This is a genomic window from Amycolatopsis saalfeldensis, from assembly GCF_900110575.1.
GTDB classification, from domain to species: domain Bacteria; phylum Actinomycetota; class Actinomycetes; order Mycobacteriales; family Pseudonocardiaceae; genus Amycolatopsis; species Amycolatopsis saalfeldensis.
Genome location: NZ_FOEF01000012.1, coordinates 1 through 230,686 on the forward strand (window position 1 = coordinate 1; position 230,686 = coordinate 230,686).

General features: G+C 69.0%; 209 protein-coding genes and 3 pseudogenes (1 of these 212 cut by a window edge). 79 read left to right on the forward strand and 133 right to left on the reverse strand.

The annotated features are described in order from the left end of the window. From BMY97_RS25195 to BMY97_RS25210, 3 genes are all read right to left on the reverse strand, one after another. Positions 1-267 (reverse strand): transposase (locus tag BMY97_RS25195; protein WP_143086282.1); only part of this gene is annotated, 267 nt, incomplete at its 3' end. A gap of 64 nt (positions 268-331) precedes the next feature. After that, positions 332-736, reverse strand: coding sequence for a tyrosine-type recombinase/integrase (locus BMY97_RS25200; RefSeq protein ID WP_143086283.1), 405 nt, complete (start codon positions 734-736; stop codon positions 332-334). 589 nt (positions 737-1,325) lie between these two features. After that, positions 1,326-2,174 carry a pentapeptide repeat-containing protein gene (locus BMY97_RS25210; RefSeq protein WP_177231536.1) on the reverse strand — a complete coding sequence of 283 codons (849 nt, stop codon included), beginning with the start codon at positions 2,172-2,174 and terminating at the stop codon, positions 1,326-1,328. Positions 2,175-2,385: 211 nt separating this feature from the next. On the opposite strand from BMY97_RS25210, the gene BMY97_RS25215 reads away from it, so the two are divergent. Further along, positions 2,386-2,892 carry an NUDIX hydrolase gene (locus BMY97_RS25215; protein WP_177231558.1) on the forward strand — a complete coding sequence of 169 codons (507 nt, stop codon included), beginning with the start codon at positions 2,386-2,388 and terminating at the stop codon, positions 2,890-2,892. 365 nt (positions 2,893-3,257) lie between these two features. On the opposite strand, the gene BMY97_RS25220 is transcribed toward BMY97_RS25215, so the two are convergent. The 16 genes from BMY97_RS25220 to BMY97_RS46170 form a co-directional block, all read right to left on the reverse strand. Beyond that, entirely contained in the window at positions 3,258-3,452 is a 195-nt protein-coding gene (locus BMY97_RS25220; RefSeq protein WP_245787484.1) for a hypothetical protein, read from the reverse strand. Between the two features lie 103 nt (positions 3,453-3,555). Beyond that, complete coding sequence (locus BMY97_RS25225; protein ID WP_143086303.1) at positions 3,556-4,638, reverse strand: IS110 family RNA-guided transposase; 1,083 nt, start codon at positions 4,636-4,638, stop codon at positions 3,556-3,558. 221 nt (positions 4,639-4,859) lie between these two features. After that, on the reverse strand, positions 4,860-5,705 hold the full coding sequence (locus BMY97_RS25230) for an IS630 family transposase (RefSeq protein ID WP_218156867.1): 846 nt from the start codon (positions 5,703-5,705) through the stop codon (positions 4,860-4,862). 94 nt (positions 5,706-5,799) lie between these two features. Further along, positions 5,800-7,041: an MFS transporter gene (locus BMY97_RS25235; RefSeq protein ID WP_091620646.1), complete on the reverse strand. Its 1,242-nt coding sequence runs from the start codon at positions 7,039-7,041 to the stop codon at positions 5,800-5,802. Next, positions 7,035-7,874, reverse strand: a complete 840-nt coding sequence (locus BMY97_RS46150) for a hypothetical protein (RefSeq protein ID WP_143086284.1) — start codon at positions 7,872-7,874, stop codon at positions 7,035-7,037. The genes BMY97_RS25235 and BMY97_RS46150 overlap by 7 nt, the downstream gene beginning before the upstream one ends. Positions 7,875-8,623: 749 nt before the next feature. Then, positions 8,624-8,884 (reverse strand): PqqD family protein, encoded by a 261-nt coding sequence (locus tag BMY97_RS25240; protein WP_143086285.1) that lies wholly within the window; start codon positions 8,882-8,884, stop codon positions 8,624-8,626. Positions 8,885-9,270: 386 nt separating this feature from the next. After that, positions 9,271-10,224: a DUF2797 domain-containing protein gene (locus BMY97_RS25250; RefSeq protein ID WP_091620654.1), complete on the reverse strand. Its 954-nt coding sequence runs from the start codon at positions 10,222-10,224 to the stop codon at positions 9,271-9,273. Beyond that, a complete protein-coding gene (queD, locus tag BMY97_RS25255; RefSeq protein WP_091620657.1) occupies positions 10,197-10,565 on the reverse strand; it encodes a 6-carboxytetrahydropterin synthase QueD in 369 nt (122 codons plus the stop codon). Before queD ends, BMY97_RS25250 begins: the two co-directional genes overlap by 28 nt. Beyond that, on the reverse strand, positions 10,562-11,212 hold the full coding sequence (queE, locus tag BMY97_RS25260; protein WP_091620660.1) for a 7-carboxy-7-deazaguanine synthase: 651 nt from the start codon (positions 11,210-11,212) through the stop codon (positions 10,562-10,564). Before queE ends, queD begins: the two co-directional genes overlap by 4 nt. Next, positions 11,212-11,898 carry a dTMP kinase gene (locus BMY97_RS25265; RefSeq protein WP_091620664.1) on the reverse strand — a complete coding sequence of 229 codons (687 nt, stop codon included), beginning with the start codon at positions 11,896-11,898 and terminating at the stop codon, positions 11,212-11,214. The genes queE and BMY97_RS25265 overlap by 1 nt, the downstream gene beginning before the upstream one ends. Then, entirely contained in the window at positions 11,895-12,599 is a 705-nt protein-coding gene (locus BMY97_RS46155) for an HIT family protein (RefSeq protein ID WP_143086286.1), read from the reverse strand. Before BMY97_RS46155 ends, BMY97_RS25265 begins: the two co-directional genes overlap by 4 nt. Next, positions 12,586-13,665: a hypothetical protein gene (locus BMY97_RS46160; RefSeq protein WP_143086287.1), complete on the reverse strand. Its 1,080-nt coding sequence runs from the start codon at positions 13,663-13,665 to the stop codon at positions 12,586-12,588. Before BMY97_RS46160 ends, BMY97_RS46155 begins: the two co-directional genes overlap by 14 nt. Before the next feature lie 8 nt (positions 13,666-13,673). Further along, positions 13,674-14,510, reverse strand: a complete 837-nt coding sequence (locus BMY97_RS46165) for a hypothetical protein (protein WP_143086288.1) — start codon at positions 14,508-14,510, stop codon at positions 13,674-13,676. Continuing rightward, complete coding sequence (locus BMY97_RS25275) at positions 14,507-15,055, reverse strand: nucleoside/nucleotide kinase family protein (protein WP_091620669.1); 549 nt, start codon at positions 15,053-15,055, stop codon at positions 14,507-14,509. Before BMY97_RS25275 ends, BMY97_RS46165 begins: the two co-directional genes overlap by 4 nt. Next, complete coding sequence (queC, locus tag BMY97_RS25280; RefSeq protein WP_177231539.1) at positions 15,052-16,458, reverse strand: 7-cyano-7-deazaguanine synthase QueC; 1,407 nt, start codon at positions 16,456-16,458, stop codon at positions 15,052-15,054. The genes BMY97_RS25275 and queC overlap by 4 nt, the downstream gene beginning before the upstream one ends. A 417-nt stretch (positions 16,459-16,875) precedes the next feature. Next, entirely contained in the window at positions 16,876-17,121 is a 246-nt protein-coding gene (locus BMY97_RS46170) for a hypothetical protein (RefSeq protein WP_143086289.1), read from the reverse strand. A gap of 725 nt (positions 17,122-17,846) precedes the next feature. Between BMY97_RS46170 and BMY97_RS25285 the strand changes: the two genes are divergently transcribed. Genes BMY97_RS25285 through BMY97_RS25295 form a run of 3 tightly spaced genes read left to right on the forward strand, consistent with a single transcriptional unit; the run spans position 17,847 to position 22,728 of the window. After that, the gene (locus BMY97_RS25285) at positions 17,847-18,395 is read left to right on the forward strand and encodes a hypothetical protein (protein ID WP_218156868.1); all 549 of its coding nucleotides are present in this window, start codon (positions 17,847-17,849) and stop codon (positions 18,393-18,395) included. Then, entirely contained in the window at positions 18,392-20,572 is a 2,181-nt protein-coding gene (locus BMY97_RS25290; RefSeq protein ID WP_177231540.1) for an ATP-binding protein, read from the forward strand. Before BMY97_RS25285 ends, BMY97_RS25290 begins: the two co-directional genes overlap by 4 nt. A 35-nt stretch (positions 20,573-20,607) precedes the next feature. Then, positions 20,608-22,728, forward strand: coding sequence for a hypothetical protein (locus BMY97_RS25295; RefSeq protein WP_091620675.1), 2,121 nt, complete (start codon positions 20,608-20,610; stop codon positions 22,726-22,728). Between the two features lie 78 nt (positions 22,729-22,806). Here BMY97_RS25295 and BMY97_RS49615 read toward each other — a convergent pair. Then, positions 22,807-23,556, reverse strand: a pseudogene (locus BMY97_RS49615) (hypothetical protein). Next, a complete protein-coding gene (locus BMY97_RS25305; RefSeq protein WP_091620677.1) occupies positions 23,553-26,702 on the reverse strand; it encodes a non-ribosomal peptide synthetase in 3,150 nt (1,049 codons plus the stop codon). The pseudogene BMY97_RS49615 and the gene BMY97_RS25305 overlap by 4 nt, the downstream one beginning before the upstream one ends. A gap of 641 nt (positions 26,703-27,343) precedes the next feature. On the opposite strand from BMY97_RS25305, the gene BMY97_RS25310 reads away from it, so the two are divergent. The 12 genes from BMY97_RS25310 to BMY97_RS47205 all read left to right on the forward strand — a co-directional run bounded on the left by BMY97_RS25310 (position 27,344) and on the right by BMY97_RS47205 (position 44,548). Beyond that, positions 27,344-28,918, forward strand: a complete 1,575-nt coding sequence (locus BMY97_RS25310) for a condensation domain-containing protein (RefSeq protein WP_091620680.1) — start codon at positions 27,344-27,346, stop codon at positions 28,916-28,918. Next, entirely contained in the window at positions 28,915-29,103 is a 189-nt protein-coding gene (locus tag BMY97_RS25315) for an MbtH family protein (RefSeq protein WP_091620683.1), read from the forward strand. The genes BMY97_RS25310 and BMY97_RS25315 overlap by 4 nt, the downstream gene beginning before the upstream one ends. Before the next feature lie 22 nt (positions 29,104-29,125). After that, positions 29,126-30,127 (forward strand): TauD/TfdA family dioxygenase, encoded by a 1,002-nt coding sequence (locus BMY97_RS25320; protein ID WP_091620685.1) that lies wholly within the window; start codon positions 29,126-29,128, stop codon positions 30,125-30,127. Continuing rightward, positions 30,124-31,794, forward strand: a complete 1,671-nt coding sequence (locus tag BMY97_RS25325; RefSeq protein ID WP_091620687.1) for a PhpK family radical SAM P-methyltransferase — start codon at positions 30,124-30,126, stop codon at positions 31,792-31,794. Before BMY97_RS25320 ends, BMY97_RS25325 begins: the two co-directional genes overlap by 4 nt. Next, a complete protein-coding gene (locus BMY97_RS25330; protein ID WP_091620690.1) occupies positions 31,791-34,829 on the forward strand; it encodes a non-ribosomal peptide synthetase in 3,039 nt (1,012 codons plus the stop codon). Before BMY97_RS25325 ends, BMY97_RS25330 begins: the two co-directional genes overlap by 4 nt. Next, positions 34,826-35,593, forward strand: coding sequence for a thioesterase II family protein (locus BMY97_RS25335; protein ID WP_091620693.1), 768 nt, complete (start codon positions 34,826-34,828; stop codon positions 35,591-35,593). The genes BMY97_RS25330 and BMY97_RS25335 overlap by 4 nt, the downstream gene beginning before the upstream one ends. Next, entirely contained in the window at positions 35,583-38,447 is a 2,865-nt protein-coding gene (locus BMY97_RS25340) for an AMP-binding protein (protein WP_091620696.1), read from the forward strand. The genes BMY97_RS25335 and BMY97_RS25340 overlap by 11 nt, the downstream gene beginning before the upstream one ends. Then, positions 38,444-39,226, forward strand: a complete 783-nt coding sequence (locus tag BMY97_RS25345) for an FkbM family methyltransferase (protein WP_091620699.1) — start codon at positions 38,444-38,446, stop codon at positions 39,224-39,226. Before BMY97_RS25340 ends, BMY97_RS25345 begins: the two co-directional genes overlap by 4 nt. Beyond that, positions 39,223-40,446, forward strand: a complete 1,224-nt coding sequence (locus tag BMY97_RS25350) for a cytochrome P450 (RefSeq protein ID WP_091620701.1) — start codon at positions 39,223-39,225, stop codon at positions 40,444-40,446. The genes BMY97_RS25345 and BMY97_RS25350 overlap by 4 nt, the downstream gene beginning before the upstream one ends. Continuing rightward, a complete protein-coding gene (locus BMY97_RS25355) occupies positions 40,443-41,783 on the forward strand; it encodes an amidase (protein WP_091620704.1) in 1,341 nt (446 codons plus the stop codon). Before BMY97_RS25350 ends, BMY97_RS25355 begins: the two co-directional genes overlap by 4 nt. Beyond that, positions 41,783-43,006 (forward strand): MFS transporter, encoded by a 1,224-nt coding sequence (locus tag BMY97_RS25360; RefSeq protein ID WP_091620707.1) that lies wholly within the window; start codon positions 41,783-41,785, stop codon positions 43,004-43,006. Before BMY97_RS25355 ends, BMY97_RS25360 begins: the two co-directional genes overlap by 1 nt. 1,038 nt (positions 43,007-44,044) lie before the next feature. Continuing rightward, complete coding sequence (locus tag BMY97_RS47205) at positions 44,045-44,548, forward strand: hypothetical protein (protein WP_177231541.1); 504 nt, start codon at positions 44,045-44,047, stop codon at positions 44,546-44,548. Positions 44,549-44,988: 440 nt separating this feature from the next. On the opposite strand, the gene BMY97_RS25370 is transcribed toward BMY97_RS47205, so the two are convergent. The 3 genes from BMY97_RS25370 to BMY97_RS25380 form a co-directional block, all read right to left on the reverse strand. Beyond that, positions 44,989-45,300: a hypothetical protein gene (locus BMY97_RS25370; RefSeq protein ID WP_143086291.1), complete on the reverse strand. Its 312-nt coding sequence runs from the start codon at positions 45,298-45,300 to the stop codon at positions 44,989-44,991. Positions 45,301-45,326: 26 nt separating this feature from the next. Further along, positions 45,327-46,139, reverse strand: a complete 813-nt coding sequence (locus BMY97_RS25375; protein WP_091620715.1) for a hypothetical protein — start codon at positions 46,137-46,139, stop codon at positions 45,327-45,329. 664 nt (positions 46,140-46,803) lie between these two features. Then, complete coding sequence (locus tag BMY97_RS25380; protein WP_218156869.1) at positions 46,804-47,031, reverse strand: hypothetical protein; 228 nt, start codon at positions 47,029-47,031, stop codon at positions 46,804-46,806. An 874-nt stretch (positions 47,032-47,905) separates the two neighbouring features. Here BMY97_RS25380 and BMY97_RS25390 point away from each other — a divergent pair. The 3 genes from BMY97_RS25390 (at position 47,906) to BMY97_RS25400 (ending at position 53,916) form a co-directional block, all read left to right on the forward strand. After that, a complete protein-coding gene (locus BMY97_RS25390) occupies positions 47,906-50,074 on the forward strand; it encodes a tetratricopeptide repeat protein (RefSeq protein ID WP_091620721.1) in 2,169 nt (722 codons plus the stop codon). A 63-nt stretch (positions 50,075-50,137) separates the two neighbouring features. Further along, on the forward strand, positions 50,138-50,776 hold the full coding sequence (locus tag BMY97_RS25395; protein ID WP_091620723.1) for a hypothetical protein: 639 nt from the start codon (positions 50,138-50,140) through the stop codon (positions 50,774-50,776). Next, a complete protein-coding gene (locus BMY97_RS25400) occupies positions 50,773-53,916 on the forward strand; it encodes an ATP-binding protein (protein ID WP_091620726.1) in 3,144 nt (1,047 codons plus the stop codon). Before BMY97_RS25395 ends, BMY97_RS25400 begins: the two co-directional genes overlap by 4 nt. A gap of 210 nt (positions 53,917-54,126) precedes the next feature. Here BMY97_RS25400 and BMY97_RS25405 read toward each other — a convergent pair whose 3' ends face one another. From BMY97_RS25405 to BMY97_RS48560, 3 genes are all read right to left on the reverse strand, one after another. Further along, positions 54,127-54,912: a hypothetical protein gene (locus BMY97_RS25405; protein WP_245787485.1), complete on the reverse strand. Its 786-nt coding sequence runs from the start codon at positions 54,910-54,912 to the stop codon at positions 54,127-54,129. 337 nt (positions 54,913-55,249) lie between these two features. Then, a complete protein-coding gene (locus BMY97_RS46180) occupies positions 55,250-55,579 on the reverse strand; it encodes a hypothetical protein (RefSeq protein WP_143086292.1) in 330 nt (109 codons plus the stop codon). Positions 55,580-55,728: 149 nt separating this feature from the next. Further along, complete coding sequence (locus BMY97_RS48560) at positions 55,729-56,292, reverse strand: hypothetical protein (protein WP_245787505.1); 564 nt, start codon at positions 56,290-56,292, stop codon at positions 55,729-55,731. Here BMY97_RS48560 and BMY97_RS48565 point away from each other — a divergent pair. After that, positions 56,282-56,485 carry a hypothetical protein gene (locus BMY97_RS48565; RefSeq protein ID WP_245787506.1) on the forward strand — a complete coding sequence of 68 codons (204 nt, stop codon included), beginning with the start codon at positions 56,282-56,284 and terminating at the stop codon, positions 56,483-56,485. The genes BMY97_RS48560 and BMY97_RS48565 overlap by 11 nt on opposite strands. Positions 56,486-56,836: 351 nt before the next feature. Here the strand turns inward: BMY97_RS48565 and BMY97_RS25420 are convergent, their stop codons facing one another. The 10 genes from BMY97_RS25420 to BMY97_RS25465 all read right to left on the reverse strand — a co-directional run bounded on the left by BMY97_RS25420 (position 56,837) and on the right by BMY97_RS25465 (position 66,525). Further along, positions 56,837-57,253 (reverse strand): NUDIX hydrolase, encoded by a 417-nt coding sequence (locus tag BMY97_RS25420; RefSeq protein ID WP_091620731.1) that lies wholly within the window; start codon positions 57,251-57,253, stop codon positions 56,837-56,839. A 531-nt stretch (positions 57,254-57,784) separates the two neighbouring features. Beyond that, positions 57,785-58,312 carry a hypothetical protein gene (locus BMY97_RS25425; RefSeq protein WP_143086293.1) on the reverse strand — a complete coding sequence of 176 codons (528 nt, stop codon included), beginning with the start codon at positions 58,310-58,312 and terminating at the stop codon, positions 57,785-57,787. A gap of 160 nt (positions 58,313-58,472) precedes the next feature. Beyond that, positions 58,473-60,458, reverse strand: a complete 1,986-nt coding sequence (locus BMY97_RS25430) for a hypothetical protein (protein WP_091620736.1) — start codon at positions 60,456-60,458, stop codon at positions 58,473-58,475. Beyond that, entirely contained in the window at positions 60,455-61,321 is an 867-nt protein-coding gene (locus BMY97_RS25435; protein ID WP_281246923.1) for a 5'-methylthioadenosine/S-adenosylhomocysteine nucleosidase family protein, read from the reverse strand. The genes BMY97_RS25430 and BMY97_RS25435 overlap by 4 nt, the downstream gene beginning before the upstream one ends. Before the next feature lie 199 nt (positions 61,322-61,520). Continuing rightward, complete coding sequence (locus BMY97_RS25440) at positions 61,521-62,219, reverse strand: NUDIX hydrolase (protein WP_091620741.1); 699 nt, start codon at positions 62,217-62,219, stop codon at positions 61,521-61,523. 258 nt (positions 62,220-62,477) lie between these two features. Continuing rightward, on the reverse strand, positions 62,478-63,203 hold the full coding sequence (locus BMY97_RS25445) for a hypothetical protein (RefSeq protein ID WP_091620743.1): 726 nt from the start codon (positions 63,201-63,203) through the stop codon (positions 62,478-62,480). Positions 63,204-63,275: 72 nt separating this feature from the next. Further along, positions 63,276-63,902, reverse strand: a complete 627-nt coding sequence (locus BMY97_RS49620; protein WP_425425327.1) for a tyrosine-type recombinase/integrase — start codon at positions 63,900-63,902, stop codon at positions 63,276-63,278. A gap of 210 nt (positions 63,903-64,112) precedes the next feature. Further along, a complete protein-coding gene (locus BMY97_RS25455) occupies positions 64,113-64,493 on the reverse strand; it encodes a DUF2255 family protein (RefSeq protein ID WP_091620749.1) in 381 nt (126 codons plus the stop codon). An 8-nt stretch (positions 64,494-64,501) separates the two neighbouring features. Next, on the reverse strand, positions 64,502-65,479 hold the full coding sequence (locus BMY97_RS25460) for an aldo/keto reductase (RefSeq protein ID WP_091620751.1): 978 nt from the start codon (positions 65,477-65,479) through the stop codon (positions 64,502-64,504). A gap of 11 nt (positions 65,480-65,490) precedes the next feature. After that, positions 65,491-66,525 (reverse strand): zinc-binding dehydrogenase, encoded by a 1,035-nt coding sequence (locus tag BMY97_RS25465; protein WP_177231542.1) that lies wholly within the window; start codon positions 66,523-66,525, stop codon positions 65,491-65,493. A gap of 156 nt (positions 66,526-66,681) precedes the next feature. On the opposite strand from BMY97_RS25465, the gene BMY97_RS25470 reads away from it, so the two are divergent. Beyond that, positions 66,682-67,518: an oxidoreductase gene (locus BMY97_RS25470; RefSeq protein ID WP_091620756.1), complete on the forward strand. Its 837-nt coding sequence runs from the start codon at positions 66,682-66,684 to the stop codon at positions 67,516-67,518. An 83-nt stretch (positions 67,519-67,601) separates the two neighbouring features. Here BMY97_RS25470 and BMY97_RS25475 read toward each other — a convergent pair whose 3' ends face one another. Both BMY97_RS25475 and BMY97_RS25480 read right to left on the reverse strand, forming a co-directional pair. Continuing rightward, the gene (locus BMY97_RS25475) at positions 67,602-68,483 is read right to left on the reverse strand and encodes an aldo/keto reductase (protein ID WP_091620758.1); all 882 of its coding nucleotides are present in this window, start codon (positions 68,481-68,483) and stop codon (positions 67,602-67,604) included. Between the two features lie 78 nt (positions 68,484-68,561). Further along, positions 68,562-69,446, reverse strand: coding sequence for a helix-turn-helix transcriptional regulator (locus BMY97_RS25480; RefSeq protein WP_091620761.1), 885 nt, complete (start codon positions 69,444-69,446; stop codon positions 68,562-68,564). A gap of 108 nt (positions 69,447-69,554) precedes the next feature. On the opposite strand from BMY97_RS25480, the gene BMY97_RS25485 reads away from it, so the two are divergent. Beyond that, the gene (locus BMY97_RS25485) at positions 69,555-69,959 is read left to right on the forward strand and encodes a (R)-mandelonitrile lyase (protein WP_091620763.1); all 405 of its coding nucleotides are present in this window, start codon (positions 69,555-69,557) and stop codon (positions 69,957-69,959) included. 98 nt (positions 69,960-70,057) lie between these two features. Further along, entirely contained in the window at positions 70,058-70,639 is a 582-nt protein-coding gene (locus BMY97_RS25490; RefSeq protein WP_091620766.1) for a flavodoxin, read from the forward strand. Positions 70,640-70,750: 111 nt separating this feature from the next. Here BMY97_RS25490 and BMY97_RS25495 read toward each other — a convergent pair whose 3' ends face one another. The 10 genes from BMY97_RS25495 to BMY97_RS25540 all read right to left on the reverse strand — a co-directional run bounded on the left by BMY97_RS25495 (position 70,751) and on the right by BMY97_RS25540 (position 82,127). Further along, the gene (locus BMY97_RS25495; RefSeq protein WP_091620770.1) at positions 70,751-71,368 is read right to left on the reverse strand and encodes a hypothetical protein; all 618 of its coding nucleotides are present in this window, start codon (positions 71,366-71,368) and stop codon (positions 70,751-70,753) included. Between the two features lie 49 nt (positions 71,369-71,417). Then, on the reverse strand, positions 71,418-72,773 hold the full coding sequence (locus BMY97_RS25500; protein ID WP_091620773.1) for an MmgE/PrpD family protein: 1,356 nt from the start codon (positions 72,771-72,773) through the stop codon (positions 71,418-71,420). 30 nt (positions 72,774-72,803) lie between these two features. After that, complete coding sequence (locus BMY97_RS25505; protein ID WP_091620776.1) at positions 72,804-74,216, reverse strand: aldehyde dehydrogenase family protein; 1,413 nt, start codon at positions 74,214-74,216, stop codon at positions 72,804-72,806. A 167-nt stretch (positions 74,217-74,383) separates the two neighbouring features. Continuing rightward, positions 74,384-75,145 (reverse strand): IclR family transcriptional regulator, encoded by a 762-nt coding sequence (locus tag BMY97_RS25510; RefSeq protein ID WP_091620779.1) that lies wholly within the window; start codon positions 75,143-75,145, stop codon positions 74,384-74,386. A gap of 38 nt (positions 75,146-75,183) precedes the next feature. Continuing rightward, on the reverse strand, positions 75,184-75,930 hold the full coding sequence (locus tag BMY97_RS25515; protein ID WP_091620782.1) for an enoyl-CoA hydratase/isomerase family protein: 747 nt from the start codon (positions 75,928-75,930) through the stop codon (positions 75,184-75,186). Next, complete coding sequence (locus BMY97_RS25520) at positions 75,927-77,477, reverse strand: class I adenylate-forming enzyme family protein (protein WP_091620784.1); 1,551 nt, start codon at positions 77,475-77,477, stop codon at positions 75,927-75,929. Before BMY97_RS25520 ends, BMY97_RS25515 begins: the two co-directional genes overlap by 4 nt. Beyond that, positions 77,474-78,640, reverse strand: a complete 1,167-nt coding sequence (locus BMY97_RS25525) for an FAS1-like dehydratase domain-containing protein (protein WP_091620787.1) — start codon at positions 78,638-78,640, stop codon at positions 77,474-77,476. The genes BMY97_RS25520 and BMY97_RS25525 overlap by 4 nt, the downstream gene beginning before the upstream one ends. Before the next feature lie 7 nt (positions 78,641-78,647). Beyond that, positions 78,648-79,817, reverse strand: a complete 1,170-nt coding sequence (locus BMY97_RS25530; RefSeq protein ID WP_218156871.1) for an iron-containing alcohol dehydrogenase family protein — start codon at positions 79,815-79,817, stop codon at positions 78,648-78,650. Between the two features lie 23 nt (positions 79,818-79,840). Continuing rightward, a complete protein-coding gene (locus BMY97_RS25535) occupies positions 79,841-80,923 on the reverse strand; it encodes a zinc-binding dehydrogenase (protein ID WP_091620791.1) in 1,083 nt (360 codons plus the stop codon). Between the two features lie 16 nt (positions 80,924-80,939). Continuing rightward, the gene (locus tag BMY97_RS25540) at positions 80,940-82,127 is read right to left on the reverse strand and encodes a CaiB/BaiF CoA transferase family protein (protein WP_091620794.1); all 1,188 of its coding nucleotides are present in this window, start codon (positions 82,125-82,127) and stop codon (positions 80,940-80,942) included. A 192-nt stretch (positions 82,128-82,319) separates the two neighbouring features. Between BMY97_RS25540 and BMY97_RS25545 the strand changes: the two genes are divergently transcribed. The 5 genes from BMY97_RS25545 (at position 82,320) to BMY97_RS25565 (ending at position 86,940) form a co-directional block, all read left to right on the forward strand. Continuing rightward, on the forward strand, positions 82,320-83,273 hold the full coding sequence (locus BMY97_RS25545) for an NAD(P)-dependent oxidoreductase (protein ID WP_281246924.1): 954 nt from the start codon (positions 82,320-82,322) through the stop codon (positions 83,271-83,273). A gap of 24 nt (positions 83,274-83,297) precedes the next feature. Then, a complete protein-coding gene (locus BMY97_RS25550) occupies positions 83,298-83,684 on the forward strand; it encodes a carboxymuconolactone decarboxylase family protein (RefSeq protein WP_245787487.1) in 387 nt (128 codons plus the stop codon). A gap of 89 nt (positions 83,685-83,773) precedes the next feature. Next, a complete protein-coding gene (locus BMY97_RS25555) occupies positions 83,774-85,132 on the forward strand; it encodes an MFS transporter (protein WP_091620799.1) in 1,359 nt (452 codons plus the stop codon). Between the two features lie 72 nt (positions 85,133-85,204). Then, the gene (locus BMY97_RS25560; RefSeq protein ID WP_091620802.1) at positions 85,205-85,864 is read left to right on the forward strand and encodes a 2,3-bisphosphoglycerate-dependent phosphoglycerate mutase; all 660 of its coding nucleotides are present in this window, start codon (positions 85,205-85,207) and stop codon (positions 85,862-85,864) included. A gap of 140 nt (positions 85,865-86,004) precedes the next feature. Continuing rightward, positions 86,005-86,940 carry an NHL repeat-containing protein gene (locus tag BMY97_RS25565; RefSeq protein WP_091620805.1) on the forward strand — a complete coding sequence of 312 codons (936 nt, stop codon included), beginning with the start codon at positions 86,005-86,007 and terminating at the stop codon, positions 86,938-86,940. 50 nt (positions 86,941-86,990) lie between these two features. Here the strand turns inward: BMY97_RS25565 and BMY97_RS25570 are convergent, their stop codons facing one another. Next, positions 86,991-88,475, reverse strand: a complete 1,485-nt coding sequence (locus BMY97_RS25570; RefSeq protein ID WP_091620808.1) for an aldehyde dehydrogenase family protein — start codon at positions 88,473-88,475, stop codon at positions 86,991-86,993. 347 nt (positions 88,476-88,822) lie between these two features. On the opposite strand from BMY97_RS25570, the gene BMY97_RS25575 reads away from it, so the two are divergent. Beyond that, positions 88,823-90,091, forward strand: coding sequence for an MFS transporter (locus BMY97_RS25575; RefSeq protein ID WP_218156872.1), 1,269 nt, complete (start codon positions 88,823-88,825; stop codon positions 90,089-90,091). Then, positions 90,088-90,837, forward strand: a complete 750-nt coding sequence (locus BMY97_RS25580; RefSeq protein WP_091620813.1) for an N-acyl homoserine lactonase family protein — start codon at positions 90,088-90,090, stop codon at positions 90,835-90,837. Before BMY97_RS25575 ends, BMY97_RS25580 begins: the two co-directional genes overlap by 4 nt. 327 nt (positions 90,838-91,164) lie before the next feature. Here BMY97_RS25580 and BMY97_RS25590 read toward each other — a convergent pair whose 3' ends face one another. Then, on the reverse strand, positions 91,165-91,464 hold the full coding sequence (locus BMY97_RS25590) for a ribbon-helix-helix domain-containing protein (protein WP_245787488.1): 300 nt from the start codon (positions 91,462-91,464) through the stop codon (positions 91,165-91,167). A 399-nt stretch (positions 91,465-91,863) separates the two neighbouring features. On the opposite strand from BMY97_RS25590, the gene BMY97_RS25595 reads away from it, so the two are divergent. Beyond that, entirely contained in the window at positions 91,864-92,208 is a 345-nt protein-coding gene (locus BMY97_RS25595) for a hypothetical protein (protein ID WP_143086294.1), read from the forward strand. An 80-nt stretch (positions 92,209-92,288) separates the two neighbouring features. Here the strand turns inward: BMY97_RS25595 and BMY97_RS25600 are convergent, their stop codons facing one another. From BMY97_RS25600 to BMY97_RS25630, 6 genes are all read right to left on the reverse strand, one after another. Continuing rightward, positions 92,289-93,302 (reverse strand): NAD(P)-dependent alcohol dehydrogenase, encoded by a 1,014-nt coding sequence (locus BMY97_RS25600; RefSeq protein ID WP_177231559.1) that lies wholly within the window; start codon positions 93,300-93,302, stop codon positions 92,289-92,291. A gap of 58 nt (positions 93,303-93,360) precedes the next feature. Further along, complete coding sequence (locus BMY97_RS25605) at positions 93,361-94,776, reverse strand: aldehyde dehydrogenase family protein (RefSeq protein WP_091620824.1); 1,416 nt, start codon at positions 94,774-94,776, stop codon at positions 93,361-93,363. A 142-nt stretch (positions 94,777-94,918) separates the two neighbouring features. After that, on the reverse strand, positions 94,919-95,650 hold the full coding sequence (locus tag BMY97_RS25610; RefSeq protein WP_091620827.1) for an alpha/beta fold hydrolase: 732 nt from the start codon (positions 95,648-95,650) through the stop codon (positions 94,919-94,921). Positions 95,651-95,662: 12 nt separating this feature from the next. Beyond that, positions 95,663-96,595, reverse strand: coding sequence for an MBL fold metallo-hydrolase (locus tag BMY97_RS25615; protein WP_091620830.1), 933 nt, complete (start codon positions 96,593-96,595; stop codon positions 95,663-95,665). 29 nt (positions 96,596-96,624) lie between these two features. Beyond that, the gene (locus BMY97_RS25620) at positions 96,625-96,876 is read right to left on the reverse strand and encodes a hypothetical protein (protein WP_091620832.1); all 252 of its coding nucleotides are present in this window, start codon (positions 96,874-96,876) and stop codon (positions 96,625-96,627) included. Positions 96,877-98,033: 1,157 nt separating this feature from the next. Next, positions 98,034-98,588: a hypothetical protein gene (locus BMY97_RS25630; RefSeq protein ID WP_091620835.1), complete on the reverse strand. Its 555-nt coding sequence runs from the start codon at positions 98,586-98,588 to the stop codon at positions 98,034-98,036. A 137-nt stretch (positions 98,589-98,725) separates the two neighbouring features. Here BMY97_RS25630 and BMY97_RS47210 point away from each other — a divergent pair, with 137 nt between their 5' ends. The 5 genes and pseudogenes from BMY97_RS47210 to BMY97_RS25650 all read left to right on the forward strand — a co-directional run bounded on the left by BMY97_RS47210 (position 98,726) and on the right by BMY97_RS25650 (position 103,773). Beyond that, positions 98,726-98,899, forward strand: coding sequence for a hypothetical protein (locus BMY97_RS47210; protein WP_177231543.1), 174 nt, complete (start codon positions 98,726-98,728; stop codon positions 98,897-98,899). Between the two features lie 1,084 nt (positions 98,900-99,983). Then, the gene (locus BMY97_RS25640) at positions 99,984-100,691 is read left to right on the forward strand and encodes a cutinase family protein (protein WP_091620840.1); all 708 of its coding nucleotides are present in this window, start codon (positions 99,984-99,986) and stop codon (positions 100,689-100,691) included. A 127-nt stretch (positions 100,692-100,818) separates the two neighbouring features. Next, positions 100,819-101,115: pseudogene (locus BMY97_RS49625) on the forward strand (AMP-binding protein); the annotation flags it as partial. A gap of 166 nt (positions 101,116-101,281) precedes the next feature. Further along, positions 101,282-102,367, forward strand: a complete 1,086-nt coding sequence (locus tag BMY97_RS49180; protein ID WP_281246926.1) for an AMP-binding protein — start codon at positions 101,282-101,284, stop codon at positions 102,365-102,367. 701 nt (positions 102,368-103,068) lie between these two features. Then, positions 103,069-103,773, forward strand: a complete 705-nt coding sequence (locus tag BMY97_RS25650) for a TetR/AcrR family transcriptional regulator (protein WP_091620842.1) — start codon at positions 103,069-103,071, stop codon at positions 103,771-103,773. A gap of 41 nt (positions 103,774-103,814) precedes the next feature. Here BMY97_RS25650 and BMY97_RS49185 read toward each other — a convergent pair whose 3' ends face one another. Beyond that, positions 103,815-108,476 carry an RHS repeat-associated core domain-containing protein gene (locus BMY97_RS49185; protein ID WP_143086295.1) on the reverse strand — a complete coding sequence of 1,554 codons (4,662 nt, stop codon included), beginning with the start codon at positions 108,474-108,476 and terminating at the stop codon, positions 103,815-103,817. Positions 108,477-108,689: 213 nt separating this feature from the next. Next, positions 108,690-109,325: a dihydrofolate reductase family protein gene (locus tag BMY97_RS25660; RefSeq protein WP_091620848.1), complete on the reverse strand. Its 636-nt coding sequence runs from the start codon at positions 109,323-109,325 to the stop codon at positions 108,690-108,692. Positions 109,326-109,699: 374 nt separating this feature from the next. Here BMY97_RS25660 and BMY97_RS48595 point away from each other — a divergent pair, with 374 nt between their 5' ends. Continuing rightward, a complete protein-coding gene (locus BMY97_RS48595; RefSeq protein WP_245787489.1) occupies positions 109,700-110,020 on the forward strand; it encodes a LysR family transcriptional regulator in 321 nt (106 codons plus the stop codon). 7 nt (positions 110,021-110,027) lie between these two features. Further along, positions 110,028-110,429: a LysR substrate-binding domain-containing protein gene (locus BMY97_RS48600; protein WP_245787490.1), complete on the forward strand. Its 402-nt coding sequence runs from the start codon at positions 110,028-110,030 to the stop codon at positions 110,427-110,429. Between the two features lie 132 nt (positions 110,430-110,561). On the opposite strand, the gene BMY97_RS25670 is transcribed toward BMY97_RS48600, so the two are convergent. Genes BMY97_RS25670 through BMY97_RS25680 form a run of 3 tightly spaced genes read right to left on the reverse strand, consistent with a single transcriptional unit; the run spans position 110,562 to position 113,069 of the window. Continuing rightward, on the reverse strand, positions 110,562-111,434 hold the full coding sequence (locus BMY97_RS25670; RefSeq protein ID WP_091620850.1) for a hypothetical protein: 873 nt from the start codon (positions 111,432-111,434) through the stop codon (positions 110,562-110,564). Continuing rightward, positions 111,431-112,771, reverse strand: a complete 1,341-nt coding sequence (locus BMY97_RS25675; RefSeq protein WP_091620853.1) for a hypothetical protein — start codon at positions 112,769-112,771, stop codon at positions 111,431-111,433. The genes BMY97_RS25670 and BMY97_RS25675 overlap by 4 nt, the downstream gene beginning before the upstream one ends. After that, complete coding sequence (locus BMY97_RS25680) at positions 112,764-113,069, reverse strand: DUF6403 family protein (protein WP_091620856.1); 306 nt, start codon at positions 113,067-113,069, stop codon at positions 112,764-112,766. Before BMY97_RS25680 ends, BMY97_RS25675 begins: the two co-directional genes overlap by 8 nt. Before the next feature lie 667 nt (positions 113,070-113,736). Between BMY97_RS25680 and BMY97_RS25685 the strand changes: the two genes are divergently transcribed. The 5 genes from BMY97_RS25685 (at position 113,737) to BMY97_RS25700 (ending at position 117,162) form a co-directional block, all read left to right on the forward strand. Next, the gene (locus BMY97_RS25685) at positions 113,737-113,931 is read left to right on the forward strand and encodes a ferredoxin (protein ID WP_091620859.1); all 195 of its coding nucleotides are present in this window, start codon (positions 113,737-113,739) and stop codon (positions 113,929-113,931) included. Beyond that, a complete protein-coding gene (locus BMY97_RS25690) occupies positions 113,928-114,800 on the forward strand; it encodes an NAD(P)-dependent oxidoreductase (protein ID WP_218156873.1) in 873 nt (290 codons plus the stop codon). Before BMY97_RS25685 ends, BMY97_RS25690 begins: the two co-directional genes overlap by 4 nt. Next, positions 114,797-115,168 carry a carboxymuconolactone decarboxylase family protein gene (locus BMY97_RS47830; protein ID WP_245787491.1) on the forward strand — a complete coding sequence of 124 codons (372 nt, stop codon included), beginning with the start codon at positions 114,797-114,799 and terminating at the stop codon, positions 115,166-115,168. The genes BMY97_RS25690 and BMY97_RS47830 overlap by 4 nt, the downstream gene beginning before the upstream one ends. Continuing rightward, positions 115,165-116,391: a cytochrome P450 gene (locus BMY97_RS25695; RefSeq protein WP_218156874.1), complete on the forward strand. Its 1,227-nt coding sequence runs from the start codon at positions 115,165-115,167 to the stop codon at positions 116,389-116,391. The genes BMY97_RS47830 and BMY97_RS25695 overlap by 4 nt, the downstream gene beginning before the upstream one ends. Before the next feature lie 72 nt (positions 116,392-116,463). Then, positions 116,464-117,162: a TetR/AcrR family transcriptional regulator gene (locus BMY97_RS25700; RefSeq protein WP_091620862.1), complete on the forward strand. Its 699-nt coding sequence runs from the start codon at positions 116,464-116,466 to the stop codon at positions 117,160-117,162. A 25-nt stretch (positions 117,163-117,187) separates the two neighbouring features. On the opposite strand, the gene BMY97_RS25705 is transcribed toward BMY97_RS25700, so the two are convergent. The 21 genes from BMY97_RS25705 to fdxA all read right to left on the reverse strand — a co-directional run bounded on the left by BMY97_RS25705 (position 117,188) and on the right by fdxA (position 140,262). After that, a complete protein-coding gene (locus BMY97_RS25705; protein WP_177231544.1) occupies positions 117,188-119,449 on the reverse strand; it encodes an ATP-binding protein in 2,262 nt (753 codons plus the stop codon). Between the two features lie 137 nt (positions 119,450-119,586). Next, entirely contained in the window at positions 119,587-120,000 is a 414-nt protein-coding gene (locus tag BMY97_RS25710; RefSeq protein ID WP_143086296.1) for a hypothetical protein, read from the reverse strand. 18 nt (positions 120,001-120,018) lie between these two features. Then, entirely contained in the window at positions 120,019-121,062 is a 1,044-nt protein-coding gene (locus BMY97_RS25715) for a peptidyl-prolyl cis-trans isomerase (RefSeq protein ID WP_091620870.1), read from the reverse strand. A 3-nt stretch (positions 121,063-121,065) separates the two neighbouring features. Further along, positions 121,066-123,306 carry an RND transporter family protein gene (locus tag BMY97_RS25720; protein ID WP_091620873.1) on the reverse strand — a complete coding sequence of 747 codons (2,241 nt, stop codon included), beginning with the start codon at positions 123,304-123,306 and terminating at the stop codon, positions 121,066-121,068. Between the two features lie 96 nt (positions 123,307-123,402). Beyond that, a complete protein-coding gene (locus tag BMY97_RS25725; protein ID WP_091620875.1) occupies positions 123,403-123,939 on the reverse strand; it encodes an RNA polymerase sigma factor in 537 nt (178 codons plus the stop codon). Position 123,940: 1 nt separating this feature from the next. Continuing rightward, the gene (locus tag BMY97_RS25730) at positions 123,941-125,230 is read right to left on the reverse strand and encodes an MlaD family protein (RefSeq protein ID WP_091620878.1); all 1,290 of its coding nucleotides are present in this window, start codon (positions 125,228-125,230) and stop codon (positions 123,941-123,943) included. Continuing rightward, on the reverse strand, positions 125,227-126,486 hold the full coding sequence (locus tag BMY97_RS25735; RefSeq protein WP_245787492.1) for an MlaD family protein: 1,260 nt from the start codon (positions 126,484-126,486) through the stop codon (positions 125,227-125,229). The genes BMY97_RS25730 and BMY97_RS25735 overlap by 4 nt, the downstream gene beginning before the upstream one ends. A 10-nt stretch (positions 126,487-126,496) precedes the next feature. Continuing rightward, positions 126,497-127,909, reverse strand: coding sequence for an MlaD family protein (locus BMY97_RS25740; RefSeq protein ID WP_091620881.1), 1,413 nt, complete (start codon positions 127,907-127,909; stop codon positions 126,497-126,499). Beyond that, positions 127,909-129,186 carry an MlaD family protein gene (locus BMY97_RS49190; RefSeq protein ID WP_091621246.1) on the reverse strand — a complete coding sequence of 426 codons (1,278 nt, stop codon included), beginning with the start codon at positions 129,184-129,186 and terminating at the stop codon, positions 127,909-127,911. The genes BMY97_RS25740 and BMY97_RS49190 overlap by 1 nt, the downstream gene beginning before the upstream one ends. Continuing rightward, positions 129,186-130,538 (reverse strand): MlaD family protein, encoded by a 1,353-nt coding sequence (locus BMY97_RS25750; RefSeq protein ID WP_091620884.1) that lies wholly within the window; start codon positions 130,536-130,538, stop codon positions 129,186-129,188. The genes BMY97_RS49190 and BMY97_RS25750 overlap by 1 nt, the downstream gene beginning before the upstream one ends. Next, positions 130,535-131,773, reverse strand: a complete 1,239-nt coding sequence (locus BMY97_RS25755; protein ID WP_091620887.1) for an MlaD family protein — start codon at positions 131,771-131,773, stop codon at positions 130,535-130,537. Before BMY97_RS25755 ends, BMY97_RS25750 begins: the two co-directional genes overlap by 4 nt. Before the next feature lies 1 nt (position 131,774). Continuing rightward, positions 131,775-132,560, reverse strand: coding sequence for an ABC transporter ATP-binding protein (locus tag BMY97_RS25760; RefSeq protein WP_091620889.1), 786 nt, complete (start codon positions 132,558-132,560; stop codon positions 131,775-131,777). A gap of 29 nt (positions 132,561-132,589) precedes the next feature. Next, on the reverse strand, positions 132,590-133,435 hold the full coding sequence (locus tag BMY97_RS25765) for an ABC transporter permease (protein ID WP_143086297.1): 846 nt from the start codon (positions 133,433-133,435) through the stop codon (positions 132,590-132,592). A gap of 11 nt (positions 133,436-133,446) precedes the next feature. Beyond that, complete coding sequence (locus BMY97_RS25770; protein WP_245787493.1) at positions 133,447-134,313, reverse strand: MlaE family ABC transporter permease; 867 nt, start codon at positions 134,311-134,313, stop codon at positions 133,447-133,449. Position 134,314: 1 nt separating this feature from the next. Then, entirely contained in the window at positions 134,315-134,743 is a 429-nt protein-coding gene (locus tag BMY97_RS25775; RefSeq protein ID WP_091620894.1) for an SCP2 sterol-binding domain-containing protein, read from the reverse strand. A gap of 22 nt (positions 134,744-134,765) precedes the next feature. Next, complete coding sequence (locus tag BMY97_RS25780; RefSeq protein WP_218156875.1) at positions 134,766-134,978, reverse strand: ferredoxin; 213 nt, start codon at positions 134,976-134,978, stop codon at positions 134,766-134,768. Further along, a complete protein-coding gene (locus tag BMY97_RS25785) occupies positions 134,963-136,195 on the reverse strand; it encodes a cytochrome P450 (protein ID WP_091620897.1) in 1,233 nt (410 codons plus the stop codon). The genes BMY97_RS25780 and BMY97_RS25785 overlap by 16 nt, the downstream gene beginning before the upstream one ends. Before the next feature lie 41 nt (positions 136,196-136,236). Further along, positions 136,237-137,334: an NAD(P)-dependent alcohol dehydrogenase gene (locus BMY97_RS25790; RefSeq protein ID WP_091620899.1), complete on the reverse strand. Its 1,098-nt coding sequence runs from the start codon at positions 137,332-137,334 to the stop codon at positions 136,237-136,239. Between the two features lie 12 nt (positions 137,335-137,346). Then, positions 137,347-138,789 carry an aldehyde dehydrogenase gene (locus tag BMY97_RS25795; protein WP_091620902.1) on the reverse strand — a complete coding sequence of 481 codons (1,443 nt, stop codon included), beginning with the start codon at positions 138,787-138,789 and terminating at the stop codon, positions 137,347-137,349. A gap of 166 nt (positions 138,790-138,955) precedes the next feature. Then, complete coding sequence (locus BMY97_RS25800; protein ID WP_091620904.1) at positions 138,956-139,924, reverse strand: NAD(P)/FAD-dependent oxidoreductase; 969 nt, start codon at positions 139,922-139,924, stop codon at positions 138,956-138,958. Further along, complete coding sequence (gene fdxA / locus BMY97_RS25805) at positions 139,921-140,262, reverse strand: ferredoxin (protein ID WP_091620907.1); 342 nt, start codon at positions 140,260-140,262, stop codon at positions 139,921-139,923. The genes BMY97_RS25800 and fdxA overlap by 4 nt, the downstream gene beginning before the upstream one ends. A 186-nt stretch (positions 140,263-140,448) precedes the next feature. On the opposite strand from fdxA, the gene BMY97_RS25810 reads away from it, so the two are divergent. Next, positions 140,449-141,306 carry a PaaX family transcriptional regulator gene (locus tag BMY97_RS25810; RefSeq protein WP_091620909.1) on the forward strand — a complete coding sequence of 286 codons (858 nt, stop codon included), beginning with the start codon at positions 140,449-140,451 and terminating at the stop codon, positions 141,304-141,306. Between the two features lie 42 nt (positions 141,307-141,348). Then, on the forward strand, positions 141,349-142,152 hold the full coding sequence (locus BMY97_RS25815; RefSeq protein WP_091620912.1) for a PaaI family thioesterase: 804 nt from the start codon (positions 141,349-141,351) through the stop codon (positions 142,150-142,152). Positions 142,153-142,160: 8 nt separating this feature from the next. Here the strand turns inward: BMY97_RS25815 and BMY97_RS25820 are convergent, their stop codons facing one another. Beyond that, positions 142,161-142,616, reverse strand: coding sequence for a MaoC family dehydratase (locus BMY97_RS25820; RefSeq protein WP_245787494.1), 456 nt, complete (start codon positions 142,614-142,616; stop codon positions 142,161-142,163). 219 nt (positions 142,617-142,835) lie between these two features. Between BMY97_RS25820 and BMY97_RS25825 the strand changes: the two genes are divergently transcribed. Genes BMY97_RS25825 through BMY97_RS25835 form a run of 3 tightly spaced genes read left to right on the forward strand, consistent with a single transcriptional unit; the run spans position 142,836 to position 145,744 of the window. Then, positions 142,836-143,630, forward strand: a complete 795-nt coding sequence (locus BMY97_RS25825) for an enoyl-CoA hydratase-related protein (RefSeq protein ID WP_091620917.1) — start codon at positions 142,836-142,838, stop codon at positions 143,628-143,630. 13 nt (positions 143,631-143,643) lie between these two features. After that, on the forward strand, positions 143,644-144,780 hold the full coding sequence (locus tag BMY97_RS25830) for an acyl-CoA dehydrogenase family protein (protein ID WP_091620920.1): 1,137 nt from the start codon (positions 143,644-143,646) through the stop codon (positions 144,778-144,780). A gap of 55 nt (positions 144,781-144,835) precedes the next feature. Continuing rightward, on the forward strand, positions 144,836-145,744 hold the full coding sequence (locus tag BMY97_RS25835; protein ID WP_091620922.1) for an SDR family oxidoreductase: 909 nt from the start codon (positions 144,836-144,838) through the stop codon (positions 145,742-145,744). Between the two features lie 12 nt (positions 145,745-145,756). On the opposite strand, the gene BMY97_RS25840 is transcribed toward BMY97_RS25835, so the two are convergent. The 13 genes from BMY97_RS25840 to BMY97_RS25900 form a co-directional block, all read right to left on the reverse strand. After that, on the reverse strand, positions 145,757-146,767 hold the full coding sequence (locus BMY97_RS25840) for an Rv3169 family protein (RefSeq protein ID WP_091620925.1): 1,011 nt from the start codon (positions 146,765-146,767) through the stop codon (positions 145,757-145,759). After that, positions 146,757-147,794, reverse strand: a complete 1,038-nt coding sequence (locus BMY97_RS25845; RefSeq protein WP_091620927.1) for a phosphotransferase family protein — start codon at positions 147,792-147,794, stop codon at positions 146,757-146,759. The genes BMY97_RS25840 and BMY97_RS25845 overlap by 11 nt, the downstream gene beginning before the upstream one ends. 3 nt (positions 147,795-147,797) lie before the next feature. Next, a complete protein-coding gene (locus BMY97_RS25850; RefSeq protein ID WP_091620929.1) occupies positions 147,798-148,604 on the reverse strand; it encodes an enoyl-CoA hydratase/isomerase family protein in 807 nt (268 codons plus the stop codon). Between the two features lie 28 nt (positions 148,605-148,632). After that, positions 148,633-149,445: an enoyl-CoA hydratase/isomerase family protein gene (locus tag BMY97_RS25855; RefSeq protein ID WP_091620931.1), complete on the reverse strand. Its 813-nt coding sequence runs from the start codon at positions 149,443-149,445 to the stop codon at positions 148,633-148,635. A gap of 40 nt (positions 149,446-149,485) precedes the next feature. Beyond that, positions 149,486-150,271 (reverse strand): enoyl-CoA hydratase/isomerase family protein, encoded by a 786-nt coding sequence (locus BMY97_RS25860; RefSeq protein WP_091620934.1) that lies wholly within the window; start codon positions 150,269-150,271, stop codon positions 149,486-149,488. A gap of 36 nt (positions 150,272-150,307) precedes the next feature. After that, positions 150,308-151,141 (reverse strand): 1,4-dihydroxy-2-naphthoyl-CoA synthase, encoded by an 834-nt coding sequence (gene menB / locus BMY97_RS25865; protein WP_091620937.1) that lies wholly within the window; start codon positions 151,139-151,141, stop codon positions 150,308-150,310. Further along, positions 151,141-151,896 (reverse strand): SDR family NAD(P)-dependent oxidoreductase, encoded by a 756-nt coding sequence (locus BMY97_RS25870; RefSeq protein WP_091620940.1) that lies wholly within the window; start codon positions 151,894-151,896, stop codon positions 151,141-151,143. Before BMY97_RS25870 ends, menB begins: the two co-directional genes overlap by 1 nt. 5 nt (positions 151,897-151,901) lie before the next feature. Then, positions 151,902-152,858 carry a hydroxymethylglutaryl-CoA lyase gene (locus BMY97_RS25875; RefSeq protein WP_091620943.1) on the reverse strand — a complete coding sequence of 319 codons (957 nt, stop codon included), beginning with the start codon at positions 152,856-152,858 and terminating at the stop codon, positions 151,902-151,904. Further along, positions 152,855-154,090, reverse strand: a complete 1,236-nt coding sequence (locus BMY97_RS25880) for an acetyl-CoA hydrolase/transferase family protein (protein WP_091620947.1) — start codon at positions 154,088-154,090, stop codon at positions 152,855-152,857. The genes BMY97_RS25875 and BMY97_RS25880 overlap by 4 nt, the downstream gene beginning before the upstream one ends. Next, entirely contained in the window at positions 154,090-155,286 is a 1,197-nt protein-coding gene (locus BMY97_RS25885; RefSeq protein ID WP_091620950.1) for a thiolase family protein, read from the reverse strand. The genes BMY97_RS25880 and BMY97_RS25885 overlap by 1 nt, the downstream gene beginning before the upstream one ends. Continuing rightward, positions 155,286-156,035, reverse strand: coding sequence for an SDR family NAD(P)-dependent oxidoreductase (locus BMY97_RS25890; RefSeq protein WP_091620953.1), 750 nt, complete (start codon positions 156,033-156,035; stop codon positions 155,286-155,288). The genes BMY97_RS25885 and BMY97_RS25890 overlap by 1 nt, the downstream gene beginning before the upstream one ends. Then, positions 156,035-157,201, reverse strand: coding sequence for an acyl-CoA dehydrogenase family protein (locus BMY97_RS25895; protein ID WP_091620956.1), 1,167 nt, complete (start codon positions 157,199-157,201; stop codon positions 156,035-156,037). The genes BMY97_RS25890 and BMY97_RS25895 overlap by 1 nt, the downstream gene beginning before the upstream one ends. Positions 157,202-157,285: 84 nt before the next feature. Further along, positions 157,286-158,347: an acyl-CoA dehydrogenase family protein gene (locus tag BMY97_RS25900; RefSeq protein WP_091620958.1), complete on the reverse strand. Its 1,062-nt coding sequence runs from the start codon at positions 158,345-158,347 to the stop codon at positions 157,286-157,288. Between the two features lie 153 nt (positions 158,348-158,500). On the opposite strand from BMY97_RS25900, the gene BMY97_RS25905 reads away from it, so the two are divergent. Further along, positions 158,501-159,214, forward strand: coding sequence for a FadR/GntR family transcriptional regulator (locus BMY97_RS25905; protein ID WP_091620961.1), 714 nt, complete (start codon positions 158,501-158,503; stop codon positions 159,212-159,214). Between the two features lie 11 nt (positions 159,215-159,225). On the opposite strand, the gene BMY97_RS25910 is transcribed toward BMY97_RS25905, so the two are convergent. Together BMY97_RS25910 and BMY97_RS25915 are read right to left on the reverse strand one after the other, a co-directional pair. Beyond that, entirely contained in the window at positions 159,226-161,169 is a 1,944-nt protein-coding gene (locus BMY97_RS25910) for an AMP-binding protein (RefSeq protein WP_091620964.1), read from the reverse strand. A 4-nt stretch (positions 161,170-161,173) separates the two neighbouring features. Beyond that, positions 161,174-162,394 (reverse strand): acyl-CoA dehydrogenase family protein, encoded by a 1,221-nt coding sequence (locus tag BMY97_RS25915; RefSeq protein ID WP_245787495.1) that lies wholly within the window; start codon positions 162,392-162,394, stop codon positions 161,174-161,176. 119 nt (positions 162,395-162,513) lie between these two features. On the opposite strand from BMY97_RS25915, the gene BMY97_RS25920 reads away from it, so the two are divergent. Continuing rightward, positions 162,514-163,098 carry a TetR/AcrR family transcriptional regulator gene (locus BMY97_RS25920; RefSeq protein ID WP_177231545.1) on the forward strand — a complete coding sequence of 195 codons (585 nt, stop codon included), beginning with the start codon at positions 162,514-162,516 and terminating at the stop codon, positions 163,096-163,098. Positions 163,099-163,130: 32 nt separating this feature from the next. Here BMY97_RS25920 and BMY97_RS25925 read toward each other — a convergent pair whose 3' ends face one another. From BMY97_RS25925 to BMY97_RS25945, 5 genes are all read right to left on the reverse strand, one after another. Beyond that, positions 163,131-164,795, reverse strand: coding sequence for an AMP-binding protein (locus tag BMY97_RS25925; protein WP_091620969.1), 1,665 nt, complete (start codon positions 164,793-164,795; stop codon positions 163,131-163,133). A gap of 85 nt (positions 164,796-164,880) precedes the next feature. Beyond that, the gene (locus tag BMY97_RS25930; RefSeq protein WP_091620972.1) at positions 164,881-165,678 is read right to left on the reverse strand and encodes an enoyl-CoA hydratase/isomerase family protein; all 798 of its coding nucleotides are present in this window, start codon (positions 165,676-165,678) and stop codon (positions 164,881-164,883) included. Next, positions 165,678-166,673 (reverse strand): zinc-binding dehydrogenase, encoded by a 996-nt coding sequence (locus BMY97_RS25935; RefSeq protein ID WP_091620975.1) that lies wholly within the window; start codon positions 166,671-166,673, stop codon positions 165,678-165,680. The genes BMY97_RS25930 and BMY97_RS25935 overlap by 1 nt, the downstream gene beginning before the upstream one ends. A gap of 5 nt (positions 166,674-166,678) precedes the next feature. Further along, positions 166,679-167,629, reverse strand: coding sequence for an LLM class flavin-dependent oxidoreductase (locus tag BMY97_RS25940; RefSeq protein WP_091620978.1), 951 nt, complete (start codon positions 167,627-167,629; stop codon positions 166,679-166,681). A gap of 37 nt (positions 167,630-167,666) precedes the next feature. After that, positions 167,667-168,716, reverse strand: a complete 1,050-nt coding sequence (locus BMY97_RS25945) for an NAD(P)H-dependent flavin oxidoreductase (RefSeq protein ID WP_091620982.1) — start codon at positions 168,714-168,716, stop codon at positions 167,667-167,669. Between the two features lie 100 nt (positions 168,717-168,816). Between BMY97_RS25945 and BMY97_RS25950 the strand changes: the two genes are divergently transcribed. Genes BMY97_RS25950 through BMY97_RS25960 form a run of 3 tightly spaced genes read left to right on the forward strand, consistent with a single transcriptional unit; the run spans position 168,817 to position 172,315 of the window. Further along, on the forward strand, positions 168,817-169,983 hold the full coding sequence (locus tag BMY97_RS25950) for a 2-hydroxyacyl-CoA dehydratase subunit D (RefSeq protein ID WP_091620985.1): 1,167 nt from the start codon (positions 168,817-168,819) through the stop codon (positions 169,981-169,983). Between the two features lie 26 nt (positions 169,984-170,009). Next, positions 170,010-171,380, forward strand: a complete 1,371-nt coding sequence (locus tag BMY97_RS25955) for a 2-hydroxyacyl-CoA dehydratase subunit D (RefSeq protein WP_177231546.1) — start codon at positions 170,010-170,012, stop codon at positions 171,378-171,380. Beyond that, complete coding sequence (locus tag BMY97_RS25960; protein WP_091620988.1) at positions 171,377-172,315, forward strand: acyl-CoA dehydratase activase; 939 nt, start codon at positions 171,377-171,379, stop codon at positions 172,313-172,315. The genes BMY97_RS25955 and BMY97_RS25960 overlap by 4 nt, the downstream gene beginning before the upstream one ends. A gap of 243 nt (positions 172,316-172,558) precedes the next feature. Here the strand turns inward: BMY97_RS25960 and BMY97_RS25965 are convergent, their stop codons facing one another. Beyond that, on the reverse strand, positions 172,559-174,217 hold the full coding sequence (locus tag BMY97_RS25965; RefSeq protein WP_091620990.1) for an AMP-binding protein: 1,659 nt from the start codon (positions 174,215-174,217) through the stop codon (positions 172,559-172,561). A gap of 158 nt (positions 174,218-174,375) precedes the next feature. Between BMY97_RS25965 and BMY97_RS25970 the strand changes: the two genes are divergently transcribed. From BMY97_RS25970 to BMY97_RS25980, 3 genes are all read left to right on the forward strand, one after another. Continuing rightward, positions 174,376-175,170 (forward strand): SDR family NAD(P)-dependent oxidoreductase, encoded by a 795-nt coding sequence (locus tag BMY97_RS25970; RefSeq protein ID WP_091620993.1) that lies wholly within the window; start codon positions 174,376-174,378, stop codon positions 175,168-175,170. 40 nt (positions 175,171-175,210) lie between these two features. After that, on the forward strand, positions 175,211-176,146 hold the full coding sequence (locus BMY97_RS25975) for an alpha/beta fold hydrolase (protein WP_091620996.1): 936 nt from the start codon (positions 175,211-175,213) through the stop codon (positions 176,144-176,146). A gap of 79 nt (positions 176,147-176,225) precedes the next feature. Beyond that, the gene (locus BMY97_RS25980; protein WP_091620998.1) at positions 176,226-176,807 is read left to right on the forward strand and encodes a dihydrofolate reductase family protein; all 582 of its coding nucleotides are present in this window, start codon (positions 176,226-176,228) and stop codon (positions 176,805-176,807) included. On the opposite strand, the gene BMY97_RS25985 is transcribed toward BMY97_RS25980, so the two are convergent. After that, entirely contained in the window at positions 176,808-177,815 is a 1,008-nt protein-coding gene (locus BMY97_RS25985) for an RNA polymerase subunit sigma-70 (protein ID WP_091621001.1), read from the reverse strand. Positions 177,816-178,068: 253 nt separating this feature from the next. Between BMY97_RS25985 and BMY97_RS25990 the strand changes: the two genes are divergently transcribed. Further along, on the forward strand, positions 178,069-179,037 hold the full coding sequence (locus BMY97_RS25990) for an alpha/beta hydrolase fold domain-containing protein (RefSeq protein ID WP_091621003.1): 969 nt from the start codon (positions 178,069-178,071) through the stop codon (positions 179,035-179,037). 389 nt (positions 179,038-179,426) lie between these two features. On the opposite strand, the gene BMY97_RS25995 is transcribed toward BMY97_RS25990, so the two are convergent. Then, positions 179,427-180,449 carry an NADPH:quinone reductase gene (locus tag BMY97_RS25995; RefSeq protein ID WP_091621006.1) on the reverse strand — a complete coding sequence of 341 codons (1,023 nt, stop codon included), beginning with the start codon at positions 180,447-180,449 and terminating at the stop codon, positions 179,427-179,429. A gap of 329 nt (positions 180,450-180,778) precedes the next feature. Between BMY97_RS25995 and BMY97_RS26000 the strand changes: the two genes are divergently transcribed. Continuing rightward, on the forward strand, positions 180,779-182,260 hold the full coding sequence (locus tag BMY97_RS26000) for an LCP family protein (RefSeq protein WP_245787496.1): 1,482 nt from the start codon (positions 180,779-180,781) through the stop codon (positions 182,258-182,260). On the opposite strand, the gene BMY97_RS26005 is transcribed toward BMY97_RS26000, so the two are convergent. Genes BMY97_RS26005 through mdlC form a run of 3 tightly spaced genes read right to left on the reverse strand, consistent with a single transcriptional unit; the run spans position 182,253 to position 186,507 of the window. Then, entirely contained in the window at positions 182,253-183,446 is a 1,194-nt protein-coding gene (locus BMY97_RS26005) for an MFS transporter (protein ID WP_091621012.1), read from the reverse strand. The genes BMY97_RS26000 and BMY97_RS26005 overlap by 8 nt on opposite strands. A 31-nt stretch (positions 183,447-183,477) precedes the next feature. Continuing rightward, complete coding sequence (locus BMY97_RS26010; RefSeq protein ID WP_091621015.1) at positions 183,478-184,932, reverse strand: benzaldehyde dehydrogenase; 1,455 nt, start codon at positions 184,930-184,932, stop codon at positions 183,478-183,480. A 12-nt stretch (positions 184,933-184,944) separates the two neighbouring features. Next, positions 184,945-186,507: a benzoylformate decarboxylase gene (gene mdlC / locus BMY97_RS26015; RefSeq protein WP_218156887.1), complete on the reverse strand. Its 1,563-nt coding sequence runs from the start codon at positions 186,505-186,507 to the stop codon at positions 184,945-184,947. A 113-nt stretch (positions 186,508-186,620) separates the two neighbouring features. Between mdlC and BMY97_RS26020 the strand changes: the two genes are divergently transcribed. Beyond that, positions 186,621-187,544 (forward strand): LysR family transcriptional regulator, encoded by a 924-nt coding sequence (locus BMY97_RS26020; protein ID WP_091621018.1) that lies wholly within the window; start codon positions 186,621-186,623, stop codon positions 187,542-187,544. A gap of 80 nt (positions 187,545-187,624) precedes the next feature. After that, positions 187,625-189,598: a TIM-barrel domain-containing protein gene (locus BMY97_RS26025; RefSeq protein WP_245787498.1), complete on the forward strand. Its 1,974-nt coding sequence runs from the start codon at positions 187,625-187,627 to the stop codon at positions 189,596-189,598. 9 nt (positions 189,599-189,607) lie between these two features. Here BMY97_RS26025 and BMY97_RS26030 read toward each other — a convergent pair whose 3' ends face one another. Next, a complete protein-coding gene (locus BMY97_RS26030) occupies positions 189,608-190,786 on the reverse strand; it encodes a cytochrome P450 (protein WP_177231547.1) in 1,179 nt (392 codons plus the stop codon). A 155-nt stretch (positions 190,787-190,941) separates the two neighbouring features. Further along, the gene (locus tag BMY97_RS26035) at positions 190,942-192,018 is read right to left on the reverse strand and encodes a class I SAM-dependent methyltransferase (RefSeq protein WP_091621023.1); all 1,077 of its coding nucleotides are present in this window, start codon (positions 192,016-192,018) and stop codon (positions 190,942-190,944) included. Between the two features lie 39 nt (positions 192,019-192,057). On the opposite strand from BMY97_RS26035, the gene BMY97_RS26040 reads away from it, so the two are divergent. The 3 genes from BMY97_RS26040 (at position 192,058) to BMY97_RS26050 (ending at position 193,782) form a co-directional block, all read left to right on the forward strand. Further along, positions 192,058-192,873: a class I SAM-dependent methyltransferase gene (locus BMY97_RS26040; protein WP_091621258.1), complete on the forward strand. Its 816-nt coding sequence runs from the start codon at positions 192,058-192,060 to the stop codon at positions 192,871-192,873. 104 nt (positions 192,874-192,977) lie between these two features. Next, the gene (locus tag BMY97_RS26045; RefSeq protein WP_091621026.1) at positions 192,978-193,298 is read left to right on the forward strand and encodes a hypothetical protein; all 321 of its coding nucleotides are present in this window, start codon (positions 192,978-192,980) and stop codon (positions 193,296-193,298) included. Positions 193,299-193,437: 139 nt separating this feature from the next. Then, positions 193,438-193,782: an ArsR/SmtB family transcription factor gene (locus BMY97_RS26050; protein WP_091621028.1), complete on the forward strand. Its 345-nt coding sequence runs from the start codon at positions 193,438-193,440 to the stop codon at positions 193,780-193,782. Here BMY97_RS26050 and BMY97_RS26055 read toward each other — a convergent pair. The 7 genes from BMY97_RS26055 to BMY97_RS26085 all read right to left on the reverse strand — a co-directional run bounded on the left by BMY97_RS26055 (position 193,704) and on the right by BMY97_RS26085 (position 199,734). Beyond that, entirely contained in the window at positions 193,704-194,345 is a 642-nt protein-coding gene (locus BMY97_RS26055) for a response regulator (protein WP_091621031.1), read from the reverse strand. The two genes, BMY97_RS26050 and BMY97_RS26055, sit on opposite strands and share 79 nt — an antisense overlap. Next, entirely contained in the window at positions 194,346-195,545 is a 1,200-nt protein-coding gene (locus BMY97_RS26060; protein WP_091621034.1) for a sensor histidine kinase, read from the reverse strand. Between the two features lie 147 nt (positions 195,546-195,692). Then, positions 195,693-196,616, reverse strand: coding sequence for a quinone oxidoreductase family protein (locus BMY97_RS26065; protein ID WP_091621037.1), 924 nt, complete (start codon positions 196,614-196,616; stop codon positions 195,693-195,695). A 107-nt stretch (positions 196,617-196,723) separates the two neighbouring features. Further along, complete coding sequence (locus BMY97_RS26070; RefSeq protein ID WP_091621039.1) at positions 196,724-197,113, reverse strand: MerR family transcriptional regulator; 390 nt, start codon at positions 197,111-197,113, stop codon at positions 196,724-196,726. Positions 197,114-197,141: 28 nt separating this feature from the next. Then, on the reverse strand, positions 197,142-198,581 hold the full coding sequence (locus tag BMY97_RS26075; protein ID WP_091621042.1) for a dihydrolipoyl dehydrogenase family protein: 1,440 nt from the start codon (positions 198,579-198,581) through the stop codon (positions 197,142-197,144). Between the two features lies 1 nt (position 198,582). Beyond that, positions 198,583-199,143, reverse strand: a complete 561-nt coding sequence (locus tag BMY97_RS26080; protein WP_091621260.1) for a hypothetical protein — start codon at positions 199,141-199,143, stop codon at positions 198,583-198,585. Positions 199,144-199,317: 174 nt separating this feature from the next. Continuing rightward, positions 199,318-199,734, reverse strand: a complete 417-nt coding sequence (locus tag BMY97_RS26085; protein ID WP_091621045.1) for an Lrp/AsnC family transcriptional regulator — start codon at positions 199,732-199,734, stop codon at positions 199,318-199,320. 427 nt (positions 199,735-200,161) lie between these two features. Between BMY97_RS26085 and BMY97_RS47215 the strand changes: the two genes are divergently transcribed. Further along, a complete protein-coding gene (locus BMY97_RS47215; RefSeq protein ID WP_177231549.1) occupies positions 200,162-200,566 on the forward strand; it encodes a pyridoxal-dependent decarboxylase in 405 nt (134 codons plus the stop codon). A gap of 117 nt (positions 200,567-200,683) precedes the next feature. Then, a complete protein-coding gene (locus BMY97_RS26095; RefSeq protein ID WP_143086298.1) occupies positions 200,684-200,914 on the forward strand; it encodes a hypothetical protein in 231 nt (76 codons plus the stop codon). Positions 200,915-200,920: 6 nt separating this feature from the next. On the opposite strand, the gene BMY97_RS26100 is transcribed toward BMY97_RS26095, so the two are convergent. Continuing rightward, complete coding sequence (locus BMY97_RS26100; RefSeq protein WP_091621052.1) at positions 200,921-201,496, reverse strand: TetR/AcrR family transcriptional regulator; 576 nt, start codon at positions 201,494-201,496, stop codon at positions 200,921-200,923. Positions 201,497-201,571: 75 nt separating this feature from the next. Here BMY97_RS26100 and BMY97_RS26105 point away from each other — a divergent pair, with 75 nt between their 5' ends. The 3 genes from BMY97_RS26105 to BMY97_RS26115 are packed head-to-tail and all read left to right on the forward strand — an operon-like array spanning position 201,572 to position 204,051. Then, entirely contained in the window at positions 201,572-202,351 is a 780-nt protein-coding gene (locus BMY97_RS26105) for a GntR family transcriptional regulator (RefSeq protein WP_091621055.1), read from the forward strand. A 54-nt stretch (positions 202,352-202,405) separates the two neighbouring features. After that, complete coding sequence (tmpA, locus tag BMY97_RS26110) at positions 202,406-203,494, forward strand: 2-trimethylaminoethylphosphonate dioxygenase (protein ID WP_177231550.1); 1,089 nt, start codon at positions 202,406-202,408, stop codon at positions 203,492-203,494. Continuing rightward, positions 203,491-204,051: a phosphonate degradation HD-domain oxygenase gene (locus tag BMY97_RS26115; protein ID WP_091621060.1), complete on the forward strand. Its 561-nt coding sequence runs from the start codon at positions 203,491-203,493 to the stop codon at positions 204,049-204,051. The genes tmpA and BMY97_RS26115 overlap by 4 nt, the downstream gene beginning before the upstream one ends. Before the next feature lie 6 nt (positions 204,052-204,057). Here the strand turns inward: BMY97_RS26115 and BMY97_RS26120 are convergent, their stop codons facing one another. Together BMY97_RS26120 and BMY97_RS26125 are read right to left on the reverse strand one after the other, a co-directional pair. Continuing rightward, entirely contained in the window at positions 204,058-204,966 is a 909-nt protein-coding gene (locus tag BMY97_RS26120) for an NmrA family NAD(P)-binding protein (protein ID WP_091621262.1), read from the reverse strand. A gap of 26 nt (positions 204,967-204,992) precedes the next feature. Then, positions 204,993-205,301, reverse strand: coding sequence for a putative quinol monooxygenase (locus BMY97_RS26125; RefSeq protein WP_177231551.1), 309 nt, complete (start codon positions 205,299-205,301; stop codon positions 204,993-204,995). A gap of 103 nt (positions 205,302-205,404) precedes the next feature. Here BMY97_RS26125 and BMY97_RS26130 point away from each other — a divergent pair, with 103 nt between their 5' ends. After that, the gene (locus BMY97_RS26130) at positions 205,405-205,935 is read left to right on the forward strand and encodes a winged helix-turn-helix transcriptional regulator (RefSeq protein ID WP_091621066.1); all 531 of its coding nucleotides are present in this window, start codon (positions 205,405-205,407) and stop codon (positions 205,933-205,935) included. Here the strand turns inward: BMY97_RS26130 and BMY97_RS26135 are convergent, their stop codons facing one another. From BMY97_RS26135 to BMY97_RS26155, 5 genes are all read right to left on the reverse strand, one after another. Then, positions 205,936-206,577, reverse strand: a complete 642-nt coding sequence (locus BMY97_RS26135) for an SDR family NAD(P)-dependent oxidoreductase (RefSeq protein WP_218156877.1) — start codon at positions 206,575-206,577, stop codon at positions 205,936-205,938. A 151-nt stretch (positions 206,578-206,728) separates the two neighbouring features. Beyond that, on the reverse strand, positions 206,729-209,842 hold the full coding sequence (locus BMY97_RS26140) for an NACHT domain-containing protein (protein WP_177231552.1): 3,114 nt from the start codon (positions 209,840-209,842) through the stop codon (positions 206,729-206,731). A 250-nt stretch (positions 209,843-210,092) separates the two neighbouring features. Further along, positions 210,093-211,100 carry an adenosine deaminase gene (locus BMY97_RS26145; protein ID WP_091621072.1) on the reverse strand — a complete coding sequence of 336 codons (1,008 nt, stop codon included), beginning with the start codon at positions 211,098-211,100 and terminating at the stop codon, positions 210,093-210,095. Then, a complete protein-coding gene (locus BMY97_RS26150) occupies positions 211,097-211,537 on the reverse strand; it encodes a TetR/AcrR family transcriptional regulator (protein WP_091621075.1) in 441 nt (146 codons plus the stop codon). The genes BMY97_RS26145 and BMY97_RS26150 overlap by 4 nt, the downstream gene beginning before the upstream one ends. 240 nt (positions 211,538-211,777) lie before the next feature. Further along, positions 211,778-212,143: a DUF5684 domain-containing protein gene (locus BMY97_RS26155; RefSeq protein WP_091621078.1), complete on the reverse strand. Its 366-nt coding sequence runs from the start codon at positions 212,141-212,143 to the stop codon at positions 211,778-211,780. A 147-nt stretch (positions 212,144-212,290) separates the two neighbouring features. Here BMY97_RS26155 and BMY97_RS26160 point away from each other — a divergent pair, with 147 nt between their 5' ends. From BMY97_RS26160 to BMY97_RS26170, 3 genes are read left to right on the forward strand one after another with little or no spacing between them, the layout of a single operon-like run. Next, positions 212,291-214,969 carry an ATP-binding protein gene (locus tag BMY97_RS26160; RefSeq protein WP_091621081.1) on the forward strand — a complete coding sequence of 893 codons (2,679 nt, stop codon included), beginning with the start codon at positions 212,291-212,293 and terminating at the stop codon, positions 214,967-214,969. Next, positions 214,966-215,352, forward strand: coding sequence for a hypothetical protein (locus BMY97_RS26165; protein WP_091621085.1), 387 nt, complete (start codon positions 214,966-214,968; stop codon positions 215,350-215,352). The genes BMY97_RS26160 and BMY97_RS26165 overlap by 4 nt, the downstream gene beginning before the upstream one ends. Beyond that, positions 215,349-217,010 (forward strand): class I adenylate-forming enzyme family protein, encoded by a 1,662-nt coding sequence (locus BMY97_RS26170; protein WP_218156878.1) that lies wholly within the window; start codon positions 215,349-215,351, stop codon positions 217,008-217,010. The genes BMY97_RS26165 and BMY97_RS26170 overlap by 4 nt, the downstream gene beginning before the upstream one ends. A gap of 24 nt (positions 217,011-217,034) precedes the next feature. Here BMY97_RS26170 and BMY97_RS26175 read toward each other — a convergent pair whose 3' ends face one another. Then, positions 217,035-217,760, reverse strand: a complete 726-nt coding sequence (locus BMY97_RS26175) for an SDR family oxidoreductase (RefSeq protein WP_177231553.1) — start codon at positions 217,758-217,760, stop codon at positions 217,035-217,037. Between the two features lie 82 nt (positions 217,761-217,842). Here BMY97_RS26175 and BMY97_RS26180 point away from each other — a divergent pair, with 82 nt between their 5' ends. Further along, positions 217,843-218,742, forward strand: coding sequence for a LysR family transcriptional regulator (locus tag BMY97_RS26180; protein ID WP_091621091.1), 900 nt, complete (start codon positions 217,843-217,845; stop codon positions 218,740-218,742). On the opposite strand, the gene BMY97_RS26185 is transcribed toward BMY97_RS26180, so the two are convergent. From BMY97_RS26185 to BMY97_RS26195, 3 genes are read right to left on the reverse strand one after another with little or no spacing between them, the layout of a single operon-like run. After that, positions 218,723-220,261 (reverse strand): fibronectin type III domain-containing protein, encoded by a 1,539-nt coding sequence (locus tag BMY97_RS26185; protein WP_091621094.1) that lies wholly within the window; start codon positions 220,259-220,261, stop codon positions 218,723-218,725. The genes BMY97_RS26180 and BMY97_RS26185 overlap by 20 nt on opposite strands. A 57-nt stretch (positions 220,262-220,318) precedes the next feature. Continuing rightward, entirely contained in the window at positions 220,319-221,926 is a 1,608-nt protein-coding gene (locus tag BMY97_RS26190) for a purple acid phosphatase family protein (RefSeq protein WP_091621097.1), read from the reverse strand. Positions 221,927-221,982: 56 nt separating this feature from the next. Next, positions 221,983-222,915 (reverse strand): LysR family transcriptional regulator, encoded by a 933-nt coding sequence (locus BMY97_RS26195; RefSeq protein WP_091621100.1) that lies wholly within the window; start codon positions 222,913-222,915, stop codon positions 221,983-221,985. A gap of 166 nt (positions 222,916-223,081) precedes the next feature. On the opposite strand from BMY97_RS26195, the pseudogene BMY97_RS48610 reads away from it, so the two are divergent. After that, a pseudogene (locus tag BMY97_RS48610) lies at positions 223,082-223,681 on the forward strand (MFS transporter); the annotation flags it as partial. A 21-nt stretch (positions 223,682-223,702) separates the two neighbouring features. After that, positions 223,703-224,866 (forward strand): MFS transporter, encoded by a 1,164-nt coding sequence (locus BMY97_RS49630; protein ID WP_425425329.1) that lies wholly within the window; start codon positions 223,703-223,705, stop codon positions 224,864-224,866. Positions 224,867-224,938: 72 nt separating this feature from the next. Here the strand turns inward: BMY97_RS49630 and ligA are convergent, their stop codons facing one another. Continuing rightward, positions 224,939-226,930: an NAD-dependent DNA ligase LigA gene (ligA, locus tag BMY97_RS26205; protein WP_091621103.1), complete on the reverse strand. Its 1,992-nt coding sequence runs from the start codon at positions 226,928-226,930 to the stop codon at positions 224,939-224,941. 162 nt (positions 226,931-227,092) lie between these two features. Between ligA and BMY97_RS26210 the strand changes: the two genes are divergently transcribed. Further along, positions 227,093-227,512 (forward strand): tautomerase family protein, encoded by a 420-nt coding sequence (locus BMY97_RS26210; RefSeq protein ID WP_177231554.1) that lies wholly within the window; start codon positions 227,093-227,095, stop codon positions 227,510-227,512. 6 nt (positions 227,513-227,518) lie between these two features. Here the strand turns inward: BMY97_RS26210 and BMY97_RS26215 are convergent, their stop codons facing one another. Beyond that, positions 227,519-228,430 (reverse strand): LysR family transcriptional regulator, encoded by a 912-nt coding sequence (locus BMY97_RS26215; RefSeq protein ID WP_091621268.1) that lies wholly within the window; start codon positions 228,428-228,430, stop codon positions 227,519-227,521. On the opposite strand from BMY97_RS26215, the gene BMY97_RS26220 reads away from it, so the two are divergent. From BMY97_RS26220 to BMY97_RS26230, 3 genes are all read left to right on the forward strand, one after another. After that, the gene (locus BMY97_RS26220) at positions 228,429-229,118 is read left to right on the forward strand and encodes a carboxymuconolactone decarboxylase family protein (RefSeq protein ID WP_143086299.1); all 690 of its coding nucleotides are present in this window, start codon (positions 228,429-228,431) and stop codon (positions 229,116-229,118) included. The genes BMY97_RS26215 and BMY97_RS26220 overlap by 2 nt on opposite strands. Before the next feature lie 58 nt (positions 229,119-229,176). Continuing rightward, complete coding sequence (locus BMY97_RS26225) at positions 229,177-229,884, forward strand: polysaccharide lyase family protein (protein ID WP_091621113.1); 708 nt, start codon at positions 229,177-229,179, stop codon at positions 229,882-229,884. Positions 229,885-229,946: 62 nt separating this feature from the next. Continuing rightward, a protein-coding gene (locus tag BMY97_RS26230; RefSeq protein WP_143086300.1) for a hypothetical protein crosses the window boundary here: on the forward strand, positions 229,947-230,686 show its 5' portion. Its footprint extends 520 nt past the window's final position; only the first 740 of its 1,260 coding nucleotides appear in the window; it begins with the start codon at positions 229,947-229,949; the stop codon falls past the right edge of the window.

Below are 230,686 nucleotides of genomic sequence, written 5' to 3' on the forward strand. Positions count from 1 at the left end.
CAGAAAGGCGTTGTCCTTCTCCAGCTCGCCGACCTGCCGGCGCAACCGTTGCAGCTCGGCCCGCTCGGCCGCCTCCAGAGGCTTGTCGCCGTGGACCTCGGCGGCGGTGATCCGGCGTCGTTCGTCTTTGACCCAGACGCTGAGCATGCCCGCGTCGATGCCCAGCTCGCGGGCGACCTCGGTGATCGTGCGGCCGGAATCGATCACCCTGTGGGCAGCCTCGACCTTGTACTCGGCCGTGTAGGACCGGCGCTTGCGAGGAGGCATGGGGACATCCTTTCAGCAGGACAGCTGGTCCTGCTAACTCGGTGTCCACTACCCGGGGTGAACCTCACTGCACCCGCGCGACCGTCAACGACCGCAACGGCACGCTCGCCAGATAAGGCTTGAGGTAGTCACGGACGTGCTGGCTATAAAGCCGCCGAGTCGAGAAGCTCAGGTTCTGGCGCATCTCCAACCAGATATCCAGCCACTGCCCCACCGTCACCACCGCCGTCGCCGGATCGATGTCGTTGCCCAGCAGGTACCCCCGCGCCTGCTCCGCCGCGGCACGCGACGCGAACCCGCCACGCCGCACGCGGTGCCGCTGCCCATCGCGGCCCACCGGCAGCTCCAGCGAGAAGTACCACGAACCGTGACCGCGTTCGTCCAGCCGCGGGCAGCGGACACCGAGCCGGTTCCCATCAACCGCATCCTTGCAGCTGCAACGCTTGTACACGCCACCCTGTCGAACCATCGCAACCTCCTTAACGACCACTAATGGCGCATGGTCCGCTCACCGGCTACGCCGTCGCAACCTCGTCAACCGGGCTGCTCAACGCCGTCCTGGGCGCTCCTTCGTCGGTGACCGGTAACCACACCGAGCTCCCCGGCGGCAGCTCGAGGCGGAGAACCCGCCCTGCACCCCGGACAGCCACACCCCTGCCGCGCCCGGCCTCCGTGCAGGTCGACGGGCGGCTCCGCGCGCGCTGGCCGGTCCCTGACCGCGCAGTCAACCAGGGCGTGCAGGGCAACAGTGACAAGCGCCCGCGGCGAGGCCCCGGCGAGCGGCGCGACCTGTTCGACCCGCCCGATCGACGGCATGGCAGCGACCAGAGCGTCGTACGTGAATACTCGTTCACCTCAACGCGACGAGAAAGCGATGCCAAAACATCCCACCTGTGACGTTGGGACGCGAAGCGCAATGCCCGTGCGCAGGCTCGTGGCAGTTCTGGGGTATTCCTGAACCGTTCGAGCTCGAGTTGCCGCCAAGCCGATCCTGTGCAGCGCTCATCCACAGCTGGGCACGTGGGCGTTGCCGCGCAAATGCCGCCCCAATGGGTCCATCACGTCCGCGTAGGCCCGAGGCGCTCAGGGACTCCATGTGCGAATTCGGTGTCGGTAAGGGAGACTTCGCTGTTGAGGTGTACGTCGTCGAACTTGGCGTACCCGGCAAAGCTGGCACCATCGAACCTGGCGTGCCCTGCGAAGCTCGCACCGCCGAAGAAAGCGGCCCCAGTGAAGCTCGCCCCTTCGAACCCCGCGCGCCAAGAGAAGCCCGCTCTGGTGAATAGAGCGTCTCCAGCGAAGAATGCGTGCTCGAACATAGCGGCCCCGGCGAAGCTCGCATCGACGAACCTGGCCTCCCCGGCAAAGCTCGCTTCTTCGAACACGGCGTCCTCTGCGAAGTCCGCTCCGTGGAACTCGACGTCCCTGCCGAAGCTCGTACCGAAGAACCTGGCGTTCCCGGCGAAGCTCGCGCCGTTGAAGCTGGCCGTTCTGAGTTGGGTGTCGCTGACGTCGAAGTTGATGAGAGTCGCGCCCGTGAGGTCTAGGTCGATGTCGGCCCAGAATGTGTCGTCGGGGTGCTGGGGGTGCGCACCAGGCCGCAGGTGCCTGGTGAGAATACGTTGGGCGGTGAGGCGGACTTCGCGCTCCTGTAGTGCATCGGCAGCCGATGTCGCCAGCCGTACCGATGAGTTTGCCGTCCAGGTCCTCCCGGTCTGTCGTCGGCTGCCTCGGACGGTGAGTAGCGGGCGGCGCACGCCAAGTCGGCGGACCTGCCCGGATGCGGCTGGCGAGTAGGGGCTGCGCAGATAGGCGCAGATGACGTCGACGACTGTTTGTCGTTGGGGAGGGTTGCCTTGGGCGACGCGTTCGAGTGCATACAGGGCGCCGTGCCGGACTGCAGTCAAGATCGGCGCAGAGCGCCGTATAGGCCCCACTCCTGGCTACAGGTCAGCTGTCCCCTTCAGGCGATCCGGGGGCGTCGATCGCTCAGATGGGTTATCTTTCCTTGGGTGCCCCGATTTTCGATGAAGCTGGCACCGGCAGGTCGATTGCCGGTCTCGGGGGGCGCTGGCGCGACTCCGGCGTCGGCCATAGGGTGGCACGGTGATTGACCAGATGACCTTGGACGCGGCGATCGCGGATGCGTCGCGGGCTGCGCTGGAGTTCGATGACGCTCGCGGGTGGCTGGAACGTGCCAGGCTGAAGCCGTTGGAGCCGTTTGCGGCGGAGGTCTGGGCTACGGACCCGTCATATACCCAAATCCTGCTCGTCCGACATCGCGCACGCGGATGGGTTCCTCCCGGCGGCACAGTGGAGTCAGGCGAGACACCTCGATCGGCCGCTACTCGCGAACTATTGGAGGAGTCAGGCGTCTCGGGCGAATTGTTGCAGACGCCAGCTGCCGTCACAGTCCGCTCCTACCGCGCCGATTGGTCACCGACGCTAGGCCTCACTTACGTTGCTGTCATCGGCCGCGACGAGCCACTAAGTGGTGAAAGTGGGCAGCCGCCAAGGTGGTTCAATCTTGCCGAAGAGTGGGACAGTGCGTTCCCCGAAGATCGTAGCCGCATCCGCGCATACTTGCACCGACTGGCCGCGGAACACGCAGTGGGAACCCGTTGACCGGTCACTCCCGACGACCTGCGGGTTAGATGGTGAACGAGACACAGGATGTGCCTGCTCTGACCGCGTAAGCCTTTGAACACGCCTTTCTTGCTCGTGGTCGAGGTCAGAAGTGGATCAGGCCTCAAGCTGCGCTGGCCTGCGGCAAACCAGCGGACGCGTCGGCTATGGCATCAACACGGTTCCGGACCGGAACCATGGACGGCTCCACCTTCCTCACCGATTGCAGATCTCCGAATCTCAGCTGACCTCAGGCGCCACCGTCGTCGGTCACGCGCCATCGGACCGGCGGCCACGTCTCTGGTGGCAGTCCTGGCGACCTCCCTGAAGCACTCAGTGTTCCCAGCCAGTCGCCTAGTGCCGCATCAAGCAACGTTGGGTAGGTAATCCGGGCGGCGGATCTTCGAGTTGACTGCGAAGTGGCGTTTCGGGTGGCAATGGCGGTTGCGCCAGCGGAGGTAGCCGGCGATCGCTGTCTCTTGGGCTGCGTGGCTGGGATAGTCGCTGCCATCGAGGGTGAAGTAGCGGACCGCGGTGAACTCGCACTCGATCCAGTTCAACCACGACGCGTTGGTGGGCGTGTAAACCAGCTCGATACCGTTGGCCGCGCACCAGGCCCTGACCTCGGCTTTGCCGTGGGGGCCGTAGATGCCCCTATGGATGTCAAGCGGCGGCGGGTTGTGATTGCGTGCTCGGCGTGGATGCGGGACTGGTGATCAAGTGGTAGATCTCCCGTGCGATGTAGCGTTTGAGGCAGCGGATGGCCTCGCGACGGGTCTTGCCTTCGGCGGTGCGTCGGTCGAGGTAGTCGCGGCTGCGCTGGTCCCAGCGCAGGCGGGAGAGCGTGATGCGGTAGAGCGCGGCGTTGGCCTGGCGGTCGCCACCGCGGTTGAGTCGGCGTCGGTGTGTCTTGCCCGAGGATGCCTGCACGGGGCTGACGCCGCAGAGGGCCGCGAAGGACGCCTCGCTGTGCAGGCGGTCTGGATTGTCCCCGGCTGTGACGAGCAGGGCGGCCGCGCTGTCGGGGCCAATTCCGGGACGTTCCAGCAGTGCCGGAGTATGCGCGGCAACAGCATCGGTGATCCGGTGTTCCAGATCGCGGATCTCGCCGGTCAGCTCACGAATCCGGTGGGCCAGCAGCCGAAGCGTGTAGACCGCGGCGCTGGTGACGTCGTTGGGTGTGGTGGGCGGCAGTTCCGCGCAGCGCCGGAAGAGTATGGGGTTGCTCAGACCTGTCAATGTCTCGCGTAGCGCTGGGTCGGCGGCGATGAGTACGGCCTTGAGTTGATTGATCGTCTGCGTCCGGGCCTTGATAGCGGATGCCTTGGCCAGCTTGAATATTCGGAGCATTTCCACCGGCCCGTCACCAGTCTTCATGCTGCCGGTTGCCCGGCCGGACAGGACGGCGCGAGCGGCCGCTTCCGCGTCGATAGCGTCGGTCTTGCCGCGTCGGCGGCGTGTGGCCTTGTCCGGCTGATTGACCTCGATCACCTGCACGCCTCTGGTGCGCAAGTGCCGAGCCAGCGCCGCGCCGTAGGAGCCAGTGCACTCCACCCCTGCCCGCTGCAGCGGACCGAACGCACGTGCCCACGTCAGCAACTGTTCGTAGCCGGCCCGGGTCGCGGTAAACGCGCAGCTGCCCAGCAGGGCACCCAGGGTTGTGATCACCGCCGCGACATGCAGATCCTTATGTGTATCCACGCCGAGAACGACCTCACCTGCGAGGGCGTCATCTGGGCTGGGCAAGGCGGTGTGGAGCACGCTGGGCACAGTCGTCTGTCTCCTGACCTGACTCGGGAACGGATGGCCGTCGCCGGGCCGGTCGAGGCGGTCAGAACTGTGATGGTGCCCTGTTCACGGCAAGGCCCCTATCGGGACACGCCCCGCCGGTCCGGCGGCAGCAAGCACCGTCCCAGGCTGGAGCCGACAGATCTACGGAAAGGCACCACGGCCGGTTGTCGCACGGGTCAGGCCACAGCCCGGGACGGCACCTGATCATCATCACAGTTGTCACAGACCAGGTAGAGCTTCCCGGCCGGGAAGCGGCGGCGCAGCTGTTTGCAGAAGTCGAGGAACTGCGGCCAGCGCTTGCGGTCGCGGAGCCGGTAGAACATCTGCCCGGTGGCCAGGTCGAGCGCGGCGAACATCTGCCGGACCCCGTGGGTGCGGGTGTAGGTGGCGCGCTGCCGGGCCGGCCGGCCGCGGGGAAACCAGCCACGGCCGGGTCTGGGTTGCAGGTTCAGCGGCCCGAACTCGTCGGCACAGATCACTCGTCCGTCCGCGGGCGGGTGGTCGTAGAGGTCGAGGATGCGGGTCTTCTTGGCCACGAAGTCCGGGTCCCTGCTGGCTTTCCAGGTCTTCGTCGCCTGCCAGGACACGCCCTCCTTACGCAGGATCTGCCGGATGGTCTCGGTGCTCGCCCTGATCCAGGCGTGGTCGGCGAGGTAGTCGACCAGCTTGGTCAGGCTCCAGGTCGTGAACGGGAGTCCCAGCTCGGCGGGTTTGCAGGCGGCGATGCGGCAGATCTGATCACGGGCGGCCGGCCCGAACTTAGCTGGTCGGCCGCCGCTCCATTTTGGGGACAACGCCGCGAACCCGGAGGTGTTGAACGCGTGGATCACCTCCCGCACATACCCCTCGGTTGCGGCGAACATCGCTGCGATCTCCGGTGCGGACCGGCCCTGCGCCGAGGCCAGCACGATCCCGGACCGCCGCAGCCGCACCCGGTCCCGGGCGGACCGCGTGATCTTGACCAGCCGCTGGGCCTCCTCCGGCTCCAACGACCGCGCGAACACCTCCGGCTGATGCGCCACCAGCCTCACCTCCAACGGCCAGCCTCGCGATCACCGGCCCGGATGTCCACGCGACACGATGACAGCGTCAACGTTTCTTGATGAAGCACTAGGCTCAATGGTGCGCGGCATCCAGCAGCCGTCTGCCAAGTAGCACCGACACTGCGACCAGCAGCTCGCCGACACCTATCGCTGCGACCACGGGTCGCACCCCTACGTCAGCGGCGGCGAACCCAGCTACCGCGATCCCCAGGGGCCCGGCCGCCTGCCCCGTGGCGCGGATGAATGCTGACGCCTGGGCCAGCATCGCTCGCGGTACTACAATCTGTTGCACCGTGATCGAACCGACGACGTACACAGTCAGGCCGAACCCGATGGCGAAGTCAAACAGACACGCGATTAGCACGGTGGCAATCGAATTGCCTCGCAGAACCGTGTAGCAACATTGGGCAACACCGTACAAAATCAGAGCGGTCGCCATCAGAGTAGAGCGGCGCACTCGGCGATCAAGTGAACCTACAAGCAGAGATCCAGCAACACCGCCCGCTGCGCCGCAAGCCATAACGATCCCGTACTCGGCAGATGTAAATCCTGTGACCTGAGTCAAGAGAATTACCATCACCGAGAGTGAACCTGCGGCGAAGAAATTGAAAACTGAACTTGTTATTGTAAGCACCTGCAAAGGACGAGAGCTCCGTACAAGCTGCGCACCAGCCCTAACGTTAGCTTTCCACGTTCTCGGCGCATCGCGACGGATGTTTTCACGAAGCGACGAAACCTTAGAGATTGTGAGCGCAGAGACAACGTAGCTGAGTGCGTCGGAAATGAACACAACAGCCGCCCCGAATAGCTGCAGCACGATACCGCCTGCGGCAGTCCCGGCAGTTTCCCCCAAGGTTGTACAAAGCTGAATCCGCCCATTGGCTGATGCTAGCTTATCTCGGCCCACCATGACCTCGATACTGGCATAGAGAACAGCACCGAAAACGGCATCACCGAAACCGAGCACCGCCGCGAGCAGCACCAGCATCTGGATCGTGCCGATTCCGGACGCCGCGAGCAGCGCGACCATAACGAGGACTGATACTCGTAGCCAGTCAGCTGCAACCATGGCAGTCCGCGCGTTCATTCGCGAGGCAATCATGCCGACGTATAGTGGAGCAAGGAGACTCGGAATCAAGCCTGCTACAGCAATTCCCGCCACCTGTAATGAACTCGCCCCGAAGGCAACCACTGCATAAAGTGGGAGAGCGACATGAGTGAACGAGGTTCCGGCGACTGACATGAGCCGACCCAGCCAGAACAGATTTCCTGGCCCGGCCGAGCCTGAGGCAGGCAAAGGATCAGCGGTCACCATGTACCCTTCACGCCACTCCGCCCGCTTTTCTCACTCTGGGCTGATAACAACAGATCCTGCGCTCGATACAATCGAGCCCGAGCCCGAGACAGCAGTGCCGTCGGCGAACTATCGGGATCAGTCTCCCATTGCAGGTAGTCGTCCATCAGGCCGGGGATCCCGCTACGTTCAATCTTGCGAACTCGCCACTTAGACTTCGGATTCGTCTCACCTGCTGCGACGAGTAGGGCATCAACCGCAGCCTGCCACGCAGTTCGCGAAGCGAGCAGGGCAGTGCCGTGGTCGCCCGCATCAAGAGCTCCTACCGCGTCCTCAACAGCCGCTGCGGCCTCTGCTTCTGCACGGGAAAGCAAATGCCACGACAGATTCTCCCACGGGAACCCGTTGCGCAGTTGCGTGAACCGCTCAGCGCCGGCGATCGGAACTCCAATACGCATGCTGTGGAGCAGTTGCAGAATATCTGTCTCCAGATAAAAATCGACTAGCCTACCCGAGTCCGTGCGTAGTTTGGTGGCGATGCCCTCGATCTGTGCAACTTGACGGATCTCAACATCAGTACGGCGCCCGCCAAGGCTGGATACCAAGACATCGAAGTCGCCTGCGCTTACCCACTCATCGTGGACAGTGCAGGCGAGGTCAGACTCATTAAGCGGATCGCCACTCAATACGATAACATCGATGTCTGAAGTAGAATTACCCAGGCCATCAATCAGGGATCCTCCTACAAAGGCTATCGGCTCAGTGGCCGACTGCGGTAATCGGGAACGCAGTTCATTGATAGTTCCATCGGCGGTGAATAATTCCGGAATCGCGCCAGGAGGTCCAAATTTCATGATGTCACCCGCTCTTTATTTGGCCGAAGAAAAGGCCTGATTGCTGCCGGTAAGTTGATCAACGTGTGCCCAACCATGACTGCAACTAGTCCTCCAAAGCTGAGTACAAGCCACGCAAACCAGGCACCCATACACCACCATGTCAAAACCTCTCGTACTCCTCTTCCGGTGTGCCCATCCGACCGCGCAATAATATGTTCCAAAACAAATATTCCACCGGAAGCAACGCAAATTCCGAAAGTTGCTAAGAAGTGAAACTCTGCCGCGGGCCTTCCAATTGCCCCTACTAAAACCGCAATAACTGCATGCCTGTGCAAATACTCCTGCGATATACCAGACAGGCCGAAAAAAGCACACTCCCCGATCTTACTTGCCATAGACTGAGGTTCCATTAGTGCAGCAATTCTCCGATCGAACGATAGTCGGAGTTTTCGCCAACTCAACGCGTGAAACACCAGGGCCGGAATCGTCGCCAACAACAAGGGTGTCAGACTAGTGCTGTCGTAGACTCCTACCGATGGCAAGGGTGCAAAATATGGAAGATGCTTGAATACTCGACGGATTATTGGATTTTTAAGATAAGGCCAGAGCTCTACAAAATTCGCGACGCACACACCGCAGAGAGTCAGTCCGACCGCAATACCAGCATTCTTCGCGACGAGGGCAGAAATCAATGCCGCGAGCGCTGCGAGAACGAGCAGGTGATTCCGACGTAAGCTCATAACGGGAACCTTTGCGTGAAACAAAAGTCAGTTATTCGTAGATTTCACGAGGCCTGAATTGATCAGGTCATTCACGAACTCCTCCACGTCCACGGCGGCCGTTTCCGGCGCCACATCAAACCTCCTCCCGATTTCTTCCGCAATGTCTGCAACGCTGCGCGACCCATCGCAGAGCTGCCAAATTTCCAACTCGACGGGTCCCAACTCGAAGGCATCGCTGCCTAGAACAACAAAACAGCTAGACCCCCTCATTGCGGTACGCGCCAGCAATGACCTCATGATCTTCATCAGATACTCCTCTATGTCGATTGAGCAGATGGACCCCACCGGGCCGCAGAAAGAAAACTCCTCCACGGCACGATGGGGCCTCGTCAAATCAGATAGTGGGGCTAATAGGGGCCTTGACTACGTCGATTCGACGAAGCACTGGCTTACGGTACTTACGCATTTCCCATCCTCCTCTCGCTGTCAATCCCTACGACGGTAAACCCCGTCGCAAGTTTGCAGGGCAGATCGAGGCGGCCTACGCGGAGCCTGCGGGCCACCGCCTGCATCCGATTGCCGCACTGCCAGAAATACTCCGAATCCCCGTCGACAATGAACTTCACCTCGATCCGCATGTTTTCTGACTGTCTGGAACCTGGCGGCGTCGATGTGCGTCGCTAAGTCGCCGATCAGAAGAGCGTCTGACGCACGTCCACCTCTTCAGGCCGATCGAGCAGGGGACGCCCCCGCAGCGCGCCGACGTCAATGCATCGCGCCGGCTTCCCTGCCACTGGACGAGAAATCACGAGCGAACCAGCCAGGCCTGCGACGCGGCCGCTAAATTGACCAGTAGCAAGCTGCACGGGCGTCTCGTCGAACGCGGCTGCGGTTGACGCGGGCACACTCCAGGGGCGAGGCGGATTGATGTGTACCGCACCGGCAGCTTCGACTGTCCGCTGCAGTAACGCCGCAGAGTTGTCGAGCAGTTCGGCGAGAATCTTTCTGCTGGCATTCGGCTTAACGGACTCACGAAGGCCGGCAATCTTCCGAGCCGTGCGAACCACTTTAGGAAGGCTCAGTGCGGAGGCCAATTCCGCCTCGGCGCGCCGCACTACGAATCCGTCCGATGCCTCGGCCACGTAAGCGGCAGCAACCGGGCCCTGTTCATCAAGCCTCGCGGGAACTCGCTCGGCAGCGACGGTGCCGACCTTTGTCGTGCCACCGGGGAACGTTGCGATGTAGAGTAGATGTGGCTGGCTCAAATACCTCTGTACATGGTGAGATATATCCTTGCTTAGCTCGGTAGCGAGATGTACTGAGCGAAAACCTTCCCGGCGGGCGCACTGCTCGCACTGCCCGGTCCGCGCCGGGCGCCAGGCATCGCATGTGACGTGCAAGTCCGGTTTCGAAACGTCGTACCAGCCACAGCAGACGCGAGCAGAGGCGCGCGCCACATTCGGGACTACGTCAGCTGTAACCAGTTGAGATTGGGCAAGACTTGCCTTGCCAACCCGTAGCCGCGGTTCGCGACTGTGCCACTCAACGCCAAGCAGCAGCCATCGCTCCTCGGTCTGCAAATCACCCGAGAAAAGGTCTGATAATGCGGCCAAGGTGGTCACAGACTGTATCCGGTAAGCGTACATCCACTGGTATCCGTCTCGTACACCTCCACCGCCGAGAGCAATCGCAAATCGGGATATACGAAATCCCAGATCCACATTGCTAACCGCTCGCACGTCGGGTTCTCCAGGCCATCAACATCATTTAAGCAACGATGGTCAAGTGCTTCATCTACCGGCTTGAATGCTGCAGATACCTCAGCGAAGTCGACGACCCAACCCAGTTCTTGATCGACTTCTCCCCGAACCCGTAAAACCACTCGGTAAGAATGTCCGTGAAGCCTCGAACACTGATGTCCGGACGGCACCTTCGGTAGCCAGTGTGCTGCTTGAAACGTAAATTCCTTATGAATTTCGACGCTCATGATATGCCAACAATCTTGTGTGTTTGCAAGCTTAACCGCCATTGTGGGTGCTTCAGACAGTAACGGAGCACGCCGGGAATATGGTCAATATCATCAGTATCAAGAGGTTGCAGACTAAAGATTCCGAAATCTAAGTGTGCAAAGTCTGCGGGATGGTTATCAGACTGGGGGTATACAAGCTTCAGCTCATCACCTGAGGTGAGCTGTAGTTGCGTACGAGCTTTGGGGCTCACGCATATCCAGTCTAGTCCCAAAGGTGGAACAATAGTCCCGTTTGTCTCGACTGCCACGTAAAACCCTCTAGCCTTCAGCGCCTTGATTAGCGCCTCGTCTACCTGAAGTAGTGGCTCCCCACCAGTGAGCACTACCATTCGCTCGCGGTGATGCCGAGGGTTCTTGTCGTTGGGCCATTTTCTCGCGACCGCATCGGCGAGTTCGCTAGCCGTTTCAAACTGGCCGCCCCCCGGGCCGTCCTGACCAACGAAGTCGGTGTCGCAGAAGGTGCAGACCGCGCGCGCGCGGTCTTCCTCACGACCGGTCCACAAATTACATAGGGAGAATCTGCAGAATACCGCCGGTCGTCCTGCATGCGCACCCTCCCCCTGCAACGTATAGAATACTTCCTTGACCAGGTATCGCCGCCCCATCAAGCACCTCCTGCAATCGAGCAGATTCGGCGGACCCGTTCCAGTGCGACTTCAAGAACGGATGCAGAATCCAGATTATCAACCTCGATGCGGTGCCAGCCATCATTCGCTCCACAAAGGGAACGAAGCTCACGTCGGACGGCAGATTGGTAATCGACAAATTTTCCCGTGAAGCCCGATTCGAGCGGCGTAAATCGCGTACGTCGAGTATGTGCAACGGCGGGTTCAAGGTCGAGCAAAAGACCAGTGTCCGGAGGTTGAAGGGTCTCGAAAACCGAATCGATGGCAACATTACCGAGCAGACCGTCGGCTCTAAATCTGGCCCATATCTTGAAGTGCGAGTTATCGACGACAATATTAATACCGGCCGCGAGCCCCGGCTTTATGACGCATTCTTCGAGTAGATGATACCAAGCACCGAGCGCATACAGCCAGTGAAAATCACCCCAGCGTGTCGGTGCGCCGTTGTCTGGGGTATACACAATCTTGTTAACCGCTCGAAGCCGCGCGGCGACTACGGGGTCAAGTGCGTCGACTGACTTCTTGTCTACCAGGAGAACCGGGACCCGATCAGCCAGCTGTTCGACGAGTGTTCGCACAAGCGTGGACTTGCCGGCACCGTCGATGCCATCGACGACGATCAACTTGCCAGGACTAGCCGGTGTGCACCTATCGTTGGTCGTCATGCCGTCTCAAACTCTGCGTGTTTGCCCAGCATCCGGGCAAGTCTCTCCTCTTGGGGGAACACTAGCCAGTCCCAGTCGCCGCTATCGGCGCCCAGCCAGGTACACATCGCCCTTCGGAAGAACTGGGAGGGTGCGCCCGTTGCCTCAGCGATTAGCGCACCTTGTCCATCATCCAGGGCCAGGTATGACGTACGGCGATCGTGCACCAAGTTCGCAGCGTCCTCTAGCCAGTCCTCAGTGCTAGCGAACTTCACCAACCCCTCTACCAAATCGACCAGTCCAGCAGATGGGCGGGGAGTCGCTACTAAGTGCAGGTGAGCATGATCTTGACACGAGCCGCCACGATTGCGGAAATCGAAGCTGCCGTGTTCGAACACGACGACGTTGTCGCCGCTTACTGTGCGTAGCTTACGCGTTGCCTCCTTGATGGCGGTACGCGCGTTTGCGCGCTCCTGCGGGCTTAAATACGCAAAAGACAGCAGATGGCGTTTTGGCAAGAGCAAGACGTACCAGTCGGCGAGAGCTCCGAGGCACGGCACTATAGCAAAGTCATCATTCTCCCATAATACGTAGTCTGTGCGACCAGTGGCCAAGCCTCGGTCGACAAATGCCGAACTGTTTCCGGCCAATTCGTCACAGAATGTACAGATCTTGCTGTGGTCATCGGGCGTAGCCGGAGCGGTCACCTCAGCGGGGCGCATCGTTCGACTCCTTAATTGCAGGAAGGTTGTTGTAGATCTCGCCACTTATCTGATCGAGCAACAGGTCGCGACGGAATCGAACGTTTCCGTCCCGCTCGTTGGACAAGTCTGCCGGATAATTTCGAGCCAGATTGTTCGAAATTATATGATGGTAGCCGAACGGGATGCCACATGTCCGAGCGGCAAGACCCATGTGTCCAATCTCCGGATCGACGAATTGCCGATCAATGTGTTCTTCGAGCCAAGTTCGGGTCTCTAACAAAACAGAGGGAGACGTAACGTGAACTCCCCTTCGAGCACCATTCCCTGCTCCGAAGTAGTTCCGCCAATGGACCAGTTTACCGTCGACTAGACTGCTGTCACCGGTGGCTAACAGCGTATTTGGCTCCCACGCGGGGTTGAGCGCGCCAACCTTGCCGACGTAGACCACCGCAGACGCACCTAGCTGATAGACACGCTCGACGACGCGGCCAGCGACATCACCCCAAATACTATGCTCGAACCCGAGGTGGCAAACGCTACGCCCAGCTACATGACGAACCTTCCAGGAGTAGCCGTCGCCCGCTTGCCAGCCGCTGACACCGGCGATTCGATCGAGTCCCCATCCGACTACGACCACCGTGCCCGGTTCAATTTCGGGAGTGCATCGACTTAGCTCAAGCCGAGCTGCATCAGCCTCAGGGAGTTCCACCATTACACGAGTATTGATACGATTTGTCATTTCCAAGTACGTCGCCAAGATTAGCCCGTAATGATAGACATAATCGCGCCCCGGGTAGCAATTTACTACGAGCTCATTCCCATGCCGTACCGCGGTTGGCCTTTGCCAATTGAACAACTTGTCGCGCTTCTCGTATCGAGAAGATTCAGCCGTTGGAAGATGTCGACCAACCACGCGTAAACACTTCCAGTCTCGTTCCGAGACAAGATGGTGCACCTTGATTTCAAGGTACCGAGCCAACCGCTCGCGACTCATTGTGTGATCACGCCAATCTGCTGGCGCTACCTCTTGTGGGGCAAGATCACGGTAATCGACAGTTGGATACGAATCTCCGGGCGCGTCCATTCGAATGATCATGTCGTCACCGCATGGGGAAATCGAATGTCGCAACCTGCGGCCTCTCGCAAAACAGTGACATTGCTCCGCGCGAGCGCAAGCATGGAGGAATTGAGGCTGTCGATATGCTCGACGGAAAGTTCAGGTTTTCGGTAACCCTCGCCAGGCAGTATCGCTATATTGAGTGCCGCCATCACCACAGGTGTCGCACAGTCCACTGACTTGATCCAAGTGTGCCGTCGTTGCCGCGCCAACTCAATATCCCCGGAATCAGAAAGGCCCAAAAGTCGGTAACAGATATTTGGATCGACCAAACCTCGTTCTGCCATGTAAGCTGTGGCAGCGATTCGATTGAACGCCGGCCCGGAACTATCCGACCGTTTAGGAGCCGGTAACGCAATAGAGTCGAGAAATGCGCATTCTGTCATTCGCTCAAGGCATCGATACCAATCGAGGTCGTCGGCGCCCTGCACAACTCCGCACAGCCCGATTCCGTATTCATTGTCCATTAGCTCTCGCGCAGCAGCCGAGCTGGCTGCCCATGTTGATGTTCCATCGTGAAGGTAGTCGGGCAGCACAACCTCATGAGCGCCCACCATTCTGGCCGCGTGTAAGAGCGCGGCACTTGAAAGAGGCGAGCCTAACTCGAATGCCCCGTTGTCGACGATAAGGTGCGCCCCCCGATTGCCCTGATCGCGATAGAAATCAACATAGGGTACGTCCGTGAGAATTCGATGTGCGGCAAGATAATGTACAGTGGGTGGATCTTGGTCGGCCAGTTCGGTTAGATTTCGAGTCGGGCAGATTACCGACAGGGCGATTCCTTCAGCGGCCCGTACTGTGGCGGAACTCATGATGATATCTTTGCTATGAGCGCGTCCACAAGCGCAGCCACGGCAACAGAATTGTCAGTAACGTCGATAATAAGATCCCAGTCTCCGCTGTCCAAGTCTGCGAGCGAACGAATGGCGGAACTAACTTGTTCAGATGCGCGATCTGGGTCGTCGAGGTGACGAATAGTCAGCCGTTCACGCAGGAGTTCGATTGTTGGCCGCACATAGACGCGGATAGCATGGGGCCATATGCTGGAGGTGTCGCTAACGTCGCTCTTGGTGGCAAGGGGTAGTACGACAATTCGATGATTGGAGTGATTTTTGTCGATCCAACTTTTGTCGTAGCCGTAGAGATGTTGCCCTACGACACGGCGCAGGCAGAATTGATGCTCGCGTCGGCGAAATTCTTCGCGGGTTAGAAACACGTCGTTATTGTCATCGATACCCCTACTGGGGCGCGTCACTGCTCCTCTTGCTAGGACGTAATGTTCACCGCGGACAAGGAGCGCCCGGGCGGTGTGGGTTTTGCCACCACCTCGGGGCGAAGCGAGAGCAAGGATCGTCATGCTGGCCTCCCGGAGCGGGCGAGGATACTAGCCGGCACCGGAGTCGCGTACGCGCGAGGGTCGTCGAGGCCGAGTTGGTGAAAGGCAATCCGACGTTGCAAACAACTGCCGCATGATCCGCACGGTAGTTCACCGCTGCGATAGCAACTCCAAGTCAAGTGGAGCGGAACGTTCAGTTGGAGCGCGGTTCGCACAATGTCACGTTTGCTCATGCGCCCGACTGGCGACGCAATGGTGATTCGGTCTACACTGCCGATGTTGACTGCTCGACTCAAGGTTTCAATGAACTCCAGCTCGTTATCGGGAAATACTGATCCCTCTTGCTCGTTCGTTCCGAGCACAATGCTTCCGAAGCCATAGCGCTCGCAGAGGGCGACAGCGTGTGCAATAAGGACAAGGTTTCGCGCTGGCACCCACTCATGGGCTGTCTCTACGCCCTCGTCGCCATCGGCAATATGATCGATCTCGCTTGTAAGTGTGCTGCCACCGAGTTCTCCAAGCCAGCGAAGATCGGGGAATATCGCCTCAGCTCCATAGAATTCCGCTATCTCTTCTACGGCCCTGCGCTCGCGCACTTCGGCTCGACAACCGTATTGAAAATTGCAGAATACCAGTTTCTGCCCGGCTTCGGCGACCAGCGCTGCTGCCGTGGTCGAGTCCATGCCGCCTGAGCATACGCATAGTGCCGGCCCGCCACTGCGGCGCCGATCAAGCGAGAAGCTATCGAGTACTCTGGTGGCGTCGACGACAGCACCTGAATAGGGCTCCAAGCGAGTCACTTCGGCAGTGTCGTCGATACCGGCAAGCGCCGCGCGTAGTTGTCCGGATTCCGAGGCGAAGAACATTGAACCCAGGCCGTATGAGAAAGCCATCCATAAAGGCTTAAAGGAACATGCCAGTGTCAGCATTTCTGGTTGAGCGACATTGTGTACTGCGAGCGCGTAGCTGCCAACTACCTCATCGGCGAAGTTGACTAGCTGCTCCCTTGGGCTGGATCCTCCGCGAACCAACAAGTTCGGAATTATCCCGCTGTCGATTCGAGTAGCTAGATTGCTTTGCTCTATACCGTAACGTGCGCGAAGCTCGTGATCGTTGGCAACAATTCCGTTGTGTACGATAGTAGTTCCACCATATTGGTAGGGCTGAAGTTGCTCGGCGGTGATGTCGGGAACGTGCTCACTCGTAGGTTCAAGCCTACTGTTCATGAGCACGACTGTTTGCCCGCTTCGCACCTGAATTCGCTCCGCCACTGCCAGTGGACCGGCAAGGTCGCGAGCGAAGGAACTACCGTGCAATCCGAGCATCGCCACGCCGGCGCCATCGCTGCCTCGACTGGCCCCTAATTGCATGAGCCGACGTAGTACGAGCTCAGAATCAGCACTGTCCGACACCTGGCCGGACACGATCCCTCCCCCAATAAAACACATTATATCGTCCTCCCCTGACGATTCTGTGAAGCGCGATGTGGCGATTCGCTCGCCCCTCATAGGCGTTGAGGCACGTGGAATCGCACAACTCGATCTTCGCGACATCGGACACTAGCTGCTGCGCTGTTCAACGGTGGTCGCTAGTCCGATTTGCGATAGATTTTCACTCGTTATGCCTACGACGAACGGCGTCACCCACACGGAGTCAGTTGCCGTCGACGTGTTGGCTGATCGAGGACAGCTCGCTGAGGTCGAGCTCGCGCTGACCGTGGGTGACCGCGACGTAGGTGAACTAGGCCTTCCCCAGGTCTGATTTCGCCATGTATCGGGTTGCCGGGTAGATCGGCGTTCCGCGGGCGCCTGTTTCGGAAACGTTACCGGCTATGCGCACGTTCAACCACTTGAAGCCCGTCGGCCGTGTGCAATGGAGGCGGTTACCTCGGCGGTGGCCTCGGTGCGGAGCTGGGACAGGGCCTGCAGGACAACGTCGGCGCCGTTTTGGCCGATGACGTCGACTGCTGGCAGCACATTCCGGCCCTCTGCGTCCCAGTGCAGGCACACCTGCGCAGAACAGCACCGGATCGCGGTCGCCGATGGATTGCCCGGCTGGCGCCGGGCCGCCTCGATCAGCTTCTGCAATCCTGTGGCGTGCCCGGCGAACGCGACTTGGCGCCTGCCATCGCGCTGTGGTGCGCCACGAAGTTGGAGTTGTCTGCGTTCGATTGCAGTTAGACCGAGGTCGACGGCGGCCTCGGCGACCGAACCGGCGACGGTACGTCGGTTGCAGCGCGGCGTCCTGGGTCGCCATCCCAGTCGAGCCAGGACGGCCTGCCCCTGTAGACAAAGGCTGTCGATCCTTGCAAGCTGTATCGTCGCGAGCCCCGCCAGACGCTGCAGCCGGGTCGCGACGGCGTGGGATCAGCGTCCGATGCAGCTGCATTCCACCGGTCGAGGTCTTGTCGAAGTTCGCCACCGCAGTCCGGCGGGTCTGCGCCAGCTGTTATTCGGCATCAGTCACATACCGTGTCAGTAAAATTACGTGTGCGGTAGTAACGACTGGATGTGTCGATCCGACGTTGTTGACGGTGTGGTTGCACGCCGTGCGGGGCCGTCCCGCTGCCGTCCGCGACCACTCTGGTGGTTCGTTCTAGTGAGGGCCGACCGCGTCGCTTATGGGGGATGCCGAGTTGGACAAGCTGGCTACCGCTGCAGGGTCCGCAGGCACAGAGGGTCGCCCTGCTGCGACGCGAACTCAGCATGCCATTCGACTACTGGCACTGCTTGGTGGGTGCGGTGCACCAACAGTAGGCGGAGATCCTCTAGGAACGGTCAAATCCATCCGGAGCGAGCTCCGGCTCCAGGCGATGGACTTCTGGCTGCGGAACCCGGATTACCTCGCCGATGAGCTGGTGTCGATGGTGGAAGCGGCCACGGCCGCCCCCAGCTACCTGGTCACGGCGCGGTCGCTCTTGGACGATCCGGAGCCGGACCTGCGCTGGTACCCGATGCCGCGGTGGTTCTTCGGCGCGTACGAACAGCTCGACGACGCGTTCTCCCTCCTGGAGACGTACGGCCTCGCCGCGCTGCGCCGCACCGGGCAGCCAGGCAAGAAGAGCAAGCGCAACCTCTTCTTCCTGACGGAGGCCGGGGCCGCCGCGGTCGCCGAGCTCGCGACGGATCCGATTCTGGGGTGGTACGCCGAGCAGGTGAAGCTGGTCGCGTTGGTCGCGGGGGACGACGGCGGGCAGGCGCTGAAGGACCGGCAATACCGGCAGGCCACGTACGCGGGAACGGACCTGGGCGTCGCTATCGCGCCCATCGCGCCGCGGGTGCGCGAACGGCTCGACGCGCTGAGTGCGGCCGCACCTGGGTCGGCTGCTGGAGGCCTCGGTCAGGAAGGGGATCGGACGTGAGTGCTCTGGGCAAGGAGGTTGCTGACACCCTGGCTAGGCGACGGGCAGGCGGTCCGCTCAGCCTCACCGTCGACGAGGTCGACAAGATCCTCAGCGGGCTCGGTGTCCCGCTTCGCGGCGCCAAGGCGGTTCCCGTGCCGCTGCGCGCGACCCGGATGCACTTCAGCGGCACGAAGTGGCTAAAACCGGATCACCCCGATGCCCAAGGACACCCGCTGGTCGACGTCGCCGATCTCCCTGCGTGGATCCGGCCGGTCGTTGACGAGCTCTCTCCCACGGCCGGCTCGGACGGAGATGGCCCGGCGCCGGACATCGATGAGCAGGTGGGGCCGAAGGCACGAGTCCCGTTTCGCTTCGAATGGTCGCCGCAGCCCGGTGTCAACGGGATCGGGTCGGGACGGAACCTGCGCGGCAAGTCGACCCTCTTGAACGTTCTCATGTGGTCGCTGACTGGTCGGTGTCCGCAGTTCCAGAACGACGTCCGCAGCTGGATCGAGCACGTCGAGGTCGATTGGGCGGTGGGTGCCGAGCAACTGCGGGTGAAGTTCGATGCGGTGAACGGGGTGGCCACCGGGCAAGTGGTCAGGGTCACGGAGGTCGACTCGGACATCAGGTCCACGGTCCTCGGGCAGTTCGACGGCGCGGACTTCGAAGGCGTCATGGGTTCGCTGATGATGACCCGGTTGCGGCTGGAGAACATCCCCGTCTGGACGGACACAGCGGCGCGGGTGCACGCGTGGCCCGCGTACTCCAGCTCGTTCGTGGTCCGCGCGAAGCAGCTCGATCCGATCGTCGGCAACGAACAGACCATCGGCGTGCGGATGATGCAGATGTTCATCGGCACGGACTGGGCACCGGTGCAGGCTGCCGCGATGACGGCGCGGCGCGGCATGGACAAGGCACGATCGGCAGCGAACGACAAGGCTCAGGCAGCCGGTGATGCCGTGGAGGCGAGCCGAAGCGCGGCGGAGAAGCAGGTCGAGGATCTCCGAGCGAAGATCGAGAAGCTGCCCGCTGGGACGCCGGATGTGCAAGTGATGCTCAACGCCGCGACCCGCGCATCCGACCTCGCACGAGAGGTACACGGGCTTGAGGCGAAGCTGATCGCGCAGACTTCACTCGCCGGAACCGCACGTCAGCAACTCAAGGCAGTGAGGGCCCAGGTGCACACCACCTACGAAGACGCGCTCGCGGCGAGGTTCTTCCATCACATGCGTCCTTCGGTGTGCCCACGTTGCGCTGCGCAGGTCACCCCAGAGCGGCAGGCGGCGGAACCGGACAAACACGAGTGCTCGGTGTGCACCAGTGAACTGAATCTCGATGCCCTCCAAGCCGACGTCATCGTGGCCGCGTCCGTACCGGATGAGCTCGTGGCCGGCCTGGTTGCGGGGACGTCCGGGGGTGATGGTGTGGGCGGAGATGCCGAAGACGGGCCTTTGGACGAGGTCGAAGCGGCACAGGCCGCGGTGACCGCCGCCGAGGCCGCGGTGGCGGAGTTGACTGCCGAGATCGCGGCTCTCACTGAGCAGCGAGACGGGGCGGCCTCGCGGGTCGACGTGGGGAGCGAGCTTCTTTCGGCCGCTAGTGAGCGCCGTGCGCTCGAACTGGACTTGGCCCGCGCCGAAGGCGCGGTGGGGGCGCTGACCCGGTCAAGCGACCCGGCGACGGTCGACCCGGTCGACCCGGTGCAGCTTGCCGTCGTGGATGCGGCCGAGCAGGTTCTGAAGAAGTGGGTGAGGAGCGACCAGGACCCGATGCTGGCCCGGATCTCCGCCGACATCGAACGCCTGACCCAGAGCTTCGGCGCCGAGAACCTCAGCGGCTTCACGCTCACTGGCGCCGCCAACATGGCGCTCCGCGAGAACGGCGTCAAGCAGAAGTACTCCGGGCTGACGGACGGCGAGAAGCTGAGGGTCAAGATCGCGACCGCCATCGCCCTCATTCGACACGGATACGTCGAGGGGATCGGCCGCCACCCCGGTTTCCTGGTCCTCGACTCGCCCTCCGCAGAGGAGATGCCGGAGGAGGACCTCGCCACCATGGTCAAGGCATTGTGGGACGTCGCGGGCGAGGCCGAGATGCAGATCTTCGTCGCCACCCGCAACGCTGCCCCGCTCGTCGACCTTCTTCCGAAGGCCAACCGGGTTGTCGCGGAGGGCAACTCCTACGTGTGGTGAGAAGCTGGACGGTAACCGCGGACGAGAGGAAAGCCATGAGCGGCGGTGCGGCCGTTGAGCTGGAGGGGGACCTCACTGCGCTGCTTTCGGCAAGCTCGGGACGACCGCCGTCCGAGGACGCTTTCGCCACGCTCGGCGGTTGGGAGCGGCTGGCTCGGGAGGCCGCTGATCTCGCCGACAGCCCGGTCCTTCCGCCGCTGGTTAACCTGGTCGCGAACGAGGCTGCGAACTCCGGCGGCCGAACCGGCAGCTACCCGGAAGCCATGCGCCGCGTGTCGACCGCAGTCACCTCCACCATGAACCCGGCCATCCTCTCCGACAGTCTGGAGACTCTGCTTACCAGCGGACCTGCGCTGAACGAGGTCGGCGCGGTTCTGGCTAAGGCCCTGGAAGACGCTGTCCAGGAATTCCTCGACTCGCCGGATCCGGACAGCCGTGCCGCCCTGCGAGCGGCAGGCGTGCTGGAGGCTCGCACCCGGCTTGCCCTGTGCGGGATCGGATCGCCATTCGCGTTGCTGGCTCTTCTGGAGCGCTTCGACGCGCCGATGCCCAAGCCGCTCGGCACCGCGGTTGTCCGCGCCGTCGGCGTCGCAGTCGATCACTGGCCGCACGCCGCGAGCCTCGCTGGCGTTGTACGCCTCGTCGCTGGGATCGACCCGCCGGCCGGCCGGTCGCGTCCAGGCGCCGCCCCCGAGGACGTCGCCTCTGATGCCGCGTGGGTGCTGGCGGGAATCGAGCTGGTCAGCGCACTCCGCGCCGCGGACCTGCCGCTCATGCTGCGCAACCTCGAAGCGTCCGCGGGGTACTTGCAGGTCGCCTGGGACACCTACGAACGTGAAGACGCCAGCATCCTCTTGACCGTGGTCGAAGTGCTGTGCGCACTGCTCGACGAGTCCTCGCCGAGGCCGGATGTGGATGCCCTGTCGACCTCTCGGCTCGAACCACACGCATTGGCCGACCTGGTTGAGCGGGTTCGCCGGATCAATGTGACGGCCATGGGCCTGAACCACTGGTACGGGGATCCGAAGCGAGCAGCACTGCTGGCGTGGACTCAGTTGGCTGACGACCTGGGCAGGCTCCGGGAGGAGTTCAAACGGGACAGCTTCTACAAGGCTGAGGTCGTCGTCGACGACCTGCTCCAGATCTACATGGGCTCGCGCTCCACCGCGGTGGTCTCCCACGAGGAGGACATCAACGGCCTGCTCAGGCTCGTCCAGCCGGTCATCGAATCGGGGTTCGCCAGGACCGCGGGCCTGCTGAGCAACCTTGAAGATCACACCCACGCCTTGGAGCAGGAAGCCGCGACCGCGGTGGGTGACCGCGCACGCGAGGTCGCCGAGAAACTCGCCGCCGCGCAGGCGGTTCTTCAAGCGGCGAAGGCGCAAGCATTGGCCGGTGCAGGGCCGGGAAAAGGCGGTAGCGGCACGGCGACCGCGTCGCTGCCGCAGCCACTCAACCAGCTGGTCCTACCCGGATCCGCGGCAGCGATCGAACTCACCGAGAAACTGTCGCCCGAGGCCCTCGCCGAACTGGCCAAGGTGGTCAGCGACGCCACCATCGGCAGGCATAGCCTCAACCTGGTCGAGGCGGAGGTGTACGCCACGATCCAAACCTGCTTGGAAGCCAGCCCCGATTACGCCGGAGAGCCGAAGGATGCAGTCAACGACGTCCTCCGGCTGATCATCCAATTCGTCAGCTCACGGACCAATGCCCAATCGGACCTGTACCCGTACCTGTTTGACCCGAAAGCCGTCGAGGACGACATCCACAAGGATCTCCTTGACTACTTGAAGTCTGGCAGCCACGGCGCGATCACGGAGTACGAGGTCCAGCACGTCGGCGGCGGGCGGATCGATCTGCGACTCAAGTTCAGCGGATTCAGCATCTGCATCGAGATGAAGTTCGATTCGATGAAGCAGCCCTTGAGCGACAAGCAGGCGTACCTCAAGCAGGCGGTCACATATCAGACCACGGATATCCGAATCGGATTCCTGGTCTCGCTGCGCCACAAGGCATTCGATCCCACTGGGGCGCCGCCACACCTAAGCGCGCTCATCGGTCACACGGTGTTCGACGTGCCCGGCGACTCGGTCCCGAGGCACATCGTCACCGTAGGCGTTCCTGGCAGCCGGACCAGACCGTCGGACATGAAGTAGTGCCGGGTTCGTTTCCAGCCAGTCAAGCTGGTGGCGGCAGGTCCGGCCGCACACAGCGATGCACGGTGGCAGCCCACGTCACGCGGCCAAGGCCGCGTCGGCGTTCTGGACTTCGCGTGTGTGCTGTTCGGTTCCTTGATCGGGAGCACCATTCGTTTCGAACTCTGCGCGAACGATCTTGACGAGTCGTCGAGCAGGCGTGGCGCCAATCCCGAGCCCGAACACGCAGCGTGTCAGCCGATATCGGCTTCTGGTGGGCCGCCCGATGAGCCTTGTCCTCCTGCCGCGCCTGGTCGAGAAGCACCTCCAGCGGACGGCCGCGAGATGCCCGTTGATCGAGCTTTGACAGGCTCAGATCCTTACACTCACCCTCAGATGGAACCGGAGCATCCACCCGTTCCTCGGCTTCGATGCTTTGACGCTCGACGGCAGCGAAGCTGTCGGCAACGGCGGCCGTTCCTGGCGGCTGGGTAGCGCCGATCGCCTGCAAAAGCCTGGTCCAACCTCGGCCCAGCCGATCAAGAGAAGTGGTCCGACGGCGTCGAATGCTGCTTTGCCGTACTCGCCGGCAACGAGCGGGTCCGCCACGTTCAACGCAAACGTGACCACGCTCGCGAAGATCAGGAGCCGGCGCGCCGGTCGCAACACGTCGGCGGAGGCGCCGGTGAGTGCAAGGTGCCGGGTGCCGAGCAGGAGCCCCAGGATCGATAGGTCCACCGCTGGTGCGACGAGCGGCGCCACCCAGACCGGCACCCCCAACCGAAGGGCGAGGTTGACGTTGCGGGCACCGAGGACCGCGGTGCTCCGTGGTGCGGAGTCAGGTCTCATCCTGGTTCCCTTCCGGGAGGCGCCGAGTCCGTCGCGCCGCTGAGCCGACTGACCTCCGCGGCGAAATCTTCGAAGACTGGGAACTCGAAGAGGGTGACCATCGACAGTCTGCAGCCCAACTGCTCGCCGAGGTCCGCGCACACCGCACTGGCCAGCAGCGAGTGCCCGCCGAGGGCGAAGAAATCCTCGTGGGCTGCGAACTCCGATATGGCGAGCGCGGTGCGCCAGGCTCGGGCGACGAGTCCGATGAGCCCGGTGTCCGGCCTGGCCTCCCGTGGCGCTTCCGCCGACGGCGGTGGCAACGCGTCACGGTCGAGCTTCCCGTTGACTGTCAACGGCAGTTTTGCCATCGGGACGAACGCCGTCGGCACCATGAACGGGGGCAGACGGGCAGCGAGGGCTTCACGTAGCCGCGGGACCTCGACCGGCTCCGCGGCGACGAGGTACGCGATCAGTGCCGGACCGCCCGGTGCGTCCGGCCGCAACTCGACCACAGCGTCCTCGACTGCCGGGTGCCCGCGCAGCACGGATTCGACCTCGCCCGGCTCAATCCGGTACCCCCGAAGCTTGACCTGCCGGTCAACGCGCCCAAGGAAGGCCAGGGTGCCGTCGGGCCGCCACTGTGCCCGGTCCCCGGTGCGGTACATGCGCGAGCCGTCAGCAGCGAACGGGTCCGGGACGAATCGGGCCGCCGTCGGGCCTGGTCGGCCGAGGTAGCCGCGAGCCACCCCGGAACCGGCAAGAAAGAGTTCACCTTGGGTGCCGATCGGAACCGGCCGCAGCCAGTGGTCCAGGACGTAGGCGGCGGTGCCGGGCAGTGGCCTGCCGATGTGCGGTACACCGCCAGGTTCGACGTCCCCCGTGGTGCTGACGATGGTTCCCTCGGTCGGTCCATACATATTGGACAGACGGCATGGCAGTCTTGCGGGGACCGTGACCAACGAGTCGCCGCCGGTCTGTAGGCAGCGCAGGCTGGGATGGGACACCGGCGCTGTCGAGGCGGCCGCGGTCAGCAGTGGGGTGATCATCAGTGAGAGGGTGACCCGTTGCTCGGCCAGGATGTCCCAGAGCCGGCTGGTATCGGCGCGGACTTCATCCGGCACAACGACCACGCGGCCACCACATGAGAGTACGGGCAGGCTTTCCACGAGGCTCGCATCGAAGCACGGGCTGGTCATCATGCTCGACGTGTCGTCCGCGGTGACGGTGTAGGTGTCGACGTAGGCCGCGACCAGGTTGGCGAGGGCGGCGTGGGTAACCTCGACGCCCTTCGGTCGGCCGGTCGAACCGGAGGTGTGGATGACGTAGGCAGAGCTTTCGCCCGAGGGCCGATCGAGCGCGGGGTAGTCCTCAGGGTCGCCGAAGCCGACGAACTCCACGGCCTGGAACACCTCAGGCATGGGACGGCGCCCAACGACCAGACGAAGCCGGGCGTCGGCGACGACGAACCCGAGCCGGTCGGTCGGGTAGGTCGGGTCCAGCGGGACGTACACCGCGCCTGCGCGCCACACACCGAGCAGCGCAGCCAAGAGGTCCGCGCTGCGGGGCAGGCAGACTCCGACCCGGTCATCGGGCCGGACACCGTGTGCGGCTAGCAGCCCGGCTAGCCGGGCGGACTGGCGGTCGAGGTCCCGGTAGGTCATCTCGCGGTCTGAGTCCGACACCGCGACCGCCGCTGGCGTGGCGCGAGCGCTTGCCAGAATCCTGTCCACCACAGATGCCGGCGTTTCGGTCGGGGTGGGACCGGTTGACCAGGCGACCACAGTCTGACCTTCTCGCTCGCCGAGCGCGGGCACCTCGGCGAGCGGGCGGTCGGGATCGGTGGCGACCGCGGCCAATGCTGTGACGAGACGATCAGCGAACCGCCGGATGGTCGCCGCGTCGAACAGGTCGGTGGCGTAGTGGATCCGCCCGCGGAGCTCGTCCGACGTGTCGTCGACCGAGACGCTGAGATCGTAGTGGCTCACCTCGTCGAAGCCGAATTCGAGCGGCTCGCCCAGCAATGGCCGACCGGTGCATTCCTGATACAGCAGGGTGACCTGGACCAGCGGCGCGTGCGCGGCGGTACGTGCCGGGGCCAGGTGCTGGACCAGACGGTCAAACGAAAGCTCCTGATGTTCGTAGGCATCGAACACCACGTCCGCAGTCCGGCTAAACACGGCGCGGAAGGTGTCCTGCTCGTCCACCACCTGACGCAACGGGAGCAAATTGGTGAAGAGTCCGATCAACGATTCGGTCTCCGGCCGGGTCCGGTTCGGCAGCGGACACCCCACAACGACGTCCGGCCGCGCGGCCCAGCGGGCCAGGACAACCTGGTAGGCGGCAAGGAACACCATGAAACGCGTGGCTCCTTCGGCGCGGGCGAGCGTCGTCATGGCTGCACTGACCGGCACAGGCACTTCGAACGCCACCGAGGCGCCTCGGAACGAACGCACGGCAGGCCGCGGGCGATCGGCAGGCAGCTCCAGAACGGGGGGCGCGCTATCGAGGTGGCGTTCCCAGTAGACCAGGTCGCCCGCGAACCCACCGCTTTTCCAACGCTCGTGTTGCCCCCGCGCATAGTCCGAGTACTGGACGGGCAGGGCAGGCAGAGCGGGCGCCCGGCTTGCGCGCACCGCCTGGTATACCTCCGCCAGCTCGTCCCACAACAGGTTCCCGGACCAGCGGTCGGTGGCGATGTGGTGGACCACCAGCAGAAGCACGTGCCCGGCTTCGCCGAGCGAAAACAGACGAGCCCGCAGCAGCGGTCCGGCCGACAGCTCGACCGGACGGCGAACCTCGTCGCGTACCAAGCCGAGCAAAGCGGCTTCCCGGCCAACCGTGGTCCGACCCGGGACCAGCTCAGGAGCAAGTACCGGCAGTGACTGCGCGCCGACCATCTGCCAGAGCTCGCCACCTGCCACCTCAAACCGGCTGCGGAGCACTTCGTGCCGGGTCACGACCGTCTCCAACGCCGCATTCAAGGCCTGCACATCCAACTCGCCTGTCAGCCGCACGGCTCTGGGAGATACATAACCGGGGCGGCCCTTGTTCATTTCGCGGAAGAACTCGTCTTCGAACCAGATGCGCCGCTGGGCCGGCGATGCCCGGTGGCTCGTAGCGGCCAGTGTCCAGGTCAGCGGGTCCGGAAACGTTCCTGTAGTCACAGGCGGTCACCCGCTGGCACGTCAAGAGGCCTGTAAACCTGAGCAGTGTCCGCGGCATGGGGCAGCATCAAGACAGTCACTCGAGAATTCCGACAAACGGGCCCGAGTGTTCCAAATCAGACACTGTCATGGTTACTTATCGGCCAGCCTTGAGCTCGGCCAGCCACGTCGTGATGATTCAAGAATCCTCCCCCTGATAACGCATCATTGCATGCCGATAGGGCAGACGCGAGGATGTCGGATGCCCATTTAGAGACCGACGTTAAGTCAAGCCGAGCGCAGCCACAAGAAGGATTGCGATCTTCACTCAGCTGGGCTAGTCGCTCGCTGAAGAGCTGGAAGTCCCTCTGCTCGTAGCATGAAACCTTGGCGTGTAAGAAAAACTCGACGCCCGGTGGCACTCTCGTGAATCCTTGACCTAACATTCAGCGCACTGCTAAGTTCCAAAAGCCGAGCGAAATATAGATGCTTCGACTAACAGGGATTCGTCACGACGGACATCGGCGATCCCGATTATGAGGTCAGGATGATCCCGGTCTGCTGAATTCGTAGTCTCTTCGCTGGCCGGAACTGATTTCGCATCGGCGTGCTAGACCCGGGCATCTTCGGTGCCCGGCGACCCTTGGGGAGGGGGAACTCCGGTGAAAGCTGACTTCCAGGCGATGCGGCAGTACGCCGAATCGGTTGCAGACACGCGTCCCGCGCCTCCAACGGCGCGAGCGGCAGCGCTGGCGACGACGGCTCAGCGCGGGCTGTGGCTGACCGATTCGCTTTCCGAGGGGCGTAACGGCTACACCGTCACGCACGCCTACCACCTGCGCGGACCGCTCGACGAGGACGCGCTCGTCGCCGCGCTGCAAGCCGCCGTGGACCGCCACGACGCTCTGCGCACCCGGTTCGAGATCCGGAGCGAGCATCTGTGGCAGATCGTCGCGGATCGGGCAGACCTGGACTACGCACGGACGGATCTGCGGCGCTCGGAAGTGCGCCGTCCCCCTGCGGAGGTCGCTGCTGACCGGCTGCCGGAGCCACTCGACCTCGCGGCGGGGCCGGTGTTCCGGGCCGAGTTGCTTGTCCTGGCCGACCGCGAGCACCTGCTGCTGCTGCACATCCACCACGCGGTCAACGATGCCGCGTCGATGTCAGTGCTGGAGCGGGACATCGCCACCCATTACGCCGGGAACACCGTCGAACCTGCTGAGCCGCACCAGTTCTGGCAACTGGACAGCCCTGGCGATCCGGCCAGGGCCGCCAACTTCTGGGACGCCGAGTTGGCCGGGGTGCGCCCACCAGCCCCGGATCGGGCACCGGTCAAGCGCGCCTACCACGGTGACTGGACGTCGGCAGACTGTTCCGCGGAGTACACGGCTGCCGAGAAGGCGGGTGCGAAGTTGGGCGCCTCGCCCTTCGCCGTGCTAATGACGGCAATGCACTTCGGAGTGTCGGCCCTGCAGGAAAGCAGCGACACGCTCGTCGGGACCACCGTTTCCGTCCGCCCGCCGGGTTTTGAGGCCGTCGTCGGCCCGTTCGTCAACACGCTGCCGGTGCGGTTGCGCACGGAGCCGGAGTGGACCGTCGCCGACGCCGTTGCCGCCACGAGCGCGGCGATCGGACGAGTGCTGGAGTACCACGAGGTGCCGTTCGAAGACGTCGCACCGTCCGTGCTGCGGGCCGCCACCGGGCCAATGGTCCCGCTGACGCTGACCTCGAACACCGCGCTCGGGCCAGGCTTGGCACTGCCGGGCATCGCCTGCCGCCGGCTTGAGCTGGAAAGCCCGTGGTGCCAACGGGACCTGGCGGTGTACCTGACCCGCACCACGACCGGCCACGCGCTGCGCGCCTGCCGCTCGCCCGAGGCGTACTCCGCCGAGAACGTCGAGCACCTGCTGAACAGGGTCCGAGGCTTCCTGCAAGCGCTGGCGGCAGACCCGAAGGAGTCTCTCACCGAACTGGCCCGACGGGCTCCGGGCACCACGGCGGACTCGCCGGACGAAGCGGCTGCTCCACTGTCCTTGACCACCGTGCGCGAGGTCTGCGCCGACCTGCTTGACCGGCCCGAGGCCGGGCTGCCGGACGACTTCTTCGACGCCGGCGGCGGCTCGCTGGCCGCCATGCGGCTGGCCGTCCGGCTGGGTCTCTCGGTCCGGCAGATCTTCCAGCTACGAAGCATGCGAGCACTGGCGAGCGTGATTGATGAGAAGGAGGGGGACGCGTGAGCGACGAGTCCGACGAGCGGACCTTCAGGGTACTGGTTAACGCCGAAGAGCAGTATTCGCTGTTTCCCGCCGTTCTACCCGTACCCGGCGGCTGGAGGTCTGCAGACTTCACGGGCACGGAGGACGACTGCGTCGCGTTCGTCGACCGAGTCTGGACCGACATGCGGCCAGCCAGTACCCGGTGACAGCGACAACCTGAAGGTGACCATGTCCGAATCCCTGCCTGTGAACGCCGACGGCGTCGCCCCGCCCACCCTCGACCTCACGACCCTCGCAAGCTTCACGACCGACCGGCCCCTCGGCTGGATACGGGAGAACCGAGCCCGGATCGACGCCGCGCTTGCCGAACACGGCGCCCTGTACTTCGCGGGCAGCGGGATCACCGACCGGCGCGGGTTCGCAGCCGTGCGCGACGCGCTGTTCGACAGCCCCGCCCACTATCGGGAGAAGGCGACCCCGCGCACGGACTTCGGCGCCGGCGTGTATTCCTCGACCGACCTCCCGCCGAGCCAGGACATCCGGCAGCACAACGAAAACAGCTACACCCTGACGTTCCCCGGCAAGCTTCTCTTCGGCTGCCTGACTCCGCCCGAGACCGGCGGTGCGACCACGGTCGCCGACGTCCGGTCCGTGCTCGGCGCACTGCCCGCGCACATCAGGGACCGGATGGCCGAGTCAGGCTGGCGGCTGGCACGCACGTACCACGAGTCCGTCGGCCTGCCCTGGCCGAGCGCGTTCGGCACTGACCGCAAGTCCGATGTCGAGGAGTATTGCGTGGCGAACGCCATCGACTGCACGTGGACCGAAGGCACACTGCGTACCGCTCAGGTTCGCCCAGGCGTGATCCGCCATCCCGGCACCGGGCAGCGAGCGTGGTTCAACCACGCCGCGTTCTGGAGCGAGTGGACGCTCGAAGAGGAGATCCGTGAGGTGCTCATCGAGGAATTCGGCCACGACGGGCTACCCTTCGCGACCGCCTACGGCGATGGGTCCGAGCTAAGGGCCGACGACGTGGCACAGATCAACGCCGCCTACGAGACAGCGACCCGGCGGCGGCCGTGGCGCCAGGGTGACCTGCTGCTGGTGGACAACCTGCTGTCCTCGCACGGCCGGGACGCCTTCACCGGCCGCCGGGACATCGTCGTGGCGATGGGTGAGCAAGTCGCCTTGGCCGACTGCGCCACCGTTCCTGCGGTGACTGCCCGATGACGCGCCTCGACTGCCTCGTCGTCGGGTACAACGAAGGCAGCTTCGAGGAGTACCGCGCGGTCTGCGAGCGGACCCGGCCCGGATCGCCGGAGCGGCAGATCTATTCGCGCGAGCGGCTCCGGGTCGACGGACGGGACATGCCGTGGCTCGAGGCATTCAGCATGCTTCGCGCCGGGGTGACCGGACGCCCGGATCGCTACCACCCGTCCGAGGTGCTCAACCTGGCGTGCCTGTACCTCACCAGCTACCTGCGCCGACACGGATTCGGTGCCGAAGCCGTCTTCTCCGTCACCGGCCAGCACGATGAACTGGTGGCCGCACTCGCGACGAAGCCACGGGTCGTGGCGATCACCACGACCTTCTACGTCAGTGCCTCACCAGTGCTGCCGATCGTGGAGCTGGTCCGCGAGCTGAGCCCGCACAGCCTGATCGTCGTCGGTGGGCCGCTGGTCGACAACCTCGCCCAGGATCGCGTGCTGCTGAACGTAGCCGACGAGGACCTGAACGACCTGTTCGACATCATGGGTGCCGACGCCTACGTCTGGGAGTCGCAGGGCGAGGCCGCGCTGGCGGACATCTGCGCCGCTGCCACCGCCGGTTGCGCACTCGACTCAGTCCCGAACCTGTTCCTGCGCAAGGACTCCCGCGGCACGTGGAGCCTGACCTCGCGCGCCCCAGAGGCGAACAACCTCGACGAATGCGCCATCAACTGGAGTGGGTTCCGCGACGTCCGCCTCGGCACGACTGTCCAGCTCCGGACCGCACGCAGCTGCGCGTTCCGCTGCACGTTCTGCGACTACCCCTCGCGCGCCGGTGCACTGACGCTGGCCGGGGTCGACACCGTCCGCCATGAGCTGCGGCAACTGGCTGAGCTGGGTGTGCGGAACGTCGTGTTCGTTGACGACACCTTCAACGTCCCGCCAAAGCGGTTCGCGCAGCTCTGCCGGATGATGCTCGAAGAAGACCTCGGCCTGTCCTGGTACTCCTACCTACGCTGCGCATCCACGCGCGACGAGAGCGTGTTCGACCTGGCCGCGGCCAGCGGTTGTGCCGGAGTGTTCCTCGGTATCGAATCCGCAGACCCGACCGTGCTCGCCAACATGAAGAAGCTCGCACAGGACGACCAGTACAGGGCCGGCCTCCGCGAGCTGAACCAGCGCGACATCCTCACCTTCGCCTCGATCATTGTCGGCTTCCCCGGAGAAACCGACAAATCCGTCCGCCGAACGCGCGACTTCCTGGAGGAGACCCGCCCGACGTTCTGGCGGGCGCAAAGCTGGTGGGCCAACCCCCGGTCACCGATCTACCGGCAACGAGAGCAGTTCGGGATCGAAGGCCGAGCCTACAACTGGCGCCACGAGACGATGACCTCCGAGGAAGCCGCGGCGCACTGCGACGCACTGTTCGACGAGGTAGAGGCGACCACGTGGCTGCCGTTGTACGACTTCGACTTCTGGTCCATCCCGTACCTGCGGGGCAAGGGATTGACCGTGCCCGCGCTCGCCGAATGCCTGCGCCGGTCCCAGGCGGTGATGCGCACCGAGTCCTCATCCGCGGACGTGCACGCCGCAGCGACGCGGTCCTTTGAGGACTACGTCCGCGGGCTGCCCGGCCTCGATCCGGCGCGATTCCGGCTGCGCGCCGCGGTTACAGGAGCCAGCGCGTGATCGGGGGCTTCGTCGAACGGGAACCAGCCACGGCCGCCCAACAGCGGCTGTGGCTGGTGGACCAGCAATGCCCGCGCGGCATCGAATTCTCCTTCCCGTACCTTTTCGAGCTGCACGGCCCGTGCGACCCTGCGCGCCTGGCCGACGCGATCGCCCAGGTCGTGGCGCGTCACGCGCCGTTGCGCACCACGTTCGCCCTGCACGACGAGACGCTCGAACAACACATTCACCCAGCCGCCACCGCCTGCTTCGCGCTCGTCGAGCCCAGCGACGCAGACGAGGCGGATGCGCTGATCGCGGACGAGGTCACGACCCCCTTCGACCTGGCGCGGGACGTTCCCCTACGGGTGCGGCTATACCGGATCGGCGAGCGCGAGCACCGGCTGCTGGTCAACGTCCACCACGTCGCCACCGACGGCCTTTCGATGCAGGTCATGCTCGACGAGATCGCCGCGGCCCACCGGGGCGACGACCTACCCGAACTGCTGATGTCCTCGGCGGGCGAAGGTCCGGTGCCGCCCAATGTCCTTGACTTCTGGCAGCGCACGACGACCGGCGCGATGGCGCCCGCGGGTCTGCCGGGAGAGCGTTCGCCCCGGCGGCCACCGGCGTTCTCGGGGCAGTGGTTCGACCTGGAACTCTCAGCGGCCGACACGACAGGACTCGACCGGCTCGCACGCGCGTCCGGCGGCAGCCTCTATTCGGCCCTGTTCGCGCTGCTGGCAGTGGTCCTCGGCCGCCGCACGGGACAAACGGATCTCGTGCTCGGTGTCCCGTTTTCGGGCCGACGGTCGGACCAAGAGCGGCTGATCGGCTTCTTCGTCAATCTGCTGCCGGTGCGGCTGCGGGTCGACGAGCGGATGGCTCCCCGCCAGCTGTGCGCGGCGGCCACAGACGCGGTGACCGCCGTTCTCGAGCACTCCACTGTCCCGCTCGACCGGATCGTCGACCGGCTTCCGCGGCCCGAAGGCGGTTTCGGCGCGCTGCTCGATGTCACGTTGACCGAGGAGCAGACGCCACGGCTTGAACTGTCCGGGATCGAGGTTGTCCACCACGACCTGAGGCTGGACGTCGCGCGCTACCGCCTGGCGGTGGACTACCGACGGCTGCCCTCGGGCGGGCTGCGATTCGAGGTCTCCTACGCCAAGGACCGATTGACCCGCGCCCAAGTTGCCGAGCTGATGGCCGACGTCGCGACGCTCGTTCGCACGGCCGCGGCCGCACCGGACCGACCACTCGCTACCCAGCCGATGACCGGCGGGCCGGTGTCCGTGCTGGTTGAGCCAGAGCCTGGCACGATGCCAGAGGCGTTGGCCACGCTCTGGCGGCGGGCGGTCGAGCGTCACGGTGGCAGAGTGGCGGTGATCGACCGTGCCGGCGAGCTGACCTTCGCGGGCCTCGACCGCGCAACCGCCGCACTCGCGCGGCGGTTGCGCGGTCGCGGGTTGTCCCCCGGCCAGCGGGTGGCGCTGAGCTGCGCCCGCAACCGCGACTTCTTCGTCGCTCTGCTCGCCGTACTGCGCTGCGGGGCGACCCCTGTGTTACTGGACGCAGGACATCCCGCCGGACGGCGAGCCGAGCTTGTCCGGCGCTCCGGTGCGGTGATAACCCTGAGCTCAGCACCCGGCGGTCCGGACGAGATGCCTGTGTCGTCCACTGCGGACGATGATGAGGATTCGATCGCGTGGACGGACCGCCCGGACGGCAGCCTCGCCTACGTCGTGTGTACCTCGGGCAGTACCGGGACGCCGAAGTGCGTGGGGGTCGAGGACCGGAACCTCCTGCGACTGCTGGCCAGCCTCGACGCTCTCGGCTTCGCCGACCCATCACGGCGCTTAGCGCTCAACGCCAGCCTCGGCTTCGACGCTTCCGTCCAGCAGTGGGTCCGGGTCTTCGCTGGCTGCCCGGTCGTCATCCTGGACGAACAGGCCCGGCTGGACCCAGCCGAACTCGTCGGACACGTCATCCGACACGACGTCGCCGAGTTGGACATCAGTCCCCGACATCTCGATGCCATCCTCGACCCGCTCGTCGGCGAACTGTGCCGGGCCGGGCGGTCGCTGCGACTCCTCGTTGGCGGCGAAGCCCTCCCGGCGCCGCTCTGGACACGGTTGCGGGCCGCGACAGAGGAGGGGTTACTGGTCTGCTGGAACATGTACGGCCCCACCGAGACCACAGTGGACGCTTCGGTCTGCCCGCTGGCGATGTCGGAAGAGCCCACAATCGGGCTGCCGCTGCCAGGCGTGTGCGCCTACGTGCTGGACGAGTGGTGGCGCCCAGTGCCAGCCGGCAGCCCCGGGCAGCTGTGCCTCGCCGGCGATGGCGTCGGCCGCGGATACCTGGACGCGCCGGGCATGACGGCGCGGACGTTCGTGGCCGACCCAGTCGCCGCCGACGGCAGCCGGATGTACGCCACCGGCGACCGCGTCCGGATCCGTCCAGACGGCCTCCTGGAATTCCTTGGCCGGATCGACGACCAGGTCAAGATCAACGGCCACCGTGTCGAGCCGCACGAGCTCGAGGTCGTGGTACTCGGCCACAGCGGTGTGACCGCCTGTGCGGTGCTCGCCGACCCTGGTCCGGACCCGCAGCTGACGCTCTTCGCCGTCTGCCCGCAACCGATCCTCGACAGCTTGCCGGACTGGCTGGCCGCCCGAGTACCGGGCTACCTGGTGCCGCGCCGGCTGCACAGGGTGGCCACGATCCCGCTGGGACCGCAGGGAAAGGTCGACCGTGCCGCGCTGCAAGAAGCCACCGGACGTCTGGTGTCCGCTGAGCGGCCGGTGCCAGCTGAACCGGGACCGCGCGGCGCAGCCCAGGTTATCGCCGAAGCGTGGCGCGAGGTGCTGCGGACCGCTGAGGTCGGCGAAGACGACGACTTCTTCTCCCTTGGCGGACACTCGCTGTTGGCCATCCGCGTCATCGCGCGGGTGCGCAAGGAGATGAGCGTGACCCTGCCGATCTCCAGCATCTTCACCTTCCCAGTGCTGCGTGACCTCGCGGCTCACGTCGAGCTGCTGCGGAGCCGGACATGACCACCGGGGACCCGCGCTGGTTCGCGGGGCTCGAACGCCGGGCCGACCCCGGCCGGCCGCTCATGGTCGCTGTGCCGCCGTATACCCGCGGTCCCGAGGTGTTCGCCGGCTGGATCGACCAGCTCAGCAACGCGGATTTCGTTGTCGCGCAGTTACCGGGTCGCGGCTCGCGATTGTTCGAAAAGCCCGAGGATGACTCCGGTGCGCTGGCCGGCCGGCTCGCTGCAGAATTGGCAGAGCTCGTGCCGGATCAGTGGGTCCTCGCGGGCCACTGCTCTGGCAGCTACCTCGCGCTCGAAACCGCCGCCCGACTGATGCCGGTCGGCCGGGCTCCTGCGCACCTCGTGCTTTCCAGCAGCCGCACCCCGGCGGGGCTGGCCGATCCGGACTCGGCCCAGTCCCGGGCGGCCGCGGCGATCCTGTCAGCCACAGACGACGAACTCGCGCAGCGGCTGCGAGAACGGGGCAGTCTGCCCGCCGAGTTCACCGAGCCCGAATTCATCGCGGCCATCCTGGCCGCCCATCGCTCGGCCGTCCGCGCTGCGGCCGGGTACCGCTGCACCTGGCCACGGCTGGCGGTAGCCAGCGACGTATGGCGGGGGGAAGCCGACACCACGCTGGACCGCAGCCGCGCGCAGGAGTGGGACCAGTACTTGGCCGGGCCGGTGCGGCAGATCTCCTTCCCTGGCTGCCGGGAGTACATCGAGCGGCCCATGCCGGCTGCTGTCGAGCTCGTCGAGGAGTTGATCAGCCATGGCCAGTGACCTGACCCCGAGCCCGACCGCCCAGCAGCGGCCGGCCAGCGCGGCCCAGCGTCGCGCCCTGGCACAGCTGCGGCTGAAAGCCAGCGTGGCCGACGAGATATCGCGGACGCATTGGATCGATGGCGGCCTGGACACGGCAGCGCTCGTCCGGGCGGTCGCCGAAGTCGTCCGGTCCCGGGACATGCTGCGCGCCCGCCTCCTGGTGACGGCCGAGGGCGGTGCCGTGCAGGAGATTCACGAAGACTGCGAGATCGAGGTCGTTCCCCTGGACGGGGGCCGCTCCGCACTGCTGGAGGCGGTCGAACGGAGCCGAGCGGCCCCTCTGACCGAGCGGTTGGCGTGGTTCCAGGCTGTCGTCTACCCCGGCCAGGATGGGCACGGTCTGCTCCTGCGGATGCACCACGGTCTTGTCGATGGCCACGCGGTCGGGCTGGTCGAGCGCCAGCTGTGGTCGATCCTGGATGGCGCGCCCGCCGGAGTGCACCCGCAGTACGCCGACCAGACGGACGAAGAGGTTGACCCGGCCGCGGTGAGCTGGTGGGAGGACCGGCTGGCCGGAACAGGTCCGGCGACGGTCATACCTGATCACTCCGGCCCGCAGGAGTTCTCCGCCGGCAGCGTGGCCCTAGATTTGGCCCCGGAAGCGACCGCCGCGGTCCGGGAGACCGCACGCCGCCTGCGGACGACGCCCCTGACCGTCCTGCTTGCCGCCCACCTGACCACGATTGGCACCTTCAGCGGGCAGACCGATGTCGTTGCGGCGACGCCCTACTTGAACCGGGAAACGGTGCGCGCGCGTCACCTTGTCGGTCCCCTGGTCAACCTCCTGCCGATCCGGGTACGACTGCGCGGTGTCGACCAGACCGACATCATCGCAGCCGTCGGCGCTGAGCTGCGGGCCGCGCTCAGCCGGGCCGAGGTGCCGTTCGACCGGATCGCCGCGGGCAGTGCCGGCGACGGCGGTTTCGGAATCGTCCGCACCGCTCTGGTCGTCAACAGGCCCGAGACAGCACCAGCGATCCGGTGTGGCGCAGTCACCCGGGTTGAACTTCCCATGATTGCGCTGCGCTGGGACTTCGTGGTCACCCTGCGCGAAGCCGGAGACCGCTTGACCGGGGCGCTGCTTTACCGAACCGACCGCTATACCGAATCGACCGCCCAGTCGGTGCGAGACACCTTCGTCGCCCACCTGACCGGCACCGCGCCAACTACTACCCGTCCGGTGCCCGCCCGTCCCGGCGACCTGGTCCCCGATGCCCTGGGCCGGCTGCTCGACCTCGCCGGTTTCGCCGACGACGACCCAGTGGTCGTCAGCGGCGATGTCCCGATGTCTCGGAAGCACTTCGACACCATCACGACCGCTTACGCCGCCAGGATCGCCCCCGGCGACCGGGTCGGGCTCGCACTGCCCGACCCCGCTCATCAAGCCGCCGCTCTGCTGGCGACTTGGCGGCGAGGAGCGGCGGCAGTGCTGCTTGACCACCGCCATCCGCCCGAGCGCCGCGCGGCCGTGCTCGACGACGCAAAGCCCCGAGTGGTATTCACCGAGCCACTCGAACCCGCGGAACCCTCTGACGCCACGGAGATTTCGCCCCACGGCGAAGAGCTCGCGTACCTCGTCTACACCTCGGGTACCGACGGCCGCCCGAAAGGGGTCGCGGCGACCTACGCCAACCTCGCCTATCTGCTCAGCACTGTCGCCGCCGTGCAGGCGCCAGTCGCGGGGTGGAACCCGCTCGGGGCCGGCTTCGACGGCTGGCTCTGGGCAACCCTGTTGCCCTGGGCCTCTGGCCACCCGGTGGTATTCCCGGCCAGCGGCGTGGCAGACGTCATCGGCGCCGAAAGCAGCGTCACGCTGACTCCGACTATGTTGGCCGCCCTGGATCCCGCGACCGCGCCATGGACGATCGTGGCTGCGGGAGAGGCGCTGCCCGCCGTAGCGGCCAGACAGTGGTCCGGTCACCGTTTGCTCAACGCCTACGGCCCGACCGAGACCACCGTCTGCGCGAGCTGGGCCGACAGCGCCGCGGGCGAGGACCCGGCGAGCGTCGGCCGCCCCGCGCCCGGAACACTGGTCTACTTGACCGACGAATGGCTGCGGCCGGTTCCCCGGGGTGCGATCGGGGAGCTCTGCGTCGCCGGACCTGGCGTCACTCGCGGCTATCACGGGCGTCCTGGCCTGACCGCGCGAAACTACGTTGCAAATCCCTTCGCCGCGGACGGCTCCCGCCTCTACCGGACCGGCGACCTCGCCCGGCTCGGTGCCGACGGCCTGCTCCGCTACGTCGGCCGCCGCGATGCCCAGGCGAAGATCGCCGGCATCCGGATCGAGCTCGGTGAAATCGCTGCGGTCGTTACCAGCTGTCCGGACGTGCTGGAGGCCGGCGCCGTGCTGCACACCGGCGACGACGGCCCGGAGATCCGTGTCGGCGTCGTCACAGAGGAGGAGGGGCTGCCACCGACCCTGGCGGCGGAGATCGACCGCACCTGCGACAACCGTCTGCTGCCGGAAATGCGGCCAGCTCACGTCGCAGCCGTCCGCAAGCTACCCAGGACCGCCAACGGGAAACTGGACCGGCCCGCGTTGGCCCGGATGCTCGCCGACACCCTGGCTCCCGCACCGACACTGGGCGGCGACGTCCGGGCCCGGCTCGCCGCGGCGTGGAGCTCGATTCTCGCGGTACCGGTCGACGACTACGACCGAACCTTTTTCTCTTATGGCGGCCACTCATTGACCGCGGCTCGGACCGTCGCGCGGCTGCGTGATGAGTTCGGCGGCTCGATCCCGATCACAGTCTTCTTCGCGCACCCGACGGTGAACGAGTTCGCCGCCTGGCTGGAGGCTCGCGGATGACGACCTCTCAGTGCACCCTGCCCAACGGTCTGGCCTGCCACTGCGTGGACGAGGCCCAGGTTGCCACCCTTTACCGCGAAATCTTCGACCGCCGGTGCTGGCTCGACCGGGGGCTCACCCTGGCCGACGGAGATTTCGTCGTCGACGCCGGTGCAAATATCGGACTGTCCACTTTGTTCTTCCACCTAGAGCGGCCGAACCTGCGATTCCTCTGCTTCGAGCCGGCTCCGGTGCCATTCGAAGCGTTGCAGCGCAACGTCGCCCAGCACGGCATCCACGCGGTGTGCCGCCCGGTCGCCCTCGGAGCGACGGCCGGTGACGGTGTCCTGACCTACTACCCGCGCGTCGCGGCAATGTCGAGTCTGCGCGCTGATCCGGTGGCCGACGCCACGATCACCCGGACCTACCTGCGCAACAGTGGGCTCACGGACGAGGACGCCTGCGCACTCGTGCCCGGCGACCACGAGGGAATGCCGGTGCCGTGCCGAATCGTGCGGCTGGCCGACGAGATCGGGTCCGCCGGACTGCCCCGTGTCGACCTCCTCAAAGTGGATGTCGAGAAGAGCGAACTCGACGTCCTGGCAGGGCTGGACGCGAGTACCTGGCCGCTGGTCCGCCAGGTGGCCCTCGAGGTTCACGACGCCGACGGGGTCCTCGACGCGGTCTGCCATACCTTGTCCAACGCCGGGTTCGCGGTCCAGGTCCGACAGGACCCGCTGCTGAGCGGGACGAACATCCATGACGTCGCGGGCATCCGGCCCGGCGGAGGCCGATCGTGACTACCACCGACGAATGGTTGTCCGCGGCCAGCGAGATCGATCTGGCCGATCCGCTCTTGTACACCGGGGAACGGCCAGAGCGGATCTGGCGGACCCTGCGCAGCGCGGGTGAACCGCTCCGGGCGGGTGGAGACCCGGGGTACTGGGTGATGACACGCTACGAAGACGTGGCCGCGGTCTACCGGAACGGATCCTTATTCTCCTCTGAAAAGGGCATGCAGCTGGGGTTGGACCGCTCGGCGGCCGAGGCTGCGGCCGAAGCTGCGGCGGGCCGGATGCTGATCGTTACCGACGACCCGCGGCACGCGGAGATCCGCCGGGCGATCGGCGCCGCGTTCACCCCGAAGATGTTGCGTCGTCTGGAGGATCGGACGACGGCAGTCGCCCACCGGCTCGTCGCCGGCGCGGCGACCGGCGAGACGATCGACTTCGTCGAGGAGGTGGCCGCCCGGCTGCCCGCAACCGTCATCTGCGAGCTCATTGGAGTTCCGGACGCCGACCGGGACCACGTGACGGAGACGACGCAGGCGGCGTTCGGCGGCGCCACCGGCGATCCTACGGCGACGCAGGTCGCCGCCCACGCCGAGCTGTTCGACTACTGCGACCACCTAGTGACGCTCAAACGGCGCGAGCCCGCTGACGATGTGGCCACCGCACTGGCGAACGCCACTGTCGAGGGAACTCCGATGAGCCAGGAGGTCGCCGTGCTGAACTGCCACGGCTTGATCTCCGGTGGCAACGAGACCACCAGACACGCCTCCAGCACCACCGCGCTCACCCTGCTCACCGCGCCGGACCAATGGGATCTGCTACGCGCGGGCCAAGTCGGGCCCGATGACGCCGCCGAGGAGCTGCTGCGCTTTTCGTCACCAGCTAACCACGTCCTGCGCGTCGCAACGCGGGATCAGCGGATCGGCTCGGTCACCGTCTCGGCGGGCGAGTACGTCACGCTCTGGCTTGGCTCGGCCAATCACGACGAGGACGTCTTCGACGCGCCGGACCGGCTGCGATTCTCGCGGCACCCCAACCGGCACGTGACCTTTGGGCTGGGCAGTCACTTCTGCCTCGGCGCATTCCTGGCCCGGATGGAGCTGCGCGCTCTCGTCCGGGCGCTAGCCGAGATGGGGGTGACCATCGAGCCACGCGGCGTACCGCACCGGCTGGCATCAAACTTCCTGCGCGGTTACACCTCGATGCCGCTGGCACTGATCCGGCGATGACCGGGCACCCGGAACTCCACCGGCGAACAGTTGCGGACCTGGTCGCGATGCTTCGCCGCGGTGAGCTCACTTCGCAGTACCTCCAAGCGCACTACCTCGACCGGGCGGCGGCCGAAAACCGCAGCCTTCACGTCTTCTTCGCCTTGCGCGACCGGACCGATCCCATTGCACCGGTCGGGCCACTGGCCGGGCTGCCGGTGGCGGTGAAGGACACCGCGGCGACGGCGTGCTTGCCGACCACGTTCGGCAGCCTCGCCTACGCCGGATACCGGCCCGGCCACGACGCCGCGATCACGCGGGCCTGGGCTATGTCCGGCGCCGTGTGCCTCGGGAAGACCGCGACCTCGGAGTTCGGGTGCCTCTGTTACGTAGAGCCGGACCCCCGCCTCGCGGAGACTCCGCGCAACCCGTACGACCACGAAGCAGGCGTTGGTGGCTCGAGTGGCGGCTCGGCCGCTGCGGTCGCCGCGGAGCTCGTGCCGCTGGCGCACGGCACGGACTCGGGCGGCAGCGTGCGTATTCCCGCCGCACTGAACGGTGTCGTGGGCTACAAGCCCAGCGGTCCGGACGGCGCGTTGTCTTGGCGCGCGATGTCGGTGGACGGCATCCTCGCCCGCAACGTCGCCGACGTTCGGGTGGCCGCCGCAGCGCTCGGTCACCTCCCGGAGAGTCCGCTGCCGACTCGGTGGTGCGTCGGGGTCTGCTCTGACGATGCCCTTGCGTCGGTGGATCCGCGGATCCGAGTGGCGGTGAGGACCGCGGCGGACGCACTGGAGCGGGCTGGCCACAAACTCGTCGAAACCGGCTGCCAGGCCCGCGACGACGTCGCCACCTCCTACTTCACCGCGTGGGCCGCGCACGTGGCCAGGCTGCCGGTCCCGGCTGGGCGGGAGAACGACCTGCACGAAGTCACCACGCTGTTGCGCCGGCTCGGCGCCGCCGTCACACCCGCCGAGTTATCCGACGAGCTCGCCCGGCTGGGCGCAGCCCGGGACCGATCCGCGAGCGGCCAGGTCGACGTCGAGCTCGGCCCGGTCTGCACCCGCCCGCGACTGGCGATCGGTGAGCTGCGTCGGCCCGACCCCGTGGCCGCGCTCGCCGCGCAAGCCGAGTTCGCACCGTTCACCATCCCGGCGAACGTCGAAGGCAGGCCGAGCGTAGCCGTTCCGGTCTGGGTGCCCGACCTCCCCGAGTCCCCGGCCGCAGTCCTGCTGACCGCACGCCGCGGGTACGATCAGTCACTCTTAGCGCTCGCAGCTGAGGTCGAGCGCGCTGTAGGCGGCTTCCGACGCCCCGAGTGCCCATCGCCCGTGACCACTGCGAGGAGAATCCTTTAATGACCGCAGCGTCCATCCAGGTGGAGAAAACCGCACTTCCTCGGGTCTTCCACGTCTGGCTCGGCGGCGCGCTGGTGTCGCAGCTCGGCGATGCGGCGTTGTACTTCGCGCTCGGCTGGGCGGCCTCGGCCCACGGTGGGCTCGCGGCGGCCTGGGTGCTATCGGCGGTCGCGCTGCCCCGGACACTCCTGCTGCTGTTCGGGGGTGCGGTCGGTGACCGGCTCGGCGCCCGACAGGTCATGATCGTCGGTGACGCGGTGATGCTCGTCGTCGCGGTCGCGCTGGCAGTCGTGTCGGGAGCGGCCGGGATTCCGCTGGTGATGCTGGTGATCGCGGCTCTAGTGGTCGGCACGAACGACGCGTTCTATCTGCCCTCCGCAGGCTCCATGCCGCGCCGGCTGGTCGAACCCGGGCTACTTCCCCGCGCGGTTGCGCTGCGCCAGAGCGGTACCCAACTGGTCGGCATGGTCGGCCCGCCCATCGGCGGAGCGTTGGTCGCTTTCTCCGGACTCTCCGCCGCAGCATGGATCGACGCGACGACCTTCGCTGTCGTTCTAGTCGTGCTCATGATGGTGCGTCCGCGGTTCACCCCGCCGTCGCCGGGGCAACGCCAGCACATCCTGCGCGAAGTGGGAGAAGGTATCCGGGTTGTGGTCAAGACCGCCGGGCTGGGACCGGTGCTGCTCCTGGTCGCGGGCGCAGCGGGGTTCGTCTTACCGTTCACCTCGCTGCTGATCCCATTGCTCGCCCGGAGCCACGGATGGAGCTCGGCCGGGGCCGGGTTCGTCGTCGGAGCCCAGAGCGTCGGCACGATCGTGGCCGCCCTGATCATCAGCCGCCGGGGGATCCTCGCCCGCCCAGGGATGGTCGCCACGTGCGCGTTGGCCATGGTAGCCGTGGGACAGCTGATCGTCGGCTTCGCACCCTCAATACCGGTAGCCCTCGCCGGTGGTCTGGTGACAGGCGCGGCCAGCGGCGTGTTCGTCGGACACCTGAGCCCGTTGCTGCTCAGCGCCGCCCCCGACACACACTTGGCTCGCGTCCAAGCGATCCTCTCGGTAATCCAGAGCGTGACCTTACTAGCGACCAACAACATCATCGGCTCGGTCGCGAATGCCTTCGGCCCACGAGCGGGAGCGATCCTTTGCTCCGCAGTGCTTCTGGCCTGCGCGGCGACCGGCTTGGCCAGCCGCCCCATCCGCCGCATCTCCCGACCGGCGTAACGGTCCGGCCTGTCGCACCCCGTGGTCACGCAGAGAGCATGATCAGCCGGTGACACACTAGATCCCGGAATTGAAGCACGCGCGAGGCCTATCGCCGAGTCCACATTGACCTGAGTTCGGCCGGACGGCGAAGATAACTACACGCTACACAGACGAGTGAACCGCTTTCGAAGTCCTCACTCTGTCATCTTGACGTCGGTACGAAGGCAAGGTGACACCAAGGAAAACCTGTGGCGGCCTAGCTGCCGCGACGCTCGCCCTCACAGCGTGCTCAACATCCACCACACCCCCACCAGAACCCCTTCCGAAGACGTCGACGCCTCCGCCACCCACGATATCTTCGGTCCCTGCACCACCGCCCACACCACCTGCAGACGCGGCCTTACCGACCAGTCCAGCCTCTCGGCCCGGAGGCGACGACGTCAGCCGCCCGTCGCAGCACGCGGCGACGGTGCCGAGAAACACGCCCGCCAATCCATCCTCCTCAGCCACTCCCCCAGAGAGCAGAGACCCCTTCTCTCCCGTCTCCATCGCGCCCGCCGAACCAGATCGCACTTCGCCGCATGGGCCCCAACCACATCCGCCATTGCGGGACAACGGTTTCTCGATCATCGAGAACTGGTGGCGCGCCTGATGACCGGCGCCGCCCGAAGCACCTCATATCCAGCCAGCCCCGCTCACCCCACAGCTCTGACGGACAAAAGAGGCATATGGGCAACTATTCTCGCGATCTCCGAGGCTGCGATCCTGGGCGTACTTCTATACCGCATCGGGTGGGTACGAACCAACGCAACAGCCGACTACTACGGAGTCAATACGGGGTTGCTGGACCTGTCGGTCACCGAGTACGTCCAGCGCAGTATCAACTCAGCCTTGCAACCTGCTCTCGTCCTCTTGCTCGGCACGTTCGCGATGCTGAGGCTGCACCAACTGATACGTCGGGAGCTCGCACGACCTCCGCATCGGCAGCATCGGATCGTCCGACAGACATTGCGGAGCGCTACCCCCGTCGGCATATGTCTGCTCGCCGGAGGCTCAATGTTGTTGCTCGCAGGGCACATCCTGACCTGGCCGACCGCTATCGCCGGCCCGCTAGCGATCTTCCTTGGCGCCGCCGTCATCGGCTACCGCCGCGCCCTCATCCCGGCGGTCGCGCCCCTCGGCGACACCTCGGAACGGCTCGCCACGCTCGTCCTCGTCGGCCTCGGGTTGATGGGATTCGTCCTTGTCACCGAACAGTACGCCAATCACGTCGGTCGCACCATCGCTGCCAATGACGCGGCCACGCTACGCTCGCAACCGGAGATTCTCCTGCACAGCACCAAAAAGCTGGACATCGCCGGCGGCGGCGTGAGCTTGAGCTACGACCCCTCGCCGGACCAGTACTTCCACTACCGATACCGGGGCCTGCGCGAACTAATCCCCACACACGGCCTCCACATCCTCGCCCCCGCGGACTGGGGCCGCACTAGCTGGACCGTCTTCACTATCCGCGAAAGCGCCTCCACCCGAATCGACATAATCAACGCGCCACCGCCATGACCGCAAGGACACGCCACCGCGTGGCCGTCGCATCTAGGACAGCTGGCGTGCGGGCCGTCGAACACTCCGGCCGACCAGCTCGCCCAGCCGGCGAGCACGAGGCAGGCCAGTGTGACGAGACCGAAGCCGCTCTTGAGGAAACGGCGTACGCGGGTCATGCGAGGCTCCCCGGCATGTAGTGGGCGAGCCGGTAGTTGTCGCGGCCGAGTAACTCCGCGACAGTGTCCAATTCGGACTGTGCGGAGCCGAGCGCCTCAGCTGCATCCTCGCGCGGACCTCCTTGAGACGCCGCAGCAGTTTCCGCCCCCCGTGCGCTGGTCGACGGCCGAGGATCGGGATGGTCGACCGAGCACACCGGCCACGCCTCGTCCGCCGGCCACAGCACGGGCCAACCCAACGACGACTCCCGACCGAGACTTGGGCGAGGGCGTCCTGGGACTTCATGCTCTCGGTCCTTCCGGTACCGGTACCGGTACCGGTACCGGTACCGCGGTGGCGACGGCGAGGTAGGTGCGCCGGTCGGTCAGTTCGCGGAGTGGACCGGTGACCTCGAGGGTCACGGTTGCGCGGATGTCGTCGGACGCGGCGCCGACCATTACCTGGATCGGGCCGGGGTAGCCGAACTGGGTCAGCGGCAGCGTGAACCGCACCAGCCGGGCCATGCCGGGTGTGAGGTGCAGGCGGTAGAAGCCCGCCGACAGGAGTCGGCGGGAACCCGTAGAATCGTCGAACGCGGCAAGCGCGCCTTTCACCGAGCGGCCGACAATCAACCGGCCTGCTATTTCGCTGCCCGGTACTGGGGATCGTTCGGATTATCGCGGGAGACCGCGTTTTGCCAGCCCTGCGGCACGTTCGATGGGGACCATGCCGAACCATCGCCCGGTCGCCGGGTGAACATCGGGAAGGTTATGCCTGCCCCGCCGTCGCCGGGGTTCAGGCTCTCGCCATGTTCGATCAAGTGTTCCAGCGACAACCGCACGAACGTCGCATATCGCGACAGGTCCAGAGCGGCCAGATTGGCGGCCCTCTTTCGTACCGTGTCGCCGGTATCGTCGTCACGGTGGTGTTCGCCGCGCGCGGCAGTCAGCGCGAGATGCACCAGAATTCGGTATTGCTCGGTCGCCTGCGCATTGCGGAGCCCGGGAAGGTCCGCGAACCCCCCGAGCTGGAGCCTCTGCACCAGCAATTCACACTCGACATCTGCCTGGTCACCGCGCACGCCGGAAGTCTGCGTGGACCCGGACCTGATGAACACGTACGGAACGCGGCCCATCAGCGGCAGTAGGTTCGCGATGTACCCGAGTAGCCGGGTGCCGCTGTCCTGCTGCCGCTCCCGCTGGCGCACCTGCTCCATGTGCGCACGCTCGGACTCGAGCCGCTGATCTGCGGCCTTTCGCTCTTCAACCAGCCGAGCTTCAGCGTCTGCACGGTCCCTTTGCGCTCGTCTGTCGTCAAAGTCATGCTGTTCCTTGAGGCGCCGGTCGGCGTCTCCCCGGTCTCGTTTTGCGGTCGCCAAGGTGTACACCAGCGTCGCCAGCGCGACAGCGCCCAGGGCCACGGTCGCCCAGCCAGTGAGCGGATCCCCCTCCATTGCAAATACCTCCGAATCGCTGAAGCATGAGATACGTCGCAGGCCTCATCGCTCGACGGCTCGCAGCGAGTTACACAGCCACTGGAGTCGTGCCGAAACGGCAACACTGGCCGCCCGACCCGCTCCGCGCGGAAGGGCTCGGGTGCCCCGCTCTCCCCGCGCGAGCGGGAGTGGTCCGTCTCCAGCGCCGTCGTGGCTTCCGCACGGGCGCTTCTCCCCGCGCGAGCGGGGTTATCCCGGGGCCATGACCTAGGTGTCGGTCGCGTTCGCGTTCTGGCCGCGCGATGATGCGCTGCGCGGCCAGCCGCACTCCGGTTCCTGCTGGGGTTCTCGGCCGTCCTGTTCGAAGGGCAATCGGCAGCCACAGGTACGTGCAAAGCATGTTGACGATCTTCTGCCGCTGCTTGTTGGGAGGGTTCTGCGCGACGAGCTACAGCGCGTAGAGACCGCCGAGCCGCACGGCCGCGTGCGACAGGATTTCGACGGCGAGTAGTCAAGTTCCTGGCCCCGGTGCGTCATCTCGACCAGCATGGGCTGCGCCCGGCTCCGCCTTTCGCCCCCAGCACCGAGGGCACCGGGTGCCCTCGGACAGCGGTGTGGTATCGATCATGAGGGCCACCACTGGCCGCCTTGGTTGTCGTACTTACGTGCCGTGCACCTCGACCTACTCGTCGCCGAGGTTCGGCCCCCGCTGCTCTTCGACGAACTGGGCACGGTTGTCTACACCGTTCCCATGCTGCTTGAGCAACTCGCCTCGAAAGTCACAACCTGGACAGACATCCTCCCCCTGCGCATGCCCCTCGTACCACCCGTGAACAGCCGCGTGGACGATCGCGCCACGCACGTCGACCTCACCCGCGTCGTACGCCCTGAGAGAGTTCTCGATGATCATCCACAACACCGGAGAGTCAGGTGCAGGGAACGGCGGTGCCGGCATCCTGTCCGATTCCATGGCCATGAAGTGTACTGCCTACCGGCCGCGACGCCGGGCTTCGCAAGCGCTTGACCGTCGTTAAAGCAGGTTCCGCACAACGTGTCGAGGGCAGCACGTCTTGCCTGAGACCACCAGCGGGCGCCAGCGGGCATGGCCTGCGACATCCTGCCCCACATGGCCATTCACGCCGCCGCGGCCGCCGAATCTCGCTTCTCATCCACGACGTCGGCCGCCGACTGCTGCACAGCAGCCCCCTGCTCGAACTAGATGCCAGCGAAGCACCGTATCCGGGCGAACCAACAGTCGAAACCGGCGCAGCGTCGCACGGGACAGCGGCACGAGCAACACCGCGAGCAACGCCCCATCCTCCGGCCGCAGGCGTGGAGATTGGTCGCCGAATTGTCGCCGCAGGACGGTGCGCCGGTGGCGTAGAGCGGGAATCTCGACGTCCTTCTCGTGATCGGTCATCCGGAGAGGCCGCAGCGCAGCAAAGGCGTGCGCGACCGCGAGGTCGGCGAAGCGGACCGGTACCAGATCGCCGCGCCGGCCGGCGCGCTGCGGTGAGGCAGCGGGCTCCTGAGCAGGCGGGCGAGCCGTGCAGTTACGTGAGTGCCGGGATGATCACGACCTTGCGTCTCAGCGGGGCGCTCGCTCGCGACGTGCTGGGCTGGCCGCCCAAGGGTCCTTTCGGTCCTAACGGATTTGCGGTCGGGAGGGTATGCCCGCCAGGCGATCCGAGATGGGGCGAATGGGTGAGTATCAAGGTGAAGTCATGGCGCCTGCCTCTCGCCACCCATAAGCTGACGTGCAGTGTCCGGTTGCTCTCCTGAAGGTGATCCCGCTGACGCCCGTCGACCCTTCCGGTCTTCCGCCGTTGCACACCCGGACCGATTTCGCGGTTTACCTCAACGACCTTCACCGGCGAAGCGGGCTGAGCCTTGCCCAGCTCGAGGCGGCTGGCCGGCGGTTGGCCGGCAACGGGAAAGTCCTGCGGGCTTTGCCCGCCGTCATGGTTAGCGACGTGCTGAGCGGCCAGCGTCCGGTGAAGAAGGACCTGCTGCAAAGCCTGCTCGTTGTGTTCGGCGTACCGATGGCGGAACGCACCCAGGTGCTCATTGCCTGGCAGCGGATCAACGCGTCGGTGGGCCAGGGACCGGCCGACGCACGTCGCGTGGACGAGGTTTCCCTGCGTGAACTGGGCGTGCACCCGGCGATTTTTCTTTACGGCGTCCAGGACGAATTGCCGGTCTACGTGCCACGCGATTTCGATGACGAGCTTCGCGACGCGATTGCTCGCGGTGCCGAGAGCGGCTGCTTCGTGCTGCTCCTCGGTGGTTCGTCATGGGGCAAGACCCGCTCGCTCGCGGAAGCAGTGAAGGACGTTGTCCCCGAATGGTGGCTGGTTCAGCCCGCCGGCACACGCGAGATCCATGACTTGCTGGCCGCGCGCACAGAACGCACGGTGGTGTGGCTGGATGATCTCGACCGCTACTTCGGGGCCAACCCGGCGCTGCTGAAGGAGCACGTCGTGACGCTGGTCCGGACGTTTGGGCTGATCGTCGTCGGCACCCTCTGGCCGACCGCGTATTTCGCCATAAAGGACCAGCCGGTGACCGGGGGCGACGGCCGCGCAGCGGTTCGCTTGGTCGATTTCGCCCATCTCATCAAGGTGCCGGAAAGCTTCTCCGTCGACGAGCGGCGCCGCGCCGCCGAGGCTGCGATCACGGACAGCAGGCTCAAGACCGCCCTGGCCATGCCCCGCGTCGGCGTCACCCAGGTGCTCGCTGCCGCACCCGATCTGGTGCTCTGCTGGGAGCAGGCGCCGGAACCGTACAGCAGGGCCATGATTTCGGTGGCCGCGGACGCTCGCCGGCTCGGTGTGCAGAGCCCGCTTCCGGCGGACATGCTAGTCCTGGCGATGGCGGATTACCTGACTCCCAAACAGCGGTCGGTCCCGGTCGAAGCGTGGCTGGAACGCGCGCTCAAATACGCCACCCGGTCGTTGCACGGCGAAATCTGCGCCCTGGACCCGGTTTCCGGTGATCAGCCCGGCCAGGTGGCGGGTTACCTGGTCGCCGACTACCTCGTGCAGCACATCGCTGGCCTTTGGCGGACTGTGTGCCCGCCCGAAAGCTTGTGGATGGCGCTGCTCGATCACGTGCGCGACGCTGACGACCTGCGTCGGCTCGCTGGCACGGCATTCGCCCGGATGCGTTACCAGTACGCGGAGCGGGCGTTCCGTCGGCTCCACGAGGCCGGCGACCGGGGCGCTACAGGACAGCTGATCGCTTTGCTGCGCCGGCAAGGTGCCTTAGGTGAAGCGATCGCGACGGCGGATGCCTGGCTGGCGGACGATCCGGCCGACGAGCGGCGGCGGGCGCTGCATACGGGGTTGATCAAGCTCCGGGCCTGGGCCGAGCAGTTACGGAGTCGTGCCGACGAGGATACTCACGCGAAAGAGCTGCTCGTGGAGCTGCTCACCGACGGAGGGCAGGCGCACGCGTTGCGGCTGCGCGTTGAAGCCGATGATGTGGTCGCCGTCGAAGACCTGGCCGAGGTGCTGGCCGACCGGGGCTGCGTCGATGAATTGCGGGACTTGGCAAACCGCGGCAACTCGTTCGCAGAGGACCGGCTCGATGACTTGCTGGGCAGCCTCGGCCGCGAAGAAGAACTGAAAGAACGCATGCGAGCCGGCCACTCGGTGGCCGGCTTTCACCTGGACCGGTTACTCGAACGACGTGCTGGCGTGACGCCGCACGATCTGGACGATCTCCGCCGCAGAACCGTAGCGAACGACAAGGACGCCACCGCCGAGCTGATCACCGCGCTGTTCGACGCCGGCGACGGGGAAGGCTTGCTGGCCGAAGTGAACGCAGGCACCGACGAAGCCTCCGAGCGCTACCTTGCGCTGCTCACCGCCGACCCCGCGGTCGACAGTGCTGAGGTCCACCGGATCCGGCAATTCGGATTGCCCGCCGGCCCGCCCGGAGCCGATCGATGATCGGGGCCAGGCGCAGTACGGTATCCGCTTCGGCGCGAACGATTCATCTGGGAAAGGGCTAGCATGACCAACGACGACCTGACTCCCTCGGACGGTGCGGTGCTCATCGTGCTGATGGCCGAAGCACGCTCGGTACTCAACACCGAGCTCCGTTCCCGTTACGGCATCAACGTCGAGAAGGACCGCCGGGTAAAGCTCAACCGGCTCCAGCTGGTCCATAGCGAGAAGTCCGGCAATACGTACTTGCACGAGCTGGACGACAAAGGCTGGACGCGGGTTCACGAAGATCTCGACGTCAGCAGCCCGAGGGCGCGCACGATCAGCGGTGCATTAGCCGCCCTGCACGGCAACCTGCGTGACCGCGTCCTGCCCCGGACTCGGTGCCACAATCTCACCGAAATGTTCTCCTGGGAAGACATCGCCGCATCCGAGCCGTCCACCGATCTCGAAGCACGGCTGCGCGCTGCCTACACAGCCCTCGCCGCGAAGCCAACCGCATGGGTGTCGCTGACGCGGTTGCGGCCGTTCTTCGCAGACGTCCCCGATGCAGATGTGGACGAGGCGCTGCGCCGGTTGAACCGCGCACCGGACGTCACCCTGGTGCCGGAAGAAAACCAGAAGTCACTGACCGACGCCGACCGAGTCGCTGCGATCCACCTCGGCGGTCAGGACAAGCATCTGCTCGCGATCGGGCTGCGATGAACGACGCCGAGCGCGCGGCACTGGCGGCGCTGCGGTTCGACTGGGCTCCCGTGCCCGATGACGTGTGGCGGATGCCCACCTTCCACGTCGACGGGCTGCATCCGGGGGTCGTCGACGCGGTACTCGGCGGCATCGACGACGCGGCCGCCAGTGCCGACGGCAGCCCGATCGGTTTGGTCTTGGAGGGACAGCGGGGTGCGGGCAAGACCCATCTGCTCGGCTGGCTGCGCCAGCAGGTGCAGGCGCGCGGTGGATACTTCTTCCTGGTGAGTCTGCTCAGCGCCCGTCACTTCTGGGTGAGCGTGCTGGCGTCGATGATGGACGGGCTGGCCCGGCCGGTGCCGGACAGCGAATCCCAGCAGCGGCTGTTGATGCGCCGGCTGTCAGCCCAAGTCGGAGCTCCCCGCGCCGTCCGTCGTGCGTTCACTGGTGAGAGCACGCTGACGAAGGAGACGCTGGACGCCTTCATGGACGGACTGGCCGCAATCGACGGTTACCTGGTCCGTACCAGTGGGGAGACCGCGCGCGCCCTCGCCCTCAGCGCCTCGCAGGATGTGACCCAGCGGGAAATCGCCAACAGCTACTTCGCCTGCGACGAGGAGGGGACGCCGGGCGAACGCGCCGCCTGGGGAATTCGGCGGTCGCCGCGCTCGGCCGAGGAAGTGGTCCAGGAGCTGTCGCGGCTGCTGGCGCTGACCGGTCCGGCGGTGGTGGCGGTCGACCAGATCGACGTGCTGGTGGCCCAATCGACGGTGGGTACCGATCAGGCCCGGCAAGCGGAGGAAGAAGCCGTCCGGCACCAGGCGATGGTCATTGAAGGAATCGCCGGTGGACTGATGTCGCTGCGGGAACGCACTCGTCGCACGCTGACCGTGGTGGCTTGCCTGCCAGCCACCTGGGCACAGGTGCAGAGGAAGGCCACCGCCACCGCGTCCGACCGGTTCCGGGAAGCACCGTGGCTGCAAACAATCAAAAGCGGCGATGTCGCCCGTGAGATCATCGCCCGGCGATTCGGGCCGAAGTTCGACCGGCTCGGTTTCGTTCCGCCATACCCCACCTGGCCGGTCCGCCCCGAAGCGTTCGAGGACACCGCTGAGTTCACTCCCCGGCAGCTGCTCATCACCGTCGACACTCACGTCCGCGCCTGCCTGTCTTCAGGCTCCTTAAGGGAGCTTACGCGGCTCGCTGCGCCGGTGAACGAAACACCGACACTGTCCGAAGAGGACTCGACGTCCACTGTGGACGCTGCGCTACTGTACCGGTACGACAGCCGATTCGAAGCGCTCAAGGACACCGCCGACGTGGCGACCCCACTCGAAGCCGATACCGAAGACAGCCAGATCCCGCGGCTGCTCGAAGCCGGCCTCATCGCCTGGGTCCACGAGCGCGGTGAACGGGGCGCGGCCTTCAGCGTCGACCCACTGCCCAGCGAGAAGCCCGCTCTGCACGCCCGGCTGCGGCTCACTCTCGACGAAGATCGCGAAGACGAGGTGCACTGGTGCTTCCGAGCGGTCAGCGACCAGCACCACGGCAATGCGGCGCTGAACCGCTTGCGACGGGCCGACACCGCGACCGGCTTGGACAGCATGGTGACCAAGCGCAAGCTCTTCGTGCTGCGCAACGAGCCCTGGTCGGGCACCAAGACGCAGAACGAGGTCGAGGCCGTCGTGGAGCGGGGCGGGCGAACTCTGCCGCTGGACCAGGATGATCTGCGCACCTTGGCTTCGCTGCGGGCGCTGCTCGACGAAGGTTCGGCCGAACTAGGGCAGTGGCTGACTGCGCGGCGTCCAGCCCAGCAGCTTTCGGTGTTGAAAGCGGCGTTGGGGGACGCCGACTCGTGGCTTTCTGCCGGCCCGGAGCCGAGCGGGTCGCTCGCTCGCACCGTCGTCCCGTCGCCAGACGAATCGGCGCGGCCGGCGCTGGTCGTCGGACGTGACCACACGACCGGGGAATCAGTCCGTCTCGGCCTGGAAGCGTTGCGCAAGCACACGACGATCTTCGCCGGATCCGGCTCGGGAAAAACGGTATTGATCCGCAGGCTCGTCGAAGAGTGCGCTTTACAGGGCGTTTCGTCCATCGTCCTGGACCCCAACAACGACTTGGCCCGGCTCGGTGACGCGTGGCCCGAGCCGCCGGCGCAGTGGGGCGACGGCGATGCGGCGAGCGCTGCCCGCTACCTGGATCAGACCGATGTAGTGGTGTGGACTCCGCGCCGGGAAGCCGGCCGTCCGTTGAGCTTTCAGCCGTTGCCCGACTTCGGGGCCACTCTCGACGCCCCCGACGAGTTCGCCGAAGCCGTAGAAGCGGCCGTCGCCTCGCTCGCGCCCCGCGCCATGCTCGGCGGGCGGGCCGTGAAGGCGCATTTGGGGCAGGCGGTGTTGCGCCGGGCCGTCGAGCACTACGGCCGTCGTGGTGGATCATCACTGCGGGGGCTGATCGACACGCTCGCAGACCTCCCAGACGGCATCATCGATATCGCCGACGCGGGTAAAATCGCCGCCGGTCTGGCGCAGGCGCTGATGGCCACGATGGTCAACGATCCCTTGTTCGGCGGTACGGGCGCCCCTGCCGACCCCGGCCTTCTGCTCACGCCGGCTCCCGGCAAGAAAGCTAGAATTTCGGTTATCAGCCTGGTCGGACTGCCATCGGACCAAGCCCGGCAGAGCTTCGTCAACCAACTGCAGATGGCCTTGTTCGCGTGGATCAAGAAGCACCCCGCCGCCGACCGTCCGTTGCTCGGCTTGTTCATCATGGACGAAGCCCAGACGTTCGCCCCGTCGGGTGCGATCACCGCGTGCACCCAGAGCACCTTGGCGCTAGCGTCGCAGGCCCGCAAGTACGGGCTCGGGCTGATGTTTGCCACGCAATCGCCCAAGGGGGTGCACAACCGCATCCCGGGCAACGCGTCGACCCAGTTCTATGGCCTGCTCAACAGCCCGACGCAGGTCGAGGCAGCCCGGCAGATGGCCAAGGCCAAGGGCGGCGACGTACCGGATGTATCCCGGCTCAGCAGCGGCGAGTTCTACCTGGCGGCCGAAGGGTCCGCGCCGCGGAAGTTGCGGACACCCCTATGCCTCAGCTACCACCCGCGCAGCCCACTCACCGACGAGGAAGTCATCACCCGCGCCTCAGCGAGCTGATCACAACCTGAGCAGCATGGCGCGTACCCCTGGCGCGAAGGACAATTCTGACATTGCGACCCACGCCATGATCAGAAGGAGTGCGCCATCCAGTTCGATCATCGACGTCCAGCCGGAGTCCTTGACGCTGATGATGTGCAACCTGGCATGAACCGCTGGAGCAGCCTCGACGCCGGGGGCACCTGCACCGAGGCGCGCCGCCCAACGGATTCATGACCTGATCGCACGAACCGCTTGCACGGAGTACGGGGACGCGCTCGCCACCTGCCCAGACCTGACAGCCGAAACCAGGACCCGCGAACGAGCCGCCCCCACACCCAGCCGCTTCCGCAACGTCTCTGCCGAAATCGGACGCCTGTACCGCGCCCAATGGCTCTCGTCTTCCTCTCTCGCCCGCCCCAGCAGGTCATCCTGCACAGCCCTACCCCGGCACAAAGCCGGTCGTTCCTCGGGACCGCCCGCGACGTTCTCACCCCCGACGCGGACTGGCCCGGCGTCAACCGCCTCGTCCCCATCGACCTGCGAACCACCCTCGGTGTGAAGGCGCGACGGCGCCTCGCATGTCTCGATCATCGCCTGAAGCAGACCAGGACCGACCTCGGACCACCCGATCAAGAGCAGCGGTCCAACGGCGTCGAACGCCGCCTTCCCGTACTCGCCCGCGACGAGTGGACCTGCCACGTTCAACGCCAACGTAACCACGCTGGCGAAGATCAGCAACCGACGCAATGGACGAAGCGCGTCCGCACCAACACCCCGGACCACGAGATGCCGAGTGCCCAGCAGGATACCGAGAATCGTCAGGTCGACCGCAGGCGCGACAAGTGGCGCCACCCAGACAGGCACGCCCAAGTGGAGGGCCAGATTCAGAACGTTGCCGAAACCGAACAGAAACGTGAGCCCGACAACCGTACCCATGATCACCGTGACCACCCGCACCACCACAACAGGATCAGAAGCCAGCGGAACCTCCGAATTCCGCTTCCCCGCGGCCATCAAGCACCACCCGCAGGATCGCCGACCCGGAAACCGCGCTCGATCACCAGCAAACCATGGGAAAACCGCCGTTCAGACGCGGGACCGTCTACACGGCGCCCTGCCGAAAGCACGATCCCGCGACCAACACCAGGCAGTCGCGAATGGCCACTTCGATACTTGCTCTTCGTTCTCACACAGCAACACACAACGCCCATGAACTCGACGACAGAGTCCGCCACTGGCGAGCCCGAGGCGAGCCCGAGCCGCCCGAAACAGGACGACACTCCACGACACCAATCGACACCAACGCACGGCCGCAACCGCCGCCGAGCAGAGGAAAAGGTCTTGTCCGGCATCACTCGACACCATCCGACACGCCAAGGTCTCGACTCTTAACCAGCGGGTTCGGGGTTCGAGTCCCTGATGGCGCACCCTCATTCCCCAGGTCACTTAAAACGGTGACCTGGGGTTTTGTGTTATCCGGAAACACTTCTTCCGCTTGTTGTCCGTCCACAATGGTCGGTGACGTGCCCGAGACGAGCCCGAGCTGTCGCGTTGCCGTCCGCGGGATGATCTTGGCCGTCGCCTCGGCCGCAGCGAGTGCGACTTCGGGCAGAACGGTCGTGTAGGTGTCGGCGGTCACGGTGATCGAGGAGTGCCGCAACCTCCGCTGCACCACCTTCATCTCCACCCCCGGGGCAAGAGCCAGGGTGGCGGCACCGTGGGAAGAAACCCAACGGTGAGCATCTCTAGCGCGTCGGTCGTTGCCCTTCGCGCAGACCGTCCGATCGTCCGACGTTGATAATTCGTCATTGGACAGCGAGGAATGCTGGGTCAGGCGGTCGGGGCGAGCTGGTCCCGGAGGCGCTGCAGTGTGGTCTGAGCGGTGTGGGCGACGGCGGCGAGGCCGCCGCGGTTGGTGGCGCGGATGGCACGTTGGAGTTGGTGGGGTAGTCGTCGTTGTTCGGCGATGGTGATGGCGGCCAGCAGGGATTTCTGGGCTCCGTCGCGATCTCGGCTGGCGGTGAGGATTTCACCGGTGGTGCCGCGTTCAATGACCTGCCACCGCGGGGCCGCGGGCTCGCCAGCGCTATCGGTGGTCAGCACGCGCAACGCCTGGGTCGGCTGGCCGAGGGCGAGCAGTCCGCGGGCGTGGATTTCGCGCAGGATAGAGGGGTTGACCAGCATTCCGTGTTCTGCGCCGGTGTCCAGTAGGCGGCGGCAGCGGTTGATCGCTGCCTCGAACTGGTCGGGCAGCCCGGCTTCGCCGGCGGCGCGCGCTGCCAGCGCCAGCGCGGAGCCTTGTCCGGTGGGGTCGGTCGAGATGGCGAGGGCGTGGTCGAGGCGTGTGACCGCGGCTGGCAGGCGACCGGCTTTGCGTAGTTCGTTGCCGTGCAAGCGTGTCGCGCTCCAGGCGGCCTTCGGCGGCGCGGGCTTCCAGCCGGGCGACGAGGGGCCACAGCTCGTTGACTGCCTCGACGGCCCGGCCGGATTGGCGGGCGATCTCGGCGAGGCGGATCACGGAGTCGCCGAACTGCACCAGCGCGGCGAAGTCGGCGTCATCGGGTTCGGTGACGCCGAGAAAGTGTGAAGGCAGGCCTAGCGCGCGGGCGATGTGCCGGCGGACGGCGACGTCGCCGGGGTCGCGGCGGTGGGTTTCGATCATCGCGATGTAGCTCTTGTCGTAGTCCAGGATCGCGGCGAGGGCTTCCTGGGACAGGTCGTTGGCGTGGCGGTAGGCGCGCATGATCGCGGGCAAGTCGCGAGTGGACAGTGCCTTGCCAGCGGCGGGGTTGGACCACATCCACACCGCGGGCGCCAGCCGGGCCGGCGGCGCGGGCAGCGCTGCGGTATTGGCCTGGCAGGTGGGGCACACCGGAGTCGGTGCGAAGCGGCCGAGGGGCGTTCCACAGCGTGTGCACCCGGTGGCCACCGCGTTCGCCTATCGGGTGGTGTGGAGGGTGCGGAGCCGGTCGAACCAGGTGGCGATGGAGCGCTTGTAGCCCTCAGGCATCGGCAGTGCGGCGATCTCGTGTTCGGCGAACTCGGCGATGCGGTTGTGCTCGTGGCTGATGACCGGTTCGGCGGTCGAGCTGCTTGTGCAGCCGTAGGTCACGATGAACACGTCCTTGTCCGCCACGGTGATGTGGTACATCCAGGAGTCCAGGATCTCGGCGACCGTCACCGGCAGGCCGGTTTCCTCGGCGATCTCGCGGGCCACGGTCTGTTCCGGGGTCTCGTTGTCCTCGATCCGGCCGCCGGGCAGTTCCCACTCGTCGCGTTCGTTGCGCAGCAGCAAGGCCCGGCCGTCGCGGACCAGCACGCCCTTGATCGACACCGGGTACGCGGGCTTCGCCATGGTCGAACCCTCCGCCGAGGCTCTTGGGGATGTTGTAGCCGCACGGTAGCAGTCCGTGCCCCGCCGGCCCGCTCATGCGAGGTTGACAATCCGTCAGTGGACCGCGGCCCGCGCGCACCGGGTGTGCTTAATGGACCGGACAGGTCCCCTTCGGCACATGCGTCTCACCACGAGCGGTGGATCGGATGGCTCGCCGCGGCCTGGGCGGAACGGCCGGTGGCCGCGGCGGTCTCGATCGCCAGCCCCGTTCTTGCCGCGCGGATCGAGGCCGTGCTCACCGGCCGGACGGCCGAGGGTGAACCGCAGCTGGTCGTCATTCTCCCCGCGCGAGCGGGGGTGGTCCCGCCACAGGGAGCCCCGACATAGCGGATGCAGCGTTCTCCACACGCGAGAAGAGTGGTCCGAACGGGTTGTCGGGTAGGTGCTTCGGGACGGTGTTCTCCCCACAACTAATTCACCATGCGCCTCATCACCGTCTCCCCGCGCGAGCGGGTCGTCTCCCAGGGTAGCTGCGGCGGGCAGCACCTCCGTCTATGCCCGTGAAGGATCCTGTTCCCTGGCCAACGCGTAAGCGGCGGCGACCACGCGTGCCGCGAACCCCAGGGTGACCAGCGCCTCGATGATCGACAGGGTGAATAGATCTGCGCGCAGGTCACCGGCGGCCCAATAGAGCACGGTCGACAGCAGCGACGGGACCACGAACATCAACAAGTCCACTGCCAGCTGCGTGAACTTGTCGAGCCGCCGCAGCGGATCACATCGGTGGACCGACTCCCAGGCGAGCGACCCGCCCGCCCGACCATCGGACGTCCCCAATGCGGGCGCCAGGTGACGCCGCAAATACTTGCCGATCGCCGAGATCTTCTGGTCGTTGGAGAAATAGGTCCATCCCAGGGTGATACACACCAACGGCAGCAGCAAAAGCAAGTACGGTCGCCCGGCCGGCTGGATCACCAGGGCCAACGTCGCCGCGAGCGCGGCAAGCGCGGCATACATCAGACGGTCCCGTAATGCTATCCGCGACGTCTGCTCTGCTTTGAGGGCACCGTATTCTGCCAAGCGGACATCCCTGGTCGTGTCCGCTGTCGCTGCCACGCAGGACTGGGTTCTTCTCATGTGTTTACGCCGCCTCTTCCCGGTCAATTCCGCGCGCGCGAGAGGACTGCCCGACGGGCGCCCGGGTGCGGTGCATCTGCCCAGCGCCCGGACGGGGTACATGTCAGTCGGACCGGGCATGTGCCCACGCGTTCCGGCGGTTTCTTTCGAACTCGATCCAGTCGCGGCCCTGGTGCGCCACAGCTTCCAGAATCGGGAGAGCGGTATCCATCCCAGAGGTCGCCGCGGCAAGCCGGTCCATCTCTGCCTCGTTGTCGACCTCGGTATCGTTCTCGACGTCGAGGCGTTCGGTGATGTTGAGGATCTCCGCGCCGTCCAGCAGACGGAGCCGGAACTCCCGGTAGCGCACCGTGTGCTCAGGCTTATCGGGACTCTTCTTGACGGGCTTCTCGCGCATTGTCAGTGAGGCGGACGCGATGCGGTCGTACCCGAAGGCGTCCCAGTTCTCGTTCTTGTCCTCGCCGGTGATGAAGTTCAGGTACACGCGCGAAGACCGAACGCCGTACTGGGTCAGCAGGATGACGGTGACGTGGTACGCCGTGTAGCGCGGCGGCCCGTGAAGAACCGCCCCGCGCCGGCCGCCTGGCGCATGCTGATTGATGACCACGTGCGAGACGAGGTCCTTCTCGCCAATATTGCCTCTGCGCAACGCCTCGGTCTTGAGGTAGGCCTTATCCAGCGCCAGCCAGCGGGCCATCTCGCCGTCGGTCGGGCAGTCGGCCAGTTCCTCCCGCCATCGGCGGTACTCTGCCATCTCCTCGTCCAGCAGCGCATCCGCCTCGGCGGACAGGAGCTGGTCGGCTCGGCGGGTGGCGAAGACCTCGACCACAGCGGGCAACGCGAACCAGCCACCCACCGCGAGCGGCACGACCTCCCAGCGCTGCGCCGCGAGCAGCAGCAAGGCCGCGCCGGCCATGGCCAGCAGGGCACCGGCGGCCCGCCACCGGCGGGCATCGACCGGGGCGTCGGGTACCGGCTGAAAATGCGGGTCATGGTGCGGCCACTGCTGGGCGACGCGCCGCGCATGCCAGTCGACAAGCCATTTGAGCGGCCTGATGGGCTCGTTGCTGTAGCCGAACTCGGCATTGAACCGCCGCTTGAGACGTGCGCAGTACCCTCCGGCGTACTGCGGCCAATCCTCGGAGTACTCCGGGCGCGCGTCGCGGAAGCAGCGTTCGATGAGCTTGTCGACCGCTGTCTTGCTGGCCCGCTCAGCCTCTGGCCCGGCGTCGCGGCGGAGCGCGGCGTACAGCGGGTGCGCGGTGTGCTCTATGCCGTAGCGGACCATGACGGAGCAGCCCGTCACCAGCAGCACCAGCCCACCCCAGAAGGGAAGTGTCAGCGGACCGAAGAACAACCCTGCGAAGAACAGCGCGGTGACGACGCCCCCGATGATCGCCGGCCTGCGTTCGTTGAGGTCGGGAGGGAACGTGGGGGCCTGGTACCGGGTAGGCACGGCGGGAGGGGGTTCGAAGAACTTCCAGGCCCGGTCGACACGGTTCCCGGAGAAGCGCTCGGCCCCGATCTCGTGCTTGCGCTCGGCGTCCAGCCGCTGCTCGGTGACACCACCGACCAGCAGCGACAGGTGCCTGCTGATCTCGTCCTGCCGTTCGGCAGGAAGGTAACCGAAGGCGGTCACCGCTGTGAACGAGCCGTCGTTGTTGTTCGACTGCACGTCGTCGAGGAGGCTGCGGACAACGTGGAGTGCCCGTGTCCAATCGTCTTCAGGCGATGGCCCGCAAACCTTCCAGGCGTCCCGAAGGTCCGCGGCCTGGTCTGGGGTGAGGTCCCCGAAGCCTCTCTCGCTGAGCACCGAGAGCACGTAGTAATAGGCGCGTTCAGTCGATGGGTCGCTGTTGAAGACGATCGTGCGGAACAGGTCCTCGGCCCGGCGCGGGAGACCGCCGGTGAGATAGGCGAGTGCGACCTCGTGCTTACGTTCGGCGGTGTCCCATTCTCCGACGGTATAGATGGTCGCGCCGTGGAGGACGGTGTCCACGTACTGCACGCCGATCTGCTGTTCGACGTGGGCGTTTTCGGAGGCGACGTTCTGGTTGTCGATGTCGGCGCCGGTCGCGTCCTCGGTCATCGGAACCGCCGGGCGGAGCCGAAGTTGACGCCGATCTGCTGGCCCACGCGGGCGTTGTCCCGCGCGGTGTTCTTGTTGTGGACGACGGGGACCACGGGGGCCGACGGCTCCTCATTATCGGGGACGCCGCCGTCGGGTTCGAGCGCGGTGATCAGGGCGATGGCGAACGCCGCGGCGTTGCGGGCCGCAACCCGCTGTCCACCTTCGCGATCCGACGTGGCCTTGCTGCCGTCGGCGTGGTCGCTGATGCCACGTATCGACGCCGCGCGTACCTGGTCGCCCAGGTGGGCCGCATGCGCGAAGCCGGAGCCCTCCATCTCGACAGCCACCGCGTCGTTGTAGGAGGCCCGCAGCCTGCGTGCCAACTCCGACCTGCGGGAGTTCAGCACGGCTTCGCCCGCCGCGATGGCCTCGAAGTGAGCGACCGGGGCGTCGTCTTCAGCCCGGTCGGCCAGGAACGAGTGCCAGGCGTTGCCGCGCAGCAGCCGCCTGGCCTCCTGGTCGAGCCGGTGCGAAATGGACCAGGCCGACGGCCGTACCAGAAACTCGTCATCCTCGCTGCGCCCGCCCTGATAGGAGTAGATCTTGGTGGCCACAACGACGTCCCCGATCGTCAGCCACTCGCGCAGACCGCCCGCGATGCCCACGAACACCATGGCCGCAGGGCCGAACTCGGTATTGGCCCGCTCAGTGAGCGTGGCAGCGGCTCCAGGGCCCGGGCCGGTCACCGCCAGGGCGACCTGGTGGCCTGGGTGGCCGGCCACAGTACCGACGTCGAACACAGTGCCTGACGAATGCCGATGCGGTTGTACGTCGACCAGGTGCTCCAATACCGCAGCGTGCTCCAGGTTCAGCGCAGTCATGATCACATTCACCGGTTCTCACTCCAACACGGTTGGGGTACCTCGGGAACGGACGCCCACGAGGCGCAACGAGAGCGGGCGCGGTGTGACAGCCACGCTGGGGCCAGGATCGTCACCACGCTTATTGTCATGGTGACATGAAATAGTGGGCAGAGCAAGTACCAGCACAGAGCCAATGGTCAGTCTGACAAGAAAGACCTCAGGCTCCGAAGCGGGACCGCATCATCGGTGGAACCAGCTCCGTCGCCCCGCCCGCGCGGTACAGGGCAGCGGGCCTGCCGGTAAACGAGGACCGCTTGCCACCGGTGGGCACGATGAATCCGTCAGTGTCGGTGACCTTGCGATGAAAGTTCGGCTTGTCCAGTCCGACCCCCCACACGATCTCGTAGACCTCGCGCAGGTCGCCAATGGTGAACTCAGGACCACAGAAGGCGGTAGCGATCGTGCTGAACTGCAACAGCGTGCGGGCCAGGTCGACCGCATCGGCCAGAATGCAGTCGTGATCGAAGGCCAGCCCCGGGTCAGCGGCCTCGATGACCGGCACCCACCTGGCGGCGCGTGCGTCCGACCCGGCAACCGGCACTGGCAGGTCCGGAGCGATCGCGAGGTAAGCGCACGTCACCACCCGGGGGCGCCGAGGGTCCCGGCCCGGCGCGGAGTAGATACCCACCTGCTGCAGCCTCAACGCCCCAGCATCGAGGCGGGTCTCCTCGACCAGCTCCCGCGCCGCAGCCTGCTCCAGCGACTCGTCACCGCGCAGGAAGCCACCCGGCAACGCCAACCGGCCCCGGAACGGCTCGTTCTCCCGCTCCACGAGCAGCACACTCAGCATGCCGTCCCGAATGGTCAAAATGACCAAGTCGGCGGTGAGCGTGACTGTCTGCCGGGCGCGGCTCATACGCGAAGACTACCCACCCACTCCCCTCCCCCCGCCGTACCGGGACCAGCCGACACAACCGCCAATACGGTTGTCCCCGCGCGAGCCGGGAATCCCACGCCGGGTACGGATCGGTCGACAACGCGCCTTCGAAAGTGCAGGAAAAACCGCCCCTCCAACGCGTAAAGTCCGAGATCGCGAACTGTTCTCCCCGCGCGAGCGGGGGTGGTCCCACCACCCGGCGCTCGTCGTCGGGCAGGTCCGGAGCGCAGGTTCGCGCTAGACCACTTCAAGCTCTGAACTGGTCTGAGACGCCGAAGCATTCCCTTGGCGAACAACGGCTACCAGAGCCCGCGATGTCCGGGCACCGACCCGAAGTTGCTTCCGCAGCTTCTCCGCGGAGATCGGTCGCCGGAAGCGTTGCCAATGGTCTTCGTCCGCGACACGGGCCTGCTTCACGAGTTCCCTGTCCAGGCCGGCGCTCCGACAGGATGCCGAATCCATCTGTTGGCCATGTCGAAGGGACATGGCCGTGGGCGCCTCCTGCACGGCGCTGTCGCGCTTCGACGCCGAGGAGGAACAGACCGATTCGGAATCGGCGTGTGCCGCAGTAAGCTCGCGGAGCAACCCCGGGCCTGCCTCGGCCCAGCCGATCAACAAGAGCGGGCCAACCGCATCGAACGCCGCCTTACCCCACTGACCAGCGCACACCGAATCAGCAACGTTCAACAGCAGGGTCACCGCACTCGCCGCCAGCAGCAAGTGCCGTGCCGGCCGCTGCACCTCGTCACTGGCTCCCGACAAGGCCAGATGCCGCGTACCGACGAGCAACCCCAGCACCGTCAAGTCAACAGCCGGCGCCACCAGCGGCGCCACGAACACCGGCACCTGCAGCTTCAACGCCAGGTTCAACACGTTCCCGAAGCCAAAGAGGAACGTGAGCCCGATGACCAACGCCATCGTGACCGTGACAAACCTGGCGACCGAGCGCGAGTTGGCGCTCATGACGGGCTCCCGCCCGAGTCTGGAGACGTAAAACTCGACTCGACCAGCGACGTGCCGACGAAATGTACCTGGTCAGCCTCGTTCCCATCCTTTGGCAGCCAGGCCGAAAATCGAACCTCTTAACCAGCGGGTTCCGGGTTCGAGTCCCTGATGGCGCACAGCCGGAAAGCAAAGCCCACCAACGAATTCTCCATATTTCAGGGGTGTCGTTGGTGGGCTTTGTTGATCTGTGAGCCCGAGGTGGGACCGCTGTGGGTCCGGCCCCGGCTCTCGCCAGCGCGAGTGACGCGCGGACCGCGTCCGGCTGCCCGGTATCGCCGCTGCCGACCACGAGTAGCGCCCTGACCTGCAGATCTTCCTCCCCCGGTCATAGCCAGCACGGCGGACCAAGCTCGCGGTCGCCTCGGCACCGGCCTGAGAGAGGGACGGGACCACGCTGGTGTAGGTGTCGGCGGTCAGGACGATGCTGGCGTGGCCCAGCAGCGCTAGGACCGTCTTCAGGTCGTTGCCCGCGGCCAGGGACGGCGTTGCTGCACCGTGGCGCAGGTCGTGGAACCGCACTGGCGGCAGAGCAGCCTTCTCGATCAGCCGCCGGAACGTGTGCGACACGTAGCTGGGGCTCCAGTGATTGCCGTTCTCCCGCGTGAACACCCACCCGTCAGCGGCTCCGCCGCCCTCGCGTCGCTGGGCAGACCGCAACCGGATTCACGAGCAACGAGCCGCAAGGGATCTAAAAACCACCCGATGCTGACGACGCCGAGAGAGAGGCCAGGGCAATTGGACGACGGAGCCAACCCGCGCCGGACACTTTCGGCGAGCGATGATGCACAGCCGGTGCCCGGGTGAGGCTGAGGTGGAGCAGGTGCCGCGCGGCGGTGCATACCGGGATCATCAAGCAGCCAGCACGGGTTACCGGGTGCGGGGCACGAGCTTGAGGGTCGCGGACCGGGCCGCAGGGCTGGTGATGGACCTGACCGGGTTCGGGTAGCGGCGGTACTTCGCGCGGTAGGCAGTGTCGATGCGGTCGTTCATCTCTCCGTCGTCGGTATCCACAAAGGACACCTCGTACTCGGTGCCGCCGGCGCGGACGCGGCCGTCGTGGCGAGTCCGGGTGCCGCGGAACCAGGCGGCGTCTGGTCCGTTGACGGAGCGGACGTAGAATTCGTCGTCGACGCGGACGCCCCAGATGATCCGGTAGGGCCGGGCACTGCCGTCCGGCCGCAGCGACGTGATCTCGACCTCGTCCGGACGATCGATCGCCGCGAGGTCTTCGGTGTTCCAGGTGGTCATGGTTTCCCTCATCGATCCAGCATGCGCATCTGCGCTTCTTCGTGGTGGTCTCCCGCCGCGGGGGTGAGCGTGTCCAGGTTGGCGAGTTGCGCGGCGGTCAGTTCGACGCCGTCGGCCGCGGTGTTCTCCTCCAGGCGGGACACACGCTTGGTACCGGGGATTGGGGCGATGTCGTCGCCCTTGGCCAGGAGCCAGGCCAGCGCGACTTGAGCGGGCGTGGCCCCGGCCTCGGCGGCGACGGCTTGGACTTCGTCGGCAAGCCGCAGATTGCGGTGGAAATTCTCGCCGGTGAACCGCGGGTTGGTCTTGCGCCAGTCGCTGTCGTCGAAGTCCTCGACGGAGCGGATCTGCCCGGTGAGGAACCCGTGCCCGAGCGGGGAATACGGGACGAACCCGATGTTCAGCTCGCGCAGTAGCGGGAGGATCTCCGGCTCCGGATCCCGCGTCCACAACGAATACTCGGACTGCAGCGCGGTGATCGGGTGGACGGCGTGCGCCCGGCGAATGGTGTCCGCGCCGGCCTCGGACAGGCCGAGGTGGCGGACCTTGCCCGCGGCCACGAGCTCGGCGAGCGCGCCGACGGTGTCCTCGATCGGCGTCCGCGGGTCGACGCGGTGCTGGTAGTACAGATCGATGTGGTCCGTGCCCAGCCGCCGCAGCGAACCGTCGAGCGCCGCGCGGACGTTCGCGGGGCTGCTGTCGGGCGTGCCGGGTTCGCGGCCGGTGTGGGAGATCAGCCCGAACTTGGTCGCCAGCACGACCTCGTCGCGACGGCCTTTCAAGGCTTGGCCGACGAGTTGCTCGTTCGCGTACGGGCCGTAGACCTCGGCCGTGTCGAGGAGGGTGACGCCCAGGTCGAGCGCCCGGTGGATGGTGCGGATCGACCCGGCGTCGTCGGTACCCGCGCCGGTGTACCCGAACGACATGCCCATGGCGCCGAGCCCGATGCGGCCGACGTCGAGGTCACGCAGCTTGACGTGCTTCATGTGATGACTCCTCAAGGCTGGACAAGGACTTTGATGGCTTCGCGATCGGCCATGGCGCGGTAGCCGTCCGGCACATCGTCGAGGCCGATGGTGCGGTCGAACACTCGGCCCGGTTCGACCTTGCCCTCGAGGATGTCGGGCAGAAGCTCTTCGATGTAGGCGCGCGCCGGTGCCACCCCGCCGGTGACGGTGATGTTGCGCATGATGGTGTCCATCCCGAACGGGATCTCGCTGTATTGCGGGACGCCGAGCCGGCTCACCGCGCCACCGTCACGGACCACGCGGAGCGCGGTGCGCATCGACTGGTCGGTGCCGACGCACTCGACGACCGTGTGGGTCCCGTCGCCGCCGGTCAGTTCGCGGACCTTGGTGACGCCTTCCTCACCGCGCTCGGCGACGACGTCGGTGGCGCCGAACTCGCGGCCGAGGTCGGTGCGGTCGGTGTGGCGGCCCAGCAGGATGATCTGCTCCGCGCCGAGGCGTCGCGCGGCCAGCACGGCGGAGAGGCCGACCGCGCCGTCCCCGATCACCGTCACCGACAAGCCCGGCTTGACCCCGCCGGTGACCACACCGTGGTGCCCGGTGCAGAACACGTCCGAGAGGGTCAGCAGGGAAGGCAGCAGCGCGGAGTCTTCGCCGACCGGCAGTTTCACGAGCGTGCCGTCGGCGAACGGGACGCGCACGGCCTCGCCCTGGCCGCCGTCCACGCCGTTCAGGCCCCACTGGCCGCCATGCCGGCACGAGGGCTGCAACCCGGCCCGGCAGAAGTCACAGGTGTTGTCCGCCCAGATGAACGGTGCCACGACGACATCACCGGGCTTGAACCCGGACACGTCGGCTCCGGTGTCCTCGACGACGCCCAGGAACTCGTGGCCCATCCGGCGGCCATGCTCCGAGGCGGCCATCGCCCCGTAGGGCCACAGGTCGCTGCCACAGACGCACGAACGCAGCACGCGGACCACGGCGTCGCCCGCCCGGTCGATCTTCGGGTCGGGCACGTGCTCGACCCGCACGTCGCCGGCCCCATGCATCACGGTTGCTCGCATCGGCTTCTCTCGATAGTCGGTTTCTGATGACTCCCAGGCAACCCGCGCCGCCGCCGGTGCGGGAGGGGCGGGCATTCGGGGTAATGGCAGGGCCCCCCAGGATCGGCGGCGCCGCTCTAGCGTGTCCGATCAGGACGATCGCGGCGAGAGGACGGCATGCAGACACCCACCTGGCTGATCACCGGATGTTCGAGCGGTCTCGGCAAGGCGCTGGCCAAGGCGGTGCTGGAGCGCGGCTGGAACGCCGTGGTCACCGCCCGGAACCCCGAATCGGTCCGTGACCTCGTCGCGCCGTACCCGGAGACCGGGCTCGCGCTCGCCCTCGACGTCACCGACCCGGCACGGGTCACCCAGGTCGCACGGACGGCGCGGGACCGTTTCGGCCAGGTGGACGTCCTCGTCAACAACGCGGGCCACGGGTACCGCGCCGCCGTCGAAGAAGGCAAGGAAGCTGAGGTCGCCGAGCTGTTCGCGACCAATTTCTTCGGTCCGGTCGCGCTGATCAAGGCGGTGCTGCCGGGCATGCGCGCCCGCCGCGCGGGAGCCGTGGTGAACGTGTCCTCGATCGCGGGCCGGCTGGCCGCGCCGGGGTCCGGGTACTACTCGGCGACCAAGTTCGCCCTGGAAAGCATGTCCGACGCCCTGCGCAAGGAAGCCGCGCCGCTGGGGATCAAGGTGATCGTGGTCGAGCCCGGCGCGTTCCGAACCGACTTCGCCAGCCGATCGTTGCAGCAGGCGGGCCAGGCCATCGCCGACTACGCCGGAACCGCGGGTCTGCGCCGCAAGGAGAACGACACCACGCACGGCCACCAGCAGGGTGACCCGGCCCGGGGAGCAGAAGCGATCATCACCGCGGTGACGGCCGGCGAACCTCCGTTCCGGCTCCTGCTGGGCACCGACGCCATCACGATCGTGCGCGAGGAACTCGAGGGCCAGCTCACCGAACTGGGTGACTGGGCGGACCTCAGCGCGACCACTGATTTCCCGGGTTGACCGAGTTCCGGAAAAGACGCATGCGCTGAAGCACGATCGAGGCGCCGGGCCCGCGAGACCGGCATCTCTTTCGTCCCTGAAGGTCAGGCTTCGGGGATGTCCCGGCCGAATGCCTCCAGGGTGATGGCTTCGGGTTCGGGGCCGCCGCGCACGCCCGTGTCGAGCGCGTCGATGGCCGCGAGTTCCGCATCGGTGAGCTCGAAGCCGAACACGTCGAAATTCTCGGCGATCCGTGCGGGCTTGGTCGACTTCGGGATGACCGAACGGCCCTGCTGCAGGCCCCAGCGCAGCATCACCTGCGCCGGCGACTTGCCGTGCGCCGCCGCGATGCCGACGATGACCTCGTTCTCGAGCGTGCTGGCGTGCTGCCCGTCGCGGTAGAACGTGATTCCCCCGATCGGGGACCACGCCTGCGACACGATGCCGTGCTCCGCATTCGCCGCGAGAACGTCGGACTGGCGGAAATACGGGTGCACCTCGATCTGGTTGACCGCCGGCACCACTGCGGCCGCCTTGAGCAGGCTGTCCAGGTGGCCACGCATGAAGTTGCTGACCCCGATCGCCCGCACACGCCCGTCTTCCAGGAGCTTCTCCAGCGCGCGGTACGCACCGACGGTCAGGTCGAACCGCGACGGCAGCGCCTGGTGCAGGATCAGCAGGTCGATCTGCTCGACCCCCAGCTTGCCCGCACTCTTGTCGAACGCGCGCAAAGCGGCGTCATAGCCGTAGTCGCTGATCCAGATCTTGGTCTCGACGAAGATCTCCGACCGGTCCACACCGGAGCGCCGGATCCCCTCACCGACCCCGCTCTCGTTCCCGTAGGCGGCTGCGGTGTCGATGTGCCGGTAGCCAGTGCTCAGCGCGGCCTCTACCGCCGCGATCGTTTCGCCAGGCGGGGTCTGGAAGACACCGAAGCCCAGGGCGGGCATTTCGACCCCGTTGTTCAACGTCAAATTCGTGCTCATGCCTTCACGCTAATCGCGGGCGGCCGCACGAGGGAGGCCCTGTGATTGCCTCTCTGTTCTGCTTCCAGCACAACAGATTCACCCCAACGAGTTCGCTGCTTCGTCGGCCAGTTCCTGGGTGGCGGCCCAGCTGGCGAGCATCTTGAGTGCGTCGGCGGTGGGACTGTCCGGGGCGGCGGTGTAGACGTTCAAGATCAGGCCCGGCTCGAACGGCAGCTCCATCGACGCGTAACTCAAGTCCAGCTCGCCCACGATCGGGTGCCGTAGCCGTTTGCGACCACTGCGGTGAAACTGCACGTCCTGCGACGCCCAGCGCCTGCGGAAGAGCTCGCTCTGGGTCGAGAGCTCGCCGACCAGCTTGATCAGCGCCGGATCGTGGGGGTTGCGGCCCGCCTCGAGCCGGAGCATCGCGGCCGCGTCGTTGGCGACCTGTGCCCAGTCGACGAAGAACTCGGGCGCTGCCGGGTCGAGGTAGACGAACCGGGTCGTGTTCGCCGGGCGGCGCGGGTCCGCCAGCATCGGTGCGTAGAGGGCACGGGCGAGGCGGTTCATGGCCACGACGTCGTGGCGGCCGTTGCGCACCCACGCCGGAGCGTCACTAATAGCGTCCAGCACTTGCTGGGTGGTGGCACGCACGCTGGTCGGCGGGGTCCGGCGCCGCGAGTGGCCCGGTCCCGCGGCGCGGGCGAGCGCGAACAGGTGGTCACGCTCCGCCTCGTCCAGTTGCAGCGCGCGGGCCAGCGCGTCCAGCACGCCCTCGGAAGCCCCGGCGAGGTTCCCCCGCTCCATGCGGATGTAGTAGTCGATGGAGACGCCGGCGAGCATGGCGACTTCCTCGCGGCGCAAGCCCTTGACCCGGCGGTTGCCGCCGTACGCAGGCAGTCCGGCCTGGTCGGGCGTGATGCGCGCCCGCCGCGAGCTGAGGAACTCGCGGACCTCGGCGCGGTGATCGGTTGCACCCATGGCACCAGGGTAGGCGGGCCGTCGCCGATGTGGGGGGCACTGGCATTAACTCCCCGCGCCCGCGCGAAGGTCGTTGACTGGGCAGCGAGCACGAGCGAAGGGAAACCCGTGGAAAAGCTGCCGAATCTCCCGACGACCAAGGGGCCGGCCGGGATGTTCACCGGCGACGTCTACTTCGACGTCGTCTACCAGGGCGAGGAGCCGTCCCGCATGCGCGCCAACACGGTGCGTTTCGCACCCGGGGCGCGCACCGCGTGGCACCGTCACACAGTGGGCCAGACCCTCTACGTCACTGAGGGCACCGGCCTGGTCCAGGCGCGAGGCGGCGACATCGTCGTCATGCACCCGGGTGACGTGATCTACACCCCACCGGGTGAGGAGCACTGGCACGGCGCCACACCCGGGAACTTCATGACTCACCTCGCATTGTGGGAGGCCCCCGCTCCCGGCGGCGAAACGCCCGAATCGACCTGGGGCGAGCACGTGACCGCCGCCGAATACCGGCTGCCGTGACCCGGGTTCCTTCTCGCGTGAGCAACCCGCTGGACCGACACCAGTTCCTCTGCGGTGGAGCGGCAGCCGCACTGGGAGTTCTGGGAGGCATCTCGCTGATGGCCTGCGACACCGACAGCGCACAGCACACGCCGACACCACGACCGTCCACACCGGCCGGTGTGCGGGTACTGCTCGCCTACTTCTCCCGCGCCGGCGAGAACTACTACTACGGCGGCCGGAAGAACCTGGAGGTCGGCAACACCGAATTGCTGGCCCGCCTGATCAGCGGCAGCATCGCCTGCGACGTCCACCGCATCGAGGCCGCCGAGCCATACTCCGACGACTACGACCATACGGTGGCGCGCAACGTACGCGAGCAGAGCTCCGACGCCCGGCCCGTCATCGCCAACCCGCTCCCGGCGATCACCGGCTACGACGTCGTGCTGCTGGGCAGCGGCCTCTGGAATGTCCGGCCGCCGCTGATCATGCGTACCTTCGCCGAGGGCCTCGACTTCAGCGGGAGAACGGTCCTACCGGTCACCACCTACGCGATGAGCGGTCTGGGCCGCGCGGCCGAGGACTACGCGCAGGCCTGCCGCGGCGCGACCATCGGTAATGGACTCGCCGTGCGCGGCGAAGAGGTCGGCCAATCCCTCGACGCCGTTTTGTCGTGGCTCCGGCAGAGCGGCCTGCGATGACCGCAGACCCGAAGCTCAGGACTTCGGCTCACCGAGAAGGCGGAGCAGTTCCGGCAACAAGGCACCAGGTCTTACTTGGTCCTGAAGACCACAGTGGACTCTTCGTCGCCGTCACCGCCGGTTTGATGTCTGCTGTACCGCTCCTGATTCCTCGGCAACCAGGTCACCGCGGAGCAGACGGCCCTTTCGTCGCTGAAGATGCAGGACCCTGTTCCAGTACTCGAAACCGAGCACGTCCTCGGCGGTTTTGCCCGACTTCAGCGCCTGTGCCCGCCGGAGCAGCTCCAGTCGCGCATCGTCCGCCAGCTCCTGCCAGGCCGCGCTGAGCCGGTCGCTGCTCTTGCGCTGCTCACCGCTGTTCAAGAAGGTCGCCGCCGCCGTCAACCCGGCAGACACCAAAGCGATTATCGCCGCCACCACTCGGCCCGTGGTAGTTGCCAGCCCGGTGGCTCCGGCGGTCGCCGCGAGGATCACCGCCGGAACGCCCAGAACGTAGTACGCCCGACCCCACCACACACTCGCCCGCCGGGCATCGAACGCGCTCAGGTCCGCGTGGGCCATCAAGGATTCGAGCACCCCCAGCGGTTCATCCGGCGCGGTGCCGATCGCTTCCCGCAGGCGCTTCTTCAGCCGGCCACGAGGCGACTGCCAGAGGCCCCCGCGCTCCTGCAGGACCGTGGTGGTCAGCGCGCGAACCACCTGTGTGGCGATGACATCCGTTGCGACCATACGTAGTAGTCGCCCCATCGGACAGCTTCGTTGCAGCCCGGGACGCGGATCAGGCGAATTGCTCGACGAACGCCCCGACGTCGTCGACGTTCTCCAGGCGCGCCGCGGAGCGGATCCAGGCGTCGGTGTCGACCTCGTCCAGGGCGTCGCGCCACTTCGCGCCGAGGTCGGGCCAGGTCGGCTCGCCGCGGAGGCTGTGGCCGCGAGGGTGGTCCACGCGCCGGGTCGCCGTCGTCCCGTCCGCGAGGGTGATCGTCACGACGGCACCGCGCCCGTTCGGCTGCTCCCGTTCGAGATCAGGATCCGTGCCGACGGTGACCCGCTCGCGGATCCTGGCGAACGCGGGATCGGCCTGGATCTCCGGGAAGTACGAGCCGGACAGGCTGATTCCCCCGCGGACGAGAGCGACCGACAGCATGTCCTGCAGGCAGATGTTGTGCATGGTCCGCCCGTCCACCACGCGACGCGCGTTGTCCGGCAGGCCGACTGAAACCGCGCCGATCGTCTCCCAGGTGAGGTTGCGCTCCGCCACGATCGCCAGCGCTGCCTCGACGGCCGCGTGGATCGGGTAGCCCGCGCGGAGGAACTTGAAGTTGGCGCCGGCGATCCCGAACTCGGTGCCGAGACCGCGGGTCACGCGTTCCCGGCCGTCCTCGACACCCCAGGCGTCGAGCAGACCGTGGCGTTCGCCGAGGACGTCGGCCACGCCTTCCAGCCCAGCCTGAGCCATCAGTGCGGCGCCGACGCCCGCGGAAGCGTACTGGCCGTTGCAGAACGCTTTGCTGATGTGGTGGTCCTCGCGGAACAACGCGCACAACCCGTTGGCCCGGAAGGTCGCGAGTGCCATGGCGTTCGCCATGGCGCGCGGGTCGAGCCGCAGCAGCCGCCCGCAGGCCACCGCTGCCCCGACCGCGTGCAGGAAATCCGCGTGCAGGTGGAACTCGTCCTTGAGCCGGAAGGTGCCGCCGCAGGCATCGATCAGCCGGGTGCCCACGTCGTAGCCCAGCACCACGGCGTTGATCAGCTCGGCGCCCGAGGTTCCCCGCAGCTGGGCGACCGCGGTCGCTGCGTGGACCAGAGTGGCGCCCGGGTGCCCGCCCACGACATGGGCGCCGTCGATCTCGTCGGCATGCCCCGCCGTGCCGTTGGCCAAGGCGGCCAGCTCTGCCGACGACCGTCGCCCGGTCCGCAGTACCAGCGCCTCGGCGGCGGCGGTCTGACCGGTGACGTAACGAGCCGCCAGCCGGCCGGCCGGGCAGGCCGCACCGAAGTACGCGCTTGCGAGCTCATCGAGGACCACGAGCTTCGCGCGCTCGCGAATGGGGCGGGGCAACGCGTCGAACCGGGTGCTCGCGGCATAGTCCGCGAGCACCCCGGTCAGCGTGAGGCGGTCCGTGACCGTCATATCGGTGTCTCCTCCAGTAGCGTCGAACGCTCAGCCGATGGACTTGTACTCGAGGAACTCCTCGATGCCGTAACGGCCGAACTCGCGGCCGATGCCGGAGAGCTTGAACCCGCCGTGCGGGGCGCGCTGGTTGACCGCGGAGCCGTTGATGCGGATCCGGCCCGCGCGCAGCTTTCCGGCCAGCGCGCGGGCGCGGTCGTCGGTTCCGGCCCAGATCGCGCCGGCGAGCCCGTAGTCGGTGTCGTTGGCGATGCGGAAGGCGTCGACCTCGTCGTCGAACGGGATCAGCACGACGACCGGCCCGAAGATCTCCTCGCGGGCGATGCGGGAGCTGTTGTCGCCCGAGAACACCGTGGGGCGGACGAAGAAGCCGCGGTCCAGCCCGTCGGGGGCGTCCGGGCCGCCGGTCAGCAGCCGCACACCTTCGTCCACACCGGACTGGATGTAGTCGCGGATCCGCTGCCGCTGGTGGATGTTGGCGACCGGGCCGAGTGTGGTGGCCGGGTCATAGGGGTCGCCCAGCACATAGCTCTCGGCCTTGCGGACCGCGACCTCTTCGGCCTCGGCCAGCCGCGACCGCGGGACCAGGACACGGGAGAGCCCCCCGCAGACCTGGCCGGAGTTGCGGAACGCGTCCTCCATGCCGACCTCGATGGCCCGCGCCAGATCCGCGTCCTCGAGGATGACGTTCGCCGACTTGCCGCCGAGTTCGAGGGCGACCTTCTTGATCCCCCGCGCGGCCAGTTCCATCACCCGTCGTCCGGCCCGGACGGATCCGGTGAGGGAGACCATGTCGACCAGTGGGTGGGTGACGATGGGTTCGCCGACCTCCGGGCCGGTGCCGGACACGAGGTTGAAGACACCGTCGGGCAGGCCGGCGTCGGCGACCATCTCGGCGAAGATGAACGAGCTGAGCGGGGCGACCTCGGTGCCCTTGAGCACGACAGTGCACCCGGCCGCCAGCGCCGCGCCGGCCTTCATGCAGACCATCCGCATCGGCCCGTTCCACGGCGTGATCGCGCCGACGACTCCGGCGGGCTCACGGGCGACGACCGTGTGGTCGACCTGCTCCCGCCAGGTGATCTCGGTCAGGCTCTCGACGAGGCTCACCAGGTCCACCACCGCCGACGAGCCCTGCGCCTCGGCGGCGATCGCGTACGGCTGGCCGATCTCGCTGACCACGGCTCGGGTGATCTCGTCGGCCCTGTCCCGCGTCAGCTCGGCAAGCTTGCGCAGGAACCCCACGCGTTCCTCGACAGTGGTCTTCGACCAGGCCGGGAAAGCGGCCGCGGCGGCCTGGGCGGCGGCATCGACGTCCGCGGCGGTCCCGCGCGGGATGGTGACGACCGCTTCCTCGGTCACGGGGTTGATCACCTCGATGACCTCGGTCCCCGCGGAGGGCACCCACTTGCCGTTGATGAAGATCTGGTCGCGTTCGATCACCGGGGACACTCCTCGCGCTACGCCGCGCAGTTCGTATATCAGAACTATTGATCAGTAATACGACTAACGCTAAGCCGCGTTCATCCCCGTGTCAACGCCCGGAACGCGACAGTGGACGACAAGGAAGCCTTGTCGTCCACTGTGGATCGTCGTAATACGGGCGCGGCTCAGATCGGCTCGCGCGGAGCGGTCTTCTGCTGCGTCCACGAAGCGACATGCTTCACCAGCAGCTTGCGGACCTTCGCCTCACGCGGCTGCACTTCCGCCGTCTGGCCGACCACGACCGCGGCCGCCACGCTCTCCCCGGCCGGATTGCGGACCACGGTCGAGAACGCGAGCTGCGCACCGTGGTGCCGGAAGTTCCGCGACACGCCGGTCTTCTTGATCTCGGCGAACTCGGAGAGGAACTCCGAGACGGCTTCGCTGTCGGAATGGTTCCGCCGGAGGTACCCGTCGCGTTCCGCGTCGGGTTTCGCCGCCAGCAAGGCCTTTCCCCCGGCGGTCGAGAGCAGCTTGCGGCGGATGTTGGTGCGCGCGGCGAAGCCGGTCAGCGCGTCCGTTCCGGACTCGCCGATGTAGATCAGGTGGTCGCCGGCCTCGACGCCGAGGAACACCGTCATGCCCGTGTCCCGGTGGAGGGCATCGAGATCGGCCTGGCTGACCTGGCCGGCCCGGATGTGCCCGCTGGCCATGGTGAGGCCGTAGATGGCGGGCCCGAGGTAGAAGCGTTTGTCGTCCTCGTAGAGCCAGCCCTTGGCCTGCAGGCCGCGGATGAATCCGTGCACCGAGCTCTTCGGCGCGTCCAGGGCGCGGGCGAGTTCGGCGAACCCGATGCCGGGGTGGTACACGACCTCTTCCAGGATCTGGGTAACCCGGTCGATCGTGCGGTGGTTCTTCGGGCCGGCAGGGTCGGCGGCGTCTTCGGTCACGAGCCCACCTTAGCGCAATAACGTCCCGGAATTCGCCATTACGAACCGACGAAGTTCGGCGGGCGTTTCGCGATGGAGGCGGCGATGCCCTCGGCGAAATCGTCGGTGCCGAGCAGCGCGGCCTGCGCGGAGGCCTCGAGGTCGAGCGCGGCGGAGACCTCCGCCACCAGCGACCGCCGCAGCGTGGCGCGGATCGACGGCACCGACAGCGGGGCCGAGGCCGCGATTCGGGCCGCCAGCTCGACCGCGGCCTCACGGGGGTCTTCGGCGACGCTGTCGCACAGGCCGATTGCGGCCGCTTCCTCCCCCGAGACCGACCGTCCTGTGTAGAGCAGTTCCTGGGCTCGCTGCGGACCGACCAGCCTCGGCAGCGTCACCGAGAGCCCGAAGCCTTGGTGGAAGCCGAGCTTGGCGAAATTCGCGGTGAGCCGGGCCCTCGGCGCCGCGATCCGGAAGTCGGCCGACAGCGCCAGCCCCAGGCCACCGCCGATCGCACCGCCCTGCACGGCTGCCACCACCGGAGTGCGGCCGGAGAAGAGCCGGAAGGCCTGCCGGTAGACCCGGCGAATCCCGGCTGCGCCGACGCCGCGCAGGTCGGCGCCGGCGCAGAAGTGCTTGCCCTGCGCGCACAGCACGACCGCGCCGATGTCCTTCTCTTCGTCAACACCGAGAAGAGCGTCCGCGAGCTCAGTCAGCAGGGCCTCGTCGAAGAAGTTGTTCGGTGGGCGCCGCAGCTCCACCAGCGCGACCCGCCCTGCCACCGTCTCCAGGACGACGTCACTCATACCGCTCCTCCCGCCGCGGCGAGTTCGACACTCGCCAGCTGCTTCTTGTCGATCTTCCCGGAATGCGTCGTCGGCAGCGGCTCGCGTTGGATCCGCCATCGGCTCGGCACCGCGAAGGAGGCCACTGTGGACCGTAATTCGCGCGCGAGGTCCTCGGCGGTCAGGCCGTTGTCCACGAGGACGACGGCCACGACCTCCTCACCGAGGTCCGGATGCGGCACGCCGAAGACGGCGGACTCGACCACTCCGGTGATCCGGCCCAGCGCTTCCTCCACCGCGGCCGGCGCGATGTTCTCGCCGCCGCGGATGATCATGTCCTTGGCACGGCCGGTGATCCACAGGTAGCCGTCCTCGTCGAGGCGGCCGAGGTCACCGGTGTGCAGCCAGCCTTCGGCGTCGATCGGGGACTCGTCCGTGCCGAAGTACCCGATCATCTGGGTCGGGCAGCGGAGGAGGACTTCACCGTCCGGATCGGAGATCCTCAGCTCCGTGCAAGGCAGCGGCCGTCCGCAGGTGCCGGGCCGTTCGATCGTGTCCTTGCCGGACGCGGCCACGCCCTGCCCGCCGTTCTCGGTCAGGCCGTATCCGGTCGCGACCCGTGGCTCGACCCCCGGCAGCCCGGCCCGCAGCTGCGTGAGAAACTCCGAGGTGACCGGCGCGCCGCCCACCGTGATCGACTTGATCGAGGTGACGTCCCGCCGGTGCACGTCCGGATGCTCCAGCACGCGGGAGACCATCGTGGGCACCGCGCTCCACCGGACGATGCGCCACTGCTCGATCAGCCGCAACGCCTCGGCCGGGTCGAACTTCCCGGACGGCATGACCAGCGTGTCGCCGACCGTGATCGCCCGCATGAGCGTCTGGATCCCGCCGATGTGGAACATCGGGCCGGTGTGCAGGCCCGCGTCCCCGGTGGTGTCGTCGACCTGCTGGGGCAGCCGCCGGGTGATGTGCAGCAGCATGTGCAGGCCCGCGAGCAGCGACCGGTGGGAGAGCACGACGGCCTTCGGCTTGCCGGAGGTGCCCGAGGTGAACACGAACGCGGCCGGATCGTCCTCCTCGGGAGCGGCCGCGGCGGCCGGCGCCGCGGCGACCTCGGAGATCCCCCAGGTACCGGCGGGGACGCCCTCGGGCAGCGCCCGCGCTGCCCGCGTGTCCGCGAGCACCAGGGCGGGGGTGAGCAAGTTGAGGGCGTCGGCCAGCTCGGCCCGGCTCCACCAAGCATTGCCCAGCACGGGTACGGCCCCGGCGGTGACGCAGGCCCAGAAGTTGATGATCCACTCCGGGCTGTTGAAGCCCAGCAGCAACACCCGGTCGCCCAGCCGGAGCCCGTCGCCGGCGAGCTGGGCCGCCTTCGCCTCGGCCGCCCGCCGGACCTCGATGAAGGACACCACACGCTCGCCCTGGACGATGTGCGGGCGATCGCCCCACCGGCCGGCGAAAGCGAGCAGGGCACGGATATCGCGGGGACGCTCGGTGTAGGTGCGGAACGGGATGCCCCGCACCACCTCCGTCCCGATTTCCTTGCCCCAGACGGCCGGCGTCACTGCGTCACTTCCGGGCGCCGAGGCAGGACGACCGTCGCCGTGCCCGGCATGCAGTTCTGCTCCCGCTGGTTGTGCGCCCAGGTCTCCAGGTGCAGCACGGCGTCACCGTCGCCGTCGATCTCCTTGCCCACGACCTTGCCGCCCAGCCGCACGACGTCGGAGAGGTAGACGTGCGCCCGGTACTGGCCGTGGATCGCCTTGACCGAGCCGGCGTCGCCGATCCAGTGCGTCAGCGTGTGGATCTGCCAGCAGGTGCGCTGGATGCCGACGTCGTAGGCGATCTGGGCCCCTTGGAGCTGCGCGGCGTAGTCGTTGTAGTGCACCGAATACACCGGCTCGAGCGCATGTGTGCCGGGGTCGCGGAACGCCCACTTCGGGTGCTTCTTGTAACGGCGCAACGCGACACTATGCGCGGACAGGCGCGGGATCGGGGCGGCCCCCGAAGCGACGTAGGCGATCTCGTCGGTGAGCCCGATCGGTCCCTTGGTCAGGGTGTCCAGCTCGTCGCCGACCCGGACGTCCTCCCAGTACCGTGGCTCGGCGCCGCGCGGAGCCTCGGCGAGGATGTCGTCCTCGATCTTCGCCAGCTGATCGTCGGTCCAGGGGTGCGGGATCTCGATCTTGCGCGAGCTGCGGCGCTTCTGCATCTCGGTGCGCTCGAACCGCATCCGGGAGCAGATGAACCGCGCGACCAGCTCATCGTCCTGGTTCCAGTACTCCTGACGCAGGTAGTCCTTGATCCGGCGGCCCCCGAAGGAACTCTCGATCGGGTCGTCGAAGCCGTCGAACCAGACGCGCGCGGTGATCTTGTCGCCGACCTTGATCGGCGCGTGGAAGGTCACGTCGGTTTCGGCGTGGAACCCGCCGAGGCCGGGCCAGCCGACCTGCACCGAGCCCAGGCAGGCGAAGATGAAGCTGGGCGGGGCGACGATCCCGCCGTGCGGACCGGCCGCGGCGTAGTCCTCTTCGGTCCACAGTGGATTGTCGTCGCCGATCCCTTCGGCGAACCGCAGGATCGCCAGCCGGGTCGCGTACTCGTTGTTCACGCAGGCGTCCGTGCGCAGTTCGGTCCCGATCAGGTCCCGCATCTTCGCCAGCATCTCGCCGGTGAACTTGCCGGTGGCCAGTTCCTTGCCGATGCCGGTGTCCGAAGTGGTGGTCATTGTTCTCCTACCAGGCGTTGTTCAGCAGATTTACGACGTCTTCGCGGTCCGGCACGCGCGGCCCGGCGGTGACGGCCCAGTCGTCCATCGCGTGGGCGGTGACCTCGGGCAGGGACTCCTCGGCCACGCCGATGTCCTGCAGCCGCCGAGGTGCTCCGAAGACCCCGAGCAGGCGCTCGATCTCCGTGACCACACCGTCCGCGCTGCGGTCGGCGAGCCCGAGATAATCGGCGATGGCCGCCAGGCGGCCGGCGGCAACCGGAGAGTTGAACCGCATGGCGTGCGGCAGCAGCAGGGCTTCGACGACACCGTTCGGAGCCGACGACCGCGGTCCGATGGCGTGCGAGAGGGCTTGCGCGAGACCGCCGCCGGTGTGATCGCTGCCCTGCCCGCTCAGGATCGCCGCGAGCATCAGCTGCAGCCGCGGAGCAGCCTGGTCCGGTTCCTTCTCGACCCGCGGAAGCCACGTCACGACCGTGCGCAACGCGTGCGCCAGCAGTGCGTCGGCGAGTGGGTCGACCTGCCGGGACTGCAGGCCCTCCACGGCCATCGAGAAGATGTTCAGGGCGGCCGACCAGCTCAGCCGCGGCGGCGCGGTGAGCGCCATCCCCGGGTCGAGGACGACTCCCTGGGCACGGGCCTTCGGGTCGTAGAGCGCGAGCCGCTCCCCCGTTTCCAGGTCCCGGACGGCGGCGCCGGCCTTGGCGTAGGCCGTCGTCGGCGAGCTGGGCACCACCCACTGCGGCAGCTTCGGCGCGGCCAGCTTCGGGCTCACCAGCTTGCCGTTTTCCCTTCGGGTACAGAGCTTTCGCGCGTCCTTGCCCTCGCCGAGCAGGATCGTGGCGGCGCGGGCGGTGACGACGGACGAGCCACCGCCCACCGCGATCACGGCGTCCGCGTCGCGCTCCGCGAGGAAAGCCCGGGCACGCTCGACCGAGGGCAGCGGGCTGTGTTCCTCCACCCCGTCGAACTGCCCGGCGAGCCGGTCGCCGAGCACGTCGTGCAACCGGCCCATCGCCTCGGTGTGCGCGGCCACCGCGGGAATGCAGATGATCACCGCCCGGCTCGCCCCGGCCCGGGCCAGCTCCCGCGGCAGGGCCGCGAGCGCGCCGTCACCGCAGAACGTGCGGAACGCCGGGGTCAGGTGCCGGATCGTCAGGTCGTGTTCAGCGCTCACGAGGTGTCGCTCCTTCTGTTCGTTCACCGGTCGAGCTCGACGACGGCGCGGCCGCGGACCCGGCCGTGGTGCAGGTCGTCGACCGCGGTGTTCAGCGCGTCCAGCGAGTACCGGTCGGTCACCAGCGCGCTCGGGTCGAAGCGGCCATCACGCACCCAGCCGGCGAAGGTCGTGAAGTCGCGGCTGGGGTCGCAGCTGCCGCCGACGCACCCGAGGAGCTGCTTCTCTCCGTTGAGCAGATCCATGGCGTCGAGCTCGAACGGCACTCGCGGGATCCCGACGAGGACGTCGGCGCCGCCACGGATGCCCGCGCCCCGGATGCCGGGGCGGACCGCGGCGAGGCTGACCGGAATGTTCTTGCCGATACCAGTGCAGTCGAAGCAGCGATCGACGCCCCGGGTCCCGTCGGGATGCGGCGTCAGTGCCCGGATGGCCTCGACGACGTCTCCGGCCCGGACGTCGACCACGTCGGTCGCGCCGAATTGCCTTGCGAGCGCCAGTTTGTCGGCGTCGAGGTCCACTGCGATGACCGGAGACGCGCCGAGGATCGAAGCGGCGGCGATCGCACACAGCCCCACTCCCCCGGCGCCCCAGACCGCCACGCTCTGGCCCGGCCGCACCGAGGCGGTGTTCAGTACGGCCCCCGCGCCGGTCATCAGCGCGCACCCGATGACCGCGCCCAGATCCGGCGGGGTGGCCTCGGGTGCCTTGACCACCCACTGCTCGTCGACGACGGCGTGGGTGCCCCAGGTGAACGTATTGTGCGTGCGTGCCTCCTCGCCACCGGGGAAGACGATCCGGGACGGCACCGGCGGACGGCCTTCGAGGGGCGTGCGCGGGATCCAGGTGGTCAGCACCTCGTCACCAGGGCGCACGTAGGTCACCTCCGGACCCGCTTCGACGACAGTCCCGATCGACTCGTGCCCGAGCAGCATCGCCGCCGTCCTGGCCGGGTCGAAGATCCGGTCGAGCTGGCTGTGGCAGACCCCGAACGCCCGCTGCCGCACGACGACCTCGTACGGGCCGGGCGGGCCGAGGCTGACCTCGCGCAGCTCGAGCTTCTCTTGTCCCGGAGGCAGGACGGCGATGTGCGCCTCCACTGTCATGTCTTTCCGCTCCTTCTCAGATGACGCCGGTGTCGCGGAGCTTGGTGATGTCGTCGGCGGACAGGCCGAGCTCCTGAACGAGGACTTCCTCGGTGTGCTCGCCCAGCCCGCCCGACCGCGTCGGCTCGACCATCGGGGAGTCGGAGAGGAACAACGGGCTGCCCAGGGTCATGAACGCCCCCTGCTCGTCGGTGACCGTGCGCAGCACTCCGCGCTCGCGGACGTGTGGGTCCTCCAGCAGTTCCGGCAGAGTCGTCACCGGAGCGCACGGGATCTTGAGCGCCTTCAGCCGCGCGGCCACGTCTTCCTTGCCGCGGGTCCGGGTCCATCGGCCGACGACCGCGTCCACCTCGTCCATGTGGTCGCAGCGCCCGGGCATGGTCGCGAATCGCGGGTCGTCGGCTGCCGGGTCGGCCATCAGGCCACACAGCCGCTTCCAATGCTCGTCAGTCGGGCAGAGGACGGTCACCCAGCCGTCCGTGGCGGGGTAGGCGTTGTAGGGCGCGACCGACATACCGCCGTGCCGGTTGCCGGTCCGCTCGAAGCTCGCGGTGTTCTCGCTGAGCAGCCCGGCGATGTTGGATGTCAGCGAGGGCAGGATCGCGTCCTGGAGTGAAACCTCGACGTGCTGCCCGCGTCCGGTCCGGGTGCGCTGGAACAGCGCCGCGAGCACCCCGGACAGGATGTGCGTGCCGGCCATGAAGTCCACGACCGACGGCCCGGTGCGGACGGGCGCGCCGTCCTCGAACCCGGTGGTGCTCATGATCGCGGTGCGGGCCTGGATGGTGAGGTCCATGGCGGATTCGCCCGCGTACGGGCCGAACGACCCGAACCCCGTACCCGACGCCATGATCAGCCGCGGATTGACCTCGCTGAGCCGTTCGTAACCCAGGCCGAACCGGTCCATCGCCCCGGGCGAGAGGTTCTGCACCAGGACGTCGGCGTTGCGCACGAGTCCCCGCAGGACGTCCTGCCCGGCGGGGCTGGCGAGGTCGAGGCGGATGTTCCGCTTGCCGGAGTTGAGGAAACGGAACTGGATCGGGTAGCCGGTCTCGTCCACTGTGGGCAGACGGCGGTACGGGTCTCCTTGCGGGGCCTCGACCTTGATGACATCGGCACCGAGGCGGGCCATCAGCATCGTGCAGTACGGGGCGAAGTAGAACTGCCCGACACAGATCACCTTCACACCTTCGAGCGCGGTCATTCCGTGCCTCCATCGCTTCGGCGCGAGGTAGAGTTCGTTATTACGAACCATAGTACGTATTTACATCCACGAGGCTACGGTCACCGACCCACGGGTGTCAACGGAGGCGAGTCGTTGACACCCGCGCGACCACGACTTACCTTTCATTCATCAATACGTTCATGTGTTCGTAATTACGACCTTGAGGCAAGCGTGCGAGGTCCGTTCACCGGCGAAAGGGCTACAACCATGAAGGTCGGCTTCATCGGACTGGGCGGCATGGGCGAGGGCATGGCGCTCAACCTGCGCCGGGCGGGCCATGACCTGGTCGTGCACGACCTCCGGCGGGAAAGCGGCGCGGCGGCCGAAGCGGCCGGTGCGAGCTGGACGGACTCGCCCGCCCAGCTCGCTGCCGAGGTGGACGTCGTGTTCACCTCGCTGCCCGGCCCTGTCGAAATGCGCCAGGTCGGCACCGAGCTGCTGAGCGCGCTCAGGCCTGGCAGCGCGTGGTTCGACCTGACCACCAACTCCCCCACCGTCGTCCGTGAGGTCCACGCTGCCTGCCGGGAGCACGACGTCGAACTGTTCGACGCACCGGTCAGCGGCGGCCCCAAGGGCGCGCGAACCGGCAAACTCGCCATCTACGTGGGCGGCGACCGCCAGGCGTTCGACCGTTCCGGCGCGGTCCTCGACGCCATCGGCGACCAGGTCCTCTACGTCGGCGACATCGGCGCCGGCAACACCGCGAAATTGGTGCACAACTGCGCCAGCATGATCATCCGCTCCGGTATCGCCGAGGTTTTCACCATGGGAGTCAAGGCGGGGGTCGAGCCGGACGCGCTCTGGCACGCGTTGCGCCAGGGCGCCATCGGCCGCGCCCGGACCTTCGACCGGGTCGGCGACCGCTACCTGCAGGAAGCGTTCGATCCGCCGTCGTTCGCGCTGAACCTGGCGAACAAGGACCTGCGGCTGGCCCTCGAGCTCGCCGAGCAGTTCGACGTCCCGATGCGCGCCGCCCGCCTCGTCCAGGAGGACTTCCAGGAGGCCCTCGACCGCGGGTGGGGCAACCGGGACTCCCAGACGCCGCTGCTGCTCCAGAACGAGCGGGCGGGCGTGACGATCAAGCTTTCCGCCGACGAGGTCCAAGTGGTCCTCGACCGCGGCTGACCCCCCTTACACCAAGGAGAAGACGTGGATTCCACGGAGATCAAGGCCACCGGCCGCCGCATCATGAACGAGCTGATGGGCGACGGCTACGTGGAGAAGAAGGACCAGAGCCGCAACAGCTTCAACGACGTCATCCAGGACTACTCCGAAGAAGTCTGCTTCGGCCGGGTCTGGGCCCGCGACGGCATCGACCGCAAGACCCGCAGCATCGTCAACCTCGCGGCGCTGACCGCGCTGGGCCGGCCCGCCCAGCTCGCGCACCACGTCGAGGGGGCGATCAACAACGGCGCGACCGTGGACGAGATCAAGGAAGTCCTCCTCCAGACGGCCGTCTACTGTGGCCTGCCCGCGGCCGGCGAAGCCTTCAAGGTCGCCGAAGGCGTCCTGCGGGCCGGCGGCCACCTCGACTGACCACACTCCCCTCCCCACCAACGACCGTCCCAGGGCGGCCGTCCCCATCCGACGCCGGCACGAAACCGCGTCGACACCAAGGAGATGCAATGACGCACTCACCGGAGCATGCGGTCCGGCCGGCCTCGGGGGCCGAACCCGCGGCGGGCGGCCGAAAGCCCCAGAGCATGAAACGGGTCGCGACGGCCAGCTTCATCGGCACGGTCATCGAGTTCTACGACTTCGGCATCTACGGAACCGCGGCCGCACTGGTCTTCCCGACCCTGTTCTTCCCCGCGCTGGGGACCGTCGCCGGTACGGTCGCCTCCTTCGCCACCCTCGGCGTCGCCTTCGTCGCCCGTCCCTTCGGGAGCGTCCTTTTCGGACACTTCGGTGACCGGCTCGGCCGCAAGAAGACGCTGATCGCCACGATGCTCCTCATGGGCTTTTCCACCTTGCTCGTCGGGCTGATGCCCACGGCCGGGACGATCGGCGTGGCCGCGCCGGTCCTGATCGTGCTGCTGCGCGTCCTTCAGGGGCTCGCGGCCGGTGGTGAGTGGGGCGGAGCGGTGCTCTTCGCTTCCGAGAACGCCCCGAAAGCGAAGCGGGGATTCTGGTCGATGTTCCCCTCCTTCGGCGGTGGCATCGCCATCATCCTGTCCAATGCCACGTTCTGGGCGACCGCGGTGGGGATGAGCAACGACACCTTCGTCTCGTGGGGCTGGCGGGTTCCGTTCCTGGCCAGCATCGTCCTGATCGGCATCGGGCTCTGGGTCCGGCTCAGCATCGACGAGACGCCCGTCTTCAAGAAGCAGATCGCGACCGGCGTCACCCGCACGCCGTTCCTCGACGCGTTCCGAAGCCAGCCCAAGCAGATCCTGCTCGCCACCGGCACCACGACCATGACCCTGGCGCTGACCTACATCGGCGGAACGTACCTGGTCAGCTACGGGACGACGACGCTGAAACTCACGCGCCCGGACGTCCTCGCGGTCGCGATCCTCGGCGGCGTCGCCATCTCGATAGCCACGGTCCTCGGCGCCGCGTTGAGCGACCGGATCGGCCGGCGCCGGATGATCACGATCGTCGCCTGCGTGTCCGTGGTCTGGACGCTCGTGCTGTTCCCGATCCTCGACACGCGCTCGCTGGCGGCCTTCGCGGTCGGCGTCCCGGTGACGATGTTCCTGTCCGGACTGGCGACCGGTCCGCTCGGCGCGTTCCTCTCCGAGACCTTCCGGACCCGCTACCGCTACACGGCGACCGGCCTGAGCTACAGCCTCGCGGGCATGCTGGGCGGTGCCATTCCGCCGTTGATCGCCGGCCCTGTCATCGCCGCGTCGGGCGGCTTCGTGTTCGGGGTCATCCTCGCCTGCGTCGCCGTGGTCAGCCTGATCTGCGTGCGGCTCATCGGCGAAACCAAGGAGCTCGACCTCGACCGGGACGACACCGGCGCGACCGCGGACGTCTAGGGAAATCGAACTCGTCGCGGCCGGGGAGTGACAATCCACCCCGGCCGCGACGCACCACCCAGGGGCACTGGAATGCTGATCCTGCTGCGCCACGGCGAAAGCATCTGGAACGCGGCCGATCGATTCGCCGGCTGGACCGACATCCCGCTGTCCGAAGTGGGCCGCAAGGAAGCCGCCAGATCCGGCGCCCTGATCGCCTACGCCGGTCTCCGGCCTGACGTCGTCCACACTTCGCTGCTGCGGCGGGCGATCTCGACCGCCGCCATCGCCCTCGACGTCGCCGAACGGCACTGGATCCCGGTCCGCCGCACCTGGCGGCTCAACGAACGGCACTACGGCGCGCTCGAAGGACAGCACCGGGAGGACGTGCGTGCCCGGTTCGGCGACGAGCAGTTCACGGCCTGGCGCCGTTCGTACTCGGTCGCCCCTCCCCCGGCCGAACGGACCGCTGCCGGAGTCCCGGCCGGCGAATCGCTCGAAGACGTCCTGATCCGGCTGCTCCCGTACTGGGAGACCGCCGTCGCCGCCGACCTGAGCGCCGGCCGGACGGTCCTCGTCGTCACCCACGGAAACGTCCTGCGCGCCCTGATCAGCCACCTGGAAGGGATCCCACCCCAGGACATCAGGACCATCACCGTCCCCACCGGCGAACCGTTCGGCTACGAGCTCACCGAGGACCTGCACCCGGTCGGCGCTCGCCGGTACCTGAGCACTGGCAGGAGAACGTCATGAAGTGTCCACGCCTGATCGTCTCCCTCTGCGGGCTGTTGCTCGCCGCAAGCTGTGCGTCACCAGCGGTCAGCAACTCGGCGTCGGACTGCGCGCCCTCCGGCGGCGCGGAGTTCCTTTGCGGAGTAACGAATGTCGAGCAGTTGATCAGTATCGACAGCACTCGCTGGGCGGTCGGCAGCTCGGCCGAGGGCGGCTCGGCGAAGCCCGCACCCCTCTACTTCCTCAACCTCGACACCCGGCAAGCGACGGCCCTGGATCCGGCGACGGTAGCCCTGGCCGAGGACAAGACCGCCTACCCCGGCTGCCCGGGCCACGCCGACTTCGCGAACCTGCAGTCGCTCGGTCTCGACTACGAGAAGGTGAACGGCCGGGACGTGCTGACCGTCATCAGCCACGGCGGCGGCCTCACGATTCAGTTGTTCGAAATGGCTTTCACCGGTCCTGTCCCGAAGCTGACCTGGATCGGCTGTGTGCACCCGCCCGACGCTCACTTCTGGCCCGACGCCGTGGCAACCCTTCCTGACGGCGGCATGATCGTCAGCAGCCTCTACGACCCCCTGGACCCCGGCTACGTCACGGCGCTCGAGGGCGGCAAGGCCTACGGCAGACTCGCCGAATGGCACGCGAAGTCCGGCTGGACCGACCTCTACCCCGGCGCATTGGCCGGGCCGAACGGGGTCATCCTGTCCGCGGACTACCAAACCCTGTTCGTCGACAACTGGTCCGGAAAGCGCGTGACCCGGATCGACCGGCGCACGGGGCGGATGTCCACCGTGGACCTCGGCATGCTGGTCGACAACATCGCCTGGAACACCGATCACACCAAGATTCTCGCCGGGGGCCAGACCGACACCATCCAACGGGGGTTCGCCTGCACCGGATCCCAGAACATCAACTGCGACATCCATTTCGCCGTCTACGAGCTGGATCCGGCAACCCTGGCGAACAGGCTGCTCATCGGCCCGACGGTCCTGGGCAAGATGGGCGGTGGCACCGGCGCGCTGCAGGACGGCAACTCGCTGTGGCTCACCTCCTACCGATCCGATCGCATCGCCCGGATTCCCTACCCGCGCTGAACAGAAACGGGCGGGCGCATCCGATGATGCGCCCGCCCGTTCGCACATGGTCACAAAAGCTGGGATACCACGGACTTGGTCTCCAGGTAGTTCTCCAGAGCCTCCGGCCCGCTCTCGCGCCCCCAGCCCGATTGGCGGTAGCCACCGGCCGGCATGTAGGCGCCGCCGGCCCGGTGCACGTTGATCCCGACCCGGCCGGCGCGCAGCTTGCGCGCGACCGAGTGGGCCAGTGCGCCATCGAGAGTCCAGACACTGGAGGCCAGCCCGTAGGAACTGTCGTTGGCCAGCGCGACAGCCTCGTCGACGTCGGAGAACGGCATCACGCCGAGCACCGGGCCGAAGATCTCCTCCCGCATCACGCTCATCGACTGGTCGACGTCCACGAGCACGGTGGGCTCGAAGAAGTAGCCCCGGTCCCCGACGCGGGTGCCGCCGCTGACGACCTTGGCGCCGTCCTTGACGCCGTGGTCGACGTACCCCGAAACCCGGTCCAGCTGCTTCTGCGAAATGAGCGGGCCGAGGTCGGCAGCGGGGTCCGAGCCGGCGCCAAGCCGCATCGAGCGACCGATCTCCGCCACACCCCGGACCACTTCGTCGAACACCGACTCGTGCACGAAAAGCCGCGTCCCGGCCGCACACACCTGACCCGAGTTCCAGAAAACCGCGGACGCCGCACCGGGAATCGCCGATCGGAGGTCGGCGTCGCCGAACACCACGACCGGGGACTTGCCGCCCAGCTCCAGCGACAGCTTCTTCATGTTGCCGGTGGCAGCCTGCACGATCAGCCTGCCGACTTCGGTCGACCCGGTAAACGAGACGGTGTCGACGTCCGGGTGTTCCGCCAATGCGGCACCCGCGCGCTCACCGACTCCGGTGACGACATTGACGACACCGGCCGGGACGCCCGCTTCGAGCAGCAGCTGCCCAAGCCACAATGACGTCAGCGGAGTCTCCTCCGCGGGCTTCAGCACGCACGAACAGCCCGCCGCCAGCGCCGGGGCGAGCTTCTTCGCCGCCATGCTCAACGGTGCGTTCCACGGCGTGATGAGCCCGGCGACGCCCACCGGCTCACGCAGGGTGTAGCCCTGCACACGGCGGTCCGCCGGACCGAGATCCACGGTGCGACCGTGGATCTTGTCCGCCCACCCCGCGAAGTAGCGGAACTGCGCGGCAGCTTCCATGACCATGCTCTTCGCCTGCGCGACCGGCAGGCCGAGGTTGAGGCTCTCCAGCCGGGCCAGGCCGTCGGCGTGCTCGCGCATCAGATCGCCGGCCCGCCAGAGCACGGCGCCGCGGTCGGCACCGGAAAGGCCGCGCCACCGTCCTTCCTCGAAGGAGCGACGGGCCGCGGCCACGGCTGCGTCGACCGCCTCCGCGCCGCCGTCCGGCACGGCCGCGATGACTTCGCCCGTGCTGGGATCGAACACCGGCGTGGTGGCGGCGGACGGGCTCGCCCACTCCCCGTCGATGAGCATGGCCACGGGGTCGTCGCCCCCGGGCAGCTGTCGGGGCCAGGCACTGGTGGGTACGGACATCGCTGTCGCCAAACCTTCCGGGGGTCGCCGCGGCCGGATCGAGGACCGCGCTCGTGATCACCCATGCTAGTTCCCCATTTGGAACTACTGATCGTTATTACGAATGATGGTACGCGCTCACGAGAGTGTCAACCGGCTCTTGACCAGCGCCGACCGCCACAGCTATCTTCGACACGAGTTCCTAATCACAGATGATGGTTCCTATATGCGAACTCTCCCAAACTTCAGCCTCGCTCTCGACGATGAGCATCCGAGGAGTTGGTCCGATGTCCGCGCACGTTCCTCCCACGAGACCGGTCCCGCCAGGCGCCGGGGCGGCGGTCGAGGAGGCACCCTCGGCGACGAAAATGCGCAAGGTGGCTCTGGCCAGCTTCATGGGCACCGTCATCGAGTTCTACGACTTCGGCATCTACGCCACCGCGGCGGCACTGGTCTTCGCCAACACCTTCTTCCCGGCACTCGGCGAGCAGGCCGGCAGCGTGGTGTCGTACGCCACGCTCGGTGTCGCCTTCGTCGCACGCCCGCTGGGATCTGTCCTCTTCGGACACTTCGGGGACCGGCTCGGCCGTAAGCGGACCCTCATCTTCACGATGTCGCTGATGGGCCTGGCCACCGTTCTCATCGGCCTGCTGCCGACGGCGGCGGACATCGGGACCGCGGCGCCGATCGTGCTCGTCCTGCTCCGCATCGCCCAGGGCGTGGCCGCCGGCGGTGAATGGACGGGCGCCGCCCTGTTCACCAGTGAGCACTCCCCGAAGGAGCGCCGCGGTTTCTGGGCGATGTTCACCAATCTGGGCGGGGCGTTCGCGAACATCCTCGCGCTCGGCACGTTCCTGCTGACCGGGCTGTACATGAGCGATCAGACCTTCGCGGCCTGGGGCTGGCGACTGCCGTTCCTGATCAGCATCGTGCTGGTCGCTGTCGGCCTCTACGTCCGGCTGCGGATCGAGGAGACCCCCGTCTTCCGCGCCGAGGCCCGGCGGCGCCAGCCAGGCGAGAGCCTGCCGTTCAAGGAAGCCGTTGCCCACCAAGGGAAGGAGATCCTGCTCGGCGCGGGCGCACTGGTGATGGCGTTCTCGCTCGGCTACGTCGGCATCGCCTTCCTCACCGGCTACGGCACCGGTGCGCTGCACCTGCCGCGGCCGCAGGTGCTGGGCGCCGGCATGTTCGGCAACCTCCTCAACTGCTTGGCGATCATCGCGGGCGGCGCGCTGACCGACCGATTCGGCCGTCGTCGTGTGCTCCTGGTCGCCAACGTCATCGGCGTCCCGTGGGCGCTGGCCCTGTTCCCCGTGCTGGACACGGGGACGATCGGCGCCTTCTGGCTCGGCATGTCGGTGACGTTCCTCATCGCCGGCGTCGGCTTCGGCGTCGCCGGGTCGTTCCTGTCCGAGCTGTTCCACACCCGCTACCGCTACACCGCGGCGGGCTTGTCCTACAGCCTTGCCGGCGTGCTCGGCGGCGCCATCCCGCCGCTGGTCGCGGCCGGCCTCATCGGCAGCTACGGCAGTTTCGTGTTCGGCATCTTCCTGGCCTTCTACTGCCTGGCCGGATTGCTGTGCACCCTCGCACTGCGCGAAACCCGCCACCGCGACCTCATCCAGGAACCCGCATGAGCAGGACCATCACCGCACTGTCCGTCGGCCGGGTGTTCGGCCTGCCCAAGCCATCACTCACCTACCTGCGCGGATGGGGTGAGACCCTGGACATCCCGCTGATCATGTTCGTGATCCAGGGCGACGGTCCGCCTATCGTCGTCGATACGGGCGCGGACTTCGACCGGGCCTGGGAGCACCACCGCATCAGGATGGAGCAGACCCCCGCAGAGCGCCCCGAAGCCGCGCTGCAGGCGCTGGGCGTGGACCCGGCGGAAGTGGGGGTCGTCGTCAACACCCACCTGCACTGGGACCACAGTTCGAACAACCACCTGTTCCCGAACGCCCGCATCGTCGTGCAGCAGCGAGAGCTGGACTACGCCACCGATCCCGTTCCGTGGCACCGCCGTCAGTTCGAGCGCGTGCCCGAACTGACGGCCGCATGGCGCCGGGCCGAAGACCGGATCGACGCGATCGACGGCGACACCGAAATCGCACCCGGCGTTTCGGTGGTGCACCTGCCCGGGCACACGCCCGGCTCGCAAGGGGTAGTCGTCAGGGCGGCGTCGGCGCGCTACCTCCTCGCCGGCGACTGCATCGACCGCTACGAGAACTGGTTGGGCGACCGCGAAGACGAGCACATCCCGTCCGGCTTCTTCACCGACATCGTGGCCTATGACGACAGCCTCAAGCGCATGGAAAAGCTCGGCTGCGAAGTCATCCCCAGCCATGATCCCAAGGTTGTCGAGCGGCGCGAGTTCCGGTGAGGACAGCCGGTCGTCGGCACGGGACTGATGACCGGGCACTGGTCGCCAACGTCGCGAACTTCCGGCGTGCCGCCGAGGCTCACACGGTTGCCGAGCATCCCGTCCGTTCGGAGGGCCAGGCCCACCTGGCCATAGCGGACCTGCTCATCCGGTCCGCCGGCACGCTCGTCGACACGCTCACCACCGAGCGGACCAGCTCTGAACGCACTTAGCTGCACCTGACGAAGAACATGATCAGCGAGTCAGCTCGTCTGGCTGAACGAGAAGTGGGCGCCCGGTCGAACCGGGCGCCCACCGCGTGCTCGTGTCATCTGCGGCTCCGTTCGGTCACATGAAGATCTTGACCAGCACCTCGTGTCCGTCGTCACCGCGCACGACGACCTGACGCCCCTCTTTCAGCTCGGTCGCGATGAACTCGTAGAGCTGGATCGCCCGATTGACGATGTCCACCTTCTTCAGGCCAGTGTTCTTCTGAAGCTTGAGCAGCGCTTTCGCGCTCTCCTTCACCAACGCGATGTTGACTCGCGCAACGACACCCGGCTCATCCACCTGCTCGCCTGCGATGCCGGGGTCCTTCCCTGCGGCGATGACCGTCTCCCTTCTGATCGAACGGGAACAGACCTGCACCCGCCTGACCCATCGTCGCAGACCGCACCGACCTTGGCCACCTTTTGACACATAAAATGTGTCAAAAAAGTTGCTTGGACGGTCCGGGTCGGATAGAGTGAGGCGCCTGGAACCTTCCTCCGGAGTGCACGCCCCCGCCGGGGAGCGAGGGCGCACCTCCGAAGGAAGGTTCCGGAGATGAGGAACCTCAACGGAGGAACAAAAGAAAGGAAATGATCCGATGGAGAAAACTAAGACCGGACTTGTTCGTGCCGGTCCACGTCAACGGTTGGCGCGTCCTCGCGGCGCCAACTGAGCACTCAAGCGCGAGGGTGACAGCTTGCCCGGCCGTCGCAAACCCCTGTCTGGGCCCGGATCCACTCGGGATCCGAGTAGGGCCCGCTAAGGAAAGGCCCGGGAGTGGGCAAACCGGTGCAAGACGGCGAGGACGAACTCGCCGAGTTGATGTCCATCGAGGACGAAAGTCCCACTACCGAGGCGCGGTTGCGCATCGAGACGGAGACGATGAAGGTGGCGATTTCTGTACCGCCTCACAACGCATCGCACCTTCTCGATTCGGCGGTCTCCGCCCTCCTCATCGTCGCAGCCGTGATCGCGCCGATGGCAACTTTGAAGGCTGCGCCAGAAGATCTCCCGTACTGGGCATCGGCCGGAATGGTCGGCCTCCAGCTTGGTGTTGTTATCTTCGTCGCCGTGAGCGCCTTCGCGAAAAAGCTGGGCTCCTCGAACCGCCTGTCCAGCTGAACCAGGGAGATGCTCAGAGGCGCTCCGCCATCCTCGGCGGAGCGCCCTTCTCCATGCGCGGCCAACCAGCGGCGAACCCGTCAGGCTTCAGCGATGGTCGCCGTGTCGAGCACGAACCGGTACCGCACATCACCCTTGCCGAGCCGGTCGTACGCCCCGTCCAGCTCCTTCGCCGCGATGATCTCGACCTCGGCCTTGATCCCGTGTGCGCCGCAGAAGTCGAGCATTTCCTGCGTCTCGGGCATACCCCCGCTCATGGATCCGGCCAGTTTCCGCCGATTGGTGTGCAGGGCGTACGGCTCGATCTGCAGAGGCTCGTTGGGAACGCCCAAGTTCACGAACGTGCCGTCGAAGTCGAGCAGGTCGAGGTGGGCGGACAGGTCGTAGGCCGAGGGGACCGTCGACACGATGAGGTCGAACGAGTCCCGCAGCGCCGGCAGGTCACCGGTCGTGCGGTAGTCGTCGGCGCCGAAGCGCTCCGCGTCGGCGCGCCGGTCGTCAGTCAGCTCGAGGACGGTCGTGTGCGCGCCGAGGGCGTGCGAGATCTGGACGCCGATGTGCCCGAGCCCGCCGAATCCGAGGATGCCGACCCGTTTTCCCGGTCCGGCGCCCCAATACCGCAGCGGCTGGTACATCGTGATGCCTGCGCACAGCAGCGGCGCCGCGGACTCCAAGGGCAACGCGTCCGGGATGCGGGCAAGGAACCGCTCATCGACGACCACGCGTTCGCTGTAACCGCCGAGCGTGACCTGCCCGTCGCGGCCGATCGCGTTGTACGTCAGCACCTTGTTGCGGCAATAGGACTCCTGCCCGGCGCGGCACATCGCGCACTCCCGGCAGGAGTCGACCAGGCAGCCGATGCCGATGTGGTCACCCACCGCGAACCGGGTGACCTCGGCACCGATTTCGCGGACGACACCGGCGATTTCGTGGCCGGGGACGATCGGGTAGTGGGTGTGGCCGAACTCGGCGCGGGCGTGGTGGACATCGGTGTGGCAAACACCGGCGTAGACGATGTCGAGCAGCACGTCCGCCGGGCCGACGTCGCGGCGCTCGATGGTGACGGTGCTGAATGAAGCGGTCCGGCTCGTCATGGTCCGGGCCTGTGCGGTGATCAACGCTGAACTCCTTTTTCGAATGGCCGGCCGGGGCTTAGCTGATGAGCGACTGGTATTCGAGGTACTCCTCGATCCCGTACCGGCCCATTTCGCGGCCGATACCCGACAACTTCAGACCGCCGTGCGGGGCGCGCATGTCGATGGGGGCGCCGTTGATGCGCACCCGCCCGGTGCGCAGGCGCCGCCCGACGTCACGGGCCCGCTCGGGGTCGGCCGACCAGACGCCGCCGGCGAGTCCGTAGTCGGAGTCGTTGGCGATAGCGACGGCGTCGTCGGCATCGTCGAACGGGATGAGGACGTTGACCGGGCCGAAGACCTCCTGCCGGGCCAGGGTGTCGTTGTTGGTGCCGCTGAACACCGTCGGCCGCACGAAGTAGCCGCGGTCGAGATGGTCCGGAGCCTCCGGACCCCCGGCGACCAGCCGCATGCCCTCGTCGATGCCGGTTCGGATGTAGCGGCGCACGCGCTCACGCTGGACCTCCGAGACCACCGGGCCGAGGGTCGTCGCCTCGTCGAAAGGGTCGCCGATGACAAAGGCCGCCGCCTTGGCCGCGGCGATCTCCTCGGCCTCCGCCAGCCGCGACCGCGGGACCAGCGTGCGGGAGAGTCCGCCGCAGACCTGGCCGGCATTGCGGAACGCGTCGGTGAGCCCGTCAGTCACAGCCCTCTCCAGATCCGCGTCCTCGAGGATCACGTTGGCGGATTTGCCGCCCAGCTCCAGCGCCACCCGCTTGACCGACCTCGACGCGAGCTCCATCACCCGGCTGCCCGCACGCACCGAACCCGTCAGCGACACGAGGTCGATGAGCGGATGGGTGGCAAGGGCTTCGCCGATCTCCGGCCCGGGTCCACTGACCAGGTTGAACACCCCGTCCGGGAGACCGGCCTCGGCCGCGGCCTCCGCGAACACGAACGAACTCAGCGGCGCGACTTCGGTGCCCTTCAGCACGACGGTGCACCCCGCGGCCAATGCGGCTCCGGCCTTGAGCGTGATCATCCGCAAAGGACCGTTCCACGGGGTGATCGCGCCGGCCACTCCGGCGGGGATCCGCCGCACGATGGTGTCGTCGAACCGCTCCTCCCACACGATGTCCTTGATGCTCGCGGCGGCGATGCGGAGATCGTTGATGGGCGTGGCGACGTGGGACCGACGGGCGAGCGCGATCGGCGTGCCGATCTCCCGCACGGTGGAGCGAGCCAGCTCCTCGGCCTTGGCCTCCAGAATGTCGGCGATGCGGGTGAGCACCGCGACGCGTTCCTCGTGCGACGACCGCGACCAGGTCTCGAAGGCCCGAGCCGCGGCTTGGGCGGCACGGTCGACGTCGGCGATGTCGCCCCGCGGCACGGTCGCGATCGGCTCCTCGGTCGCCGGGTTGACCACGGTGAGGGTGCCGGAGCCCGCGGACTCCACCCACTTGCCGTCGATGAAGATCGTGTCCCGCTCGATCACGACTGCTCTCCTTCGCGCGAGCACTACCGACGCCGTAGCAGCACGCGCTTCGACAGTGAACGCATATACGAACCATTGTCTCTTATTGCGACCTCGACGCTACCGTTCGGCGGCCTGTGCGGTCAATGCGCACGACGCGGAGTCAGCCGACGGGTAACTCGAGCGCTTCGAGCAGCAACGCGGTAACAGCGTCGGGATCGGTGACCATCGCGTTGTGCGCCGTCTCCAGGACCCGGTATCCGAAAAACGGGTCCGTAGCGGCGCGCTCCCGCATGCGCTTCAGCATGTGCGGCTCCTGGGAAGAGGGGACACACTCGACGTAGAGCCCCGGGTGCCGCCAGGCGCGGCCGGTCGGCCCGCTCGGGTCCTGGTAGGTCCTCAGCGGCTGGGCGGTCATCCGGCGGTTCACCCAAGCGGCGTCGGCCGGGTCGGTCACGCCGTACCGCGCGGCGTCCGCGGGCGGGATGTACCAGCCTTCTCCGCCCTCGTCCGCCAGCGCGATCATCGCCTTCGCGCGCTCGGGCCCGTTGATGTCGAACACGGACTCGCCGGCCCGCGGGACCTGGGCGTCCAGCAGGACCTGCACGCGGACGCGGTCGGCGATGCGCTCCAGCGCGCCGGTGACCGGCACACCTCCATAGCTGTGCCCGACCAGGACCGCGTCCCGGATGTCCTCGTACTCGAACGTCGCGACGATGTCCTCGACGTGGGTGGCCAGGCCGACTTCACGCGTGAGCAGGTGCGCCCGCTCGCCGAGCCCGCTCAGGGTCGGAGTGAAGACTTCGTGCCCGGCGGCGCGCAACCGTTGCGCCACCGGCCGCCAGCACCACCCTCCGTGCCGTCCACCGTGGACCAATACGAACTGCGCAGTCATGAGTCTCCTCGTTCAGTCATGAGTGATCCAACGGCCCTCGATGCGCCGGATACGGCCGTCCCCGGCCAGCCGGACCAGATGGGCTGAAGTCTCGGCGAGCGCCGACCGCAGCGAACGCGGGGTGAAGGCCGAGAACTCCCGAGCCCACGACACAGCCTCGGCGACCTTCCACACCGTGTCGCACCCACGCTCGACCGCGTGCTCGATTTCCTCAAGCCGTTCGCGGTGGTGCTCGCGCAGGACGTCCAAGCGCCGGGACAGCCGGTCGAACGGCCATTCGTGCCCCGGCAAAACCACGGCGGAGTCCGCGACCCCGCCCAGCCGCGTCAGCGAGGAAAGGAAGTCCCGCAGCGGATCTGGGTCCGACCCCGGCCGGCGGGCGACGCTCGGCGTCACCTTCGGCAGGACGTGGTCACCGGTCAGCACCAGGTTCCGCTCGCGTTCGTGGAAACACAGGTGCCCCGCGGTGTGGCCGGGAGTGTGCACCGCCACGAGCGCGCCACCGGTGCCGGGTACCGGCTCGCCATCCTCGAGCTCGACGTCCGGTACAACAGCCGGCAGCACCGCGTCGAGGGCGCCGAGTTCGCTGTCCAGCTCGGCGAGCAGCGGCCCGGGCACGCCGCAATCCCTTAGCCACGCCGAGATCTCCGCGATCCGCGCCCGGCGTTCGACGGCGCCGATCACCTCGTCGAGCCCGGCCCCAGCTCGCGAAAGACCGCCGAGGAACGCCTGCCAGGCCTCATCGGAGTCCCAGCCGAGGTCCACGACGACCAGCCCTTCGGGGTAGCGCAGCGCGTAGGAATACGAGTACGCCAGCGGGCTGGGAAAAGGAATCGCCGTCGCCCAGACACCGCCCGCCACGGTGAACCCCTCGATCCGACGCGCGGGCCGGTCCTCCGGGCGACGGTAAGCCTCGGTGGACGCTGCGGGCGACGGGCTCTGCATCACACCTCAATAGTTCGTTATTATGACCTCTATGTCGCTATTCTGATACAGAAGATAGATCCTGCCGAGGACGCCGTCAATCGGCCGTGCTCCCAAAGGCGTCGGTCAGCCAAGTCGATGATGAACGTGCTGGCGCGGGCGAAGCGTCGAGGTTTCTGCGCCGGCTCGGCTGCGGTGAAGATCCACAGCTTCTCGACGACGCCTTCGAGGTTCGTGACCGCGGCGAGGCCGGCCAGCACAACCGCCGATCGCGGCACGCCGGCCTTCGCTGGCCCGATCACGACGCATTCATTGGCCCGTCCGCAGGTACGGACTGATGGCCGCACCCCGGCGGCTCCTGTCATTCCGAGCGGATCGGGGCACGTAGCGTCGAATTGATTCCCTTGCCGAGCCCGGCGGCAACAAGTACACACCCACCAGATGGGATCTCCATGGTTCACAACGGCGAGCCCACACTGACCCGGCTGCTCGTCGAAGGCAGCAGCGTCCGCGTCGACGGCGAACCCATCACGAACCCCCGGCGTCGAGTATCAAGCCGGCCACCAACCCGGTCGGCCGCGAGACCTTCCACGAGATCGTCGAGTCCAGCCGGAATCCTTGACGCTTATGCTGTGCAACCTGCCGTGAACCACTGGGCTACCTCGAAGCCGGGGGCGCCTACGCCAAGGCTTGCTGCCTAACGGATTCATGGCCCAACTGCACGAACCGCCGGCACTGGGGCGCACCCGTCCCCTTGCTCAGATCTGACAGCCGAAACCAAGATCCGCGAGCGAGCCGACCCCACACCCAGCCGCTTCCGCAGCGTCTCCGCCGAGATCGGACACCGGTGCTGCTCCCAATGACTCTGGTCCTCCTCCCTCGCCCGCCCCAGCAGGTCATCGTCCACGGCCTTGTTCCGGCACAAGGCTGGTCGTTCCTCCGGTCCGCGCTCGACGTTCTCGCCCGCAGTGCTGACCCGCCCGGCGTCAACCGTCTCGTCCTCGTCGACCTGCGAGCCGCCCTCGGTGTGAAGGCGCGACGGCGCCCGGCACGTCTCGATCATCGCCTGAAGTAGACCAGGACCGACCTCGGCCCACCCGATCAGCAACAGCGGTCCAACGGCGTCGAACGCGGCCTTCCGTACTCGCCCGCGACGAGTGGATCTGCCACATTCAACGCCAAAGTGACCACGCTGGCGAAGATCAGCAACCGACGGAGCGGACGGAGCACGTCCGTACCAGCACCCCGGACCACGAGATGCCGAGTGCCCAGCAGGATCCCGAGAATGGTCAGGTCGACCGCAGGCGCGACAAGTCCGGCACGCCCAAGCGGAGGGCCAGATTCAGAACGTTGCCAAAACTGAACAGAAATGTGAGCCCGACAACCGTACCCATGATCACTGTGCCGCCCGCACCACCACAATAGGATCAGAGGCCATCGGAGGCGGCTGCGGCTGGGTTCAGGGCTCCGCTGAGCCGAGTGCCCGGCGCAGGTCCGCAGGATGCCGGATCCACAGGTCGACCGCCATCCCGTCGGAACGGGTCAGGGTCAGGCATCCCTGGCTGCCCGGGCCCCAGAGCGACACGACCTCCGGCGTCCACGACCGGTCCCAGGCGACCGGCCCCACGCCCCGGTTCCGGTCACCTTTCCTGGGCTCCCAGCGCAATCCGCCCTCGGCCAGCGACAGCCGGCCCAGCAGCTCGCCGACCTCTTGCTGCCGCGAATGCCGCCCAGGCGCCTTAGCCCCCAGCTCCAGAGCGGCCGAGACCGGTAACTGAGCGGACCATGACGGCGCGGCACCGGACGCCCGCCGCCGCACCTCGGCCCGCCGGTCGCGCCACACGACGAACGTGAACAGGACATACACCAACACCAGAAAGCTCACCGGCACGGCTGCCGCAGGAACCCGGCCCACCTTGAACGCGAGCGACGCGGACAGAGCGGCCAAGAAGAACAATCCGACAAGCGCGCTGGTCCGACGGCGTCGCTCACGTTCCCTGCCGTATTCGGTCATTACGATCCCATTCGTTCCGGCGTCGCAGACGATCGCCGCACCGCCATACGGAGAATACGTGCGCGGTGGCGGCGCTGCCGTTCCCCGCCGCCCTCGTTCACGAAGCGTTCTCCCGGCGCGAACGGGGGTGGTTCCCCGTGAGCACCTGCACAGCGACCAAGCACGACGGGTCGTCCGGCTACTCCCACCTGGCCTACACCGAAGCCCTCCCCGAGGAGAAAGCCCGCACCGCGATCGAATCCCGGACCACCCGGCTACACACAGGCGTCACCAACGTGATGGCCTCATACAGCCAGTACAGACAGGCGTGAAGGCGCGACGGCGCCCGAAGCTAGCGGCTGTACGGTGGCGCGGTCTCGGCCGGATTGGGAATCGGGGTGGGCGTGCTGACGCTGTGGGTCGTGTAGATCGGGAAACTGGGTGCTTGGGGGCGGCTGTTGATCGGCGGCTCGTTGACTCGGTCACGAATCATCCGGTCGTTCGGGTCCGAGTCGCCGGCGGCGGTGTCCGTATGCGCCTTGGCGGATGCAGGCGGAGCGACTGGTGATTTGACAGGGATGGCGACGACCGAGGTTGCGGGCGCGGCCGTGGGCGGGGGTGTCACGATCGTGGGAGTGGGCTGCGGGGCGCTGGTCGATCCCACCGGTCCAGCGGCCGGCCGGTTGCCGGTTAGTGATTCTCTACCGGTCGTTCCGATAACCACGGCAGCCGCACCCCCCCCCACAACGAACAGGAAGCCAGCCAACAATACGACCAATTTTCTTCGCGGCACAAGATCGATCAAATAGTTGCTTTCACTACCTGTCAATATCTGAGACGAAGTCGATATGTCACAGCTTTGACAGTTCAGCGCCGGAGTGCCCGAGCATCGCCTGCGCGACCTCCGGATCGGTGGCAACCCGCCTCCCCGGCCAACCGGCTGAAGGTAATCCGGGCTCAAGGGCCCGCCACGCTGATTGATGGACAGGAATCCGACCGGTTCACCGGCCCGCTCTCGCCGAAATGCCCGCCGCGCCGCCACCAGACCATGGTCCAGCGCCAACGTGCGCTCGACTCGAGTCTTCGGCGGACGCACCACCGTCTGGCCGCCGCGGTCCTGCACCTAGCGCATCCAAACGATCGATCGTTGACATGCGGCGACTGATACCGCAGACTGATCCTGGGTAATCGATCGATCACCCAGGCGGCTCGCCCGGAAAGCCGCCAGGACCGAGATGGGCCGTGCGGTGCCACCGGGCAACAGCCGATCCAGGCCGCGTTCGCCACTGGACGACCCCGAAGGAGGTTCGACCACAGCTTGCCGGTGACCGTCCCGACCAGCCGACCATGCGAGCGCGCTCAAGAATCGTAGTTTTCGCGAGATTTCTGTTGATCAATGATGATTGAGGAGATGTTGTGAAGAAAAAGCACTCCAGCGTTTTTCGCCGGACCGGCTTGGCCGTTGTCGGCAGCGTCGCGTGCCTCGCGGCCGCCGTACCCGCAACAGCTTCGGCGGCGGAACAGCCCGCGAGCTCGTCGGCCGGCGCGTCCGGGTGTGCCGATGTCGACTTCGTGTTCGCCCGCGGAACCGGTGAAGGCGGCGGGACCATCAGATATCTGGGGGGACAGCTCGCGAACGACCTGCAGGCCAAGCTGCCCGGCAAGAACTTCAGCGCAGAGGGCCTGGACTACCCCGCGGACTGGGCCGCCGACAGCCCGTCCATCGGCGTCCAGAATCTTTCGGACACGCTCAACGCGAAGGTGGCCGCCTGCCCGGACACCAAGTACGTCATCGGCGGGTACTCCCAGGGCGCCGCGGTGCTCGACGAGGCCCTCGGCGCCGACCTGTGGTGGGTGAGCGGGCCGAGCCTGCCGGACGAGGTGGTCTCCAAGATCAGCGCGATCGTCACGTTCGGCAACCCCCTCACCGGACTGCCCCCCACCGGAAGGTCCACGAAGATCGGCTGGGAAGTTCCCAGCCTTGACGGCCGGACCTACGAGGCCTGCGCCATCCTCGACGGAGTGTGCGGCAACAGCGGCACCTGGTCCGGCAGTCACCTTGACTACTACACCAACGGCAGCGTCCCCTTCGTAGCCGACTACATCACCGGACACGTTTCCTGAAATCCCGCGAATCACTCGTTCAGGATTCCCATTCGCATCATCGAAACTGCCCGGATGCCCCATCGCAGGGCATCCGGGCAGTTTCTTTTCGTAAATTATTTCATTCATGACCGAAAGGATGTCGGCGATGCCGGACCATGCTGCCGAACTAGTTCGCGCTCTCCTCGAAACCGCGGGCCGTTATCCGGATTCGGCAACAGTGCGCGGCGAATCCACCACCCTCACCTACCGCCGGCTGGCCGAGCGGGCCGCCCGGGCGGACTCCTGGTGCCGGTCGCTCGGCATCCGGCCGGGCGAGCGCGTCGGGCTGATGCTGCCGAACGTCCCGGAATTCGTCGTGCTGTATTACGGGCTGCTCAGCGCGGGCGCGGTCGTCGTGCCGATCAACCCGATGCTCAAACCCCGCGAGATCGAGCACTATCTGGCCGATTCCGGCGCCGAGGTGTTGTTCGCCTGGCACGAATGCTGGGCTGCGGCCGCGCGGGCGGCGGCAGCCGTCGGCGGGGCCGCAGCCGAACATCGATTCGGCGCGGATCGACGACGTGCTGGACCGCCAGGACTGCTCACTGCAGCCGGTCCCGCGCCGGGAGGTGAGCACCGCGGTGGTGCTGTACACCTCCGGCACCTCAGGACAGCCCAAAGGCGCCGAACTGACCCACGCCAACCTCGCGAAGAACGCCGAAATCGTCAGCCGCACTGTCCTGCGGCTCACCCGAACCGACGTCGTCTTCGGCGGACTTCCGCTGTTCCATTCGTTCGGGCAGACCGTGGCGATGAACGCGGCGTTGATCGCCGGCGCGTCCCTGAGTCTGCTGCCGCGGTTCGAACCTGCCGACGCGCTGCGCGTCCTGCACCGCGACGCGGCCACCGCGTTCCTGGGCGTGCCGACCATGTTCCACGCGGTGCTGCGCCACCCGGCAGGGAATTCGCCACCGGTCGCCTCGCTGCGCGTCGCGCTCTCCGGCGGCGCGGCGATGCCGCTCGACTGGCTGCACGAGTTCGAGGATGCGTTCGGCTGCGCGGTACTCGAAGGCTACGGACTGACCGAGACCTCCCCGGTGGCCTGCTTCAACCATCCGGACCGCCCTCGCCGAGCCGGCAGCATCGGCACCCCGATCGAGGGAGTCCGGATGGGCGTGCGCGGACCGGACGGCTCCGAGGTGCTTGACGGCGAGGTCGGCGAACTGGTGGTACGGGGGCACAATGTCATGAAGGGGTACTGGCGCCGGCCGGACGCCACCGCCGAGGCCGTCCGGGACGGCTGGTTCCACACCGGCGATCTCGGCGTCCGGGACCCCGACGGGTACTACCGGGTGGTGGGCCGGAAGAAGGACCTCATCATCCGGGGCGGCTACAATGTCTACCCCCGCGAGGTCGAAGACGTGCTCTACGAGCATCCCGCGGTGGCCGAGGCCGCGGTGATCGGCATCCCGCACCCAACGCACGGCGAGGAGGTCGCCGCCGTCGTCTCCCTCCGCCCGAGCGCTCAGGCCAGCCCCGACGAGCTGCGCGAACATGTGCGCTCCCGGCTGGCCGGCTACAAGTACCCGCGGCGGGTCGAAATCATCCCCGAACTGCCCAAAGGCCCGACCGGGAAGATTCTGAAGCGCGCGCTCGTCCCCGGCCTCCACCCGGACGCGAAGCCGTTGCCCGCTCCGGATGCCAATCCGCGTTGACGGTCATGGCAACGCTCTTGCTTGCGCCCGTCCCGCCGAATGGGACGCTCCGGGAAACGAGCTGTCCGAACCGAAAGAGAAGCCTGCCGCCAAGACGATTCGCCGCGCCGGAGCCGACCGGTGCGCCGCGGCCGCGCTCACTTTCCGACAGGCGGCCGGTGGTCGGTCCGAGGTCGAAACGCTGCTCCAAAGACGCGATCGAGATGGCTTCTCCGGCGCTGGGCCTCACGTCGGCGCCGAAGGGGCACGACGGTTACAGCGCTGCCGCCTTGTTGGACGGCTCGTCCCCGGCCGGGGGCATCCGCTGCGCACCTGAGTAACAAGGCCAGGAACTCAAGTTTCGAGGCCTCAGTCTGGCGACCGGCCACAAAGGACGCCAGACTCGCCTGGTCCCGCGCTCCCGCCGGCCGCTGCCCCCGCTAGGCCCTTCGACCTGAGCAGTGCCGCTCGCGATCACCTCGCGCGAACCGATGCGGCCTGCCGGGCAGGGCACCGGCCGAGTGGACGGACCGGCCGGCGCAAGCTTGGTGATCGCCTCGCCAGGCTGCACGATCCGGCTGTCCAGGTCTACGATCGATCGGTTGGCAGCGACGGGACCGAGCCTGACCGTCGCGGAGCGAACGGGTACCGGCGCAAAAGGCTGCCGAACGCTACGATGTCAACGATCGATCGGTTGAGCTGGTGAGCGACAAGGTGGTGGCATGGGCCCCAAGGCCGCACGCAAGAAGACCACGGCTCGAGCAGCCGCGGAGACGGTCGCCCGGGTGGCGGGCCAGACCCGGCGCCTCGCGGAGGTCGCGGTGGTCCTTCCGGAAGGAGTCACCCCGCCCGGCACCAGGGGCCGGATTCTGCAGGCCGCGTTGACCCAGTTCGCCGAACACGGCTTCCACGGCACGTCGATCCGCAAACTGGCGGCCGCGGTCGGACTCACTTCGGCCAGCCTCTACGTCCACTACACCTCGAAGGAACAGATCCTCGACGAACTCGTGCGGATCGGGCACGAAGAACTCGCCACCCGCATGCGCGCTGCGGCCGAGGAGGGCGCGAACCCGAGCGAACGGCTCGAAAGCCTGGTCCGCGCCCATGTCCGGATGCACGTCGACTTCGCGCTGCTCGCCGTGGTCACCAACATCGAACTGCACGCGCTGGCTCCCGAAGACGCGGCCAAGACGACCGCCGTTCGCGCGGAAAGCTTCCAGCTGCTCCTGGACGCGGTGCAGAGCGGCGTCGACACCGGCGAGTTCACCGTCGAGGACCCCCTGCTGGCGACCATCGCGATCGGCAGCATCGGCATCCGCGTCGCCCATTGGTTCGGGCCGGACCAGCCGTTCACCCCGGACCAGGTCGCGGACCGCTATGCCGGCTACGCGCTGCGCATCGTCGGTGCGGGGGCGACGCTGCGGTGACCCGGGCGTTGCCGCCCGCGGGATGACTCGGCTGTCGACGCCTATTCGCGGCGGCCCCGCCGAGGCGGTCCCGATGGTTCCGGCTTCGGTGTCTTGTCCGGGTTGTAGTCGCGGATGCGGTCCGGATACGCGGTCACGACGCTGTTGCCGTCCTTGACGACGATCTTCATGTGGTCCAGGTCTTTCTGCTCCCGTACCCAGGCGCCGTTCTCGTCCTTCTTGTAGACCACGTCGCCGTACCACTGCTGCGTGTCCTTGTCCCAGGTTTCCCGCTTGACCGTGCCGTCCGGATTCCGTTCCGGGACCCGTTCGTCGATGTAGCCGATCTTCTTGTCCATCGGGATGGTGTAGGCCGTGGTCCCGCCGCTCTGGTGGTCGACGGTGGTCCCGCTGTCGTTCCTCTTGGCCCACGCGTTGTCGACGGTCTTCGAGATCTTCTCGTCCGACCAGGGGTTCCCGCCCTTCGTCCCGAAGACGCCGTGGTCGCTCTTGTTCCCCTGGTAGTTGTCCTCGTGGAGCTTGACGTGGTCGAAGCGGTTGCGCTCGCCGCGTTTCCCGTTCTTCTCCATCTGGTCGTACCGCAGGCCGCCCTGGGAGTTCTTGGCCTTGTCCTTGCCGCCTTTGCCGCCCTTGTCCGGCGTCAGCGGGCCCTTCTTGCAGTTCCCCTTGAGCCCGAACGGATCGCTCCAGGTCAGGGGGTTGGGCACGTAGGCGTGGGTGTTCAGGCCCCCGGCCAGCCCCATCGGGTCGGCGCAGAGGTAACGGGCGGTCTGCGGGTCGTAGTACCGGTGGCGGTTGTAGTGCAGACCGGTCTCGGCGTCGAAGTACTGCCCGGGGAACCGCAGGGGCGTCGATGGCCCAGCCGCCGTCGTGCGCGGCGTCCCCCACAGGGTTTCATCGCGGTGCCAAGCGATCCGCCCGGTCTCGTCGACGAGTTCGGCCGGCGTTCCGACGAAGTCCGTGACAATCGAGTAGAAGCGTTCGTCGAGGCACCGGCCCTCGGCGTACACGCGGTCGGTCTGCGCGACCGGGATCTCCTGTTGCGGGTTCCATTCCCAGGTCGTGCCGCGCGTCTCGCCCGTGGTCGTGGTCTCGTCCTGCTCCGCGAGCGCGTCGCCGTCCCAGACGAAGCGGGTCTCGGCGACGACCACGTCGCCGCTCAGCTGCTGCTTCGCCACGCGACGGCCCAACGCGTCGTAGCGGTAACGCCACCGCTGTCCGTCCGGCGTCGTGACGCCGACGAGCCGGTCCTCACCGTTCCAGGAGTAGGTCCAGCCGGCCCGGCTCACCAGCCGGCCCTGCGCGTCGTGCCGCTCGGCCGCCGGCGCCGCGATGACCACCGCGGCGGACCGGTCGTAGGCGTAGCGCTCGGTCCCGCCCGGTCCGCGCACGTCCACGACCCGGCCGCCCCGATCGAGCGTGAACTCGCGCCGGCCGAGGAGCTGGTCCTCGACCCCGGAGAACACGTTGTCCGGCCGCCAGTCGTAAACGCGCCGCTGCGCCACCGAACCGGAGGCGGTGGTCACGCTCTGGGCGCGCAGCCGGTGCCGCGGGTCCCATTCCTGGGTCAGCTCGGCGGCGCCGAGGCCACGCCAGACCTCCCGGCCGGCCGCGTCGTGCCGGAACGCGATCGAGTGCCTGCCGGTCACCAGCTTGGCCGGAGCGTCGCTACCGTCGTAGTCCCAACGGCTTTCCGCGCCCGAGGGCGTGCGGCGGAAGACCCGGCGGTCGGCGAGGTCGTAGCCGGAAGTGACCGTCCGGCCGTTGCAGGTCTCGGCGACGACGCGGCCGAGCTCGTCGTGGACGAAGGTGACATCGGCGTCCCGGTTGACGGCGCGGACCATGCGGCCGGCCCGGTCGTAGGCGTAGCTGCTGACGTCGTCGGCCGTCCGCTTCTCGATGACGGCGCCGCGCAAGTCGTAGGCGTACGTGGTGACCTCGCCGATCGCGTTGGTGCGGGCGATGAGCTGGCCCGCCGCGTCGTAGGCGTAGGTGAGGACCCGGCCGTCGAAGTCCTGCTCGCGAACCTTGCGCCCCTCCGCGTCGTATTCGAACCGCCAGGTGCGGCCGTCGCCGTTGGTGGCGGCGGTCACCCGCAGCTCGGTGTCGTGCTCGGTCCGCAGCCGGGTGCCGTCCGGGGCGATCCGGGTGACCGGCAGGTCGAAAGCGCCGAAGTCGGAACGCGTGACCTCGCCCCGTTCGTCGTACTCCTCCAGCACATTGCCCTCGGCGTCGTAGACCCGGCGCTGCGTGGACCCGTCGGGGGCGGTGCGCTGCCAGCCGCCGCCCTCGACGGTCCAGGCGTAACGCGTGGTGCCGCCGATCGGATCGGTCTCCTCGGCGACCCGGCCCAGCGCGTCGAAGGTCCGCCGCCAGGTCACGCCGCGCGGATCGGTGACCTCGACGGGCCGGCCGAACCGATCGGACGCGACCGTCGTGCGGTTGCCCACCTCGTCGACGAACTCGCGCAGGCTCCCGTCCTCGCCGTAGCTGTAACGGGTGGTCGAGCCGAGTGGGCCGACACTGGCCGAGAGGCGGCCGTTCTCGTCGTACTCCCGGCGCCAGACCGCCCCGTCCGGCTCCACAATGGACAGGACCCGGTGGTCCTCGTACTCGAACAGGCGCCGCGCGCCGTCCGGGAACGTGTACGCGAGAAGATCGCCGTGCTCGTCGAACTCCCACCGCGTCGTGCGGCCCAGTTCGTCGGTGTGCCCGATCACGCGGTCGTAGCGGTCCCATTCGAAGTGGCTGACGCCGCCGAGCGGGCCGACCTCCTTGACCAGCTGGAAGTCCTCGTTGAGGTGGTATTCGGTGGTGTTGCCCAGCGAGTCGGTCGCGGTGTTCACCCGCGCTTCGCGGTCGTAGGCGAAGGTGTAGGCGAGGTGCCCGTCGGCGCCCGCGCCCCGGACGCAACGGCTCAGCTCGTCATAGGTGAATTCGTAGGACCGGCCGTTGCGGTCGGTCCACCGGACGACCCGGCCGAGCCCGTCGTAGTCGTAGCGGAGGGCCTCGCCGGAGGAGTTGACCACCTCGGTGAGCCGCCGGTCGCGGTCGTAGCCGTAGCGGACCAGCTCGGTGCGGTCGGTCTCGTCGGCGCCGAGCAGAGTGAACGCGATGACCAGGTCCCCGGCCGTCTCGACCTCGATGCGGGTGCCGCCGGAGTGGCGGATTTCCCGCAGGTTTCCCTCGGTGTCGTGGACGAAGTGGATCCGCTGGCCGTCGTTGTCGAAGATCGCGGTCAACGGCAGCCGTCCCGCGCCGTCCGGGGCGAAGTACAGCATCCGCTGGAGATCGGGCTGCTCGACGACGTACCCGTCACCGGGTGTGCGCTTCAGCGGCCAGTACGGCCCTTCGACCGGCAACACGGTGCCGTCGGCCAGCGGGTAGGCGAGCAGGGTGCCGTCCTCGGCCGCGAAGCCGATCTCGCCGTCCTCGACCTCCAGCCGCTGGTCCACTGTGGACGCCCAGGTCGGGCCGAACCCGATCCCCGTGCGATAGGTCGAAAAGTGCGTGCGCCGCAACACCAGCGGCAGCGAGGCGTCGATCGCGACGTCGGTTTCGAGGATCATCATCCGCCCGGTCGTCATGTCGATCGGGTCGCCGCTGCCGGGGCGGCAGTAGGGCGGGGAGGAGTTCTCCTTGGGCTTGGTGTTGTCATCCTTGATGGAACGCGAATTCGAGCCCTCGCCGCCCGGCTTGTCACCGCCGGCTCCGGACGTATTCGTGTTGTCCCCCTTGGGCTGGGGTTCGGGCTTGTCCTCCGTCGGCGGGGCTTTCTCGGGCGGATTGTGATCCCCGGACGGCTTCGTCGAATCGTCCTTGGGCGGGGTGTGATCGCCGGACGGGCTGGTCGAGTCGTCCTTCGGCGGGGTGTGGTCACCGGAGGGGGTGGTCGAGTCCCCGCCCTTGCCCCCGGCGGGCTTCTCGGACTTGACGTTGATGTCCTTGGGCTTGTCGACCGCCTTGACCTTGCCGCCCTTGATGCCCTTCAACGCCTTCCCGGCGTCCTCGAACAGGGTCCCGGCCTTCTTCAGCAGCGGCACCAGCGCCTTGATCGCCTTCACCAGCTTCGTGGTCACCTGAGTGATCTTCGACGCGGTTTTCGTCACCGCCGCGATCACCTGCGGCACCACCCAGGTCATGCCGATGCCGAGGGTGAACACCACCTGCAACGCCCACGAGATCAGGTGCCCCAACAGCTCGGCGATCGTGTCGCGCACCAGGGTGCGAACTGCGGCAACGACCTCGCCCGCGGTCTTGACCCCGCTTCCGGCGCCCTCGCAGCCTTTCTGCGCGCTGGCGATCAACGCCGAAGTGTCCGCCGCCTTCTGGCGATACGCGTCCGCCGCCTCGCCCGTCCAGCTCTGCAAATCCTTCTTGACCAGATCCGCCAGCTCCGCCGAGACACTCTCGAGTTCCTTGGCGACGTTCGCCCACGTCTCCGACTGCGCCGCGATCTGGTCCGCGTCCCCGGTCAGCGCGTTCAGCGCCTCCTTCAAGGGGCCCACGTGCTCGATCAACCAGCCCACCCCAGCGGCGAAGATCGCGCCGAACGGGTCCATCACCGCGGTCAAAGCGTCCAGCGCGGTCCCCACCGCACCCATCGCGACCCCGGCCCAGTCCTTGCTCTCGATCGCCGACTTCAGCCCCGTCGCATCCTCCAGCAGGGGAACGCCGGACACCCCCGTCGTCGAATCCTTCACCGGCGCAACCAACGGATTACTCACTGGAACGACTCATCCCCCATACACCAGGCCCACAAGCCCTCAGCCGACGTCTCCCTCGATGGTAAAGAAACCCGACCACTCAACGGGGCGCTCGCACGGATCCCTGCCCGAATTCCTTCGGGATGTGGTTCTTCGGGTCAGCGCCGAACGGCGACGAGGAGATGCCCGGACGCCGCTCGTGCCGGTGATTCAGGAATCGGCACGCGTGAAGGTCACATGGACGACCCCGGTCGGCGAGGAGACCGACTCGATCGCGTATTTCTCCTCGATGCCCTCCAGCCCGTCCCACAGACGCACGCCCCGGCCGAGCAGGATCGGCACCACCACCACGTTCATGTGATCGATCAGACCGGCAGCCAGGAACTCGCGGATCACGGTGGCACCCCCGCCGATGCGCACGTCCAACCCACCGGCGGCCTCCCGCGCGGCCTCGAGCGCCTCAGCCGGCGAAGCGTCGAGGAAGTGGAACGTCGTGCCGCCCTCCATCTCGATCGACGGACGCGTGTGGTGCGTCAGGACGAAAACCGGGGTGTGGAACGGCGGGTTGGAACCCCACGCGCCCTTCCAGCCGGGGTCGTCCTCCCATCCGGGGTGGCCGAACTTTCCGGCCCCCATGATCTCGGCGCCGACACCCGGGCCCCACTCCTGGGCGAAGACGTTGTCGACGCCGCGGCTACCGCCGGTCTGCTGCCATGAGCGGGTCGCGAACATCCACTTGTGCAGCCGGTCCCCCGCATGACCGAAATGAAGCTCCTTGGTCTGCCCCTCGCCGGTGCCGAATCCGTCGAGTGAGATGGAGAAGCTGTGGACGCGTGTGAGTGACATGGATGCTCCTTGGTTTTCTGCAGGTGGGGTTCAGGCCTCGCCGCTGCCGGACGCGAGCGGCTGATCGCGGTCGGGGTGCCCATTGCTGCGCACCGGCCGGCGTCAGCGCTTTGCCTGCTGAAGAAGCCGCGGGCTTGACGTAGCGGATCTCGCATACATTGCCCGTTCGGATGGCGATCCGGCGATGGCCGGACCAACGCCCGCTCGGTGATCTCGTACTGGTCGTCGGTGCCGGCGACCGCGAATCCCACATCGTCGATGAGGCGCTGCAGGTCAGGCGCCATCGGCGTGGTGGTCATGTCTCGAAGGGTGCACGTCTCAAACCCGTCCGTCCAATGTCAATCATCGCGGCGGCTCATAGATATGATCGATGCATGCTGGACGTCACCCGGCTGCGCGTTCTCGACGCCGTTGCGCGGCTCGGCTCGGTCACCGCGGCGGCGAAGGAATTGCACTACACCCAGCCGACCGCGAGCCACCACCTGGCTCGGCTCGAGGCCGAGACCGGTGCGCGACTGCTGCAACGGGCCGGCCGGCGCGTCCGACTCACGCCCGCCGGTCAGCTGCTCGCCGGCCGGGCCGCGGAGATCATCGGCCGGATCGACGCCGCAGGCAACGAACTCGCCGCACACGTCGGGCTGACCACCGGACTCGTGCGGCTAGTACTGCAACGGCAGTTGGTGTGCGTGTGGTAGATCATCGTTGGACGACCCGCTGTATCTGCTGTCCACCCGGCGGGGCGACACGCTGGACAGGCTGCGCGACGCCACCTGGATCGCCGGCTGCGAGCGATGCCGCGGCCACCTGCTGTCGCTGTGCGCGGACGCCGGGTTCGAGCCCAAGATCGGCTACACCTCCGAAGACATGGTCGTGATGCAGGCCCTCGTCGCCGCCGGTCTCGGGGTGACGACCAGCCCCGGGCTGGCCCTGCGTGCCCATCGCATCAAGGGCATCGAGGCAACCGAGCTCCCCGGCGCCGGCCAGCACGTCTACGCCGCGACCTACGGCGATTCGCCAGACCCGCCGGCCACCACCGCACTCCTCACGGCACTCGCCGGAGCCGCGTCAACGGTCAGCGGCAAACCGACCACCCACGGCCAGTAAGCACCCCGGGGCCCAGGGCCGTCACCAATGCCCTTGCCGAGCCACAGGTCAGCGGAGATCAACATGTCAGGGGTGCTGAGGCGTAATGGTGATCTTCTCCGGGCCGTGCGCCCGGCCGGATGGTGCACTGCCTTACTTCCCGGTCAGCTTCCGGCTCCGGGTCAGCAGTTCCTCCACTCGCGTGTGCAACCGGCTGTCGTCCTTGTCCAGCTGTGGCAACAGGTTCGCGTAGTCCGACGCCAGCTGGCGGTACTTACTCGCGAACGAACCGCGGGGTGCGGCGTGGGCGTACCGGCCGTCCAGGTTGATGATTTCCTGTGCCAGCACCGCGGCGGACGAGGACAGGGTGGCTTTCTCGTCGTCGGATTCGACGCGGCGGATGCGGTTCGCCTCGGTGGCCACGGCGGCGCGGCGGGCTCCGAAGTAGAGCGCGGCGGCTCCGGCGATCACCGCGGCCAGTGCGGCGATCGCGATCAGGTACCGCGGCAGTGAGGGGTTGATCGTGCGGGAACCGTCCGGGATGGTGCTGCTCAGGACGAGCTGGTCGTAGTTGACGACGATCGTCTTCACCGCGTTCAGCGGCTGCTTCGAGAATCCGCCGATGCCGTTGGTGATCTTCGATTCCGCGACGAAGGACTTGCCGAAGTTCGCGTCGTACGCGCCGGGGAACCTCGAGCAGGTGTAGTGGTCGAAATCGTCGGTCTTGGGGCTGAGCAGGACGGCGATCGTGTCCGGCGCGGCGTTCGACAGGGTGCGGCAGGCAGCGGCCAGATCGGTGCCGCCGTCCAGGAAGCCGATGACGAGCCGCCGGTTGCCGACGACGCGTTCGGCGGCGGCCAGGTCGACGTGCTGTCCGGGCGCGGCATACACCGGCGACGAGCGCAGCTGGCGGGCGAGCGGGCCGTCGAACACCCCGGCCGACCAGGTCGCCCAGCCGGCGAGCACGAGGCAGGCCAGGGTGACGAGCCCGAAGCCGCTCTTCAGGAAACGGCGTGCGCGGGTCATGCGAGGCTCCCCGGCAGGTAGTGGGCGGGGCGGTAGTCGTCGCGGCCGAGGAGCTCCGCGACAGTGTCCAATTCGGACTGTGCGGAGTCGAGCGACGCACGGATCAGCCGCTCGTCCAGATTCCGGTCGAACGCGTGCCGGGCGGCGGTGAGATCGGTGATGCCGCGGGCGAGAGCGGCGTCGGAGGGGCCGTCGGTCAGCCCGGAAACCTCGACGGCCAGCGCGGTCAGCCCGGCCAGCCGCGCCGGGACGCCGGCCTGGGCGGGTGGGCGGCTCCGGCGCAGCGCCGGACGGATCGAGAACGCGAGGAACCCGACCGCGCACGCGGCGAAAACCCACGGCAGCGCCGGAAGCGTGACGTGGAGCGGGTCGAACGGCACGTACGGCAGCGGATGGTCGAAGATCCCCGCGTACCGAATGTCGGTGACCTCGCTCAGGTACGCGCCCAGCAATCCGTCTTGCGGATAGCTGCGCGGGCTCAGGAAATCGCCGAACTGGCCGTAGAAGCCGGCGGTGGCCACGTCGGTGAACTCCGCTGCCGACGGGCCGTCGTATTCGATCCAGCCGCCGTACATCACGACGATCGGCCGGCCCGGGAATTCCCTGGCCAGCGCCGGACCGTAGTGCACCAGCGGCCGGCCCGCGGGCTGGGTCGGCAGGGCGACGTACAGCGGCTTGCCGGGGAAGGCATTCGTGGTCGCGGGAGGGTCGGCCAGGGTCGATCCCGGGGCGCGATAGCGGCCGGTGGCCCGCAGACTCGCGGTCGCCGTGGCGAGTTCGGCTGCGGTCGGTTCGCGTCGTGGCAGCGGCGGGACATCGGGCGGGGACGGCTGGTGACGCACGGCGGCGATCATCGTCAGCATTTCGTTCGTCACGTCGGCGGTGCCGAACTGACGCTGCCAGACCGACGCGTCGTCGGCCGACGCGGTCCCCATGTCCGCAGACACTTCCAGACCCACGATGGTCACCGAAGCGTCGGACACGTCACTGACTCGCTTGCCGGCGTCCTTGTCGATCCCCGGTGGCGCGACCAGGATCCGGATGTCCGCGTTCCCGATCGCCTTGCGCACCGCGGCTTCGTCCCAGACGGCGACCGCCCCGGGCAGCCGCACCACCGGCGACGCCTGGACCATCGCCTTCATCTGGTCCACTGAGGGAACTGTCGCGCCATTCGTCCCGGAAGTTTCGTTATGGACCGATTTATCCGAAGACGGCGACTGGGCATAACTGACCTGCGCGTTCTGCTGTGCTTGCTGAGTAAGGAAGAGGACCAGCGTCAGCGCCGCGACCGCGAGCAGACCCCAGCGGGCGAAGTGCGGCCAGCGTCTTTCAGCCACGAGCGGCCTCCTGCCACAGCTTGTCCGCGTGGCGAGCCTGTTCGCGCACGGTCTCCGCGGCGCCGGGGCCACCGCCTTCCGCGGCCAGGGCGGTGGCGCGGGCCAGCAACTGCTCGGCTTCCGGATGCTCGCCGGAAGCCGCGTCCCGGCTGATCGCGGCGCGTTCGAGCGCGGTCCGCGCGGCTGCCCAAGCGGTGCGCAGCTGCGCTTTCCGCTCCCGTTGCCGCGGCAACGCCACGACCGCGTACCCGGCCGACACCAGGACGATCGCGGCCGCCACCCAGATCCACCAGCTCATCTTGACGCCCCCTCGCTTCGCGAGGCCTCATTCTGCGTGACGCCCAGCCGACCGGTGGGGCAATTGCCGAATCGTGTCCGTGAGTATGGCGGGCGCCTCGACAACCCGGACCATCGCGACCCGCGGCCGCCGGTCCAGGCCGGAAGCCGAGCCGCACTCGTGCGATCGACCGTGTCATGGGCGGCCACCTGGTCCCGTATCAGTCGATCAGTGACCGTGCGACTTCGTTCCCCGCTTCTGTATTCGCGATCCAGGCGCGACTGCCCAGCTTGGGTTCCCAGGAAAGGCGCTCAAGGTCATCAAGGTCAGTCCATTTTCGAGTAAGAAGTGCAATAGCTCGGTGAAGAATTCCTTCTCCAGGCGACCCTTCACCTCTGCAACCGTTAACCCGCTAATTCTTGGTGATGGTCGAAACCCCGCCCGCTGCGAGAGCATCAAAACTAACTGACACACCCGAAACTCGGGGTCAGTCGATCGAATCGCAGCCATTCGGTGATGACCTCCTGAATTGTCACGCCGAGAGAGGCGGCAATTCCTTCAGCCGCTCCCCACAGTGACGTCGTGTGAGTCATCCCACACTAGACGTGGCTTGTCAGGAGCCCGTGCGGGTCTAGCCTGCCCTTGAGTGAACTTAGTTAGGCTACGTTCCCGCAGGTGGGAGGATCTCATGCACATCACCATTGACGAGGCGAAATGCTGCGGAGCCGGGCAGTGTGTGCTGGCCGCGCCCGGAGTCTTCGACCAGCGCGACGAGGACGGCGTCCTCATCCTGCTCGACGCCGACCCGCCGGAGAGTGCGCACGCGGGGGTGCGCGACGCGGCGGGCAGGTGTCCCGCGGCCGCGATCGGGGTGCGGGAATGAGCAGGACCGGGCCGGCCGCAACAGATCTGGCGTTGCGGGCCGGGGTCGTCGGGCTGGGCATGATCGGGGGTGGGGTGGCCGTCAGTCTCGCCCGTCGGGGGCGGATTCCCGCCGTGTACGACCTTCGTCCGGATGCGGCGGAGGGGCTGGCCGGGGTGCCGGCGCCGGTTGCGTCGCCGGCCGAAGTGGGCCGCGCCAGTGATGTGGTGTTCGTGGCCGTCGTCGACGCTGATCAGGCCAGGGCTGTGCTGTCCGGGCCGGACGGGGTGCTCGCCGGGGCGGGCCGGGGCCTGATCGTGGTGCTGTTGTCGACGGTGGCGGTGCCGGTGGTGCACGAGCTCGCCAAGCTGTGCGCGGAACACGGCGCCGCACTGCTCGATTGTGGTGTCACGCCCGGCGACAAGGCCGCCGAGAACGGTCTCGTCGCGATCGTCGGCGGCGAGGATTCCGTGGTGGAGGCCGCGCGGCCGGTGCTCGCCGACTTCGCGAAACAGATCGTCCATTGTGGACCCCTGGGGGCCGGGATGGCGGCCAAGATCGCCCGTAACGTGATCACCTACGGCACCTGGCGCGCCGTGCACGAGGCCGGCGCGCTGGCCGAAGCCGCCGGGGTGGACCCGCGCAAGCTCATCACCGTCGTCGAGGCGGCGGACCCCGACGGCGCGACGTTGTTCTCCTGGCTGCGGATGCGGCTGGCGGGCCAGGACGAGACGCGCGCGCTGGTTCCGCAGGTACAACGGCTGCAGGACAAGGACCTCGCGGCCGCGCAGGACCTCGCCGGACGCGTCGCGGTGTCGTTGCCGCTGGTCGACGTGGCGCGCGCGAACGGCGCGGAAACACTGGCGATTCCGGCGAAGGAGGACGCGTGAGCAGCGAACTGGGCCGCAAGATGATGGACCAGGTCTACGGCGAGGGCTTCAGCGAAAACCTGCCGGTGGCGGCCACGCCGATGCTCGAGAAGACCGTCGACCACCTCTTCGGCGAGATCTGGAGCCGTCCGGGGCTTTCGGTGCGTGACCGGAGGCTGCTGGTGCTCGGCGCGACCGCCGCGCTCGGCCGCGCCGACCTCATCCGGATCCAGGTCGAAGGCGCGCTCGCCAACGGCGAACTCACTGCCGAGCAGCTGCGAGAAGCGGTGCTGCACCTGCACTACTACGTCGGCTGGGGCAACGGAACCCAGGTGCACAACGGAGTCGAGGCGGCTCTGCTCGCCCACGAAGCGAAGGAGAAGAAGTGACCGTCGAACTGCCCGAGATGCCGATGGCCAGGCAGCAGCTGCTGGACCCGCCGCTGGAGTACACCCGGTTGCGCGAGGACCAGCCGATCGTGCGGATGCGCTTCCCCAGCGGCCGGGTCGGCTGGCTGGCCACCCGGTTCGAGGAGGGCAGCCAGGTGTTCTCCGATCCGCGGATGAGCGCCCGGCGCCCACGGCACGACGTGCCGCCGGAAGAAGGGGACGATCACACCTCCGACGAGTCCGCCGAGGAGATCGACCCGACCTTCGTGTTCATGGACGAGCCCGAGCACAGCGCCTACCGGCGGCTGCTGGCCGGCCGGTTCACCCCGAAGTCGGTGCAGCAGAAGCTGCAGCCCTACCTCGACCGGATCGTCACCGAGCACCTGGACGCCCTCGAGCGGGCCGGCGCGGACGGCACCCCGGTCGACTTCGTCGAGCACCTCGCGCTGCCGATCCCGTGCCTGGTGATCTGCGAACTGCTCGGGGTGCCCTACACCGACCGGGACCGGTTCCACCACGCCACCGAGGTGATGATGGACGTCAGCAAGCCCCGCGCCGAGCGCGGCCGGGGCGCCCGCTGGCTGCAGGACTACATCACCGGCCTGGTCGCGGCGAAGAAGGCCGACCCCGGATCGACCGGCCTGCTCGCCGACCTGATCCGCACCAGCCAGGAAGAGGGCTCGATCCTCACCGACAAGGACCTGGTCAGCATCGGCGTGCTGCTGCTGTTCGCCGGGCACGACACCACGATGGCGATGATCGGGCTGTCCGCGCTGACCCTGCTCACCCACCCCGAGCAGCGGCGGTACCTGCAGGAGAATCCCGGCAAGGCCGGACCGGCGGTCGAGGAGCTCCTGCGCTACCTGACCATCGTCCAGTTCGGACTCGGCCGGACCGCGAAGGAGGACCTGGAGATCGGCGGGCAGCAGATCGCCAAGGGCGACCTCGTGGTCGTCGCGATGCCCGCCGCCAACCGCGACCCGCGGGCGTTCGACCGGCCGGACTCACCCGACTTCGAGCGCGCCATGACCCGGCATCTCGCCTTCGGCTACGGCGTGCACCAGTGCCTCGGCCAGAACGTGGCCCGGGCCGAGCTGAAGACGATCCTGCCCCGGCTGTTCGAGCGGTTCCCGGGCCTGCGCCTGGCCACCCCGCTCGAAGACGTCGAGATGGACACCCACGGCACCAACTACGGGGTCCGCAAGATGCTCGTCACCTGGTAGGCCGCCGCAACGGCCCGGTGCACCGCCGTACCGGGCCGCCCCGACCGTTTATCGTGGAGCGGTGGTGAAAGCATGACGTCAACCGGAACCGGCCGGCCGCGCAGCCGGCGGGGCCAGGGCGATCAGCTCCGGGCTGAGGTGCTCGACGCGGTCAACCGGCTGCTCGACGAATGGGGCAGCGACGAAAAGCTGACCATGCGCGCGGTGGCCAAAGAGGTGGGCGTCGCCGCGCCGAGCATTTACCTGCACTTCGCCGACAAGGCCGAACTCGTCTGGGCGGCGCTGGCCGACAAGTACGAGCAGCTGGCCGACCGGATGCGCGACGCCGACCGCCAGGCCGCCCCGCACGGAGCCCGGGAGCGGCTCCGGGCCCAGGTCCACGCCTACTGCCGGTTCGCCGACGAGAACGCCGGGCACTACCGGCTGATGTACGAGGTCCGCCAGCCGACCGCCGATCCGGCCCGCATCGGGCTCCACCCCTCACGGCTGGTCTCACGGGGACTGCGCCGCGCGCTCGCGCGCTGCGCCGACGAGGGATACCCGCTCACGCTCCCCTTGCATCAAGCGGCGCACACCCTGTGGACCGGGCTCCACGGCCTGGTCTCGGTCCAGCACAGCCTCGCCATCAAGACCTCCGCGACGGTGACCACCGGCCTGGCCGACGGCCTGGTCGACATCCTCGTCAGCACCGATCGCGCGGACGGCCCCGGCTACCCGCCGTCGACCGAAGTCGACCGCCTCATCGCCGAAACGGTCCGCGACGACGACTGAGGCAGCGCGCCCGGCCGGCCGTTGGCTACCCCCGCGCGGCGATCCACGCGGCCACCTGAGCCCGCGACTGGAAGGACAGCTTCGCCAGCACGTGCTCCACGTGCCCTTCCGCGGTGCGCTGGGAGATCACCAGCCGGGTCGCGATCTGCTTGTTCGTCAGCCCGTCCGCGATCAGCTCGGCCACCTGCTTCTCCCGGCGCGTCAGCCGCGGTTCACCGTCCGGCGCCGGCGTGCCCTCGTCGCAGGCGAACGACAGCACGTCCGCCACCGACATCTGCTCGCCCAGCTCGTGGCACTGACCGAACGCCTTGACCCCCAGCGCCGACTGCAGGCGCTCCAGGTACCCGTCGTGGATGTCCAGCAGCTCCACCGAGCCGAACAGCGGGTGCCCGATCGAGGCCCACAACGCCTTGGCCGCGCCGAGAAGCTGGGCCGCCCGCCGGGAAGCGCCCGCCTCGCAAGCGATCCACGCCAGCAGCTCCACACAGGCCGACATGCCGAGCCGGTCGTCGAGCGCGTTCTTGGCCCGCAATGAATCGCCCAGCGCGACCGCCGCCGGTTCGAACCGGGCCAGCGTCCAGTACGCCAGGCCACGCACCCAGTGCGCCCACGACAACGCCCACAGCTCACCGTGTGCCTCGCTCACCGCGCAGCTCTCGTCGCAGAGCTCGAGTGCCCGATCGGCCTTGCCGATCAGGCAGGACACGAACCCGAGCTGCGCCGTCGCGAGCACCGTCAGCGAGTTCACCACCCCGCGGCGGCGATGGGACCGGACCGCCTCCTCCAGCAGCAGTTCGGCCTCTTCCAGGTTGCCTTTGAACTGCTCCGCCGAGCCACGGAACTGCTGGCAGTACGCGCGGGCCGTGGCGTCGTTGAGCTGGGCGGCCAAGGCGAGGCAGTCCGCGAAACAGGCCATCGCCGCCGTGTTGTCCCCTTGGGTCATGGCCACGTATCCGTTGACCCACAACGCTTTGACCCGCTCCGGCGTCGGATCGGCGGAGGCGTCGAGCACCCTGCCGAGCCAGTACCGGCCGTCCTTGAGGTGACCGCAGGCATTCCAGAAGAAGACGAGGGCGCCACCCATGCGCAAACCGGTCGAGGACTCCCCCGGCGTCGCCAGGCAGAAGTCCAGCGCGGCCCAGAAATTGGCCTGCGCGTTCTGCAGCCGCACGCACCAGCGCACCTGGTCCCGGCCGAACCAGCCGTCCTCGCTCCGCTCCGCCAGCTCCAGGTAGTAGTCGCGGTGCCGGCGGCTGAGCGTGACGTCCTCGCCGGCGGCCACGAGCCGTTCGTGGCCGTACGCCTTGATGGTTTCCAGCAAGCGGTACCGGGACTTCTCGTCCGCGCCCTCGCAGAGCACGATCGACTTCTCAACCAGGCCCGACAGGATCTCGAAGACGTCCTCCCGCTCGATCTCGCCGCCGGCGCAGACCTCCTCCGCGTCCGGCAGGGCGAAGGAGCCGGCGAACACCGAAAGCCGCGACCACAGGCTCCGCTCGCTCTCGGAGCACAGGTCGAAGCTCCAGTCCACCGCGGCGCGCAGGGTCTGGTGCCGGGCCGGGCCGCCGCGATTTCCGGTGCTCAGCAAGCGATACCGGTCCTCCAGGCGGGCGACGATCTGCTCCAGCGAGAGCGCCCGGAGGCGGACCGCGGCCAGCTCGATGGCCAGCGGCAGACCGTCGAGCCGCCGGCACAGCTGCGCGGCCATGGGCCGGGAAACCGGCCCGATGCTGAACTCCGGGCGCACCGTCCTGGCCCGCTCCTCCAGCAGCTCCAGCGCCTCGTAGCCGTAGACGTAGCCACCACGGGCCGGAGCCACGTTCGCCAGATCCGGCATCGACATCGGCGGCACCGGCCAGCTGTGCTCGCCGAGCACGCCGAGCGGCTCACGGCTGGTGGCCAGTACGACAACCCCGCCCGCCGAACGCAAGAGGTCACTGACGAGCGCCGCGCACGCCTGCAGCAAATGCTCGCAATTGTCCAGTATCAGCAGCAATTCCCGGTCGGCCAGGTACTCGGCGAGAGCGGATCGGGGCGAGAGCGCGGACTGGTCCGGAACGCCGAGCGCTTCCGCGATCACGTTCGCGACCAAAGCAGGCTCGGACGCCCTGGCCAGGTCGACGAACCACGCGCCGTGCGCGAAGCCCTTGGCCAGTCCCTGCCCGACCCGCCGGGCGAGCCGGGTCTTGCCCACCCCGCCCACGCCGACGAGGGTGACCAGCCTCGTCGAGGAGAGCACGATCTTGAGTTCCGCGATCTCCTTGCGGCGCCCGATGAAACTGGTCAAGTCATTGTCGAGAGTGGTACTTTGTGGACACACAGGCACTCACATCCCTTACCGGCGCACCGTTGCGCGGGCGTGAGAGATTCTAACCCATCGACCGCCCGCGCCGGAATTCCCCGGCGCGGGAAAGTCCGCCGGCTTCAGCCCACGGCCAGCTCCGCGGCCTCGTGACTCGCACAGACCGTGCACGCCGTGAAGGCCTCGTCTTCGGCCTCCTCCAGCGTCAGCTGCTCGGCGTTCTTGCCCTCGAGCAGCCGGCATCCGGCGACATGGAAGCGCATTCGGCCCGGTACCACGAAAACGACCTCGCCGTCCTCGGCCGCCGCATCGTCCGGCTGCTCGGCATCCGTGCCGTCACCGTCCTCGATTTCGGCTTCCGCGTCGGCGGCTTTCGCTGCCCTGGCGGATTTCCGACGTCGCAATGCCTGTCCCAGCACGAGCACGAAGCCCACCACGGAAAGACCCAGCGCGACGTAGACCAGCACCACTTGTCCCAGCAGCCAGCCGAGCCCGAGGCAGACCCCGGCGGCCACCGCCAGAATGAGAGCCAGCATCATTCTCCTCCTTTTCCCCTACTGACCGTCCGCGGGCGGCGCGTCCGGGTCGGGCGGCAGGTATTCAGGGGCGTACTCCACCTTCGCGGATTTGATCCGGGAGACCAGGAAGCCGTCCCACACCTTGAGTTTCGCGTCATTGTCCAATTTGGTCTTGACCGCGTCCTTGACCTGGTCGAAGGACATCGGGCTGCCCGGGTGCACGGCGCCCACCCGCCCGACGTTCCAGCCCTGCTGGGTCTGCACCGGGCCGAACACGCTCCCCGACGGCGCGGCGAAAGCCGCCTTGGCGTACGCCGCGTCGAGCTGGCTCGCGGTCACCTTGCCGAGGGAGCCACCGTTGCCCTTGGTGCTGCCGTCGATCGAGTACTGCCCGGCCAGCGCCGGGAAATCAGCGCCCGAGCGCGCCTGCTGGGCCACCAGCTGGGCTTGCTCGGCTGACGACACGACGATGTTGGCGAGGTCGCGCTGCTCGGGCGAGACCATCTGCGCGCGGTTGGCGTCGTAGTAGTGCTGCGCGTCCGCGTCGGTGGTGGCCTTGACCCCGGCGGTGGCCTGCTGGAACAGCCGCGCGCCCGCCTGCTGCCGCTTGACCTCGTCCAGAACGTCCTTTTCGGACAGACCATGGGCGCCCAGCTGCTGCACGAAAGTCTTTCGATCGGTGCCGTTGTCGCTGACGATCTTGTCGAGCTGGTCGCCGGCCGCCTTGTCGGCGATGACGATGCCGGCGCCCCGGGCCGCGTCGTCCACGATCATGCTCACCGCGACGGCCTTGGCCACCGAGCGCCGGAACCGGTCCGTTCCGGCAGGGTCCGAAGGCTGCTGCACCCCGTAGAGCAGTTCCATGAGGTTCACCCGCTGCTGAAGCTGTTCCTGCGAAACGACGGTGTCGCCGGTGCGGAACACGGCGCCGGCCGGCAACTCGTGGAGCGCACGCACGGCGAGGTTCCCGCCCGAGCCGCCGGCGATGGCGACCAGCACGGCCGCGAGCACGCCCTGGGCCCGGAGCCCGGAGGGCACCACCGTCCATCGCCGGACGAATCCGGGGATCTGGAGTTTCACTCCCTACACCTCCACCAATTCGGCTTTCGAAGGAGCCGCCGCCCGCGGGCCGGGCACCGGCCGTCGTCCCAGCGACACACACGCGAGGGCGGCCAGGTAGGACACCACCACGGTCGCGGCCATGGTGAGCCCGAACTCGCGCAGCAGGCCGATCCGGGACAGCGCGAGCACCAGGTACCCGAGCACCGACGTCGCGCACGCCCACCGCACGGCCCGTCTCGGGCGGGTGTCGTCGAGCAGCAGGATCGTGAACTCACCGGCGGTGACCGTGGCCAGCGAGCCCAGTGCCACGGTGAGCGGGCTGAGTGACTGGCCGGCCGCCCACAGGCCGGCGATCGTCCAGCCGGTGGCGAGCAGCGCCGCGAGGATGGCGCGCACCGCGTCCGCCCGCCGGCGCAAACCGAGCAGGAGCACGAATCCCGCGGCGGCGACACCCGCGAGGTTCGCCGGATACCGGTCCCAGCGCACCAGGTCGTAGGCCCGGGCGGCGGCCACCGGCAGGCCCACCACGTCCGCGTGCGCGCCCGCCGGCGGGGGCGGAAGGGACGCGCGCACGTCGTCGAGCAGCTGCGTCTGCTGCCCGAGGTCCTGCAGCTTCAGCCCGAACGTGAGCAAGGCCTGCGTGCCGTCCGGTGACAGCACCGACGAGGTGAGGTACGGCGGCATCAGCTGCAGCCCGGCCGCGATCTCCCCCGCGGTGGGCGTTTCGCCGAGGAAGCCGAGCAGGTCCGGCGCCGTGATGATCGGGCGGACCCGGTCGCCGAAGCGGGCGATCACGACGTCCTGGGCTTGGCTGAGCCAGTTCAGCGCCGCCGGGCTCTGTGCGTCGCTGCCCCGCAGCACGACGCTGACCTCGCCGGAGGAACCGAGCACCTGCTCGGCGTAGCGCGCTTCGTCCAGCGCCGAGAGCCCGCGCGCGACATCCTCGGGACTCGCCCGGACGTCCAAGCGGGGCAACACCACCCAGCCGGCCGCGGCGACCGCCACCAGGCAGCCGATCAGCGCCCATCGCCGGCGCCCGCCGATCGTGCGGACCCGGTCGCCGGGCTCCGGCGGCGACGGCGCGAACCGGCGGCCGAGCAGCAACGTCGCGCCGACGGTCAGCAGCACGCCGAGGCTCAGCGCGAAACCGAGCTCACGGACGAACGGCAGCGGCGAGATCGCCAGCGAAAGGAAGGCCGCCGCGCTCGCGGCCGACATCACCAGCACCTTGCGCCGGTCCGCCACCATGCCCAGGTACAGCGGGAAGGAGCTGCCGATGCCCAGCAGCAGCGGCAGGAGCACGATGGCGCCGAAGGACATCGGAACGCCCGTCCAGCCGAACGCCGCCAGCGTCAGCACACCCCCGATGAGCGCGGCCGCCAGCGGCCACAGCCGGCGCAGCAGCCGCTCCTTCCGGCCGGCCAGCAGGAACCGGCCGAGCAGCACGACGACGGCCAGCGCGCCGATCAGCGGGATTTCGCCCACCGCCTCGTCGGTCACCGCCGAGGTGACCACGGGGACCCCGGTGACGGTGACCCGGCTGGTCGTCAGGCCGGCGTGGCCGACCGCGTCGCGGACCGCGGAGACCAGGCGCCGGGTGCCCGGCTCGTCCAGGCCCTCGCGCGGCCGCACCAGCACCGAGACCGCGGTCGGCGACGGCACGACGAAATGCCATCGTGGGCGTGGGTTCCCGGAGCTGTCATAGATCACGTTGCGCACGAAGTCCGGATTGTTCGTGGTGGGCAGCCCGGCCGGCAGGCCGCGCACGAGCAATGCCCCGTAGCGCCGGTCGAAGTCCGCGACCGCGGCGTCGCCCGCGGCCTTGACCGCGCTCGCGGACGAGCCTTTCCCCTGCGTCTCGCTCTCGGCCTTGGCCCGCAGCCCGTCCCGCGTCCCGCTCAGCCGCGCGAGCATGTCCTGCGAGGTGATGGCGAGCTGGTTCATGATCGTCGCCGGGCCGTAGACGGTCGCGACGTCGGGCAGGCGGGCCAACGCCCCTTCCAGCCGCATGAGCGCGGGCAACCGGCCGTCGCCGAGCAGAAGTCCTTGCGGCTGCGGGGATTCCAGCAGGACGACGATCGGGTCGCCGCCGAAGGTCCGGGCGTTGTCCCCCAGCGCCGTGACGGTGGAGTCCCCGGCCGGCAGGAAGGAGTCGACCGTCGTCTCCACCCGGAGCTTCAGCAGGCCGGTGGCCGCGGCCGCGAGCGCGGCCAGCGCCAGGGCGGCGCCCAGCACCCGGACGCCGATCGTCCTGCGGCCCATGGCACCGACTCCTTCGTTGTGACGGCGGTCACCGTAACTGTGGCCGTCGTGGATAGTCAACAATTCCTGTCACTCAGTTCCCGATGCTGTCCAGGATCACCCGGGTGCGAGCGCGGCGGGCAGCAACGAGCCGAGCCGGACCAGCGCCCGGTGCTGCAGCTGCCGGACCGCGATCTCGGAGCGGTTCATCAGCGCCGCGGTCTCGGCCACCGACCGGCCGTCGTGGAACCGCAGGTCGAGGCACCGGCGCTGCGCCTGGTTGAGCAGTTCGACGCACTTGCCGACCTCGGCGGCGATCCACTTCCTGGTCAGCCGCTCTTCGAACGGCTCGTAGTCCGCCGGCGCCTCGGGCACCTCGTCCAGCACCACCAGGCGCCGGAACCGGGCCGACTTCCGGTCGTCGAGGATGACGTTCTTCGCCACCCGGAACAGCCACGGCACCACGCTCTCCTGCCGCTGTTTCAACATGATCACGTGCCGCGCCGCCCGGAGGAAGGTCTCGCTCACGAAGTCCTCGGCGGTGGCCGGGCTGACCGACCAGGCGCGGATGTAGTGGTACACGTCCCGATGGCATCGGCGATACACGTCGGCGAGCCAGTCGGCATCGGTGATCGCCTGCGCGGGCACACTCATCTCAGCCTCCAGCGGGTTCGAGCCGGGTGAACGAGCGCCCGTCGGGGGCCAGGCTGTGCCCTGGCGCCGGATACGGGTTGCGGTTGGTCAGGATCGCCGGCAGCGGCACGGGCACGCCCTTGACGATGCTCTCGTTGCCCAGATCCGGTTCGAGGCGGAAGAAGTGGATGCCGGCCTCGTCCACGTAGTTGAGCATCGCCGCGAAGTTGGAGAAGAACGCGCCCAGCTCCGGCCCGTAGGGGGCGAGGTAGCCCAGCATCGGGTTCAGGTGGCTCATCGTCGTCCGCAGCTGGGGGACCATCGCCGAAGCATCGCCGGCCAATGCCGGCACCCTGTCCAGTGTGGACGGTGCCTCGTGCAGTGTGGCGGTCAGGTCCGGCAGGAGCCCGCGCAGATCCTGAGTGGTCGCGGGAAGCTGTTGCAGGGCGGTCGACAGCGCGGGCGCCGCCTGGTCGAGGTCCGCCGCGACCGGGCTCAGCGCGGATGACAGGTCACGCAGGCGGCCGGTGGCGGTCTGTGTGCTCGCCAGCAGGGGCGGGAGCTTCCGCACGGTGTCGGACAGATTCTGCTTCTGGCCGCTGGTGGCCGTCGTCAGCTTCTGCGCCTCCTGGACGAGGTCCCCGATCTGCCCCTCACCGGTGTTCAGCGCATCGAGCACGACGTTGGCCTGCTGGGCGAGCGCGGTGAGGTCCTTGGACTGGGCCGCGACGGCGTCGATCGCGGTGTAGCCCTGGCGGCCGAGCGCTCCCAGCCCGGTCAGCGCGCTCGACACGTCGTCCTTGGTGCCCGCGGTCGCCGCGCCGGCCGTGCGCAGCACGCTGCCCAGCGCGTCCCGGGTCTTGGGGTCGAGGGAGTTCACCACGTCGCGCAACTGCACCGCGGGCTTCACCGCCGAGGCCGCCAGTTTCGTGCCCGAGGGCAGTTCCGCGCCCTTGCCGTCTGACACGTCCACATAGGACTCACCGGCCAGCGACTTCGCGCCGACCCGCACCGTCACGCCCTCGTGCAACGGCCCCGCCTCCGGGTCCAGGCCGACGACGACCGTCGCTTTCCCGTCCCGGTTCGACACGTCCTCGACCCGTCCCACGCGGACACCGGCGATGTCGACGTCGCCGACCGGGATCAGGTTGTCGACGTCGGCGGTGTCGAACGACATCGTGTAGGCCGCCGCCTGGAACGGGCCGGTGACGCCCGCCCGGTCGAACAGGTATCCGAGATACACCAGGGACAGGACCAGAAACGTGCCCAGCACGGCGAGTTTGCCTGCCGTTCCGGTGAAGATCCGCATCATGGGTGACTCCCGCCGGTGTTGCCGCCGTGGGTGCCGGGAAGCACGCCGGCGTCGGGCAGCGGGACCGCGACGTGGCCGCGGATGAAGCCGCCGTTGGCATCCGAAAGACTGAACGCGCCGTTGGTGTTGTAGATGAAGGCCTGGAGGTCGCCCAGGTAGGACACCAGCAGGGCCGAGTCGGGGATCAGGTCCCGCGTGACCGGTTCGAGGTCCGCGAGCGAGCGGTGCACGTCGCCGACCAGCGGGCTGACGTCGCGGACCACGGGGCCGGCCGCGGCCACGACCGGCTTGGCCGCGGCCACGGTCGCGCCGAGGCTGTCCACGGTGCCGCCCAGTTTGCGCAGGGTGGCCGGGAGCTGGGCCGACGCCTGGTCGAGGTGGTCGAGCACCGGGTTGAGCCGGCTCGTCAGGCCGCTCACGCCGTCCATCGCGCGGCGCAGCTGGTCCGTGGTCCCGGGCAGCTCCGCCAGCGTCGCCTGGACATCCGCGTTGTGCTGGGCGAGCACCGACAGCGTGGACTGGGTGGAGTCCAGCAACTGGGCCAGCCGCGCGTCGTTGTGCCCGACCGCGCCGCTGATCCGGCTCAGCCCGGTCACCAGTTTCGCGATGTTGTCCCGCCGCGCCGCCAGCGCGTCCAGCACCGGTTTGACGGCCACCATCGTGCCGTCGGCGGCGCGAAGCCCGCCCGGCAGGGTGGCCGGGGCGTTGGCGAGTGCGACGTCGGAGGCCGACAACAGGTTCGTCAGCGCGGCCCGGCTGCGGTCGTCGAGGTGATCGAGCACCTCGTCCGGCTGGACCGGCCGCTCGGTCTGGCCGACCGGGATGACCCCGTTCGCCGGCAGCGCGGGCTGCGGCGGCCCGCCGGGGTCGACCTCCACGTACATCTCGTTCAGCGGGTTGGTGGGCCGCAGGACCAGGTGCGCGTTGCGGTAGATGGTGTTCCCGGGTTCCAGCGACATGGTCAGGCGGGCGGTGCCGGTGCCGGTCACCGCGCTGCCGGTGATCTGCCCGACCTCGACCCCGGCGATGCGGACCTTCGGCTGCTGGCCCGGATTGATGGCCGGTGCCTGGGCGAAGTCCGCGGAAAACACGTACCGGTCGGACCAGGGCAGGATGAACCGCTGGTTGCCGAGGATGACGGACGCGCTGATCACCCCGAGCGTGATCAAGACGATCACGGTGAGCACGTTGCGCCCGAGCCCGGGCACGGTGCGGACCCGTTCCCAGGTCCGGCGGAGCGAGAATTTCTTCTTCACCGCACAACTCCTAGTTCGATCGCAGGGGGATCGGCGGGAGGCCGGGCAGGACCTGGCCTTGGCCGGGCGAGGTCGCCGGCTGCGGGCGGTAGGTGTCCCCGGAGCTGTCGGGCGGCGGCAGCAGCTGCACCCCACCGGGCAGCAAACCCAGTGCTTGCAACAGCTTCGCCGTACCGGGGTCGTTGCCGCCGACGCTCGAGACGCCCGCACCGAGGGCAAGGCCGAGCATGCGCCCGTTCTTGTCGCCGTACTGGGACAGGTTCGCCGTGTGGGCCGCGAGGTAGCCCACCGCCTGGTAGAACAGGTGGCCGTTGCCGCCGTCGCCGGCGTACGCCCCGGTCCCGTTCCAGGGCGACAGCACGGTTTTCGCGATCGGCCCGTTCACCCGGTCCAGTACCGGCCCGCGAACGTTGTTCAGCGTCGACGTCGCTCCCGCGGCGGTGGGCACCAGCTCGTCCACTACCGGGCGGACCTGGGCGAGCAGCGGCCGCAGGTCCCGCACCAGCGGCAGGGCCTGCCGGACGACCGGGTCGGCCTTCGCCAGCAGCGGTGACAATTCCTTGACCGCGGGCGCCGCCTTGCCCGCGACCGCGGTGACCCGGTCCAGGCTCCCGCTCAGCGCGTCGAGCCCGGTGCGGGTCGAGCCGAGCGTGGCGGGCAACCGGCCCACGGTGTCGGCGAGCGGTGCGCGTTGTGCGGCGAGGGTCGCGCTGACGTCTCGCAGCGAGTCGAGCACGCCCGAGAGCTGTCCCTCCTTGCGTGTCATCGTGGCGGCGGCCGAGTCCAGGTCCGGCACGAGCTGGTAGAGGTCCTCCTGCGGACGGGTTCCCCGCAGCGCGGACAGCACGTCGTTCGCGGGGGCGAGCGCGCCCGGGGCGTCCCGGACCAGGTCGCCCGCCGCGGCCCCGGCCCCGGCTTTCAGCGCCTCGTCCGTCAGCCGCGTGCTGTCCTGAACGGATTCCCGGGCCCGGCCCGGCAGCGTCGCCAGCACCTGGTCCAGCTCGACCGGAACGGAAGTGCGCGCGACGGGGATGGGCTGGGCGGTGTCGTAGGCCTGCCGGGCGCCCCCGGACACGAGTTCCAGGTAGTACTTGCCGCCGAGCAGCGTGGTCGGCCGGATGATCGCCGACGGCCGGCTGCCCAGCTTGCCCACGGTGCCGTCGTCCACCTTCATCGTCACCAGGCAGTGCCCCTGCGCGTCCTGGCCGACCCCGGTGACCTTGCCGACCACCACCCCCGCGACCTTCACGTCGGACTTGTCCGGCTCCAGCCGGTAGTCCCGGGCGAACTCCGCGCGGACGATGTAGCCCGAGGACAGCAGCGTGCCGATCCGCTCCTTCTGGTACACCGCGAACAGTGCGCCGACGACCAGGATCAGCAGGACCGCCCCGAGCACCACGGGCTTGCGCAACCTCGATGCCATCAGTTGTTCCCTCCCGGCAGGATGTTCACCGGCGACTCGGTGTGCTCCCGGTCCGCCTGACCGGGAGCGGGGTAGGCGTCCTGTCCCTGGAGCGGATCCGGCAGCAGCCCGCCGGTGGCCGCGGACAGCCCCTCCACCGCGACGCCCACCCGCGCCCCGTGCACCCCGGGCGAGACCTCTGTGGACACCATGCTTTCGATGCGCCGGAAGAACTCGACGACCTGAGTGCTGTACTGCGCCAGGGTGTTCACCGGTGAAGCCAGGTCCGCGAGCCCGCGGGACAGCGCCGGGGCGAGCGGGCGGGCGTCGGCCAGCACCCCGGTCAGGTCCGCGAGCGCCGGCCCGGCCTTCTGCGCCACTCCCGGCACCGCGCCGAGCGGGGCCGGCGCCTCACGCAACACCCCGCGCAGATCGGGAGTCGCCTGTCCCAACGCCTGCGCGCCCGGCCGCACCGCGGCCAGCGTGCCGTGAAGATCGGCCAGTGGCCGGCTGAGCGAGTCGAGCGCGGCCTTGGCGTCGGTCAGCGTCGCCGGGAGCTTCCCGACGGTGTCCTGCAACGGTTTGCCGTTGTCCACGGCGAGCGCACCCGCCGTGTCACCGGCCTGCTTGACCAGTTCGGCCAGCTGCTGCTGGTGGCCCTGGAACGAGCCGGCCAGCTGGTCGGCCCGCAGCAGCAAGGCGGGCAGGCCCGCTTCCGGCGCGGTCAACGCCCCCGCCGTCGTCCCGAGCCCGGTCAGCTCGGCGGGCGCGTGCTCCAGGAAGTCGTGCAGATCCTGGCTGTGCCCCGCCGCGCCGTCGCCGACCTGCCGGACCGTGCCGGTCAGTGCGTCACGGGTCGGGCCGTCGAGCACGTCGAGCACCTGGTCCAGGTCGGCCGAGTCCACGTTGCGGTCCGGCGGGATGACCCGGTCCCCCAACGGCCCGGCGGCGGCGTGCCCGCGATCCAGCTCCACGAGCTTCTTCGCCAATGCCGACTGATCCCAGACCGCGGCCCTGGCGTCGGCGTACACGGGCACCGCGCCGTCGAGTTCGAGGGTCACCACGGCCTGCTGACCGTCGTAGTGCAGATCGGCCACACGGCCGATGCGGGAGCTGTTCTCGCGGACGTCGTCACCGACTTTGAGCGGGGCGCCGACGTTGTGGAAAGCGGCTCGCACCAACGTTTTCGGCGCTCCGGGAACACCGGAGCTGGCCGTCATGCCGAACAGGATGGTCACAGCGAGCACCGCGAGACCGACGAGCCCGATGCCGAACGAGCGGGTGGTGGCCGAGCGCATCACAGGCCTCCGAGCAGTTGGTCGAGCAGCGAGCTCTCCTGGTTCCCGGTCAGGCCGGTCGCGCTGCCCGGGTCACCGGCCGGCGGACCGGCCGGGGCGGGCAGGTTCAGCAACGGCGGCGGCTGCTGGGGCTGCGGCCGGGGCTGCGCCGGCGGCGCGGCCGGAGCCGCCGACGGCGCCGGGCCCAGTCCCACACCGGGGATCTGCAGCAGCGATTTCGGCGTGGTGACGACAAAGGCGCGGAAGTAGTTGCCCAGCGCGTCGCGGCCGTTGGTGCTCATCGCCCAGTACTTCACGAAGTCCAGCGCGGTCCCGAGCGCGGGCGTCAGGTCTCCGACCAGCCGGTGGGCCGAGGCACTCACGCCGGGCAGCACTGCCCCGCCGGGCCCCAGGTCCCGCACCACCGGCGCGGCCTGGTCGAGCAGTGCCTTCGCGCGATCGAGCACTGCGGGAAGTGAGGAAAGTGCCGGATCCGCGCTGTCGGCGAAGGTGTTCAGCTCCGTGGTGATCGCACTGAGGTTGTCCGTCACCGGGCGGACGGAGTCCAGTGCCGGGATGCCCTGTTCGGCCACCCCCGCGGTCTCCGACAGCACCTGCCGGGCTGTGCGCAAGGTGCCGGGCAGTTGACCGAGCGCGTCCTGCATCGCCTGCCGCTGCGCCGCGACCGCGGTCAGCATCCGGTTGCCGGCGTCGACGGCCTGGTCGAGGTTCCGGCCGTTGCCGCCCGCCAGCGCCTGCGCGACCGGGGTGGCCCGGTCGACCAGCTGACCGAGCACCGCGTTCTGCCGGTTCAGCACGTCGGCGAGCTGGTTGGTGTTCTGCATGGCCGGGGCGAGCGCCTTGAGCGCCGCGTCGATGTCCTGGCCCTGCCCCGCGGTCCCTTCGCCGAGCGTCGTCACCAGTGCGGCCAGCGCGGTGCCGGTGGGGTCGTCGACCGAGTTGAGCACCTCGTCGAGGTCCACCGCCCGGCTCGTGTGGTTCGCCGCGATGACCCCCTGGGTCAGCACCGGTGCCTGCGGCGAACCCCGGTCCAGATCGATGTAGCGCTCGCCCAGCAGCGTGACCGGGCGGATCTTCGCGGTCGCGTCCTGGTGCAGGGGCAGCACGGCCGGGTCCAGCTCCATGCGCACGGCGGCCTGGCCATTGCGCAGGGCGACCGAGTCGATCTCGCCGACCTGGATGCCGCCCATGCGGATGAGGTTGCCGGGAATCAGCGGGCTCGCGTCGGCGAACATCGCCGTCAGCTCGATCTTGTCCGAGGCCGGCCGCGACACCAGGTACCCCGCCGCGGCTCCCGCCACGACCAGCACGACGGCGCCGATCCGGAGACCCCGTTTGACCACAGTCTTCATCGCGGTGCGCTCCCATTCGCGTCGACCCACGGCTGTCCGGAGGCCATGCCCGGGGCCGGGGTGGAACTCGGCCCGCCCTTCAAACCCGCGTTCACTCCCGGGTTGTCGTCCAGGACGCTCGTGCTGACCTGCACCAGGCCGTGGAAGTAGTGGCCTTGCGCGTCGTAGTTGGCGAAGGCCGCGCCCCAGTTGGCCAGCCAGCCCGCCAGGTCCGGCGTGTACGGCCGCAGGAAGGCCACGGCGGGGCTGAGCTGGGTGAGCGCCTGGGTGACTCCCGGGAGCACCCCGTGGGCGCTGTCGAGCAGCGCCGGCGTTGCCTGGAGCAGAGTGGTCGCGGACCGCAGCGTCGGCCGCAGGTCGGCGATGGCCGGGCGCAGGTCGGTCAGCAGGGGGCTGAGGTTCCGCGCCAGGGAGGTCAGCTGTTTCGTCGCCGGCTGCGCGTCCTGCAGCAGCGGCACCGCGGCGTCCACGGCGCCCGGCACCCGGTCCACCGCCCGCTGCGCACTGTCCAAAGTAGAGGGCAAGGCCCCGAGTGACTGCTGCAGCTGGGATTGCTCGGCCGCGAGCGTGTCGGTCGCACTGGTGAGATTGCCGATGACCTCGCGCACCTGCTGCTGGTGCGCGACCACCGGGTCCATCAGCTTGCGCAGGTCGGTGATCAGGTTCTGGATCGCGGGACCGTCCTGGCCGACGGCCTTGAGCACCGCGCCGAGCTCGTCCACGGCGGGACCGGCCGTGCTCAGCGTCGCCTTGATGTCGTCCGGATAGGCTTTGAGGCTCTGGTCGAGCTGCTGCACCACCGAGTTCAGGTGGGTCCGGGTCTGCGGGTCCAGCGCGGCCAGCACCTGGTCGAGCTCGACCTGTTCCCCGCCCGCGGGCAGCATCGCCCCCGCCGGGATCGTGGGGTTGGCGGCCGGGCCGGGGGTCAGCGACACGACGCGCTCCCCGAGCAGCCCGCGCCACTGCACCTGGGCCGTGCTGCCCGCGTGCAGCGGCGCGTGGGCGTCGTCGACCGAGACGGTCACCAGCGCGCTGCCGTCGCGCGTGCCCAGGCCGGTGACCTGGCCGACTTCGCTGCCACCGATCTCGACCCGTGAGCCGTCCAGCAGGTTGGCCGCGTTCGGCATCACGAGCTGGATCTCGTAGCCGTGGTGCTGCGCGGCCAGCAGGTAACCACCACCGACGGCGGCGACGGCCAGCACCGCCGCGCCGATCAGCCACTTCGCTCGGCCCATGTCAGTCCATCCCCAGCGGACCGACCGAATCGCCGGCCAGGAACTGCCGCACGAACGGGTCTTCCGAGGCGAACGCGTCGTCGGCCGCGCCGTAGTAGACCACCCGGCCCTGCCAGATCAGGCCGACGTAGTCACTGACCTTGCGCGCCGTGCGGATGTCGTGCGTGACCACCACATAGGTGCCCTGATCGTCGGCATGGACCTTGAGGATCACGTCGTTGAGCAGGCTGGTGCGCACCGGGTCGAGGCCGGAGTCCGGCTCGTCGAACAGCACGATCTCCGGGTTGAGCACCAGGGCCCTGGCGAATCCGGCGCGCTTCTTCATACCGCCGGAGATCTCGTTCGGTGCCTTCTTTTCCGCGGCTTCCAGGCCGACCTCCTTGAGCCGCTCCATCACGATCTCGCGGATTTCGGTCTCGGGCAGGTCGGTGTGCTTGCGCAGCGGGAAGGCGACGTTGTCGTAGACGTTCATCGAACCGAACAGCGCCCCGTCCTGGAACAGCACGCCGAACCGCTTGCGCAGCTCGGCCCGTTCGCGCTCGCGCACTTTCCAGATGTCCTGGCCGAAGATCTCCACGGTGCCCGAATCCGGCTCGAGCAGGCCCACCATGTGCTTGAGGAGCACGCTTTTCCCGGTGCCGGACGGGCCGAGGATCGTGGTGACGGCCCGTGGCTTGAACTCCAGCGTGAGCCCTCGCATGACCTGGAACGAGCCGAACGACTTGTGCAGCTCCCGGACGGTGGCGACCGCCGCCGTGCCCTGGCCACCGCGACTCTGCGGATCCATCGGAACTCCTCAACGCCACCGCGGGCGGTCTAGTTGGCTATGGGGGTCTGGATACTCGTGCCGAAGAACAGCTGATAGAGGATCGCCGCCGCGCCGGACACGATGATCATGTTGACCATCATCGATTTCGCGGTGTTGCGGCCGACGCCCACGGGGCCGCCGGAAGCGGTGTAGCCGTAGAAGCAGCCGACGAGGACCACCAGGGTGGACAGCAGCACCGCCCAGATCAGCGCGTACAACAGGTCCACGGGTGTCTGGAAGGACCAGAAGATGTTCGAGTAGCCGCCGGGGGAGGTCGTCTCCAGCATCGGCTGGACCACCGCCCAGGAACCGAGGTACTGGCAGCCCTCCCCCGCGATGAAGATGAACGGGGCCGCCAGCCACATCGCCCACAGCCGGGTGCCGGCGAGGTAGGCGCGGGAGTGGATGCCCATCACCTCGAGCGCGTCGATCTCGTCGCTGATCCGCATCGAGCCGATCTCGGCCACGTAGCCGCAGCCGACCTTGGCCGCCAGCACCCAGCCCCACATGGACGTCGAGTCGGCCTTCAGGTCGCCGATCGAGGTGAACACGCCCACGTAGCCGGACGCGCCGACCTGGTCGAGGATGTAATGGCCCTGCAGACCGGTTTCCGCGCCGATCGCGAACATCATGAACCAGATGATGATGCCGCTGGAGCGGATCAGGATGGCCGCCTGCCGCAGCACTTCGGAGAAGTAGAGCCCCAGTGCCAGCGGCATCTCCGCCAGGACCCGGAAGCTGAACCAGGCGATGTCGCCGACGGTTTCGGCGGCTCCGCGCAGGACGTTCGACCGGGGCGGGACCGGGGTCCGCAGGTCCGGGAGTTTCGCGGTCTGCTCGGTTGTTGTCATCATCGCCCCGCCCTTCACCGCAGCATCAGCAGGTTCGGGTTGAGCCCCTGCGCGATGGCGTTGAAGAAGAAGTTGAACACCCACACCATCGCGAAGCAGATGACCACCGCCTGGTTGACCGCCCGGCCGACGCCTTCCGGGCCACCGCCGGCGTTGAGCCCCTTGTAGCTGCAGATCACGCCGATGAACAACCCGGTCAGGAGCGTCTTCAGCTCGGCTCCCCACACATCGGCGGCGTACAGGTTGTGCGACATGCTGTCGATGTACGCGCCCGACGTGGTGTCGGCGAGCGCGCTCACCGCCACCAAGCCGAGCAGCACGCCGACGAACGACGTGAGGCAGTTGAGCAGGGCGCACATCACCGCCGTCGCGATCACCCGCGGGATCACCAGCATCCGCAGCACGTCCATGCCGAGCACCTTGAGCGCGTCCAGCTCCTCGCGGGCCCGCCGCGCGCCGAGGTCCGACGTGATCGACGTGCCGATCACCCCGGCCACGACCATGCCGACCATGAACGCGGCGATCTCGCGGATGTCGGCCATCACCCAGAACGCGCCCATCCGGTTCGCCGCGCCGAGCAGGCCGAGCAGGCCGACGCCCATCACCGTGATCAGGAAGCCGAACCCCGCCATCGAGATGGTCGCCGGCCAGAAGCACAGGCGCAGCAACGCATACATCTCGTCGAGCGTGTCTTTCCAGTAGCCCCGCGGATGCCGGATGGCGCTGACGAGGACCTGCCCCAGCAGCTGGCAGATCCGGCCCACCTCCAGCACCACCGTGCGCACCGGCCCGGGCACCACGCCGATGACGCGTTCCGTTCCCCGGACCCGGCGACGCGGCGGCGCGGCACCGCTTTCCCCGGCCGTGATCACGTCGGTCACGTCAGTTCACCGCGTCGACCAGATCGGCCCGCCCGGCTTCGCGCAGGATGTCCTCGTACGTGCCGAACAAGGGCTTGGTGATCGGGACCACCTTCATCACCGCGGAAACCTTGCCCTTGGTCTTGATCTGGCCCCGGGCCATCGCCAGCGCGACGTTGACCTTGCCGAGCCAGAACCGGTGCGCGGTGTCGGCCAGCATCTCCAGCTCGGCGTCGATCGGGCGCGTCACCGGGGTGCCGCCTTCGCGCCCCAGCTGCACCACGCCTTCGCCGAAGTCGATCACGATGGTCGATTCCGGGTCCGTCTGGTTGAGCTTGAGCACCGAGCCGACCTTGCGCAGCTTCGGCCCCAGCTCGGGGTCCGCCAGGCTCACCTGGAAGATCTTGCCCAGGTACCGGTAGACCTCGTCCTCGTCCTTGAAGACACCCACGAGAGCTCCTTTGCTCCAAACGTCATTCTTCGTGAAGGGAGATCGCCCGCTCCGGGCACGTCTCGACCGCGTCGGCCGCCGCGTCGCTCAGCTCGGGTGGAACGTTTTCCGTCAGTGCGAAGGACTTGCCCTGGTCGTCGTCGACGTCGAACAGCTCCGGCGCACGGACCGCGCACCGCGCGTGGCCCTGGCACCGGTCCGCGTCGATCACGATCCTGATCACGGTTCCGGCCATTCGTCGAACACCACCGGCACCGTTTTCACGCCCCAGGTGTTGCCGGTGTGCCAGACGGCTTCCTTGCCGGGTGCGACCCGGTAGCGCGGGACGCGGTGCAGGAACTCCTTCAGCAGGGTCTTCAGCTCCAGCCGCGCCAGGTGCGAGCCGAGGCACCGGTGGATGCCGGAGCCGAACCCGAGGTGGCGGTTGGGCTGGCGGTCGAAGACCAGCTCGTCCGGGTCGGGGAACTCCTCCGGGTCCCGGTTGGCCGAGGGCCACAGCAGCAGGAGCCGGTCGCCCTCGTCCAGCTGCTGCCCGGCGAACTCGCACGGCTCGGTCACGTTCCGCGCCACGCCGGGCTGGGGCGGCATGAACCGGATCAGCTCCTCGACGGCCAGGTCCAGCTTCTCCGGGTCGTCGACGATCCGCTCCAGCCGGTCGCGCACCTCGGGCTGCTCGGCGAACATCAGCAGCAGCCGGCTCAGCACGCTGGCGGTCGTGTCGAAGCCGGCGGGCACCAGCACCAGGCAGAAGCCGTAGATCTCGTCGTCGGTGAGGCGTTCCCCGTCCAGCTCGGCCTGGTCGAGGTGGCTGATCAGGTCGTCGCCGTAACCGTTGGTGCGCAAGTGATCGAGCATCTCGGCGAAGTACATGGTGCAGTTGAGGCCCGCCGCCATCGACCGTTCCAGGTTCTCCTCGTCGGTCGACTCGGGATCGGGCTGGAGCATGTACAGGAACTCGTCCTTGAGCTTCTCCCAGTCCTTTTCGGGCACTCCCAGGTACAGCTCGAGAATGCCGCGCAACGGGAGGGGGATCGCCACTTCCTTCGCCAGGTCGGCGTCCTTCTTGCCGACCAGGCCGTCGATGACCGTGCGGACCATCTCCCGCATGTGCGGCTCGAGCGCCTCCACCGATTTGGGGCTGAACCGGGCGCCCACCAGGGTCCGGTACTTGCGGTGCATCGGCGGGTCGGACTCGATCGGGATCATCGGCGTCGGATTGCCGAACGGCGGGATGGTGACCGGGAACGAGGAGAACAGCTCCGGCTTGTGCGCCGCCTCGTAAACGTCGCGGTAGCGCGAGACCGCGTAGAACCCGCCGTGCTCGACGCTGTGCGAGACCGGGGCCTCGGTGCGCATCCTGGTGAAGATCTCGTCCTGGTGCTTCTGGCAATCGCGGTCGTGCAGGCTGAAGTGCTCGACCAGCTTCGTGAGGACACCGTCGTCGGCAGTCACGATGTTTCCTTTCCTTTGCCGCGTGGGCGAAACCGACCGGCTCAGACCAGCCGCAGGACCGGCTTGACCGCCTTGCCCGCCTCGGAATCCGCGCAGGCCGCGTTGATGTCGGCGAAGTCGTAGCTCGTGATCAGCTTGTCGAACGGGAACCGCCCCTGGGCGTGCAGTTCCAGCAGCCGCGGGATGAACTCGTCGGGCCGGGCGTCGCCCTCGGTCACCCCGGTGATGGTGCGGCCGGTCATGAGCAGTTCCAGCATGTCGACCCGGACCTCGGTGCCGGCCTGGCCGAAGCCGAGCACCGCGCACGTGCCCTTGGGCGCCAGGGCGCTGACCGCCTGGCGGACCACGGCGGTGACGGCGGTGGTGTCGACCGTGAAGTCGGCCCCCCGTCCGGTGATCCGCTGGATCTCCTCGACCGGGTCCTTCGCGGACGCGTCGACGCTGTGGGTGGCGCCCAGCTCCTCGGCGAGCGCCAGCCGGTCCGGCACCAGGTCCACGGCGATCACCTTCGTGCACCCGGCCGCGCGGGCGGCCATGACCGCGGCGATGCCGACGGCGCCCGCGCCGAACACGGCGAGGCTGGACCCGGTCTCGGGGCGAAGCCGGTTGAGCACCGTGCCCGCACCGGTCTGGATGCCGCAGCCCAGCGGGCCCACGATCGACAGGTCGGCGTCCGGGCCCAGCTTGACGACGTTGTTCTCCACGGCGATCGAGTGCGTCGCGAACGAGGACTGGCTGAAGAAGAAGCCGTGCACCTCGCCCTCGCCGTGCAGCGCGTTGGTGCCGTCCGGACGGGAGCCCGCGACGTTGCCGACGACGAACTGCTCGCAGTAGGCCGGATCGCCCTGCAGGCACATCCGGCAGCGGTGGCAGGAGGCGAAGGTCATCAGGACCTTGTCGCCCGGCACCACCTTGGTGACGCCCGGGCCGACCGCCTCGACCACCCCGGCGCCCTCGTGGCCCAGCACCAGCGGCAACGGCACCGGCAGCCACTGGTTGCGGACCCCGATGTCGGTGTGGCAGACACCGGTGGAGTGGATCTTGACCAGGACCTCGCCGGCCCGGGGCTCGTCGAGCTCCAGCTCTTCGATCCGGAACGGCTGGCCGGCTTCACGCACGACTGCGGCCTTGACACGCATGGGAAATCTCCTTCAGGCAGGCAGGTAGATCGACTTGAGCTGGAGGTAGCCGGCCAGGGCTTCCGGGCCGAACTCGCGCCCGATGCCACTGGCCTTGACCCCGCCGAAGGGCGCGTTGAGGTCGATCACGTACCCGTTCACGCCGACGGTGCCGGTCTGCACGCTGCGGGCGACCGACGTGGCCCGCTCGGAGTCGGCCGACCAGACGCTGCCGCCGAGGCCGTACTCGGAGTCGTTGGCGATGCGCACCGCGTCCTCGTCGCCGTCGTAGGCGATGACCGACAGCACCGGGCCGAAGATCTCCTGCCGCGCGATCGTGGACGCGTTGTCCACGTCGGCGAACAGGGTCGGCTGGACGAACCAGCCCCGCTCGAGCCCGGCGGGACGGCCGCCGCCGAGTACCAGCCGTGCGCCTTCGGCGCGTCCCTTGGCGATGAATCCCTCGACCCGCTCGCGATGCTCGGCCGAAGCCAGCGGGCCGACCTGCGTCGACGGCTCCAGCGGGTCGCCGACCTGCAGGCCGCCGAGCCAGCCGGCCAGCGATTCGACCACCTCGTCGTAGCGGCTGCGCGGCGCGAGGATGCGGGTGCAGGCCATGCAGGTCTGGCCGTTGTTGGCCAGCGAGGCGAAGAACAGGCCCTCGGTCACCTTGTTCAGATCGGCGTCGTCGAGGATGACCGCCGCCGATTTTCCGCCCAGCTCCAGCGAAACCGGCCGCAGCATCGCGCCGCAGCGTTCCCCGATCAGCCGCCCCGCCGCGGTGGAGCCGGTGAAGGCGATCTTGTCGACGCCGGGGTGCGAAACCAGGTACGCGCCGAGCTCCCGGCCGCCGGGCACCCAGTTCAGCACGCCCGGGGGCACACCGGCCTCCTCGGCCGCCTCGGCCAGCAGGAAGCTGTCGAGCACCGTGCCCGGCGACGGCTTGATCACGACGGTGCAGCCCGCGGCCAGCGCCGGGGCGATCTTCGTGACGGCGAGGACAACCGGGTAGTTCCACGGCACGATCGCGCCGACCACGCCGACCGGGCTGCGCCGGATCAGGGTGTCGAAACCGAGTGGTGACGGGCGCCGCTCTTCGAACTCGGTCGAGGTGGCCAGCGCGGCGTAATACCGCAGCAGCGCCACCGCGTAGCCGCCTTCGAACTGCTCGCTCAGGCTCAGCGGCATGCCGTTCTGGAGGCTGACCGCCCGGGTCAGCTGCTCACCGCGCTTTTCCAGCGCGTCCGCGAACCGGTTGAGCACGTCCCCCCGCTCGACGGGGGACGCGGTGGCCCACGGGGAATCGTCGAACGCCTGCCGGGCTGCGGCGACCGCCCGGTCGACGTCCGCCTCGCCGGCTTCCGGAACGCTGCCGAGCGATTCCTCGGTCGTCGCGTTGACGACCTCGATCCGGCGGTCGGACGCGGGTGCCACCCAGCCCCCGCCGACGAACAAGCTGTCATACGTCATAACCATGTTCAGCTCCTTTGCTGTGGCCCTCGTGCACCGCGATTCCGCCGGATGACGCCGCTCGATAACTCAAGCTATGGCGCTGTGACCGGGGCAACAACACGTAGATATACGTGCTTTCCGCAATCCGCGTACCCCCGGGAAAACGCGCCGGCCCACCGGCCGTTCGCGCTCAGCCGGCCGGGGCATCCGTGGAATGACCAGGGAAAACCGGCTGTTCGGGATCGACGAAATGCGCGGCGTTGTTCACCGCGGTCGCGGCCTCGCCGAACCCGACGGCGATCAGCCGCGCCTTTCCCGGGTAGTCGTTGATGTCGCCCGCGGCGAAGACGCCGGGGACGTTGGTGGCCATCGACGAGTCGACCGGGATGTGCCTCCGGTTCCGGATGTCGATGCCCCAGTCCAGCAACGGCCCGAGGTTCGCGGTGAACCCCAGCGCCGCGATGATCCGCTGGCAGGACCGGGTCCACGCCTGGTCGCCACGCGTGATCTCCACGCGCTCGATCGCCTCGCCCCCCAGCACCTTCGACACCTGGGCACCGGTGGTGATCTCGACCGGGCTCGCCCGCACCGCGGCGACCGTGGCCGGATGCGCCCGGAAGGTGTCGCGACGGTGGACCACCGTGACCGACTTCGCCAGCGGGTGCAACGCTTCCGCCCAGTCGAACGCCGAGTCGCCGCCGCCGACGATCACCACGTCCGTCCCCGCGTAGTCCTCCAGCCTGCGCACGAAATAGGCCAGCCCGGCCCCCTCGAACCGCTGCGCCGCGGGCAGCGGGCGCGGGGTGAACGTGCCGATCCCGCCGGTGATGATCACCGCCTTCGCCGCGACCCGCGCGCCACGGTGGGTGGTGACCGCGAACCCGGGTTCGAGCGTCTCGGCCCGATGCCCCAGCAGGTACCGGGGCCGGAACGGGGCGGCCTGCTCCAGCAGCCGGTCGACCAGCTCCCGGCCGCGGATCGCGGGGAAGCCCGCGATGTCGGAGATCCGCTTTTCCGGGTACATCGCGTTGATCTGGCCGCCCGGCTCGGGCAGCGAATCCAGCACCGCCACGGAAAGCCCGCGGAAACCGGCGTAGTAGGCGGCGAACAGGCCGGCCGGCCCGGCCCCGACGATCAGGAGGTCGACCTCGTGGTTCATCCGGCGTCCCCGAAGCCGGCGACCAGCTCGGTGTCCACCCCGATGGCACCGGTGACCCCCGCTCCCCCGGGTGCGCCGATGGCCTCCTCGCGGCCCGGCAACGGCTCCTCGAAGAACCTCGCGTTGTCCCCGACGAACTCGGCTTTGCCGCCGGGCACCTTCGTATCCAGGGAGATCGCGGTCACCGGGCAGGCCGGCTCGCACGCCCCGCAGTCGATGCATTCGGCGGGATTGATGTAGAGCTTGCGTTTTCCCTCGTAAATGCAGTCGACGGGGCATTCGTCCATACAGGACCGGTCCATCACATCGATGCAGGCATCGGCGATCACATAAGGCACGGCAGATTCCTCTCGCTCGCGGAAAAGACGCGGCGCGCATCGGAGGAATCGCGGAATCGCACAGAGGGTGGAGGCGATGGTACCCGCAACACAGCCTCTGGGTCTACACCCTGCCGCACTCAGTTACCTGCCGTGTAGAATCTAACCGGACCGGGAAGCTGTGCGACAGGGAGACGAGGAGGCCTCATGCCGACGCCAGAGGCACTTGACACGCTGTCGCACGGAGGCGCGGAGGCGCCGCTGGCCCATGGGAGCGCGCGGTCCTTGCTCATCACGATCCTCGGTGAGCTGGTGTGGCCCACCGGGCAGCCGGTGTGGACCTCGGCGCTGGTGTACATCCTCAAGGGGCTCGGCATCGAAGAGCAGACCGCCCGCCAGGCGATCGCCCGGGCCTCGGCGTCCGGGTGGCTCCAGCCGGAGCGCCAGGGCCGCGAGGTGTGCTGGACCCTGACCCCGAAGCTGATCAACATCTTCGAAACCGGCTCCAGCCGCGTCTACTCGCTCAGTGACCCGTTCAGCAGCTGGGACGGGACCTGGCTGGCGCTGTGGACGACGATCCCCCAGTCCCTGCGCCGGGCCCGGCGCCCGCTCTACGCGGGCCTGACCTGGGCCGGCTTCGGGAACCCGGTGCCCGGGCTGTGGCTGACCCCGCACGTCGAGCGGGCGGCGGAGGTGCGGCAGCTGCTGGAGCAGCTCGAACTCGGGCAGTACACCTTCGCCTTCACCGGCAACGTCAGCGCCATCGGGATCCCCGCCGAGGAGATCGTCGAACGCGGCTGGGACCTCGACGACCTGCGCACCCGGTACGAGCAGGCCTGGGCGGCGATGAACGACGTGCGCCCGGACGGGCCGGACGAGACCCTCTTCACGCACATCCGGCTGATGAGCGAGTGGCAGGAGTTCCCGCGGGTCGATCCACAGCTGCCGGAAGCGCTCCTGCCGGACTGGGTGGGACGGCGGGTCGCCCGGCGGATCGAGGCGTTCCGCGCGCAGTGGACCCCGATCGTGCGCCGGCGGTTCGCCGAGCTCGACGTGACGAGCTGACCGCCCCGACCCCCCAACGATTTCCAGCACCGGGAGACCTTCTTGGACACCACCACCTCGCCCCGGCAGCCGGCTTTCCTGCCCGGTGGGCCCGAAGCGCTGTTCGCCGTCGACGATTTCACCTGCAGCGACGGCGAAGTCCGGGCGCGCATGCTCCTGGGGCCGTGGTCGGACGGGCCGGGCGGCGCCGGTTCGATCGGGGTGCTCGCGGACAACATCCTCGGCTACGCGCTGATCTCGCAGGCCCCCGGGGAACGCTGGTCGGTGAGCACCCAGATCTCGATCGACTTCCTCCGGCCCCTGCCGGGGAACGGAACGTGGTTGTCGGCCCGCGGGCGGACAGTGCACACGGGCCCGGCGACCGGGCTGGCCGAAGGCTCCGTCTTCGGCGAAGACGGTCAGCTCATCGCCCGGAGCCGCCAATGGGGGAAGTTCGTCGGCCGCGGACCCGGGCCCGACGTGAGCAGCGACGTGGACCACGGCCGGGCCACCGCCGGCGTCCTCACCGGGCTTCGCCAGGCGGTCGGCGCGGCCGAAGGCCATGCCCGGCTTCGCTTCGACGTCGCGGACGAGCTGGTGAACCTCCACGGCACCCTGCACGGCGGAGTCACCCTGTGGGCCGCCGGGCTCGTGGCTGGCGCGGCGCTGTCCACGCTCACCACGGCCCTGAACCCGGCATCGATCACCGTCAGCTATCTGCGGCCGCTGCCGCACCGGGACGTCGCCGAGTTCCAGGCCGAGGTCGTGAGCCACGGCCGGAGCCTCGCCCTCACCCGCGTCACGGGCCGCAACCGGGCGGGCAAGCCGTGCATCGTGGCCGCCGTGCACCACCACAGCCTCGGCTGACGCGGCGATCACCGCGCGTAGGTCACGAAAATCGCCTCACCGACCATCGCCGGCCGCTCCCGGCCCTTGATCTCGATCCGCAGGGCGACGCGGTACCGCACACCGCCGTCGTCCCGCCTGGCCGCCGACGAGATCACCCCGGCCAGCCGGATCTCGCTCCCCACCGGGACCGGCGAGGTGAACCGCACCTGGTCCAGGCCGTAGTTGAGCCCGCGCGCGTGGTCCTTGACCACCAGGATCTCCTTGAACATGGCCGGCACGAGCGAAAGCGTGAGATAACCGTGGGCGATGGTGCCCCCGAACGGGCCGCCGGCCGCGCGCTCGGCGTCGACGTGGATCCACTGGTGGTCGTCGGTCGCGTCGGCGAACGTGTCGACCCGGGCCTGCGCCACCCGGCGCCAGGCCGAGGCACCCAGGTCCAGATCCCTGGCCTCGGCGAGTTCCGCCACTGTCAGTTCGAGCACAGGCTCCTCCATCGTCCAGGACGTCGACGCGTCCGCTAAAGGTCTAACCTTTCACGCAAACGCAGGGTAATCCACACCCTCGGGCGTCGTCGATGCCACGACACCAGGCCACACGCCACGATCCAGCCGACTTGTAAACGATCGTTATCACGTCTACAGTCACAAATGGTCAGGCCGAAAGAGCGCGCCTGCGTCGGCACCGGAGCGGAAGGCAGGTAGATGGACAACTTCACCGACATCGAGTACGAGGTCGAGCGCGGTCTTGCCTGGATCACCATCAACCGGCCGGAGCGCTACAACGCGTTCCGCGCGCAGACCGTCGACGAGCTGATCCTGGCGTTCAAGCGGGCCTGGACCAGCGACGAGGTCGGCGCCATCTGCCTGACCGGCGCGGGGGAAAAGGCGTTCTGCTCCGGCGGCGACCAGAAGCAGCGGATGGAGACCGGCGACTACGGCCCCTCGCAGAGCGGGCTGTTCGAGGTCGAGTCGCTGCACCGGGTGATGCGGGATGTGCCCAAGCCGGTGATCGCGGCGGTGAACGGCATCGCCATCGGCGGCGGCCACGTGCTGCACGTGCTCGCGGACCTGACGATCGCCGCCGACACCGCGACCTTCGGCCAGAACGGGCCCCGGGTCGGCTCCTTCGACGCCGGCCTCGGCTCCGGCTACCTGGCCCGCGTGGTCGGCGAGAAGCGCGCTCGCGAGATCTGGTTCATGCTGCGCCGGCTGTCGGCCGAAGAGGCACTGGACTGGGGACTGGTCAACAAGGTCGTGCCCGCGGACCGGCTCCACGCCGAAGTGCGGGCGTGGGCCGACCAGATCCTGCAGTACTCGCCCACCGCGTTGAAGGTGCTCAAGCAGTCCTTCAACACCGACACCGAGCACATGGTCAGCATCGGCAACATGGCCTACACCACCCTCAAGCTCTTCGGCGAGACGGACGAGGCGAAGGAGGGGATCACGGCGTTCAACGAGAAGCGCCGGCCCGACTTCTCCGCCTACCGCGGGAACTGACGGGCGCGAGGCGATGCGACTGACCGCCGAGCAGGCCGAATTCGCCCGGGTCATCCGGGATTTCTGCGCGCGCGAATGCGGGACGCAGGCCCAGCGCGACGCCCTCACCGAGAACGGCACGCTGGCCAACAGCCCGCGGATCCTGGCGAAACTCGCCGCGCACGGCTGGCTCGGCGTGTCCCTGCCCGAAGAACTCGGCGGTGGCGGCGCCGGATTCGCCGACGAATGCGTTTTCCTCGAGGAGACCTCACGCGGGCTCGCCCCCATCACCGCGTACTCCAGCAGCCTCACCGCGGCCCAGACGTATCTCAAGTGGGGCAACGACAAGCAGAAGAAGACCGTCGTCGGCAACCTCGTCGCCGGCCGGCTCGAGGCGATCGCCCTGAGCGAGCCGGAGGCCGGGTCGGACCTGGGCGGGGTCCGGGTCAAAGCGGTCCGCGACGGCGGGGATTACGTCCTCAACGGCCAGAAGACCTGGATCTCCGCGGCGCACATCTCCGAACACCTGCTGGTGCTCGGGCGGGAGGACGCCACCGGAGGCAAGCACCAGGGGCTGACCCTGCTGATGGTGCCCCGCGCCACCCCCGGCGTCGAAATGCGGGAGGTGCGGACGATGGAAGCCCGGACCTGCAACGACGTCTTCTTCACCGACGTCCGGGTGCCCGCGTCCGCCGTGGTGGGCACGGCGGGCGAGGGCTGGAAGCAGCTCATGCGCGGGCTGGGGGTCGAGCGGCTGATCATCGCGGCGATGAGCGTGGGCAGCGCCCAGCGCTCGCTGGACGACGCGATCGCCTTCGTCCGGGAGCGGGAGGCGTTCGGCCGGAAGATCGCCACCTTCCAGGCGCTGCGGCACCGGATCGCGGACCTGGCGACCGACATCGCGTTCGCGCGGTCCTTCCTCTACGACGTCGCCGCGCGCATCGACGCCGGGCAGGAGGACCAGCTGGCCCAGGAGAGCGCGATGGCCAAGCTGCGGTGCACCGAGATCGCGAAGAACACGGCATTGGAAGCCATGCAGCTGATGGGCGGCTACGGCTACGCCCGCGAGTACGGCATGGAGTTCCAGGTCCGCCGGGCGCTGGCGCCGCCGATCTACGGCGGCACCAACGAAATCCAGCGGGAGATCATCGCCAAACGGCTGCTCTCCTGACACGCCGGTCCCGTCACCCGACCACGCCGAGGCCCCGGGAAAGTGAGCCACCGCCATGTCCGACTCCACCGCCCGTTCTCCGTACCGGCCCGATCTCCTGGCGGGTAAGCGGTTCCTCATCACCGGCGGCGGGACCGGCCTCGGCCGCGCCCTCGCCGGGCAGCTCGTGGCCCACGGCGCGGACGTCCATCTCTGGGGGCGCCGGCGAGCCGTGCTGGAAGAGGCCGCCGAGCAGGCCGGGGCGTCGCGTCCCGGCAGCGTGCACGTCCAGGCGGTGGACGTGCGGCAGCACGAAGCCGTCGACGCGGCGATGGCGGCGATCTGGGCCGGGCACGGGCCGCTGAGCGGGGTGGTGAACAACGCCGCCGCCAACTTCATCGCCCAGAGCAAGGATTTGAGCCCGCGTGCGTTCGAAGCGGTGACCGGCACCGTGATGAACGGTTCGTTCCACACCACCCTGGCGGCGGGCAAACGCTGGATCGCCGACGGCGTGCCCGGCAGCGTGGTGTCCACCCTGACCACCTGGGTCTGGACCGGCTCGGCGTTCGTGATGCCCTCGGCCATGGCGAAGGCCGCCGTGCACGCCATGACCATGTCGCTCGCCGTCGAGTGGGCGCGGTACGGCATCCGCCTCAACGCGGTCGCGCCCGGCCCGATTCCGACCGAGTACGCCTGGGCGATGCTCAATCCCACGGACCGCAGCGCCGTCGGCGCGACGCAGGCCGACCAGATCCCGGCCGGCCGCGCCGGCACGGTCGAGGAACTGGCCAACCTGACCATGTTCCTGCTCTCGGACGCCTGTGACTACCTCACCGGCCAGACGATCGCCATGGACGGCGGCCAGATGCTGGCGGGCCCGGGCACGTTCGCCGGGCTCACCGGGCTGTCGGACGGCGACTGGGCCGAGATCAGGCGGAGCAGCACGGCCGCCACCGAAGCCGGCAAGAAGCAGCGGTCGGTCTGAGCCGCCGGGCCGCTAGTCCAAAGTGGACCGGTAGCGGTACGACCCGCTGCGGGTGAGCGCGAACTCGAGAATCCCGGTCCCTCGCGTGGTGCCCCACCGGAAAGCGCACAGCCGGTCGGTCAGGGAGGTGTCCAGGGTCCGCGGGTTCACCGGCCCGTCGAGCCGGTAGACCTCGTGGTCCAGGTACCCGCGCCCGCGCCGTTGACCATGCCCGCCGCCGTAACCCGCCCCGGCCATGAACCCGCCGCCGGCCGACGCGTCGGCCACGAGGTGGTAGACGCGCCCGGCGGCAGTCGTCACCGCCACCGTGCCGTCGATCAGGTCCAGGTCCGAGAACCTGAGCCGATGGCCCACCTCGACGACGTCGTCCACGGTGCCGTCCTCGTGCAGAACGGCCCCTTCCGCCATCAGCCGCTCCCCCGCCCGGTCCTCCACCAGCAGGAAGCCGACCGACCGATCGGGGAACTGCGCCTGGCACCACAGGTGCAGGCCCTGCCCGCCGCCCATGTTCCGCACCCCACGAGAACGGTCCCGCTGCCCGTACCACCCGTCGACCCGCTGGGTGGCGCCGTCGAGCGTGAGCGTGCCGCGGTAGCGTCCGGATTGGACGAGGTGCTCGAACTTCGTCGGCGGTCCGGCGTTGTTGCCGAGTTCCACCTCGCGCAGCCAGTACGGGGTCCGCGCCGTCCAGACCACGTCGAACGCGACGCCGGCCGGGTTGTCCGCCACCCGGAGCCGCCAGCAGCGGTTCGGCTCGATGACCTCGAACGACAGCGGCCCGGCGCCGTTGCCGGTGGTGGCGGAAAGCTCGGTGGAGAACCTGAGATTGCGTTGCTCCGCACCGGTGGTGACCACGACGAAGCCGTCCACGACGTTCCTCGCCGGATAGTGGCCGAGGCCGGTGATGACCGACGGCGCTGTCGCGTCGGCGGGGTGCATATTGAGCATGAACCGGTCGAAGAACCGGTCCTGGTGTCCCGCGTCCGGCCGCCGCACGAGGGCGTCCTCGAATTCAGTGCTCATGGGCTCCCTCGAAACCGGCGACGTCATGGGCCTCCCGGAGAAACGACCGCACCAGCGATTCCTCCTGGTAGTAGGGGTCGCCGCCGCTGCGGGCCGCCCGCCGCCGCCCGTAGTCGTAGAGCACGGCCAGTTTCCACAGCGCGAAAACGCGGTACCAGCCGAGCGTGGCGAGGTTCGCGCCGGTCCGGGCGGCGTAGCGCCGCGCCAGTTCCTCCCGGCCGGGATAACCGGGTTCGAGCAGGGCGGTCCCGAACTCCTCGGTGGGGGTGAGCGGGGCGCCCGGGCGCGGGACCGAGGCCAGGAAGTAGCCGAGGTCGAGCAACGGATCGCCGAGGGTGGCCAGCTCCCAGTCCAGGACCGCTTCGAGGCGGCCGGGATCCTTTGTGGACAGTACGACGTTGCCGATCCGGTAGTCGTTGTGGATGAGGGCCGCGCCGGATTCGGCGGGGGTGTTCGCCGTCAGCCAGGAGTGCACCGGTGCGAACGGCGCGGGCAAAGCACCGTCCTCGTCCGCGACCAGGGCGGTGATCCGCCGCAGGTGCCGCTCGTTGAACCCGGTGGGCCGCCCCAGGTCGGCGAGCCCGGCCGCGCGCCAGTCCACCGTGTGCAGCGCGGCGAGGGTGTCCACCAGTGCGTGACCGATCGCCCGGCGGGTCCCGGGCCGGTCGAGTGGCGGCGGCGTGCGGATGGTGACCACCGGGCCCGTCGCGAAACTCATGACGTAACAGGGCACGTCGAGCAGCTGCCCCGCGTCCGAGGTGGCCAGCAGGCGCGGCACGGGAACCTCGGTCTCGGCCAGCGCTCCGATCAGCCGCGCCTCGCGCACCATGTCGTGCGCGCCCGGCGGCACCGGAGGCGGTGGCGGGCGCCGGAGCACGACCTGACGTTCGCCGTCCGACACCAGGTAGGTCAGGTTCGAGTGCCCGTCGCCGATCCGGCGGGTCGTGACCGGGCCGCGGGTGAGCCCGCGGGACTCGAGGAATTCCGCCAGTTCCCGGCGCGCCGCCGGTGTCCACTCCCAGGCCACCGCTCACCGCCCCGTGAAGCGCGGCCGGCGCTTCTCGGTGAAGGCCGACAACGCTTCTGGCATGTCTTCGGTCCGCGTCAGCAGCGCCTGGCCGCGGTTCTCCAGCTCGAGTGCGGCGGCATAGGACGTGATCTCCTGGTTGCGCTGGATGGCCCGCTTGGACATCCGCACCCCGCCCGGGGAGTTCGCCGCGATCTGCGCCGCCATCGCGACGGCTTCGCCGAACAGCTGCTCGCCGGGCACCATCCGGTTCGCCAAGCCGATCGCCACCGCCTCCTCCGCCGCCACCAGCCGCCCGGTGTAGCCGATTTCCGCCGCGCGCCCCGGGCCGACGAGCCGGCTCAGCGTGTACGAGGTGCCCAGCTCGCCGACCGAAAGGCCGACCTTCACGAAGGCCGCGCTGAACTTCGCCGACGGAGCGACCAGCCGGATGTCGGCGGCGAGCGCCAGCGCCATGCCGCCACCCGTCGCCGGTCCGTGCACCGCGGCGATCACCGGGAACGGCAGGTGCCGCAGGGCCGCGATCCCGCCCGTCGCGGTCTCCTGGAACTTCAGGAACTCCCGCACTCCCATGCGGGTGATCACGTCGATCTCGGCCAGGTCGAACCCGGCGCAGAACGCCCTTTCCCCGGCCGAGGTCAGGATCAGCGCGCGGAGCCCGCTGTCCCGCAGGGCCCGGGCCGCCAGGGCGTACTCGTGGAACATCCGCACCGTCTGCGAGTTCATCCGCTCCGGCCGGTTCAGCCGGAGCACGCCGACCTCGCCCTCGAGCACTTCGAAGGCCAGGGTCTCGAGTTCGGGAAAGTCCATGACGACCTCGCTGTCGTGTCGTGGCGAGTCAGCAGCCGGTGAACAGGGGCTTGCGCTTCTCCCTGAACGCGGCCAGCGCCTCCGGCATGTCGGAGCTGCGCGTCAGCAGCGCTTGGCCGCGGTTCTCCAGCTCGAGTGCGGCGGCGTACGACGAGATCTCCATGTTGGCCTGCAACGCACGCTTCGACAGCTGCACGCCGCCGGGGGAGTTGGCGGCGATCGTCTCGGCGAGCGCCAGCGCCTCGGGCACGAGCGCGTCAGGCGCGACCACGCGGTTGACCAAGCCGATCCGCGCGGCCTCTTCGGCGAGCACCATGCGCCCGGTGAAACAGATATCGCTCGCCTGAGCGGGACCGATCAGCCGCGTCAGCAGCCAGGAGGCACCGAGGTCCCCCGCGGACAGTCCGATCCGGACGAACGCGGCGTTGAACTTCGCTTCGGTGGCGGCGAGCCGGATGTCGGCCGCCAGCGCGAGGGACAGACCGCCGCCCGCCGCCGCCCCGTTGACCGCGGCGATCACCGGGACCCGCACGGAACGCACCGTGACGAGGGCTCGCGCCGCCTGTTCCTGCCGGTCCAGCATGGCGAGCGCGCCGAGTCCGGGGAGGTCTTCCGCGTCGGCGAGGTCGTAGCCGGCGCAGAACGCCTTGCCCACGCCGGTCAGCACCACCGCCCGGCAGTGGTCCTCGTCGTCGAGCGCGGTGAACGCCCGCTCCAGCTCGTCGAACATGGTGCCGGTCATCGCGTTGTACCGGCTGGGGCGGTTCAGCTCCACGAGTGCGATATCGGGGCTCGGCTCGCTGAGCCGCAGTGTTTCGTAGTCCTCGTCCGGAATCTTCACGACCGGCTCCTTCCGCTGCGGTTCACACCCGGACCACGGGTCAGGCAAAGTCCGGCGGTCGCTTCTCGATGAAGGCGGTGATGCCCTCGGCCGCCTCGCCGTCGGTGAACAGCGCCTGCTCCTGCGCGGCCTCGTAAGCCATGCCGTCGGCCAGGGGCAGCTCGAACGCGGCATCCACCGTGCGCACCACGGCCAGCTGCGCCGGCAGCGAAGACGGGACGATCTCGGCCGCCAGCGCCAGCGCGGCCTCCAGCACGTCACCTTCGGTGCGCCGGTCGGCCAGTCCGATCGCGAGCGCCTCGTCCGCGCGCACCTGACGGGCGGTCAGCATGAGGTCCAGCGCCCTCCCCCGGCCGACCAGCCGCGGAAGCCGTTGTGTCCCACCGGCTCCCGGGATCAGGCCGAGCTTGACCTCGGGCAGGCCGAACTTCGCCCGGGGGCCGCACACCCGCAGCGTGCACGCCATGGCGAGCTCGAGACCGCCGCCGAGCGCGGCCCCGTCGACCGCCGCGATCGAGATCCACGGCGCCGCGGCCAGCCGGTCGTTGACCGACCGCATGCGGTTCCCGTACGCGAGGAACGTCCCGGCGTCGATGGTGGACAGGTGCTTGATGTCCGCGCCCGCGGCGAAGAACCCGGGCAGCGCCGACTCGACGACCATCACCTTGACGTCGCCGGCCTTCTCCGCGGCGTCGAAGGCCGAGTGCAGCCCGTCGAGGATCGGCAGCCCGAGCGCGTTGGCCGGCGGGCGGTCCACCGTGACGACGGTGATGCCCGGCGACGCACTGCGCCAGGTGACGGCTTCGGCCGGTTCGGGTTCACTCATCGCGCCTCGCTTGGTTCATGGTTCGGATACCGGTGGTCAAGCCCGCCGGGGAAACCGGCTGAAGTCGGGGGCCCGTTTCTCCTTGAACGCCTCGCGTCCCTCTCGGGCTTCGGCCGATCCGTAGAACAGCAGGTTGGCGTCGTGGGCCAGCTGCTGGATCCCGGCGTAGCCGTCCTCGGCCGCGTGGAAGCTCGCCTTCATCAGCCGCAGCGCGAACGGGGAGAGTTCGAGCATCTCCCGGCACCAGCGCACGGTTTCCGCCTCGAGGCCGGCCAGCGGCACGACGGTGTTGACCAGGCCCATCGCCTCGGCCTTGGCCGCGTCGTAGCGCCGGCACAGGAACCAGACCTCCTTGGCCTTCTTCGGCCCGACGAGGCTGGTCAGCAGGCTCGCCCCGAACCCGCCGTCGAACGAGCCCACCCGGGGCCCGACCTGCCCGAAAACCGCGTTGTCGGCGGCGATCGTCAGGTCGCAGACCAGGTGCAGCACGTGACCGCCGCCGATCGCGTACCCGGCGACCATGGCGATGATCGGCTTGGGGCACCGCCGCATCTGGACGTGCAGGTCGGTGACGTGGAACCGGCCGGTGCTGTGGGCGTCGGCCTGGTAGCCGCTGTCGCCCCGCACCCGCTGGTCACCGCCCGAGCAGAACGCCCGGTCGCCCGCGCCGGTCAGCACGACAACGCCGACCGACTCGTCCTCGCGGGCCACCGTGAGCGCCTGCGAGATCTCGATCAGGGTCTGCGGCCGGAACGCGTTGTGCACTTCCGGGCGGTCGATCGTGATCTTGGCGATGCCGTCGGACGTGGTCGCGTAACGGATGTCGGTGTAGTCGCCGGATTCCTGCCAGGCGAGGCCGGTGTCCCCCATCAGGACATCGTGAGCCCGCCGCTGACCGACAGCGTCTGGCCCGTGACGAACCCGGCGCCGTCGGAAGCGAAGAAGGCGACGGCCGGGCCGATGTCTTCCGGCGTCCCGAGGCGTTTCATCGGGACCGCGCGGGTCATCCCGCCGAGCACCTTCTCGGCGTCGCCGGCGCCCTCGGCGAACTTCCGCAGCGCCGGGGTGTCGGTGGGGCCGGGGCAGACCGTGTTCGCCGTGACGCCCTTCGTCGCGACCTCGCGGGCGAGCGTCTTGGTGAAGGCGATGATGCCGCCCTTGGCGCCGGAATACACGGCTTCCAGGGAAGAACCGACCCGGCCCGCGTCCGAGCCGATGTTGACCACGCGCCCGAAACCACGCTCGACCATCCCCGGCACGACGGTCCTGATGACCCGCAGCGCGCCCTTGAAGTTGATGTCGAGGATCTTGTCCCAGAACGCCTCGTCGGTCTTGACGAAGGGCATGAAGTCGTCCCAGCCGGCGTTGTTCACCACCACCTCGATGGGCCCGAACTCCTGCTCGACGGCCGCCACCGCGGCTTCCACCGATGCGGTGCTGGTGACGTCGATCCGCACGGCGAAAGCGGTGCCGCCGGCCGCGGTGATCTCCTTCGCGGCCTGCTCCGCCGCCTCCTCGTTGAGGTCGGCGACGACGACCCGGAACCCCTGTGCTCCCAGCGTGGTGGCGATGCCCTTGCCGATCCCCTGGGCACTGCCGGTGACGAGGGCGACTCGGTTGCTCATATGACTTACGCTCCGGTGTCGGTATCGGGGGCGGCCCAGACGACCGGGCCGGCGACGATCGAATGGCTGGTGAGTTTGCGCCCCAGCACGGTTTGCGCCGCCCGGGCCGCCTCGATGAGGGCGGGCAGGTCGGTCCCGGTGTCCACGCCCATTTCATGGAACATGCTCACGAGGTCCTCGGTGGCGATGTTGCCCGTCGAGCCGGCGGGCACCGGGCACCCGCCCAGTTCGCCGAAGCTCGACTCGAAACTGCGGCACCCCGCCTCGAACGCCGCGTACGCGTTCGCCAATCCCTGGCCGCGGGTGTTGTGGAAGTGGGCGGTGACCTCGATTCCCGGCAGGCGCTCGAGCGCGGCCGCGAAGAACCGCGACGCGTACGCCGGGTTGCACATCCCGGTGGTGTCACCGAACCCCAGCTCCGTCGCGCCGGCTTCGGCGAACTGCTCGGCGAGGTCGAGCACCCGGTCGAGCGGGACCTTGCCCTCGAACGGGCAGCCGAACGACGTGGCGATCACCGCGCAGAAACCGAGGTCCTCGGCGACGATGCGCTCGCCCATCTTCTTGACGTCGGCCATCGTCTCGGCCACCGGCCGGTTGATGTTGCGCCGGTTGTGCGTCTCCGACGCGCTCACGAACAGCGCCACCTCCTCGAAGAGCTCACGCTGGGCCAGCGCGTTGTCGAGGCCGCGGCTGTTCGGGACGAGGACCAGGCGGTCGACGTCCTCGGGCAGGTCGATGCCGTCGAGGACCGCCACCCCGTCCGAGAGCTGGGGGATGACGTCGGGCCGGACGAAGCTGGCGACCTCGATGCGGTTGAGGCCGGCGCGGCCGAGCGCGTTGATCAGCCGGATCTTCTCGGCCGTGGGAATGGTTTCGGGCTCGTTCTGGAAGCCGTCGCGTGGACCGACTTCCCGGATCTTCACCGTGCGGCTTTCGGCTTCCGCCGCGTTGGGCAGGGTCATGACAACTCCCGGTCGGCAAGGCTGTTTTCCAGGGTGCTCCGGTGCCGCGGCGCGGCGACCCGGATGAGCCGCCGGGCTCGCTCGGCGACGGTGCACCCGGTCAGGAGCGCGACGCCGTGCTCGGTGACCACGGCGTCGACGTCGACCCGCGCGGTGGTGACGATCCCGCCGCGCAGGGCCGGCGAGATCGTCGATTCACCGGCGGATTCGGAGCGCAGCGCGATGATCGAACGGGCGCCGGTCAGCGAGGCGGCCCGGCTGAAGTCGACCTGGCCGCCCACGGCGCCGATGTGCACGCCCCGGCGGATCTCCGCGCCGACCTGGCCCAGCAGGTCGACCTCGATCGCCGAGTTGATCGAGACCAGCGAACGCAACCGGGACAGCACCGCCGGCGAATGCGTGTAGCTGGCCGGGCGGAACTCGACCGGGAACTCGCCGAGCCGCGCGTAGAACTCCGCCGTGCCCAAGGCGGCGCCGGTGACGACGATCCCCCGGTCGATTTCCTTCCGCGCCCCGGTCAGCACGCCCTTCTCGACCAGCGTCAGCACGCCGTCGGTGATCATGCCGCTGTGGAAGCCGAGTTCGCGGTGACCGGACAGCGAGTCGAGCACCGCGTTCGGCAGCGGCCCGACCCCCATCTGCAGGGTGTCGCCGTCCTCGATCAGCCCGGCGACGTTGTCGGCGATCGCCTGGTCCACCGCGTCGGCGGGGCGGGTGGACGCTTCGGCGAGCGGACGGTCCGTTTCGACCACGGCGGCGAACCGCTCCAGCGGCAGCCGGGCGCTGCCGGCGGTGGGCGGCATCCGGTGGTTCATCTCCGCCACGAGCACGCGGCTGTGCGGGATGGCGTCCGCGGCGTACTCGACGCCGATGCCGAGCGACACCTCGCCGTTGCCGTCCGGCCGGGAAACCTGCACCAGCCCGACGTCGGCGGGCAGCTGGCCCCGCGCGAACATGCGGGGCAGCGCCGAGTAGTGGCACGGCACCACGTCGAGCCGGCCGTGCCGGCTCAGCCGGCGCAGCTCGCCCAGCCCGCCGTAGGACAGCACGGTCAGCTCGTCGGGCAGGTCACCAGCCAGCCGCGGATTCCACGTCAGGCCGCAGAAGGCGCGGACCTCGCCGATCTCCCCGACCTGGTCGAGCAGGGCGTTGACCAGCGGTTCGGGTTCCGCGCCGCCCTGGCCCCACCAGACGCCGTCGCCGGCGGAGACGAAGGGCCGCAGGTCGATCATCAGCGGACCCGCTGAACGAGCGTGGCCGTCCCCAGGCCACCGCCACAGCACATGGTGACCAGCCCGAGCTCCGCGTCCCGACGCTCCATTTCGGACAGCAGGGTGCCGAACAGCCGCGCTCCCGACGCGCCGACCGGGTGGCCGAGGGCGATCGCGCCGCCGTTGACGTTCACCTTCGCCATGTCCGGCTTGAGTTCGCGCTCCCAGGCGAGCACGACCGAGCTGAACGCTTCGTTGATCTCGATCAGATCGAGGTCGTCGATCGTCAAACCGTTGCGCTCCAGCAGCTTCCGGGTCGCGGGAATGGGGCCGGTGAGCATGATGACCGGGTCGACGCCGACCGTGGTCTGGTCGAGCACCCGCGCCCGCGGCGTCCAGCCGTGCCGCTCGGCCGCCTCGCGGGAGGAGAGCAGCACCCCGGCCGCGCCGTCGCTGAGCGGTGACGAGCTGCCGGCGGTGATCCGTCCGTCCTCGGACCGGAACGCCGGTTTGAGCGCCGCCAGTCCCGCCATCGAAGTGCCTGGGCGGATGGCCTGGTCGCTGACCCGCTGCTCGCCGTCCAGCTCCATCGGGACCAGCTCCCGGCGGAACCGGCCGGCCGCCACCGCCGCGGTGGCCAGCGCGTGCGAACGCACCGCGAACTCGTCCATCTCGGCGCGGGTGATCCCCCACCGGTCCGCGATCAGCTCGGCGCTTTCGCCCTGTGGCACGAAGTCGTACCGCGCGCGCAACTCGGCGGGCCACGGATCGCCGTACAGCTCGGAAATCTTCGCCGGGGCGTTCATCGGCACGTGCTGCATGTGCTCGACTCCGCCGGCGATGACCACTTCGTGGGTGCCGGACGCGACCAGCGCGGCGGCCATCTCGACCGCGGTCTGGGCCGAGCCGCACCGCCGGTCGAGCACCGTCGCGGGCACCTCCGGCGGATAACCGGCCTGCAGCCAGGCATTGCGCGCCACGTTGCGCGACTGCTCCCCGAACGGCGCGGTGCAGCCGATCACCAGGTCTTCGATCACCTCCGGGGCGACCGCGGCCGAGTCCAGCAGCGCGGTGTAGACGGCACCGAGCAGCACGTTGGGGTGAGTGTCGCGGAACCACCCCTTGTCCGGGTGGGCCCTGCCCATCGGCGTGCGCAGCGCGTCGACGATGAGCGCCTCACGGCCGTGGCGCGTCAAGGGGCTGGCGAAGCCGGGCATCAGATGACCGTCCCTCCGTCGACGGGCAGGACCTGCCCGGTGATGTATCCGGCCGCGTCCGAGGCGAAGAAGACGAACGCCCCGGCGATCTCCTCGGGTTCCGCCCAGCGCCGCAGCGGAATGCGGTCGAGCGTCAGCTTGGCCAGCTTTTCGTTGCTGCGGATGTTCTCCGTCATCGCGGTGGCCGCGAGCGGGGCGAGGGCGTTCACCGTGATGTGCTGGCGGGCCAGCTCGCGGGCGAGGGACTTGGTGAGGCCGACGACGGCGGCCTTGGCGGCGCCGTAGTTCGCCTGCCCGATCGTGCCGACGAGCCCGGCGGCGGAGGTGACGTTGATGACGCGGCCGGTGCCGTCCTGCGCGAGGTGCGGCAGCGCGGCCTGGCTGACCGTGAAGGTCCCGCCGACGTGCACGCCGAGCACGAACTGGAACTGCTCCGCCGTCATCTTCGGGAACATCGCCGGCGCGATGGCTCCCGCGTTGTTCACCAGGATGTTCAGCGTCCCGCCGCCCAGGCGCGCGGCCTGCTCGGCGACGTCGGCGGCCTGCCCGGCTTCGCGGACGTCCAGTGCCGCCGAATCGGCTCGCCCGCCGGCCGCGGTGATCTCGGCCGCGACCGCCGCGGCCGCGTCCTTGTCGAGGTCCGAGACGAGCACGGCGGCCCCGGCCGCGGCGTAGGCCTTGGCGACGGCGGCACCGATGCCGTTGCCCGCGCCGGTGACGAGGGCGGATCGGCCGGACAGTGAGAACATCAGTAGCTCCTGGGCAGTCCGAGCACGTGCTCACCGAGGAAGTTGAGCACCATTTCCTGGCTCAGCGGCGCGATCTTGGTCAGGCGGGCTTCCCGGAAGTACCGGGACACGTGGTACTCCTCGGAGTACCCCATGCCGCCGTGGGTCTGCAGCGCGCGGTCGGCGGCCTCGAAGCCGGCGTCCGCGCAGAGGTACTTCGCGGTGTTGGCCTCTCGGGCGCACTTCTTCCCGTTGTCGTACAACCAGGTTGCCTTGCGCAGCACGAGCTCGGCCGCGTCGAGCCGCGCCAGCGAGTCGGCCAGCGGGAACTGGAGGCCCTGGTTCATGCCGATCGGCCGGCCGAACACCTCCCGCTCGTTGGCGTACCGGACGCCGCGGCGCAGTGCGGCGCGGCCGATGCCGAGCGCCTCCGCGGCCACGAGCATCCGCTCCGGGTTGAGACCGTCCAAAATGTACTTGAACCCCTTGCCCTCCTCGCCGACGCGGTGCTCCGCCGGGACCCGCAGGTCGTCGATGAAGAGCTCGTTCGAGGTGACCGCGTTGCGGCCCATCTTCTTGATCGGCCGGATGTCGACGTGGTCGCGGTCGAGGTCGGTCAGGAACAGCGTGAGCCCGTCGGTCTTCTTCGGGGAGTCCCCGAATTTGGCGGTGCGGGTGAGCAGCAGGACCTTCTCCGACTCCATCGCCTTGGAGATCCACACCTTGCGGCCGTTGACCACGTAGTCGGAGCCGTCGCGGCGGGCGAAGGTGGTGATCCGGGTCGTGTCGAGCCCGGCGCCCGGCTCGGTGACCCCGAAGCACACGTGCAGGTCGCCGTTGACGATGCGCGGCAGGCACTCGCGCTTCATCTCCTCGGAGCCGTGCACGATCACCGGGTGCATGCCGAAGATCGACAGGTGCAGCGAGCTGGCCCCGTTCATCCCGGCCCCGGAGGCGGCGATCTCTTCGAGCAGCAACGAGGCCTCGGTGATCCCGAAGCCGTGCCCGCCGTACTCCTCGGGGGTGGTGATGCCGAGCCAGCCGCCGTCGGCGAAGGCCCGGTAGAACTCGTGCGGGAACTCGTGCGCCGCGTCCTTCTCCATCCAGTACTGGTCGTCGAACTTGGCCGCCAGCTCCGCGACCGCTCGGCGAATCGTGAGCTGGTCTTCGGTGAGCTCGAAATCCACGGTGTCCCCTCATCCGGTCGGCAGGCTGCGGCCTGATTCTAACAAAAGGACTGACCAAAAGACAGATCGAGTCAGTCCGGTGCGTCACACCAGCCGAAGACCGTCCGCGATCCGCTCGTTCCACCGCGCCGGAGTGCCGAACAGGTACTCGTCGAGCTTGGCGCGCTTGGAAAACAGGTGGAGGTCGTGCTCCCAGGTGTAGCCGATCGCACCGTGCATCGTCAGCGCGGTGTCCGCCGCGCGAGCGCTTTCCGCGGTGACCTGTGCCTTGGCCGCGGCGGCGTGCAGCCCGCAGTCGAGTTCGCCGGCGTCGACCGTCGCCGCCGCGTAGTAGAGCACGGAGCGCCCGGCCTCGGCCCCGACCAGGATGGTCGCCGCCGCGTGCTTGACCGCCTGGAACGACCCGATCGGCACCCCGAACTGACGGCGCTGCTTGCTGTAGTCGACCGCGAGGGCGAGCATCCGCTCCGTCGCGCCCAGCGCATCGGCCGCGACCAGCACCGCGGCCCGGGCGGCGCAGTCACGCAGGAATGCCTCCCCGTCCACCCGCAGCGGCTCCGACGGAACCGATTCGAGGCGGATGTCGGCCACCGAGCGGCTGCGGTCGAGCAGGCGTCGCGCGGACTTCCCGGCGTCCCCGGCGCGCACCAGCCGCAAGGCCCGATGACCGCCTTCCCGCACCACGGCCACGAACGAGTCCACTCGCGACCCGGCGAGCACGCGTGACACGCTCCCGCTGAGCCGCCCGTCGGAATCCATCACCAGCCCCGGCGCCGCGTCCGGTATTTCGTCCGCGGGCACCAGCAGCGTGACCGGCTTCCCGGCGAGCGCCGCTTCGACCGCCCCCGGCCGGTGCGCCAACGCGGGCGCCGCGAGCACGGTGGCCAGCCACGCCGACGACGGGACCGCCGCGCGAGCCAGCTCCTCCGCGGTGAGCGCCAGCTCCACGAGGCCCCCGCCCTGGCCGCCGGACTTCTCGGGAATCCCCACCCCGGCCCAGCCGCCACGCACGAGCTGCGCTTCGAAGGTCTGCTCGTCGCCTTCGTCGAGCCAGGCGCGCACGGTGGCGGACGAAGCCGTGTCGGACAACCAACCGCGCAGCGTCTCCTGATAGGCGATCTGCTCGTCGGAGAGTTTCCACTCCATGAACAATCCTCTTTCTCGTCCCGGCGGCTCCGGTGACCGGGGCGGGATCACTGGTACTTTAGGTACGACCAAATTTGCGGAACAGGACGTGAGATGGCAGAGCCAGCGAATACGACGAACGGGACGATCCGGAATCCTGTGCGGTTGTCACCGATGCAGGTGCCCAAGGCCTCGGACGTACTCGCGAACGACCTGCGTGAACGGATCCTGCGCGGCGAGTTCGCCGAAGGCACCGCCCTGCCGCCCGAACGCGAGCTGGTCACCCAGACGGGGATGAGCCGCACCACCGTCCGGGAAGCACTCCGCATCCTGGAGGTGCAGGGCCTGGTGCGGGTCAAGACCGGCCGCGCCGGGGGCGCCTTCGTCGAGCACCCGGGGGAAGAGTCGGTCGCCCAGTCGGTCAACCTCATGATCCGCGGGCGCAAGATCCGCATCCCGGCGCTGCTCGAGACGCGCGAGGCGATCGAACCCGCGTGCGCCCGCCTGGCCGCGAGCGCCCGCACCGAGGAGGACCTGGACCGCCTCGAGGTCGCGAACGACGACCTCGTCGCCGCGGGAGACCTGGACGCCTTCCTGCAGGCCAACATCGACTGGCACGTGGGCGTCGCGACGGCCAGCCACAACGAGCTGCTGACGGGATTCATGCTGGCCTTGTCGCGGGCCATCTACGCGTCCACCCGGAACACGCAGTTCGTGGACGCGGAGGTCCGGGCGACCACGGTCCGCGCGCACCGCTCGGTCACCGCGGCCATCCGCGCCCAGGACCCCAACGCCGCCGTGCGCCGGATGACCCGGCACGTGCACACCTACGCCGAGGCGGTGCTCAAGGTCGAGGAGCGCACCGATGTCGACGTCCAGGAAGGCTGACCCGGGCGCTTTCATCGCTGCTCCTTGAGCCGGCCGGCGATCTCCGCGATCGCCTGCGGGTTCTCGGCGCCGGAGAGGTCCCCGGGGTCCTGGTCCAGCACGGCCGCGCGGATCGCCCGGCGCATGATCTTCGCCGAGCGGGTCTTCGGCAGCTGTGCCACCCGCACGATCCGGCTGGGCGCGAAGGGTTTGCCGACTTCTTCCGCGACCCGGGCGCGAAGCCTTCGCGCGACGTCCTCGTCGTCGGTGTCCGCCCCCGGCTTGCCGACCCAGAAGACCCACACGGCCTCGCCCTTGGCCGGATCCGGCACGCCGACCACCGCGGACTCCGCCACGGCGGGGTCCTGGCCGACGACGGACTCGATCTCCGCCGGCGCGACCCGTTTGCCCGCCACGTTCATCACGTCGTCGGACCGGCCGAGGATGAACCAGTCGCCCCGCTCGTCGACCAGCGCGTAGTCCCCGTGCCGCCACAGCCCCTCGAAGGTCGACCAATAGGCTTCCCGGTACTGCCGGTCGTCGCGCCAGATGCCGCGGGTCATGGCGGGCCACGGCTGCCGGCACACGAGTTCGCCCACCCGCCCGCGCAACGGCCGGGCGTCGTCGTCGACCACGTCGACGTCCATGCCCAGCGCCGGTCCCCCGAGCGAGCAGCTGGTGATCTCCTCGACCGGGTACGGGCACAGGAACGAGCCCCCGACTTCGGTCCCGCCGGAGAAGTTGATGATCGGCACGCGGGCGCCGAAGACGTCCCGCGCGAGCCATTCGTAGGACTCCGGATCCCACGGCTCGCCCGTCGAACCGAGGACGCGCACGGACGAGAGATCCGCCCCGGGCAGCTCGCCCGTCGCGCGCAGTGCCCGGATCAGCGTCGGTGACACGCCGAGCATGCTCACGCCGTGCGCTTCGGCCAGCCGCCACAACCGCTGCGCGTCCGGAACGTCCGGCGAGCCCTCGTACAGCAGCAGTGTGCCGCCGCAGGCGTGGGTGCCCAGAATGGACAGTGGGCCCATGATCCAGCCCATGTCGGTGATCCAGCAGAAAGTGCGTCCTGGCTTGATGTCGAAGGCGTAGGCGACTTCCATCGCGACCTTCGCGAGAAAGCCGGCGTGTGTGTGCACCGCCCCTTTCGGACGTCCTGTGGTCCCGGAGGTGTAGGCCAGCAGCAATACGTCCGAAGTGGACGTCGGCTCCACCCGGCGGTCGGGCGCACTGGCCAGCAGTTCCGACCAGGCGACCTGGCCGCCGGACAGCTCGAGGTCGCCGGCCACGTTCGGCACCACGATCACGTGCTCCACCCGCGGGCACGATTCCAGTGCGGCGACCAGCTGCGGCAGCATCCGGACGGTCCGGCCGCGGCGCACCGTCGCGTCGGCCGTGATCACCGCGCGCACCTCGGCGTCCTGCAGCCGCGACGCGATCGCGGTGGTCGCGAACCCGCTGAACAACGGGACTGCCACCGCTCCGATGCTCGCGATCGCGTACGTCGCCACCACTGCCTCCGGAGTCATCGGCAGGTAGAGCGCGACCGCGTCCCCCCGCCCGATCCCCCGCGCCCGCAGGCCCGCGCGCACCGCGGCGACCTGTTCGTCCAGCTCGGCGAAGGTCAGCCGGCGCACGGTGCCGTCCTCGGCCTCGTGCACCACGGCGGGGGTGTCCGGGTTCTCCCGCGCCCAGCGCCCGAGGCACGCGTCCGCGACGTTCAGCCCGCCGCCGACGAACCAGTCCGGGTACGCGATGCCCCGGCTGGTGTCCACCACGGCCGAATACGGGGAGTGGAACGGCAGGCCGAGGTCGTCGACCACGGCCCGCCAGAAAGTGGCGATGTCGGCCACCGACCGGGCGCGCAGCTCGTCCGCGGTCGTCACGCCGAAGGCTCGCATCAGCCGGGCGACATTGCTGTTTTCGAGGTAGTCCGCGGTCGGGCGCCAGACGTAGGGGTGCTCGGTGGTCATGTCGTCAGCTCCTGGGCAGGCCGAGGATGCGCTCGGCCACGATGTTGCGCTGGATGAAGGTCGACCCGCCCGCGATGGCGGTGCCGCGGGCCTGATTGGCCAGCCGGAGCCAGGCCCGGGTCTCGCTCAGCTCGTCGTCGAGCCCGAACTGGCCGCCCAGCGGCTCGAGCGACAGCCGGAAGTCCGCCAGGTCCTCGACCAGCGGGCAGAAATACAGCTTGCCGATGGAGGTGACCGGCCCGGGCGGGCCGTCGGCGGCGGCGCCGGTGACCACGCGCTGGCTGATCGTGCGATGGATCAGCGCCCGCGACCACAGATCGGCGACCTGCTGGCGCACCAGCGGATCGGCGCCGAGGGGCCGTCCCGTCACGTCCTCGCGCCCGCGGATGTCCTCGATGATGTCGCCGATGGCCTTGGTGGTGTTCACCCGGCCGGTCGCGATCGCCACGCGCTCGAAGCCGAGGGTGCCCATCGCGACCTTCCACCCGCCGTCGACCTCGCCGACGACCGCGGAGTCGGGGACGAACACCTCGTCCAGGAAGACCTCGTTGAACTCGGCCTCACCGAGCAGGTGGGCCAGCGGGCGGACGGTGACGCCGTCGCTGTCCATGGGCAGCAGGAAGAACGTGATCCCGCGATGGCGCTCGCCGCCGCCGGTGCGGGCGAGCAGGATGGCGTGCGCGGCGATCTGGGCGCGGCTGGTCCAGATCTTCTGGCCCGTGATGCGCCAGCCGCCTTCGACCTTCGTCGCCCGGGTGCGCAGGGAAGCCAGGTCCGAGCCGGCCTCGGGCTCGGAGAACAGCTGGCACCAGATCTCTTCGCCGGCGAGGATCGGACGCAGGTAACGCTCCTTCTGCTCGTCGGTGCCGAAGTGCACGATGGTCGGCCCGCCGAAGTCTTCACCGATGATGTTGAGCCGATCCGGGGCCCCGGCGCGGTCGTTCTCCTCGCCGAAGACGGCGCGCAACCGCTCGTCGAGGCCCTGTCCCCCGTACTCCTTCGGCCAGGTGAGCCCGGCGTAGCCCGCCTCGAAGACCATCCGCTGCCACTGCTGCCAGAACGGGACCCGCTCGACCAGGTCGTCCGGCTGCGGCCGGCCGAGCCGGGGCAGGCTCTCCTCGAGGAACTTCCGCGCCCCCGCCCGGAATCGGGCCTCCTCGGGAGTATCGCTCAGGTCCATCTCCCCGCCCTTCGCCGATCGCCGCGGCTTCGCCAGTGACACCACTCCGTCAAAGGCTACAATGGTCAGACCTAATCGACAACAGCGCCGGCGCTCGGATGCGAAACTGCCAGCTGGAACGCACACTGGTGAACGAACGTTCCGGACCTGGTAGGCTGCGAGGGGTGGACAGGGAGCGCAGGATCCTCGAAGCCGCCACCGAAGCCTTCTACGAGAAGGGTTTCCACGGCGTCGGGGTCGACGAGATCGGGAAGCGGGCCGGGCTCAGCGGCCCGTCGCTGTACCGGCACTTCTCCGGCAAGGACGAGATCCTGGCGACGTTGCTGAACGAGGCGCTCGACGAACTGGTCAGCGCGACAGTGCCCGTGCACGGGGATCCCGAACAGGATCTCGACCGCGCCGTCCGCCACCACATCACCTTCGCCGTCGAGCACCGCGAGCTGGTCAACCTCTACCAGCGAGATGTACGCTCGCTGGCGGACCCGTGGCGCCGCCCGTTCGATCGCCGCCGGGCCCAGTACACGGCGCGCTGGGAAGAGCTGCTGGGACACCGCTACCCGGACGCAGGCCACCGGATTCCCGTGGCGGCGCAGGCCATCCTCGGCATGATCTTCTCGGTCTCGAACTGGCCGCGGCGCACCGCGCGGTCCACGGACATCGAGGAAACCCTCCGCCTGCTCACCACCACCGGCCTGCCCGGGCTGGAGGAGGGCGCCGGTTCCGCCGGCGACCGCGCCCGCACGAGCTGAGCCGGCGCGCGGGCATCCCGGCACCCCCGGCGTCAGCCCGAAGCCAGCTTCGTCCTGATGTCTTCCCTGAGCTCGTGCTTCTTCACCTTTCCCGTGGCCGTCATCGGCAGCTCGGACACCACTTCGAGCCGCTCGGGCAGCTTCTGCACGGCGACGTGCCGCGCGCGGAGGAAATCGGTGATCTCGCGCAGCGTCGGCCCGGCGCCCGGCCCCGCCGGGGTGACGTAGGCGCACACCTTTTCGCCGAGCCGCTCGTCGGGCATCCCGACGACCGCGACGCCGGCGATCCCGGGGTGCTCGGCGAGGTGGTCCTCGACCTCCCGCGCGCTGATGTTCATGCCGCCCCGGATCACGATGTCCTTGAGCCGGCCGGTGACCCGGACGTAGCCCTCGGCGTCCATCCGCCCGAGGTCTCCCGAGCGGGAGAACCCGTCCGGGGTGAACAGGGCTTCGGTCTGGGCTTCGTCGCGGAAGTACTCGAGCATGTGGCTCGGCCCCCGGTAGGCGATGTCCCCCTCCTCGCCGCGCGGGACCTCGCGCCCGTCCTGGTCGACGACCTCGACCTGGGCGCCCGCCACCGCCGCACCGTCCGAATGCGCCGCCTGCTCCGCCGGGTCGGCGGCGGTGCACATCGTGGTCAGCATGTTCTCCGACCGCCCGTAGAGGCTGAGCGTCCGGCAGCCCGAGAACAGCTCGCCCGCCTTCGCGACGACCGCGCCCGGGATGGGCGAACCGGCGCAGACCCAGAACCGGAGGCTGCTCGCGTCGTGCTTTTCCGGGTCGTAGGCCGACATCAGCATCTGCAGGAACGGGGTGGCGGTCACCGCCGCGGTGCAGCCGTACCGCTCGATCCACCGCAGCCCCGCCTCCGGCTCGAACACCTCCATCAGGCACGAGGTCGCGCCCTTCAGCAGCGGCAGCACCACGCTGGTGACCAGCCCCGTGCTGTGGGTGATCGGCGACGGTCCGAATTGGACGTCCCGCTCGCCGTACCGGAGCCCCTCGGCGATCGCCGCCGCACTCGCGCGCAGGGTGTTGAACGTGTGGAAACAGCCTTTGGGCCGCGAGGTCGTCCCCGATGTGTACACGATCAGGAAACCGTCATCCGGTGAGCTGTCCGGGCCCGCTTCCGCTTCCAGCGCCTCGATGTCCCCTTCGGCGACGAGATCCGACAGCGGCGTGGCGACCGCCGGGTCCGGCGCGCGGTCCGGCCGCGCGACGTAGACCTGCCGCAGCTCCGGGACTTCCCGCCGCAGCCCGGCGAACATCCCGAGATGATCGAACTTGCGGAACGCCTCACAGGTCACGGCCGCGACCGCGCCCGAATGCCGCAGGACGTAGGCCACCTCGTCTTCCCGGTAAATGGGCATGATCGGCACGAGGATCGCGCCGATGCGCGAGAGGGCCGCGGCCAGCACCGGGAATTCGGCCCAGTTCGGCAGTTGCACCGCCACGCGGTCGCCCCGGCCGATGCCCGACCGCCGGAGGCCGACCGCGAGCCGCAGCGCCCAGTCCCGGAACTCGGCGAAGGTCACCGAAGACGTCGAATCGATCAGGAACGGCCGGTCGGGGCGGGCCGCGGCCTGCTGGGCCGCCAGCTCCGCGAAGCTCGTCGGCTCCCACAGGCCCGCCTCGTAGTAGGCGGCGATTTCCGTGGCGCTGTAACGATCGTGGACCGTCGCGAGCTTCGCGTCCATGCGAACCTACCGCCCTCCAGCTGACAATACTGGTACGACCATACAATGGTCTGACCGTTGAATCAACGAGGCCGGGCAGCCTGCTTCACCGCAACTTCCAAACGGGCTTCCGCTTCTCCCGGAAAGCCGTCACCCCTTCGACGATGTCCTCGGTGGTGAAGGCGAGGGCGAGCTGGGACCGCAACGCCTCCAGGGCGTCCGGCAGGCTCAGGTCCCGGGTGGCGTTGATCGCGTCCTTGCCCATGCGCATGAGCAAGGGCGACTTGCCGGCGACCTTGCGCGCCCACGCCCGGACCTCGTCGTCGAAGCGATCGGCCGGGACCACCGCGTTGACGAGGTTCAGCCGCAGGGCTTCCGCCGTGCCGATCGGCTCGCCGAGCATCATCAGCTCGTTGGCCTTCAACCGGTCGACGTTGCGGTAGATCAGGCTGGAGATCATGAACGGGAAGACGCCCACGTTGATCTCGGGGCACCCGAACCGCACGCCCTCCTTGGCGATCACCAGATCGCAGGCGAGCGCCAGCCCGAACGCCCCGGCGAGGACGTCGCCGCCGGCGGCGCAGACGACCGGCTTCCCCAGGCCGCCGATGGCCTGGTACAGACGCGGGAACCGGTCCAGGCCCTGGTACTTCACGACCGTGGACGCGTTGCCGGCGAAGGACTTCAGGTCGCCGCCGGCCGAGAACACCTTGTCGTGCGAGGAACCCAGGACGACAACGCGAACGCTCTCATCCTCTCTGGCCGACTCGAGCGCGGCCAGCAGCTCGTCGAGCATCGCGTCGCTCAAGGCGTTGCGGGTGGCCGGCGAGTCCAGCGTCAGGTACGCCACGCCGTGGTCATCGAGTTCTTGGCGGACAAGGGGCCCGGCCCCCGGTTCGTTCATCACACGGTCCCTTCCGCCTCGGTGCCGAGCACGATCTTTCCGAATCCACGGCCGCTTTCGAGGTACTCGTGCGCGTCCGCCGCCTGCGCCAGCGGGAAGACCCGGTCGACGACCGGCGGCGGGACCTCGTGCTCCGCGCGCAGCCGCAGCAGGCCGTCGAAATCGCGGGGACTGCCCATCGTCGTGCCGAGCAGGTCGTACTGCCCGAAGTAGTACGGGCGGACGGCGAGCGTGGCCGACTCGGCCCGTGAAGCACCGAGCACCACCAGCCTCCCGCCCGGGCGCAGGGCGGCGAGCGCGTCGGCCCAGGAACCGACCGGGTCGAGGACGAGGTCGAACCCCCGCCGGTGCGGTGACCGCGCGACGGCCGCCTCGGCCCACCCCGGCCGGTCGTAACGAACCCCGCCCTCCGCGCCGAGTTCGCAGGCGCCGGCGATCTTGGCCTCCGCCGAGGAAGTCACCACGACGTGGGCACCGGCCGCCGAGGCGAGGGAGACCGCCATCGTCGCCACTCCGCCGCCCGCACCGAGCACCAGCAACGACTCGCCCGCGCGAAGCCGTCCTCTGGTGAAAAGCGCGCGATAGGTGGTCAGGCCCACGAGCGGCAGAGCGGCCGCTTCGGCCCACGTCAGAGCGGGCGGTTTCGGGAACACACAGTCCCGTGGCACCCGTACTTTCTCCGCGTACGTGCCGTGCCGCCGGTCCCCGAGGATCTCCCAGTCCGCCGCCGGCGCCGACTCGTCGTCACCCCACCGGAGCGCGGGCAGCACCAGCACCTCGGCGCCGGTCTCGACGTCGATGCCGGCCCCGTCGGCGCCCGGGACGTGAGGCAACGGAGAGCGGTACTGACCGCGCCGCACCAGGACGTCGTGCCAGTTGAGCGCGGCCGCGCGCAGCTCGATCACCGCGTGGTCCCGGTCCGGCCCGGGGTCGGGCAGCTCGGCCGCTTCGAGCACGTCCGGGCCGCCGTAGCGTCGTTGAACCGCCGCACGCATGGGATTCAGCCCCGCCCGTCCAGCAGGCCGCGGACCTCTCCGGCCATCTCGATCCCCTCGTGCACCGACTCCGCCGCGACCACCAGGGTCAAGTGCCGCGCGCCCGCGCCGACGTACGGCTGCAACGCCGCGGCGACCGTGGCGGGCGTCCCGGCCGCGGTGAGATGCCGGAACTTCTCCGGGGGAAGGTGGTACAGCGACTGCATCCGCTCGCCGAGCAGCCGCCGCGCCGTCGCGTCCTCACGCCCCAGGCCCACCCACATGCTGAGGCCGAACCAGGAGACGTCGCGGCCCCGTTCCGCCGCGGCCGCCCGGATTTTCCCGGCCGTGACACCGAATCGCCTTGCCGAGCAGAAGATCCCCATCCAGCCGTCACCGTGTTCGGCGGTGCGCCGCACCGCCACGTCACCGGAGCCGCCGATCACGATCGGCACTCGCGGCGCCGGTGCGGGAAGGATCCGCGCGTCCCGCAGGCGGAAGAACTCGCCCTCGTGATCGATCGGCCCGCCGTCGGCGAGCCGCCGCAGCACACCGAGGCTCTCGTCCAGCCGGCGGCCTCGCGTGGCCGGATCGATCCCCGCGTTCGCGACCTCGTCGCGGTCCTCGCCGCCGGCGCCGGCGCCGAGCACCAGCCGTCCGGGCGCGATCTGGGACAGCGTGGCCACTTGGCGCGCAGCCACCATGGGATGGCGCAGGGCCAGCTGGTAGACCCCGATGACCGCGCGCAGCGTGTCGTGCCCGGCCAGGACCGACGTCGCGGCGACCAGCCCGTCGAACCCCGCACCGCCGTGGAAGCTGATGTGGTCGCCGACCGTGACGTGGCCCAGCCCGGCTTCGGCGATGTGGTTCAGGAGCCCGCGGCGCTTCGCCCCTTCGGCGATGAGCAACTCGTCGTTCAGCGCCACGCCGACTTCGAGACCCGGCTCGTCCTGGCCCCCGCTCGGCCTCGTGATCATGGCGCGCCTCCTTCAAATGGACTGACCAAACGTACCATTAACTGGCGACGCTCCCGAGCCGTGCCGCCAGGGACCGCAGGATTCCGGCCGCCTCGGCGGCCATCCGGGGGACGAACTCGGCGACGTCCACGAGGTCGCGGATCGCGGCCGCCACCTGCCCGGTCAGCACCAGGCTGTCCGTGACATCGCCCTCGGTCTGCGCGCGCTGCATCGACTCGATCTTCCACCGGGTCAGCTCGACCTGGCCCATTTCCCCGGCGCCGCCGCGATGCCCGGCCGCCTCGGCGAGCCGCCGGGAAGCCGAGTTCCGCAAGCCGCGACAAGGGCCGTACACCCCGTCGAACGCCACATCGTCACCTTCTTCCGCGTCCAGCAGCGCCTGGATGTACGCGGGATGCCAGTCGGAATTGGCGGTGCTGGTGATGAAGCGCGTCCCCATGGCGACCCCCTCGGCGCCGAGCGCGAGGGCGGCGGCGAGCCCGCGGCCGTCCCGGGCCCCACCGGTGAGCAGCACCGGCACGTCGACCGCCTCGGTGACGTTCGGAATGAGGACGAACGTGTGCACCGCCTTGCTCGGCGCGTGGCCGCCCATCTCGAAGCCGGCCGCGATCACCACGTCCACGCCCGCCGCCGCGGCCTTCACCGCCTGCCGCGTCGAGCCCACCTTGTGCTGGTGCACCAGGCCCGCGTCCTTGATCGCGGCGACGTAAGAACCGGGGAAACCGGCCGAGGTCGTCACCACGCGCAGCCTCCGCGCGATCTCCGGCTCGGCCTCCCTGGCTTCGAGCGCGGTCCGGATATACACGTCAGTGAACGGGAGCACTTTCCCCGAGCTGTCGACTCCGACCGGGATGTTCACCGCGAAGGGCCGGTCCGTGAGCGAGGCGCACTCTTCGATGTGCGCGCGGAAGGTGCGCGCGCCTTGCGCGATGTCCTCGGGCATGCCGGGCATCGACACCGTGCCGAGCCCGCCCGCTTCGGATACGGCTGCGGCGAGCTTCGGAGTGCGGAACGGCCCGAGTCCCTCCTGGACGATCGGATGCTCGACCCCGACGAGACGGGTGTAGCGGTTGACGATCGGCGACAAAACGGCCTCCTCGGACGGTCCCGCAGACTCACTACGGTCATTGTGCCTCAGTTACACGCGGCGTAGAGTATCCGACGAACCCAGGAGAGGAACCACACTCATGACCGACGCGTCTTCCGAGGCCATGGAACGACTGGTCGGCGTGGCCCGCGATCCGCGCGCCTACGTCGGGCGATGGCGGGCCGAGCACCCCGGCGGCGCCGTGCTCGCCATCCTGCCGATGAACTTCCCGCGGGAGCTCGCGCACGCGGCCGGCGCGCTGCCGGTGATCGTGCAGGACGACCAGCAGCCGATCACCGAAGGCCGGGCCCTGCTGGCGGAGTTCTACTGCGGGTACACGAGGAACCTGGCCGACCAGGTGGCGACCGGCCGGTTCGACCTCTACGACGCGGTCTTCACCGCCGACCACTGCATCCAGCTGATCGGCGCCACGGAGATCGCCCGGACCCTCAAGCCGGACACCACCGTTTTCCTCGGCATGCTGAACTCGTCGATGAACGACTCGTGGGCGCCGGCCAAGGTCACGGAGACGATGGCGGAGATCCGGGCCGAAATCGAACGGTTCACCGGAAACCCGGTCGGGCCGGACGCGCTCCGCCAGAGCATCGAAGCCTGCAACCGCGACCGCCGCCTGATCCGGCAACTGCTCGACACCCGCAGCGCCGGCGAAGCCGCCCTCAGCCCCGTCGAGCTTCAGGACATCATCGTCTCGAGCATGGTCATGGACCCCGTCGAGCACCACGCGCTCCTGCTCGAAGCGCTGGCCGGGCTCCACGGCACCGAGCGCGACGACCGCGTGCGCGTGCACCTGTCCGGGCACCTCTGCCACGCACCGCGACGCGAGTTGCTCGAGGTGATCGAAGACAGCGGGGCGATCGTGGTCGACGACGATCTGTACCACGGAAGGCGTTACCTCTCCACGGATGTCGCGGAAGACGGCGACCCGATCGCCGCGCTGGCCGGGTGGTACGCGCGGCGCAACGTCACCATCCCGTGCCCGACCCGCGTGCAGCAGGACGCCGATTGGGACGTCTACCTGCTCGACGCCGTCCGGCACAGCGGCGCCGAGGCGGTCATCCACCTCGTGCCGAAGTTCTGCGAACCGCACATGCTGTATTACCCGGAACTGCGCAAAGCCCTCGACGCGGCCGACGTCCCGCAGCTCCAGCTCGAGACCGAGCACGAGGGAATGCCGCTGGAATCCTTCCGCACCCGGATCGAAGCACTGGTCGAGCGCGCTCTGCGCCGCCGGCCCGTCCACGTCTGAGCCATCAACCACGGGAGACGACTGAAATGCTGGGAAGTATCGAAAAGCCGGTCGAGGACAAGAGCAACCGGCTCGGCATGACCCGGGTCGGCGGCCGGATGATCGCCGATTACTGGGACGACCTCTTCACCGCGCGTGAACGGGGCAAGAAAATCGTCTGGTACAACGGCGGCGCGCTCAACCCGATGTTCCAGGCGGCCGGGCTGGCCTGGTGCCACGGCGAGGCGTTCGCGGCCCGCCTCGCGGCCCAGCGGCTCGAAGGACCGGCCCAGCTGGCCGGCGCGGAATACGGCTACAACGCCGAGCTGTGCTCGTATTCCCGCACGCACCTCGGCTGCTCCGTGCTCACCCTGCAGGGCACCGAAGGCGACCAGACCGGCGTGGTCGGCGTGCACGACCAGGAGGTGCTCGCGGCGAAACTGCCCGCGCCGGACTTCTTCGTCAACAACTACGCGGGCTGCAGCACGGGCCAGCAATGGGACGGGATCTCCTACCGCGTCTTCGGCAAGGAACTGCCGATCTTCAACATCTCGCACCCCTTCCTCTGGGGCAACAAACCGGACTCCGGCTATCTCCGGGGCGAGGAGTGGGAAACGGCCTCCCGATTCGTCGCGGATCAGCTGCGGGAGCTCATCGGCTTCCTGGAAAACCAGACCGGGCGCCCGTTCGACTACGACGCGCTGAGCGAAAGCATGACCTACATCAAACGGGCCGGCGAACTGCGGCGGGAAGGCCTCGACCTGTGCAAGGCGAAGCCGGCCCCGGCGACGTTCTGGGACTGGATCGCCAGCGTCGCGCCGATCAACTTCCTGCCCGGAAACCAGGCTCTCGTCGACTATTTCGCCGACGTGCGCGACGAAATCCAGGGCCGGATCGACAACGGCGTCTCCGCGGTCAAGGACGAGAAGTACCGCCTCTACTTCGACGGCATCATGAACTGGAACAAGCTCGGCTACCTGTCCCGCAAATTCGCCGAGCACGGCGTCGCGGTGCTGGCCGGGCGCTACATCCAGAACGCCTTCTGGCAGGAGCCGCACCTGATCGACACCAGCGACCCGATCCTGGGCATGGCCCAGCACTACCTCCTGTGCCCCACCAACCACGGCGCGAAAACGCTGGAGTACCTGACCCTGCGCGACTGCGAGGAGTACGGCCTCGACGGTCTCGTGTTCCACTCCACGCGCACGTGCCGCGCCTTCACCGGACCGCAGCGGCTACTGGCCAGGTCCGCGCAGGACAAGCTCGGCATCCCGTCCATCTTCTTCGAGGGCGACGTCGCGGACGCTTCGTTCTACAAGGACGGCATCCTGGAGAGCCGGCTCGTGGCCATGCTGGAGGCGATCGACGTGCGCCGTGAGCGCGGATCGCTGCCCGACGGGTTCAGCGCGTTCGCATGACCGGCCACCACCTCGGCGTTGATCTCGGCTCGACCACCGCGAAGGCCGTGATCGTCGACGACCACGGCGCGATGCTCGGCACGAGCGTCGTCCAGATGGGCGCGGTGAGCCGCCAGGGCATGCAGCGGGCCGTCGACCGGGCGCTGGCCCAGGCCGGGATCGGCGAAGCGGAGGTCTCGGGAACGGTGTCGACCGGGTACGGGCGCAAGCTCGTGCCCGGCGTGCGCCGCACCTTCACCGAGATCACCTGTCACGCCCGGGGCACCGCGGCGCTGTGCCCCGGTGTCAAGCTGATCATCGACATCGGCGGCCAGGACAGCAAAGCGATCACCGTCGACGAAAGCGGTCTGGTCAACGACTTCGCCATGAACGATCGCTGTGCGAGCGGCACCGGCCGCTTCTACGAGGTGCTCGCCCGCGCGCTCGAGTGCGACCTCGGCGACCTCGGCGACCTGGCCCGGCAGGGCACGGCCGACCTCGAGGTCAGCAGCATGTGCGCGACGTTCGCGGAGACCGAGATCGTCTCCATGCTCGCTCAAGGACTGCCCACCCCGGACATCGCGGCCTCGGTGCACCGCGCGATCGCCGGGCGGACGCTGGCGCTGGTGGCCCAGGTCGGGCGGCACGCTCCCGTCGTCATGACCGGTGGCGTGGCCCGGAATCCCGCCGCGGTGGAGTTCCTGGCGAGCGCGCTGCAGCTGGAAGTCCAAGTGCCCGAGCACCCGCAGATCACCGGCGCGTACGGGGCGGCGCTGCTGGCCCTCGAATCGGCGAGCCGGCCCGTCGACCCGACTCCGCCGGGGCAGGACGCGGACACCGAAGTCGCCTTGTTCCCGGATGCCCATTCCGCGGCCGGCCACTCCTGCGCCGGCTGCGACGGCACCGCGGGCGGGGCCGTGCACCTCGGCGCGTCGATCTCGATCCGCCGGACCTGACCCCGGCTGGTCGGAAGCGGATGGTGGCGCACCCGATGCCGCTGGGGCGTGTCCGACAAAGGGTTGCGGCTGATAGCTGGCCTGCCCGCCGGTGCGGGATTGCGTGGCGGTTGGAGCACGAAGATCCGTCACCTCGTCGAGGGCAACGGCCGGTCACTGGTAGCTCTGGCCGGACCCGGCCGGGCCGGAGAGGCACCGACGCCCGGTCGACGATCGCCGCCTGGTCAGTTCGTCAAACACGTCCTAGGCCTGCGCTCCCACGTTGTCGGCCCCCGCGGATCGCACGAAGTCGAAGCTGAGCGCGCCCTCCTCCGCCTGCCGGCGCAGGGCGAATTTCTGGATCTTGCCGCTCGGCGTGGTCGGCATGGTCTCCACGAAGGCCCAGTAGACCGGCGTCTTATGCGGAGCGATCTCCGCCCGCAGGTACGTGGTGAGCGCTGCCACCGAGGGCCGTTCGGCGCCGTGCCGCACCTTGACCACGGCCCCGATCTGCTCTCCCCACTTTTCGTCGGGCACGCCGATCACCGCGGCGTATTCCACGGCCGGGTGATCGCCGAGCGCGGCTTCGATTTCGGCGGGGTAGATGTTCAGGCCGCCCCGGATGATCATGTCCTTGATCCGCCCGCGGATCCTGAGGAAACCGCGCTCGTCCATCGAGCCGAGATCGCCGAGGTGAAGCCAGCCGTCCGGGTCGATCGCGGCGCTGGTCTCGGCCGCCATCCGGTAGTACCCGAGCATGTTCTGGTATCCGCGGCAGCAGATCTCCCCCGTTTCGCCCAGTGGCACGGGATCGCCGGTCTCCGGGTCCGCGATCTTCACTTCCAGCTGGGGAAGGGGCTGCCCCACCGTTTCGGCCTGGTCGTCGGCGGAGTCGGTGACCCGGGTCTGGCTGACCACCCCGTGGGCCTCGGTCTGCCCGAACAGGATGCTGAACTGGCAGTCGAGCCGCTGCTGTGTTTTCCGCACCAGCGAAGCGGGCACGGACGCGGCTCCGCTCAGGATGGTCTGGAGGCTCGTCAGATCCCGCCGCGCGCAGTCCGGGTGGTCGAGCATCGCGATCAGCATGGTGGGGACGACCAGGGTGTGCGTGCCCCGGTAGGTCTCCAACGCTTCGAGCAGGAGCGCGGGCTCGAAGCCGGGGAGGATCACGAAGGTGCCGCGCTTGGCCCACGCCCCAAAAGAAGTCACCGCGCCGCCGCCGATGTGGTACATCGGCATGGCGTTCACGTAGACGCCGCCGTCGGCCATGCCCGCGCGCTCGGCCACGTGCCGGGCCTCGTTCAGGAGTCCTTTGTGGTGCAGCATGGCGCCCTTCGGGAAACCGGTGGTCCCCGACGTGTACTGGATCTGGACGACGTCCTCCGGGCGCACCAAGGGAAGCGGCCGGTCCGGGTCCCCGCTCGCGGCGAAGCTCTCCCACTCGTCGAACGTGACGATCTCCCGCAGGTCCGGGGTCTCCGCCCGGATGTCTTCGAGCAGACCGACCATGTCGAACTCCCGGTAGGTCCTCGGGCAGAACAGGCCGACCGCCCCGGACTGGTCGAGCACAAAGGTCACTTCCCTGGCCCGGTACGCGGGATTGAGGGCCACCAGCACCATTCCGGCCATGGCGATCCCCTGCTGGAGCACGATCCACCGGGCGCTGTTCGGCGCCCAGACGGCGATCCGGTCGCCCGGCGAAAACCGCTTCAGCAACGCCCGGGCGACTCGTTCCGCGTCGGCGGCGAACTCGGCGTAGGTCCAGGTGTCCCTGGCCTCGCCGTCCGCCACGCAATCGACCAGCGCCAAGCGGTCCGGCACCGTCTCGGCGGCCAGGCGCAGCGTCTCGCAGACCGTGACGTCGAGGACGTCCCCGGGCTCCGCGGGCCAATAGGACGTCTCCAGCACCGGCACGCCGACCATCCGCTACTCCCTTGTATCGAGCTGAGTCAGGCCAGCCGAGCGTACCTCTGCGGTCCAACTATGCCAATGGTCTGGCCGATATGGCACACTGGCCCGACGGTTCGGGCGGCAAGAGGGGAAACTGAACCGCTCCGTACCCGACAGCCCTGGAGGTCTCTGTGCCGGCACACGCGCCCCTTGTTCGCGACTATCCCGAGTCCGCGGTGCTCATCGCGGGCGGGACCTCCGGCGTGGGGCTGGCCAGCGCCTTCGGGTTCCTGGCGGCCGGAGTCCGCCGCATCGGGCTCCTGGCCAGGAACGCCGAGCGCGGGAACGCCGCCCGCCAGGCGCTCCGGGACCGGCACCCGGAGGCCGAGGTGGTGTTCGTGCCCACCGACGCCGGCGACCTCGACCAGGTGAACGCCGCGATCGGCGAAGTGCACTCGGCCTTCGGCGCGATCGACGTGCTGGTGAACTCGGTGACCGCGACGTACCGGCCCGAGCTCCTGCACCGGACTCCCCCGGCCGATCTCGCCAAGATCCTTACCGGACAGGCGCTTCCGCCGATGCAGCTGACCCGCGCGGTGCTGCCCCTCATGCGGGAGCAGGGCGGCGGCAGCATCGTGAACATCGCTTCCGACGCCGCCAAGGTCCCGACGCCGGGTGAAGCGGTGCTGGGCGCCGCCATGGCGGCCATCGTGATGTTCTCGCGGGTCGCCGCGATCGAGGCCAAGCGCGACGGGGTGCGGGTGAACGCCGTGACGCCGTCCTTGATCGCCGGCACCCTGACCGCCGAGAACGTGCTGCGGGACGGATTCAGCAAGTCGCTGTTCGAAAAGGCCGCCGCCCAAGCACACCTGGGCGTGGCCGAACCGGAGGACCTCGCGTCGCTGATCGTTTTCCTCGGCGGCCCGGGCGCGGCCAAGCTGACCGGCCAGGCCATCAGCGTCAACGGCGGCATCTCCGCGGGGTGACCCGCCCCGATTCCGCACCACACAACGGAAAGGCTCTGCCATGTACACCGAGCGCTTCACCTATCCGGGAGCGGGCGGCCTCGCCGTCACCGCCTACCGCTGGGACCCGGCAACACCGCCGTCGGGCGCGGTCCAGCTGACGCACGGCATGGGCGAGCACGTGCTGCGCTACGACGAAACCGCACTGGCCCTGACCGCCGCCGGCTACGTGGTCTACGGCCAGGACCACCGCGGCCACGGAAACACCGCCGCCGCCGAGGACCAGCTCGGCCAGCTCGGCCCGGACGGCTGGCACCACCTCGTCGAAGACATCGGCAGGCTCTCGGAGCTGATCCGCGAGGAACGCCCCGGGCTTCCGCTCGCCGTGCTGGCGCACAGCATGGGCTCCTTCGCGACCCAGCAGTACCTGCTCGAGCACAGCGATCAGCTCGACGCCGTCGTGCTCACCGGCACCGCCCTGCTCGACCTGCTCGAACCGGCACTCGACCTGGACCAGGAACTCGACCTGGCCATGTTCAACGCGCCGTTCCAGCCGGCGCGGACCGAGTTCGAGTGGCTGACCCGCGACGAGAAGATCGTCGACGCCTACCTCGCGGACCCGCACTGCGGCTTCGGCCTGGACCGGGATTCGGTCAAAGCGATGTTCGCCGACGCCCGCCGGCTGGCCGCCCCGGACGCGCTCACCGCGATCCGCCCCAGCCTGCCGGTGTACATCGCCGTCGGCGAACAGGATCCCGTCAACGGACAGCTCGCCCTCGTCAAACCGCTCGCGGACCGCTACCGTGCGGCCGGCCTCACCGACGTCACCCTCGTGACCTATCCGGGCGCCCGGCACGAAATCCTCAACGAAACCAACCGCGCCGACGTCATCGCCGAACTGCTGACCTGGCTCGACCGGAAGATCACCCTGCCCGGCTGGGACGCGGCACCCGCGGACCATGGGGAAACGGCCGAATCCGCAAGGACCACACCCTGATCACACCGGCAGCGGACACAGATTAGGTTTCCGCGCGGCGCCCGTCTATACGTGTGAGATCGATTCACAGGAGGCTGGCATGGCACGGAAACTGATCTTCGGCATGAACCTGACCCTGGACGGCTACATCGCCGCGACCGGCGTCGACATCGGCTGGAGCGGGCCGCCGAGCGAGGAGCTGTTCCAGTGGTGGCTCGACCAGGAGCTGGCGAACGAGGTGTCGCTGTACGGGCGCAAGCTGTGGGAGACGATGAGCTCCTACTGGCCGACCGGCGACCAGCAGCCCGGCGCCACCCCGGCGGAGATCGAGTTCGCGCGGAACTGGCGGGACACGCCGAAGGTGGTGTTCTCCTCCACAATCGACAAAGCCGGCTGGAACACCCGTCTGGTCACCGGCGACGCGGTCGCCGAGATCACCCGGCTCAAGGCCGGGGACGGCGGCCCGATGGGCATCGGCGGCGCCGCACTCGCCGGGGCGGCCATGCGGGCCGGCCTCATCGACGAGTACGCCCTGGCCACCCACCCGGTCCTGGTCGGCGGCGGCACCCCGTTCTTCACCGCACTGGACAACTGGGTGAACCTGAACCTCGTGGAGACGCGCACGCTGCCCGGCGGCGTGGTGCTGACCCGATACGAGACGAGGCGAGGGGGACAGGGGTGATCACAGCGTCGGCGGCAGGCCCAGCCATGGCTGGCCGGTGACGTCGAATCCGGTGAGCTCGGCGATCTTCCCGTCGACGATGCGCAGGACCGCGAGGTTCAGCAGCCGGTACTCCGGGTCGCCGGGGGCGCGCAGGTACAGCGCGGCGGCAGGCATGCGGTTGACCGTCGTGGCGGCACAGCGCCAATCGTCCTTGCCACGCCGGAAGAGACCGCCGGAGACCCAGCCGTCCACCGCGTCCTTCGCCGTCGTGATCAAGGTGCCCGGCTCGGGCAGCATCGCGAAACGCAGGTCTTCGCGCAGCAGAGACATCAGCCCATCGAGGTCGTTGCGCTCATGGGCGTCCATATAGGACTTCACCACGCCGCGCTCGTCATCCGACAGCTCGTGGGTGGCAGGGCTCCGCCAGTCGAGGCGGCGGCCGGGCAGCTGCTCGCGCATCGTCACCCGCGCCCGCTGCAGTGCGCTGGTCACCGACGCGACGGTCAGCTCGAGGGCGTCGGCGGCCTTCGACGCCGGCCAGCCGAGGACGTCGCGCAGGACGAACACCGCCCGCTGCCGCGGCGGCAGGTGCTGGACGGCGACGATGAACGCCAGCTCGACCGTCTCCCGCGCCACCACCGATTCCTGCGGGTCCTCGGGCAGCATCCGGTCGGGGTACGGCTGGAGGTACGGCACCTCGAAGCCGGCGTCCTCCAGCCCGGACGGCACGGGTGTGCGGTCCTTGCGCTTCTCCAGGAAGTCGAGGCAGGCGTTCGTCGCGATCCGCGACAGCCAGGTCCGCAGCGCGGCCTGGCCCTTGAACGTCGCCCGCTTGTTCCACGCCCGCAAGAACGTCTCCTGCGTCAGGTCCTGGGCGTCCTCGTAGTTCGCGAGCATCCGGTAGCAGTGCACCTGCAGCTCACGCCGGTGGCGCTCGGTGAAGAGCGCGAACCGCGCCGCATCGCCTGAGCGGGCCGCCGCGATGAACGCGGCCTCGTCGGCGCCCAGCGGGCCGGCATCGGTCATGGTCGTCGATCCTTCCACCGATGCGAGGGGGTTACCAGCGCGCGAACCCCGGCTCGGCGAACGGCTCCCGGCCGGGCTTTCCGCTTCATGCCAGGTCCGGAGTGAAGCAGGTTGCGTCAGTGGCTGACAAGTTGTAGTGTCAGTAACTGACGAAACCTGGCGCCAGCGACGCGCAGGGCCCTTGCCGGTCACGCCACCCCCGCGGAATGGCGCTGCCCAGGATTCCCGTGCTCTCCCAACGAAAGGATGTTTCGTGACCACGACGCCCGCTTCCCTCGATCCCGAGCTGGCTGCCGCGTTGGCCGCCATGCCGAAGGCCACCAACGGAAGCCTGATGGACCTGACCGACATCCCGGCCCTGCGAGCGCGGCTGAACGCGGCCACGGCACAGCTTCCGGCGCCGGCGCCGGATCCCCGGGTCACCGTCGAGACCCTCCGGGTGCCGCGACCCGACCAGTCCACATTGGACATCGTGCTGTTCACGCCGGCCGGCGCCGAGGATCCCCTCCCCGCTCTGGTCTACTTCCACGCCGGCGGGCAGATACTCGGCAGCGCGCACGACGACACCACCTATCCCAGCGCCCTCGCCCTGGCCATCAGCAGCGTCGTCGCGGTCGTCGACTATCGCCTCGCACCGGAAACGCCCGCGCCGGGCGGGGCCGAGGACGGTTACCTCGCCTACACCCACCTCCTGGAACACGCCGGGGAGCACCGGATCAACCCCGAGCGGGTCGGGCTCGCCGGCGCCAGCGGAGGGGGCGCGATCGCGACGGCGACCGCGCTCATGGTCCGGGACCGCGGTGTGGCGCGCCCGCGCCTGCTGTCGCTGAACTACCCCATGCTCGACGACCGCAACGAAACGCCGTCGAGCCACCAGGTGACCGACGTCGGCGTGTGGGACCGGAAGGAGAACCTCCTGGCCTGGACGGCCGTGCTCGGTGATCGAGCGGGCCGGCCCGACGTCCACCCGTATTCCGCGCCGGGGCGCGCGACCGAGCTGGACGGCATGCCGGAGACGTTCATCGCGGCCGCCCAGCACGACGTGTTCCGCGACGAGAACATCGAGTTCGCCAGTCGCCTCCTGGCGGCCGGGGTCCCGGTCGACCTCCACGTCTACGCGCACGCCTTCCACGCCTGGGACCTGTTCGCGCCGGCCTCCCGTCTCGCGCGGGCCTTCGAGCGCACCTGGCACGGCTTCCTGTCCCAGCGCTTGCACGGCTGACTTCCGGACGCCGGAGGGGCGGATCCGGATCGACCAGGCCGGAGGACCACCCGCCGCCCGGCGGTGGTGGACCATCACCGGCCATACGCCGGCCTTCGGCAGCCTGCTGCTCGGCGGCCGGCTGGCCGACCTCATCGGCCGGCGGACCGCCCTGGTCATCGGCCTCGGGGGTTCGCGGCCGCCTCGGGCGTCGGCGGCGCGGCGAGCGGATTCGTTTTGCCGGTCGTGGCCAAGGCCGTGCCGGGCGGATTCGCCGCACTGCCGGCCCCGGCCATCCTGCGTTGCTGACGACCACGTTCACCAACGGTGTCGGCGGGCCTGTCGTCCTGGCCTACGGCCGGTCCACCGCCGAGACCGACGGCTGGGCGGCTCCATCGGCACGGCGCTGCTCAACACCGTCGCGGCGCGACGTCCACCAGCACCTTGCCGACGGCGTGGCCCTCAACCGCTCGGTGGGCGTCGGCGGTGTGCTCAAGCGGGAAGCGCAGCAACGGCAGGCCGTGCTCGTCCCCGACCGGCAGGGCGCCGGCGCGAACCGCGGCGGCGACGGCCTCGACGGCCGCGTCGCGGGCCTGGCGGCCGGCGGTGTAGAGGACCACGAACTGCATGCGGGCGTTGCGGATCATGCTCGTCATCACGTCGAGCTCGACGTTTGCCCCACCGTCGTTCGCGTAGACGGCGATCGTGCCTCGGGGGCGCAGCACGGCCAGGTCCAGGTCGACGTTCGCGGCGAACGCCACCTCCGCCACGATGTCGACGCCGTCGGGGGCGAGCGCGCGGATCACGTCGGCCGGGGCGCCCGCGCGGTAGTCGATCACGTGGTGGGCGCCCGCCGCGGTGGCGAGCCGCGCCTTCTCGGGACTGCTGACGGTGCTGATCACGGTGGCGCCCGCCCAGCGGGCCAGCTGGATCACCGCGTGCCCGACCGCGCCGGCGCCGCCCGCGGCGAGCACCACCTTCCCGTCCAGCGCGCCGGGGGCCAACCGGCTCGGCCCGTCCTCGGCCACGGTGAGCGCGCGGTGCGCGGTGAGCGCCGGCACGCCGAGCGCGGCACCGACGTCGAAGCCGACGTCGTCGGGCAGCGGCACGGTCCGGTCGGCGGGCACCACCGCGAACTCGGCCGCCGTGCCGGTCGGGCGGCCGGCGGCCGCCAGGAAAACCCACACCCGCTGACCGATCCGGTGCTCGTCGACGCCTTCGCCGACAGCGTCGATGGTGCCGGCGCCGTCAAGGTGCGGGGTGATTTCGGGGAAGCCGGCCGCACCGGAGCGGCGGGCCTGCCAGTCGGTCGGATTGACGCCCGACACGGCGATCCGCACCCGTACCTCGCCGGCGCCGGGCTCGGGGACCGCACGCTCGACGAACCGGAGGACGTCGGCACTGCCCGGCTCGCTGTAGATGATCGCTCTCATGAGCCGGACGGTACGGCCGTCGACTGACAGATGTCAAATTATGTCAGTCGACTACAGCTGGGGAGAACCACACGACGCACGGAGCACGGGATGGCGTCGCGGGTGCCGGTCGAGGTGGTGCGGGGTTCGTCACTGCGGGGCAACCAACCCGCGGCCGGCACGTCGAACGAGTCGTTGGTGTGGTGTGCCGAAGGTGAGAGGGGTCTGCTGTGGACGGTCGAGGTCGGGACCGGTTCGAGCCCTCGCCTGGGAGCAGGCGGCCGGTTCCCCCGCCGCGCGTCCGGGAAGGTTCGCCGCGGCGGCGGGGAGCGCGCCGCAGTGGCGCTGTGGTGGCCGGGGTCCTGTCGCTGCTCGTCCTGTGCCTCACGGGCTACGGCTGGACGCAGTACCACAACCTGGTCGCGGGCCTGCACACTTCCGACGCGCTCGGCGGCGACACCAAATCGGTCAACGGGGACACCAATATCCTCATCATGGGCCTGGACAGCCGGCTCGACGAGAACGGCAACGCGCTGCCGCAGGACATCTACGACGCGCTGCACGCGGGCGATCAGCAGGACGGCGGCAACAACGCCAACGTCCTGATGCTGCTGCACGTCCCGGGCGACGGCAGCAAGGCGACCTCGCTGTCCATCCCCCGCGACGACTACGTCGACATCCCCGGCTGCCCGGACGGGCAGTGCAAGGGAAAGATCAAGCAGGCCTACGGGCTGGCCTTCGACCAGAAGGCCAAGCAGCTGGCCAACCAGGGCGGCGACAAGGGCCAGCGCGAGCAGCAGGAGCGCGAAGCCGGTCGCAAGGCCGAAATCGACACCGTGCGCCAGTTCCTCGGCGGAGTCACCGTGGACCACTTCGCCGAAGTCACCCTTGTCGCGTTCTTCCAGATCGCGCAGGTCGTGCAGCCGATTACGGTATGTCTCAACGAAAACACCCAGGACACCTACTCCGGTGCCAACTTCCGCCAGGGACAGCAGCAGATCAACGCCTCGCAGGCGGTGGCGTTCGTGCGCCAGCGCCGTGACGTGGTCCACCCGCAGCTGAACTTCACCGACCTCGACCGCGAGGTCCGCCAGCAGGCCTTCATCTCCTCCCTGGCCTATCAGCTCAAGCAGGGCGGGGTGTTCACCAATCCGTCCCAGCTGCAGGGCATCCTGAATGTGGCCAAGCAGAACATGGCCGTCGACGCCGGGCTGGACCTGATGTCGTTCGCCGGGCAGGCCGCGAACCTGACCGGCGGAAACATCAGCTTCGTCACGCTCCCGATCGTCAAGTTCGGCAAGAACTCGTCCGGGGAAGACGTCAACATCGTCGACGTGGCCCAGGTGCAGGCCGCGGTCCGGCAACTGATCGGCGGTCCCGCGCCCGCGACCTCGGCGCCCGCGACGTCGAGTGCCGGCAGCGGCAGCCAGCCGGCGCAGGCGACCGTGGACGTCGTCAACGGCACCAGCCGCACCGGGCTCGCGGCCACCGTCTCGCATGCGCTGGCCGCCAAGGGATACACCGCGGGCACCACCTCCACCGACGCCCACCACGTCAGCAGGACGGTGGTCTACTACGGCAGCGGGGGCAGCACGTCGGCGTCGGCGGTGGCGAAGCTGCTGGGCGGCGTCACCACCGAGCACGACACCACCGTGCCGGCCGGGCACGTCCGCGTGGTCGTCGGCACCGCGTTCACCATGCCGACGGCACTGGCCGGGTCCGGCGGGGGCGCCCCGGGCGGCTCGCCGTCGACGACGCCCAGCTCCGGCCCGCCGGACACCTCGGCCCCGCCCAGCGGCCTGTCCGGCGGTGGAATCCCCTGCGTCAAGTAGGCGTGGGGGCGGTTCCGCGGGGAGCCAGCGCCATGGCCGCGAGGCCGAGGACCGCGGCGAGCGCGAAGAAGTAGAAGCCCCAGGGATAAGCCACGCCCGCCGTGACCAGGACGCCGGTGATCAGCGGGCCGGTGATGGCGCCGAGGCGGCCCACACCGGAGGTGACACCGAGCGCGGCGCCGCGGATCCAGTCCGGATAGGACTGTGCGACGTAGGCGTACACCAAGACCTGGGCGGAGAACACGAACACACCGGTGAGGAAGATGACCAGGTTCAGCACCAGGCTGGCCTGGATGCGGACGCTCAGCACCGCCAGCAGGACCGCGCCCACCCCGAACCACACCAGCGAGGTCCGGCGGATGCCGCGGGCGTCGCCGACGTAACCGGCCAGCAGCATGCCCGCGATGCCGCCGGCGTTGAGGACGAACAGCAGCGTGATCGACGTCGACACGCCGTAGCCCGCGGTCTTCATCAGGCTCGGCAGCCAGGTGTTGAGGCCGTACACCAGGAGCAGGCCCATGAACGTGCTCACCCACACGGCCAGGGTGGTGCGCAGGAACCGGGGCCGCACCAGATCCACCACGGTGACCCGCTCGGCCTCGGCGTCCCGGCGGGCGGGCGCGGTCTCGGGCAGCTTCCACCACATCACCGCGGCGATCACGAGCCCGGCCGCCCCGCCGGCGTAGAACAGGACCTGCCAGGAGTTCCCGGCCGCCAGCGCGAGCAGGGACGCGAGCACGGCGCCGCAGTGGTAGCCGGTCATGGTGGTGGTGCTTGCGCGGGTCCGCCGCCGCGCCGGGCGGTGCTCCGACATGATCGCCAGCGCGGTGGGCATGCAGGAACCGAGCCCGAGCCCGGCCAGCAGGCGCAGTACGGCGAACATCACGAAGCCGGACGAGAGCGGCAGCACGAGGGTGAACGCGGAGAAGGACGCGACCGAGGCGATCAGGATCGTGCGGCGCCCGACCACATCGGCCAGCGGCGTGACCAGTGCCGCGCCGAGAGCCACCCCGACCAGTGACACGGTGGCGACCGCGGTCAGCCGGGACGGGGTGAACTCCAAGTGCCCGGCGTGCTGCAGCGCGAGGCTGGTCGCGCCGAGGGCCACCAGGTCGAAGCCCTCGATCAGCACGGTCAGCCAGCACAACACGGCGGCCCACGAAAAGCGGTTCCCGGCGAACGGCATGTCTCTCTCCACAGTGAGTGAGATAAGGGGGTCAGAACGGATAGCCGGCGATCTCGGAGCGGACGGTGAGCCACTGGGTTTCGGTGAAGGCCTCGATATTGGCACGGGCGCCGCCGAAACGGGAGCCGTTGCCGGAGTCGCCGACCCCGCCGAAGGGCACGTTCGGCTCGTCGGCGACGGTCTGCTCGTTGATGTGGACCTTGCCGCTGTCGAGTTCGTCGGCCAGCCGCATCGCCGTGCCGACGTCGCCGAGGATGCCGACCGAAAGGCCGTAGGGCGACTCGTTGACGAGACGGGCCGCCTCGTCGATGTCGCCGAAGGTCAGCACCGGGGCGACCGGGCCGAAGACCTCCTCCTGCCAGACGGGTGAGCCGGCATTGCCGCACGCGAGCACGGTGGGCGGGTAATAGGGTGCCGCGGGCTCACCCCCGACGAGCACCCGGTCCCCGGCCGCGACCCCGGCGCGCACCAGCCGGTCGACGTGGTCGAGCTGCTTGCCGTCGATGATCGGGCCGAGCGCGACCGGCTGGGTGGCGGGGTCGCCGACCGGCAGCTTGCGGGCGATGTCAGCCAGTGCTTCGAGGTACGGCCCGGCGATCGACTCGTGCACGAGGTGACGGCCGGTGGCCATGCAGATCTGCCCCTGGTGGTTGAACGAGCCGAACGCGCCGGCGCTCGCGGCCCGCTCGACGTCCGCGCCCGGCAGCACCACCAGCGCGTTGTTCCCGCCCAGCTCCAGGTGCACGCGCTTGAGCAACGACGAGGCCCGCTCACCGATCCGGCGGCCGACCGCGGTGGAACCGGTGAACGAGATGACCCGCACCTCGGGCGCGTCGATGGCCGCCTGCCCGACGTCCGCGCCGCCGGGCACCAGGTGCAGCAGTCCTTCGGGGAGCCCGGCCTCCTCTAAGATCCGCACCAGCGCGACGCCGCCGCAGACCCCGGTCCGCGGGTCGGGCTTGAGCAGCACGGCGTTGCCGAGCGCGAGCGCCGGGGCGACCGACCGGATGGACAGGATCAGCGGGAAGTTGAACGGCGCGATCACCGACACCACCCCGGCCGGGCGGGATCGCGCGAACGACCAGTGTGGTTCGTCCGACGCCAGCACCTCGCCCTGCGGGTGGGTGGGCAGCGCGGCCGCCTCGTGGCAGATCCCGGCCGCCATACCGGTTTCGACGGCGGCCTTGGCCGGGACCGCGCCGGACTCCCGGACGATCCAGTCCTCGATCTCCGCCCGGTGCGCGGCCCACAGGTCGCCCGCGCGGCGGAGCACGGCGGCCCGCTCGGACGGCGGCGTTCGCGCCCACCCGCGTTGCGCGGCGGCCGCGGTGGCGGCGGCCCGGCGCACGTCGTCCGGGTCGGCCAGGCCGAGCCGGCCGAGGGTGGCGCCGGTCGCGGGTTCGACGACGTCCTGGGCCCCGCCGCCGCCGGCCCGCCACCCGCCGGAGTAGATCCGGGCGGCCCAGGTTTCCTTTTCCAGCAGCATGTCCGGCTCCGATCAGGCGGGGGTGGTCACGGCGGTGTCGACCTGGATGAGCCGCGGCCCATCGGCCGGTTCGGCCAGCAGCGCGCGCAGCTGGGCGAGGTCCTCGGCGTGCGTCGCGTGGACGCCGTATCCGCGGGCGGTGGCGGTGAAGTCGAGCCCGGGGATGGCCGTGCCCGGCACGTCCGGGGTGCCGAGCAGCCCGGCGAACCACTCCAGCGCACCGTAGATTCCGTTGCGCAGCAGCACATAGGTGATCGGCAACCGCCACTGGGCGGCGGTCCACAGGCCGGTGATGCCGTAGTTGGCGGCCCCGTCGCCGATCACGCCCACCACCGGCCGGTCCGGCCGCGCCAGCGCGACGCCGACCGCGGCGGGGATCCCGAAGCCCAGGCCGCCCGCGGCCGGGAAGTAGTACGAGCCCGGCCGGCGCAGGTCCATCTGCCGCCACCAGGAACCGTTGGTGGAGGTGGATTCCACCACGTAAGCGGTATCGGGCGGCTGCGTGTCGCGCAGGGCGGCGAAGACCTGTTCGGGATGGAGGGAAGCTCCGGTTCCCTCGGCCGGTGCCGCCGGGATCGTGTGCTCCCCATGCTTTTCCGGGCGTTCCGGGAGGATTTCGAGCAGGCCGTGGATCACCGCCCCCGGGTCGGTGACGAGGGCTTCGCCGACCGGGGCGCGGGCCGCGGCCGAGGCGTCGTCGGTGACCTGCACCAGCCGGACCCCGGGGCGCAGGTGCTCGCCCGGCAGGTATTCGTGGTAGCGGAACACCGGGGCGCCCAGCACCAGCACGAGGTCGTGGCCGGCGAGCGCGTCGGCGACCGGCGCGATCCCGGCGGGCAGCACGCCCCGGAACAGCGGGTGCCGGTTCGGGAACGGCAGCCGGAACAGCGACGGCGCCGCCCAGACCGGGGCGGCCAGCCGTTCCGCGAGCGCGGTCACCGCGTCGAAGTGGCCGTCGGTGTCGAGGTCGCCGCCCAGCACCAGGGCGGGCCGGTCGGCGGCACGCAGGTCCGCGGCCAGTGCCTCGACCTCGGCGGGGCTCGGGCACGCGGACCGCCGGACGGTGCGCGCGAAGACCGCTTCCGCGCCCGGTTCCGCCTCGGCCGCCCAGTCGTCGTACGGCACGGAAAGGTAAGTGGGACAACGCCGCAACCGGGCCTCGAAGATCGCCTGGGTCAGCGCGCGCGGAACGTCGCCCGCGCAACTCGGTTCGGCGGCCCAGCCGACCAGCGGCTTGGCCAGCGCAGTGGCGTCCACATTGGACAGCAAGGCCTCGGTGCCGATCGCCGGGCGCACCTGCTGGCCGGCGAGGACCACCAGCGGGGACCGGCTGGACACGGCGTTGGTCAGCGCTCCCATCGCGTTGCCCGAGCCGGAGGCGGAGTGCAGGTTCACCAGCACCGGGCGGCCGGTCGCCTGGGCGTAGCCGTCGGCCATCCCGACCACGGCCCCCTCGTGCAGGCCGAGCACGTAGCGGAACGAGGCGGGCAGCCCGGTGAGGAACGGGAGTTCGTTCGAGCCGGGATTCCCGAAGACGGTGTCGAGGCCGTGGCGTCGCATCACCTCGTGCGCCATCTCGCGGATCAGCACGGCGCCCTCCTCGGCTCGTCGCGGTGTGACTCACGGTAGAGACGGGTGTAGTACTTATCCAATAGATGTTTTGCCGCTGCCGCATAGATGAGATGAATATGGCCGACTTCGATCTCAACCTGGTCCGGGTCTTCGTCCTGCTTTACGAGACCCGCAGCGTCACCGGCACCGCGACGTCCCTGCACGTCAGCCAGCCGACCGTGAGCTACGGGCTGGGCAAGCTGCGCCGCCGGTTCGACGACGTGCTGTTCCACCGCAGCCGCCACGGCCTCGTGCCGACCGCGCTCGCGGACCGGCTCTACGAACCCTTGCAGCGCTCGCTGGCCGGGATCGAGCAGGCCGTCGACCCGGCGTCCTCGTTCGAACCCGGCACCGCGCGAGCCCGGTTCACCATCGGCCTGTCCGACCTCGGCGAGGCGTCTCTGCTGCCCCTGCTGGTCGGGCCGTTGCGCGCCCGCGCGCCCGGGGTGTCCCTGGCGGTCCGCCCGCTGGACCTCGCCGACTCGCCGCGGCAGCTCGAACGCGGCGAGATCGACGCGTTCGTCGCGACACCGCTCGTGTCCGCGCCGCAGATCAGCCGGCTCGCGCTGTTCGCCGACGGCTACCTCGCCATGGTCGCCGGCAACCACCCGCGGGTGCACGGCCCGGCGATCAGCAAGGCGCAACTGCGCGCCGAAGGGCACGTCCTGGTCGACGGCCCGTCCGGCCACATCGGCCCCAAGCTCGCGCTGGCGACCCTCGACCTGCTCGACCGGGTCGTGCTGGAGGTCGCCAAGTTCTCCGTGGTGCCCTACCTCATCCAGCAGTCCGAACTCGTCGCCATCGTCCCGGAGCTCGCCGGCCGCGCCTACGCCGCCAGCCACCCGGTGCGCCTCCTGGAGCTGCCGATCGCGCTGGAGCCACTGGAGATCGCGCTCTACGCCCGGCCCGAACGATCCCGCTCCCCCGCCGAACGCTGGCTGGTCGAGTTCCTGCACGAGAAACTCAGCGCGCCGCCGGGAAGCCAACCCGGCAGACCTTGACAAACCCTCCCGTCTTGTGTGCTTATTACTGCACATTACGACGCAGCATCGAGCATAATCTTGCATTTCGGGAGGCTCAAGTGCATCGACGACTGGCGTACGCGGCAGCCGGGCTGGTCCTCGCCGGGACCGTCGCGGCCCCCGCCGCCGCGGATTCGCTCTCGTCCCTCTCGGTGCCGCGCGGTCCCGATTCCCCCGGTTACCAGCTGCGCATCGACACCGCCCGGCTGGGCATCAGCGTTTCGCGCGGCGGTGAGCAGGTGCTGCGCACCGCGTCCGACGCGTTCACCTTCGACGGCGGCGTGGCGACCCGGGTCCGGTCCGTCTCGCGGGAAGGCGCGACCGTCGTCGCCGAGGCCGACAGCACGGCCGGCCGCCCGGTGACGCTGCGGATCACCCCGCACCCGGACCGGTTCGACCTGAGCTGGTCGGTCGGCGGGCTCGCCGCCGGGCAGCGGGCGACCCACTTCGACCTGGCGACGTCCGGCCATTGGTACGGCGGCGGCGAGACCAGCGAGGGGAAGGCCCAGCCGTACCCGCTTTCCGCCGGCGTGGTCGACGAGCCGGAGTTCTCCCCCGCCAGCTACATGATGCAGGAGCCGTACTTCTTCACCTCGAAGTCGGTCGGCCTCCACGTCCGCACCGCCCAGCCGATGAAGGTCGCGCTGGCGAGCGGGCGCGCCGACCTGACCGTCACGAACTCCGCGGAGTACACGAGCACGGTCTTCGTCGAGTCGAGCCGCCGCGCGGTGTACGACGACTACATCGGCGAAGTGGGCAAGCCCGCCAAGAGCGACGCGACCGACGCCGAGTTCAAGAGTCCACTGTGGAATTCCTGGGCGCAGTACTACCGGGACATCGACCAGGACAAGGTGCTCTCGTGGGCGCGGGACCTGCAGCAGGCGGGCGTCGCCGGGCACACCGTGCAGCTCGACGACAAATGGGAGTCGAACTACGGCAACCTGACCTTCGACCCGAAGGCCTTCCCGGACCCGAAGAAGCTGGCCGGCGACATCCACGCGATGGGCCAGAAGTTCGGCCTGTGGACGACGTTCTGGGTCAATCTGGACTCGGCGAACTACGCCTACGCCCGTGACCACGGCTATCTGGTGCACGCCAAGGGAAGCACCACCGAACCGTGCACGGTGACCTGGTGGAACGGCACCGCGGGCATCATCGACCTCGGCAACCCGCAGGCCCGCGACTGGTACACCGGGAACCTGCGGAAGCTGATGGCGGACTACGGCGTCGACGGCTTCAAGTTCGACACCCGCTTCTTCGACGACCGGTGCGCCACCACCGGGAACCTGACCCCGCAGGACTACCAGAAGCTCGGCGCGGACATGACCGACGCGTTCGACCAGCAGGGCGCGGGAATCCGCACGCACTGGGGAAACCAGCACTACGGGTTCGTGATCCGGGCGGTCGACGCGGACACCACCTGGGACGGCCTGCGCACCTCCCTGCGCCGCGCGTCGGCGATCTCCACCGACGGCTACCCGTTCGTCGAGACGGACATGATCGGCGGGTCCAACAGCATGCCGCCGCCCACCCGCGAGGTGCTGGTCCGCTGGGCGCAGGCCGCTTCGCTGATGCCGCTGATGTACGCGTCGACCTCGCCGGTGACGACGGTCGACACCACGACGGGCAAGACGGTCGTCTACCCGGCCGACACCGCGAAGCTGTACGCCGACGCGGTCCAGACCCACGCGAAGCTCGCGGGCTACCTGAAAACCCAAGTACAGCAAGCGGTCGCGGACGGCACCCCGATCATGCGGCCGGTCTACTTCGACTTCCCCGCGGACCACCGCTTCGACACGATCGACGACGAGTGGCTGCTCGGCCCCGCCCTGCTGGCCGCCCCGATGATCACCGCCGGCACCACCCGCGACATCACCCTGCCCGCCGGGCTGTGGTTCGACCCCCACACCAAGCGCACCGAACCGGGCGGCCGCACGCTGCACGGCTACCCGGCACCGCTGGACACCGCGCCCATGTTCGTCCGGATCGGCGCACCGGGATGGACGGGCCTCATCGGGGCGCTCACCCGCTGAGCCGGCGCCTCACCAAGCGACGGGCAGGGTGGACAGCCCGCCCGCGAGCTGATCGTCCGGCGTGCTCAGCTCCGACACCGGCCGTACCAGGTGCAGGTCGGGGAAACGCCCTAGCAGTGCGGAAAACGCGAGCCGCAGCTCCATGCGCGCGAGTGGCGCGCCGACGCAGTGCCAGATGCCGAACGAGAAGGTCAGGTGCGGGTTCGACGTGCGGGTGAGGTCGATCCGGTCGGGCTCCTCGAACGCCCGGCGGTCGGTGTTCGCCAACGCCAGGTCGAGCAGCACCAGATCACCGGTCTCGATGCGGACGCCGTCGACGTCGAGGTCTTCCCGCGCGTAGTGCGGCATGATCACGCCGCCCGCGCTGGCGGTGCGCACCATCTCCTCGACCGCGGCGGGCATCAGCCCGGGATCCGCGGTGACGGCCGCGCGGAGTCCGTCATCGCTGCACAGCCGCGCGACGCCGAAGGCGAGGTGGTTCACGACGCCGCGGCCCCCGAAGATCACCCCGGCGATCACGTTGGCGATTTCGGCGTCGGGCAGCCCGGCGGCGCAGGCACCGGAGATCATGTCGTCACGCGGGTCCTGCCGCCGGAGCGTGACGAGCCGCTCGATCACCGCCTCGAGCGGAGCCAGCCCTTCGGCGTCGCCGCCGAGCATGCTCGCCGCGGCGAGCAGCGGCCCCAGCTCGTCGCGGTCTTCGGCGGGAATGCCGATCAGCTCGCACAAGACCGCCATCGACAGGGGGTTCGCGAACACCGTCATCAGATCGGCCGGCGGGCCGTGGGACTCGAGAGTGTCCACCGCTTCGTCGACGAGCGCCGCCACCGCGGGTTCGAGCGCGGCCATCCGCTTGCGTGAGAAGTACGGCGTGAGGACCGCCCGCAACTGGTGGTGGTCGGCGATCTCGTTCGCGTAGTCGGTCTGGTCGGTGGCCTCGTCGAGAATCGCGGAATTGATGAACCGGGCCGCATTCGCCGGATCCGGATGCGCGCGCCCCACCCTCGAACCCATCAGCAGGTCTTTGACCTCGGCGTAGCGGGTGACCAGCCACGCGTCGTCGCCGGCATAGGTCCGGACCCGCACGACCGCGCGGGATTCCTGCAGTGACCGCCAGTCCGGGGCGGGCTGGAGCACCGGCGAGGACAGAGCGGCCAGGCTGGGCAGGTGCTCAGGGGGGCTCGACATTTCAGACTCCATTACGGGATCGACGACGTTCCGTGCCTCGAGGTCGAAGATCCCAGCGTCCGGGAACGGCTGTCAAAGCTCCTGGCAAAAGGGTGGGGAAAGCACCAACGGTTTCTCGGTTTCGGCCACAGTTCCGGCGTGCCGGACCTCGACGCTCAGTGCGGAGGACGCTTCGTGGCCGGCGGCTTGCGGGCGAGGACGCGATAGGCGTTGGACATCCCGTGGTTGCGGCCGATCGGCGCGCTGAGCCGGTCCACCAGACCGGCGATCACGAAAGCCGGGATGCTCACGATGAAGCCGAGCTTGCGCAGCAGCACGCGGGTGCGTGACGGGCGATTCTCCCGCCAGGCCAGGTCTTCGCCGCCGATCGTGGCCGCGTTCACGGCCAGCATGGTGGCGGCCACCAGGTCGATGGCGGAGTGCGGCTCGGCCCGTTGTTCCGCGACGACGGTGAGCCCCAGCGCGGCGAGTTCTTCGCGCAGGTTCGCGATCGGGATCAGGTTCAGGTGCTGCGGCTGCAGCCAGGGCAGCCACCACCGGCCCAGCAGCCGGCCCCAGCGCGACTCGGGATCGGGCAGTTCGATGGCGAGGTGCCCGCCCGGGGGCAGCGCCGCCGCGGCGGCGGCCAGCTCCCGCTTCGGCTCGGGCGTGTGCTCCAGGTAGTGGTACATGCTGATCACGTCGTACCGGCCGGACAGTTCTCCGGCCAGCTCGACGAAGTCGCCGCGGTAGGCGCGGCGGATGCGGCCCTCCTGCTGCGCGAGTTCCACGCCGTCGGTCATGTCCAGGCCGTCGAACTCGGTGCCCGGCAGCACCTTCTTGGCATCGCGGGGGAAATGCCCGTGTCCCGTGCCGACGTCGAGCCACTGCCCGGGCGAACAGAGCGAGGCGACCAGCCGGGCCCGGCCCGCGTAGCCGGCGCGATTGCCCTCGAACATCGAGTTCATGTTCTTCTCGCCGAGGCCGTCGTAGCAGTCCCGGTAGTAGAAGCCGAGGCCTTCGCCGGTCAGCCGCGGGTTCTGGAAGACGTGGCCGCAGTCCTGACAGGACTCCAGGACGAAGCTCCCCGGCTTGTGCTGCAGCAGGTCCGTGGTCCGCAGCCGGACTTCGAGCCGCTTCGAGTCGCACCAGGCACAGGTCTCGCGGCGCTCTTCGAAGAACCGCTCGGTCCCGGCGGCGAGATCGGACAGGTAGGCGGGCCTGCGTTCGGCAACCGCGTCGGTCTCCGTCATGGGCGTGGAGTGTATCGGCGAAACCCTTATCGTGGCGTGGTGAGCGATGACATCTGGGCCGGTCTGGCCGACCAGTTCGCCGACGGGGCCTACGCCTCGGTGAAGGGACGCGTGCGCACCTACGTCCTGCACCGGCAGCTGCTGGAGCACTTGCCACCGCCCCCGGCGACGGTGCTCGACGTCGGCGGCGGCGCGGGCCACCAGTCGTTCCCGCTCGCCGAAGCCGGATACGACGTCACGTTGCTCGACTCGTCACCCGCGATGCTGGCGAAGGCGGAGCAGCGGCTTCAGCGGCTGCCCACCGAGGCGCGGCGGCGAATCACCCTCGTCCAGGCCGACGGCGAGAACACCGAGAAGTCGGTGAACGGCCGCCGCTTCGCCGCCGTGCTGTGTCACGGCGTGCTCGGCTACCTCGAACAGCCGGAGCCGCTGGTCGGCCAGCTGTGCCGGTGCGCGGCGGCCGGCGGCGTGGTCTCGATCATGACGGGCAACGCCCATGCGATGGCCGTGCGCCCGGCCCTGGAACGGCGGTGGGAAGACGCGCTGGCGGCGTTCGACGCCAGCACCGAGACCGGCGTGCTGGGAGTGCCGAGCCGGGCCGACACCGTCGAGGAGATCAGCGCGCTGCTGTCCGGCCACGACGTGGAACCCGTGCGCTGGTACGGAGTCTGGCTGTTCGTCGACTGGCTCGAGTTCGGCGGCGCCGAACTGGACCCCGGCGACGCCGAGCAGGTCGCGGCGACGGCCGAGGTCGAATTCGAAGCCGCCCGGCGCGACCCTTACCGAGGGCTCAGCCGCGTCTTTCACCTGGTCGGCAGGAAAGGCCCGGCCATTAGCTTACGACCGATCGGCTGAGCGGGAAGCTCATTTCGACCGACGTCGAATAGATTGCCCGGTCGCATTCTTCTTGGTTAGCTCAGAGCTGCCGGAAATTCCGCACAGCAAACAGGGAGAAACACATGCGATCCATTCTGGGCAAGGCCGGTCTGACCCTGGCCGCGGCCGCGGCCATCGCTTCCGCCGGCGTCACGACCGCGTCGGCGGCCGAGTCCGGCCCGGCCGCCGGCGCCCGGCCGGCGTCGGTGCAGGAGACGCCGAAGGAGTGCGAGCAGGCCCACGTGGAGCACGACTGCTACGACTACGTCACCTGGTTCTTCACCTACGGCCAATGCAACGACGACAGCCGGAAAACCAACTTCGACCGGACGAAGTACGACAGTGCCACGTGCGCCCAGTTCTCCGGCGGCCTGACCGTCGGGCTCTACTGGCACCGCCCGTAACCGTACGGCCTCATTTCGCGCGACCGAAGTCGGCGCATTCGCCGACTTCGGGCCGTGGCCCGCACCGTGGCTCCGGCGCGAAACTACCCGGGTGAATCCGCCGGATAACGGCGCGCGGGAATCAACCGGGGAGAAAACGATGACATCGGCGACCGCACTGCCGGAACGGGCCGCGATCGCGGCACTGCTCGGACCGGCCCGCGCCCGGGTGCTCGAAGCGACGAGAGCGGGCGCCTCCACCACGGAGCTGAGCCGTTCCGCCGGAATCTCGATCGCTTCCGCGAGTTACCACGCGTCGATTCTGCGGGCGGCCGGCCTGGTGGAGACCCGCCGCCGGGGCAAGGCCGTGCACCACCTGCTCACCCGGCTGGGCGCGAGCCTGCTGGCCGGGGCCCGGGCGCCGGGTCACTCCGCGTCGCGCACCAGCAGGGCGATCTGGACGCGGTTGGCGACCTCGAACTTGACCAGGATCCGCGAAACGTAGGCCTTGACCGTCGCCACGCTCATGAACTGCGCGGCGGCGATCTCCGCGTTCGACAATCCCTGGCCGACCGCTTCGGCGACCCGTCGTTCGCCTTCGGTCAGGGCCGAGAGCGCCGAGCGGGCCCGGGCCAGCCGGCTCTCGTCCCCGTCGGTCATCCGGGCCATGAGCTTGCGGACGATGGCCGGGGACAGCGCGGGTTCGCCGGCCGCGGCCCGCCGGATGGCCGCGACCAGGTCGGCCGGCGGAGTGTCTTTCAGGAGGAACCCGTCGGCGCCGGCCCGCAGCGCCTGGCGGACCAGGTCGTCGGTGTCGAAGGTGGTGAGCACCAGCACCGAGACCGGGAGGTCCCGCAGCCGGGCGGTGGCGGTGACCCCGTCGGTGCCGGGCATCCTCAGGTCCATCAGCACGACGTCGGCCCGGGTGGAGCGGACCAGCTCGGCGACGTTCGCGCCGTCGCCGGCCTCGCCCACCACGACGAGGTCATCGGCACCGGACAACATGGTCGCCAGCCCGGCCCGGACCAGCCATTCGTCGTCGACCAGCACCACCCGCACCGGGTCCATTCAGGCCTCCCAGGGCAGCCACGCCCGCAGCAGGTACTCGTCCCCGGCCGGGCCGTGCTCGAGCCGCCCGCCGGCCAGCGCGGCCCGTTCGGTGAGACCGGCCAGCCCGGTCCCGGCCCCCGGGATCGGCAGCCCGGCGCCGGCCGAGGGCAGCGGCTGGCGCACGACCACCCGCAATCCCGAGCCCGCCGCCCCGCCGAGGGCCACCGTGACCGGCCGTCCGGGCGCGTGCTTGCGGGCGTTGGTGAGTCCCTCTTGGACGATCCGGTACGCGGTACAGCCGACCAGCGCGGAAATCGTGGCCAGCACGGCGGTTTCCGGGATCTCCAGGCGCACCGCCGTGCCCGCCTGCCGCGCCTCGGTCACGAGTTCCGGCACGCGGTCCAGGGCCGGGGCCCGCAGCCCGGAGTCCCCGGCCGGATCCTCGCGGAGCAGGCCGATGACCTCCCGCAGGTCGATCAGCATCTGGTGGGCCCCGCTGCGGATGATCCCCGCGGCCCGGGAGATCTCGGCCTCGGAGGCGGCGGGATTGAATTCGAGCGCGCCCGCGTGCACGCTCAGCAACGACATCCGGTGGGCCAGGACGTCGTGCATCTCGCGGGCCAGCCGGGTGCGTTCCAGCCGGCGCGCCTCCACCAGCCGGCCGGCGTGCTCCTCCTCCACCAGCCGGGCCCGCTCGGCGAGCGAGACCAGCAGCTGCCGCCGGGCGCGGACCAGCCGGCCCAGCCCGACGAGGACGGCGGTGGCCAGCACCCCGATGGTCGTGCCGGCCCACCACGGCACCTCGGGCGACTGGCGGGTGAAGGTGTTCACGACCGAAGTCGCCACGCCCAGCCCGGCCACCCACACGACTGCCCGCAGCCGGCGGTGCACCGCCGCGAAGAAGGTCGCCACCCCGGCCGCGCCGCCGACCGTCAGCGAAACCGCCGACAGCGCCGCCAGCACCAGCGCGAGCGCGGCCGGCCACCGGCGCCGGACCAGCAGCGCGGCACACCCCAGCCCGCCCAGTGCCAGGTCGGCCAGATCGGCCGGGGCCATCCCGTCGAGCAGCGACGGCAAGGCGCTGAGCAGCCCGGCCACGACGGCGATCAGGATCCCGGTGGCGTCGACGAAAACATCGCGGACCGACCGGCCCCGCCCGCGGCCGGGATCCACGTCCGCCCGCAGCGAGCCGGGCTGCCACTGCCAGAAGATCGGCACACCCTCCCCGTTCCCGGTTTCCGGCCCGGGCGGCGGCTTCCGTGCGCGCCGGGCACTACCGCCATCTTCGGGCCCGGGCCGCCGCCGTGAGAAGGGAGATCGACCAAAGTCGATCCGATCATCTCCCTGTGGCGGTCCGGCCGCGGCTCACCCGACCTTGATGACGACCTTGCCCGAGGTGTGTCCGTTTTCGACGGTGGCGAGGGCCGCGGGGGCGTCGGAGAGCGGATGGGCCGCGGTGATCACGGTGGCGAGGGCACCGTCGAGGGCCAGCCGGGCGGTCCGTTCCAGGTTCGCGCGGTCGAGGCGGCGCTCGACGAAACGCCCGCCGAGGCCGGTCACCGACATGTCTCCCACGGCGATGACGTCGCAGGGCTCCCGGGCCAGCAGGGCGACCGTCCGCAGTGCGGCGCCTCCGACGAGGTCGACGATCCCGTCGAAGCCGTCCGGCACCAGCCTGCGTGCCGCGGCGGCGACGTCCTCGGCGGTGTAGTCGATGAACCGCGCCCCGACGGCCTCGGCGTGCTCACGCTTGGCGGCGCTCCCGGTGCCGATCACCCGCAGTTCGCGCGCGGCGGCCAGCCGGGCGACCGCCAGGCCGACCCCGCCCCCGACGCCGTTGACCAGGATCGTAGCCCCGGCCGGGAGGCCGAGCTGGTCGAGCGCGTCCACCGCGGTCGTCCCGGCGATGGGCAGCGTCGCCGCCACGGTCGTGGACAGGCCCGCCGGGATGCGCGCGGTGTTCGGCGCGGACAGCACCGTCGTCTCGGCGTAGGTGCCGCCGCCGGTGAGCGCGAAGCCGAAAACCGCGTCACCCACCTCGAGCCCGTCGACGTCCTCGCCCCGGGCGAGCACCGTTCCCGCGGCCTCCACGCCGAGCACCCGGGGAAACGGGCGCCCGCCATCGAGCCCGGGGACCAGGCCCGCGCGCAGCAGGTGGTCGAGCGGGTTCACGCCGGCGACGTCGACCCGGATCAGCACCTCACCGCGGCCGGGGACGGGATCGGGACGCTCGAAGAACTCCTGCACCCCGGGTCCGCCGTACCTGCCGAAACCCCACGCCTGCCCCATTTCCTGCCGCCTTCCGGGTGACCGGCCCGGTGGTCCCGGGCGCCTGCGGCCATCCTCGGCGCTGACACCGATGTCAGGGGCAACCGGCTGAGGTGCGGGTCACAGCCTCAGGCCGACCGCGCCACCGGCGCCGTGGACATTCCCGCCCGATGCCGGAGGTTGGCCCGGATCACCACGTCGAGCGCGTCGCGGGTCTCGACCAGGCGCGCGATGTCGGCGTCGATCCGGTCGCGCTCGCGGGTCATCGTCTCGAACGCCAGGTCGACCACGCCCACGTCACCGGGGGTCTCCACGCAGGGCAGCACCGACGCGATCACCCGGCTGGACATCCCCGCGTCGAACAGCTGCCGGATGAGCGAGACCCGCTCGACCTCGGCCTCGGAATAGTGCCGCTGCCCGGTATCGGAGCGCGAGCTGGTCAGAAGGCCCTGCGCTTCGTAGTACCGCAGGGATCGCGGACTCACGCCCGTGCGCTTGGACAGCTCGCCGATCCGCATATCCGGAGAGCCTACGCCGAGCCGGGGGTCAGCGGCCGTAGGTCTCCAGCAGCCGCAGCCATACTTCGCTGACGGTGGGGAAGGCCGGGACGGCGTGCCAGAGCCGGTCCAACGGCACCTCCCCGGCGACGGCGATCGTGGCGGCGTGGAGCATTTCCGCGACGTCCGGGCCGACGAGAGTGACGCCGACGATCACCTGGCGGTCCTCGTCGACGACCATCCGGGCGTGGCCCTGATAGCCCTCGGCGTGCAGCGCGGACCCGGCGGTGGCGGCCAGGTCGTAATCGACCACGCGGATCCGCAGCCCAGCCGCCTCGGCCCCGGCCGCGGTCAACCCCACCGACGCCACCTCCGGCTCGGTGAAGACCACCTGCGGCACCGCACGCTCGTCGGCGGTCGCCGCGTGCCGGCCCCAATCACGGTCGTCGACCGCCGCGCCGGTCGCGCGCGCCACGATCACGTCACCGGCCGCCCGGGCCTGGTACTTGCCCTGATGAGTCAGCAGCACCCGCCGGTTCACATCCCCCGCGGCGTACAACCAGCCGCCACCGACCGGCACGCCGTCCGCCCCGACGACCCGCATCGTGCCATCCACCGCGAGCCACGCACCCGGGGTGAGGCCGACCGTCTCCAAGCCGAGGTCCCCGGTGTTCGGCGTCCGGCCGATCGCGACGAGCAGCTCGTCGGCGTCGAGGTGCTCGCCGGTGGTGAGGGTGAGCGACACCGTCCCGTCCTCGTTCCGCTTGACCGATCCCGCCTCCGCGCCGACCCGCACCGCCACCCCCTTGTCCCGCAACGACTCCGCCACCCGCTCCCCGGCGAACGGCTCGGCCAGGTGCAGCACCCCGTCCCGGGCCAGCATGGTCACCGACGACCCCAGCCGGGAGAAGGCGGTCGCCATTTCCGAGGCCACCACCCCACCGCCGATGATGACGAGCCGGCCGGGAACCTCTTTCGCGGCAACGATTTCCCGGCTGGTCCACGGCGCGGCCTCGCGGAGGCCTTCGATGTCCGGCACCAGCGCACCACTGCCCGTGGCGACGACGACCGCGTGCCGCGCGGTCACCCTGGTGACCACACCGTCGGCGCCGGTCACCTCCACGACCCGCTCGGCGGTGATCCGGCCGTGTCCGCGGTACAGCGCAATCCCCGCCGACGCGAGCCAGGACACCTGCCCGCCGTCCTGCCAGTCCGAGGCGAAAGAGTCACGACGGCGCAGCACCGCCGCCACATCCAGCCCACCGGTCACCGCCTCCCGCGCGCCGGGCACCTGCCGGGCCGCGCGCAGTGCCGCCCCGCTGCGCAGCAACGCCTTCGTCGGCATGCACGCCCAATAGGAGCACTCGCCCCCGACCAGTTCCCGCTCGACGACGGCGGCGCTCAACCCGCCCTGCACGGCCCGGTCGGCGAGGTTCTCCCCCACCGGGCCCGCACCGATGACCACCACGTCATACCCGGCGGTGTCCACGTCAGCGCACCTGCCCGGCGCGGCCGAGCCGGATCGCCGAAACGAGGAAGAAGATGCCGCCCAGAACCGCGTAACCGGCGACCGTTGTGAGCGCGAGGTTCGGCGCGCCGGCGCCGATGATGAAGTTCGCGCCCGCCAGCACCGAAATGCCGCCGCTGAGGATCATCGGCCACTGACCACCCAGCTTGCGGCGGGTCACCGCCACGATCAGCTGGATCAGCCCGGCGACGATCGCCCACACACCCCAGACCCGCAACACCGACGGCACCCCCGACGCGGCCGCGACACCCAGGCCGATCGCCGCCAGCAGGCTGATCGCCATATTCACGTACAGACCACGAGACGCCTCGGTCGCGCGGGACGAACGAGAGTCCACCACCGCCGCCCCGACATCGAACAACGGGTACAGCACCACCAGCGCGACGCCGATCGGCCCGACCGCCGACTTCGACGTCACGAACAACAACACCGCCCAGACAATCGCGAAACCGAACCGCACGAAATACAACCGGCGCAGCGCGGGCGCGATTCCCCCGACAACGGGCGAGTCAACAGTGGTCACGATGATCCCTTCCACAGCATTCAGGACTGACAACACCGCCCGGAAATGAGACCGAACGTTCTACCCTTCAGCAGCATGGCAACCCGGCCGGTCGTTGTCAAGACAGAACGTTCTATCACTTTCTGAAGGCAGCAGTCAGGCGGGCAGGGAAGCACCCCGCTCATTTCACGGACTTCATCGCGAACTGCGAGTTGGTGCGCGCGACCCGGGCAGCCGGGTCAGGGTGGACATGGACAGCTGCTCGTAGGCCGGCAGGTCGGCGACGGCCACCCATGCGAGGTAGTCGGGCTGGCCGAACATGCGCAGGCACTCCTCGACCTCGTCGATGGACGCGATCCGGGCCTCGAACGCTTCGAGCGTCTCGGTGTCCTGGACGGCCATGTCGATGTGCACGAGGACCCGAAGCCCACGGCCGAGCGCCGCCGGATCGACAGCGGCGTGGTAACCGGTGATGACCCCGGCTTCCTCGAGCGCGCGCACGCGCCGGAGGCAGGGCGACGGCGTCAGGCCGACCTTGTCGGCGAGTTCCGTGTTCGCGAGGCGGCCGTCCTGCTGCAAGTGGCGGATAATTGCCCGATCGGTGCGATCCACTGACCGATTGTGCCACAAATCTGGCTCGGCTAAGCCAAAGATGGCATCGCGTGCTCACGGTTCGGACCTAATCTGCCAGTCATGAGCGAGCTGCTGTTGAGTGAGCACGAGCGAGACCGCGCCGGGGCGCGGCTGCTGGCCCTGCTGGACGGGTACGAACGGGGCCTGCCGGAATCGCCGGTGCTCCCCCGACCGGACCGTGCCCGGCTGGCCGAGCTGCTCGCCGCGCCGATGCCGGAGCGGGGCGTGGGCGTCGACGCGCTCTTCGACCGTTGGGAGGACACGATCCTGCCCAGCTCGACCACCGTGGCGCACCCGCGGTTCCTCGCCTACGTGCTCGGCCCGCCGAGGCGGCCGCGATCAACCAGAACTGCAACTTCTGGCAGCTGTCGCCGGCCGCGAGCGTCGTCGAGCGGGCCGTGCTGGAGTGGCTGGCTTCCGTCGTCGGGTTCCCGGGTTCCGCGAGACCGGCCTGCAACGCTCCGCGCCGCCGCTGATCGTGTACACCTCCGCGGAGGCCCACAGCAGCGTCGACAAAGCGGCGGCGATCTTGGGCATCGGGGTCGGCAACGTGCGGCACATCCGCACCGACGAGCAGAACCGGATGGACGTCACGGCCCTGGCCGAGGCGGACCGGCGGGCGGGCTCACGGCCGTGGTGCGTCGTGGCCACCTGCGGCACGGTGAACACCGGCGCGGTGGAGCCGATCGCCGACCTGTGCACCGCGGAAGGATTGTGGCTGCACGTCGACGGCGCGTACGGCGCGCTTTTCCTGCTGTGTGAGGAACTTCGCGATCTCATGGGCGGCTGCGGCCGCGACGGCGGCCCGTAGTCCAGGTAGTCGGTCATCAGGGGATCTTCGGCGACCGTCGAACTGGCCCGACAGCTCGCCCGCGGCATCGAAGCGGCGCCCGGACTTCGGTTGCTGGCGCCGGTCACCTTGACGGCGGTGTGCTTCGAGATCGAGGGTGCTTCGCCCGCCGAGCACACCGCGCTATTGGAGGCCCTCGTGGCCGACAACACCGCTCTGCTCGGGCCGGTGCGGATCGGCGGCCGGCCGGGCATCCGCGCCTGCGTCACCAACCACCGCACGACGTCCGGCGACATCGACCTGATCCTCCGCCGGCTCAGGGGCGTGTCCGTTCCCGCGGCGGCCGTCACGCCCGGAAGAGCGCGGTAGCGCCGATCACCGCCGCTGCAGGATTCCCTCGACGCCTTCGAGGAAGGTGTCGCAGACCTCGGCCGGGTCCGAGAGACAGCCCGAAACCATCGCGCCGTCTCGCAGCATCACGAAATGCCGACCCGCGGGCTCCGGCGGCGCCTCACCGATCTGCGCGAGCACATCCGTGACGGTGCTGCGAAACCACTCGCGGTGTTCGAGGACCACCCGATGCACGGGATGCGCGGGATCCGGGTACTCCGCGACCGCGTTGAGGAAGGCACACCCACGGAAATGAGCCGACCCGATGCCCCCGGTGATCGACTTCGCGATCGCCCGCAGGACGTCAGCCGGCGGCAGCCCGCTGGCCACGGCCTTGTCGATCCCGTCGCGCTCCATCTCATGGGCACCCTGCAGATAGGCGACCACCAGGTCTTCCTTACCGGGAAAGTGCCGGTACAGCGTCGCGCGGGTGACCTTCGCCTCCGCGACGATCCGGTCGATCCCGACCGAATGCAGGCCCTCCGCGTAGAAGATGCGGGTGGCCGTCGCGAGCAGCCTCGACCGCGCTTCGGAGACTCGGCCTCGAGTGTTGTGCACCATCCGGTCAAGGATAACAGATAGAACGATCGGTATCTCACTTGTACAGACATCACGGCCGGGCCTTAGCCTGTCCGCGTGGTCATCAAGCACGAAAAGGGCTCGCCGTCGCTGTACCGGCGGATCGCCGACGAGCTGAAAGCCGAGATCAGCGCGGGCACCTACGCACCAGGCGACGCGCTGCCGTCGGAGAGTGAGCTCGCGCAGCGCTACGACGCGTCCCGGGGCACGATCCGGCAGGCCTTCGCCGCCCTGCGGACCGACGGGATCATCTCCTCCCGGCGCGGCGCGCGGCGGGTGGTCCAAGGGGGACCGCGGCTGCAGGACTTCGCCGCGCTGCACAGCTTCTCCCACTGGGGCCGCGCGATCGGCGCGAAACCGAGCGGCCGGGTGGTCGGGCTGGCCCGCCGCGAAGCCACCGGTGACGAGCGGGACCGCCTGAACCTCCCCGAAGGGGCGCGGATCTACCACCTGACCCGCGTCCGCCTGCTCGACGGCAGGCCGGTGATGATCGAACGCACCGCCTACCCCGACCGGATCGGCGCGCTGGTCGCCGGGATGGACCTCGACCGCGAGTCCATCACCGACCGGCTCGAGGAGCTCGGCACGACCTTCGCCGACGCGGAGCACACCATCGACGCCGTGCGTGCCACAGCCGACGACGCCCGCCTGCTCGGCGTCCGGGCGGGCGCCCCGCTGCTGCGCGAGCGCCGCCGTACCACCGATCCGTCCGGGGCCGCCCTCGAGTGGTCCGAGGACCGCTACCTCGGCGACCAGGTCGCGTTCACCGTGCGCAATTCGGCCGACCGCAACACCTTGTCCCGCTGGCACTCCGCGCCGGGGGCGACCACAGGTTGACGTCCGCGGTAGTCTCAACATGTACAGCCAAGTTTGCACATGAGGGGACAATCGATGACCACTACGGCCACCCGGGCCGGCGGCGCCACCCCGGCGTTCCCGCCGATCTGGCTCCGGGACAACTGCCCGTGCGAGCGGTGCCGCGATCCCCGCAACGGCCAGAAGCTGTTCGGCATCACCGACCTCCCGGCCGATCTCACCGTTCGCGACACCGAGGCCACGGCGGACACGATCACCGTCACCTTCGGCCCCGACGGGCACCGCGGCGTCTTCTCCCGCGCCTGGCTCGAAGCTCATCTGTCCACATCGGACGGAGACGGGCGTACCGAAGCCGCCAAGCAGCTGTGGCAGGCCCGCGACCTCGAAGGCCGGCTGCCCGCCGCGGACTGGGCCGCTTACCGCGACGATCCCGCCGAGCGGGCACGGGTCCTGCGCGCGGTGCGCGACCTCGGATTCGCGGTCCTGCACGGCACGCCGACCGAAGAGGAGACCGTGCTCGCCATCGCCCGGACGTTCGGGTATCCGCGCGAGACGAACTACGGCACGCTCTTCGACGTCCGCGTCGAAGCGAATCCCGGCAACCTCGCGTTCACCGGGATGCGCATCGCGCCCCACACCGACAACCCGTACCGCGACCCGGTGCCGACGCTGCAACTGCTGCACTGCCTGGCCAACGCTGCCGAGGGCGGCGACTCCGGCCTCGTCGACGGGTTCACCGCGGCTTCCCTGCTGCGCGCCGACGACGAAGCGGCCTTCCGGATCCTCACCACCACCCTGGTGCCGTTCGCCTGGTCCGACGCGAGCACCAGCCTCCGGGCGGACCGGCCCCTGATCGACGTCGACCCCGCGGGCCACCTCCGCGAGGTCCGCTTCAACAACCGTTCCATGCAGGCGCTGCGGCTGGATCCGGCCGCCACCACCGCGTTTTACGCCGCTTACCGGCGCTTCGCCGAGATCATCGCCCGCCCCGAACTGCTGCTGACCTTCCGGCTCGAGCCCGGCGACTGCCTCGTCTTCGACAACACCCGGCTGCTGCACGCCCGCACCGCGTTCGCCGAATCCGGTGCCCGGCACCTGCAAGGCTGCTACGCCGACCTCGACGCCCTCGCCAGCGCCCTGCGCACCCTGGAGGAAACCGCGTGACCACCACGCCGAACCCCGTCGACCGGATCGCCGCCCTCTTCGCCGGCCCCGGCGCGGAGGACTACCTCGGCGAGGCCGTCACCCAGGCCGAGCACATGCTCCAGGCCGGCGCGCTCGCCGAAGCCGCCGGAGCCCCCGACACCCTCGTCGCCGCGGCGCTGCTGCACGACGTCGGCCACTTCCACGGCGCCGTCACCGGCCACGACCTGATGGCAGGCAAGGACAATCGGCACAGTCACAGCGGCTCCGGCTGGCTCAGCCAGTGGTTCGGCGCCGCCGTGACCGAACCCGTCCGCCTGCACGTCGCCGCCAAGCGTTATCTCTGCGCCGTGGAACCCGACTACCACGCCAGACTGTCTCCTGCGTCCGTCTACACCCTCGAAGTCCAGGGCGGTCCGATGACGCCGGCCGAGGTGCGCGAGTTCGAAGCCGAACCCCATCACGCCGACGCCGTCGCCCTGCGCCGCTGGGACGACGAGGCCAAGGATCCCGAGCTGGAAACCCCCGGCTTCGAGCACTTCCGGCCGCTCCTGAACCGGCTCGTCACCACAGTCTGACCGGTATCACGGGGCGGGCACGAAACGCGGCCCGCTCGTTTCGAAGTCGGCGCGGTTGTCGCGCACGAACTGCCCGACCGAGAGCGGCGGCCGTCCGCCGATCCGCTCGACGAGGTCGTTCGTGCCGGCGAACACTCCGTCGCGGTAGTCGATCGCCACCTTGCCGAGGTGCTGGACGAGGTGCGCGTCGGCGCCCTTTTCGAGCCCTGACGCGGAAAACTCCTCGACGCTGATCGGCTCGTAGTGCACCGGGTGGCCGAGTTCGGCGGACATGGCCTTGGCGATGTCGTCATGGTTCAGCTCGACCGGGCCGGACAAGGGGTACGCCGCGCGGTCGTGGGCCTCGGGCTCGAGCAGCAGGGCGGCGATCACCCGGGACTGGTCCGCCGCGGCGATCGGCGCGTGCCGGCCCTCGCCGAACGGCAGCCGCAGGTAACCCTCGCCGTCGCGCTTCTCCCACCAGAACTTGAGCCACTCGGCGAAAAACGTCGGCCGGATGTGCGCCGTGAGCAGGTCGGTCCGGTCGAGCAGGCGTTCGCACAGCCAGTGCTGGCGCGCGGCGTTGCTGCCGGCCTCGCGGCGGGCCGAGATCTGCGACATGTTCACCACGGAGCGGACGCCGGCCTCGGTCGCCGCCTGGGCGAAGATGACCGTCGACTCGACCAGGCCGGGCAGGATCGGGTGGCAGAAGTACGCGCCGGTGACCCCGCGCAACGCGGTGGTCATGCCGTCGAGGTCATGCAGGTCGGCCACCACCACCTCGGCGCCGGCCTCGGCCAGCGCACGGGAGCGTTCGTCCTCGCGGTGCACCATCGCCCGGACGCGGTGGCCGCCTTCGAGCAGGAACTCGAGCGCGCCGCGCCCGGTTTTGCCGGTCGCGCCGGTGATCAGGAACAGCCTGTCGTCGTGGGGCATTTCGGCCTCTTTCACATCGCCGGTGGTCATCGGGAAACAGCCTTGCCGTCGACGAGGGAGCCCTTCATAAGCCACTCGGGCCCCTCGGCGTAGGTGCCGGCCTCGGCGAAGAACGCACCGAAGTACGGGCCCTGCGCGTGGGCGTCGAAGGCATCGACGTCGGCGTAGACCTCGTTGAGGTAGAAGACATCCGGGTTCTCGTCGTCCGCGATGACCTCGAACCGGATCGAGCCGGGCTCGTTGGCCAGGGACTCGACGCCCGTCTTCCGGGCCACGCGCACGAAGTCGTCCCGATGCTCCGGCTGGACAGTGAAGGAAACGAGGAACTGGTACATCGCTGGTTCTCCTGGGATTCGGCCAGTCAGTTCAGTGACTGAACTACGATGACCGTAGCACAGGTCCAGTTCAGTGAGCGAACTAGCGGAGTAGACTGCCGCCATGTCCCTTCCCAGCACCTACGCCGACCGCAACTGCTCCCTGGCGCGTGCCCTGGAGATCGTCGGCGAGCGGTGGACCCTGCTGATCGTCCGCGACGCGTTCTACGGGCTGCGCCGGTTCGGGGATTTCGCCGCCCAGCTCGGCATCCCCCGCGCCGTGCTCACCAACCGGCTGAAGTTCCTCGTCCGCGAGGGCGTGCTCGCTCGCGAAGACAGCGGGGAGTACGTGCTCACCGACAAGGGCGTGGCCCTGTGGCCGATCATCCGCACGCTCATCAACTGGGGTGACGAGTTCTACTCGCCGGCCGGGGTGCGGCGCACTCTGCGGCACGACACGGACGGCGCGCGGCTGGACCACGAGGGACGGTGCGAGAAGTGCGGCGTGCTCGTCCCGGCCCAGGACACCCGCATCGAGCCCGGCCCCGGCTTTCAACCGGCCGACGCCGAGCCCGATCCGATGTCCGCCGCGATCAACTCCCCGCGGCGGCTGCTCGAACCGCTCTCGGCGTCGCGCACCTCTTCGGCCGGGTGACTACCAGTTGAGGGGCGCCGCCAGGAAGGGCTTGTCCGCGGGCGCCGCCTTGCGCGCCGCCAGCACCTGTTCGGCGGGCGCGCCGGCGGGCACCCGCAGCGGCGGTTCGGCCAGCTCGATCGTGTCGGCGACCTTCGCGGCCACCAACTCCGGCGTCACGACCTCGCCGCGCAGGACGCCGACTTGCCGGTACAGCCCCGAATACGGGTCGTCCTCCTTCAGATGCACCTTCGCGCGCTCGCCGCCACCCGAGGAGACCGCGCCGGGCTGCACGAGGCTCACCTTGACGCCGAAGTGGCCGGTCTCGATGGCGAGCGTCTCGGCGAGCGCTTCGAGCGCCCACTTGGTCGCGCTGTACGGGCCGATCATCGGCAGCACCAGGCGGCCCTGGATGCTGGAGACGAACACGAGCCGGCCCGATCCGCGCTCCCGCATCGCCGGCAGCGCACCCTGCACCACGCGGAGCGCGCCGAAAGTGTTGATCTCGAACAGCCGTGCCACCTCGTCGAGCGGCACGCTTTCCAGTGGTGCGCGGACGGTTTCGCCGGCGTTGCTGACCACGGCGTCGATCTCGCCCGCGTCCCGGATGGCCGCGACCGGCCAGCTCGATCGCGATGGCGCGGCCGATGCCCTGGGACGCAACGGTGACGAGGACGGATGACATGGCGGTTCTCCTTGCCGGTTCGCGGTTCCCGGCCACGAGCCCGAGAGACCACTGTGGACGCTGATCGGGAAATCCCGCTCATTCCACCAAGTTCCACCCGGGCGGTGTTCCCCGCGCCGACGGGAAAACTCAGGTGCGCAGCTTCGCGGCGAGGTCTTCGCCGACCGTGGCCGCCGCGAACCGGGCGTCGCGCTCGTCCACGCCGCGCAGTTCGAGTACGTGGAGCCGGTCGGCCAGCGGCCGCAGCCGGGCCAGGTCGGCCAGCGGGTACGGGCCGTGCAGCACGAGGTGGCGCAGCTGCGGCAGCTCGGCCAGGGCCGCGACGTCCTCGGCCTTCAGCACACCGTTGACAGTCACCTTCTCCAGCAGCCGCAACCGCTCGACGCCCAGCAGCGACCGGTCCTCCGCGCGGTTGTGGATCGCCAGCTCGGTCAGGGCCAGCTCGGCCGGGATCGAGTGCAAGCCGCGGGAAAGCGCGGGATGCCGCAGCGACAGGGAGCGCAGCGGAGTCCCGGCCAGGGTGCCGAGGTCGGGATCGGTCTTGCCGATCGTCAGCAGGCGGAGCTTCTCGACCGAGGAACCGTCCAATCCGGACAGATCGCGCAGCCGGCTGTACGCGGAGATGGTCAGCACCCGCAACGCGGCACAGTCCGCCAGCGGGCTCAGGTCCCGGACCACCTCGTTGGACGCGATCTCCAGCCGCCGCAGCTTCGGCACGGCGGCGAGCGGGCGCAGGCCGTCGCGGTCGCTGGCCAGCGCGATGTCGCCGATCACCTTCACCGCGCGCAGCGTGGTCAGATGCCGCAGCGGGGCCAGCATGCCCCAGCGGTGCACGTTCAGCACCCGGTCCCCGAAGTCCACTCTGGACAGCAGTTCGGCGGCGTAGGCGTCGGAGAACTCGAACGCCCGCCACCCGCGCAGCAGCTCGTCGACCACTGTGGACTGGTGCATCGCGGTGAACGGCCGGATCTTCTGCCAGGCCTCCTCACCGCCCACCAGCGCCAGCGTCCGCAGCACCGCGGCCGCCACGGTGTCCCGGTCCGGCCCGGCCAGCTCGTCCGGCCCGGGCAGCAGGCCGACGACGAACCGGCCGGCCTTCGCCAGCATCTCCGCCTGCTGCACGTCGACCGGCGGCACCAGCTGGCGGGCCGCCTCCTCCACCTCGACGCGCCGGCTGTGCGGGTCGACCACGTCGGCGTACTCCAGGCAGGCCGCGGCGACCAGCTTCAGCCGATCGGCGACGGCCTGGTCGGTGCTGCGCTTGGCCCGCCGCAGGAGGCTGTCGAGCAGCTCGGCGACCTCGCCCTCCCTGGCCCGCGCCGCGGCCATGAAAACGACCTCGTACCAGGAGTCCTCGTGCGCGTGGCCGGCCAGCTCGTCGAGTTCCCCCCGCTTCACGATGTCGGCCGCGGCCAGGTAGTCGCGGAAGGTGCGGTGCACGAACTGGATCTGGTGATCGGCCGCGCTTTCCCGCAGCACGGAGCGTTCCAGCAGGTGCTGCAGCAACGGTTCGGAGTCGAGGTCCTGTGCGCGCAGGCCCGTCTTGGCTTCGTCCAGCCGGGCGAGCGCCGCCGGCCTGGGCACCAGCAATTCGTTGCGCCGCACCATCGGCGAGGCGAAGCGCTCCAGCAGGATCTGCTTCTCCGCCTTGACCAGATCGAGGCTGTCGACGACGGTCATCCCGCGGTGCGCCGTGTCGTCCCAGCGCGTGAGCAACAGGTCGAGCGCCTGGTCGAGCAGTTCCCGGCGGGTCCGCGGCAGGTACTGGTCCTCGCGGTACAGCGCGCAGAGGAGCCCGGCCATCAGCGGGCTGGACACCAGGCCGCGGAGGTTCGGGCGGGTGTCCAGCTCCGTCCGCAGCCGCTCCGGGTAGGTCTTCAGCAGCTCCTGCTGCTCGGCGCTCGGCTCCTGGTCGGCCGCGGCGGCGAACCAGCGGTCGATCACCCGCCCGAGGCCGAGGCGGCTGAGCTCCGGCAGCTCGAACCGTTCCAGGCCGATCTCGGTGTCGGTGTCGACGAACCACCGATCCTCCACCGCGGACGGCCGGGTGCTCACGACGTAACGCGCGTTCGGGTAAGTGCGCACGAACGTCTCGACCCAGCGGCGCGTCTTCGCCCGCCGGTCCGCCACCAGCTCGTCGAGCCCGTCGACCAGGAGCATCGCCCGGCCGGACGCGAACAGCTCCGTTACCCAGCCCTTGGGTTTCTCCTCGGCGAGCGTGGGCGCGACGGCGGCCAGCAGCAGCTCCGGGTCGTCCGGCAGGTCGGTCCCCGCGAACAGGCGCAGCGAGATCGGGAAGGGCACGACCCCGCGCCACGGGCCCTCTTCGGCATGCCGGCGCGCGACGTCGTTGGCCAGCCAGGCCAGGAACGTCGTCTTGCCGGCGCCCGCGCCGCCGAGGAGCAGCACCCGGCGCGCGTCGGCGATGGCGTTGGCCGAGTCCGTGCCCGCCCCGGTCAGCTCCGGCGTGGGGGTCGCCGCCTGCCGCCGGGTGACCGGCGGGACGACGTAGTACTTGTCGAAGGAATAGTCGATCGGCCCGCGCCGCCGGGCGACCCGGAACAGCTCGAAACCCGCGTTGTCCTCCCGGACGAAATCGACGTAGCGTTCCTCGAAATTCCGATCCGGAATAGGGTCCTCGTCGGATATCCGGTCCGGATAGGAATCGTCCGGACGGCTGATCCACGCGTCGCTGCGGGTTTCCTTGTTCTCCACCCGAACGCGACGGTACGACTTCGGCCGCGCGGCCGCGTTGTGCTGGACCACCTCGTCGTAGAACCAGGTCGACACCGCCAGCGCCACCACGCCGGACGATTTGTCGAGCGCCCCGCGCAACGGCGCCGAGTTGACCAGCCGGAACGCCAGGTTGATGGCGGTCCCGGTGTAACCGTGACTGTCCGCGGCCACCTCACCGGCATGCAGCGCGACGCGCAACTGGACCCGCTCCCGTTCCGGCAGCCCGTCATTGCGCTCGGCGAGTGCGCGCGCCAGCTCGTCCGGCAGCAACGCGGCGAGCGGATTCTTCGACAGCTCACCGGGAATCAGAATCAGCACACCGTCGCCACGATCCTCGTGCGGGCACTTCTCCCAAGGAACCCCGGATCGCCCGAACGCCGTTTCGAGCGCCCGATAAACCCGCTCCCGCGCCTCGACCTGCGCCGGCCGGGTAGTGAACCGGCTGAACTCCTTGACATCGACCACGAGAATCGCGTAATGCCCGTCGGCAGGCCCGGTTCTGGTCACGAATTCCAAGTTACACCGGCGGCATGGGAGCGGTCCCGGTTCGCCGCACGTGCCCGGCCAAGCTGCCAACTTCGTTCGGCGAGGAGGGATCCCACGGTGAAGCTGCTGGTCACAGGCGGTGCGGGCGACCAGCACACGTCCGGCGCCTGATCTTCTCGTCGACCGGTTCGAGGTACCGGGGCGAGGGCGACGCGGTGGTCACCGTCGCGAGCAGCGAGAAGGCCAGGAAGGACACCGACCGGGTCAGCCCTCAGAACGCGCGCAGGTGCTCGTCAACCGCGGCAAGGTGAGTGGCGATGTGCCGAGGGTCGTCGAAAGACGCGTGGAAGCTGTTGCGCGCCAGGTCGGCGAGTGCGGTCCGGTCCAGGCCGAGGTGGTGGCGGACCGCCGCGTAGTTGTCGTTGACGTAGCCGCCGAAATAGGGCGGGTCATCGGAGTTGACGGTGACCAGCAGGCCGGCCTCCAGCATCGTGCGCAGCGGGTGCTCGGCCATCGACGGCACCACGCGCAGCGCCACGTTCGACAGCGGGCAGACGGTCAGCGGCACCGCCTCGTCGCGCAGCCGCGCCAGCAGGGCCGGGTCGGCGGCCGCGGCGACACCGTGGTCGATGCGGTCGGGGCGGCAGACGTCCAGTGCCTCCCGAACGTATTCAGCGGGGCCGTCCTCGCCCGCGTGAATGGTGGTGCGATAGCCACGCGCACGAGCGTCCTCGTAGTAACCCGCGAACTTGGCGGGTGGGTTGCCCCGCTCGGCCGCGCCGAGCCCGATGCCCAGGATCCGCTCCCGCCACGGCTCGATCAGGTCCAGGACCTCCCTCGCGTCGGCCTGCGAGCGATGCCGCTGGCAGGTGATGATCAGCGCGCCGTCGACGCCGAGGTCGGCTCGCGCGTCGGAGATCGCGGAAAGGACGCTGTCGAGCTGATCGGCGATCGGCACGCCCGCGTCGAGGAACGTCTGCACGCCGAGGAACATCTCGGCTCGCCGGACTCCGTCGAGGGCCGCGCGGGTCAGGTAGGCGTGCGTGAGGTCGTAGAAGTCCCGGCCGCCGCGGAGCACCGCGGCCGACCGGAACAGCAGCGGCAGGAAGTGCTCCAGCCCGGTGAACGTGTAGGCGGCGCGGGCCTGGTCGACGTCCGGCCAGGGCAGTTCCACGCGGTTGCGCGCGGCGAGCGCGAACAGCAGCTCCGGTTCGAGCGTCCCTTCCAGGTGAACGTGCAGCTCGGCTTTGGGCAGCGTCGCGATGAACGCGTCGGTCACGGCAGGTCTCCCTCAGGCGTGGACGGCGTCGACCCACGGTCGGGGCTCACCGCGCCCACCGTTCGCGGACGTCGTCCAGGAAGCCCGCATAACGATCGGGCAGGTCGACGGCCATGCCGAAGCGCGCGAAGAACAACCCGCAGCTGCGGCAGGCGCTCGGCGATCTCCTGCCACGCCGCCCCCAGCCGGTCCGGGGCGGTGCCCGGCGACCGGAGCAGCCCGTCGAGCCGGTCGAGCAGGACCGTGCCGCCGAGGATGTCGTCGACGGCCGCGGCGAGCAGCTCCTCCAGCGAACCGAAGTGGTAGAGCAGCATTCGGTTGTTGGAGCCGATGCTCCTGGCCAGCTCGCTGAGCGACAGGCCGGTCACCCCCCGCGCGAGGATCACCTCACGGGTCAGCGACAGCAGGCGCGCTCGTTCACCGGGACCACTCGCCATCGGACGAGCGTAAAGCCTGGCCCCCGGCCTCAGCCTGGCGGGCGAGATCGCGAAACTGTTGGGGCGAAGCGCCGTGCTGAACGCGCTTTCGGACTCGCAGCCGGTCGCGAACGCGAGCTCGGAAATCGACCGGGTGTCGCGGCGGACGGGGACGCAGCAGGGCTACACCGTTTGGCTGGGCTGGCGGCGCGCATCGTGAATGCGAGCAGCACGATGGGCTCGGTCTGCCCCGGCGCGCTTTCAGGCGGACGGCTTGGCGTAGCGCGCTCCGCCGAAAGCGAGGATGAGATAACCGATGACGGAGAACACGAACAGGCCGAAGAAGCCGAAGAGGCCGCTCTTGCCGAACGCCTTCGCGACGTCGAGCGAGACGATGATCCCGACGACGATGTTGACCACCGGGATGAGCAGCAGGATCAGCCACCAGCCGGAGCGCCCGGCGATCTTCAGCAGGGTGTAGACGTTGTAGATGGGGATGATCGCCGCCCAGCCGGGGCGCCCGGCCTTGGTGAACACCTTCCACAGCGCGATGATCACGAGCAGGCCGAAGACCACGCCCCCGCCGCCGAGAAGGGGGCTGCTGAGGGACGTCGAGGTGTCGTTCATGGAGCTGGTGTTCCGTTCGGCCGGGAGTCGGGAAGGATGGCTGACCCTAGCGGCAACGGTGACGCAAGCGGCGGAGCGGGCACCGTGACCCGGCCCGCCGGGTAGGCTGAGCGGCATGATCAGCGGCCGGGCCTGGTGAGGACCCCCATGCCCGCCGAGCCGCCGATGGTCGGCCGGGAGGCCGGGAAACGCCGGGTCGGGGAGTTGCTCGACGCGGCGCGCGCGGGCCAGGGCGGGTCGCTGGTGGTGAGCGGCGAGGCCGGCATCGGCAAGAGCACGTTGCTGGAGCACGCGGTCCGGACGGCCACCGGCTTCCGGGTGCTTCGAGCCTCCGGCGCCGAATTCGAGCAGGAACTGCCGTACTCCGCCCTGCACCAGCTGTGCGTCCCGAGCCTCGAGCACCTCGCCGAACTGCCGGAGCGGCACCGCGACGCGTTGCGGATCGCGTTCGGGCTGGCCGACGGGACGCCCCAGCCGTTTCAGGTCGGCCTGGCGATCCTGGAGCTGGTCACGGCGATGAGCGGCGACCGGCCGGTGCTGTGCGTGATCGATGACGCGCAGTGGCTGGACGCGGCCTCTTCGCGGGCGATGGCCTTTCTCGCCCGCCGGGTCGGGGCCGACGCCGTCGCCATGGTCCTCGCGCTGCGCTCACCGTCCACTGTGGACGAGCTGGCCGAGCTGCCGGGGCTGGCCGTCGGCCGGTTGAGCGTCCAGGACGCCAAGGCCCTGCTGGCCGCGCGGAACCCGTTCCCGCTCGACGACCGGGTCCGCGACCGGCTCATCGCCGAGGCGGACGGCAACCCGCTCGCGCTGCTGGAACTGCCCCGGGCCGGCGGTTTCGCCCTGCCCGCCGCGGCCTCGGTGCCGTCCCGGATCGAGGACGGCTTCCGGGCGCGGCTGGACGGGCTCGGGGCCGAGGCCCGGCTGTTGCTGACCGTCGCCAGTGCCGATCCCACCGGCGATCCCGGTCTGCTGTGGCCGGCCGCGGAGGCTTTGGGCATCAACGTGACCACGGCCGGCGCGGACGCGGCCGCCACCGGGCTGGTCGAGTTCGCGGCGCGCGTCGTGTTCTGCCATCCGCTGGCCCGCTCGGCGGTCTACCGCGCCGCCGCCGACACCGTGCGGTTCGCGGCCCACGGCGCGCTGGCCGAGGCGACCGACCCGCTGACGGCCCCGGACCGGCGCGCGTGGCACCGCGCGCAAGCCAGTGCCGGCCCGGACGAGGACGTCGCGGCCGACTTGGAGCGCTGCGCCTCGCGGGCCCGGTCACGCGGGGGTGCCGCGGCCACGGCCGCCTTCCTCGAACGCGCTGTCGCCCTCTCGCTGGACCCCGGGCACCGGATCGAACGCACCCTGGCCGCGGCGCAGGCCGGCATCGACGCGGGCGCCATCGACCGGGCGGCCGACCTCCTCACGACCCTCGAAACCGCCGCGTTGGACGAGTTCCGGCGAGCCCGCGTCGATCTGCTGCGTGGCCGGATCGCCTTCATCCGCCCCGGCGACGGCGGCGGCCCGTCCCGGACGGTGAGCGCGGCGCGCCGGCTGTCCGAACTGGACCCCGACCGGGCGCGGGACTGTTTCCTGGACGCCCTCGAGATGAGCCTGGTCGTCGGCCGGGCCGGCGGCGTCGTCGACGAAGTCCTCACCGCGGCCCGGGCCGCCGCACCGGCGCCGAGCGAGCCGGACCTCCTCGAAGCGCTGATCACCTTGGCCGAGCAGGGTTACCGGGCGGCGCTTCCCCTGCTTCGTGCCGCATTGGGGACCGACGGCAGTCCATTGTGGATCCAACGCCCCGGGCTCGCGTCGATGATCAGCACCGAGCTGTGGGAGCCCGACATCCTCCCCGCCATCGTCGAATGGCTGGAGAAGGCCGGCCGGGAGTCGGGCTCGCCGTCGGTGCTGAGGCTCGCTTTCGCGCAGAAGACGACGGCCGCCGCCCTCGCCGGCGACCTCGGGACCGCACTCGTCGCGGCCGCCGAGGAAGAGGCGATCGCCGACGCGGCCGGCGAGCCTCCGCTGATGTACCACCGGCTGCTGCTGGCCGCCATCAGGGGCCGCCGGGAGGAGGCCCTGGCCCTGTTCCAGGCAGCCACGGCCTCCGGTGAAGCGGGCGGGGTGACCGACCTGTACTGGACCTCGGCCTTGCTGCACAACGGTTTGGCCGACTACCCCGCCGCGCTGGCCGCGGCCCGCCAGGCGACCGGGCACGGCGACCTCTTCCTCACCGGGGTGGCGCTGCCCGAACTCGTCGAGGCGGCCGTCAAGTGTCACGAACCCGAGGTGGCCACGCGCGCGCTGGAATCGTTGACCGAACGCACGCAGGCGGCGGGGACCACGCTCGGCCGGGGAGTCGCGGCGTACGCCCGAGGGCTCGTGACGGGAGTCGAGGACGACTACCGGGAAGCCGTCGAGTGCCTCGCGGACGGTCCTTACCTTCTCTACGAAGGCCGCGCGCACCTGCTGTACGGGGAATGGCTGCGGCGCAAGGGCCGTCGCAAAGATTGCTTGGGAGAGCTGCGAGCCGCCCACGACTCGTTCTCGACGGCGGGAGCCGAGGCCTTCGCCCGGCGCGCCGCCGACGAACTGGGCGCCGCCGGGCAGCAGGTTCAGCGCCGATCCGCGCAGGCGTACGAAAAGCTCACGATGCAGCAGGTGGCCGTGGCCCGGCTGGTGGCTGCCGGCGCCACGTCGAACGAGGTCGCCACCCAGCTGTTCATCAGCAAGCGCACGGTCGACGCGCACCTGCGTGCGATCTTCGGCAAACTCGGAGTCACCTCGCGAAAGCAGCTGAAGGACCACCCCGACCTGCTCGGCCTGGACCGGTGAGCAACAACCCCGACAGTGAGGACACCATGAGTTTCGATCTGGCAGTGTGGTTCGAGCCCGACTCGTCGCCGGCTCCTGAAGCTGCGGAAGAAAAGTACGCGCGGCTGTGCGAGGAGGACTTCACGGGCCTCGTTCCGAGCGAGCACGTTGCCGCCTTCTACCAGGCGTTGACGGCGAAGTACCCGGAGCTGACCGCGCTCGCCCCTGAGGACTTCGAGACATGCCCGTGGAACGGGGGGCTGGAGGTGTCGCCCGGCCACGTGCTCATGCCGATCGCCTGGCCTCGGGCCGAGGAGGTGGGCTCGGTAGTGCGGGCGCTGGCCCGTGAGCACGGGCTTGTGTGCTTCGACCCGCAGGCCCGGGCCGTGCACGCCGCGAAGTGACCGGCCCCGCCCGCCTGGCCTGGACTGCCGAGTCGATACCGGCCGGACTCCGGGCCCGGCTGGTCGGGCCCGGAGCGCCGTTCGAGCTGGTCACCGAGGACGTGCTCGGCGCCCCGCACCAGGTTTTCGCGCGACGGCCCCGATCACTGCGGCAGCTGCTCGACACCTCCGCGGCCGAGAGCCCGGACTGGGTTTTCCTCGTCGCCCCCGGCCGTGGGTGGACTTACCGCCAGGCGGTCGAGGACATCAACGCGATCGCGGTCCTGCTGGCCGAACGGCACGGGGTACGGGCCGGGGACCGCGTGGCCATCGTGTCCGCCAACTCCGCGGAATACGTCCTGGTGCTGTGGGCGGTGCTGAGCCTCGGCGCCGTCGTCACCAGCCTCAACGGATGGTGGACGGGGCCCGAGCTGGCCGACGGCATCAAGCTGACCGGCCCGGTCCTCGTCACCGGCGACGAGCGCAGGCTGGCACGCCTGGATGACAGTCCGGTGCCCACCCGGCTGCTGGACGAGATCCTCGGCGAGGCGGCGGAATTCCGGGGCCGGACGCCCCCGGCGCCGGAGATCACCGAGGACGCGGCCGCGGTCATCCTGTTCACCAGCGGCACCACCGGACGCGCCAAGGGCGCCACCCTCTCGCACCGGAACGTCGTGAACTACGCCCTGTCGCAGGGGCTGACCAGAGCCATCGCCGCGGCGGGCGCCCCCGCGGCCGGGCGGGCGGCGTCGATCGTGGTGAGCCCGATGTTCCACGTCTCCGGCTTCGTGGGCGTGGTGATCTCCGGTGCGGTGTTCCGCACGAAGCTGGTGTTCACCGAACCCGGCGCCTGGGATCCGGGCCGTCACCTGGAACTGACCGAACGGCACGGGGTCACCGCGTGGTCCGGCGTCCCGACGCACTTCCGGCGCCTGCTCCGGCATCCGGACCTGGCCGCCCGTGACGTCGGCTCGGTGGTCGCCGTGAACTCCGGTGGCGCCGTCTTCCCGCCGGAACTGGTCCGGGAGCTGGGACGACGGCTTCCCCAGGCGCGGCTGGGCAACGGCTACGGCGCGAGCGAGACCGTCGGCCTCGGCACCCAGGCCGGCGGCGCACTCTTCGCCGAGCACCCGGATTCGGTCGGCATCGCGCCGCCGACGTCCGAGGTCGAGATCAGGGGGACCGGCGGCGCCGTGCTCGCGCAAGGCGAAATCGGCGAGATCCACCTCCGGCACCCGTCGGTCTTCCTCGGGTATTGGGGCGACCCCGAAGCCACGGCCGCAGTGCTCGACCCGGACCGCTGGTACGCCACCGGCGACTTCGGGCGGATCGAGAACGGGTTGCTGTACCTGGAAAGCCGCCGCACCGACCTGATCCTGCGCGGCGGCGAGAACGTCTACCCGATCGAGATCGAGAACCGGCTGCTCGGCCACGCCGGGATCGCCGACGCCGCGGTCGTCGGCGTCGAGCACCCCGAGCTGGGGCAGGAGGTCAAGGCCTTTGTGGTCCGGGCCGACGGCGCGGACAGCCTCACCGCCGAGCAGGTCCGCGAGTGGTGCGCGCCGGCGCTCGCCGCGTTCAAGGTGCCGAGCCGGGTCGAGTTCCGCCCGAGCCTGCCGTACGGCGAATCGGGCAAGGTGCTCAAGCGGCAGCTCCGAGACGAGGACCCGCAGCCGTAATCCGGCCGGATCGGTCCCGCCGGGTCACCAGGCGACCACGCCCTCGTCGTCGAAGAAGCCGCCGCGCGGTCCGTCGTCCGGCAGAGTGGCGAGCCGGATCGCGATCGCGGCGCCCTGCTCGGGCGTGCGCGGCGACGCGAAGCCGGTGAAATCGGTCGCGACGTAGCCGGGGCAGCAGGCGTTCACGATGACGTTCGTGTCCGCGAGCCGGCGGGCGTACTGGACGGTGATGCTGTTGAGCATCGACTTCGACGGTGCGTACGCGGCCATGATCGGGCCGGTCCGCAGAGCCAGCGAGCCCATGTTGCTCGACATGGTGACAATGCGCGGCGAGTCCGCGCGGCGCAGCAGCGGGAGCACCGCGTTGGTCACCCGGACGGCGCCGAACACGTTGGTGTCGAGGACGGCGCGGACGACGCCGAGGTCCAGCTTCGTCGGGTCCTGCACGTCGCCGTCGGTCGGGCCGCCGATGCCCGCGTTGTTCACGAGCACGTCGAGCCGTCCGCTGGCCCGCTCGATCGTGGCCGCCGCCGCGGCGGCGCTTTCGTCGGAGGTGACATCGAGGGCGACGCCGAACGCCTCCACGCCGGCCGCGCGCAGCTTCTCGACGGCTTCCTCGCGCCGGACGTCGTCACGCGCGCCCACCGCGACCGTGAAGCCGATCGCGCCGAGGCCCTGCGCGATGGCAAAACCGATTCCCTTGTTCGCGCCGGTGACCAGCGCGGTCTTCGTTTCGTTCACTCCAGCCATGATCGGCGGGCCGCGCCCCGGCTGTCCAAGACCGGTTCGGCAAGCCCTGATACCGGCCGGGTACCAGGCGTACGCTTCGTCCGTGGACGATCTCGAGACCCGCGAGCTCCGGTACTTCGTGGCCGTCGCCGAAGAGCTGCACTTCGGCCGCGCCGCCGTCCGGCTCGGGATCGCCCAGCCGCCGCTGTCCCGCGCGATCAGCCAGCTGGAACGACGGCTCGGCGTCCGCCTCCTCGATCGTGACCGCCGTGGAGCATCGCTCACCGAGGCCGGCGAGGTGATGCTCCGCGAAGCCAGGGCGGCCCTCGGCGCGGTCGCGGCCGCCGCGCGCCGAACGCAGCGCGCCGGGGAAACGAAGCGGCCGCTGGTGCTCGTGACCAAGGCCGGGGCGTCTTACGAGCTCCTGCAACAACTCCTCGACGCACTGGCGGGCGAACCCGGTGCGGCGCCGATCGAAATCCTGCTGTGCGAGGTCGGCGAGCAGGCCGGGCTGCTGCGCGACGGGCGGGCCGACGTCGCCCTCATGCACCGGCCGTTCGACGACTTCGCCGGGTTCGACACCCAGGATCTCCAGGTCGAGAGCCAGATCGCGCTCTTGCCCGCCGGGCATCCCCTGGCGTCACGCGATCGGCTCACACTGGCCGAGGTCCGCGACGTGCCGGACCTGCCGATCGCCCGCTGGCCCCGGCTCGACGGGTCCTATCCGGACGGTCCCGGGCCGGAGGTGCACACCCAGTCCCAGCTCGCCCAGCTCGTGGCGCTCGGCCGGACGCTGCTGGTCATCCCCGCCTCCAGCCGGGCCTGGCAGTGGCCCGATCACGTAGCCGTGCCCGTTGTCGACGCGCCGGAAGTGACCACGGTGATCGCGTGGCCGCCCAGCAGTCACTCACCGGCGATCGCCGCCCTCGTCCGCTCGGCGGCCGGGCTGCGCGGCACCTCCTCGCCGGCGGCGGCAACGCAGCTCAAGAGCGGAGCATCGTGACCTCGTCGATCAGCGTGCCGTCCTCGGCGAGCGCACGCACCGTCATCCGGGCGGAGACGCCGCCCGCCGCCGGGACGACATCGACCGCCACCACGCCGTAACCCCGATAACGCACGCGGGACCAGGTGACCGCGGTGTCGGTATGGCCGGTGCTGTTCTTCTTGAAGCACTTCATCGTCGGGGTGCCGCCGGTGTTTTCGTGGCCCAGATAGCTTTCCGGCGGATTCCGGTAGAACGGATCGAGGGCCTCGCCACCGCCGCCGGCCGTGAGGTACGTGGTGCCGTCCGACGCCGGGGTGAGGGTGCCCCGCGGCTGCACCGGTTTGGTGCCCTTGCCCGCGCGGATCGGGTCGGTGCGCTCGTAGAGGCGGTTGTGCGCGTTGAGCACCAGGTCGACCCGGTGCTTGTCGAACAGCGGCGCCCACTTCTGCTGCGCGACGCTCTCGGCCCCACCGGCATCGGCGGTGGAGTACGGCGCGTGGTGGAGGCAGACCACCACGAAGTCGATCGCCGGGTCGCTCCGGAAGCTGCCGAGCCGGGCGTCCAGCCAGGTGGTCTGCTTGCCCTTGGTGTAGTCGGAGTTCCCGGTGTTGCGGGAGCAGATTTCGTTGCCGTCCAAGGAGATCAGCCCGACGTTCTGGTACCGCCACGAGTAGATCCCGGTGGCGCCGCTCCACGCGTTGTCCGGCATGGTGAACCTGGCCGCGGTCCCGGCGTAACCGTTCGCGGCGTACCAGGCCTCCATCTCGCGGTTGCCCAGGGTGATCATCCACGGCGTGCCGGCGGCGACGATCTCGTTCTGGGCGAAGGAAGAATCCCACTTGCCGGCGTCGTACTTGTCGGTGTCCATGTGCCCGCCTTCGGCGTTCGCGGTGCCGGAGGTGATGGCGTAGCTGAGATTTCCGAGGGCGAGGTGGAAGGCCGGCGCGAGATCCGCGAGCTGGCTGTTCGCCCGGCGCGCGTTGTAGCCGACACCCTGATCGCCGAAAGCGGTGAAGGTGAACGGATCCGCGCTCCCGGCGGCGGGGGCCGTGCGGAACGTGGCGATCTCGCCGGGGCGCCCGCTCGCGGTGGGGTCGTAGTCCTGATGCCCCACCACATAGTGGTAGGTGGTGGCGGGGGTCAGGTCGTCGAGCCGGACGTGCAGGTAGTACTGGCTCATGGTGTCCGGCGTATGCGGCGGGAAGTCGTGTTCGGGCGCCTGCCACGACAGTTCGCTCTTCAGCGTGCGCGCCTCGGCGGCGATCGGGGCACCGAAGACGCCCGAGCCGTCGGCGATCCGGACGTACGGCCCGGTGACCGCGCGCAGTTCCTGCCAGGAGATCACCACCTGCTTGGCCGGGTCCGGCCCGTAAGCGAGATGCCGCCCGAGCGGGCGCAGTTTCGGCGCGGCGGCACGGGGTTCGGCCGTCGCAGTGCCGGGCACCAGCGCACCGGCGGTCAGGACCGCGCCGCCCATGGCGCCTGCCCTGAACAGCGCCCGCCGCGAGTAGTTGTCGGTCTGCGGGGTCTGAGGCATGCGGGCAACCTTTCCGGACTAGTGAGTGTTTACGCCGGTTCCAACCGTCCTGGCCACTCACGAGCCTTGACGCTGCAAGGTGATCTCGTCGACGGGTGTGCCGTCCTCGGCGAGCGCGCGCACCTTCAGCCGAGCGGGGCTGCCGTTCGCGGCCGGGGTGACGTCGACCGCGACCAGGCTGTAGCCGCGGTACCGCACCCGGGACCAGGTGACCTTGGCCGAATGCTCCCCGCCGTCCTCGTCGTCGAACCGCATGGTGGCCGTGGCGTCCTTGACGTGGCCGTAGTAGGAGTCGGCGATCTTCGTGTCCACCCACTCGTTGACGCCCTCGCCGCCCCCGCCGGCGGTGATGTACGTGGTGCCGTCCTTCACCGGGTCGACCGTGCCCTGGATCGCCGCCTTCTTGCCGGCCTTGCCCGCGCGGATCGGGTCGGTGCGCTCGTAAACGTGGTTGTGCCCGTTGAGCACCAGGTCCACCTGGTACTGGTCGAACAGTGGCGCCCACTTCTGCTGCGCGCCCAGCTCGGCGCCGTTGGACGACGAGGTGGAGTACGTGCACTGGTGGCAGTAGACGACGATGAAGTCGATCGTCGGGTCGCCGCGGAACCGGGCCAGCTGCGCCTTGAGCCACGCGAGCTGCCGGCCCTCGGTGTAGTCCAGATTGGACGGACTGTTGTAGCAGATGTCGTTGCCGTCCAGGCTGATCAGCCCGACGTTCTGGTACCGCCACGAGTAGATGCAGGTCGACCCGTCCCAGGCGTTGTCCGGCATGGTGAACCGCGCCCGCGCCCCGCCGTAGCCGTGGTAGTCGTACCAGCCCTCCATCTCGTGGTTGCCGAGCGCGACCATCCACGGGACCTCGGCCGCGATGGGCTCGTTCTGCGCGAAGAACGAATCCCACTTGCGCGCGTCGTAGGCGTCCTCGTCCGGATGCCCGCCCTCGCCCTCGAGCGCGTAACTCAGGTCGCCCATGGCGAGATGGAACCGGGGCGCGAGATCGGCGACCAGGCTGTTGGTCGCGACCGCGTTGTAGCCGACGCCCTGGTCGCCGAAGGCGGTGAAGGAGAACGGGCTGGTGCTCGACGGCGTCGGCGCGGTGCGGAAGGTGGCGACCTCGCCGAGCCGCCCGCTGGTGGTCGGGTCGTAACCCTGGTGGCCCACGACGTAGTAGTAGGTGGTGCCGGGCAGCAGGTTGTCCAGCCGTGCGTGCAAGTAGTACTGGGTCACGGCTTTGCCGAGGTGCGGCGAAAACGTGTGATCCGGCTTCTGCCAGGCCAGATCGCTGACCAGCGCCCGCGCCTCGGCGGGGATCGCCTCGCCGTACTCCCCCGCGGCGGTGCCGAACCGCAGGTAGGGCCCGGTCACGTTCGCGGGCGCCTGCCAGGAGACCACCACCGAGCGCGAGGGGTCCGCGCCGTAGGCCAGATGCCGTCCGAACGGCCGCAGCGCCGATCCGGGGACCGTATCGGCGGTGAGCAGCACGGTCGGGACGGTGAAGGTGGCGGCCGCCGCAGCGCCGGGGAGCAGCACCCCGCCGGACGTGAGCGCGACGCCCGCGCCCATGCGGAAGACGTTCCGGCGGGAGTACCGCCGGGCGTCCTCGTACTGTTCCTGCAAACGGGGACGGCGGGTTCGAGTGCTCCTGCGCCGGGGAGTCTCTGCCATGGCTGAATGTTAGGAAACTTTCCTAACACGGTCAATGGTCCACTCGGGCGCCGGGCTCAGCGGGCCCAGTCCGGTACCCAGACGTCGTCGCCGGCGGCGGCCTGGTGCCGGGCCCGGAGGTAGTCGAGGAAGTTCGCGAGGACGGGGTGGCGGTTGTCCGCCCGCCAGATCACCGAAAGCGGGTAGACCGGAATCGGGTCGACGACCGGGATCCGCCGCAGATGGTAGCTTTCCGGCCAGAGATAGCGGGAGCCTTCGCCGACGAGGTTGGCGAGCCGCGTCGAGTCCGCGATCTCCGCGAGGAGCGCCTCGGCGCCGAAAACCGGTCCGATCGTGTCGATGGTGAGCCCGAACGCCTCGGCCAGATCCTCGTAGTAGCCGACCGGCTCGGCGTCGGTCATGCCGGGCATCCAGATCGGGTGCCCGGCCAGTTCGGCCGGCGTCACCGTTTTCTTGTCCGCCAAGGGATGCCGTGGGCCGACCAGCAGTTCGTGCCGATCGTCGATGACCCGCGCCGACCGGAGTCCACTCGGGACGGTGCGGGCGGAGTCGCGCAACGACCTGAAGGTGGCGTCCACGGTGCCGGCGCTGACTTCGGCCAGCGCTGCGGTGGCGTCGAGGTTCGCCAGCGTGACCACCTCGAGTTCGATGCCCGGGTGCTGCCGGTAGAAGTCGCGAAGGATGGCGGACGGGGCGATCCTGCGGTTGACGACGTCGATCCGCAGCGCCCGGCGGCCCGGTGTCACGGCCGCCTTGGCCCGTTCGGCGGCGCGGAGGAGCTCACGGGCGTGGGGCAGGAACGTCTGCCCGTCGACAGTGAGCCGGACCCCGCGGGCCATCCGCTCGAACAACTTGACGTCGAGCTCTCGCTGGAGTCCGGCCACCCGTTTCGACGCCGCCTGCTGGGTGACGCCCAGCTCATCGGCGGCGGCTTGGAACTGGCCGTTCTCAGCGACGGTGACGAAGGTACGAACCGCTTCGAGATCCACCGTCCAGAGGCTACTCGCACAACTTCTGGTTGTTCTTGGTGCTCGTTCCGGCGCCGCTTCCCTGTTTTCATGGACTTCTGTTGCTCTCTGCCCACAACTTGTTGTTGTGAATCGCCGGATGGCCGGTTGTTTGATCGCGGTCCGGCCCGTCGGCTTTGATGCGGGCATGTGGAGCAGGAAGTCGTTGGGCCGCCGGTTCGGGTGGCTGTGGGCGGCGTACGCGGTGAGCGCGTTCGGCACGTCACTCGCGTTCGACGCGTTCTCGCTGATCGCGATCCGGGTGCTGCACGCCGGACCGGGTGAGGTGTCGGGGCTGGCCGCCGCCGGGCTCGCGGTGGGAGCCCTGGTCGCGGTGCCGCTCGGCCCATGGGTCGAGTTCCGGCGCAAGCGCCCGGTGATGGTGACGATGGACCTGCTGCGGTTCGTGATGCTGCTGAGCGTGCCCGCCGCGTACGCCTTCGGCCGGCTGGGTTTCGCCCAGCTCCTGGTCGTTTCGGTGATCGTCGGCGCCGCGGACATCACCTTCACCGCGGCCAGCGGCGCTTACTTGAAAACCTTGGTGCGCCAGGAAGACCTCCTCCCGGCCAACGGCCGTTTCGAGGCCACCACCTGGACCACCACCATGCTCGGCCCACCCCTGGGCGGCGTGGCGATCGGCCTGCTCGGCCCCGCGGTGACGGTGATCGCCAACGCGACCAGCTTCCTCCTCTCCGCCACCGGAATCCACGCAATCAGCGGCCGGGAACCCTTTCCGGCGCCGACCGGCGAGCGCGAACCCAGCCGAGCACTGACCGGTGGCTGCGAACGCAGCCCGGCGCTGGCCGCCCAGCACGAACCCAGCCCAGCGCTGACCGCCCAGCGGAAACCTAGCCGGACCCCGACCGGCGACCGGGAACCCAACCCGGCGCCAGCCAGCGAGCGCAAACCCAGCCCAGCCCCGACCAGCGGCTGTCAGCCCAGGCCAGCACCAACCGCCCAGCACGAACCCAGCCCAGCGCTGATCGGCGGCAGCCAACCCAGCCCAGCGCTGACCACCCAGCGGAAACCTAGCCGGACCCCGATCGGCGGCCGCGAACCCAACCCGGCGCCAACCAGCGAGCGCAAACCCAGCCGAGCACTGACCAGCGGCCGCCAACCCAGCCCAGCGCTGACCGCCCAGCGAGAAGCCAGCCCAGCGCCGACCGCTGGGTGTGAACCCAGCCCCGCGCTGACCGCGCAGCAAGAAGCAAACCCGGCGCCAACCGGCGGGCCGAAACCCCGCGCGGCGCTGGCCGGTGGGCCGGAAACCGGCGCGGTGCCGACCGTCCGGCGGCAGGTGCGGTTGGCCGGCTTGGTGGAGGGCTGGCGCTACATTCTGGTCCATCGAGGGCTGCGTCCGTTGTTCTTCAACGTGATCCTGGTCAACGGGCTGAACATGGCGGCCCAGCCGCTGATGGCGTTGCTGATGCTCGGGCAGCTCGGGTTCACCCCGTGGCAATACGGGCTCGCGTTCGCGGCGCCCTGTGTCGGCGGGCTTGTCGGTTCGCGGATGGCGGGGCGGCTTGTCGGGCGGTTCGGGACGCGGCGGATCATGCGTGCTTTCGGCGCGCTGCGCGCGTGCTGGCAGATCGGGCTGGTCTTCGTCCATCCGGGCGCGGGCGGTCTGGTGCTTGTCATGGCGGTCGAGCTCGGGGTGATCACCTGCTTCGGCGTCTTCAACCCGGTGCTGGCCACTTACCGGCTCAGCCAGGTCCCGGCCGATCGGGTCGCCCGCGCCCTGTCCGCCTGGTCGGTCGCGAGCAAGGCGAGCATCGCGGCTCTGACCTTCCTGTGCGGGCTGCTGGCCGGCCTCATCGGCCCCCGCCCGGCGATCGCGGTCGCCGGGCTGGTCATGCTGGTCACCCCGTTTCTGCTCCCCCGGAACGAACGGACGGAACACCAGGAGCGAGAACCGGCCCGAAGCCCCGCATGATCCAAGAGAACCCGGCGCGTCCGAGTCCATAGTGGACGAATCCGGCGCGCGGCGAGATCGGCAGCCGCGGCCTCAGATGACGCCGGCGGTGATCAGTTGTTGCCAGATGACGCTTTGGTCGGCGACTTCGACGTCGAACTTCTCGGCCTTGGCCAGTTTGGCGGCGCCGACTTCGGCGCCGGTGACGAGCAGGTCCGTGCTCGCCGAGACGGACGACGCGATGGTCGCGCCGGCCTTCTCGCACAGGCGCTGGAACGTCGGGCGCGGGACCTTCTCCCCGGAACGCGGGTCGCTGATCGCGCCGGTGACCACCACGGTCTTGCCGGCCAGCGGCGCGCCCGCCGCCACGACCGGCGGGAGGTCCTCCTCGCGCACGTCGAGAGACACCCCACGCTCGCGCAGCCGCTCGAGTTCGGGGCGCAGCCGGGTCAGGTGCTCCACCAACGAGGTGGCGACCTTCGGGCCGATGTCCTCCACCGCCACGAGCCCGTCGACACCCGCCTCGACCACCTCCTCCAGCGAGCCGAAGCCCGCCCGGCACAAGCGCGCGGCGGTGCCCTCCGAGGCCATCGGGATCGCGAGCCCGATCAACGCCCGGCGCAGGCCCACCTGCCGGCTCGCGTCGATCGACTCGACCATGCGCGCGGCCGAGACCTCGCCGATCCGGTCGAACTCCAGCAGCCGCTCCCCGGTGAGCCGGTAGAAGTCCGACGGGTGCTCCAGATCGCCTGCCTCGGCCAGCCGCTCGATCCACACCCCGCCGATCGCGTCGATGTCCGCGGCCGCCCGGGAGGCCCAGTGGATCAGCCGCCGCACCGTCTGAGCCGGACAAGAAACGTTGGTACAGAACAGTTCCCGGCTGTTGCCCTGCTCGGTCAACGGCTGCTCGCACGACGGGCAGGTGGCCGGCGGCACGATTTCGCGCTCCGCGCCGGTGCGCTTCGAGGCGTCCAGCACCCCGGCGACGAACGGGATCACGTCGCCGGCGCGGCGCACCAGCACGGTGTCACCGATCATGATGCCGCGGGCGCGGATCACCTCCTGGTTGGCCAACGTCGCGCGGGTGACCGTCGTGCCGCCCACGAACACCGGCTCCAGCCAGGCGACCGGCGCGATCTTGCCCGTCTTGCCGACGTCCCAGACCACATCGGACAGCACGGTGGTCTTCTCCTCCGCGGCGAACTTGAACGCCAGCGCGCCCCGCGGCGAACTCGACCGGGTCCCCGCGGCCGCGTACGCGCCCCGGTCGGCCAGCCGCAGCACGGCGCCGTCCAGGTCGTAGTCCAGATCGTTGCGCTGCTGCTCGATCGCGGTGATCACCTGCTGCGCCTCGTCCGCGTCGGCGCAGCGGCGCATCTCGGCGGCGGTGAACCCCAGCGTCTGCAGCGCGCGGCCCAGATCGGTCTCGGCACTGTCGGGCTCGGTGTCCAGGTCGAACGCGAAGAACCGCAGCCGCCGCTCGGCGACCACGGCCGGGTCCTTGGCCCGCAGGGTGCCCGCCGCCGCGTTGCGCGGGTTGATCAGCGGCTTGTCCGGGTGCGCGACGTTGTACGCGGCGAAGGTGGACCGCAGCATGACCGCCTCCCCGCGCACCTCGACCCGCCCCGGCGCGCCGACCCGCTCCGGGATCCCGTCGGTCAGGGCCCGCACCAGCATGGTCACGTCGTCGCCGGTCGTCCCGTCCCCGCGGGTGACCGCGCGCGCCAGCCGCCCGCCCTCGTAGACCAAGGCCAGCGACAGCCCGTCCAGCTTCGGCATGACCACCACCGGCTGGCCCGGGAAACGGCCGAAGAACGCCACCACCTGTTCGGGCTTGGTCGCCTTCTCCAGCGACAGCATCGGCCGCGAGTGGCGGATCGGCGCGTGCAGCACCGCCGGCGCACCCACCTGCTCCAGTGGGTTCGGTTCGGGCGCCAGCCCCGGATTCGCCTCGATCAACCCCCTCAACTCGTCCTCGATCGCGTCGTACTCCGCGTCCGCCACCGCCGGCGAACCCCGGTAGTACGCGTCGCGCAGCACCACGATCTGGTCGGCCAGCTCCCGAATGCGCTCCCCATCGTTCACGGGGCAAGACGCTACCCGGGGGCACCGACAAAAACCGCCGCCGCGCCGTCATGACGAAAGTGCATGCGACCTATACCCATCATGCGTTGGACACACAACCCTTGCCCCGCTTACGTTCGAAGGGCGGCCACCGGCCGCGAGAGAGAACAAGGAGCGGCACCCATGCCCATGACGAAGATCTACCTCCGGAGGGGCACCACGCCCGAGTACAAGCGAGCCCTCTCCGACGCCGTGCACCAGGCGCTCGTCGAGGTCCTCGGCATCCCGGAGGACGACCGGTTCCACTTCTTCCACGAGCTGGCGGACGAGAACCTCATCACCGAGCCCGTCTCGTTCGGGCTGGAGCGGCGGCGGCAGGCCATCTTCGTCCAGCTCTGCTTCGGGCCGCGGCCCGTCGAGGTCCTGAACGAGCTGTTCGCCGAGCTGGTGGCCAACCTGACCGACGGCACCGGCCTGGAGCCGCGCGACATCGCTCTCAATGTCGTGGAATCGCCGTCGGTCAACTGGTGGGTCGAAGGTCGCGTGCTCAACCCGGAGACGGGCTTCGACGAGCGCATCGCCGCGGACAAGGTCCCCGGCTGACGGGTTTCAAGCGAGCGGCAGGCCGGCCGCGGCCTCACGCAGGCAGTCGGCGAGCGCGCTCACCGCGGGATCGGCCGGCCCCGGCAGGCGGGCCATCACCACGCGGCCGGTGACCGGCTCCCCGTCGGCGACCCTGGCCAGCCGCACGCTCGCCGGGACCAGGCCGACGAGGTACGGCGGGATCGTGGTGACGCCGTGTCCCGCGCCCACCAGCGTGAGCTTGCCGAGCCAGTCACGGGCCACGTGGCTCACGGCGGGCCGCTGGGGCAGGGCCGGCCAGACGCCCATGGCCGGCTCGCCGGTCGTCTGCGGGCCGGCGATCCACGAAGCCGCGGCCAGCTCGGCGAGGGTGACCGAGCCGTCGAGGCCGAGGTCCCCGCGGGCCGGCACCGCCACCAGCAGGTCACCCTCGATCAGCGTCTCGACTTCCAGCAGGGGCGCCTGGTCGTCGGGCGGCCGGAAGGGCTGGCGCGAGGAAAGCACGGCCACGTTCACCGTGCCGGCCCGCACACTTCGCGTGAGCGCCGGCGTGGACCCCTCGCGAGTGGTGACTTCCACGTCCGGCGCGTGGCGCCGCATCAGGGCCAGCGTCTCGGGGATGAGCGCGGCGCCCACGCTGGTGAACACGCCGAGGCGGATCGGCGCGACGGCGGGCGCGGCTCCGCTGAGCACGCGCTCGGCGCGGTCGATCTCGTCCAGGGCGGCCGAAGCGTGCCGGAGGAGGACCGATCCGGCGGCGGTGAGACGGGCCCCGTCGGCCCTGCGGTCGACCAGCCGCCGGCCCGTCGACCGCTCGAGGGCCGCGACCTGACGGGAGACCGCGGACTGGCTGTACCCCAATGCCGCCGCGGCCGCGGTGAACGAACCGGTCTCGGCGAGGGCGCGGAACATCCGCAGCGTCGTCGAGGACCACTCCATGAACGAAGAACCTACCCGCGGCGCGAGCCGCACGACCGAACGGAGCACCATGCCGTCATCCCCCGACCGGCTCGGCGGCCGCTTGCCGCTGCTGCGCCCGGCCGATCTCGACGAGGAACAGCAGCAGGTCCACGACGTCCTGACCCGGATCGTCGTCCCGGAAGCGGCGGCCGGCGGCTTCACCGCCCGGCTCGCCGACGGGCGGTTCATCGGCCCGTTCAACGCCCTGCTCCGGGCCCCGCGCATCGCACTGGGCCTCGGCGCCTGGACCGGCCGGATCACCGAGGCCGGGCTCGCGGAAGACGTGCGGCAGGCGGTGATCCTGACCGTCGGCAGCGCCTGGCAGGCGGCGTACGAGATCGACGCGCACGTCGCCGCGGCGCGCGCGGCCGGCCTGCCGGAAACCGCGATCACCGCGCTCGTCGACGGCACGGCGCCGATCGGGTTGAGCGCCGACGCCGACGCCGCCCACCGGCTGACCACCAGCCTGCTGACCGGCCGCGGGGTGCCCGACGAGCTCTACGCCGAGGCGATCGGCCGGTTCGGCGAGCCGGGTGTCGTCGCGATCCTCTGCCTGATCGGGCAGTACCAGACGATCTCCTCGATCCTGGTCTGCTTCCGGGTGCCGGTGCCGCCCTCGTCCCGATCATCGGCAAGCTCGGTTGAGCAGCGGCCGGGGCTTGGCTAACATCCGATGAATCGCCCCTTGTGCGCCGCCGCCGCACCGAAAAGTGCGGAGGAAAAACGTGCTCAAGCTCCTCACCCGGCCGGTCGTCATCGGTACGTGCGCGCTGGTTCTGGCCGCGCTTTCGACCGGTCCGGTCCAGGCCGGTGCCCGTTCGTCGCTCTGGTCCGCGGATCCACGCAAGGGCACGGGGGCGTTCTCGTCAATCCAGTGCGATACCAACACTTTCACCACCACAACCGATCCGGTCAAAGGTCCGGTGTGGCAGGTGAAACAGCTCGCGAACCAGGAGCGGTGCGAGTCGGAGGGACCGGATGTTTCCCGCGGCAGCACCTATTATCTCGGCTGGTCCTCGAAATTCTCCATCACCGATTCGACGAGCCGCTACCTCTTCCAGCTGAAGTGCAGCCCCAGCACCGGCACGGCCAACCACCCCATCGTCCTCGAGGTCATCGGCGGCGAGATCCAGCTGCAGAACTGGACGCACGACCATCAGAAGGTGCTGCTGTGGCACACCAAGGCCGTCAGCGACCAGTGGAACGATTACGCGCTCAGGATTTCCGAGGACCAGCAGAAGGGCACGATCCAGTTCTGGTTCAACGGCGCGCGCCAGAAACTCGGCACCGGCTCGGAGACCTTCACCGGCACCACGTACGACGGAACCCGGGACTACCTGAAGTGGGGCCTCTACCATCCGGCGCCGGCCACGGCCACCCAATGGCTCAGCACCATCAAAATGGGCACCAGCCTGGCCGACGTGACCGGCTGACCCGCGCCCCCGATCGCGGGGAAAGGGCCACCGGCGCGGTGGCCGTTCAGTAAGCTCCCCCGGTGGAGCCATTGACGGCGATCAGCGTGATCGCGGCGAAGTACGGGGTGTCCGCGGTGATCGGCGCGCTCACCGGGAACGAGGGCCTCGGCGGCCTCGGCTCGGAGCTGATGGGCGCCCTGATGGAGAGCGAAGACCGGATCGCCGAGCAGCTGGACGGGATCAGCCGCAAGCTCGACCGGGTCCTGGCGCAGCGCTATTCCACCGCGCTCGGCGCCGGCCAGCGCACGCTGCTCGACGCGAGCACGGCCCCCGACGCGCAGACCCGCGTCGCCGAGCTGAGCCGGGCGCGGGACTTGTTCCTCGAGGCCGGTGCCGCGGCGCTGTCGCCGCTGCAGCTCGCGGTGGCGGAGCGTTACGTCGCGCTGTGCTACATCGCGCTCGGCCGGCGCGAGGCGGCGGGGACCGCGCTGAAGGCGATGGACCGGGCGGCCGCCGAAGCGATGCTCGACGCGGCGGCGGAGGCGGGCCCCCCGGCGTACGAACGCGCCCGCAAGCAGCTCGGGTGGTCCGGGCGGGTGGGCTCGCGGTCCCGGCGCGACGATCTGCTCGAAGACCAGGCCGGCGACATCATCCTCGCGGCTTTGCGCGAAGCGGAACTGGCCGAGGAGCTGTTCCGGGAATCCCGCACCCTGGCCCAGGGAATGGGTCTCCCCCTCGTGCCGCTGCCGCACCAGGAGGAGCTGCCGCCCGAGCCCGACGGCGAGGACGACCCGCTGCGGACCGCGAAGTTGCAGCTGGT

Coding starts and splice junctions, on each gene's coding strand:
- BMY97_RS25540 (WP_091620794.1), bottom strand. CDS start 82,127: ATGACCGCGCTCGAAGGTGTGAAGGTGATCTGTGTCGGGCAGTTCTAC.
- BMY97_RS26010 (WP_091621015.1), bottom strand. CDS start 184,932: ATGCTGCTGGAAAAGGAAACCTGGGCCGCCCGGATCTACTCCGGCGGG.
- BMY97_RS25905 (WP_091620961.1), top strand. CDS start 158,501: ATGCAGGTGCCCAAGGCCTCGGACGTACTCGCGAACGACCTGCGTGAA.
- BMY97_RS26100 (WP_091621052.1), bottom strand. CDS start 201,496: ATGGTGCACAACACTCGAGGCCGAGTCTCCGAAGCGCGGTCGAGGCTG.
- BMY97_RS25610 (WP_091620827.1), bottom strand. CDS start 95,650: ATGACTGCGCAGTTCGTATTGGTCCACGGTGGACGGCACGGAGGGTGG.
- BMY97_RS25465 (WP_177231542.1), bottom strand. CDS start 66,525: ATGCGAGCAACCGTGATGCATGGGGCCGGCGACGTGCGGGTCGAGCAC.
- BMY97_RS25795 (WP_091620902.1), bottom strand. CDS start 138,789: ATGGTTATGACGTATGACAGCTTGTTCGTCGGCGGGGGCTGGGTGGCA.
- BMY97_RS25355 (WP_091620704.1), top strand. CDS start 40,443: ATGACCGGGCACCCGGAACTCCACCGGCGAACAGTTGCGGACCTGGTC.
- BMY97_RS47205 (WP_177231541.1), top strand. CDS start 44,045: ATGTTGTTGCTCGCAGGGCACATCCTGACCTGGCCGACCGCTATCGCC.
- BMY97_RS25690 (WP_218156873.1), top strand. CDS start 113,928: ATGAGCAGGACCGGGCCGGCCGCAACAGATCTGGCGTTGCGGGCCGGG.
- BMY97_RS25580 (WP_091620813.1), top strand. CDS start 90,088: ATGAGCAGGACCATCACCGCACTGTCCGTCGGCCGGGTGTTCGGCCTG.
- BMY97_RS25660 (WP_091620848.1), bottom strand. CDS start 109,325: ATGTCACTCACACGCGTCCACAGCTTCTCCATCTCACTCGACGGATTC.
- BMY97_RS25725 (WP_091620875.1), bottom strand. CDS start 123,939: ATGAGTGTGCCCGCGCAGGCGATCACCGATGCCGACTGGCTCGCCGAC.
- BMY97_RS48595 (WP_245787489.1), top strand. CDS start 109,700: ATGCTGGACGTCACCCGGCTGCGCGTTCTCGACGCCGTTGCGCGGCTC.
- BMY97_RS25515 (WP_091620782.1), bottom strand. CDS start 75,930: ATGAGTGACGTCGTCCTGGAGACGGTGGCAGGGCGGGTCGCGCTGGTG.
- BMY97_RS26130 (WP_091621066.1), top strand. CDS start 205,405: ATGTCCCTTCCCAGCACCTACGCCGACCGCAACTGCTCCCTGGCGCGT.
- BMY97_RS25600 (WP_177231559.1), bottom strand. CDS start 93,302: ATGACGAGCCGGACCGCTTCATTCAGCACCGTCACCATCGAGCGCCGC.
- BMY97_RS25395 (WP_091620723.1), top strand. CDS start 50,138: ATGACCAACGACGACCTGACTCCCTCGGACGGTGCGGTGCTCATCGTG.
- BMY97_RS25800 (WP_091620904.1), bottom strand. CDS start 139,924: ATGAACCACGAGGTCGACCTCCTGATCGTCGGGGCCGGGCCGGCCGGC.
- BMY97_RS25380 (WP_218156869.1), bottom strand. CDS start 47,031: ATGATCATCGAGAACTCTCTCAGGGCGTACGACGCGGGTGAGGTCGAC.
- BMY97_RS25240 (WP_143086285.1), bottom strand. CDS start 8,884: ATGAAGATCATGAGGTCATTGCTGGCGCGTACCGCAATGAGGGGGTCT.
- BMY97_RS25405 (WP_245787485.1), bottom strand. CDS start 54,912: ATGGCCGCGGGGAAGCGGAATTCGGAGGTTCCGCTGGCTTCTGATCCT.
- BMY97_RS25840 (WP_091620925.1), bottom strand. CDS start 146,767: ATGAGCACTGAATTCGAGGACGCCCTCGTGCGGCGGCCGGACGCGGGA.
- BMY97_RS25730 (WP_091620878.1), bottom strand. CDS start 125,230: ATGATGCGGATCTTCACCGGAACGGCAGGCAAACTCGCCGTGCTGGGC.
- queD (WP_091620657.1), bottom strand. CDS start 10,565: ATGAGCGTCGAAATTCATAAGGAATTTACGTTTCAAGCAGCACACTGG.
- BMY97_RS25430 (WP_091620736.1), bottom strand. CDS start 60,458: ATGACCGAGGACGCGACCGGCGCCGACATCGACAACCAGAACGTCGCC.
- BMY97_RS25750 (WP_091620884.1), bottom strand. CDS start 130,538: ATGAAGACTGTGGTCAAACGGGGTCTCCGGATCGGCGCCGTCGTGCTG.
- BMY97_RS25680 (WP_091620856.1), bottom strand. CDS start 113,069: ATGAGCTGGTGGATCTGGGTGGCGGCCGCGATCGTCCTGGTGTCGGCC.
- BMY97_RS25880 (WP_091620947.1), bottom strand. CDS start 154,090: ATGATCGACCTGCGGCCCTTCGTCTCCGCCGGCGACGGCGTCTGGTGG.
- BMY97_RS25435 (WP_281246923.1), bottom strand. CDS start 61,321: ATGACTGCGCTGAACCTGGAGCACGCTGCGGTATTGGAGCACCTGGTC.
- BMY97_RS25890 (WP_091620953.1), bottom strand. CDS start 156,035: ATGTTCTCACTGTCCGGCCGATCCGCCCTCGTCACCGGCGCGGGCAAC.
- BMY97_RS49190 (WP_091621246.1), bottom strand. CDS start 129,186: ATGCGCTCGGCCACCACCCGCTCGTTCGGCATCGGGCTCGTCGGTCTC.
- BMY97_RS25495 (WP_091620770.1), bottom strand. CDS start 71,368: ATGGTCGCAACGGATGTCATCGCCACACAGGTGGTTCGCGCGCTGACC.
- BMY97_RS25830 (WP_091620920.1), top strand. CDS start 143,644: ATGCGACTGACCGCCGAGCAGGCCGAATTCGCCCGGGTCATCCGGGAT.
- BMY97_RS25570 (WP_091620808.1), bottom strand. CDS start 88,475: ATGTCCGTACCCACCAGTGCCTGGCCCCGACAGCTGCCCGGGGGCGAC.
- BMY97_RS25885 (WP_091620950.1), bottom strand. CDS start 155,286: ATGCCCGGCTTCGCCAGCCCCTTGACGCGCCACGGCCGTGAGGCGCTC.
- BMY97_RS25455 (WP_091620749.1), bottom strand. CDS start 64,493: ATGACCACCTGGAACACCGAAGACCTCGCGGCGATCGATCGTCCGGAC.
- BMY97_RS25985 (WP_091621001.1), bottom strand. CDS start 177,815: ATGACCGATGCCGGCCCGCTGGGCGCCGACGAGGCCGCGTTCATCGCG.
- BMY97_RS25475 (WP_091620758.1), bottom strand. CDS start 68,483: ATGAGCACGAATTTGACGTTGAACAACGGGGTCGAAATGCCCGCCCTG.
- BMY97_RS25360 (WP_091620707.1), top strand. CDS start 41,783: ATGACCGCAGCGTCCATCCAGGTGGAGAAAACCGCACTTCCTCGGGTC.
- BMY97_RS26120 (WP_091621262.1), bottom strand. CDS start 204,966: ATGCCCCACGACGACAGGCTGTTCCTGATCACCGGCGCGACCGGCAAA.
- BMY97_RS25445 (WP_091620743.1), bottom strand. CDS start 63,203: ATGAGCGCCAACTCGCGCTCGGTCGCCAGGTTTGTCACGGTCACGATG.
- BMY97_RS25935 (WP_091620975.1), bottom strand. CDS start 166,673: ATGCGTGCGGCGGTTCAACGACGCTACGGCGGCCCGGACGTGCTCGAA.
- BMY97_RS26055 (WP_091621031.1), bottom strand. CDS start 194,345: ATGGACCCGGTGCGGGTGGTGCTGGTCGACGACGAATGGCTGGTCCGG.
- BMY97_RS26215 (WP_091621268.1), bottom strand. CDS start 228,430: ATGGAGTGGTCCTCGACGACGCTGCGGATGTTCCGCGCCCTCGCCGAG.
- BMY97_RS25910 (WP_091620964.1), bottom strand. CDS start 161,169: ATGACCACCGAGCACCCCTACGTCTGGCGCCCGACCGCGGACTACCTC.
- BMY97_RS26210 (WP_177231554.1), top strand. CDS start 227,093: ATGCCCATGACGAAGATCTACCTCCGGAGGGGCACCACGCCCGAGTAC.
- BMY97_RS25765 (WP_143086297.1), bottom strand. CDS start 133,435: ATGATGACAACAACCGAGCAGACCGCGAAACTCCCGGACCTGCGGACC.
- BMY97_RS26125 (WP_177231551.1), bottom strand. CDS start 205,301: ATGTACCAGTTCCTCGTTTCCTTCACTGTCCAGCCGGAGCATCGGGAC.
- BMY97_RS25615 (WP_091620830.1), bottom strand. CDS start 96,595: ATGCAGAGCCCGTCGCCCGCAGCGTCCACCGAGGCTTACCGTCGCCCG.
- BMY97_RS25940 (WP_091620978.1), bottom strand. CDS start 167,629: ATGATCACGAGGCCGAGCGGGGGCCAGGACGAGCCGGGTCTCGAAGTC.
- BMY97_RS25930 (WP_091620972.1), bottom strand. CDS start 165,678: ATGAACGAACCGGGGGCCGGGCCCCTTGTCCGCCAAGAACTCGATGAC.
- BMY97_RS25375 (WP_091620715.1), bottom strand. CDS start 46,139: ATGGAGGGGGATCCGCTCACTGGCTGGGCGACCGTGGCCCTGGGCGCT.
- BMY97_RS25755 (WP_091620887.1), bottom strand. CDS start 131,773: ATGGGCCGAGCGAAGTGGCTGATCGGCGCGGCGGTGCTGGCCGTCGCC.
- mdlC (WP_218156887.1), bottom strand. CDS start 186,507: ATGGCGCACGAGGTGATGCGACGCCACGGCCTCGACACCGTCTTCGGG.
- BMY97_RS25650 (WP_091620842.1), top strand. CDS start 103,069: ATGGGCCCCAAGGCCGCACGCAAGAAGACCACGGCTCGAGCAGCCGCG.
- BMY97_RS25630 (WP_091620835.1), bottom strand. CDS start 98,588: ATGACCGAATACGGCAGGGAACGTGAGCGACGCCGTCGGACCAGCGCG.
- BMY97_RS25325 (WP_091620687.1), top strand. CDS start 30,124: ATGACGCGCCTCGACTGCCTCGTCGTCGGGTACAACGAAGGCAGCTTC.
- BMY97_RS26070 (WP_091621039.1), bottom strand. CDS start 197,113: ATGCGGATCGGCGAGCTGTCCAAGCGCACGGGCGTGAGTCCGCGATCC.
- BMY97_RS25340 (WP_091620696.1), top strand. CDS start 35,583: ATGGCCAGTGACCTGACCCCGAGCCCGACCGCCCAGCAGCGGCCGGCC.
- BMY97_RS25285 (WP_218156868.1), top strand. CDS start 17,847: ATGGACTTCTGGCTGCGGAACCCGGATTACCTCGCCGATGAGCTGGTG.
- BMY97_RS26035 (WP_091621023.1), bottom strand. CDS start 192,018: ATGACGGAGACCGACGCGGTTGCCGAACGCAGGCCCGCCTACCTGTCC.
- BMY97_RS25980 (WP_091620998.1), top strand. CDS start 176,226: ATGGCACGGAAACTGATCTTCGGCATGAACCTGACCCTGGACGGCTAC.
- BMY97_RS25995 (WP_091621006.1), bottom strand. CDS start 180,449: ATGAGAGCGATCATCTACAGCGAGCCGGGCAGTGCCGACGTCCTCCGG.
- BMY97_RS25900 (WP_091620958.1), bottom strand. CDS start 158,347: ATGGAGTGGAAACTCTCCGACGAGCAGATCGCCTATCAGGAGACGCTG.
- BMY97_RS46160 (WP_143086287.1), bottom strand. CDS start 13,665: ATGGACGCGCCCGGAGATTCGTATCCAACTGTCGATTACCGTGATCTT.
- BMY97_RS25440 (WP_091620741.1), bottom strand. CDS start 62,219: ATGAGCCGCGCCCGGCAGACAGTCACGCTCACCGCCGACTTGGTCATT.
- BMY97_RS25720 (WP_091620873.1), bottom strand. CDS start 123,306: ATGGGCCGCAGGACGATCGGCGTCCGGGTGCTGGGCGCCGCCCTGGCG.
- BMY97_RS25700 (WP_091620862.1), top strand. CDS start 116,464: ATGACGTCAACCGGAACCGGCCGGCCGCGCAGCCGGCGGGGCCAGGGC.
- BMY97_RS25420 (WP_091620731.1), bottom strand. CDS start 57,253: ATGGCGAAGCCCGCGTACCCGGTGTCGATCAAGGGCGTGCTGGTCCGC.
- BMY97_RS26150 (WP_091621075.1), bottom strand. CDS start 211,537: ATGGCGAGTGGTCCCGGTGAACGAGCGCGCCTGCTGTCGCTGACCCGT.
- BMY97_RS25975 (WP_091620996.1), top strand. CDS start 175,211: ATGTACACCGAGCGCTTCACCTATCCGGGAGCGGGCGGCCTCGCCGTC.
- BMY97_RS25480 (WP_091620761.1), bottom strand. CDS start 69,446: ATGGGTGCAACCGATCACCGCGCCGAGGTCCGCGAGTTCCTCAGCTCG.
- BMY97_RS25345 (WP_091620699.1), top strand. CDS start 38,444: ATGACGACCTCTCAGTGCACCCTGCCCAACGGTCTGGCCTGCCACTGC.
- BMY97_RS25685 (WP_091620859.1), top strand. CDS start 113,737: ATGCACATCACCATTGACGAGGCGAAATGCTGCGGAGCCGGGCAGTGT.
- BMY97_RS26175 (WP_177231553.1), bottom strand. CDS start 217,760: ATGGCTGGAGTGAACGAAACGAAGACCGCGCTGGTCACCGGCGCGAAC.
- BMY97_RS26045 (WP_091621026.1), top strand. CDS start 192,978: ATGCGATCCATTCTGGGCAAGGCCGGTCTGACCCTGGCCGCGGCCGCG.
- BMY97_RS25320 (WP_091620685.1), top strand. CDS start 29,126: ATGTCCGAATCCCTGCCTGTGAACGCCGACGGCGTCGCCCCGCCCACC.
- BMY97_RS25955 (WP_177231546.1), top strand. CDS start 170,010: ATGCTGGGAAGTATCGAAAAGCCGGTCGAGGACAAGAGCAACCGGCTC.
- BMY97_RS25810 (WP_091620909.1), top strand. CDS start 140,449: ATGCCGACGCCAGAGGCACTTGACACGCTGTCGCACGGAGGCGCGGAG.
- BMY97_RS25875 (WP_091620943.1), bottom strand. CDS start 152,858: ATGACCCTGCCCAACGCGGCGGAAGCCGAAAGCCGCACGGTGAAGATC.
- BMY97_RS26050 (WP_091621028.1), top strand. CDS start 193,438: ATGACATCGGCGACCGCACTGCCGGAACGGGCCGCGATCGCGGCACTG.
- BMY97_RS25525 (WP_091620787.1), bottom strand. CDS start 78,640: ATGACCACCACTTCGGACACCGGCATCGGCAAGGAACTGGCCACCGGC.
- BMY97_RS25575 (WP_218156872.1), top strand. CDS start 88,823: ATGCGCAAGGTGGCTCTGGCCAGCTTCATGGGCACCGTCATCGAGTTC.
- BMY97_RS25710 (WP_143086296.1), bottom strand. CDS start 120,000: ATGCTGGCTCTCATTCTGGCGGTGGCCGCCGGGGTCTGCCTCGGGCTC.
- BMY97_RS25965 (WP_091620990.1), bottom strand. CDS start 174,217: ATGGTCGGCGTGCCGGTGCTGGAGACGTCCTATTGGCCCGCGGAGCCC.
- BMY97_RS26185 (WP_091621094.1), bottom strand. CDS start 220,261: ATGCCTCAGACCCCGCAGACCGACAACTACTCGCGGCGGGCGCTGTTC.
- BMY97_RS26020 (WP_091621018.1), top strand. CDS start 186,621: ATGGCCGACTTCGATCTCAACCTGGTCCGGGTCTTCGTCCTGCTTTAC.
- BMY97_RS25295 (WP_091620675.1), top strand. CDS start 20,608: ATGAGCGGCGGTGCGGCCGTTGAGCTGGAGGGGGACCTCACTGCGCTG.
- BMY97_RS25335 (WP_091620693.1), top strand. CDS start 34,826: ATGACCACCGGGGACCCGCGCTGGTTCGCGGGGCTCGAACGCCGGGCC.
- BMY97_RS25860 (WP_091620934.1), bottom strand. CDS start 150,271: ATGAGTGAACCCGAACCGGCCGAAGCCGTCACCTGGCGCAGTGCGTCG.
- BMY97_RS26160 (WP_091621081.1), top strand. CDS start 212,291: ATGCCCGCCGAGCCGCCGATGGTCGGCCGGGAGGCCGGGAAACGCCGG.
- BMY97_RS25835 (WP_091620922.1), top strand. CDS start 144,836: ATGTCCGACTCCACCGCCCGTTCTCCGTACCGGCCCGATCTCCTGGCG.
- BMY97_RS25780 (WP_218156875.1), bottom strand. CDS start 134,978: ATGGCCGGAACCGTGATCAGGATCGTGATCGACGCGGACCGGTGCCAG.
- BMY97_RS46165 (WP_143086288.1), bottom strand. CDS start 14,510: ATGAGTTCCGCCACAGTACGGGCCGCTGAAGGAATCGCCCTGTCGGTA.
- BMY97_RS46155 (WP_143086286.1), bottom strand. CDS start 12,599: ATGCGCCCCGCTGAGGTGACCGCTCCGGCTACGCCCGATGACCACAGC.
- BMY97_RS26220 (WP_143086299.1), top strand. CDS start 228,429: ATGAACGAAGAACCTACCCGCGGCGCGAGCCGCACGACCGAACGGAGC.
- BMY97_RS25490 (WP_091620766.1), top strand. CDS start 70,058: ATGGCCTGCGACACCGACAGCGCACAGCACACGCCGACACCACGACCG.
- BMY97_RS25790 (WP_091620899.1), bottom strand. CDS start 137,334: ATGCGTGTCAAGGCCGCAGTCGTGCGTGAAGCCGGCCAGCCGTTCCGG.
- BMY97_RS25555 (WP_091620799.1), top strand. CDS start 83,774: ATGACGCACTCACCGGAGCATGCGGTCCGGCCGGCCTCGGGGGCCGAA.
- BMY97_RS26065 (WP_091621037.1), bottom strand. CDS start 196,616: ATGGGGCAGGCGTGGGGTTTCGGCAGGTACGGCGGACCCGGGGTGCAG.
- queE (WP_091620660.1), bottom strand. CDS start 11,212: ATGGGGCGGCGATACCTGGTCAAGGAAGTATTCTATACGTTGCAGGGG.
- BMY97_RS25500 (WP_091620773.1), bottom strand. CDS start 72,773: ATGACGGTCACGGACCGCCTCACGCTGACCGGGGTGCTCGCGGACTAT.
- BMY97_RS25670 (WP_091620850.1), bottom strand. CDS start 111,434: ATGACCCGCGCACGCCGTTTCCTGAAGAGCGGCTTCGGGCTCGTCACC.
- BMY97_RS25560 (WP_091620802.1), top strand. CDS start 85,205: ATGCTGATCCTGCTGCGCCACGGCGAAAGCATCTGGAACGCGGCCGAT.
- BMY97_RS25760 (WP_091620889.1), bottom strand. CDS start 132,560: ATGGATCCGCAGAGTCGCGGTGGCCAGGGCACGGCGGCGGTCGCCACC.
- menB (WP_091620937.1), bottom strand. CDS start 151,141: ATGGGGGACACCGGCCTCGCCTGGCAGGAATCCGGCGACTACACCGAC.
- BMY97_RS25265 (WP_091620664.1), bottom strand. CDS start 11,898: ATGACGACCAACGATAGGTGCACACCGGCTAGTCCTGGCAAGTTGATC.
- BMY97_RS25950 (WP_091620985.1), top strand. CDS start 168,817: ATGACCGACGCGTCTTCCGAGGCCATGGAACGACTGGTCGGCGTGGCC.
- BMY97_RS26030 (WP_177231547.1), bottom strand. CDS start 190,786: ATGTCGAGCCCCCCTGAGCACCTGCCCAGCCTGGCCGCTCTGTCCTCG.
- BMY97_RS25960 (WP_091620988.1), top strand. CDS start 171,377: ATGACCGGCCACCACCTCGGCGTTGATCTCGGCTCGACCACCGCGAAG.
- BMY97_RS26005 (WP_091621012.1), bottom strand. CDS start 183,446: ATGCCGTTCGCCGGGAACCGCTTTTCGTGGGCCGCCGTGTTGTGCTGG.
- BMY97_RS25235 (WP_091620646.1), bottom strand. CDS start 7,041: ATGGTGACCGCTGATCCTTTGCCTGCCTCAGGCTCGGCCGGGCCAGGA.
- BMY97_RS46150 (WP_143086284.1), bottom strand. CDS start 7,874: ATGAAATTTGGACCTCCTGGCGCGATTCCGGAATTATTCACCGCCGAT.
- BMY97_RS26190 (WP_091621097.1), bottom strand. CDS start 221,926: ATGGCAGAGACTCCCCGGCGCAGGAGCACTCGAACCCGCCGTCCCCGT.
- BMY97_RS25200 (WP_143086283.1), bottom strand. CDS start 736: ATGGTTCGACAGGGTGGCGTGTACAAGCGTTGCAGCTGCAAGGATGCG.
- BMY97_RS25400 (WP_091620726.1), top strand. CDS start 50,773: ATGAACGACGCCGAGCGCGCGGCACTGGCGGCGCTGCGGTTCGACTGG.
- BMY97_RS25740 (WP_091620881.1), bottom strand. CDS start 127,909: ATGGCATCGAGGTTGCGCAAGCCCGTGGTGCTCGGGGCGGTCCTGCTG.
- BMY97_RS25275 (WP_091620669.1), bottom strand. CDS start 15,055: ATGACGATCCTTGCTCTCGCTTCGCCCCGAGGTGGTGGCAAAACCCAC.
- BMY97_RS25250 (WP_091620654.1), bottom strand. CDS start 10,224: ATGTACGCTTACCGGATACAGTCTGTGACCACCTTGGCCGCATTATCA.
- BMY97_RS25215 (WP_177231558.1), top strand. CDS start 2,386: ATGACCTTGGACGCGGCGATCGCGGATGCGTCGCGGGCTGCGCTGGAG.
- BMY97_RS46180 (WP_143086292.1), bottom strand. CDS start 55,579: ATGAAGGTGGTGCAGCGGAGGTTGCGGCACTCCTCGATCACCGTGACC.
- BMY97_RS25470 (WP_091620756.1), top strand. CDS start 66,682: ATGCAGACACCCACCTGGCTGATCACCGGATGTTCGAGCGGTCTCGGC.
- BMY97_RS25460 (WP_091620751.1), bottom strand. CDS start 65,479: ATGAAGCACGTCAAGCTGCGTGACCTCGACGTCGGCCGCATCGGGCTC.
- BMY97_RS25825 (WP_091620917.1), top strand. CDS start 142,836: ATGGACAACTTCACCGACATCGAGTACGAGGTCGAGCGCGGTCTTGCC.
- BMY97_RS25535 (WP_091620791.1), bottom strand. CDS start 80,923: ATGACAGTGGAGGCGCACATCGCCGTCCTGCCTCCGGGACAAGAGAAG.
- BMY97_RS25850 (WP_091620929.1), bottom strand. CDS start 148,604: ATGGACTTTCCCGAACTCGAGACCCTGGCCTTCGAAGTGCTCGAGGGC.
- BMY97_RS25925 (WP_091620969.1), bottom strand. CDS start 164,795: ATGGACGCGAAGCTCGCGACGGTCCACGATCGTTACAGCGCCACGGAA.
- tmpA (WP_177231550.1), top strand. CDS start 202,406: ATGACCACTACGGCCACCCGGGCCGGCGGCGCCACCCCGGCGTTCCCG.
- BMY97_RS25870 (WP_091620940.1), bottom strand. CDS start 151,896: ATGAGCAACCGAGTCGCCCTCGTCACCGGCAGTGCCCAGGGGATCGGC.
- BMY97_RS26155 (WP_091621078.1), bottom strand. CDS start 212,143: ATGAACGACACCTCGACGTCCCTCAGCAGCCCCCTTCTCGGCGGCGGG.